The organism is Desulfovibrio psychrotolerans (assembly GCF_013340305.1).
Lineage (GTDB): Bacteria > Desulfobacterota > Desulfovibrionia > Desulfovibrionales > Desulfovibrionaceae > Halodesulfovibrio > Halodesulfovibrio psychrotolerans.
Genome location: NZ_BLVP01000008.1, coordinates 173,408 through 404,093, shown reverse-complemented (window position 1 = coordinate 404,093; position 230,686 = coordinate 173,408). Strand labels below are relative to the sequence as shown.

Here is a 230,686-nt window from a genome sequence, read left to right as displayed (position 1 = left end):
GACGGCGCGGACTTTGCCGTTTTTACCAAGCGGTTTCTCCCGGAACTGGTCAGACGCAAAATTCTGGACCCGCAGGGACGCCCCGTGCCCGATACACCGCTGCTTCTGCACGGCACCGAACTGCCTGACGGTGAATACCGCCCGGAATCGTACGGCAAGGAAATCTACCACCGTCTGTCCTTGCGCTACATGTGGTCCGCAGAAGAACGGGAAACCGTTCAGGATACCGTCACCCACGCCAGCCTGCCCTCATCCGGCGAGACTGTGACCATCGACGAATCCTCCCTTGTGGTGGTGGGAGAATTCAGCACAGATATCTATAAGCTTGTCGCCCTGCTGGACTGGAACGGCGACGGCATGCGGGACTGGCTGGTGCGCTACCGCTTCAAACCCAGCGTGGACGAACCTTCTTCCTCGCGCATGCTGATCATAGAAGCCTCCGGACCGGAAGGGATGCTGGAGGCGCAGGTGATAGAAGCGGTAGAATGCACGCCGGAAGGCTGCAACAGTTACACCGGCACCGCGTTGCCCGCCATTCTGGGTTACGACCCCACCCCCGCCGGCGAAAAGATGGAGGCTGCGCAGCACGCTCCTTCCGACTCCGCCGGAACACCTCTCCCCCAGTAATTCCACCTGTCACGCCAGTCTGGACAGTCCCGGCAGCCCCGTAGCCAGACCCGCAGACCACATGGCGCGATGCACACCGGAATGAGCCGGGGCACACAATACCCCCGCAGACAGCATACGCACCTGACATACAAAACCCACCCTAGGTTGCGGAATACAAAAAAGGACGGAAGAGCATGGCTCCCCGTCCTTTTTTGTAGCATACGCGCTGCACAAGTAACGGGAAAAACACCGCTTCCGCCCGCAGCCCCCTGTGGCCCCACGCCGCACATACGTTGCCGCGCCTTTACGGAACACCGCGCACTGCCCTGCCTTTCAGTCATTCCAGCTTTCAGGAATGCCAAAACGTATTCCTTTTTTGCATACTAAAAATTTTATCCATACCCCTATTGTGTTATTTTTTTAAAAAACGTAACACAAAACCCAGCCGGACAAAGCCAGTGATGTTCGGCTGTCCTGTCAAAAGTGTATTGAACTGGCGCAATAACCACATCAAGGAGTTGGTTATGTCTGGAAACACGGGCAAAGTCCCGGCTTACCTGTCCGGCCTGAAGCCCCCGGCAAAAGGTTCGGAAGTCACCATGGAAGGGGTGCGCTACAAAATTTCCGCCCCGAAAGGCATCGACCCTTCCGACATCTTCTTTGTCCAGGTGGACAAGGAAGCCTGTCAGGGATGCGGCGAGTGTGAGGCGCACTGCCCCACCGGAGCCATTCAGGAGATGTACGAAAGCGGCGAACGCGGCATCGTTGATCCTGCGGCCTGCATCAACTGCGGACAGTGTCTTGCCAACTGTCCCTTCGGCGCGATTCACGAAGAAGTCTCGTATGTGGGCGAGATCTTCGAAAAGCTCAAAGACCCGAACACCGTCGTCGTCTCCATGCCTGCACCCGCCGTCCGCTACGGGCTTGGCGAATGCTTCGGCATGCCCACAGGTGCATACGTGGGCGGCAAAATGCATTCCGCGCTGCGTCAGCTCGGCTTCGACCTTATCTGGGATAACGAGTGGACCGCCGACGTCACCATCATGGAAGAGGGCACGGAACTGTTACAGCGCGTAAAGACCGGCAACATGCCCCTCCCGCAGTTCACCTCCTGCTGCCCCGGCTGGGTCAAGTTTGCCGAAACCTACTACCCCGACCTGAACAACCACCTCTCCACCTGCAAGTCGCCCATAGGCATGCTCGGCCCTCTGGCCAAGACCTACGGTGCCAAGCAGACCGGCATTGAGGGCAAAAAGATGTACACTGTGTCCATCATGCCCTGCGTTGCCAAGAAATATGAAGGGCTGCGCCCGGAACTGAAGGCAAGCGGATTCCGCGATATCGACGCTACCATCAACACCCGTGAACTGGCGTGGATGATCAAGCAGGCCGGAATAGACTTTGCCTCGCTGCCCAGCGAAGAGCCGGACCCGGCACTGGGCATGTCTACCGGTGCGGCCACCATCTTCGGCACCAGCGGTGGCGTAATGGAAGCTGCCCTGCGCCTTGCGTATGAAGTGCTCTCCGGCGACAAGCTGTCCAATCCCGACATCAAGGTCGTGCGCACGCACAACGGCATTAACGCCGCAGACATTGATGTGCCCAACTTCGGCACCGTGAAGGTAGCCGTGGTAAGCGGTCTGCAAAACGCAGCCAAGCTGTGCGAAGAAGTGCGCGCAGGCAAGTCGCCCTATCATTTCATAGAAGTGATGACCTGCCCCGGCGGCTGCGTAAACGGCGGCGGGCAGCCCCTTGAGCCGGGCATGCTCCAGACATCGCTGTTCAAGAGCACCATCGCCAAAATCAACCGCCGCTTCACGCAGCGGCGCGTCGGGTAGGAGGAAGCCGTGAAAAACATCGCAACCATGACCAGACGCGGCTTCATCAAGCTGGCCGGATTCACGTGCGGATACGCCGTTCTCGGGTTCAACGTCACCCGCGAGGCGTTCGCCTCTGCGCTGGAGTTTGTGGGCATACGCCAGCAGTCCGTCTATGACGCGGACAGCAAGATATACTCCATCCGCAAATCGCAGGAAAACCCCATGATCACGAAGCTCTACGCCAAAGACGGCTTCCTGCATGAAGGCCCCTGCGGACACGAATCGCATCACCTGCTGCACACGCACTACTATGACCGCAGCGACCGCCTGAAGGCCCTGAAGGCCAAGGGCATCAAGCTCTCTCTGTAACGACGCCGTAATCCTACGGGCAGCCTGCGGGAAGGATTATCTGAACCAGAGGGCCTGCCCTTTCCTTAAGAAAGGAAGACCACCATATGCGATGCTTCACAGCCACGCCCGTATGGACCTAACGACGCCAGCGACACCGGAACGGATACAAATGGATAAGCGAATGGGTGTTGTCAGCATTATCGTAGGGAACCGGGAAAAGGACGCCGGAACCGTTAACGACATTCTCAGCAGGCACGGAGAAATTATCCTTGCCCGCATGGGGTTGCCCTGTCGTGAACGCGGCCTCAGCGTCATAGCCGTCATCATCGAGGCGACTACGGATCAGGTGGGTGCCCTGACCGGACAACTCGGAAGGCTGGCAAGCGTTAAAGTAAAAGCATCTGTCGTGTAGCCATCAAAGGGCACACGGCAAGCACATATGGAGGGGTCTCATGACACTCGGCAGCAAGGAACTGAAGAATTTTATTGATGAACAGGCCATAGCGCAAACCATAGAAGCCACGAACAACCCCGCACCGTCAAAGGTACGGGAAATACTGGCAAAATCGCGCGAGGCAAAGGGGCTGACCATTGAGGAAACGTCTGTACTGCTGCAGGCAGACGATCCGGAGTTGCGGGCAGAACTGTTCTCCACCGCACGCGAGGTAAAAAAAGCCATCTACGGCAACAGGCTTGTGCTGTTCGCGCCGCTGTATATTACCAACGAATGCGGCAACCGTTGCGCGTACTGCGGCTTTAATGTGGAGAATAAAGATCTGGAACGGCGCACACTCACCGATGAGGAAATACGCCGCGAAGTATACGCGCTGGAAGACATGGGGCACAAACGCCTGCTGCTGGTCTACGGCGAACACCCCCGGTTCGGGGCAGACTGGATGGCCGATACCATCCGCGTGGTGTACGACACAGTCTCAGAAAAAAGCGGCGAAATCCGCCGTGTGAATATTAACTGCGCACCGCAGGAAGTGGAAGGGTTCCGCAAACTGCACGAGGCAGGCATAGGCACCTACCAGTGTTTTCAGGAGACCTACCACAGGGCAACCTACGAATCCCTGCACAAGGGCGGGCGCAAAAAAGATTTCCTGTGGCGGCTGCATGCCATGCACCGCGCCATGGAGGCAGGCATAGACGATGTGGGCATGGGTGCCCTGTTCGGCCTGTACGACTACCGGTTTGAAGTTCTGGGGCTGCTCGCTCACGCGGCCGAGCTTGAAAAACACTTTGGCGTGGGCCCGCACACGCTCTCTTTCCCGCGGCTGGAACCGGCACAGAATGCGGAAATAGCCTATCATCCGCCCTGTCCCATCCCGAATGAACGGTTCAAGCAGATGGTCGCCGTACTCCGGCTGGCTGTTCCGTATACCGGACTTATTTTGAGCACCCGCGAAGAACCTACGCTGCGGCGTTCGCTACTGGACCTCGGCGTATCCCAGCTCAGTGCAGGTTCCCGCACCTACCCGGGAGCGTACTCAGATCCCGCCTACGACCGGCCCGAGGTACAGCAGTTCTGCGTTGGCGACAACCGGAGCCTTGATGAGGTTATCCGCGAAGTCGTCGGGCAGGGCTGGATTCCTTCCTGGTGCACAGCCTGCTACCGGCTTGGCAGAACGGGTGAACACTTCATGGAATTGGCCAAAAAAGGGTTCATTCAGGAATTCTGCAAGCCCAACGCACTGCTCACCTTCAAGGAGTACCTGCAGGACTACGCCACCGCGCCCACCCGCGCGGCGGGCGATGCGCTGGTCGAACGCGAGGTTGAGGACTTTCCGGAAGCACGACGTGACCTTATCGCCTCGCGCCTGCAACGCATAGCGCAGGGCGAACGGGATCTGTACATCTAGGCGCGCGACAGCACCGCGCGTCTTACACGGCAGGGCATCGCATGCGCGGGCCCAACGCGGCCAAGCCCTCCGGGCGGGACGGTTTCATCCCCCATTCCGCCCGGAGCGGCATACAAGCCCGCCTACCCCTCTCCCGTCACACCCGGCGGGAAGGAAAGGCAACCGTGGTTGGTACATCCCATAGGCACGCCCCGGGGAACACCCCACCCGCAGAACGGCGGGAACCGGAACAGCACTCCGGTTCCCCCGCTCTGTGAAGGTGCCCGCCACAAACCACTCACCCAACGGACCAATCCCATGATACGCACCGAATCCGACGCATTGGGAAGCATGCAGCTGCCCGCAGATGCGCTATACGGCATACACACTGCGCGGGCCATGGAGAATTTCCCCCTCTCAGGGTACAGGCTGCCCGCCATGTTCATCCGCGCGTACGCAGAGGTCAAACTGGCATGCGTGCGGGTGAACGCCGGACTGGGCCATCTGCCCCCCGCAGTGGCAGGTGCTCTGGAAGCCGCCTGCCATGAAATGATTTCCGGTCTGCATCACGGCCAGATCGTGGTAGACGCCTTTCAGGGCGGAGCCGGAACATCCACCAACATGAACGTGAACGAGGTTCTTGCCAACCGCGCGGCACAGTTGCTCGGCCATGCACCGGGGAGCGGGGCCGTGCACCCACTTGACCACGCCAACCTACATCAGTCCACCAACGATACCTACCCCACCGCTCTCAAGGTGGCCACGCTCCACGGCCTTAAAAAACTGGAGCAGCCGATAACCCAGTTGCAGGAAACATTACAGCGCAAGGAGCAGGACTTTGACCACGTTGTCCGCCTTGCCAGAACCCAATTGCAGGATGCCGTCCCCATTACGGCGGGCATGACGTTCGGGGCATGGGCAGAGGCCATTGCCCGCGACCGCTGGCGCATCTTCAAATGCCGTGAACGCATCCGGCAGGTCAATCTGGGCGGAACCGCCGTAGGCACAGGGCTTGGTGCCCCGCGTGACTTCATCTTCAAGGCTGCGGAAGAACTGCGGAGCATTACGGGTCTTGGCATCTCGCGGGCAGAGAATCTGGTAGACGCCACGCAAAACCTTGACCCCTTTGTGGAAGTTTCCGGCATGCTCAAGGCATGCGCCGTTAACCTGCTGAAAATCTGCACAGATGCCCGCCTGCTCGCCAGCGGCCCTGCCGCAGGAATAGGCGAGATGGTGCTTCCCGCTGTGCAGGCAGGCTCCACCATCATGCCGGGCAAGGTAAATCCGGTTATTCCGGAGGCGGTTTCGCAGGCTGCGCTACGGGTTATGTCCAATGACGCACTCATCGGGCAGGCAGCGGCAATGGGCAATCTGGAACTCAACCAGTTCCTGCCGCTGGTGGCCCACGCGCTTTTGGAATCGCTCCATCTGCTGCACAACGCGGTCATAAAGCTGCATGAACGCTGCATGCGCGATGCCCGGCCCGATACGGAACGATGCGCGGCGCATCTGGCCACCGGAGGAACCCTTGCGGCGGTGCTTGTGCCCGCTCTGGGCTATGAGCGCGTGGAACACTTCATCCAAAAGGCCATAAGCACGCACACGCCGCTTGCCGACATAGTGGCTGCCGGACTGAATGTGCCCCGTGAGGCAATAAGCGAGTTGCTGACCGCCAAAAAAATGCGCCAGATGGGCTACACCGCTGAAACGTATGCCGCAGTCAAAGGAAAAACCGATGCGGATGCATGAAGGCACACAATCCCTCATGTTGCCGCAAGCGTTTGCCGCAGCAAAAAGAATCATTCTGCACGCCGCCATCTACGGGCCGTTTGTCCGGTCCGCTCCGCACAGGCAGGCACTGGAAACCGCCGTGCGTAACGGCGCGGCACTCCACGCCATACTGGCTCCCCTGCCCTCTTCAGTCCCGCAAAATCCATGGATCAATGAATTCTGGCAAATGGTGCGGCCCGGTGTTTCCCTGCACTCCGTGGAGCAAGAATGGCAAAACAGCATCGCCCTGTTCCGCGCTCTTGCCGCAACGGCCACATCCGCTGCTGCCGGTGCAACCGTGCTTGCCTACGCAACACAGGCCATGCCGTGCCTGCCCGTTCTGCTGGCAGATGACCGCATCTTTTTCGGACACTACGCACACAGCGCCGTACCCGCACCGCAAGGCGTATGGTGCGCTATGGATGCCCCGGTCGGGAAAATGCTGGCAATCCATTCCTCCAGCACCTCCCCTGCGACTGCCGGAAACACCCAAACGACCGCTCCGGGCAATGAAGAGGCAGACTCCCGCAAACAACCGTTGCCCGAATGGTGGCGGGCACCCGCCCGGCTGGTGGAAGAATGCGTCCATGCCATGCACCACGCGACAAGGATACCCCTTTGAGATACCCTGCGAGATACCCCTGTGAGTGACAACACGGCACTGACTGAACATGATATCGTGCATGCCCTGTGCGCACCGGATGCCGCATCGCTCTACAGTGCCGCACGCGCCCTTGCCGATGATGTTTTCGGGCGGCAGGTTTTTCTGCGCGGAGTGGTGGAGTTTGCCAACCATTGCAGACGCAACTGCCTGTATTGCGGACTGCGCGCCGCCAACACGGACGTTGAACGGTTCCGGCTGGATGATGAGGAAATCCTCCATGCCGTGTCCTTTGCCGCCGCACACGGCATGGGAACTGTCGTCCTGCAATCCGGTGAAGAGGCACAAGGCGATGTGCGGCGCGTGGGTGCGCTGGTGCGGGAAATCAAGCGACGCCACAATGTGGCCGTAACCCTGTCACTGGGCGACTATGCAGAGGACCACTACCGCTACTGGCGCGACTGCGGGGCAGACCGCTACCTGCTCAAGGTGGAAACCACAGACGATGCCCTGCACGCCCGCATGCGCCCCGGCACCACGGTAACGGAGCGGCTGGCACGGGTGGAGACACTCCAGCGACTCGGCTATGAAACCGGGTCCGGCGTTATTTCCGGGCTGCCGGGCATGACGCCGCGCATTCTGGCCCGCGATATTCTGCGCCTTTCCGCCATGGGGCTGGAGATGATCGCCGTAGGCCCCTTCATTCCGCATCCCGGCACACCGCTGGGCGCGGAACGGGCGGCAGTGGATATTGAACAGGCGCTGCGCGCCACTGCACTGCTCCGCCTGCTCAATCCCGGCGCGAATATTCCCGCCACCAGTGCGCTGGACAGCGCCTGCCCGCCGCAAGACTCCGGCACCCAATACCCTGTCAGTGATACTCGCCTCAATAATCAGGACAGCGCACACAGCCCGTACGGGAAGGGCGGAAGGGAGCAGGGGCTTGCTGCGGGAGCCAACGTGGTCATGCCTTCCGTAACGCCGGAACGCGTGCGCCGCAACTACGCCATCTATCCGGGCAAAAACACTGTGCAGTGTTCCGTTACGGAGGCGGTAAGACAATTGAAGCTGCGGCTGGAACATGCGGGATATCAACCGAGCGATGCCATAGGTGCCAGTCTTTCCGGCAGGTTCAGAGCTGCCGACCCTATGCAGGGCTGCAAAGCCGCACAGACCATACGGGCTGCCGCCACGCCCTCCGGCAATCCCTCCGGCCATTTCGCAGACAACGCGCATACGCACAGCACCACCCCCGTGCCCGGCACGGAACAGTTCAGCAAGGAGCCAGCATGACAGGCAAAGCACCGCGCGGCGTACGTATGGTCATAACGCTTGTGGGCCGCCGCAACGCCGGAAAATCTTCCCTTATCAACGCCCTGACAGGGCAGGACATTGCCATAGTCTCCGACCATCCCGGAACCACCACAGACCCCGTGGCCAAGCATTACGAACTGCTGCCCATAGGGCCCGTAACCTTCTATGACACAGCAGGTCTGGATGACACGGGCGAGTTGGGAGCCATGCGCATACACGCCACCCGCAAAGTGCTCTGCCGCACAGATTTAGCCCTGCTAGTGGCCGGAGAAACAGGGCTGGGCGATGCGGAACGCGACATACTCAAAGAACTGGCCGCGCTGGATATTCCCTTTGCGGTGGTCTTCAACAAGGCCGACATGACGTCGCCCCGCGATGAAGACATCCGGTTCTGCGCGGACAGCAATATACGGTACGTTTCCGTCAGCGCACGTCCCGGCGGGCAGAACGGCCCGGCGGGCGGCGCAGACGCTGTAAAGCAGTTGCTTCTCGCCGCCGCCCCGCCCGAGTATCTGGAGGAGCCGGCCTTGGTGGCCGATATGGTGCAGGCAGGCGACAGCGTTCTCTGCGTGGTGCCCATAGACCTTGCCGCTCCCAAGGGAAGGCTCATCCTGCCGCAGGTGCAGGTGCTGCGCGAGGTGCTGGACTGCGATGCCATGGCCACCGTGGTCAAGGAACGCGAACTGGAAGAGGCACTTCTTGCCATGCGGCGCGACCCCGCGCTGGTGGTCACGGACTCGCAGGCCATTCTCAAAGTGGCGGGTGATGTGCCGGACCATATACCCCTGACCACGTTTTCCACACTGTTTGCCCGGTACAAAGGCGATATAGCAGCGCTGGCGCACGGGGCACATGCCATAGACACCCTGCGGGACCATGACCGTATACTCATGTGCGAGGCGTGTTCTCACCATGCCGTTGCCGATGACATAGGCAGGGTAAAAATTCCGCGCTGGTTACGCCAGTATACGGGGAAAGAACTGGAATTCTCCTTCTACGCAGGGCACGATTTCCCGGACAATCTGGAAGGCTACGCCCTTGCCGTGCACTGCGGGGGATGCATGACCAACCGCGCGGAGATGCTGCGCCGCATCCGGGAATGCACGCGGCGCGGCGTGCCCATAACAAATTACGGCATTGCCATCTCCAAGGTGCAGGGGGTGCTGGAACGGGTACTGAGACCACTGGGAATCCACCCTCACGAGCGGGGCTGAAGCATCGGAATCCCCGCGCGTCCGCTATCCGACCTGATCGCTATCTGGCCTGTTCGCTATCTGGCCTGATCGCTATCTGGCCCATTCGCTATCCGGCCTGTTCCTTCCGCCGCCATATGGCCCGCCCTCCACAGGTGGGCGGCATGTTCCTTTGGCCTGCTATTCTCTTTGTGCCGCAGCGGGCTTGGGCACTACCGCCATAACGGTTTCGGAAAGTCTGTTCATGTCCAGCGGCTTGACCAGAAACGCATTCATGCCCACAGAGGCGCACATCTCGCGCGTCTCAGGCAGTGCCAGTGCCGTAAGCGCAATAATGGGCACACCGGACGCGGCATCGCCCGCCGTGCCGGAACGGATGGCGGCAGAGGCTTCCAGCCCGCCCATTTCAGGCATCTGCAAGTCCATTATCACGCAGTCAAAGCCCCCTGCGCGCATGTGGTCCACCGCCTCCCGGCCATTTTCCGCATACGCCACGTCACATCCGTGCAGTTCCAGCCAGTTGCCCACCACCATACGGTTAATGGTGTCGTCCTCCACCAGCAGAATGCGCAGGCCTGCCAGCGCGGAATTGGCAACACCAGTTTCCACCCGCGCGCCGGCGGGCGTTCCCGCGGCACCAGCTTCCCCGGCCTGCCCGTTCTCGGTCCGCCCCGCCGCGACAGCGGCATGCCTGTCCGCAGGCTCAGCATACGGCACAGCGGCAGCAAACCGGGCAACACTTGCAGCAACGGCCTTCACACTCTCTCCCGCAGTAACACCCGCACGGCCGGCAGAAGCCACGGCATCCAGTCCCTGAACATACAAATCCGGGGCGGATTGCGTAGCGCCCTCGGCAGACTGCGACATCCGCTGTACCGCCTGCGCCACCAGCGTACGCACCGGAACGCCGTCCCTTTCAGCAGGAATCCAGCGGAGCGGCAACCGCAGCACCACCTCGCCGCCCCCTTCCTCATCCCCGGACAGATCATGAACATACACGCTGCCGTGCACAGGCACCGCTAGCCGCCGCGCCTGTGCCGGGCCGTAACCGTAGGGCGGAATGACACAACCTTCACGGGATGAGAGAACCTGCTCCTCATCTCCTGCCAGAACAGATTCCGCCACCTCCGCAACTCCGGCAAGGGCAAGCCGGGCATCACGCATCCACGCCACAGCATCCGCTCCGGTCAGGGATACGGCAAATTCCACGGGCCGCACACCGGGTGCCACCTCCTCCGCTCCCTCGCGGGGACAACGCACCTGCAAGCGTACACGCCCGTTGCGGGCATACCGTACCGCATGCCCCACCAGAGCAAAAAGCATCTGCCGCAACCGGCCCACATCGCCCACCATCATCTGCGGGAAGACAGGCTCTATGCTTGCGCTCAGCAGACCTTTTTTATCCGAAATTTCGCAGTACAGGGCGTTCAGCACCGTTGCAATCTCGTCCTCCAGCACAAAGGGCCGCCGGACATGGCGCGCGCCGCCGCCATCGCTCTTTATTGCGTCATCATATCCGCCTTCCTGCCTGCTGCCCCACGTGCCTGCATGACTGTCAGCCTCCGCTCCCGCCATATCCAGCAGATCATCCAGAAAACGCAGCAGGCTGGTGCCTGTCTGCCGGGCCATGCGCACATAGCCGCGCTGTGTATCATCCAGCGGCGTTTCCTCCAGCAACTGCAGCATGCCGAATATGCCCTGCAACGGCGTGCGCAGTTCAGGGCTCATGTTTTCAAAAAACGCATTCCGGGCACGCAGGGCAGATTCGCTCGCCAGACGGGCCTCGTCCAGCCGTTCCCGCGTTTCACGTATGCCGGAAATATCCCTGATAACACACAGGGCGTACTGCCGGCCTCCCGCCATGAGCATCCGCGTGTGCACCTGCACATCCACTTCGCGTCCGTCCTTGCGGTGCAGCCGGGTCTCAAACAGTCCGTCCGTGCTGCCACGGCACCCTGTCCCCATAAGCGAGCAGTGTTCCGGGCACTCCATGTCGGCCACATTCATGGTGGCCAAATCCGTTGCCGTATACCCCAGCGATTCTGCCACAGCCTGATTGAATTCTTCTATACGTCCCGTGGAGACGTTAATCAGCAGAATCAGGTCGGAGGCGCGTTCAAAAATTTCGCGGTAACGCAGCTCACTTTCTCGCAACCGCAGTTCCGCCGCCTTGCGTTCGTGTATATCCGTCACATGCACCACAGCCCCGGTCAGGGAGCCGGACTCGCGCTGCACGGTAATGGCACTGCTTGCCCACACCGCCACCCCGCTCCGGTGACGAAACCGATGTTCGGTGCGCATCGCATCCGCATGTCCGGCAAGCACACCGTGCAGGGCCATGCGCAGGCTTCCGGCATCATCGGGCCAAAGAAAATCCGCAAACCCCCTGCCCGTAATCTCCGGGGCGGGGTGCCCGATAAAACGGACAAACGCAGGGTTAACCCCCACAATGCTCATGCTTGCGTTCAGCAGCAGAATGCTTTCGGGAGAGTTATCAAACAGCACGGCCAAACGGGCGCGCATGTCCTGCAATGCCATCTCGGCGGCATTGTGGCCGGTTATATCCCGTACCAGTACGGAAATGAACGTCCGCTTACGCAGCGCGGGAACCGGGGCCATGGTAATGCGGTAGAGCCTGCCGTTTCTCTCTTCCACCGAATCAACCGGCTCGCCCGTCTGCGCCACCCGCTCAAGGGCCAGCCTGCGCCGTTCATGATCACCGCCATCAAACACATGCTCCAGAGCCTGCCCCCCCCGCGCGCCACGCAAAACGGGAAACACCTCTGTCGCTGCGGCATTCCAAGCGACAGCAATGCCCGATTCGTCCATCAGCAGCGCGGCATCCCGCTGGCCGTTCAGGTAGGTGCGCAGCACGGCCAGCGTGCGGGCCGTTTTTCCCGCAGGCCGGGCGTGCCATGCCAGCAGCGATACCGCGCAGACAAAGGCCGCGAAAGAAAGCAGAGCATACGGAATATCAGGGGATGGCTTATCCCGTGCTGCATACCACCGCGAACGCATGGCCACATATTCCCGGCTACCCGCGAACAACCGCACCTGTTCATCCAGCCGGGCGAAGAGTTCGTCATTACCGGGAGCCACTGCCATGGCATAGGGCACATCCAGCAGGCGGTCATTGAGCATGGATATGCGCTGCCGCACAAGCATCTGATCCAGAAAGTACTCAATTGGAGCCTGCGGATGGATTATGGCATCTACCTGACCGGAAAGCAGCATGAACAGCAACTGTTCCACGCTTGCCGCCTCCCGCAGTGCAAGCCCCCGCAACGCACGCGCCACAGGATAGGCCACACCGGAAGGCACAACTCCCACCCTGTGACCGAGCAGGCTTTCCAGTGATTCAAACCCGGATGAGGCCCGTACGAACAGGCGTACCGTTACGGCATGCACGGGAGCAGTAAAGCGAACCTTGGCCTTGCGTGCCTCCGTAATGCCCGCCAGCGGCACAACGTGCACGCTGTTGCCGGCAACCGCCTCCAGAAGCGATTCCCAGTCCGCATAGCGGCGGTAGGTTACGGCATACCCGGCCCGCGCTGCAATGTGCTCCATGAATTCTATGCCGAAGCCTGCTGTGGTGTACGCGTCTTCGCTTATGTAGTCCGGGGGAGATGATTCCGGAACGCCCACAACAAGGGTCTGGGCGGCATACGCAGCGTGTGCGCCGAACAGCATGGGGAACCGGACAAGGTCCGAATCCCGCCCGCTAATTCGCGGAAAAACCAGTTCAACGCCCTGCGTCCCGGCCAACGCTCCGGCCTGATTCACAGCCCGACTTCCGGTCTGACATAGGGCCTGGCTTACGGCCAGACTCCCGCCCTGAGTATCGGCCCTATTTCCGGTCCGACTTCCGACCCGACTTCCGACCCTGCTTTCGGCCCGGCTCTCAGCCCGGCTTTCCACCCAGCTTTCGATCAGATTGTCGGCCACACTTCCGGTCTGATTTCCGGTCTGACTTCCGGCCATACTTCCGGTCTGAATTCCGGTCGCAAGGCCGCAGCCAGAAGACGTGCCGGAACCGGGTACTCCGGTCACCCCGGGCTCACCGGGCGCACCGGGCATTCCGGGCAGCAGGAGCAGCAGTGCAGCCACTACGGCAATAATCAGCGTCCGCAGGCTATTCCCTGCACGCATGTTCCCTCCTTCCGGGACAAACCCCTGAGACTTCGCCTTGCAGTATAGTCCTGTTATAGGATTCCGCACAGAGAAAATGGAATTATAACAAATTCCTCAGAGGCGTGAAACACCCCCTTGACCCCCGGATAATCTGTTTTATTTCTGCTGCGGTCGACCTGTCGGCCAACAGGCGCACAGCAACGCCCAGCAGGCGTTCGAAGGCGTACAAAAGCATCCGGCGATATCCTGTTGTCGTCCTGCCGTCGTCCTGTTTCGTCCAGTTGTCGTCCGGTCGCCTCCATTTTCATCCAACTGCCCAAGGAGACCTACGCATGTCGCAAACGTTTGAATTTAAAACAGAAGTGCGCAAGCTGCTGCACATCATCACCCATTCGCTCTACACTAACCGCGAAATTTTTCTGCGCGAACTCGTATCCAACGCCTCGGATGCACTGGATAAATTGCGTTTCGCACAGGCGAAGGGTGAATCTGTAAACGCCCCCGAACTGGAACTGGGCATAGACATCCGCATCAACAAAGACGCCAAGACCATCACCATCCGGGATACCGGCATAGGTATGACCCGCGATGAAATGGTGGACAACCTCGGCACCATTGCACGGTCCGGCTCCGAGCGGTTTCTCAAGGAGCTTGCGGAGAAGAACGAAGACCCCGGCAACATCATCGGACGGTTCGGGGTAGGCTTCTATTCCGTCTTCATGGTAGCGGATTCCGTGACCGTTGCGTCCCAAAGCGCCAAGCTTGGCGAGCAACCCTGCGTGTGGAAGTCTGACGGGCTGGGTTCTTTCGAAATCCTGCCCAGCGGAGAGGATGCACCCGCAAGGGGCACTGTTGTTACCATCAATGTTAAAGAAGACGCTGTAGAGTTTCTTGAGAAATTCCGTCTGCAGAGCGTGCTGAAGAAGCATTCCAGCTTTATTCCTTTTGCCATCCATCTGGAAGGCGAGCGGGTAAACACCACCCCTGCTCTGTGGCGCGAGCCCAAAAGCTCCGTCACCAAGGAACAATACAAGGAATTTTACACCCACCTCACCTTCGACGATGCGGAACCGATGGATACCCTGCACATTTCTGTAGACGCCCCTGTGCAGTTCAACTGCCTTGCCTTTATCCCCACCTTCGGACGGGATACCTTTAACTTTGACAGGGACCGTTACGGATTGGATCTGTATGTGCGGCGCGTGCTCATACAGCATGAAAACAAGGACCTTATCCCGGAGTACATCTCCTTCCTCAAGGGCGTGGTAGATACAGAAGACCTGCCTCTGAACATTTCACGCGAGACGTTGCAGGAAAACGCGCTCATCCGCAAAATTCAGCAAACCATAACCAAGCAGGTGCTGAGCCATCTGGAAAAGCTGGCGGCAAGCGATGCAGACGCATACAACAACTTCTGGAACACCCACGGCAAGGTGTTCCGGCTCGGGTACAGCGACTACGCCAACCGCGAAAAGTTCACCAGCCTGCTGCGCTTTAATTCCTCCATCCATGACGACAGGGGCATTCTCACATCCATTGACGCCTACATGGAGCGCGCCAAGCCGGAACAGAAAGCAGTGTATTATATCACCGCCCCCAGCCGGGAAGCAGCCAAGCTCAACCCGCATCTGGAAATCTTCACCCGCAAAGGGCTGGAGGTGCTCTTTCTGTACGAACCCATTGATGAGTTCGTCATGGACAACCTGCACAAGTACAAGGAATTCGAGTTTGTCGCAGCGGAAACGGTTAAACCCGAATCGCTGGATGCCTTCCCCGATGCGGAACAGGAACGCAAAACGGAAAACTTGTCTGAAGGCGATGCCAAGTCCTTTGAAGACCTGCTCGCAGCCATGCAGGATATTCTTGGAGACCGCGTGACCGAGGTGCGGGTTTCCAAACGGCTTACGGATTCCCCCGCCGTACTCGCCAGCCCGGACGGGGCAACATCATCCATGGACCGGCTGATGCGCATTATGAGCAAGGACGAATCCATTCCGCGCAAGATTCTGGAAGTGAACAGGGACCACCCCATTCTGCGCAACCTGTTGCGGGTGTTTAAGGCGGACGGCAAAGACCCGCTCATTGAAGCCACCGTGGTTCAGCTTTTCGAATCGTCTCTGCTGCTGGAAGGCTACCTGAAGGACCCCCACGAGCTCGTAGGGCGCATCAATTCCCTGCTGGAAAAGGCAGGAAGCTGGTACACTGAGATAAAGAAGCTGTAACCAGCCAAAAGAACAGACAAACCATACCCACAGAGAGCCGGACTCCGGGCGCAACCGTGCGCCGGGATCCGGCTCTTTCCGTCATGAAACAGCAGGAGACTCCCCGTGACAGCAACAACGCAACCGGAAAGGCAGATACACCGCTGGAAATGGCAGGGGAAAACACTGCGAAGAGGGAAACAGGCTGAGGCGTGGGGGAGAAGGATAGAACCGGAGGAGGGAACAGAACCCTCCGTCGGCGGGAACGCGCGACCATTCCCGCCGACGGTGATTCCACTCAGTGAATCCGCCACACGCCTCTCTTGCCGGTGAGATAGGCGGCATGCCGCCCGTGCGCATGGCAGAAAACAATATCTTTACACGCTGTAACGCACTTTCCGGCTTTTCGTCCAGCACAGGCCTGTTTGATCTGCTTGCTTGATCGGACGAACAAAATATCCTGCGCCGGAACACATGCATATCCATGTGATATTGCATGACAAAACAACAAGCACTATTCATAACCCGCTCGGGACAGGATTGGTCAAACCGCCTGAAGGCCGTCATTGGTCCAACCGTTCAAGGTATCCGGACAGGATGGGCTTTTGCAGAGCCTGAACTGTGCGGGCGGTATTCCCGCTCCCCAAAAGGAAAACGCCCGGACATACGCCGGGCGTCTGAAAAACACTGTTCGGTACCCACGGGAAAGACCCGCCGTAACGTGGCTATGAATCGCAGGAATCTGCCGCTTCGGCCTTCATCTCTGCAATAATGGCCTTAAGGTCAGAGGCCATACGTGCAAGCTCGCTCACCGCCACGGCAGATTCCTGCATGGCATGGGCATTTTCCGCAGCGGAGTTGGAAATATGTTCCGTGGCAACGGCAATTTCATCACTGGCGGCAGACTGCTGTTCCGCAGCCGCAGCAATGTCGCGCACGTGGTCCGCCGTCTGCTCCACCAGCCGCACAATGGCTTCGAGCACCTCGCCGGAGGTGGCGGCAAGGCGCGTGTTTTCGCTTATGGCTTTGGCGGCGTTTTCAGAAGACACCATGCTCTTCTGCGTACTCTGCTGAATGCTGCCTATGGCGTCGGTCACTTCCTTGGTGGCCTGCATGGTCTTTTCTGCCAGCTTGCGTACCTCGTCCGCCACCACGGCGAATCCGCGCCCGTATTCCCCTGCACGCGCGGCTTCAATGGCGGCATTAAGGGCGAGCAGGTTGGTCTGGTCCGCAATGTCGTTGATCACACTGACTACTGCCCCTATGTTCTCTGCCTGCACGCCAAGAGCGTTCATATCATCCTTCAGTTTCACGGCGTCATCGTACACCTTGTCGATAAGCCTGCGGGACTCGTTGACCACGGCGGCTCCTTCCTGCGCCTTGGACTTGGCATTTTCTGCCAGTTCCGCCGCATTGCCAGCACTTTTGGCCACCTCTATGACGGTGGAGTTCATCTGCTCCATGGAATGTGAAACTTCCTGTGTACGCGCCTGCTGCTCGCCAATGGATACGGAAGACTGCTCCACCTGCGCGGAAAGCTCCTCAGCAGCGGAGGCAAGGCCGTTGGAAATATCTGTTGCCCGGTCTGCGGACCGGATAATGAGCTCATTGTGTGCGCACAGTTCTTCTTCCTTGCGCTTCAGTTCCGTCATATCCAGATAGAGGCAGAAACCACCGATGCAGGTTCCACTCATATCGTACAGAGGGTAAACATTGGCGAGCACGTGACGTTCTCCGCCCTTGTGCCCCTTTATGGTTACCTGCAGATTCTGGAACACTTTGCCATTTTCGATGGACTGCCCCACGGCGGTCTTACGCGTTGGATCATTATAAAAAATCTCGGCAAGGGTGCGCCCGAATTGCTTTTCCGGCGGGGTGTCTATCTCCAGCATGTCCATACATGCCTGATTGGTATAAAGGGCGCGTTCCTTTGTATCAACCAGCAGGAACGGCGTGGGCAGCCCCTCGATAATCCCCTTTTTCAGGCCCATCTCACGGCGGAATGCCGTTGCCAGACCTTCCAGCGAAGAAATAAGCCCTTCATCCCCCACGTTATGTGCGGCAGCATCCATCACGGCGGCGACCTGCCCATCCGCCAAAGCAGCGGCATAGCCTCGGACCCCCTGCAATCCTGAAGCAACGCTGCGGATGAAGAAAAAAGCCGCCCCCAAGCACAGCACGGAAACACCCGCAACAACACCGAGCCAGAGCCCCATGGTCTGCGGTTGCGCAATGGCGATGGCAACAGCCAGCAGAAGCACAGCACACGCGCCGGAAATCAGAAGGGTCGTTGCCTTTTGCACAGTTGTCATGAAAAACCTCTTTGCTCAGTTGTGTGCACCTGTCACGCTACGTCGTCTGCACTACCGCATTACACATGTATACCGCAATCATGCGTTTTGCGTCCAGTGGATGCAGGCACTATTCCAGAAGATACGCACGGGCATGAGCTATGCCTGCATAAAGCTTATATCGCCAGAATCTGCATGTTCCATAGGCATTAGCAAAGAGAAAATGCCAGAACGTACCTGATGCAGATTGCATTCCGGCAGAGGACAAGAAAACGACGGACAGTTTGCCGGAACGCAAAAAGGAAAGCCCGCCGCTGCGGGGGCAGCGGCGGGCACCAACCATGCTTCAACGTCATAACCGCGTGGAACAGACTCTAGCCCAAAGTCTTTTCCGCGATCATGCGAAATTGCTTTAACCCATTCGGATCATTCTTGAATTCACCAGAAGGGCACTTGGCGCACTTTTCACCGTACCGACGGTACATGGTGGCAGCCTTGCCGTGTGAGATGTTCTTTCCCTTGCCGGTTACCACATTTCCGGCAGAAGTGAATTCCAATCCCATGCTCTTCGCCACTTCAAAAAATCTGGCAGCAAATTCTTCCGGCTTCATCGGGAACCTCCGTAAGATCAAAGGGGTTCAAGCAATTCAGCATGATGGCCGCCCTGCCAAGGGCGGTACGTACTCGTTGCCCCGAAACCTCTCCGAAACCAGTCCGACCCACCGAGCGGGAAACGGAAAGGACCGAGGACTTCTCCAGCAAAGTCATAAAGGCATAATCATATACATACGTCAAGCATAGAGAAATAGGTTGAACATTCAATTCAGCCTTTTGTCCTGACCTGATGTTTGGCATACGCAGCGATATTTCAATGTTGGCAGTCGGTTCAAAAAAGGCAGGGCTTTTGTGACCTGTATCACACCATAATGGCGAAGTATGGGGCATACTCTTTTCATGGAAAGAAAAACAGACACAAATTCAGCATATTATGGGCATGGGACAAGAAATCGGACAAAATCCTTCCGATTTATGTTGACCAGTTAACAATAATTGCTACTATTAAGTCATACGAGCGGCAACGCTCTCTCCTTCACGACACTGCACAGGCGCGCGGAATCACCGGCGAAATCTGTTGGCAGGATGACAGACCGGCGGCACGTGCGTCCTACCTCCTTCACAAGGTATGCACCGTCTCCAGCCGGGGCGGGGGTGGCAGCCCGCCCCGGCACATGGACGAAAATGGAAGATAGTGGAAGAAATGTGGACGGGAGAGAGAATACGGATGACGATTTTTCAGCGCCCCACGGAGGACACCATGAGTGAACTGGCACGCTTCGGCAATCTTGACATTGATTGGAACCTTAGCCCCGAACATGCGGTAACCATGTACCTTGAATGGGGCAATAACGATTGGCATGCGGAGTATCCCCCGGTCCGCTCCAAGGCGGATTTTTCCACCTACTTTGTGGTGGACACATGGGGAGAACGCCCTGTGGTGCGCCTTATCCGCCGCAACTCGGAAGGGGCTGACGAACTGGCGACCATTCCCCTGCCTAACCGTCTGGCGAACAGGTTCATTGCCGAATACGGCGACCTGAGGGGCATTATGGAACCCACCCGTGAGATTAAGGACTGGCTCAAGGCTGAGTTGGGACACGATTAACGGAAGAGGCGTTGTGCCGGAAACAATGTTCCCGGATATGGCACGCATATGAGACCGCACTGGGCGTCGGAACCGGAAAGACCGGGACCGGCGCCCTTTTTCATGCACTCTGCATATTGCCATGTCCGCCGTTGTTCCGGGATGGATGTCATTCCTGTCCGACGTTATTCCGGGGCAGGTATCCTTCCTGCCCGGCGTTATTCCGGGGCAGATGTCATCCCTGTTTGGCGCGGGATTTGGGCGGCGGCAGGGCGGCTTGCGGTTATCCCAGCCGCCGCGCGAGGCGTTCTGCCAGCAGGGTGTGGCGTTTCTGCATTCTGTTGTTCTTTACCGCCATGGAAAGTGCCTTGGGTGCGCCCACCAGAATGACCAGACGCTTGCCGCGCGTGATGGCGGTGTAGATGAGGTTGCGCTGCAGCAGCACGTAGTGCTGGGTGAGCACGGGGATGACCACGGCGGGGTATTCCGACCCCTGCGACTTGTGGATGGAAATGGCGTAGGCGGGAACCAGTTCATCCAGTTCGTTGAAGGCATAGATGACATTGCGCTCGTCATCGAACCGAACGGTCAGTTCCTTTTCTTTTTCGTTTATGACGCATATGCGGCCTATATCGCCGTTGAACACGTCCTTGTCGTAGTTATTGCGAATTTGCATGACCTTGTCGTCAAGGCGGTATTCGCGTTCGCCCCGCCGGATGAGGCGGCTGCCGGGGTTGAGTGCCTTCTGCAGCAGCACGTTCAGGTTTGCCGCACCGGCAGACCCCTTGTGCATGGGGGTGAGAACCTGAATATCGTTGAAGCGGTCCAGCCCGAAACGGCGCGGGATATGGTTCCTGACCAAGTCCACGATCATGGCGGCACAGCGGTCCGGGTCTTCCTGCCGGATGAAGTAAAAATCGGAAAGCTGGTCCTTGCCCGACTCCAGGTACGGCACCTCGCCGCAGTTTATCTTATGGGCGTTGGTGATGATCTCCGATTCCTGCGCCTGCCGGAACACCTCGGTCAGTTCCACCACATCCACCACGCCGGAGGTGATGACATCGCGCAGCACGTTGCCCGGTCCCACGGAGGGCAACTGGTGCACATCGCCCACGAAAATGACCGTGGCTCCCAGCGGCACCGCCTTGAGCAAATGGAACATGAGCATGGTGTCCATCATGGACGCCTCATCCACCACCAGCAGTCCGCAGGCAAGGGGGTTATCCTCGTTGCGCTGGAACCCGTCTTCCCTCGGCGAGTATTCCAGCAGGCGGTGGATGGTGCGGGCTTCCTCGCCCGAGGTCTCGAACATGCGCTTGGCGGCTCTTCCTGTGGGCGCGCACAGCAGCACCTTGGCCTTGAGCGACCGGAAAACCTTGATGATGGCGTTGGTTATGGTGGTCTTGCCCGTGCCGGGACCGCCGGTAAGCACCATGACCTTGGCGCGGGCGGCAGTGCGCACGGCCTCTACCTGCGCCTCTGCAAGGTGCATATCCATATCCGCCACCACGCGGTCCACCACGGTGTCGGGGTCGGGGATGTTCACGGATTTGGGCGACCCCAGAATCCGGCGCAGGTAGGTGGAGATGCCTGACTCATAGGCATGGAAACGCGAGAGGTAGACGGCCTCGCTGCCGTCCGGCAGGGGTTCCAGCACCACGCGTTCTTCAAGGCGCAGGGTGCGGATGGCCTCTTCCACCAGATCGTAGGAAATATCCAGATCGGAAGCGGCCTTGGCCACCAGATGCTCGAATGGGTAGTAGACGTGCCCGTCGTCGGTTATCTTTTTCAGGGTATAGAGCACCCCGGCCTCCGCCCGCAGGGGGGATTCGCTCTCAAAGCCCAGCTTGCGGGCCACGGCGTCTGCCGTGAGAAAGCCTATGCCGTGGATATCCATGGCCAGCCGGTAGGGATTTTCCTGCACCACGGTCAGGGCATGCTTGCCGTAAAAGCGGTAGATGCGCACAGCGTAGGAGGTGGAAACCCCGTGGGGTTGCAGGAACATGATGAGGTCGCGTATGCCGCGGTGCTCGCTCCAGCCTTCGCGCACGGCCTCCGCTGTCTTTCTGCCTATGCCCTCTACCGTGAGCAGACGTTCCGGCTCGTTATCCAGCACGCGGAAGGTGTCTTCGCCGAAGGCGGCCACAATGCGTTCCGCCGTCTTTGGCCCCACGCCGTGAATGAGGCCCGACCCCAGATAGTGGCGGATGCCCTCTACCTGCGCGGGCAGCACGGTCTGATGGCGGCGCATCTGCAACTGCCTGCCGAAACGGGGATTATCTGTCCATTCGCCCCATATTTCCAGTGCTATACCCGGTTGAGGCTCCGCCATGTGCCCCACCACGGGCACGGTATCGCCCTTTTTGGTGCGCACGCTGAACACCGTGTAGCCGTTTTCCGCATTGTGGAAGACGACACGCTCCAAGGTGCCCTGCACGGCGACGAGGTTTTCGCCATCTGCCCCGTCCTCTGACGAAGCTGTGGACGAAGCGGTGGACGAGCCGGAGGCGGAAAGAGGATGTTGCTGCATGCGCCTCATGTACAGGCTGCGGCCCTACAGGTCAAATTCGTCCAGTTCCATCAGCCCGGAAAGGGGCGACAGGGACTGCCGGGACTGCAACAGCACCATATCCGCCAGTACAAGGCAGACCATGGACGCAAGGACCGGCACCACGCGCGGGATGGCGCATATGTCGTGCCTGCCGCCGATGCGCAGGGTGCGTTCCTCGCCGTGCCGGGTGGTTGTGGTCTGCGCTTTGGCAATGGAGGGAATGGGTTTTATGGCGGCACGCGCGATGACCGGCATACCGTTGGAAATGCCGCCCAGAATGCCGCCCGACCGGTTGGAGGCAAACGTGTTGCCGCGCATGGGGTCGTTCTGCTCGCTGCCGCGCATACGCGCCGCCCCGAAGCCGCTGCCTATCTCCACGCCCTTAACCGCGCCCACGCTCATGAGTGCGTAGGCAAGCTGCGCGTCCAGCTTGTCGAACACCGGCTCCCCGAGACCGGCAGGCACGCCCAGCGCCTCCACCTGCACGATGCCACCCAGTGTGTCGCCATCTGCCTTCACATCACGCACAAGGCTTTCCCAGCCTGCCACCACATCCGGGTCCGGCGAGAAGAAAGGTCTGCCGGAAGCACCTTCCGGGTCGGTGACATCTGCCGGGATTCCGCCCAGCTCCACGGTGTAGGCACGCACGGTTATGCCCTGCGAGGCCAGAAACTGACGGGCTATGGCCCCGCCCGCCACGCGGCTCACCGTCTCCCTTCCGGAGGAACGTCCGCCGCCCCGGTAGTCGCGGATGCCGAACTTGCGGTCGAAGGTATAGTCCGCGTGTCCGGGACGCCACACGTCCATTATATCCCCGTAGTCGCGGGAACGCTGGTCGGTGTTTTCCACATAAAAGCCAATGGGAGTGCCCGTGGTTCTGCCCTCGAACACACCGGAGAGAATGCGCACCCTATCCGCCTCGCTGCGGGCGGTGGTGGCTATGCCGCCCTGTCCGGGCCTTCTCATATCCAGTTCGCGCTGGATATCCTCTTCCCCCAATTCCACGCCGGAGGGACACCCGTCCACCACGCCGCCCAGACCGGGCCCGTGTGATTCGCCAAAGGTGGTCAGCCGGAATACCCTGCCAAACGTGCTGCCGCTCATACCCTACTCCTATCTGACCACGGTGACGGGACAGGCTGCAATTTGCAGAACGCGGTGCGTGGTGCTGCCCACCAGCAGTCCTTCCAGATCGGAATGCCCGCGGGACCCCATGATGATGAGGTCGCATTTCTCAAAGTCGGCCAGTTGCACGATGGCATCTTCCACCGGCCCTTCCATGATGCGGTCCGTGAACGCCACGCCCGCGCCGCGAAGGAGTATCCGGTATGGCTCCAGCAGTTCGTTGGAGCGGTTCTGAAGCCCTATCTTGGCCTGCTCATACGCATCCGGCCCCAGCATGGGCGGAACCTGCATGCGGCAGTTGAGCAGCAACAGCTCCGCCCCCACCAGCTTGGCAAAATCCACCGCGTACCGGGCCGCCTTGGTGGAATGCTCCGACCCGTCAACGGGAACCAGTATTTTCCGAATCTGCATACGAATGCTCCTTGCGCCCTGCCCGGACGCCGGGATTAACAGACCGCCTGCGAAAAAATTCCACCCGCCATGTAACTACGTATCTGACCGGAGTTCAAGAGCTTGCAGCACATCCTGCACGATTTCCTGCACGGGGCATTCGGCCTGCGCCACATGGCGGGCCACCGCGCGGTACAAAGGCTCGCGTTCCGCGAGCACTGCCGCCACCTCTTCCGCCACACCCCGGCAGGTGAGTGACGGACGCTGCTCACACTGCGGGTCGGCGCACAGACGCGCCGCCAGCACCTGCGGGGCAGCCATGAGCAGCACCACCCAGCCGGTACGGGCCATGCATTCCCTGTTCTCCTGCCGCAGCACCATGCCGCCGCCCGTGGCGATGACCAAGGCATCTTCCCCGCTTACAGCGCGCAAAGCGGCGCTTTCCATGTCGCGGAAGGCCTCCCAGCCGCCACGGGACACGATGTCGGCCACGGAGCAACCCGCCCCGCGCACCACAAGTTCATCCGTATCTGCAAAGCGCCAGCCAAGGCTTTGCGCCAGCGCCCTGCCCACCGTGCTTTTTCCGCTGGCACGGGGTCCCACGAGATATATCCGCCGCACCTGCATGCGCCCGCTCCCTTGAATCATCCTGATGAACTCCGATGCCGTTTGCCGGACCGTGGCCCGATTGCGGGCGACACTCGGCCTCAACAAGGTCTGAATGTGGCCTGCCTCTGGCCTGAATGTCGCCGAAGCTTTCTGGCCGGGGCCGCTTCTCATTCGCTCCGGAAAACTGCACGGAACACGAAGCCCGCAAAGTACGCCCATAGCGCGCCGGACGCAACCGCCACCTGCACCCTTTTGCCCCGGGAACTTTGGTGATATGGAAGGACAAACACTCTCCCAAGGAGCCTGACCATGCCCATTTCCGGCAGCACGCAGCGCCGCCGACCGATCGTTCTGCTGGCCCTGCTGTGCCTTCTCGCCGCAGCCTGTGCCAAGCGGCCCGTAACAGAGTTCGCAGAAGTGCCGGGAAAAACGGCGCGCACCGTGGCCCAACAGATTGACCTGAACAGGCAGGGGCTGGGATCGTGGACGGAACTGGCTCCTTCGCTTGAGCATTCGCTTGCCTACCTGAGCCGGAAGCCTTCTGAAGAACCGGCCCTGCAACGTGAGCACCTGACCGTTACATGGGGCGAGCTGCGGGCCGGACTGCTGCTGCTGCGCAACCTGCTGCCCCGTCTGGACGCCGAGCCTGATCTGCTTGCGGAGCATTTCCGCTTTGTGCAGGTAACGCAGAACCCCGTGTTCACCGGATATTATGAGCCTGCCATTGAGGCGGACATTGCCCCTTCCAGCGTCTATGCCTACCCCATCTACGCCCAGCCGGATGACCTGCAATCCGTGGATCTCAGCCCGTTTCATCCCCGTTTCAAGGGAGAACGCCTGTTCTACCGCCTGGAGGACGGCAAGGTGGTGCCCTACCACACACGGGAGGATATAGACACCCACAACCGGCTCTCCGGGCGGGGGCTGGAGATAGCGTGGGCCAAAGACCCCGTGGATATCTTCTTTTTGCAGGTACAGGGTTCCGGCAGGCTCATTCTGCCGGACGGCACAGAAAAACATGTGCTTTACGCGGGCAAGAACGGGCACCAGTACGTCTCGCTGGGCCGGGTGATGCGCGACATGGGCCTGCTGCAGCCTGACGGGGTAAGCATGCAGTCCATACGCGCGTATCTTGAGCGCCATCCGCAGAGAACCAAGGAACTGCTGGCCACCAACCCCAGTTATGTCTTCCTCCGCCTTTCGGACAAAGGCCCGTTCGGAGCCATGAACCAGCCCCTCACGCCCCGCGTTTCGCTGGCTACGGACCCGAAGCTTCTGCCCCTGGGCGGGCTGCTGGTCTTTTCCGTTCCCCTGCCGGAACAGGGGCCGCGCGGTGAGTTCCGGCACGGCCCCGTGCTGACGGGGCTGGGACTTGCGCAGGATACGGGCGGCGCCATCAAGGGCCACAGGCTGGACTTTTTCAGCGGATACGGTGAAGAAGCCACATGGATTGCCGGACACATGAACACCCCCGGCAACGTGTGGATTCTGCTGCCGAAAACCGAATAGCCCGCAGGACGCGAACCATGCACACGGCACCCAAGGCGACCATTCTTGCGCTGGACGACGACCCCGTCATCCGCCGCACCATGGCTGCGTATCTGGAAGATGAAGGGTATGCCGTGCGCGAAGCGGCGAGCGGCAGAACGGGACTGGAGATGTTCCGGCAGGGCGGGATTGAAATAGTTCTGCTGGACTGGCGGCTCCCGGACATGCCCGGAAGCGAGGTGCTGGGGCGCATTTTTGAAGAGGCACCCACCACGCCTGTTATCGTGGTTTCCGGCACGGATAAGGTGGAGCACGTGGTGGAGGCTCTGCAACGGGGCGCATGGGACTTTTTGATGAAACCGCTGCGCGACCTCCTCACGCTGGAGGCATCCATTCAGAAGTGCCTTGTGCGGGCCGACCTTTTGCGCAAGGAGGGGCTGCACCGGGAGCATCTGGAAGAGCAGATACGCAGGCGCACCGAAGACCTGGAACAGACCAACGCCTTGCTCCGCCGCCAGATTGCGGAACGCATAGAATTTGAAAAGGCACTGGCGGACAGTGAGGAGCGTTTCCGGCAGTTGGTGGAGAACGTTCGCGAGGCGTTTTTCATACGCGACATGAACACCGGCTCCATCCTGTACGTAAGCCCCGCGTATGCCGAGATTTGGGGGCGTTCATGCGCATCGCTCTATGCCGCTCCGGAAAGCCTGTTCACCACCGTGCACGCCGAGGACCAGCCTGAGTTGCTGCAGGCGTGGAACCTGCTGGAAAAGGGCAACCGGCCCATGGATGAGGAGTACCGCATCATCCGCCCGGACAACACCATACGCTGGATTCGCGGACGCGCCTTTCCTGTGGAAGACGAAACAGGCACCCCCTACCGCATAGTGGGCATTGCGGACGATATAACCCGCCGCAAGCTGGCGGAAGAAAGTATCAAACGCTCGCTGCACGAGAAGGAAATTCTGCTCAAGGAGGTGCACCACCGCGTGAAGAACAACCTCCAGCTGGTTTCCAGTCTGCTGAACTTGCAGGCTTCTTACATCCGAACGCCGGAGGACAAGGAGCTGTTTCTGGAATCGCAGAACCGCATCCACTCCATGACGCTGGTACACGAAGAACTTTACCGCTCGGACGACCTCTCGTGCGTGGAGTTCAGCGATTACCTGCCCAAGCTTACCCAGAAACTCATTGCCGCGCTGGCGGTGGACAAGGATATACGGCTGGTTACGGACATTCAGCCCATATTTTTTCCCGTGGACACGGCCATTCCCTGCGGGCTTATCATCAACGAGCTGTTTTCCAATGCCTTAAAACACGCCTTCCGCAACCGGGAAGAGGGCATGGTGCGTCTTTCCGTCAAGCGCGACAAAGAGCATATCCGCATTGTGATGCAGGACAACGGCATAGGTTTTCCGCTGGATTACGACCCCGCCACCGCGCGCACGCTGGGCATGCAGCTTGTGCATTCGCTGGTGGACCAGTTGGGGGCGGTGCTTGAAATAGAGGTGAATAGGGGCACCACGTTCACCATAAGCTTTCACGCACCGGACAGGTGCACGCTGACCCGCTGACCCCGTACCCGCTGCCCCCCGCTGATGTCTCCCGATGTCTCCCGATGTCTCGCAGGCACGCTGACCGGGCCATTTCCGGGAAACAGTCGCGGGAAACACCTCCCTACATGAACGACCTGGCGAGTTCCAGAAGCGCAGGTCCGCCGGAGACGGTGCGCCCCCCGCGGCAGCCGAGTTCGCAGAATGAGGGACAGGCAGACATGGCATCCGCCCCTGCGGCGTGGATGAGGAAGGGAACCGCCCCCCTTTCGTGGGTGCGCGTTGCAGCGCAGGTGATATGGTCGCAGGTGATGACGAAGACCGCATCGGGCAGTGCCTGTCGGAGAGGGGCAAGCAGATCGCGGTCTATGGCCTCCACGGCGGCGCGCTTGCCCTGCGCATCGCCCTGATGGGCGCAGTGGTCCGGGGCATCCACATGAATAAAAGCCGCATCGCCGCCCATGCCCCCTGCCGATACGGGACGCAGGAAACGCAACGCCGCTTCTGCCTTGGCGCGCAGGTCGGTACCGGGCAGCCCCGTGAACCGGGTATCTTCCGCCACGTGCATTCCCGCTGCCCTTCCCAGCCCGCGCAGCAGGGAGATGCCCGTTACCATGCAGGCAGCAAGCCCGTGCAGTGCCGCAAAGGATGGCCAGCGCGGCACAACGCCCTGCCCCCACAGCCAGACCCCGTTGGCAGGCCCGCGCATGGCGCGCAGTTCCTCCTCCATAAGCCGCAGGGCGCCCTGCACCTCGGAAGGCAAGGCCGCGCGGTGCGCTGTGACGGGCTGCCCGAGCAGCCGGTGCGGGCCTTCCGGCCCGTTTGCGCAAACGCCGGGCGGGACCGTGCCGGACGCGGCCATTGCGGATGCAGGAGCGGCGGATACGGTGGCGGCGGATGGAACCGTTATGGCCGGCATGGTGCCCATCGGGCCGGCAGCAGGCGGGTTGGCCGCAGGCGCAGCCTGCCAGCCGCGCTGCACCAGAATATGCCTGTAGGCGGTATCCGGATGAAGGGTGAAGCGGGCATCCGCCGCCGCGAGCACCGCCGCCAGCCGCTGCGCTGTGCGTTTTCCCTCTTCGGCGCCTATGCCGCCCCCCTGCGCATCGTCCATGACCGGACCCTGCGGCGTATCCCGCAGCCGCACAAGCGAGAGCCGCCAGATAAGCGCATCCGCCAGATCCATGCCGGGGGCCGAAGCGGGCAGCACATGCGCAACGCCGCTGCCCAGCGCCTCCAGCGGGGCGCGACCGCAATACAGACTGACGGGGTCGTAACCCAGAAGGGCCATGTTGCCCACATCCGAATCGGGCGGCAGTGCGGGAGGAATGACATGACAAAGGCCCGCCACACAGTGGCGGACCATGGAATCCAATACAGGGGTGCGGGCGGCGCGCATGGGCGTTATGCCCCTTTCGCACTGGGCGGGCACGTCCGCCATGCCGTCCGCGATGCAGAAGACCAGCTTGCGCACTACAGAATCCGGTAGTAGACGGGCTCTCGCACCACAAGGCCCTTGGCCTTCATCTCTTCGACAGCAGCCTTTACGGCACTGGCCGCAGCCTCGTGGGTGAGGAACACCACAGGCACCTCGGCGGCGCCTTTTTCCTTCTGGATGGCCTGCGCGATGGAGATATCCTGCTCCGCCAGCGCACCGGCAAGGTCGCGCAGCACACCCGGCACATCGCGCACGATGACGCGGAAGTAGTAACGCGACCGCGCATCATCGGGCGGCAGGATATCTGCCAGCGGGGGAACCTGCTGCACGAAGCCGGTGTTGTTGGGATACGCGCCGCGCGCCACGCTGAGGATATCGCCCAGCACGGCACTGGCCGTGGCAAGGTCGCCCGCTCCCTGCCCGTGCAGGAAGACGGGACCGCAAGCGTTGCCTTCCAGCCGCACGGCATTGTAGGCCCCGCCCACGCGGGCGATGAGGTAGGTGTGGTGCACCAGCGTGGGGAACACGCCAGCCTCTATTCTGCCTTCCACCTCCTGCACCTGGCCCACCAGCTTTACGCGGTAGCCGAATTCGCGGGCAAACTCTATGTCGTCCGGTTCCACACCGGATATTCCCACCACGGGCAGTTGCTCAAAGGGATAGTTCACGCCGAAGGCCAGCCGCGTGAGCAGGCACAGCTTGTGCGCGGCATCGAAGCCTTCTATATCCAGCGTGGGGTCGGCTTCGGCATAGCCCAGTTCCTGCGCCTGCCGCAGCGCGGTGGCGAAGTCCAGATTGTTGGTGGTCATCTCCGAAAGGATGTAGTTTGCCGTGCCGTTCAGTATGCCCACAAGGCGCGAGATGCGGTTGCCCGCAAGGTTTTCCTTGAGGGTATCCAGAATGGGAATGGCGCCGCACACGCTGGCTTCGTACTTTAGGTGGACACCGTGCTTCTCTGCCAGTTCGAACAGTTCCAGCCCCTGCTCGGCGAGCAGGGCCTTGTTTGCGGTGACCACATGCTTGCCCGCGCGGATGGCTTGCGCGATGAGCGTTTTGGGGGCTTCTATGCCGCCCATAAGCTCGACCAGCACGTCCACTTCCGGGTCGTTCAGCAGGGTGGCGGCGTCATCCGTGAGCACGGTTCCTTCCGGCACCGGGAAGTTGCGCGGCTTGTTCACATCGCGCACGAGGATGGATTTTATGACCACCTCGCGCCCGGACCGGCGGATAATCCAGTCGCGGTTCTCCTCTATGACCTTGGCAAGCCCTGTGCCCACCGTGCCGTAGCCGGCAAGGGCAAGGACAAGCCGTTTCTTTCCGTTAGGCACAGACGTCGCCTCCCGCATTCAGCAATTTCTTTATTCCGCGGCATGCCTGATTGGTGCGGTGCTCGTTCTCTATGAGCGCAAACCGCACATGATCGTCGCCGAAGTGACCGAAGCCCAGCCCCGGAGACACGGCTACCCGCGCTTCTGTGAGCAGCAGCTTGGAGAATTCCACCGAGCCCATGTGCCGGAAGGCTTCCGGTATCTGGGCCCATACGAACATGGTCGCCTTCGGGGGCGGCACCTGCCACCCTGCGCGGTCCAGCCCTTCTATAAGGGCATCGCGCCGGTTCTGGTAAATCTGCACGATGTTGCGCACGCAGTCGATGGGACCGTTCAGGGCAACGGTGGCCGCAATCTGGATGGGCTGGAAGATGCCGTAGTCCAGATACGATTTGATGCGCGTGAGCGCGTAAACCAGTTCACGGTTGCCCACGCAGAAGCCCACACGCCAGCCCGCCATGGAATAGCTTTTGGACATGGAGTAGAACTCCACGCCCACTTCCTTGGCACCGTTGGCCTGCATGAAACTGGGCGGCTTGTAGCCGTCGAAGCCGAGGTCTGCGTAGGCCATATCGTGAATGACGAAAATCTTGTGTTCCTTGGCAAAGTCCACAACCTTCTGGAAAAATTCCGGGGCCGCCAGCTCGGTTGTGGGGTTGTGCGGGTAGCTTATCATCAGCACCTTGGGCTGCGGCCACGTCTGCCGGGTCGCCGCGAGAAGGTCTTCGAAGAAATCGCGCCCCTTGCCGATGGGAATGCGGCGCACGTCCGCTCCCGCTATGATGGCCGCGTAGGTGTGGATGGGGTATGTCGGGTCCGGGGCGAACACCACATCACCCGGCGAGAGCATGGCAAGGGCGAGGTGCGAGAGGCCTTCCTTCGCGCCCATGGTGACCACGCACTCTTTGTCCGGGTCCAGATACACCTCGTAGTTGCGCTGGTACCAGTCGCACATGGCCTTGCGCAGGTTGGGGATGCCCCGGGACACGGAATACCGATGGTTGATGCCTTTGGCCGCCGCCTCGGTCATTTTGTCCACGATGTGCTGAGGGGTGGGGATGTCTGGGTTACCCATGCCCATATCCACTATGTCTATGTTCTGGCGGCGGAGCTGCATTTTCAGCTCGCCCACCACCGCGAACACATAGGGGGGCAGACGGTGCATACGCGGAAATTCTTGCATAGCCTTGGCGTCCTCCAATGACGATTTTCTGAGAGATGCGTACACTAGCGCGCAGCGTGGCGGCTGTCAAAGCTCCAGTTCACCTTCGCTGGCCGTTCCGGGAAAAATGTGCCCGAGATGTGCAACTTTTTGGCAGAAAACTGAACCTGACCGCAGCACAAACACGCTATTTTTCCGCACAGGCGCATAGTCTGTTCATGCAATCCTTTTTTGGCAGCACGTTATGGGGCACACAAGACATGACGAAAACACACAGCACGCCACAAAAAGAACGGCCCCCCGCCGCAGGGCAGGAGGCCGACAAATTGCAGAATGGGGAATGATTACAGGGAGAGCGCGCGGTCCATGCGGGCGAGGGTGCGGTCTTTGCCCAGAATCTCCATCACGTCCGGCAGATTGGGGCCGCCCATGGTACCCACAAGGGCCACGCGCAGGGGCGGGCCGACGGCCTTGAACTTGAGGCCGCTTTCTTCCACATAGCGGGCCATGACATCATGGGTGCTTTCTTTGGTGAAGGACTCCAGCTGCGCAAACAGCGCACGCAGGCTGCCCACATGCTGCCTGCCCTCTTCGGTCAGCGCCTTGGAAACGGCGGCGGCATCGTATTCCAACGCGGCATCTTCCACCAGCATGAACCGCATGGCCTGCACCATTTCCGGCAGGTCTTTGGCGCGTTCTTTCACCAGCGGCACCAGCGCCGCCACATAGGTTGCGTCCACATGGCCGAAACCGGCCTGCTCCACGAAGGGGGCCAGCAGACGGGCCAGTTCGGCATCCGGGGTTGCCTTCATGTAATGGGCGTTGAGCCATTGCAGCTTGTCGGGGTCGAAGCCGGCTGCGGAACTGGTGAGGGCGTCTGTGGAGAACTTTTCGATAAGCTCCTCAAGCCCGAAGATTTCCTGATCGCCGTGTGACCAGCCCAGACGCACCAGATAGTTGACCAGTGCCTGCGGCAGGAAGCCCATCTTCTCGTATTCCATGACCGACAGCGCGCCGTGGCGCTTGGAGAGCTTTTTGCGGTCCGGGCCGAGGATCATGGGCACATGGCCGAACTTGGGAACCGGCATGCCCATGGCCTCGTAGAGCATGATCTGCTTGGGCGTGTTGCTCACGTGGTCGTCGCCGCGCAGCACATGGGTGATGCCCAGTTCGTGGTCGTCCACCACCACGGCAAGGTTGTAGGTGGGGGAACCGTCGCTGCGGCGGATGACCATGTCGTCCAGCTCGGCGTTTTCGAAGGAAAGCGGGCCTTTTACGAGGTCCACCCATCCGGTTCTGCCATCAAGGGGAGCCTTGAACCGCACCACGCGCCCTTCGCCGGGGCCGAGATTGCGCGCACGGCACCGGCCGTTGTACTTGGGCTTGTCGCCCGCCTCGCGGGCAGTCTCGCGCATGGCTTCCACCTCTTCAGGCGTGCATTCGCAGTAGTAGGCCTTGCCCTCTTCTACCATGCGGTCGATGTAGCTATTGTAAATATCTTCACGCCGGCTCTGGTAGATGGGCTCCGCGTCCCAGTCCATCCCCAGCCAGCGCATGGATTCCAGAATGGCGTCCGTGTATTCCTGACGGGAACGCTCGCGGTCCGTATCCTCTATGCGCAGCACGAAACTTCCGCCGAAATGACGGGCAAGCAGCCAGCTGAAAATGGCCGTGCGCGCGCCGCCTATATGCAGGTGCCCGGTGGGCGAAGGCGCGAAACGCGTGACCACCCGCGCCGAAGCCTGTGAGGAATTTGTCATTGTATTTTCTCCAGAAAGGCTATTCTTCCACCGACTCCACGCCCCTGACCTCGCGCACTTCCTTGAGCACAAAGCGCTCCACGACATTACGCAGGGTCATTTTGGACATGGGGCATCCCTTACATCGCCCGGTCAGGCGTACCTGCACGATGCCCTTGTCGGTTATATCCACAAGCTCCACATCGCCGCCGTCGTTCTGTAAAAAGGGGCGCACCTTTGCCAGCGCCGCCTCCACACGCTCTTTCATATGCCTGCTCCTTGCGGGGATATGCCCCTGACCGCATGCCGCAAGCGGACTTTTATTGCGGTTGTTCGGGGCGCAGCCTTTCTAGCCCCCCTGCCATGACGTGTCAAACAGTCCTATGGCTTGCTGCCTGCAGTCCGCCTTCTCAGGCAGGCGAGACGTGTACGGCGTATTTTTCAATAAAATCAACAGGGTTATAGGTGAGCTTTGCCTTGCGCAGCCCCTCGTCATCCAGGTCCTGCTCGCGGTTAATGTAGGTGTATCCCGCGCCTTCTGCAGTGACGAACAGGTTGTTGATGGCCTGATACACGCCCCGATAGCCTGTGCGCCCCTTTTCAAAATGCACCACAAGCGTGTCTTCGGTGAGCTTTTCGCCCACGGTGTAAGCGACCATCTCGCCCTCCACGTACAGGGCACCGCCCACCAGTCCGGGGATGACGTCCCACTCCTCCAGAACGCGGACAATGGCCTCGTTTTCCGCAAGCAGGGCCTCGGACTCCTCGCATTCCCGCCACTGGCACCACTCTTCCTGCAGGGCGATGACATGCTCCACGCAGTCGGGGGTGAGGGGGTGGTACTCGTAGGCGTACTGCTTTTTGAACTGGTTTACGTGGTTCTTTTTCTTGTGGAACCTGTTTCCCGCAAGGGTGGTCAGGTCTTCTGTGCTGTACAGATAATCCCAGTGCCCGCGCGCCTCTTCCAGCACCACACGTGACCCGAGCTGGTTCTGCCAGATTTCCGCCAGTCCCTGCGGCACGCGGTGAAAGCTGCCGCCCTGACTCATATGCGGGCACTGCGCCCAGTCTACGCCGGTCCACGGCCCGAGGGGTGCCCAGCGGATGATGTTCGGACGGGTCTGACGCACCCATACGTGGGTTGTGCTCCATGCCCATTCCAGCCCGTATTCCTCTGCCCACCCCCACAGGTTGGTGAAGGTGTAGTCGGATGACGGGGCGGGGCAACGGTCGAACCGGGCAAGAAATTCGTCCATGCGGTCCATGGTCACGGGGCTATACAGTAGGTCGGACATTGGTCTTGGCTCCTTCCAGCGGCGGCAGTGCGCCCGGAGTATTGCGGGAATTGTTGCGCTTGATCATGCTGAAGCGATACCAGTCGCGCCGCAGCAGCACATACAGCATGGCGGAAGATTGAAATATCTGGGAAACAAGCATGGCCAGATACACCCCTTCCGCATCCTGCCACACCAGATGCCCCAGCACATAGGCCACGGGCAGACGCACCAGCCATGTGGCGGAACTGTATATCGCAAAGGTGTAGATGGTGGCTCCGGCTCCGGTCATGATGCCGCCCAGAGTCATGCTTGCCACCGTGAACGGAACGGAAAGGATGTTGTAAATGAGATAAGTCACTGCCTGCCGTGTGACAGCAGGCTCCGGTGCAAGGAACGCGGCCAAAGGATCTATGAACGGCCACATGATCAGACCCACCACGGTCATGGAGCCGCAGGCTATGCCGATAAGCCGCAGGGCTATGCGCAGGGCTTCATCCCGGCGTCCCGCACCAAGGCTGTTCCCCACAAGGATGCTGCCCGTCATATTGAAGGCGAAGGCAGGCAGGAACAGCAAAGATTCCACACGCATGCCCGCCGTCATGCCCGCCAGCGCGTTTACACTGTCATAGGGAAGCGAGGCGGTTATGGCAAAGAGCACCATGTAGCCGAGATGCCATAACAGCTGCATGCCGCCGGTGGGCAGAGCCACCTTGAGCAGGTACGGCAGTGCCCTGCGCATCCAGCGCAGTTGCGGAAAAGAACTGGGCCTGAGCAGCCCGTGGCGGAACAGCATGACAATGTTGAACGCTGTGGCTGCCGACACCGAGGCAAAGGTGGCCCATGCCACGCCTTTGTACCCGAAGGCGGGCAGCCCGAACCAACCCAGACCGAACCCGAAATCCGTGAACGCATTTACCACGGCGGCAATGGCGGTGGATGCAAGAGGTATGAGCACCATCTTTTGCGCCCGGAATACCGCGTTGGTCACCACCATGAGGTAGTAGGCGGGCAACAGCAGCAGGAAGACATCCAGAAAATACCCGGTGACGGGCAGAATGGTTTCCGGCACCTGCAGCAGGGAAAGGAACTGCCACTTGAACAGCCGCCCCGCCACCCAGATGATCATGCCGCACAAAAAGCCCAGCGCAAGCACCATGGAAATGAAGCGCAGGGCGCGCTTTTGCAGCCCCGCCCCAATGGACTGGCTTATGGCGGCAACACTGCCGTTTGCCATGGCCATGCCGATGACCAGAAAGAAAAACAGGCTCTGGGAAACCAGCCCCACAGCCGCCTGCACGGTGTGGTCTATCTGGCCCGCCACCCACACATCCACGAAGCCGATGGTGAAGTGGAAGAACATCATCACGACCTGCGGCCATGAGAGGTTCCAGATGTTCCTGTATGATGCCTGATCCACGACAGGCGAACCCGACTGTGCCATTCCTGCGATACCTGTGGGAGAAACGGTTGAAAATTCCAGCCTGCATACTGCACCAGCCGAAGGGTGCGGTCAACCAACCTGCCGGGAACATGGTATCCTTTCGGAAACCGGCTCAGAGCAGCACGAAAAATATTGCACCAAGTGTACACATTGTGTACAAACAATGTACTTCCAAGCTCACCGGACACGGAGGTTGCCATGAAGGTCTTCAAGGAAGAACAGGAAATCAAGCGGGTCATTTTTAACGTGGACGCCGACCTTGCGGTGCGGCTGGAAAACGCCAAGAAAAATGCCCGTCAGAACGGAAAAAAACTGAATGTGGACGAGGTGGTGAACGAGGCCCTTGCCCGCTATCTGGACGCTGCCGAAAAGCAGCTCTCCCGCATGCGCCGCAGTACACATTATGGAACAGATCCCATAGTCATGGGGCCTTCTGCCCATTATACGGACGGGGATGCGGGCGGAGATGCGGGTGAGTCCGCCTCTACCACGGCAGTACAGGTGCGCACGCCCGGTAATCTGGCCCCTGCCACTTCGGGCAGCAGGAAAGGTAGACCCATTTCAGAATAAGTCAATCGCCCGCTGGAAGTGATTGCCACAACCTATGGGTGGGATGCGCACCGCCACGGGAACAGCGCAGAATAATCATACAACGACAGGGCCGCCTTTGCTGCATGCAAAGGCGGCCCTGTGCCGTGCGCGATATCCCACACAAAGGGGGGACGAAGGGAGCACGAATGGGGCAGGAACTAGCCTGCCCGCTGCCTGATTACGCGGTGCTTCCCTGCCTTGTTCCGGCCACGTGCGCAAGGGGCACACTCCGCACGCCGCCGGATTGGGCAGCCGCATACGCAGACAGCAAATTTTGCTCAAGGGGACGGGGCATAGCCGCAGCCCGCGCAGAGCTAAAAATTATCCGGGATAAATTTTAGCCCATTCCGCTCCACGCCGCCCGGATTGGCATGTCCGGGCGGCGTGGAAGACGGAAAACGGCACCGCACCGGCTGGCATACCGGTGCTGTGCGTGCCTATCGCCTTTCTGCGCAGACAGCCCGCCCGATGAAGCCGCAGCGGTTGCCGCGTCAGGGTGTTCATCGGTCATCCGGTGCCGTTCATGGCGGCGAAGGGCACCGGCAAGGCTGCAGCGCGGGCAAGGCGCGGCACTGAGGTGGTCCGGGGTGTGCAAACCGGCAGGGATTGCGTTGTTGGTTGCTCAGGGGAACACCACACCCTCGGCCCTTTTCCGGCACCGGCTGGCGGAGCCGGACCGGAAACATGCAAAACTCTTCACCAACGGGTCGCCATGCAAAGCACACCGGGCACGCTACGGGTGTCCCCTTTATGAAGGGCACCCCGAAGTACATGCGGCCCCGGCGCGCCGCTTTTCACCACATCCAGACGCGGAACCGGACGGAACTGGACGAAACCGGATGACACCGGGCGGAACAGGGCGAAACCGGGCCGAATCAGGCGGACTCAGGCGCAGGCACGGAACCGGGCGGCGAATTCCTCTGCCTCCGGGTACATGCGCAGCAGGTCGTCAATGCTTTCGCGACGGCGGATAAGGCGCGGGCGACCATCGGACCCGATGAGCACCTCTGCGGGGCGCAGACGCTGGTTGTAGGGCGAACTCATCACATAGCCGTAGGCTCCTGCGTCCAGCATGCCGATGATGTCGCCTTCCTTGATTTCCGGCAGAGCGCGGTCCTTGGCGATGATGTCGCCGGATTCGCAGATGTTGCCCACGATGGACTGCACCATGGTTTCCGCCACGGGTTCGCCGTCTTCGCGGTAGATTTCCACATCGTGGAAGGAATCGTACATGGCGGGGCGCACCAGCGTGTTGAACCCCAGATCGGTGCCGACGAACCGCTTGGTTCCGTTATTCTTCACGCTGTAGCAGGTGCCCAGCAGCAGCCCGCATTCTGCCACGATATAGCGGCCGGGTTCGCACATGAAGCGGCCTTTGTAGCCGGTGCGGTCGGAAAATTCGGTAATGGCCGCATGGAATGCGGTGCCCAGCGCGTCAAGGTCCAGCCGGGACTCTCCGTCGTATTTGCGGTACGGGATGCCGAAGCCGCCGCCGAAGTCGATGATTTCCAGACCGTTATCCGTCCCGGTGGCCGATGAACCGGCAGGTGCCACCCACTGCTCGGCAATGGACAGCAGCACCTGCATGGCAGCCACATAGCCTTCCGGCTGCATGAACAGCGAGCCTATGTGCATGTTCACGCCGCACAGGGTGAGGCTGTGGCGGGCGAGAATGGCGCGCACCTCGTCCATGCTGGCGGGGTCTACGCCGAACTTGGTCTCCTTGCCGCCGGTGACCACCTTTTGATGGTGTCCCGCGCCGATGCCGGGATTGAAACGCACGACCACCTTGCCGCCGGGGTTTATCTCGCCGAAAAGGTCCAGCTGCGAGAGCGAATCCACACTCACGTTCACGCCGTGATCGATGGCGAACTGCATCTCCTCTGCCGAGACGTTGTTGGAAATGAACAGTATCTGGTCAGGCGTGAAGCCTGCCGCAAGGTTCATGACGATTTCGCCGGGGGACATGGCGTCTACAACCATGCCTTCTTCGCGGATGATCTTCAGCAGATGGATGTTCGTGTTCGCCTTGGCGGAATAGTTGGGCGTGAAGCCGGGGTGCGAGGAAAGGGCCTTGATTTCGCGGCAGCGGCGGCGAAGCATGTTTTCGTTGTACACGTACAGTGTGCTGCCGAATTCCTCCACCAGTTCCATGGGCGTGTTAAGCCCGAAAAAGTCCACGCTGTCCGTATAGGCGGAACGAACATTGCCCATCGTCATTCTCCTGTAAAGCCTCCCCGCAGCCTGATAAGCTCGATCTCGTTGAGCAGAGCCTCGCGCATCAGGTAGACGAGATGCTGGTTCTTTGAATACAGGCACTGGCCCGTGTCTGCCTCCACCAGCCCCACAATGACTTCGCTGGTGTCTGCGATGAGTTTCACGTTTCCCGTGCCCGCGCTGTTCTTCATAAATTTCGCGCCCGCGATGCCCGGATCATCGTTGGAAAGGATGACCACCTTGAGCCCGCGACGCACGCAGTCTTCTATTTCGTTGCGCAGCAGCGCCACATTAGCGGAATGCATGGAGATATACACCCGGTACTCGACCAGCAGCAGCATGTTCCGCATCTTGTCCAGCGTGTTCTCGTAGCCGGAAACGGTAAGATACGGCGCGGCTCCCTCTTCCTGCTCAGGAAGGTGCTGCTCCAGAAATCCTATGGTTTTCTCGCATGACCGGCGCAGGTTCAGCAGCAGTTCCTGTTTGGGAATAGCCACGTAGCGGCTGGCATCTTCGCTGGAGACAACCGCCCCGCCCTTTTCCACAAGGCTGGATAGCGCCGCGTAGGCATTGGAGCGGGATATGCCCGCCGTCTTTGCCGCCTCGTAGCCCGTCATGCCGCCGTGACGGCTGAGCGTGACGTACATGAGCGACTCCTGCTGCGTGAATCCGAACTTCTTGAGCGCCTGAATGAGTTCCATTTCTTCCTCAGTGGTACTAATTGGTACTACTACAATTCTCCTGACCCTGCGTCAAGAGGCTTACCCTGTTCCTGAAAACAATTTTCAACGCACCCTGCCGCACGAAGGGCCGGAACCTACGCGCGGGACGCACCCGAAACAAGGGAAAACGCTGGTCGGGCGGGGGCACCTGTCCGCGTATGCTGCACCTGAAAATCGTAGCCCGCAGAATAATCATCCGCACCGGAGTCACTCTTTCTTGACTCAGCCTGCGCTGTACGTCCATACTTGAGTATGCATACACCCAGCGCGTTCCTGTGGCCACTGCATGGCTGCATCCTTACACTCACCGGCATGCTCATATCTCATGCTGCGTGGGAGAACCTGAGTCTTGCGGCAACGGAATGGAACGGGCACTTCAGCGCGCCGGATATTATTCTGATGCTGTATCTTGTGCTTTATCTGCCGGCCATGCAACGCCGCAGAACGGCAAACGGCTTGCTCGCCATGCTGATGGTTCTACCGCTCTATGCCATTCTCTCCGGTGCCCATGAGTCTGTGTTTGCCCTTTCCGGCGCGGCGGGGATACCCCTTGCTCCGGGCATGCCTGCCGGACTGGAGCAGACTGCGGACGCGCTCTTTCTTCATACCCATCTGCTGGTGGCCGCATTTACGCTCACTGCGCTTGTATGCCTTCTCGCCGTGCTGGAACCTTCTGCCGCCTCTCACGCGAACATTTCGCAAACCGGACAGCCTGCTGTGCATCGCACGTTCCCTGCTGCGAAGCCATTCTCCTTGCTCTCCGGCGCCTCCCCACGTCTGACGCTGAGCACCATGCCGGAAGCGGACGGACAGGCCCCCGGAAATGCTCCTGTCCCCCCCGCCACACGCGGAGCAGGCAGAGCGGGCTGCATTGTCTTTCTCATATCCCTCTTTCTGTTCTGGAAGTTTGTGCATCTTCCACCGGAATATCCTGATGATGCCCTGCCCGAACTGATTCTTCCCTCGCTTGCCTCGCTGCTTGCCCTGCTCTTTCTGGGGCTTTCCTTCCGGCAGCCCCGCCCCTTTCTGTCCCTCGCCGCCATGGTTATGACGGTGTATGCGCTGGTACAGGCCTGCGGCCTTCTTCTCATTGGGTATTTTGAGGATTTTCTGCTGCTGAACGACATCTATCTCCCCTTCCTCAGCCCCAATGACACCGCCGATACCCAGCATCTTGTGCTGTGTGCCCTGTATCTGCTTATGGCCCGCAGGCTCAGCACCCTCTCCCGCCGCCGTGCAGCAGGCGGTTTTGCTTCCGGGCCGGAACAGGACGGGCAGAATCTTCCGTAGCAGGTCTGCCTTTGAGTTGTTTCCGGGTCCGCAACGCGCTACACTGACCCATGCGGCAGAACCCCCGGCAGCAGCGCGGGGACACTCGCATGACGCTTTGACAGACTTTTCATAATCACGAACCCTATACGGAATTATTATGGATACCATACGTACCCTCACGGAACAGACCGTTCCCTACCTTATTGCGGCGCGGCGCGACCTGCACCGCATTCCCGAACTGGCCTTTGAGGAGGTGAAAACGGCGGCTTACGTGGCGCGGGCACTGGCGGACATGGGCCTGCCTGTTGACACCGGGATTGCGGGCACTGGCGTCATGGGCCTTTTGGAGACGAACCGCCCCGGCCCCGTGGTGATGCTCCGCGCCGATATGGACGCTCTGCCCCTCACGGAATGCACGGGCCTTGAGTACTGCTCGCTGCACGAAGGGTGCATGCACGCCTGTGGACACGATGCGCACATGGCTATTCTGCTGGCCACGGCCAAGGTGCTTACCTCCATGCGGGACAGCCTGCGCGGCACGGTGAAATTTCTGTTCCAGCCTGCCGAAGAGTATCCCGGCGGCGCAAAGCCCATGATTGAACAGGGCGCGCTGGATAATCCCGCCGTGGATTACTGTATGGGCCTGCATGTGTGGCCAGCAACTCCCTCCGGCATGGTGGACGTGAAATCCGGCCCGCTTATGGCCGCCATGGACAGGTTTGACGTGACCATACACGGCAGGGGCGGGCATGCCGCCAAGCCGCACGAATGCGTGGACGCGCTGGAAATAGGGACGCAGGCCGTGGGCGCACTGCAACGCATTATCTCCCGCAAGGTGGACCCCGTGCAGCCTGCCCTGCTCACGGTGGCCATGTTCCGCGCCGGGCACGCCTTTAATGTGATTGCGGAAACCGCCAACTTCGGGGGCACCCTGCGCACCTTTGACAGGGACATACGGAGCCGCTGGGAAGAGCGTATCCGGCAGGTGGTGGGCGGCGTGTGCGATGCCATGGGGGCCACGTTTGATCTGGAATTCATCAACGGCTATCCGCCCGTGATCAACGATCCCGCCATGGCAGACATTGTGCGCAGGGCCGCCATTGCCACCGTGGGCGCGCAGAACGTGCGCGAGGCCACGCCCACCATGGGGGGAGAGGACATGGCGTATTTTCTGGAACGTGTTCCCGGGTGCTTCTTCTTTCTGGGCACCGGATTTGAAGGCGGCCAGAGCATACACAACCCCGCCTTTACGGTGGACGAAAAGGCGCTTCCCGCTGGCGTGGAGACATTCTGCCGGGCCGTGTGGGAGTTGCTGGGAAACGCATGATTTGCGCCCTTGCGGATTGACAAGAGGGGCCGCAACAGACAAGCTGTTCGCTTCTTATCCCTATTAACCAGGAGACGTGCATGACTCAGGCCAAAGACGGTGATTCCGTAAAAGTTCATTATACCGGCACGCTGAGCGACGGCACAGTGTTTGATTCTTCCCGTGACGGCGAACCCCTTGAATTTACCCTCGGTTCCGGCATGCTCATTCCCGGCTTTGAAGCCGCCGTTATCGGCATGAGTGTGGGCGACGCGACCAAGGTTTCCATTGCACCGGAAAACGCATACGGTTCCGTGAACGAAGAACTCGTTCTGGATATTCCCCGCTCGCAGGTTCCGCCGCACATCAGCCCCGAAGTGGGCATGATGCTGCAGTTGCAGACCGATGACGGCATGATGGAAGTGGTTATTACCTCCGTTACCGATGACGCCATTGTGCTGGACGCCAACCATCCCCTTGCCGGTCAGGAACTGACCTTTGAAATCGAAGTGATGGAAATAGGCTAAGCCTGCCGCGCACGCGGCAGTGTGCAGGGATGAGGTTCGGGCTTCCCGCAAGGCGCGCACCGGCAGATGCCGGGCAATGCGCCTTTTGCCTTGTCTGCCCCCTGCCTGTATTGCTCTGTTCATGCCAACGCGCACAAACGCCGCCGGGGTTCTTATGGAACAACGGCGGCGTTCTTTTTTGCCCGCCGCCATGCCGGTATGCGGCTGGACAAACAGCCGGGTTGCGCTACAATGGCGGCACAAAGAACCACCCCAGCAGCGGAGGCTCCATGAGCGAACCCAAACCGGCCAGAGTGATGAAAACCATCCGGGAGAACAGCGACACCACCACCATTGTTCTGGACGTGGCGGACGAGCGGTTCAAAAAATTCCGTCCCGGCCAGTTCGCCACCATACGCATTATGGAAGACGGCGTGTGGTCGGAGCCGCATCCGTTCACCATATCCGGGGCCCCCGGTGACACGCTGCAAATGACCATTAAAGGCAAAGGGCGTTTTTCCTCGCAGCTTGTGCCCTCGCTGGACTCCAGCGCCCGCGTGCAGTGCGCCGGGCCTTTCGGGGCCTTCTGTAAGGACATAACGCAGCGGGAAGAGGTGGTCATGATTGCAGGCGGGGTGGGTATAACGCCGTTTCTTTCTGTTTTGCGCCACTTCTGCAAGACGGGGGCGCAGAACGTGTGCACGCTGTTCTGGTGCAACAAGACCTTTGCCGATGCCTTTGCCGCTGCGGAGCTGGAGGATATGGCACGGAGCATGCGGCTGACGGTGATTCACGTTCTCAGCCGGGAAACCAACCCGGACATGTATTTCGAGGAAGACAGGCCCCACATACGGTTTGAAAAGGGGCACTTTTCACGCGAGATGCTGGCGCGGCATATACGATCCACCACGGCCTCATTCTACCTGTGCGGACCGAGCGGCATGCAGCAGACCGTGCTGGAAGAGCTGGCCGCCTACGGCATAGAACCGGATGCTGTGGAAAAGGAGGCCTTTGCCTTCCGCCAGTCAGAAGTTTCGCCCGCCTGACGGGCCAGTAACGGATATATGGCGGGCCGCTGCGGGCCGACAGGAATGCGGCTATTTTCCGTCCACGGTGCGGCGAAGGGCCGCTGCGGCAAGGCGCACGTCCGGCTGCCCGCAGAGGGCGGAAACCACGGCCACGCCGTCCGCTCCGGCCAGCAGCACATCTGCCGCATTGCCTGCGCCGATGCCGCCTATGCCCACCAGCAGGTGATGGGTGGCAAGACGGATGCGCCGCACCCCTTCCAGCCCCCACGGCGGTGCCGTATCGGCCTTGGTGGATGTGGCGAACACAGGACTTATGCCCAGATAATCCACATCCAGCCGCTTGGCCTCGTGCACGTGGGCCATGGTTTCCACGGAGAGGCCGATGATGGCATCCCTGCCGAGCAGCGCACGGGCGGTTTCATAAGGCATGTCTGTCTGGCCCAGATGCACGCCGTCTGCACCGCAGGCAAGCGCCACGTCCACCCTGTCGTTGATGAGCAGCGGCACGCCGAGGGGCGCAAGTTCTGCCCTGACGGCGCGGGCTGTTTCCACAAAGGTGCGGGTGTCCAGCGATTTTTCCCGCAGCTGCACCACGGTGACACCGCCTGCAACGGCTTCGCGCACGGTCTGCACAACACCGTGCCCGCCGCACAGGGCGCGGTCTGTGACGAGATACAGGGAATAATCTACCCGCTGCCTCATGCCTCTACCACCACATGGTCATGAATATTTTGCAGTTGCATGGCGTACAACGCATCCAGAAAATGCACCTGAAAGCTGCCCGGTCCTGCGGCCTGCTCTGCCGCCATGCCGCCCGCCACAGCCATCACGGCCATGCCGCACAACGCCCCGGTAAAGGCATCGCCCGCAGCCGCCACATGCGCCGCCACCAGCGCGGTGGCCGTGCAGCCCATTCCCGTAACCCGTGGCATGAGGGCGCTGCCGCCCCGCAGTCGGACGGTTCTGCCGCCGCCCAGAACGACATCTTCTTCGCCGCTTACCACCACGACACAACCGAAGGATTCTGAAAGCTGCATCGCCGCCTCAAGCGCATCGGAGGGTGCTTTGATTGAATCCACACCTTTGGTCGCCCCTTCTGCGCCGCAGAGGGCCAGAATTTCTGAGGCATTACCGCGGACCACGGCGGGACGCACCGTGCGCAGGAGCGTGAGGCAGGTTTCCGTGCGCAAGGCGGACGCACCGGCGCCCACAGGGTCGAGCACCACGGGCACCTTGCGTGCGGCGGCACACCGCCCCGCGAGCAGCATGCTTTCTATCCACGGCCTGCTCAGGGTGCCTATGTTCAGCACCAGCGCGCCGGAAATGGCGACCAGTTCTTCCATCTCTTCCGGGGCATGCGCCATGATGGGTGAAGCTCCCGCGCTGAGCAGGGCGTTTGCGGTGGTGTTCATGACCACGTAGTTGGTGATGTTATGCACCAGCGGCGACGCCTGCCGAACAGCGACCACATTCAGCCAGATATTGTTCGCATCCATGAGGAGTTCCTTTCCGATGAACGTGTTGTGTGCCCAGGAACCTGATGCGTTTCCGGGCCCTGCCTGTGCCTCTATGCCCCTATGCGCCTATGCGCCTAAACCATTGTTCCGGTGCACGGACCGGACGAGGCATATTCCGGCAGGGTATGAAAAACCGGGACATCCCGCAACGGGTGCCCCGGCATAATTTCGTCCTGCCCGAAACGGATGGGCGGCATTCCCTTGCGGTCAGGCCGCGCTTTGTGCCTGATGCAGGCACTCGCGCAGGCAGGCTCCGAGGCGGGCGATGCCTTCTTCTATCTTCTCCGGGCTGGCGTTGGAGAAGTTCAGGCGGAAGGTGTTGTCCGTTCCGTCCACGTAGAAGGGGCGGCCCGGCACAAAGGCCACGTTGCGCTGTATGGCCCGTTCGAACACCTGTTCGGCGGAAAGGCCCTGCGGCAGGGTGCACCAGAGGAACATGCCGCCCTGAGGGTCTGTGGCGCGCACCTCCTGCGGGAAGTGCTCGCGTATGGCAGCCACCATGAGGTCGCGGTGGGTTTTGTAGCGTTCGCGGATGGAGGCGATGTGCGCATCCACGTCATTATCCGCCAGATAGCGGTAGAGTATGCGCTGAGTGAGCGTGGCGGTGTGCAGGTCGCAGGCCTGTTTGGCCCGCACGAGGCTGTCCATGAGGCCGTCCGGGGCATACACCCAGCCGAGGCGCATACCCGGGGCAACCATCTTGGAAAAGGAACCGAGCAGGATGGAGGGGGTTGTCATGTAGCTGCGCACGGGCGGAAGGTCTTCACCCATGAAACGCAGTTCTCCGTAGGGGTTGTCTTCTATGACGATGCAGCCGTGCCGCCCTGCAATTTCCGCCACAGCCTTGCGGGTGGGGGCATCGTAGGAAATACCCGAGGGGTTTTGGAAATTGGGGACGGCGTAGAAGAACCGTGCGCCGGTCTGTTGCAGCACGGCATCGAGTTGTCCGGTATCTACGCCGGTTTCCAGAAGGTCCACCGGCTTGAAATCCACCCCGTACATGGAAAAACACTGAATGGCGCCGAGGTACCCCGGACGCTCTATGACCATAGGCTCGCCCCGGTTGCACAGGGCGCGGCCCACCATATCCAACGCCTGCTGGGAGCCTGTGGTGATGAGGATATCATCCGGCCGGGCAGCAAGCCCCTGTTTCGCGTAGCGTTCCGCAATCCAGTTGCGAAGCGGTTCATACCCTTCTGTGGTGGAATATTGCAGGGCTGCCGCGCCATCTTCTGCAAAAACATGGGCAGCCGCCTGCGCCACCTTGTCCGCAGGGAAGGAATCCGGGTGCGGAAGCCCGCCCGCGAAGGAAATGACCTCCGGCCGCGCTGTTACCTTGAGGATTTCCCGTATGTACGACCTGTGAACGCCCTGCATCCTGTCTGCTGTTCTCATGGGAACTTCCTCCTGTATGGTCTGCCCGTCTGTGGGCAAAGCGGTATCGCCATGAAGAGCGCCTGCGACACACTGAAGACCTGAGCACGCACTCGCATCCGGTGTTGAAAAAACAGCCCGCCGTATGCCTGCGGGCCTGTTCTGCTCGGTGGCAGATCCGTTCAGGCTCCCGGACATGCCGAATGACTACCAGCCGGACGGCTACCTGCCGAACGCATCGTCCAGCCCCACCACCGCCAGCGAGTGGGCATCTGCCAGTGCCAGCGCCTCTTCACGATCAAAAAACAATGTCTTTCCGGCATGGTAGGCAAGGCAGGAATAGCCCCCTTCCACCAATGTCCGCATGGTCGCCGAGCCTATGGCGGGCAGGTCTATGCGCTCGTCCTGTCCGGGTTTCACGATCTTGATGGCCACACAGCCCGCGCCGCCCAGTTCCGCCCCCCGGCGCAACGCGGCATCCGTGCCCTCCAGCCCCTCCACAGCGACAACCATGCCGCGCTTGACCACAATGCACTGCCCTATGTCCAGCCGCCCTATGGCAGCGGCAATGGGCCAGCCGTAACGCAGGTCTTCCCATTCTTCCTGCGTGGGTTGCCTGCGGGAAACCACGCCGTCCGGCCCGCGCAGACCTGGAACGAGTTCCGCCGCCTGCACGATGGCGAGGCCTTCGGACTGCAGTTCTTCCATCACTGCGCGCAGCAGCACGTCGTCCCCTTTGGAACGCAGACGGAACAGCACCTTGGCGGCGCGGAAATCGGGCCGCAGATCCAGTGCGCGGGGCTTGCTTATGGCACCCGCAAAGCACAGACGGCGCACGCCGCGCGACCGGAAAAATTCGATGAGCTTGTTCAGTGCGCCCAGATGCAACATGCTGAACTGGTCAGCCACGGATGCCAGCGCGGGGTCTGTGTGGCCGTGAAAACCGCACATGACCACGCCCATTCCGGCCTCACGCGCGCCCCGTGCCACGAGAGCCGGGAACTGGCCGCCGCCGGCCACTATGCCTATGTTTTCCTGCGCCATACGATCCTCATGAGGCCACGTTGCCACGAAAAAACGGGAGAAAGGCCGCGCCTTTCTCCCGTTGCATGCCGGGTACAGTGCGGCGAACGATTAATCGGCGGGTAGAATACCGCGCTCGCTGGCCCGCACAAATTCAACAAAGGAGAGAATCTCCGGAAAGACGCCGTACTCGTACTCCAGCTGCTCCAACGCTTCCTTGCGGGGGGTGTCGGAGTGCCAGACAAGACGAAAGGCGCTCTTGAGCGCGGCGATAAGTTCACGGGAAGCCTGAAGACGGCGCAGACCCACAAGGTTGGGGCCATGCACCCCGGCCCGGTTGCCCACGGCCAGCATGAAGGGAGGCAGGTCCTGACTTATGCCGCTCATGCCGCCCACAAAGGCATAGGCACCTATGCGCACAAACTGATGCACGGCGGAAAGCCCTGCCAGAATGGCGCGGCTGTCCACGGAGACATGCCCTGCAAGGGTGGCTCCGTTGGACATAACGATCTCGTTACCCAACTGGCAGTCGTGTGCCACATGGGTGTAGGCCATAAAGAGGTTGCCGTTGCCCACGCGCGTGAGTCCGCCGCCGCCGGCGGTGCCACGGTGCAGGGTGGCGAATTCGCGCACGGAATTGCCGTTGCCCATTTCCAGCCAGCTTTCCTCTCCGGCGAACTTAAGATCCTGCGGTTCGCCGCCCACAAGGGCGTAGGAATGGATATGGTTGTCTGTGCCCATGCGGGTGAACCGCTTCACGGAGGCAAAGGCATCTATGCGGCTGCGGTCGCCGATGACGACATCATCTTCAATGACAGCGCACGGGCCCACCACGACATCTGCACCCAACTGCGCGCCGGGAGCTATGAACGCGGAAGGATGTATCTGGGAAGCCACTTACATCTCCTCCTTGTTCATGATGGCAGCGGTCATTTCCGCCTCTGCGGCGAGCTTGCCGTCCACATACGCCTTGCCCTCCATCTTCCACAGCTTGAGCTTGTGGCGGATGAGGCTGCAATGCAGTTCCAGCCGGTCACCGGGGTATACGGGCTTGCGGAAGCGCACCTTTTCCATGCCGGTGAAGAGGAACAGCTTGTCCTCTATGGTGGTATCTGTGCTTTTTATGACCAGAATGCCGCCGGTCTGGGCCATAGCCTCAAGGATGAGCACCCCCGGCATTACAGGCATGCCGGGGAAATGCCCCTGAAAGAACGGTTCGTTCAGGGTCACATTTTTATAGGCCACAATACTCTGGTTGGGCGTGAAATCCAGCACACGGTCCACCAGCAGGAAAGGATACCTGTGGGGCAGCAGTCCCAGAATCTTCCGTATGTCGAACGAATTGGGCGAATTGGTCGAATTGGGGGTAGATTGCGTCATGAGGCTATTTCTCCGCTCCATTCTTCAGCTCAGCCAGCTCTTTTTCGAGCCGCTGCAGCCGTTTGTACATATCCGGCAGCTTGGGCATGACCGAGAGGGTACGCATGTAGGTTCCCTTGTCCACGGCGGGGGTGCCGCCCATGGTCTGCCCTGCGGGTATATCCTTGGCAACGCCCGCCTTGGGCCCCAGCGTTACGCCATCGCCTATGGAAAGATGCCCGGCAATGCCAGCCTGCCCTGCCATGGTGACGTTATTCCCCACCTTGGTGGAACCGGAAATGCCCACCTGCGAGATGATCAGGCACTGCCCGCCCATCTGCACATTGTGGCCTATCTGCACCAGATTGTCTATCTTGGTGGAGTCGCCCACCGAGGTAACACCAAGCACCGCGCGGTCAATAGTGGTGTTGGCACCTATTTCCACATCACTGCCTATCTGCACAGTGCCGATCTGCGGGATCTTTTGAATACCGAACGACGTGGGAACGAACCCGAAGCCGTCTGCACCGAGCACCACGCCCGCATGGAGAATGCATTCGTCGCCGATAACAGTTCCCGCCATGAGCACTGCGTTGGGATACAGTATGCAGCCCCTGCCTATGCTACAGTCTTCGCCCACGTAACAGCCGGGAAAGAGCACCGTTCCCTCCCCTACCACGGCACGCGGCCCGATGTAGGCAAAGGGGTAAACGGTACAGCCTTCCGCGACCCTGGCCGCAGGGTCTATGCACGCCATGGGATGCACGCCGGAGAGCGTGCCCTGCGCCTTGGCAAACAGCGAGACGCAGCGTCCGAAGTCCAGATAGGGATTGTCGCTGACTAGGGCCCTTTTCACCTCTCCGGCGAAATCGGCACTACAGATGACAGCCCCCGCCCGCGTGGAAGCCAGTTGCGGAACGTACTTGGGATTGGCCAGAAAGCTTATCTCATCCGGCCCTGCCGCCTCAAGGGTGTTCACCCCGGCGACATCCATGTCTTCGCCCCGCAGGTCCAGCCCCAGTTCCGCGGCTATGTCGGAAAGCCTGCGCGCCATGCTGCCTACTTCTTCTTGTTTTCGCGGTAGATGCGGTTCAGTTCAACCATCACTTCCTTGGTCACATCCAGAGCGGGCTCTGCATGCACCATGGAAGGATAGGAGCGGTCAAAGATGATGTCGTACTGGTTCTTCTTGGCAAAGTCCTGCGTGGCCATGAGAATCATGGTAGAGATGGATTTGCGCACGCTTTCGTTGGCTGCCTGCACCTTGCGGGCAAGGGCGCGCTGCTTGTCTTCCACATCGCGGCGCATGCGCAGCAGTTCCACCTTTTTGTCTTCACGTGCGGCTTCGGAAAGAGCAGCAGCCTGCACCTGCAGTTCCTGCATCTTCTTTTCCAGATCTTTCGCCAGATTCTCCACGGTCTTGGCTTCCGCGCCGAAGTCTCCCTTCATCTTCTCCTGTGCTGCCTTGGCCGGTTCGGATTCGGTGGCCAAAGTCATGGAGTCGATGTAACCGAATTTGCCTGCAGCAGCAGGAACCACGCTCGCCACCAGAAGAACGAGAGTAAGGAAAAGAATCTTACGCATTGGCTGTAACTCCTTTATTCACCATGTGAAAATTGCTTTGTGATACGATTACCCGCTGCGGATCAATCCGCCACCCAAACCGCTGCGGGCGTGATGCAGAGGAATAGCCCCCAACACTCTTGAACGTCAAGAAGTGTTACATGGCGGCATATTTTTCCAATTGCCGGGTGTACAAATCCACCCCTTTGACGATGCCATCAGCCATTTTTTCCAAATATTTGTCAGATTGGATGCGCCGCGCCTCTTCCCTGTTGGTGCAGTAGCCCAATTCTACAAGAACGGACGGCATCTTTGCTCCCATGAGCACATAAAACGGTGCGCTGCGTACGCCGTTGTCCTTGACCGAAAATCCGCCGGAACGGGCCTGCCCCACCATGTTCTTCTGGATAAGCGAAGCCAGATCCTTGGATTCCTGCATCTTGGAATTGAGCATCAGGTCGGTGAGAATGAACTGCAGGTCGCTGATGCGCTTTTCGCTCACCGCGTTTTCCCGCGCGGCCACGCGGACAGCACTCTCGGAACTGGCGAGGTCAAGGTAGTAGGTTTCCAGCCCCACGACGGAAGCGCTGCGGTGCGCGTTTATGTGAAAGGAGATGAACATGTCTGCCTTGCGCACGTTTGCCATGGCAGTTCGCTCCTCAAGCGGCACGAAGACATCCTTGGTTCTTGTATACAGGACCGTGAAGCCTTTCTTGGTAAGGCGGTCGCCCACCATCTTGGCCACACGCAGAACATAGTTTTTTTCCTGAATACCGTGCGCCACGGCACCGGGGTCTTTTCCTCCGTGGCCGGGATCAAGCATGATGGTCTTTACGGTCAGGCCCAGCTGCTTGACAAGATCGCCCGCCTGTTCCTTGCCACCGGGGGGAACAACGTAGGGCTCCTTCTTTGCAGGGGACTGCTCTGCCTTTTTGGCAGGGGCCGGTTTTGCCGCAGCCTGCTTCGCAGGTTCCGGTTCCGTGCGGGGTGCCGCCGGTTTTGCCGCATCCGCGACAGCCACCTTGGAGGAAGTTACGTCTATGATGATGCGGTAGGGATTATCGAGCGAAAAAACCGTGTATTTCTGTACAGCTTCGAAATCCAGCACAACACGGCTTACCCCCGGATTGGGCGTTCCGGTGCGTACCCGGCGCAGAATGCCGTCCGCTATGGTCAGTTCGCTGTCCACACGGGAACCAAGGGTAGTCCCCTTAAGGTCCACGTACAGCCGGAAGGGAAGCCCGAGCTTCTTGTCCTCCGGCAGGATCTGGTACTGGTAGGGAACTTCGCCCGTTACGTTGAGGACGATACGGGTGTATTCGTTGCTGCCCTGATACCGGATTTCGTGCAATTCCATAAGCCCGCCCGCAGCGACCGGCTGGCTTTGCCGTGCCGGTTCCTGAACGGACGGCGGGGCAACGTCGGGAACGGGCTGGATCTGTTTTGCGGGCTGCGGCTGGGCCTGCGGAGCCTGCTTAGTCTGGGCCTGCTTTGTTTGGGCCTGACCGGGTGCCGCTGCCGCCTTTGCGGGAGGAGAAGCTTTGGCTGCGGCCTTTTCACCACTGATGCGGCGATGCAGTTCGCGGGCGCGGGCAAACATATCCCCCTTGGGATATTGTTTGAGAATCGTGTTCAGGTCCGCCAGTGCGGACTCCGGATCATTGAGATTGTTGTAGTACAACTCGGCGCGGCGGTAGAGGCTGTCATCAGACCAGCTATGCTTGGGAAAACGCGAAGCAACACGGCCGTAATAGTCGGCTGCCGTCTTGAAATCCGAAGCCAGAAAAGAACGCTTGCCCAGCTCCTCGTTCACACGGGCAGCATAGAACAGCGCCTTGGGTGCGTTGGCTCCGTTAGGGTCACGCTTGAACACGGCAAGAAACCGCTCTTCCAGCTGTTTCCAGTGGGAGCGGAAATTGGCGCGCTTTTCATCGCCTGAGAGTGACCGGAAAGCCTGATATGCATTCTGGTATTCCGCAGTGGTGGATGCCCGGGCCACATGCGGCAAAAGAAGGAAGATGCACAACAGACAGAGCAGCAGTGCTGCCAGCTTACCCGATCGGAAAACAAACATTTCCATTATGAATCAATATGGACCTGAAATAACAAGAGTATGGATTTCGGATTGAGGAGGAACGCAGCTCATGCCCGAAGCTCCTTCCTTACATATCGTCCCCGGCAGCCTACTGGAACATACCTGCGGATGCAACCCGAAACAGATATCCGATGCTGAAACGGACAGGGGGCGCAGTCTGCACCGCGCCCCCTGTGTAACGTTGTACTTAGAAGGTCTGCCCCATGGCGAATTCGAACCGCGGGCTGCGCTGCTTGCCGTCCACCTTGTTCAGAGGCAAGCCGTAGGCAAAGCGCAGGTCGCCCATGGGCGACTTCCATCGCCATTCAAGACCCACGCTGCTCAGGAAGCCGTTTTGTGCATCGCGCCCGTATTCGTCGTCGATGTTCACACCGGCATCAAAGAAGGGCACAAGCTGCATGCCGAGTTCGTTGTTGAAGTACCATTGGTATTCAAGGTTGGTGTAGGCCATGCGCGTGCCGCCGATCTTGTCGCCGTTTTTGTCACGGACGGCGAAGTCAGAGCGTTTATAGCCGCGGACAGAGTTGATGCCGCCTATCCAGAAACGTTCCACCAGGGGCACATCATCGCCCGATTCGCTGCGGAACAGCCCGCCGCCCTTGACCATACCCATGAGCACGTTGTTCTTGTTCAGGGCGTAATAGGCACGTGTTTCTGCAATAACCTTGATGAAATTGTCATCGCCCTGCAGGACACCGCCGCCGTATTCGCTGAATACGCGGGTAAAGGTACCGGATGTGGGCCGCTTGGCGTCGTCAACGGTGGAGCGCACGACAGTGGCGGAGGCAACGCTTGCGAACCGGTTGCCTTCGTCATCCTTGATGGTGTCTGAAGCGTTTTCATCCACGTTGTAGATTTCGTAGCTGTCCAGCCGGTACCCGACAAAGACCTTGGTTCTGTCCGTGATGGGCCTGCCCACGACCACGGTGCCGCCTATGGTCTTGATGTCGTAGTCATCATAAGAGCTGTCTGCGATGTAGGTGTTCAGTCCCAGCGAGTAGACGGAGTCGTAGACGCGCGGGTTCAGGAAACCAAGATCATAACGTGTGGTTTCCTTGCTGAACGAGCCGGTAAGCGAACCGGCGTAGCCTTTGCCCCACAGGTTACTTTCGCGGATGGAGCCGGAAACGCCGACCCCGCCCCATGTGTTCCAGCCCACACCGGCAAGCAGTGCCCCGGTGTTCTGCTCTTTGACCTTAACCTTCAGGTCCACTTCATCGGGATTGCCGGTGGGCACCATTTCCACTTCGGCAGCGGCAAAGTAGCCCAGCGAGTTCAGGTTTCTGTTGCTGCGTTGCAGCTTATCACCGTCAAAGGCTTCGCCATCGGAAAGGGCCAATTCGCGGCGGATCACGTTATCACGGGTATGGGAGTTTCCTTCGATGTTTACGTTGCGCACGTAAACCTTGTTCTTCTTGGAAACAGTATACACCAGATCAATGGTTTCGCCGTCGGCTCTCTGGGTATCGAAGTTTACCTCAGCATAGGCGTAGCCATGCTTGGCGTAGTATTCGGTAAGTTTGTTGGTATCGTCCTTGATGACGGAGTAGTTGAGGAAGGTTTCCTTTTTCTTCCACTCGTCGATCTCCACGATGGAAAGCAGCTTGTCGTCCGGTTCGATGAGATCGCCCTTGAACGAAATGTTGCCCACCTTGTAGCGCTGCCCTTCCTTGACACGGAAGGTGACGACGATGCCGTCCTCCTGATAATCTACCTGTGGTTCACCGACCATAACGTCCATGAAGCCGCGGTTCAGGTAGTATGCACCTATGGCGGCGGAGTCGCGCTCCAGATAATCTTCACGCAGAACGCCGGTTCCCGTGTACCACGACAGTATGTTACGGGACGAAAGGGCAAGTTCGCTCTTCACATCACCCGCGTCAAGCTGCTCAACGCCCATGATGGTAACTTCTTTGATATAGAGCTTTTCGCCCTCTTCTACGGTCATGATGAGGCTGGCGGAATGACGGGCATGTTCTTCCACCTTGTGCGTCAGCTTGGCGAGGTAGAAACCTTCCTTGCGGTAGAGTTCCAGAACCTTTTCAAGATCCTGTGCGAGCAGTTTTTCGTTCATGACCGCCCCCACCTTGGTGCTCATGGCGGCCAGAATGTCGTCCTGCTTCACGCCATCGGAGCCTTCCACAACGATCTTTTCAATGCGCGGCTTTTCCACCACGGTAAAGACAAGATCCATGCCGTCGCGGGTCTGGTCCAGAGACGCCTGCACATCGCTGAAATATCCGAGCTCGTAGATACGCTTGATTTCGTTATTGACTGTCTTGCCATCCAGCGGGTCGCCTTTACGGACGCGCAGGCGCATGAGCACCACATCGGGGTCCAGTACCTTGGTGCCCTTGATGATCACGTTGGCAACGGTATTTTTGCTGAGCATATCGTTGGTTGCCGTGGCGACCAGTTCATCCACTGCGGGCAGAATATTGATAAGCCCGCTCTTGTTGATGAAAACGGGCTTGGCGGCCTGCAGGCCGTAGGCTTCTACCACGCGGGCATCGATGGAGAGTTCCTCACCCACCTGATTGAAGCTGCCGTAGATGGCATAGTTTGCCCCTGCAAGGACGGCAATGTCCCTTACAGCGGCAATGGAAAGCTCTGAAAGGCCCTGCTGCTGAAGAAGCGCAAGCGCCTGATTCTGCGGCACCACCGCGAACCCCTTGGCCACAAGACGTTCGGCGATGAGTTCCGGGAGGCTGTCCTCCAGATACGCCATGTCTTCTCCGGCGTTGACTTCAAAGGGCAGCACGAGAATCTTCGTGTCCCGGATGTCAAAGGCGGACGCGCTGCCCGCTACCAGCAGAAACAGCAGGGAAAGGACCGCCGCAAGACCCGGCCTACACAGTTTGGACATACAGTTCTCCAGCTCTCAGTTCAAGACGGCGTTGCATAAGGCCCGCCAGCTCCAAATTATGGGTAACCATCACCAGTGTCATGCCCAGTTCCTCGTTCAGCCTGAGCAGCAGTTCGGCAACGGCGCTCCCGGTGCGTTCGTCAAGGTTACCCGTAGGCTCATCGGCCAGCAGAACAGCGGGCCGCATAAGTATGGCCCGTGCAATGGCTGCGCGCTGCCTCTCGCCGCCGGACAGGGTGGTTACCTTGTGCTCCACACGGTCCTGCAACCCCACCAGCCCGAGCGCCTCACGGGCAAGCCCGAGCGCCTTGGACCGCGACACGCCGCCTATAATCGCCTGCATCGCCACATTTTCCACCGTGCTGAACTCCGGCAGCAGATGATGGAACTGAAAAACAAACCCTATTTCACGGTTACGCAGGGCTGCCTTTTCTTCCGGCGACAGCGTGTTCAGATCGCTGCCACGGAAAAGTATGGTGCCCCTTGTAGGATTATCAAGGGTTCCCAAGAGATGCAAGAGGGTACTTTTGCCGGAACCGGAAGCACCCACCACCGCGATAGTCTCGCCGTTGTCAATTGTCAGGTCCAGTCCACTGAGAACCGTCACCTTTTCCGCAGGGCCGGCATATTCGCGTCCCACGTCGGAAAGTTCGTACAGCGCATCCCGCATGGTCATTCATACCTCAGGGCTTCGACAGGCTGCAACCCGGCCGCTTGCCGCGCAGGGTAAATGGTGGCCACAAAACAGAGCAGCATGGCTGAAACACCGATGATGAGCAGATCTATCCACTCTATAAGGACAGGAAGTTTATCCAGTGAATAGACACCTTTGGGAAGTTCTATGAACTGATATTGCTTGAGCAGGTAGGCGGCGGCCAGCCCCAGCGCAAAGCCCAGACAGGTTCCCACCGCACCGATGATAGTGCCCTGCAGCATGAAGATGCGCCGGACCTGTCTGCGGGTGGCTCCCATGGACATGAGGATGGCAATATCGCGTGTTTTTTCCATGACCAGCATGACCAGCGTGGTGACAATGGAGAAGGAACCCACCAGCACGATGAGCGTGAGGATGATGCCCATGGCCGTTTTTTCCAGCTTGAGGGCGGCGAACAGGTTGGCGTTCATCTCCATCCAGTTGCGCGAATAAAAGGGATACCCGCCCAGCGCGGCGGATACGTCTTCGGCCACTTTGTCGGCACGGTACACGTCCTGCACAGTCATTTCCAGCCCGGTGACCAGTTCTTCTTCCCACCCCAGCAGTTCGCGCGCCGACTGCAGGGAGACGAATCCCAGCGAGGAATCATACTCCCACATGCCGGTTTTGAACAGCCCCACCACGCGCAGATTGCGTACGCGGGGAGTGAACCCCGTGGAGGTTCGCGTGCCGGAGGGCGAAAGCAGATTCACCCGGCTGCCTATGCCCGCTCCGAGCCGCTGCGCCAGTTCTTTGCCGATGATGATGCCGGGCATGCCGTCTTCTTTAAGACGCACAAATCCGCCGTCTTCCATGTGTTCGCGTATGGAGAGCACGCTTTCGGCGGTATCCGGGTCCACGCCGCGCAGCACCAGCCCTTTTACGCCGCCGGAACCGGAGATCATGACTTCCGAATAGATGAAGGGGGTGGCTCCCACAACGCCGGGCACCTGCAGCACGGTTTGCATGGTCTTTTCGAAATCCGCGAAAGGCCCGCTCACGGACATGGTGATGGCATGGGCGTTGACGCCGAGAATTTTATCCCGCAGGTCCTTGGTGAACCCGTTCATGACACCCAGAACCACGATGAGCGATGCCACTCCCAGTGCCACGCCCAGAATGGAAATGACGGAAATGACAGAGATAAAGGTCTGCTTGCTTCGCGCTCTCAGGTAGCGCAGCGCGATGAATGATTCAAAACTCATGTGCCGGGGCCTACATCTCCGGCTTGAGCAGGGGGAACAGAATGACTTCGCGGATGGAGGCGGAGTCTGTGAGCAGCATGACCAGCCGGTCTATGCCTATGCCCTGTCCTGCCGCCGGGGGCATGCCGTATTCCAGCGCGCGCAGGTAATCTTCATCCATGAAGTGTGCCTCGTCATCGCCTGCTTCCTTTTCCGCCACCTGATCAAGGAACCGCAACCGCTGGTCCACGGGATCGTTCAGTTCGGAAAAGGCGTTGGCAAGCTCGCGTCCGGTCATGAACAGTTCAAACCGGTCCGTCACCGAGGGGTCCTGCTCGTTGCGGCGGGAAAGAGGTGAAATATCTGTGGGATAGTGATAGATGAAATGGGGCTGCACAAGGCGCGGTTCCACATCCAGATCGAACAGCTTTGCCTGCAATTTGGCCAGCTTTTCGCCCTTGACCACCTTTTCGCCGCGCTCGCGGATATAGGTGGCCAGCTTGTTGTAGTCCAGATACAGTTCCGGCGTGTGTCCGCCGATCTTTTCCAGCGATTCCAGAAAGCCCATGCGGGTCCATGTGCCCGGCGTGAGATCAATTTCCTGTTCCTGATAGGTGATCACCGTGCTGCCGCACACCGCCTGCGCGATATGGCCGAACAACTGCTCGGTGAGGTCCATAAGGTCTTCGAACGTGGCATACGCCCAGTAGAATTCACACATGGTGAATTCCGGGTTGTGCTGGGTGGATGTCCCTTCGTTGCGGAAGTTGCGGTTTATCTCGAAAACTTTTTCATACCCGCCCACAAGAAGACGCTTGAGATACAGCTCCGGGGCGATGCGCATGTAAAGCTGGATATCCAGCGCATTATGGTGCGTCATGAACGGGCGCGCCGTTGCACCGCCGGGAATGGGCTGCATCATGGGGGTTTCTACCTCCATGAAGCCGTGGCTTTCCATGAAGCGGCGGAATTCGCGCACTATCTGCGTTCGCTTGCGGAAGATTTCGCGCGTGCGGGGCGTGACGATGAGGTCCACATACCGCTGGCGGTAGCGGGTTTCCACATCCTTGAGACCATGATACTTTTCCGGCAGCGGGCGGATAGATTTGGTGAGCAGTTTCACGTTGCTGCACGAGAGAGTCAGTTCGCCTGTCTTGGTGCGGAAAAGCGTACCGCGAACCCCGACGATATCGCCTATGTCCAGCTTCTTGAACATGGCGTATTCTTCGTCGCCCAGCACCTCGCGCGCGGTGTAGCACTGCATCTTGCCGCTGCGGTCCAGCATCTGGAAGAAGGTTACCTTGCCGAACGAGCGCACGGCGACAATGCGCCCGGCACACTGAAATTCACGGTCCAGCCCTTCCAGCTCTTCCGCCTCCAGCCCTTCAAATTCGGCCCTGATCTCGGAAAAGTCGTCCTGCTTGCGAAAACCATTGGGAAAGAGAGGATATCCCGCCTCAAGCAGTTCACAGGATTTTGCCACCCTGTTCTTGACCACTTCGTTCAGATCATCGCGGTTGGCAAAACTCTCCAGCATGGGCATAAAATAGTCGGCATGCTTGGATTTTGTAGGTAGCTTGATGATAGGCCGCTTTGATTTTTCCTGGTCGCTCAAGGCAATAACTCCGTGTAGTGGATTCGGTCAGTGCTGAATTGGGAAGGGTTATGCCAATTGTCCACTGCCGTCAAGAAACCGTGCCCGCTCACTAAGGTAAAAACATGATTTCAACAAAAAATCAAAATTACGGAAATCGGGCTTGACTGTTTGCTCCGCTTTCGCTTAGAGACTTTTCCGCGCGTCACGCACTGTGCCGCGTCTTGGCCGATATTCCCCGGTGGCTCAATCGGCAGAGCGGGTGACTGTTAATCACTAGGTTACAGGTTCAAGTCCTGTCCGGGGAGCCAGAGCGCTAAGCCCCTTTCCGCAAGGAAAGGGGCTTTTTCGTGCGCAGCCCCTCGTGATGCAAGGAATTATTCCCTCCTCACGACATTTTCCTTGACGCAGGCAAACGAAATCCGTAAATCTCTTCCCTCGTCGGACGCACCGCAAGGCGCGTACCGCCACGATCCCCGGTGGCTCAATCGGCAGAGCGGGTGACTGTTAATCACTAGGTTACAGGTTCAAGTCCTGTCCGGGGAGCCAGAGCGCTACGCCCCTTTCCGCAAGGAAAGGGGCTTTTTCGTGCACGGAAGCATGAGAACCGAGCGAAATACAAGGGCATTCTCCCCTTCCTTACGCCTGCCCCGCCTGCCACATGTGCCGCATATACCGGGTGCGGGCTTTTTTTCATGCAGGCCGTGCACAACGGACGTTCCCGTCCATATTGTGCGGAGAAACGCGCCAACGCTGGACACGACGGAACAGACGGAGTATCTCTTCCCGGAAACGGGTGCAGGCCCCTGCGACGCCTATGGCACACAGGGTATACCGCGCGCCCGAATCGGTTACGGTCATACGGACGTACAGCATACAGGCCGCCCTGCGGCGGCAAGGAGACGGAATGAAAAAACTCGCTCTCGCGGCTCTCATAACCTGCCTGTGGACCACGCCCGGAGCGGCGGACGACAAGTTCGACCACATGGACAAGGATTCCAGCGGCACGGTAACCTGGGAAGAGTTTGAAGCCCAGTATCCTTCCATGAAGAAGGCCGCGTTCGACGCCATAGACAGCGATGCCAACGGCGAGATTTCGCATGACGAATGGCACGCCTTTACCGATTCGCACGGCGCTTCCGGCAAAGGCGGAATGGGCGGCGGAACGGGCGGAGGAATGGGCAAGGGCGGCATGCCTCCCGGACACCCGGATACCTCATCCAAGGGCAAGATGCTCATAGAGCCGCCCAAGAAGTCGGAATAACCGCCCGAAACACCGCATCCGGTTCCGGCGGTGCATGAAGCAGCAAAAATCAACCCCGTCTCTACATGAGGCGGGGTTTTTCTTATGCGGCCGTGCGCTGTGTATTATCTGTGTCGTGCACCGTGTGATACCTGTGCCCTGCGCAGGGCGATACCGAGGGGCCGCAGCGACAATCATCCGGCACGACGGGTATGTGCAACGCCTGCAAAGGAAGCTTAACGCTGCGTGTGGCGCAATGCCGCCCGGACAGGTATTTCACGAAAAACGGATCAGGCGGAAACGACCTCTATACGCCTGCTTTCCGGCACATAGCGGAACACCGCGGCCTGAATGGGATGTGACACGGTGAACACCGCCTCGCCTATGGTGATGACAGTGCCGGGATGCACCACGCCGCTCACGGCAACCCGCTTATCCAGCAGCTTCGCAGACGCCCGCACCCGCGCCTCCGCCACCTGCTCCCGCAGGTCGTTGTATTTGTTCGTCAGGGTCTCCCGCAGGGCCAAGGCTGCCTCTATGGCCTTGTACTGTTCCGGGCGGGCACGCATGAGCAGTTCTTCTTCCGCTCCCTCGCCGAACTTGGCCGTCAGCTTGATCAGAGCCTCTTTTACGGTATCGCGCTCTTTTTCCAGCTCGCGCAGAGCCTTGGAGCTTACAGCCACCGTCACCTTGGTTGCCACGCCCAGTTCTGCGCCCAGTTCCAGAGCTTCCACACCGCCCATGCAGGTGATGCTGCCGCCCTGAATTCTACCCCGCCCGGTGGTGGCAATAACCCTGCCGCCGCACAGCACCGTGGAGTGCAGCATGAAGTCGCGCACCACCACATCATCACGGGCCTCTATGACCGCCTCGTTCACAAATCCCGCGTGCACGCTGCCGCCACAGCGGACATACCCCTTTTCCATCATCAGTATGCCGCCCGCCACCTCCACATTGCCCCCCGCCATGATGCGGGCGGACTCTATGGCGGCCCCCACCACCAGCGAACCGGGAGTCTTTACCGAAAAGCCGGAAAGCACCGTGCCTTTTACCCGGACAGACCCCGTGGCAACGTGAATATTGCCGGTGGAAAAATCCACATCTCCGTCCACCTGCACCACTTCCTGTACGGAAAGCGTGCCCCCGACATACTGCGCAAGCCCGTCCACCTGCGCCAGAACAGTTTTACCGTCCGCATCCAGCGCAACGCTTCTGTCCAGCGTCACCTTTGCGGGTTGCCCGTCATTGGCGGGCAGCACATTGCCCAGCACGTCCACCCCGGCAACACCACGCGTGGGAGGATGCACCACGGCCACTGCCGCGCCTGCCCGTGCGGAGGGCAAAAGCCCCCGGTTGCGGAAGTCTATGGCACCGTTGGCTTTGGTCATGCCCACAGGAGCAGCTTCGCGCTCCTCTGACAGCATTTCCACATATCCGTCTCTCCCGTGCACGGGCTGCCGCCCACGTGCCAGCACAACAGGCTCCGAAGGCTTGCCTGTGCGCTCGCACCGCTCCAGTGCCTCTTCAATGGCAGCCTGATCCACCAGAGCAACGGGAACATGCAGGGCATGCAGCACCCCCAGCACCCGCGCCTTGGTGAGCGGAGCTCCTTCCATATCGCGGAAATGAAGCCGGACCGACGCCTGCATGGCATCCTCTGAAACGGACACCAGCGGAGTGACGCTGATAGCGGTATCCGTGGCCTGCACCAATCCGAACACGGTGGAGGAAATATCACGCGATGCGGGGTCCAGAACACAATGGCCGTTTTCGCCGATCACTATATCGCGGGGCTTATGGGGCAGGTGAGGGGGAATTTCCGAGCCATCCACCCGCATGCCGGGCTTGGGCATGACGGCGGCCACCAGATTGCCTATGGCCTGACCCGGAAAGACGGGATAATTGAAGTTGCCGTATGGGACTATGTAGGCGTCTTTGCCGTTTTCCGGCTGCACACCACGGGCAATGACAATGCGGTCAACAGCCCCGCCGGTGCTGATGCAGTGCAGCAGCTTTTCCGCGCCTTTCTCGCTCAGGGGTACCTTGACCCCTGCTTCCGCCAGCAGTTTGCGGATGCGCTCCACAGTCAGGGGCCTGCCCCCGCCGCTGGGCGGGATATACCGGGCTACGCCGACCTTCATGCGGTCCTGTGTGCCGGAAAAACGCAGCATGGCATCTTCGCCGGTGCCTGTTGCAGCAGTATCGGCACCATGGCGAACGGCAGCACCGGGCATCCCGGCCTTTACGGCGTCCACTCTGCCGGAAGCGGCAGTGGTAAACGTCATACACCACCCCCTTGCTGCGGTGTGCTGGCCTGTCCGTGCGCAACGTCTTTGCGGTTTCACGTATCTGCCCGGAATCCCTCCGGTCACGGCCCGAACGCCGATGCGCACAATACGATATCCCTACGGAATGGCAAATATAATGCTCACGTAATACAGCACCGCAGGAAAGGCAAGCCTCCGAATCCGCAATCTGCCGAGTATTCGCATATTTCCGGCATCATGTGACATGCAGGCGGGGGCACGGACACCGCATGGTTCCGCAAGCTTTCCGCAACAAAGACTCCCGCACAAACCGCTTGTACAGGCAGACAGGGCTTGCGCAGGCAGACAGGGACAAGTCTACGGAGCAATACGCCGCAATATGCCGCCATACGCCGCTATACGCCTGATTGCCATTTCCGGGCGGCCTGCTATAGTCCGCGCATGCACACCCCCACCCCACCCCGCCCGGCGATTGCCGGAACGCCTTTTGTGACCCCTGCGCAGCACCGCACCCCGCTTGAGCAGCCGCCCTTTCTTCCCATGACCCGCGAAGAGATGGACCGCCTCGGCTGGGATGCACTGGATATCCTCATCGTTTCCGGCGACGGATACGTGGACCACCCGAGCTTTGCCGCCGCCCTGCTGGGCCGCTGGCTTGTGGCGCACGGCTACCGCACGGGGGTTATCAGCCAGCCGCGCTGGGATACTCCGCAGGACGTGCAGCGCATGGGCCGCCCTACCCTGTTCACCGCCGTTTCCGCAGGCGCGCTGGACTCCATGCTGGCCCATTACACGGCCTTTCGCAAAAAACGCCACGATGATGCCTATACCCCCGGCGGCAAGGCGGGAGCGCGCCCCAACAGGGCTGTAACCGTTTACACAAGCCTTGTGAGACAGGCGTTTCCGGGCATGGGTGTGGTCATAGGCGGCATTGAAGCCTCCCTGCGGCGTATAACGCATTACGACTTCTGGACGGACAAACTGCGCCGCCCCATTTTGCAGGACAGCAAGGCCGACTGCCTTGTTTACGGCATGGGCGAACGGGCTATTCTTGCCCTTGCGGGAGCCATGGCGCTGAGTCTTGACGATACCGGCACGGCGGACGCGGCAGCCCTGCGGCGGGCCTCGTTCGGTATTCCCGGCACGGCTGTCATGGGCCGCCTGTTACACCGCGGGGAAGATGCGGAAAACCCCTGCCACGCAGAAGGGATACCTGAAGACGCCACCGTCATGTGCCTGCCATCCCATGAAGCCATGGAACACACCCCGGCCCTGCTCATGGAAGCGACCCTCATGCTGGAGCGTCACGTTCAGGCAGCGCAGGCATGGGCCGTGCAGCCTTCCGGCGACCGCGCCGTGGTGCTTGCGCCGCCCGCGCCGCCCCTTGAAGAGGCGGAGATGGACAGCCTCTACGCCCTGCCCTTTGCCCGCAGGGCGCATCCGGCTTACACGCAGCCCATTCCGGCCGAAGCCATGATTCAGACCAGCATAACCACCCACAGAGGGTGCGGGGGCGGGTGTTCTTTCTGCTCGCTGGCACTGCATCAGGGCAGGCGGATTGCCTCGCGCAGCCGCGACTCCATCCTTTCCGAGGTGCGGGCCATGTCGGCCATTCCGCGCTTCAACGGCTCCATAAGTGATGTGGGCGGCCCCTCGGCCAACATGTGGCAGGCCCGGTGCGCGGCAGACCCGGCCACATGCAGGCGCACAAGCTGCATGCATCCCGGCGTGTGCCCGCAGTTCAAGGTGGACCAGTCCTTGGCCGTGGACATGCTGCGGCGCATACGCGATGAGCAGCACATACGCCATGTGCGCGTTGCCAGCGGCGTGCGGTTTGACCTTGCCATGCGCGATGACAATGCCATGCGCGCGTACACCATGGAATTTACGGGCGGCCAGCTCAAGGTTGCCCCCGAGCATATCTGCGACACGGTGCTGCACCTTATGCGCAAGCCCGGCCTGACGGTGTTTGAGGCGTTTCTGCGCGCCTTTGAGCGCTATTCGGAGGCGGCGGGAAAGGAACAGTATGTGGTGCCCTACCTCATGAGCGGTTTTCCCGGCTGCACGGACAACGACATGCGCGCACTGGGTGACTGGCTTGCCCGCAGGGGCTGGCGCCCCCGGCAGGTGCAGTGTTTTATTCCCACGCCGGGCACCGTGGCCACGGCCATGTTTTTCACGGCTGCGGCACCGGACGGCACCCCCCTGTACGTTGCCCGCACGGATGCGCAACGTCTGCGCCAGCATCACATTCTCATGCCCGACGCGGAAAAGCAGAACACAGAGGCAGGACACTCCGCACGGCAGAGTACAGCGCGGCAGGGACGCCGGGATCAGAACACTGCCCGTTCTGAGCGCTCTGCCCATTCCGACCGTTCCGACCGTTCCGACCGCTCTGGCCGTTCTGAACGTTCTGGCCGTTCTGGGCATTCTGAACACTCCGACCAGCCCGACAGGGACAACCCGCCGCAACGCCCCCGCAGCAACGGCGGGCCGCAGCATTCCGGCCCCAAAGGGAAAAAACCGGCGCAGGGCGGTGGAAATGCCAACAGCGGCACGGGGAAAGCAGGCGGACAAGGCGGCAGCCAGTCATCCCAAAGGCCAGACTGGAACAGCCGCTCCGGCAAAAAACGCTGAAGGCCGGGAACGGGCAGGATATGGCGAGAACTAGCGGGATATGGCGGCAGCGAATACATATCGGGCGGATAGGGGTGACAACGAGCCGCAACGGGCCTCAACGGGCCACAACAGAACATGCCTATGCCGATACTGCCCATAGCCCGCACAGGAGCTCATACAGGAACCCATACAAGAGCCATGTGCCCCATGTTCCCTGCTGTATTCTGAGTGCAGAGTCCTGCGCGGGGCGTGTCGGTTGCGGCTACGGGCAGACGACTTTTCACTGCTGAAAGGGAAGACAATCCGCAGGCAATGCCACTCCGGCCTGCGTCAGGCGTTCCGCCAGCCGCCCGCGCTCGTCCGCAGGCAGGGCGGCCATGAGGAGACAGGCATCGGACGCACTCCCCTCCGGACAGTCGGGGCACGGATTGCTGCCCGCCACGCCCGATGCCGCACGGGATTGTGCTGTGCCTGCCGGGGCGGCGCGGACTGCATGTGCAGCGCGGACGGCATACTCTGGCCTGCCATCCTGTTCTTGCCTGCTTTGCTCTTTTCCGTTCTGCTCTTGTTCGTTCTGCTCTTGTCCGTTCTGCTCTTGTTCGGCCTGCCTGTTTTGGGCAAGCCCGCCCCCGGCAGCCCTTCCGGTGTGCTTTTCCTGAACAGGATTTCCGGGGGTAACATCTCCGGCATCGCGCTCGCTCCGGCCATACTCCCATGAACCGCACCGGAACAACTCCCGGCACAGCGCATTTTCCACGGCGTGCAGCACATCTGCGGCAATGGACCGTGGTTGCGCCACGCGCTCCAGAATACCGGGGCGCATGGTCTCGTCCAAAAGGGAAAACACCTCTGCCGCCAAGCCGGGATCTATGCGCAACAGATGACGCAGCACCAGTGCCGCGCCGCCAAGGCACTCCATGCGCAACAGGTCTGCAATGCCGGACGGAGTGCATCGCCGCAGGCAATTGAACGGCAGCGCATACCCGCCGGATTTGAGCCGGGCACGTACCTTTGCAGCTTCTGCCGGGGTGAAGCTGCGCATGAGCAACCGGGTGACCATACCACTATCCACCACAAGCGGGGTGCTGCACATCATTCCGGGAGCACCTTCCGCCAGTATCTGCGATGCCTGCGCGGGAAACAGGCTGGGCAGTGTTGCCACAAGGGAAAGGAACCGCGCCGCCGCCTCCGGGGTGCACATGCGCAGCACGTGCGCGGCATGCGTCTCTCCCAAAAGAAGTGTGCGGACAACAGTGCGCTGCTCCACGGAAAGGGTGCGCAGCATGGAGGCGCGCCTGCCCATGCGCCGCACAAGCTCCTCACGCATGGCAGGTTCCAGCAATTGCAGCACGCGCCCGCGCCGCTCATCCGCCATACGGAACAACACCACAGCCGCCAGCAGCGGATGCGCCGTGCGTAATTCTGCGGCCAATGCTGCATCGTCCAGTGAACGGAGGCGTGCAAAGGCCTCATCATCCGTCTCTGTGTAAGACGGCATGAGCAGCCGCGCCGGTTCCGCAAGCATGGCCCCGAGCGGGCGCAGCATGGTGAGGGGGAACAACAGCAGCATGCGGCCGGACCGTTCACCATCGGAAACGGCAAAGGTGACCAGCACGCATTCGTCTTCCTCACCTGCCTCGCCGACATCACCGACATCACCCGATTCACCCGGCTCGTCCAGTTCAGCCAGTTCACCCAGTTCTACCACCGGCTCACCGGGTCCGATGAGCCGGCAGCGCACCGTCTCCACCTCAAAATATGGTGCCATGGCCCATTCCCAGTCCAACTGAAAAGCATGCAGGCAATAGGCTGCCACGGCCTGCACGGAGGTTGCCGCGTGCGCTGCTCCGTCGTGCACCGCCTGTACGGTGCCTAATGATGTGTTTGGCGATGCGTGTGACGATTCTGACTGAAGGCTGCGCGGAAGAGGCGGCGGCTCGACCACAGGCCGGATATCTTCAGGAATGGCGGAGGGAATATGCGGCGTTACCCCCGAAGGATTGTCTTGCGTGTTGCCGGAATCCGGACCGTGTCCCGGCCCTTTTTCCGGCATGGGGGCTGGTGAGGTTACAGATGGAATCGCCGACACGGGCAACGGATCGGCAAACCGCCGTTCCGGTCCTCTGTCCAGCAGACGGGTTGCAAGCAGGTGCGTCAGGGGAGCATCCGCCCCCAGCAAAGCCACCCCTTCCAGCGGAAGCATCTGCACCGTGGCGGTAAGGGAGGCACTGAAACGCGACCATGCGGCAAAGCGCACACGCCGCGCTGTGGCAGGAAGCACCTGCCAGCGGCGGGTGGAAAGGCTATGCAGTCTGCGCGCCATGGCGGAAGCCATGCGCGCCGCCATGCGGTCCAGCGCGGGAAAGGCAAAACCGTCAGGCATGACACGCCGTCCTGTGCTCTCCGCGCGGTTCACGGTCCGAGCATCCGGCGGATGCCCTGCCTCTCCTGTTCCGGATGGAGGAACAGCCCCCTGCATATCGGGCCACGGCTCAAACTCCGGTGCATCAGGAGTAGCCATCATGCTGAGCTGATGAAACAGGTCATCCATATCGGCCCCGTCCAGTACGGACTGACCGGACTGAGAAAACTGGCCGGACTGAGAAGACTGGGCGGAATGGCCGTGCGCAGAAGCATTATGCTGCGGCACTCCCTGTTTCTGCCCGTGGGGACGGGCCGGTGCGTCTTCGCCGGACGCTCCGGAACCCGGCTTTACGCCGCCCCGTGCGCCGAACAGCTGTATGACCTTGCGCCCCTGCCTTTTGCGTTTCATGCCCGCCTCGCCCGTTCAGATTTGCTGCCCGACCTTAGCGCCTTTCAGCCCCTGCGGGCAACGCTTCATTTGCCGTGCCCATTCGCCTGTCCGGCATCTTTACCCGTTACCCGTTACCCGTTGCCCGTAGCCGGACAGCCCGCTCCTTCCGCTGCCCGATTTTCGGCTTGTTGTCCGTGCACGGGATAGGCTATGCATGCCGTACCCATGGCATTTTACGCTATCGTACGCCCATAGGAGCCACCAGTGAGCAGCGCCTACAGAAAATTGTGCATCTACCATACGCTGGACGGCCTGCGCGAAGGCCTGAGCCATTTTTCCGGCCCAAGCCGCGCCGCCCTGCTGCTGTCGCTTGCTCCGCAGGACCCCATCCGCGTGCTGGACCCGCAGTTTCTGCTGGACGGGCACCAGCCCAAACTCCGGGAGCTGTTCCTTGACTGTACGGCATGGCGCGCCGCCTGCAACGCGCCGGAAGGTCTGCGCCCCTTTGAACTGCGCCCCCTGCAGGACCCGCAGCTCACCGGACTGCTGGCTTTTGGCGGCAGCAACCGTGAGGTGCCCCTGCTGATGTGGTTCACGGAGGAGCACCCGGATCTGTGCTCCAAAGGGCCCACGCTCCGCTGGCTGGAACACGCCGCCGCGCAGTTGCTGCTGGACCTTGCGGCAAGCAACGACCTGCGGGACGGGGCATCCGGATTTGTGCTGCAAGGGTATGCCACACACGCCGTGCGCGACTACATTGTTGACCGCCGCAACGAGCTGGTGGGGCTGGACACCCACCTGCGCGTCTACCCCACGCTGGACACCATACTCGGCATATCCCACACCAGAGAAGAAGGCGCATGGCCGCGTGGCAGGCTTGCCTTTGTGGAGCCTGCGTTGCTGCGCGACATACATTTTCTTGCCAGTTTTCCGCGCATGGAGCAGCCCTCTCTTGCCAACCTGCGGCACTGCCGCAAGCTGATGCTGGCCGTGGAATCGTCTGACCGTGCTCTGGTTTCTGATGGCAGGACCATTGTGGGCATTACGCGTGAACCGCTCCCGCAGGGCACCATTCTGGCGGACTTTCAGGGGCGGCACGGGTTCCTTTTTCTGGATGACGAGATTATCGCCTCTTTTGCGGACGGCGCGTTTCAGTCTACCAACCGCAAGCCCAACCTTGTTCAGCTGGAAGAGGCGTTGCTGGAATCCAGCCTTGGCTACGACAGGCAGCACGAGCTGTTCCGCATTGTCTCCGGCATTGTGGCGTGTGCGCAGGAACGCAAACACGGCTGCACCATTGTGCTGGACCTGCGCGAAGCCCCCCGCAGCCTTGCAGGGCAGACCCTGCATGCACCGCTGAACCTGACCACGGCAGAGGGCATGGACCTTGCCTGCTCCTTCGCCAAGGTGGACGGCGCGCTGCACATAGGACGCGACGCGCACCTGCACGGCTTTGCCTGCCTGCTGGACGGAAGGGCCGTTCCCGGCGAAAACCGCGCCCGCGGGGCGCGCTACAATTCCGCCGTGCGCTTTACAGCCACCAACGATGAACTTATTGTCATCGTGGTATCGGCGGACCGGCCCGTATCCATTATTCAGCGGGGCATAGAGCTTACCGCCCGGTGCGCGTGGACACCGTTGCCGGGAAGGGTGCCCACCCCGCCCACGCTGGAAGAATGGCTCAAGCTGCCATGACGCACGCGCGGTACGCCGCCAGCCCAAGCAAACGCCAACATACGCCGCCCGGCACGCGGCAGGGGAGACAGGCCATGCCCCGTTACTGGCTTATGAAATCAGAACCCGGCTGTTTTTCCATAGACGACCTGAAGAACGCCCCGGGCGGCATTTCCCCGTGGGACGGTGTGCGCAACTATCAGGCCCGCAATTTTATGCGTGACGACATGCGCGCGGGCGACAAAGTGCTCTTTTACCACAGCGTCACCAATCCCGGCGTTGCGGGTGTGGCGGAAGTGGTGCGGGAGAGTTACCCGGACCACACGGCATGGGACCCGGAGAACAATCACTTTGACCCTGCATCCACCCCGGAATCGCCCCGTTGGTTCATGGTGGATGTGCGCTTTGCGCACGCCTTTGCACGCCCGGTGACGCTGCGTGAAATACGCAACACACCGGGGCTTGAGGATATGGAACTGCTCAGGAAGGGATCGCGCCTTTCTGTTATGCCGGTTACGCAGGAACAGTTTGAAATCATCTGCGCCCTTGGCGGCTGATATCCGTACAACCACACATACGGGAGGTCCGCATGAAGGATCTGGAAGAACGCATCGCCAAGCTGGAAGAGACGGTTTATTTTCAGGACACCACCATACGCGAACTGAATCAGGCCCTTGTGGCCCAGCAGTTCCAGCTGGATGAGATGGAGAAGAGGATGCTCGCCATGCAGACCAAGCTGCGTGAGCTGCTGCCCATCCTTGACGACGGCGGCACGGACGATGGCCCGCCGCCGCACTACGGTTCAATGTAGCCGCCTGCGGCACCATGCACGCGCAGCGGCGCAGCTCCGGCGGCAACACAGACAGGATACCCCATGAATGACTACCTTACCGCGGTGATGCGGGATACGCAGGACGTGAACCCCGTGCTCAACCATCTGGGCATACGCGTGGAGCAGGCGGAAAACGGCACCGCACGGCTGCGGCTGGACGCATCTGAGCATGTGGCGCAGGGCGCGGGCATGACGGCGGGGGGCATTATCGCCACGCTTCTGGACGAGGCCATGGCCCATGCCGTGCTCTCTGCCCTGAACGGGCACACCCGCACCGCCACCATAGACATGCATGTGCAGTACCTTTCCGGGGTGCGCCCCGGCACGGTGCTGCACGCCGAGGCGCAGGTGGTGAAAAACGGGAGCAGCATTGCCTTTGTGCGGGCGCAGGCCACCACCCCGCAGGGCAAGGTGGCTGCCACCGCCACGGCATCGTTCTTTCTGAGCTGATACGAAAAAACCGGCGGGGTGTTCCCCGCCGGTTTACTATGGCCGTATCAATCACAGATTCGATGAACAGATACGATAAACGGGAGAGCCGGCCCGGCGCTGTCGCATCAGTGCCCGCCGCCGAGGTAGGCGTTCTGAATTTCGGGGTTGCGCAGCAGGGCGGCGGCATCGTCTTCCATTACCACACTGCCCACTTCCATAACGTAGCCCCTGTTGGCCAGCTTGAGCGCGGCACGGGCGTTCTGCTCCACCAGCACCACGGTTACGCCGTGCTTATTGATGGTGCGCACCGTATCAAATATGGACTTCACCAGAATGGGCGCAAGGCCCAGTGACGGTTCGTCCAGCAGCAGGATACGCGGGTTGGCCATAAGCGCGCGGCCTATGGCCAGCATCTGCTGCTCCCCGCCGGAAAGGGTGCCCGCAAGCTGGCTGCGCCGCTCCTCCAGCCGGGGAAACAGACTGTATATCCATTCCTCGTTCTGCTTGATGAGCGCCTTGTCCTCTATGGTAAAGGCACCGAGCATCATGTTCTCTTTGACCGTAAGCGTGGAAAACACCCGCCGCCCTTCCGGCGACTGAGCTATGCCGAGCTTCACAATTTCATGCGCCGGACGCGTGTGCAGCGGTTCGCCCTTGAACAGGATTTCTCCCTTCACCGCGCGCACCAGACCGCAGATGGAGTTGAGCGTGGTGGACTTGCCTGCGCCGTTGGCTCCCAGAATGGTCACAATCTCGCCCTTGTTCACGGTAATATTAATACCGTGCAGGGCTTCCACATTGCCGTAATTCACATACAGGTTCCGAATTTCGAGCATTCCGGCAATCTCCTAGAGCATACCGTCGTCCGTGCCGAGGTATGCCTCTATGACGCGGGGGTTGTTCTTTATCTCAGCAGGCACACCCTGCGCGATGACGGCTCCGTATTCCAGCACCACCAGATGCTCGCACACCTTCATCACCAGACTCATATCGTGCTCAATGAGCAGCACGGTAATGCCCCTGTCGCGCACCGCCTTGATAAGCTCTATGAGTTCCTGCGTTTCCTGATCATTCATGCCCCCGGCTGGTTCGTCCAGAATGATGAATCTGGGCTGGGTGGCAAGGGCGCGGGCGATTTCCAGCAGCCTCTGCTTGCCGTAGGACAGGTTCTTGGCGGCGTTATTCCACTGTTCCTCCAGTCCCACGAAGTGCAGCTCGCTCATGGCACGCTTTACCGCAGCCGTCTCTTCCCGCTTTTGCCACGGGGGGCGGAACATGGCGGAGAACACGCCGGAACGCATGCGGCAGTGGCAGCCTGAGAGCACGTTTTCCAGCGCGCTCATATTCTGGAACAGCCGGATGGTCTGGAACGTGCGGGCAATGCCCATCTGCACAATGCGGTTGGTGCGCATGCCCACCACGTTTTTTCCGTCAAACAGCACTTCGCCCGTATCCGGGACATAGTTGCCCGTTATCAGGTTGAACACGGTGGTCTTGCCCGCCCCGTTGGGCCCGATAAGCCCCACGATAGAGTCTTTCTCCACATTGAACGACACATCGTTCACCGCCACCAGCCCGCCGAAGGTTTTGGTAAGGTCCTTAAGCTGTACAAGGCTCATTACCGGGCACCTCCCACAGCTTCCTTCAGGTAGGCAACCACGTCATACTTGCGCGGCGGCGGGGGAATGAGCCCCTGCGTGCGGAAGATCATCATCAGCACCATGGCTGCCCCGAAGACCAGCATGCGCCACATGGCGAGGTCGCGGAACAGTTCCGGCAGCCCGATGATGAGAAAGGCGCCCACCAGCACACCGCGGATTGAGCCCATGCCGCCCAGAATAACGATGGTGAACAGCACCACCGATTCCCAGAACGAAAAGGATTCCGGCGAGATGATGGTCATTTTGGCGGCGAACAGGGTGCCGGTCATGCCCGCCCAGAACGCGCCGAGCACAAAGGCCACCAGCTTGTAGTAGGCGGTGTCTATGCCGGAACCTTCTGCCGCGACATCATCTTCCTTTATGTAGTTGAGCGCGCGCCCGAAGCGCGAGTTCTCAAGCCTGTGCATGAGGAAGATGGTGACGGTTGCAAAGCCCCAGATGAGATAGAAAAAATGCTCCGGCTTGCGCAGCCGGAACCCGAACACGGTGGGCCGGGAAATGCCGAAGATGCCGTTGGCCCCGCCTGTAAGACCGAACACATCGTTCACCAGCGCAATGCGAACTATTTCCACAATGCCTATGGTGACGATGAGCAGGTAGTCTCCCCGCAGGTGAATGATGGGCCGTGCCACCACCATGGCGAAAAACCCTGCCAGCAATCCGGCAAGGGGCATACTGTAGAGCACGGGCATACCGAACTGCGTGTTCAGAATGGCAGTGGTGTAGGCCCCCACAGCGTAAAACGCCGCATGGCCCATGTGGAACAGGCCTGCGTGGCCGAGAATCAGGTTCAGACTGAGGGCCAGCACCACGTACAGGCCGATGTTGTTCAGCACGTCTGTCCAGTAGGAACTCATGAACGACGGCAGCGCGGCAAAGAGCAGACAGATGGCCGCAAGAGCAAGTGTGCGCGTGTTCATCATACCTTGTTCGCCACCCTTTCACCGAGCAGGCCGGTGGGCCGGACTATAAGAATGAGAATGAGCACCAGAAAGGAGATGGCGTCTTTCCACGCAATGGAGATGTAGGCCGCCCCCAGTGCCTCTATGACACCCAGCAGAAGCCCGCCCAGCATGGCACCGGGAATATTGCCTATGCCGCCGAGGATGGCGGCGGTGAAGGCCTTTAGCCCGTAAAGCCAGCCCATGGTGAAGCTTATCTGACCGTAGTACAGCCCGACCATTACACCCGCCGCACCGCCCAGGGCAGGACCGATGCAGAACACAAGCGCGATGACGCGGTTCACGTCTATGCCCATGAGCTTTGCGGCGTCCTGATCAATGGCCGCCGCGCGGATTGCCGTGCCGGTCTTGGTCTTGTGGGTCAGGTAATAGAGGCCCAGCATCAGCACCACGGAGGTGGCGAACATGATGATGCGGACCACGGGCACCTCCATGCCGAACAGCGAGACTGCGGTTCGGGGCAGAATGGAGTGCGGATACACAAGCGGACGGGCTCCCCAGATGAGCATGACCGCGTTCTGGAAGAAGATGGAAGCGCCCAGTGCGCTCACCACCGCGGAAAGGCGCGGCGAGGTGCGCAGCGGGCGGTAGGCCGTGCGCTCAAGCAGAAACCCTATCAGCCCGACCAGAATCATGACCATAAGGGCCAGTGCGATAACCCCCGCGAGGGCTCCCAGATGATCGGAAAGCCCCAGCGTGGTAAGCAGCGTGAGGCCCAGAAAGGCTCCGATGGTGAACAGGTCGCCATGGGCGAAATTTATGAGTTTGAGCACACCATACACCATGGTGTAGCCTAGGGCGATAAGGGCGTATATGCCGCCCACCGCAAGACCATTGGTCAATTGCTGAAAAAACTCTTCCATAAGGCAGTCCCGTCTTAGCGGATGAAGCGAACGGAAAACGGGGATACGGACGGGTTGTACCGTCCGTATCCCGCAAAAGGGCCGAAAGGTTATTGCAGGATAAATTCACCCTTTTCGTTAACCTTGCTCAGACGGTAGAACTTCCCTGCGCGGTCACCCTTCTCGTCGAAGGAGATGGTGCCGGTAAGGCTGGGGAAGTCCTTGAGGCCGGTACGGAAGTAATCCGCAATCTTGTCGGCATCGGTGGAGCCAGTCTGCTTGATGGCTTCCACAATCACGTTGAACGCGTCACCGGCGAACACGGACCAGATGGAAGCGGGCATGGCCTTATGCTTGGCCTGATAGGTGGCGAGGAATTCCTTGGTGGCAGGATCGTCAAGATCGTTCACGCCGGGAGGGCCCACGAACATGAAGCCCTTGGCGGCTTCCGGACCGGCGATCTTCACCAGGTCGGCGTTATTGGTGGCGTCGCCGCCCAGCATGGGCACGTCCCACTTCATTTCCATCTTCTGGCGGAGCAGCAGGCCGGCTTCGTTGTAGTAGCCGGGGAAGAAGAGCAGGTCGGGGTCGGAGCCCTTCACCTTGGTCAGAATGGCGGTGTAGTCCTGCTCGCCGGGGGTCAGCGCATCATAAAAGACGATGGTGGAAGGATCGAGCAGCGCCTTGGTTTCTTCGGCAAGCCCCTTGGAGTAGGAGCTGTTGTCGTGCAGGATGGCGATGCGCTTGCTGCCGAACTCCTGAATGATTTTGGCGGCTGCGGCACCCTGTGCGTCGTCACGCGGGCAGGTGCGGAAGAAATACTTCATGCCCTTTTCGGTAAGGCGCACCATGGTGGAACCGGTGGTCACCTGAATGACGCCGGCTTCGTCATAAATGCCCTGCGCCGCTTCGGTGATGGAGGAGCCATAGGTGCCGATAACGGCAACCACGCCGCCGGTGGTCAGACGCTGCGCGGCCAGCGCGGCGGTTTTGGGGTCAAAGGCGTCGTCTTCGGCTACAATCTGCACCTTCTTGCCGTTAACGCCCCCAGCGGCGTTCAGCTTTTCAGCGAGAATGTCCACAATGTTCTTCATGTCCTGCCCTTCGGAGGCATACTTCCCGGTCAAGGGGGCCTGAACACCAATCTTGATGGTGTCGGCCACGGACACGCCTGCCATCATGACAGACAGCACCAGTGCCAGCACAAGTGCGTGAATCAGTTTTTTCATCGAAAATCTCCTACAAGTCGCTCAACATATGGAGTGAAGATGATCCCTAGCCACTTACCTCTACCCAGCTTCTGCTCCTGCCTTTTTTTGGGTTGGCTTTTCGGAGCATACTGGAGGACACCCTAGCGTGGAAACACAGAATTGTCAAAAATTGTTTAAATAAACAAATGATTCCGTCTGCATTTTACACAAAAGCGTCATAGACCCTTGTTTCTGCGCTTTTCCGCAATTTCTGCGTCACTTCATGCTGAATAGCCCACATTGCCTGCCCCCCGGAGGAAAGCGGGAATCTACATGAATATCAGCGAGAAAGGCAATACCCAACGATAACAGTCGATTGTCGACATCTGGCCGCAAAGCGTCCTTTCACCGCCCCGCCGCCCCTTGCCTGCCCCGCCCATATGCGGTAGCTGTTGCCGTACAATACGCCATACCGCCCTCCGGGAGAACACATGTTCCGCGCCAACCGCCTGTCCCCTCTCGCCTTTCTGCTGGCTCTGCCGGTCATCTTCGCCGTTCTGTGCGCCACAGTGCTCCACACGCACGCCATGGGCAGCCGCGATGCCAAGGACTACACGGCCGGATTGCAGATTCTGACGGCATGGGAGGAGGGAACCGGAGAGCGCATACCCGTCTATGTGTGGTACCCCTCCATCCGGCCGGAAAAACTGGCGGTGCTGGACCTGTATGCCATCTCTGCCGCGCGCGAGGGCAAACCTGCGGAAGGGGCATTCCCGGTGCTGCTCATGTCGCATGATGCCGCGGAATCGGGCCTTGCCCACCACACCACCGCGGAATTTCTGGCCCGCAAGGGCTTTGTGGTCATCGCCCCCACCCATCCGGGAGACAATTATCTGGATACGGCGCGCATCTTCATCGCAGAGCAGATAACCCGCCGCCCGGACCACCTGCGCAAGGCGCTTAACGCCACGCTGGAGCACCCTGAACTGGGCCCCGTGGCCGACACGCGCTTTATGGGCGTGATCGGATTCGGCACAGGCGGTGCCACCGCCCTTATGCTCGCCGGTGCGCAGCCGGTGACGGAAGGGCTGCGCACCTACTGCACGGCCAGTGCAAGCGAAGAAGTTACGGCAGATCCCTACTGCGCACCGTGGGCAAAGACCCGGCTGCAATCGATGCTTGAGGTACCGGAAGGTCGCCTTGCCCCGCCGGAAGGACAGGAATGGGTGCTGCCGGGCATCAGCGCGCTGGCAATAGCTGCCCCCGGATACGCCATGCTGTTCGACGCTGAATCCGTAGCTCCGCTTCGCGTGCCGGTGATGCTGATGGAGGCGGAACGCAACACCATAAATCCGCCTGCACGGCACGCACGGCATCTGCGCGCCCTGCTGCCCGCCGCTCCCTATTTTGTCTTTGCCGGAGCCAGTGCGTTCACCCTGCACTCCCCCTGCCCGGAAGCCATGCGCGCCGCCTACCCCGCCCTGTGCACGGACCCTGCGGGAACCAACCGCCGCTCCGTGCACGAAGCCATGAACGGTCTGCTGCACAAGTTCATGACCGAGGAAATGAGAAAAGACTCCTGATACGCCGGTATCCACAGGTTGCCGGAGCCGCACCTATGCTGCAGGGCATGTCACGGCAACCATCAGACCACTGATATACTATTGCCTCGTTTGCGCAGTCTCGCCGGAGGCTTCTGCACCGCTCAGGAACGCTCCAGAAGAGGAAGTATTCCTGCCTGACAAGGGCACTGCATTTTCTGCTGCATGCAAGGAACCGACAGCAGCAACAATATCCTTTGCCTTTCCTCATGCACGCGGTATAGTGTTTCAATTACGATAGTCTAACCCATCCTCAAGCACCTGACGGGGGAACAATGGCATTGTTATCTTCAGGAAAAACAGGAGCAGGCTCCTCTGTTCTTGGCCAGCGAACCGCCCCTGCCGCCACCACCGGCAGGCTGGGCGGGCTTATGGGCAACTACGACAAGGGCGAGAACAGGGGGATTACCTCCGGACTTTCCCTGCGCAAGACTGCCAAGATCAGCGATGAGGAGTTTGCACAGCTCAGTGCCTTCATCTACGAAAAGACCGGCATAAGCATTCCGGACAAGCGCAAATATCTGCTGGAAAACCGACTCGGTTCGCGCCTGAAGGAGCTGGGACTCAACTCCTTTAAGGAGTACTACGACTTTCTCAGGCTGGACAGAAACAAGACGCTGGAAATGGACAAGCTGTGTGAGAAGGTGACTACCAACGAAACCAGCTTTTACCGCGACATCCGCCAGTTGAACATCTTTCAGAACGATATTCTCAAAGAGTTCATCAAGGCGCAGGAGGCGGCGGGCAAAAAAGAGATTTTCATCTGGTCCGCAGGCTGCTCATCGGGCGAGGAGCCATACACCCTCGCCATCATGATAAGCGAAGTGCTGGGCATGTCCATTATCGGCTGGAACATACGCATAGCCGCCAACGACCTTTCCCCCGCCATGCTCGCCAAGGCACGCGAGGGGCTGTATACGGAATACTCCCTGCGCACCACGCCCAAAGGGATTGTGGCCAAATATTTTGACAAGGAAGGCGAGGACTACCGCATAAAGTCCCGCGTGAAGAAGCTGATTAACTTCGGCCCCATAAACCTGAGCGATGCCGCCGCCCTGAAGCGGGTGCCCAAATCGCACATTGTGTTCTGCCGCAACGTGATCATCTATTTTGACGACCCCATGAAGCAGGGGGTTATTTCCGCGTTCTACGACAATCTGGTTCCGGGCGGATACCTGTTTCTCGGCCATTCGGAGAGTATCCACAAGCTTTCCACCGCCTTCAAGCCCGTGCTCAAGCCCGGCGGCATGTGCTACAGGAAGGAAGGGTGATGACTGACCAACCCCGCACGAACACGTTTGCCCCGGCAGAGAACGCCCAACGGAGGAATGGCATGAAACCGGATTCTCCCGCCGCCCAACTGGCGCTCAGCGAAGAATATGTGCGCGATTTCTTCATGTATGCAGACCACGATAATCCCGCCATTGCGGAAATCTTCCGGCTCAGCGTGTTCCGCACCGGCGCGGCACTCCGGCAGGGCTGGCAGATGCCCACCGAAGACGCCCGGCTCATGCGCAACACAGAATACCTGCGCGACACCTTTACTCCCGGCATGGTGGACCCCAAAACACTGGTGGACAGCGAGGCGGAGCTGGTCTCCTTCCCCGATGTGTATTTCCGTATCCGTGAAGTGCTGGACTCTCCCACCAGTTCGGCAGACGACGTGGCCCGCATTGTAAGCAACGATGTGGAGCTTACCGCCAAACTGCTCAAACTGGTGAACAGCCCTTTTTACGGCCTTTTGGTAACCGTGGAGGATGTGGCCCACGCCATTGCCCTTGTGGGCGTGACGGAGGTTTCCAACCTTGCGCTGGGCATATCCGCCATTACGGTGTTCAAGGATATTCCCCCGGAGCTGATGGACGTAAAAACCTTTTGGAAGCATTCGGTAAGCTGCGGCGTCTTTTCCAAGCTCATTGCCTCGCGCATGGGCGGGCTGAAGGCCGACCGCTTTTTCACGGCCGGACTGCTGCACGATGTGGGCAGACTCATCATCATGAAAAAGCTGCCGTACGCCTCGGTTCAGACGCTGCTGTACGCCCGCGAGAATATGCTGCCCCTGGCAGAGGCGGAGCGCGATATCCTTGGCTTTGACCACGCGGAAGTGGGCGGCATGCTGCTGGCAGAATGGAAGTTCCCGGCAGGGCTGGTGGATACGGTGCGGTGGCACCATGCCCCGGCATCGGCGCAGGACCCGCTGGCCGCCTCCGTTGTGCAGCTTGCGGACAACCTCACCAACGCCATGGAGATTTCCTGCGGCGGCAAGTACGTGCTCCCCGGCTTACAGGAAGGCGCATGGGAACGACTTGGCCTTAAATCTTCTGATCTGGTTACCGTAACCGCACTTTTTGACAGTCATATTGAAGAACTTTTCGCTGCATTTCTATAAAACCGGGTAGATACCAAAAGGGCCGGGAGCATGCTCCCGGCCCTTTTTCCATCACTTTCCGTCCGCCCCCTTGACAACAGCCCGCCGACAGGAAAAAAGGTTGTCCATGAGCTTCCAGTACAACGTCAGTTTCATCAATCCCTTCCTGTCCGCTGTCATAGATGTGCTGGGCACCATGGCCATGGTGGAGGCCAAACCCGGCAAACCCTACATCAACACCCGCCGTACGGCAGTGGGCGATGTTACAGGGCTTATCGGGGTAACCGGGCATGCCGAGGGCGTTATCTCCCTCACACTGGACGAAAAGTGCATTCTGCGCATCGTCTCCAACATGCTGGGTGAAGAATTTTCCAAGATCAACGAAGAAATAGCCGATGCCGTGGGCGAACTCACCAACATGATCGCCGGGCAGGCACGCGCGCACCTTGCCAACGAAGGGATGAAGTTTCAGGCTTCCACCCCTTCTGTCATCATCGGCAGGAACCACACCCTGAGCCACATCAACAAGCAGCCCATTCTTTCCATTCCCTTCACCACGCAGGAAGGCAATCTGGTGGTGGAGATATCGCTCAACAGCGTGGACGACTAAACGCGCAACGAAAGACAGGATGATGGGCCGCTCTTTGAGACAGCGCGCCCGCTGCGCGGCCTAGATATTTTCTCCGATCACCCCTCCGGCTTCCTCTGCCAACCAGTCCGGCAGCTCCTGCCGCTCGGTTATCTGCGCCAGCTTTCCGAATGCGGCAGCCGCCTCGGCATTGCCGAGCACGCCCACCACATCGCCGCCGTGCAGGGCAAACTCCGCACCGGGGTTGGCATGCAGCGCGCCCTGACGCATTACTCCCACAACGGTTATGCCCACGTGGTTCCTGAGCATCAGCGCGCCGAGGTTTCTGCCGTGCAAAGGACTTTCTTCCGCCAGCGGAATCCACGAAAGCTCCAGCCCCCCGGCCGCACCGCCCAGTTGCATGAGGGTGCGGTATTCCGGGTGCTTTTCGAACACGGCGGCATACCGCTCGCTGCGCACGTTGTCGGAAAACCGCTGAATCTCGCCCACGGGCAAGCCCAGATGCAGCAGCGCCTGACGGGTAAGTTCCAGCCCGGCCTCAAACTCCGGCTGTATGGTCTGGTGCACACCCATCTCGGCCAGCGCGTCCATCTGTTCATGGTCTACCACGCGCGCCACTACGGGCAGGGTGGGATTGTTTCTGTGCGCCAGCGCCACCGCCGCGGCGGCATCTGTTATGGAGGGCACGGTCATAAGCAGCAGGCAGGCGTGGTGCATGCCCGCCGCATCCTGCACCGTGGGCTGCGAGGCATCGCCGTATATGGCGGGGTAGCCCGCGTCCCGGCATCGCTCGAATCGGCGGGAGTTGAATTCTATAAGCACAAAGGGTTTTTCCAGTTGCGCGAGAATGCCCGCCACGTACATACCCACCCTGCCCCCGCCGGCAATGACCACATGGCCCTTCACCTCGCTGGCGGGCATGTTCACGACGTGCAGTTGCTGAGGCGGCATGAAGCGCTTGCGCAGGGCGTACAGCGGAGCGGTGAGCGATGACAGGGGCGGAGTGGCCACCATGCCCAGAATGCCCACCGCCAGAAATATGGAATACTGGTCACGGGGCAGCATGCCGCTTTCCACCCCGACACGGGCAAGCAGGAAGGAAAGCTCGCCCGCCTGAAACATGCCCAGCCCCAGAGCCAGCGGCACCACGTTGCCGTATCCGAAAAATTTGGAAATAAAGCCGAAGATCAGCCCCTTGCCCGCAAAAACAGCCAGTGCCAGCCCTGCCACGATGCCCAGATTGTCGAGCACGAAGCCGGGGTCCACCAGCATGCCCATGGAGGCGAAGAAGAGCAGCCCGAACAGGTCGCGCAGGGGAATGATGTCGCTGAGTGCCTGATGCCCGTAGTCCGACTCACTCAGCACCATACCGGCCACAAACGCGCCGAAAGCGAATGACAGCCCGAGCAGATAGGTGCCGTACCCCACGCCAAGCCCTATGCCGCAGCAGGCCAGCATGAACATTTCCCGCGAGTTCCAGCCCGCGATAAGCCGCAGCAGCCGGGGCATGATACGCGTGCCCAGCACCACCATGCCCGCAAGAAACGCCGCCGCCTTCACGCAGGCCCAGCCAAGCTCGGCCATGCCCGCATCCGGCAGTCCCAGTTTGGGCATGATGATGAGCATGGGCACCACGGCAAGGTCCTGCACGATGAGCATGCCTATCATGACACGGCTGGAAAGCGTGCCTATCCAGCCTTGGCTTTCCAGCGTCTTCAGCACCACCATGGTGCTGGAAAGGGAGACAAATGCGCCGAACCAGAGCGCGGTGAGCGGCGGCCAGCCAAAGGCCACGCCCACCCCGTAGCCAAGCGCCATGCACAGCACAATCTGCACGGGGGTGCCCATCAGGGCTATGCTCCGCACGGGGCGCAGATCTTTGAGCGAGAACTCCAGCCCCAGCGCAAACAGCAGCAGGGCAACGCCAATTTCCGCCAGCAGTTCAATATCGTGAATGTCGGAGACGATGAAGCCGCCCATGTAAGGGCCCACCAGCACACCGGCAAAAATATAGCCGAGAATGAGCGGCTGCCGGAAAAGCTGTGACAGCAATCCCCCGAACAGGCCTGCCACCACAAGAATGACTATGTCTGCCGCAATCCCCATCCGTACCCCCCGCTGTATGCGCGGAACTCATTCCCTGCGCGGTTTATCTCACAGGCACAGGCCGTTTCCCCTTTTTTGCCATATCTTCCGGGCAGAGACAACGTGTGCCCGGCGCGGAAACGCGGCATGCATGCCCCATGCCCGCAGGCACGGCGCAACAGGCAGCGAAAAGCGGTCAACAAGGAGAGGGAAACACGGCCCGCACGGCGCGCATGGCGGAATGGAAACGCTATGCGCGGCTCACGTAGCCGTACATGACCATATAATGGCAAAAGCTCCCGCCCATGACGAACAGGTGGAATATTTCATGGAAGCCGAAGTGCCTTGGCAGCGGATTGGGTTTGCGCAGCGCATAGATGACGGCCCCGATGCTGTACAGCACACCGCCTGCGCCAAGCCATACCAGCGCACCGATCTCCAGTGCCTGCACAAGCGGATAGATGCCCACAAGAGCCATCCATCCCATGCCGAGATACAGGCCGGTGGAGAACCAGCGCGGCGCGCCCAGCCAGAAAATCTTAACCAGAATTCCCGCCGTGGCCACCGCCCATGCGCAGGCGAACAGGCTCCAGCCCCATGTGCCACCCAAAGATATCAGACAGATAGGGGTATATGTGGCCGCAATGTAGACAAAGATCATGGAGTGGTCGATGCGCCGCAGTATGCGTATGCCTTTCTCAGACAGCGGCAGCCAATGGTAGAGCGTGCTCGCGGTGTACAGCAGCACCATTCCCGTGCCGAACACGGCAAAGGTGGCTATGTGCCACGGCATGGCGGGCGAGGCTACCCGCACGATAAGCACTATGGTGCCGACCACGGCAAGCACCGCGCCGATACAATGGGTCAGCCCGTTCACGGGCTCCCGCAGTGAGCGAAACATGGCCCCTCCTACAGAGAACGTGGCACAAAATGTGGCATCAAAAAATGATTGCACGCTTCATTTCCTGCCAGCATAGCCTCAGATCGTTCCGGCCACAAGGGCAACCCGTCTGCCTGAAAACAAAAGGGGGCGTGATGCCCCCTTTCAGATGCTCCGTGAGCAGCCTTGCCTCTGCAAGGTGCGCTACCCGGCGCTCAGTGCGAGGTTATCTGCCCGCTGCATGGCTTCCGGGAGCGTTTCCAGCACATTTCCCTCACCCAGCTTGTTCAGCGTGCCCAGCTTTTCCAGCACAAAGCGTACCCGCGGCTGCAGGCCGCAGACGACCAGTTGAATGTTCTTGCGCCCGGCATGCACCACAAAAGTTTCCAGTGCGTGAATACCTGTGGCGTCCACTGTGGGAACATGATCCATGCGGATGACGATGACCTTGGGCGGCTCGCGCAGCACATGCAGCACGCTCAGAAACCGCTCGGCAATGCCGAAGAAGAACGGGCCGTCCACCTCGTAGATCATGACCTCGCCGGGGCAATATTCACTGCTCGCGCAGGCAATGCGGGAATCGTTGGACAATTCGCCGTTTCCGTTGCCCGCCACGCCCAGACGCAGATTGCTCACCTCGCTCATGCGGCGCATGAACAGCAGGGCGGCAAGCACCACGCCCACCTGCACCGCCACGGTAAGGTCCACCAGAACCGTGAGCAGGAAGGTGGTGACCAGCACGAGCACATCGGAACGCGGGGCGCGCAGAAGGCGGGCGAACTTGTGAATTTCGCTCATGTCCCACGCCACTATGCACAGCACACCGGCAAGGCTGGCCAGAGGAATAAGCGAGGCCACGGGAGCGAGGAACAGCATAAACGCCGCAAGGGTGACAGCATGGATAATCCCTGCCACAGGCGAGGCAGCCCCGGCACGGATGTTTGTGGCCGTGCGCGCAATGGCACCGGTGGCGGGAATGCCGCCGAACAGACCCGAGGCGATATTCGCCAGCCCCTGCGCTACCAGTTCGGTGGAAGGTTCGTGCCGTTCCCCTGTCATGCCGTCCGCCACCACCGCACTGAGCAAGGATTCAATACCCGCCAGCAGGGCAATGGCAAACGCGTCCGGCAGCACCTTGGCGGCAAGCCCGAAAAAGTCGTGCGGCATGGCAAAGCTGGGCAACGCGGCGGGAATGCCGCCGAACCGGGAACCTATGGTTTCCACCTCTAGCCCGGCCAGCCAGACCACCAGCATGGAACTGAAAATACCCACAATATGGGCGGGAATACGCGGACAGAAACGCCGCACAAGCACCATGGCCCCTATGGTCACGCCGCCTGTTATGACAGCACCGTGCTGCATGGTGCCTATGCCCTGCCAGCAACTGTGCAGTTTTTCCAGAAACTCCGGCGACTGTGCCCCGATTTGCAGGCCGAGAAAGTCCTTGAACTGCGAAACCAGAATATACAGGCCGATACCGGCGGTGAACCCCGTGGTCACCGGGTACGGAATGAACTGCAGCACCTTGCCCAGACGGAAAAAGCCCATGAGCATGAGGAAAAAACCCGCCATGAGCGTGGCGACCACCAGCCCCTCATACCCATGCCGGGCGATGACGCCTGCAATGATAACCACAAACGCCCCGGTGGGGCCGCCTATCTGGTAGCGTGAACCGCCGAAAAGGGAAATGATGGCACCGGCCACAATGGCCGTGAACAAACCGCTCTCCGGCGTTGCGCCGGAGGCAATGGCAAAGGCCATGGCAAGAGGCAGGGCCACCACGCCTACGGTGAGCCCCGCACAGATGTCACGGGTTAAAAATGCTCGGGAGTACCCGGCTTTCAGAACAGAAAGCAGGGCGGGCCTGATCCGCAGCGAGATCAGGCCGGAACGCTGTCCACTCATGGCAACCTCCGGAAAGAATCCTTGATACACAAGACTCTGTACGGCCTGGTTGCGGTCCGGCAGCGGGTTGAGTGTGTCGGGCCGCCCCCCGTGCCCTGCCTTGCGGCGGTGCCGGGGGGGTCGTCAGGTTATAGTCAGCACTCCCTAACGCCGAGGCAATCTCATGGCAACCGGAAATTTCCGTATTCCAAAGATTTCTTTTCCGCTTGACGCGAACGCGCGATGTGTTACTTTTGAGTCAAGATTAGGAAACGGTTTTAGGTAACCATCAGCCAACAACAACCGGATACGTTTGTAGGCTATCGGCCCTGGCCCCTATCCAAACATCCAAAAGTCAATTTTGAGCCGGGACTCCCACATGGGGGTCCCGTTCTTCATGGGTAACGCTGCGGGTATGGTGCCGCCCTTGCTCCCTTCCCGCCGCACCGACCATCCGCCCGTTCTCTGCAGCACACTCCGCAGGTGCGTCTGCCCACGTCTGGCTACCCCTGTCCACGTCTGCCCACGCCCGACAGCATCCGACAGCATCCGACAGCATCCGACAGCATCCGTCCGCATCCGACCACATCCGCCTGCCCCCGCACCGCCGCAGCAAACCTTGACGAACCAAGTAAACAGGCGTAATAACATGCGTTGCGCTTTTATAATTTCGCACGAATAATCAAGGGGTTACCGTTGAATACCGATAACCGCCCCCCATGGGCCGCCCCCGAAAGTCTGCCCGCCCATGTTTCCATTATCATGGACGGCAACGGCAGATGGGCAAAGAGCCGGGGGCAGGACCGCACGCAGGGGCACCGCGCGGGCACGGAGACCGCGAGGCGCATTGTGCGCGAGGCCCGCAGGCTGGGCATACGCCATCTCACCCTGTACACCTTTTCCAGCGAAAACTGGGAGCGGCCCAAGCATGAGGTGAGTTTTCTGTTTGAACTGCTGGTCTCCTTCCTCCGCGATGAGCTGCCCAGCCTTATGGAACAGAATATCCGCCTGCATGTGCTGGGCGATGTGAACGGGCTGCCCCTGGCGGTGCGCACGGCTCTGAACCACGCCATGAACAAAACCGCCGGCAACGGTGCCATGACCCTGAATCTGGCACTGAATTACTCCGGACGCGGCGAGATACTGCACGCCGTGCAGGCACTTGTGCGTCAGGGCGTTCTGCCGCAGGATATCACGGAAGAGGCGCTGGCATCGCGACTCTACACGGCGGGACAGCCGGACCCGGACCTCATGATACGCACCAGCGGCGAACTGCGGCTGTCCAATTTTCTGCTGTTTCAGCACGCCTACACGGAGTTCCACTTTACAGACACCTACTGGCCGGATTTCGGTGTGGAGGAGTTCCACGCCGCACTCGCGGCCTATGCCACCCGTGAACGGCGGTTCGGCAAGACCGGAGAACAGATCAAGGCATGACCAATTCCCACAAGCAACGCTGGATTACCGCTGTCATCGTCCTGCCCTTCCTCATCGTGGCCCTGCTTATGGGCGGATGGGTACTGCTGGGTGCGGCGGTCATTGTTTCCACCCTTGGCCAGTACGAATTTTACTCCATGTTCTGGCCGGGCAGGAGCAACCTCTTTTACAAGCTGGCCGGGTGCCTTCTGGGTGCGGGACTGCTATATGCCTCCTTCATCGGCAACCCGTACGCCATGATCGGCTGCATTGCCGCCGGATTCTGGGTGGGCAGCCTCGGCTTCCTGTTCGCCTTCGGCACCGGCAGGGCAGATGCACCAAGGTTCGAACAGGCGCAGGTTCTCACCGCAGGCATGCTCTACCTGCCCCTGCTCATCCAGACGGTACTGCATCTTTCCACCGCCGAGGTTGTTCTCATTCTGTTCGCAGCCTTTGCCTCGGACATCGGCGGGTTTTACGCAGGGTGCAACTTCGGCAGGCACAAGATGTGGCCCTCTGTAAGCCCCAAGAAAACCTGGGAAGGCGCGGCAGGCGGCATGATTTTTTGCGTGGCCATATGCCTTGCGGTGGGACTGTCCTTCGGCAACGCAGCATGGCCCGCGTGGGTGGTGCTGGGCGTTATCCTTAATGTTTCGTCGCAGATGGGTGACTATTTTGAATCCGCCCTTAAGCGCACGCTGGACATCAAGGACTCCGGCACACTGCTGCCCGGACACGGCGGTATTCTGGACAGGATAGATTCCATCCTGCTCGCCCTGCCCGTGTACGCCCTTGCCCGTTCCGTCCACACCTTCTTTTAGCGCGCCGGAAACACCATGAACGCCCCTTCGCTCTCACGCAACCCGGACTACTCGCTGGACCTTGACCGTCTGGACGACCTGCTCAGGCAGGTGGCGGACACCATAGGCAGGCATATTCGGCATATTGACGATGCCCCGGTTGTGGCCCAGACCACCTTTGACGCCGTGCAGGGATCTATCCCGCACGAGCTGCCCCGGCAGGGAACCGACCCCGCCACCGTGCTGGAAGAGGCGGTGGCCGCCTTTTCGCCGGTGAACACGCGCATCGGGCACCCCCGTTTTCTGGCCTGGATAACCACCAGCCCAGCCCCGGCGGGCACACTGGGCGAACTGCTCAGTGTGGGATTCAATCAGGCACCGTTGTCCTTCAAGGGCGGTCCTGCCGCCACCGTGCTGGAGCACGTGGTTCTCTCGTGGTTCGCAGACCTGTTCGGCTACGGCGAAGGATGGGGCGGCACGCTGGTTTCCGGCGGCACGGTGGCCAACCTTATGGGCATGACCGTGGCGCGGCAGGCCCATGTACCCGGAGTGGCGGAAAAGGGACTGCAAGGCATTACGCAGCCCATCACGTTGTACGTTTCCGATCAGGGGCACATGTCCATTTCCCGTTCCGCCATGCTGCTGGGCATAGGGCACGACCATGTGCGCAGCGTCCCTTCGGACGCCTCATTCCGCATGGACGTGGATGCCCTGCGCCGGATGGTGGCCGAAGACCGCCGGGCAGGTTTTCATCCCTTCTGCGTGGTGGCACAGGCCGGTTCAGTCTCTACGGGAGCCATTGACCCGCTGGGGGCCATTGCGGACTTCTGCGAGGAACAGAATATCTGGCTGCATGTGGATGCGGCTTACGGCGGTGCGGCACTGCTCTCTCCCGCTCACCGGGCCAAGCTGGCGGACATACACCGGGCCGATTCCGTGTGCGTGGACCCGCACAAATGGTTTTTTGTGCCGCTGGAGTGCGGCATAACCCTGTTCAAAAGCAGCGCGCAGCAAAAGGCCACCTTCCGCGCCAAGGCCGCCTATCTGGGGCAGGAATCGGACTGGGACCTCAAAAACACCAATTTCCAGCTCTCCCGGCAGGGCCGCGCGCTGAAGCTGTGGTTCACCTTCCGCACCTACGGCACGGATCGTCTGGCCGCCATTGTGGAACGCAACTGCGACATGGCACAGCAGTTTCTGGATCTCGCGCAGGCCTCCTCCCTGTGGGAACCCGCCGCCCCCGCCGATCTTTCCATCGCCTGCGCCCACTTTGTGCCGCCGGACCATATGGACGCGCCGTGGACGCAGGAGGAACTGGACCAGTTGCATGTGGACATTCTCGCGGAACTGGAGCGCAGCGGAGAGGGGTTTCTCACCCCGGCCCGCATAGGCGGACGCGCGGCGGTGCGGCTGTGCATTGCCAACCACCGGACCACGCCTGACGACATCCGCCTGCTGTTCGATACCATGACCGACATAGGCCTGTGCCTGACCGCATGCCGGGCAGGCACACAGGCCGGCAAGGAAGCAAAACAGGCGGACCAGACCGAATGCCCCGCCTCCGGCCCGGTGAAGCACGGTGCGGAAGGACGCGGCGTATGGTAACGGCTCCGCAGCGCAGTGCGCCACAACACGATGACAGCACGGACGAGGGGCATCCCCGCATCCGGTATATCTCTCCCCTGCCCGGTGCCGCGTGGGCAGGGGAATTTCCCCGCTCCGTGGTCGTTCTCGGCTCCACTGGCTCCATAGGAACCAGCGCATTGCAGGTGCTGGCCGAGCAGCCGGACGATTTTCGCGTCATCGGCCTTGCAGGGGCACGCAATCTGGACCTGCTGGCGCGGCAGGCGGCGCAATGGCGCCCTGCCTGCCTTGCCGTGCTGGATGCACAGGCGGCGCAGGCCCTGCGCAGCATGCTGCCCGCAGGATACAATCCGACCATTCTGCACGGACCGCAGGGATACGCGGACATGGCCACCCTGCCGGAAGCCTCTACCGTGCTCTCCGCACAGGTGGGCGCAGCCGGGCTGCGCGCCACCCACGCCGCAGCAGAGGCGGGCAAGATTATTGCCCTTGCCAACAAGGAATCGCTGGTGCTGGCGGGCGACCTGTTCAGGGAGACCTGCGCGCGCACGGGTGCATCCATCCTGCCCGTGGATTCCGAGCACAACGCCATTTTTCAGGCCTTATCCGGTCACGACGGCTCTCCCGTGCGCCGTATCATCCTCACCGCCTCGGGCGGCCCCTTCCGGGGCCGGGACGCGGCCTTTCTTGCCACGGTCACCCCCGCACAGGCACTGGCCCACCCCAACTGGAGCATGGGCGCAAAAATTTCCATAGATTCCGCAACGCTCATGAACAAGGGGCTGGAAGTCATTGAGGCGTACCATCTGTACGGTCTGCCGCTGGACCGCATAGAGGTTGTGGTGCACCCCCAGTCCATCATCCATTCTCTTGTGGAGTATGCGGACGCATCGCAACTGGCGCACATGGGGCCCCCGGACATGCGCATAGCCATTGCCTACTGCCTTGGGTGGCCCAGACTGCTGCGCACCGGAGTGCCGCCGCTGGACCTCATCACCTGCGGCCCCTTGACCTTTGAGCAGCCGGACCTATCCTCTTTCCCGTGTCTTGAGCTTGCGCGCCAATCGCTGCGCGGCGGCAAGGGGCTGCCCGTTGTTCTGAACGCCGCCAACGAGGTGGCTGTGGAGCGATTCCTTCAGGAGCAGGTTCCCTTTTCCGCCATTCCCGCCCTCATAGAGCGCGCCATGCACGCGCATGGCGGCCCCGCCCCCGCCTCTCTGGACGACATAGAGGCACTGGACGGAGAGACCCGCGCCCGCGTGCGCCAATGGGCGGACGCATACCGCCCCACACCAAGGAGCCAGACCCGACCATGAATACAGCCATCGCCATTGTGCTTGTCCTCGGCGGTCTCATATTCTTCCATGAACTGGGCCATTTTTCCGTGGCCCGCCTGCTGGGCATAGGCGTGCGCGCCTTTTCGCTGGGATTCGGTCCCGTGCTGTACAAATTCCGGCGCGGCAAGACCGAATACCGACTTTCTGCCATTCCGCTGGGAGGCTACGTCTCCCTTGCCGGAGAAAATGACGAGAACGACCTTACCGGCGGCTTTACCGAGAAAGAGAGTTTTATCAAGCGGCCCACGTGGCACCGCATGCTTGTCATTGTGGCTGGCCCGCTGGCCAACCTGCTGCTTGCCTTTTTAATTTACTGGGGCCTGTTCTGGAGCGCAGGGCAGATGCACATTGCTCCGGAAATAGGCAACGTGCGCGATGGCAGCCCGGCAGCGCAGGTGGGGATTGCGGAAGGCGATACCATTACGGATATCGCCGGAGCCCGCATCGAATACTGGAACGATGTGGCGGACACCATAGGCAAGAGCGGCGGCACGGAAATTTCCATTACCGTGCTGCGCGAAGGCCAGCCTATCACCTTCCAAGTGGTTCCTGAAAAGCTGCTCCGCAAGAACATCTTCGGTGAGGATGAGGAAAGCTACCTCATCGGCATAGCCGCATCGGGCAAAACGTTCACCCAGCCCCTCGACGGCGTTTCCGCAGCACAGGCAGGGCTGGAACATACGTGGGAGATGATTGTCATCACCGGCAAGGGATTTGCCAAGATCATCCAGCGGGTCATTCCCATGGACAACGTGGGCGGCCCCATCATGATTGCCCAGATGGTCAGCCAGCAGACTGAATATGGCGTTGCCGCCGTGCTGGCCCTTGCCGCGCTCATAAGCGTGAATCTGGGCCTGCTGAACCTGCTGCCCATTCCCGTTCTGGATGGCGGCCATCTGGTCATGCTGACCTTTGAAACCATATTCCGCCGTCCCGTACCCACACGGGTGATGGACATCGCCACCCGGGTGGGCATTTTGCTGCTCATAACCCTTATGGTCTGGGCCACCTTCAATGACGTACGCAGACTCTAGCCTCACCCTCGTTCTCAACGGCGCGGAAGCGCGGCTGCAAATCGTCTGCGGGCACGGCACGGAACTAGTGTTTGCGCAGGAGTGGTTCACGCCGCGTCACGGCATGCAGGTGCTGGTGCCCGCGCTTTTGGACGCCCTGCACCGAATGGGGCTTACCCTCGCCTCCATAGGACGCATTGCCGTGGTACGCGGCCCCGGCTCGTTTACGGGGCTGCGGCTGGTGCTTTCCACCGCGCTAGGCCTTTCGTTGCCCGCAGGCCTGCCCATGGCGGGCTTAGGCTATATGGATGCCCTTGCGGCAGATGCGGCTGCCCTGCGCCCCTGCGACAACATATGGTGCATTACCCACGCCCGGCGGGGTCTTGTGCATATGCAGGGGTTCACCTCGCGGTACAACGGCCCTGTCTGCGCCCTGCCCCGCGCATCCGGCGCTGAGTTTTCCGCCCGGACGGAGGAAAACACCCTTGTGCCCCTCTGCCCGCCCATTTCGGCCACGCTGGAAGAGGCAGCACAGCGCATTATCACGCACGGGGGCGACACCGTGCTCACAGGTTCCGGCGTGCGCAAAAACAGCGACTTCTTTGCCGAATACCTGATCGACGCGGCGGTGCTGCCCCCCCGATTCGACCACCCCGCCCCGGAAACCCTGCTGACACTGGCCCACGCCGCCGCCTACGGGCATGAGCCTGTGGAGCCTTTATACATCCGCCCCTGCGATGCAGAAGAGAATCTGGATTCCATAGCTTCCGCCAAGGGGCTGGACCCCGCAGCGGCACGCGCTGAGCTGCAAAGGCTCACCCGCAGCTAGCGGCCCTCTGAAACAACGCTCTCTGCGATGTAACGCTGACTGTTCAGACCGTTACGTGCCCTGCCTGCCCGCACGGAATACGGCCCGAGCATGGCTTGCGCCCTGCATCGTACCGTTTTTTTTTAACGGGCCGCGAAGAAGGACACTGCCGGTGATCCGCCCCGGACCTGTGCAGCGGCAGGGACGCTAAAGTAATCAGCCACACGGACGATATGCCTTTGTGAGGCAGCTGCGGCTTGCGCCGAACTATCCCTCCCGCTGCATGGCATCGGCCTTGCAAGACCGGAAACGGATACCCACGTCTGGGAAAAAACTGCCCGAGGTATGAGCTATGGCTGACTACATGTCCGGCGGGATACGCTTTTCCGGTCTTTCGTCCGGCACCGACTTCGACTCGATGATCGATCAGTTGAAGAAGGTGGAATCCATTCAGATGAACCGCATGACCCTGTGGCGAGCGGACTGGCAGCGCCGTGTGGATGCGTTCGGCACCATCAACACGGAAATCAAGGCGTTTCAGGACACTGTGCGCAGCATGGACACCATGAACAAGTTTCTGTCCAAGGCTGCCTCCAGTTCCTTTGATACCGTTGCCAGCGCCACCACCGATGTTGCCGCCACCGAGGGCGTGTACAAGGTGGAGGTGGGCCAGCTCGCCCGCAACGCCATGTGGACATACAATGACGGGTTCTCGTCCACCACGGCCAAAGTAAACACCTCCACGGAGAACCAGACCCTTCAGTACACCTACAAGGGGAAAACGCGCACGCTCACCGTTGCGCCCAACACCACCCTTGACGGTCTGGTGAACATTATCAACACGGACCCGCAGAATCCGGGGGTTAAAGCCGCACTCATCAAGAACGGCGATTCATACCATCTGCAGGTGCGCGGCATGGACCTTGGCGCCGCCAACTCGCTCACCATAGGCGCGGGCACCAACCTTTCTGCCATTCAGGGCACCCCGGCCGACAAATGGGACGTGCAGACCGCGCAGAACGCCATGTTCCGGGTGAACGACTGGCCTTCCGGCAGCTTTATCGAGTCTTCAAGCAACACAGTGACCGAGGTGATTGACGGCCTTACCCTCACCCTTAAGGATGTGGGAACCACCCAGATAACCGTTGCCTCCGACAAGGAGAAGATTAAGGAAAAGATTCAGGCTTTTGTGGACGGCGTAAACACCATACGCACCACCATACAGAATCTTACCAAGATTAACGAAAACGCCACCGCCAAAGACCCCAACGAGACGGGATCGCAGTTCGATGCGGAAATAGGCTCGGTGCTCACGGGTAACTACGGCGTGCAGTTGCTCTCTTCCCGGCTAAAAATGGCCGTGGCGGGCAGGGCGGACGGGTTTGACTATTACAATACGGCCAACGGGGGTTCCGGCGATTACTACTCCACCCTCGCCCATATAGGCATCCTTACCGTTGCCGACCAAGGTGACACCCGCAACGGCCTGCTCACCATTGATATGGACAAGCTGGACGAGGCGCTGACCAAAGACCCCAACGCCGTAGCCGAACTCTTTGCCGCAGACAACATAGGAGCGACGGACTCCCAGCATTTTTCGTACTACTCGCAGGTTAAGGGCATTACCAAGCCCGGCATCTACGATGTGAAGTACGATGTGGACGCGGGCGGCAACATCATCAATGCCCGCATAGGCGGAAAGCCCGCCAGTGTTGACCCGGAAACCAAGCAGATAACGGCGCTTACCGGCGATGCCAGAGGTCTCATCGTTCAGGTTAACAACCTTGTCCCCGGATCATACTCCGACACAGTGCGCCTGAAGCAAGGCAAAGCAGGACAGATGGACGGGGTGCTCAAGGACATGCTGAGTTCCGAGGGCACACTCAAGATCATTGAAAAGAACTATGAAAAGATCATGGACGGGATCGACAAGAAGATTGAGCGCGAAACGAACCGCATTATCCGCTGGGAACGCACCATGCGGCTCAGGTTTTCGCGCCTTGAGGCGACTCTCGCCCAGTACAACGGGCAGATGACATCGCTTGAAAACCAGATCAAGCAACTCACTGCCAAGTAGGAGCATACGATGCAGAAGGCAGCCAAGGCATATTTTCAGACACAGGTGGCGACAACTTCCCAAGGGAAGCTGCTGCTCATGCTGTATGACGGCTGCATTAAGTTTCTCAATCAGGCCAAGGTGAAGATTGAGGAACGCGATTATGCCCAGAAAGGGATACTCATTTCCAAGGCGCTGGATGTTATCAACGAACTGGACAGCAGCCTGAACGCCGACAAGGGTGGCGAGCTGGCGGAAAACCTGCACAAACTCTACTTTTACTGCTCCACGCGCCTGCTCAACGCCAACCTGAAAATGGATATCGGCTACATTGACGAGGTGATAAAGATACTTTCCGGGCTGCGCAGCGCCTACGCGCAGATAATTGATACGCCCGAAGCAACGGCAGCCGCCGCCATGACCACTCCCGTGCAGAGCGGGCAGACACATGTGCAGCACGCTGGAGCGGGAATGCCCAAACCTCCGGCCTTCGGGGCCAAGGGGCCGATGCCCAAGGCGCACGCCTTTGCCGCCTCCACTCCGCAGAGTGGTCTATACGGGCCTGCATCTGCCGGAACGCAGCAGACGTCTGCTGCCTTGGCCGGATTGGCCGGTTCCGAAGGAGCTACCGGGACAACCGGGCCAGCCAGATCAACGGGCCTGCCCGGATCGGCAAATCCGGCTGGATTGGCAACCCCGGCCAGATTTGAAAGCAATGCCGTTTCCGCCGGCACCGATGGCCCGGAAAAGGCTTTCGGAACGCCCTTGGCTCCCGCAGCCAAAGCGGGAACGGCACTGGGCACTGCGGAGTTGCAGCCCGCTCAGGCACTGCAGGGACAGCATGCCCGGCAAACGCCGCAGGCAGAGCCGCCTGACAGACAGGCGAGCGGGCAGGCGAGCGGACAGGCGAGCGGACAGGCGAGCGGGCAGCCTAATGAGCCTGGCGAGCAGACTAACGGGCAGCCCCTCAATTTTGCAGGCAAGCGGCTCAGCGGCGCGGCCATGTACCGCAAAATGGCCACCCACAACACCACCCCCTGATTCCGCATATCCATTTCGCTGAATGCAAGACCGGGCCGGAAGTTCTCCTTCCGGCCCGGTTTCTGTATGACGACAACGCAATGGCAGCATGATCAAAACGCCGTATCGCCCCCCTGCGCTTCTGCCTGTCTGGCCTCCTCCTTCAGCGGGGCGACCCACGCATGCAGCGGAACGGCCATGTCATGCGAAAGCACCTGCATCACAGCGCCCGTGGGTTCTGCGGGCAGGCGCGTCTTTGCGGAGAACAAGATATAGTCACGGGTACGCTCGCTCTGCATCACGCCCGCGTGGGCCATGGACCAGATAAGCTGGCCGCTGGCGGAATCGTAGATATCCAGTTGCAGGGCCACATGCGTGTCTCCGGCGGTACCGCCGGGCATGTAGTGGGTAATGTAGCCGCCCACGGCAAGGTCTGCTCCGCGCATGCGGGCAAGGCTTACGGCGCGCTCGGGGGTGTAGTAGTCGGAATAGTCGGCAAACTCCATGACCGGGAACAGCTCTTCCTCAAGCCACGTCTGCCAGACCATGCGCGAAAGTTCCCGGCTTATGTGCCTGCCCTGCGCCATGTTCACCTTGGGCATGAACGGGAAGAACAGGACCGTGGGCTCCACGGCAGGCTCCTCACGCGGGCGCAGATACACCTGCACCTTGCCCTTGCGCACCCACTGATCCCAGACCACCTGCGGCTGTGACGTAAGAGCGGGATTGGCCCCATCCGGCGTGGCACGGCCTGCCGTTTCCTTGACACCCTCAGGAATCATGTCGGAAACGGCTCCGGTCATGCGGGAGACAGAACACCCCGCCCCCAGCAGAAATATGAAAATAAGACCAGCTATGCCAATAGGTTGCATATATCGCTTCATGGTTCACCTTCTTGTGCGGGCATTGTGGCCGCGTTACGGCTGCACGTTGTCCCATGCGGGACACCGCTACGCATGCAAGTTAGATGCCGCACAAAGCGGACCCAGGAGACGGGCTGGAAGAAAAGGGCGGGTATTGAAGGAGTCCGGGAAGCCTGAGAAATCCGGGGACTTGGGGAAGCTGAAAACTGCGTGTGCCGGCAGGGGCTACTGGCAGGGGCTACTGGCAGAGACCTACTGCACCCTGTCAGTGGGCGTAGGGGCACTGCGCATGGATTCGAGCAGCTGCGCCCGCGACTGTTCAAGGGATTGATGCAACTCCAGCCGACGCTGCACGGACAACCGATGAAACTCCATGCGCCCGGTCAGGTCGATGAGCTGGCCCACCTCGGTCCGTATGCGCCATATACGGGCACCACGCTCCGGCAGTTCCGGGTTCACGCGCTCCACAATTACCGCAAGCTCCTGCAATTCGGACGCAAGCTTGCGGATGCTCTCCGGAGAGATTTTGGCGGAATACCGTATCCGGTCGCGTATTTCCCTGCAAATGCGTTTCATCCACCCGAACATACGGGGCCACCTCCCGTTTCCTGGCCACAGCCTTTCGGCACCGCCGCCCTTTCCGGCGTTTCCCGGCTATCTACCAGAGCAGCACTCCACCCACTATAAGCATGAACACGGGCAGCATGACCAGTATAGTTTGCGGCAGACGCAGATTATGCGCATGGCGCAACCCCTTTATAATCAACAGCAGGAACCATAGCCGGGCGATAACAGGCCCAGCAAGTGGGATGCAGGCCGCAAGCAATGCCGAACTGCTGTACGCCACCACGCGGAAGGTGGTGGCAAAAGGCTTGCCGCGGGGAACGAGGAACCGGACGCATCCGTGGCACAGGCAGGAAACCGCCACCAGCAGCCCCAGCCCGCCCAGTAACAACCGGCCCGCCCACAAGGGCAGCGCAGAGATTTCCGCGAAGTTCGCGGGCAGTTCCGCAAACCGTGTTTCCGCCAGCAGTCCGCTCAGCAGAGAGGCAGCGCCGAACAGCATGCCCGCTTCCAGCAGGGCCGCCAGAGTTGCCGTGAAAAGGAAAAAGATTACGGCAGCCGTTACGCCGCCCGCTCCCTGAAAGCCCCCGAAGAAGTAGGCGGGCGAGAAAAGTGCTTCCTTTACTGTGCGCCACCATGCGCCCCCCAGGCCCGATTTGCCCCGGTGCTCCCACGGAATGGACATTTCAAACCCGGCTGTGCGGGCAAAGGGCGGAACGGAGCTGTCGCCGTCGCCCATGGCGGCTATGGCGTCCCATATGTCTCCCTTGCCCCCGGCTGCGCCCTCTCCGTACTCGCTCAGCGAGCCGAGATGACGGTGGGGCTTGCCCACGCCACTGGGCGGACTGGCTTCCCGCTCATCCGCGTGCGGTTTGTCCGGTGCGGCATGGTGGGCAGCGGGGGGGGCTTCCGGGGAGGCGTCATAGGCATCAGCGAAAGCATCAGCGGAAGCATCGGCGGCATAAGCGGCGGCCTGTTCCACTTCGGTATAGCCGTCCCCGGTCTGCCCGTAGGCAGTGTATTCGGAAGGCTGCTCATACTGAGTGGCGGCGTCATCGTACGCTGCTGGGTCTGCTACTTCGTCGTATGCGGCGGGTTCGCGGTACATGCCGCCATAGCCGCCAAGCCTGTCATGCCCTACAGGTCTGTCATGATCATAATCGGGCACTTCGTGCCCGGCAGGCTCATCGGCTCCGTGGGCCGCTTCCGTTCCGTATTCTGCAACCCGGACAGACGAGCCGTAAAACACGCCTTCTTCACCCGCATCCGCAGAGCCTTCCGGTTCGGGGTAGGCGTCCGGCTCCGCAGCACTGCCCGCGCGCCGTGTAGCCTGCTGTGCGGCCTGCTGTGCAACCTGTTGTGCTGCCTGCTGCGCTGCCTCCCATGTTCCGTAGGCGGACGGGGCGGGAGCCGAGCGCATAACAAATCCTTCATCGTCGCCATCCTCTGCGGCAACGTGTTCTCTGAACCGGAATTTGTGTTTGCATTTCGGGCAGGTGGCAAGCTGTGCGGTAGGCGGAATCCGTGTAAGATCCACCTCGCGTTTAAACTGGCATTCCGGGCAACGTATGAGCATGCGCTTTCCTTGTCTGAATGATATCGCCCATTGTACGACCAGCAATACGGCAAATCAAGGCAACGGCGCAAAAAACAGACCGCCCTTGCAATTGGGCAGAATAACAACCGATTCACGATTCAGTCCAGAAAAAAACACGCCCTTCACAGAACAGGAGCTCTACAGTATCTGCCCCAGAAACTCCTGCGTGCGCGCATGTGCCGGAGCGGAAAACAGCGCATCCGGCCTGCCACGCTCAAGAATAACACCCTCATCCATGAATACTGCGTAATCCGCCACCTCGCGCGCAAACCCCATTTCGTGTGTCACCACCATCATGGTCATACCGTCATCCGCCAGTTGCCGCATAACGGAAAGCACCTCGCCGACCAGTTCGGGGTCCAGCGCGGAGGTGGGTTCGTCAAACAACATGACCTCCGGCTCCATGGCAAGGGCACGCGCAATGGCCACCCGCTGCTTCTGCCCGCCGGAAAGCGTGGCGGGGTAGGCATCCTTCTTCTCTTCCAGACCCACTTTTTCCAGATAATGCCGCCCCAGTTCCCGCGCCTGCTTTGCGGGCATACGGCGCACCTGTGTGGGCCCCTCTATCACATTGCCCATGACCGTCATGTGGGGGAACAGGTTAAAATGCTGAAAAACCATGCCCACCTTGGCCCGCAGCGAGTTAATAAAAGGTTCTTCGCCACGCACCACCTGCCCGGCCACGCGAATTTCTCCCTCGTCGTACGATTCCAGATAGTTAACGCATCTGAGCAGCGTGCTCTTGCCTGAACCACTGGCACCGATAACCACCACCACGTCAGAGGGCATGACTTCAAGGTCTATTCCCCGAAGAACATGGTGCTCCCCGAACCACTTGTTCAGATTCCGTATTTCTATAACCGGCGTGTTTGTCATACGCTACTCCTTCAGGCACCGGAAACGTCCAGACGCTGTTCCAGCCTGCGGAACAGCCAACTGAACAGTGCCGTATAAAACAGATAAAATATTGCAGCGATAAAGAGCATTTCCATCATCATGAAGTTTGATGAGGCAAGCTGCTGCGATTTGAGCAGCAGTTCGTTGATGGTGATGGTGCTCGCAAGCGACGAATCCTTGAGCGCAATGATGAACTGGTTGCCCATGGGCGGGATGGCACGCTTGCATGCCTGAGGCAGGATTATGCGCACCATGGCGCGCGGGTACGACATGCCGAGACTGCGCGCCGCTTCCATCTGCCCATTAGAGATGGAAACAATGGCCCCCCGGAATATTTCTGCTATATACGCCCCGTTGTGTATGCCCAGCGCCAGCACGGCGGAGGTAAGGGCGTTCAGGCCCAGAAGACCGCGCAGACCGAAGTAGATGAACAGCAATTGCAGCAGCAGAGGCGTTCCGCGTATCAGATAGATGTAAGCGCGGGCCGGAATATTGAAAACCAGCCGTTCCGAAATACGCAGAAAGGCTGTGCCGAGTCCGAGCACCAGCCCCAGCAGGATGCCCAGCACCGTAATCTTGAGGGTCATCCACGCTGCCGGAAGAAAATAGGGAACATAGTTTGGGAGAGAGGAAAAATCAAAATACATGAAGGCCTTTCCCGTTGAAGGGTGAGCCGGCAGGGGGCGGAAGACGAACCAGTGCCGTCTCCACGCCGCCTATACCGAACAGGGGATGCCGGGAAACGTATACCGGAAAGCGCACACCGGACAGGTCTGGCCTCCGTATGCGCAGGGGCTTCAACCGGCAGAATGAGCCGCAACTCAGCGGGTGGTTATGTCCACACCCAGCCACTTTCTGCTCAGACCGGCAAGGGTGCCGTCATCATGCATAGCCTTCAGCACGGTGTTCACCTCTGCAAGCAGTGTGTCGTCGGCCTTGTTTATGGCAACGGCAATATTCTCGCTGCGCAAGGGACCACCCAGCATGGTAACCTTGAACCTGCCTGCGTTCATGGCGTTCACGCCGACCACTCGGTCGGTGATCACGGCATCCACCACGCCGTTGCCCAGTTCCATCAGGGTCTGGGTATCATCCTTGTATAACCGCACCTCTCCGGCCTTCAGCCCCTTGGCGTCCTCCTCAAAGGTGGTTCCCGTCACCACGCCGATGGTTTTCCCTTCCAGCTGCGCAACATCGGTAACGGGACCGGTGGCTCCGTCATCGCCCGTACGCACCATCACCTGCGCCCCGGAATAGTAGTAGGGAATGGAAAAATTCACCACGCGCTGCCGACTCTCGGTAACGGCCATGCTGCCCAGAATGCCATCATACGTTCCGGCGCGGAGTCCTTCGATAATGCCGCTCCACTCCGTTGTCACAGGCCGCAGGGCAACGCCCATACGACGGGCCACCTCTTCGGCCACATCCACGTCAAACCCGGTAAGCCGGTTCTCGGCATCGTAAAAATTGAATGGCGGATATCCGCCGCTCATGGCAAAGCTGATCTCCCCCGCCTTTTTCACGCGGGCAAGCGAATCCTCCTTTTCATCAGAGCATCCCGCAACGACGGCAAGCAAAAGCAGGACAACGGCAAGCTCGGTAATACGTTTCAGCATGTTCATGACACCTCCTGTGATAGCGTTTTCAGAATACGGAGGGCAGCAGACGCACCACCACCCTACGGGGGGATGTCCGTCAAAAGATGCATGGCGCGGCAAGATCAGGAAGGTCTTTGTGCGAAAGGCAGTGGATTCCCGCCGGGCAGACCCGGAACAGGGACGACTCATGGTGCAGCCGGTTGCCTAAGCAACCTCCGAACGGACAAGCCCTTGAACCGTATGATGAAACCATGCCCACCGCCAGCGGGCAAGGGGAAGAACCGGTGAGGTTTCGGGGGTGCGGCATACCCGCCTTCCCCTAATGTAGGGCAGCCAGAAACATCTGTCAGAAATATTGGCCAGGAATATCTGTCAGACATATCTGTCAGACACATCGGCCAGGCTCGACGATGTCGGCTAAGGCAGGAAGCAGGAGGAAAGGAAGAAAGGGGAAAAACCGGCAATCCGCAGGACTGCTGTAAAAAAGCCTACACCACGCCTGCATCGCGCATGACCACGAGTACGAAGATGAACAGCACCAGCAACAGCACGCCCAGCGCGGGCAGGATACGCCCATAGCCGGTACCGTAGGCGGCTTTAAGCCCCACGGCAATGAGCCAGAGCCGCACAAGGCCGCCCAGCAGGGTGCCCACCACCGGCACAAGGCTCAGCAGGTCTGCCGCGCCGGAATAGCACACCACACGCAGCGTGGTATTGGCGCTTCCACGGGTCACGCCTGTAAGCACAAGCACCAGATGCAGCACGCCTCCCAGCACATACAGGTAGAGCGTCATAATGACGGGACTGAACAGGAGAATGGCCGCAAGCTCACCGGGAGATTCCACGGCACCGGAAAAGGCTTCCGGCAGGATGGGGTTGCCCACCACGGTCTGCCACAGCGTTTCGGCAAGAATGCCGATTACGGAAACCAGCAGGTAATAGGCGAAGGGGTAGACAAAGGGGACGTCTTTGCCGAGGGAGGAAAAAAAATACTGCGGAGCCAGCAGAATCTGGCGGGTGGTCTCCACAAAGGCGGGGATGAATCCGGCTTCACGCACATAGGCCCACGGTTCCATGCGGGTGCCCTGTCCGGGGGCTGTGCGTTCCTCTGCCTCGCCTGTGCCATCCTGCCGCCGATGGAAGTCTTGCGGGGTGCGCTCTGCCTGGTCGGCGTTGCGGCTCCTCGCTTCTTCCTCATCCGGGGGGCGGCGGGCGGATACATCCGGCTGCCTGCCGCTGCTTTTCGGCATTTCCTTGTCCGCAAGCGGCTCAGAAGCCTGACCCGACATTGGGTCTGAAAGTGGGTCCGAATTTTGGCCGGAAATCTGATCGGAAATCTGGCCCGAAATCTGGTCGGAAATCTGGTCGGCCTCCCACTGAGTGGGCAAGGCATCCGCATCATCGCCGCGGGGTCTGTCCGATTCAGGCTCCAGCAGAAAATCGGCCTTATCCGGTTCCCGGAACCGGAATCTGGTCCCGCACTGCGGGCAGGTCGCCATGGTCAGCGAAGGACGGAGCGAAGCTTCATCCACCTCGCGGGAATAGGCGCACTCTGGGCAACGAATCTCCATACGGCATCCTTGGACAAGGGTATACAGCGGCCTGGGTCATCCGTATGCGACGAACCTGCAAACAGTCACGGGCATCGAACGCAATACGGCTTTTCCGCACGGCGTTCCGGCGGAGAAAGACTTGTACGGAAAAAACGTCCGGGGGGCAAACATCTTCCTGCCGGACACCAGTCCGCCGCATTTCCGGCGGCATGCGCCTGCAAATGGGAAAGACCATGCCCCCATACCGGACGATACGTAATGACACGTAATGATACGCAACGATACGCAATAATGCGTAATAATGCGTAATGATACGTAATGACGCCACCGTCCGCGCAAAAAACAGCCGGGCACACGCGTCACACAGCCATGCCGCCCCATGCGTCAGGAGGCCTGCAAGCCGGCGTGCACGTTCGCGCACAGGGGCCGTTCAGCAGTCTCACAGCGGGGGACGGTCCACCCAGCCGTTTGCCAACGCCACCAACCACGCAAACGCCGCCACATGCAGCGCCACCACCGGCAGCACCCTGTGCCATGGCGAGCCATGCCCGTAATGCAGCCCTGCTGCCAGCAATCCCAGCCACCATGTTGCCGCCACATACCCGCCGCCATAGGGCAGCAGCCGGAAGACCATGCTGCCCATGCAAAAGCAGGCGCATTGCAATGTCACGCCATAGCCCCGTTCGCCGGATTCTGCCAGCCACAGCAGTGCGTGCAGCACAGCCGCATACACCATGAGCAGTATAGGCAGCATACCGGGCACCAGCACCACCGCGCGGAACAATTCCTCTGCGCTCAACCTTGGGGGGAGAAACAGCACCAGCACCGGCAAGGGCAGCATGCTGTTCACTAGGGGAATAAGGGCGTACAGAAGCACCTGTTCCGCAAGGGGCACAAGAGCCGTCACGCCTATGGCAAAATGGATGGCCCGCCAGTCCACAGCACCCGTAAACGGCCTGCCGTACAGACGGGAGGGATGCCACAATGCGAAACGCAGGGTCTGCACAACCCCCTGCGCCCAGCCACGGACCTTGTGCGGCTGTTCTCCGGCGTCCGTCATGCCTGCCGCCAGCCGTTACGCACCACGGGAATAAACCACCACAAGTGCCACGACATAGAACGCCATAATGAACAGAAAGGGCATGAGCAGTCCGGCCGCAACGCGCCACACGTTTACCCCGTGGGCGTATTTCATGCCCACAACCAGCGCGTAAATGCCGAAAATAACCGCCAGATACTGCCCGATAAACGGCACCAGGTAGAACATGTTCGCGCTCAGGGAAAAGGCGACCACGTTGGCCGTTGCCCCGAATCCTCTTGGCGCGCCCTTCACAACACTCAATCCCGCGTGCAGGATGCCCGCCGACACAAAAAAGAACAGCGGCCCGAGCACCAGAACCACGGCCGTTACCCCCAGTGCCGCGCTCCATCCGGGAAAACCGCCTCCGGCAGCAGCCAGTGCCCCTTCCGAAAGGACATCCCCCAGAAAGGTATCCATGGCCCATGCCCACATCTGGGCGAAAAGAACGCCCAGCGCGGAACTGATGACATAGAATGTCATGGCTCCGGCGCGCTTCCAGTCATTGCCGGAGCGGGAAAAAAAGACCGGCGGGGCGGAGAGTACCTCGCGCACGGTATGGACAAAGGCGGAAGCCCAGCCTATCTGGCTGCGCCACGCCCACGGAATGCGGGGAAGCTCCGGCTGCGCGGTTCCGGGATTGCCGCCCGACTCCGCACCGTAATTCCCGTGACCGGCCGGGGCATTCCCATACGCACGGCCACCCTGCTCCTCGCGCCCGGCCTGTACGCCGGGGATTTCATACGGCTTTTCCGGGGCTGCCTGCTGCCCCGCCTCCGCATCCAGAAAAAATTCCCGCACCGCTCCGCCGGACAGTGCCGGGTCAGCCGGAACACCAGCCTGCTCCGGTTGCCGGAAACGGAACCTTTCCCCGCACTCGGGGCAGGTGGCATAGACCATTTCCGCCGGAATGGCGGCATCATCCAGTTCTTTGGAATACTCGCATCTGGGGCACCGTATCTGCACAAAAACTCCTTTCGGCAATCTGTTCTTCCTGCCGCCGGGATACTTCCGCCACAATGCGGAGTGCTTCCCCGTACGGGGCGTGTACCGTTCACACAGTGCCGGGCAGCACCAGACAGACCTCCCGGTCCGGTTTACACGCGGGGTCGCCTCCGGTCCCATGCTCCGTTGCGCCTATGGGCCCGGCATCCTTTTCCAGCGCGCGCAGCACAGCACACGGCACGCCGGGATATTCCTCATTCAGCCGGTGCATGCCCGTACGGCCTGCCGCATCGTCAAACACGCTCAGCCTGCCCGCCAGCGTCTGCGGGTCTTTCCATACGTGGCTGAAGTGGTCCATGTGCCCGGTAAGCATCACGGCGACAGGGCCGGACAGCCCGCGTACGGCCTCATGCACCTTGTTTTCAAATCTTGTCTGCGTGCCCGGACGCAGCAGCCGCAACTGCATGTCGGGCCACAGCCCGAATCCGGCACGGCAGGTCTGCGCATCGCCCACGCGGGTCCAGCGCGGAAAGGCAAACCCGCCCACGCTTCCTGCTTCCATGCCGGAACGGCATTCCGGGCAGGATGCCTGCCCCGCGGCGTGCACGGCCTGCTCTGTTTCCGCAGCTTCGTTCCTCTGCGATACCGCTCTGCGGAAGTCGGCTTTCATAAGCACCGGCAGTGCGTTCCACGTACCGGCAGGCAGGCGTTCGTCACCATCCAGAAAAAGTATCCACTCCGTATTGCAAAGCGCAAGCACAGAATTGCGCTGCGCGGCAAAATCTCCTTCAAGAGGCCGGGCACTGTGCCGCACCGGCACAGCACAGGCTGCGGAAACCGCTGCGGCGGCGGGAACCTGCGGGGCGTCCCAAACCACCACCACCTCGTGCAGCCACGCGGGAACCTGTGCAAAAAAATCTTCCAGCCCCGGCTCATCGGGGTGCACGATAAGTCCCAATGTCAAACTCGCCGTATGGCTCAATGGGTGCCCCGCTGTATGGCCCGATTCATTGTCCGCAGCATGGCCCAATTGATGGTCCGCACAGCAGAATACGGCATGCGCCCCCGCAAACAGCCTCTGCCACCGGCGAAGGGACTCCCGCTCATCTTCCGGCAACTGCGGATGCAGCATCATAGTCGCCGCGCGTGGGTCCAGACCCGCCTGCGCCAGCAGCACCAGCACTGCCCATGGAGAGGCATCCGCCACCAGCCGGTGCCTGCCCGCACGCTGCCACCAGCCGAGCCGCCCCTGCTGCATGGCCTGCCGTACACGCTCCGGCTGCAACTCCACAACGGTCATGGTCACGCCGTCCGGCAACGTGTCGGCAAGGGCATCGGCCAGCAGCCCGTCACCCGCCCCCAGCAGCAGGAAATGGGGCCTGCCCGCACGCTCTGCCACGCGCAACGCCTGCCGCACGCGTCCCGCGAGCATGGCCTGTGTCTGCAATGCCTGCGGTTCTGCCGCAGGCAGGACAGCCGCTCCCAGCCTGAACGGCAGTACCGCAGCGGTATACGCATGCAGCAGATCACGTATCATAGCCCACTCCCTCGCAAAGGCTCCGCGCCGTCTTCCCTGCTGTCCGAGGCCCGTACGCCCTGTCCGGCCTGCCCGGCATGCCCGGCCTGCCCGGCATGCTTGGCCTGCCCGCCACCCGCCGCCGGAAAGAGCAGTGAACAATACACCGCCTCAAGCTGCGCTGTTACGGTGCGCACCCGGAACAGCCGCCGGGCCTTGTCTCTGCCCGCACTTCCCATACGGCGTGCCTCATCCGGATTCCGCAGCAGCCACAGCACCGCCTGCGCATACTCCTCAGCCGTGTCCGCCACCAGCCCGGTTACGCCGTGCTCCACCAGTTCCAGTTGGGCATTATCCCGCATACCCCGTGCCGGATGCGTGACAACGGGCAACCCGCAGGCCATGGCTTCCGCAATGACCAGCCCGAAGCTCTCTCCCGCGTCATTGGCGTGCGCCAGCAACGATACGGAATTGAAAAACGCCGCAAGACCCGCCTCCGTAAGCACAGGCGGCAGAAATTCCACATGGTCGGCAAGATTGTTTTCCGTCACAAACCGTCTCGCCTGCTCAATGCCGCCGATGATGCGGTAACGGCACTGCGGCAGGGCGCGCACCACGGGCGGCAGAAAATCCAGCGCCAGCGGCGACCACTTGCCGGGGTCGGGCCGGGAAATACGCCCTATGACAGGCCGGGCATAATCCCTCTCTTCCGGTGCAGGTGTATGGTCTGCAAAAAAGTCGGTATCCACAGGATTGTAGACCACATGGTAGCGCGGCGGCACCGTGGCAATGCCGTGTTCCGCCGCATACCGCCTTGCGCAGAAATGCGAAACGAAGAGTGTGGCGTCAATGTCCGCCGCTCCCGGCGAGGGGTCGTGCCTGCCGAAGACGTTGGTTTCCACCAGCACCACCCGCCTGCCCGCACGCAGGGCGTTACGCCGGTAAAGCCGCAGGGGCCGCAGCGCCTCCGGCTCTGCCCAGCCCGCCCGGTGTACATGCACCACCTGCGGGCCGAACCGCTCCAGCACCCTGCCCGCGTCCGCCCCCACAAAGGTGGGAATGCCTGCCTCGCGCAGCAGTGCACCCCGCGGGCCGTCCTCTGCGGCAAGCACGGCGGTCTGAAACCGGGTGCGGTCCAGATGCGCGGCAAAAAGCTGCATCACCTTTTCCGTTCCTCCGGTTCCAAGGCTGCCTGCCACATGCAGCACTCTGACGGTATTTGCGGTCATGCATACCCTGTAACGCCAACCGCCCAGAATGAAAAGGGCATGTGCCCGTGCGCCCGTAACGCGGGGCGGGAAAAGCCTTTGCCCTGCCCTGCGGAGTCTGGTACAGGTGAAAGCCCGTCCGGTCGGCCCGCGCATGCCCACCGGGATTTTCCCGTCCCGGCGGCGCACTTGCCAAGGGCATTATAGACGTTATATTGCCTGACGGGGCTTTTTCGCGCATCCCCGTGTTTACGGAGGGAGGCCCGCCCGCCGCCGATGCGTTGTCCGCGCGGCGGCCGGACCTGCGGCTCCCATCCAGCATGTATAAGGAGTTACGATGATCGGTATTTCCAAACTCTACTGTGGTCAGGTAGAACCGTCTGACGCACTGCGCTACGGTCGCCATTCCGGGAAGCTCCCCTCCCACCTGCTCCAGTTTTCCGCCGACAAGAAGCCTGTTGTCGTCTGGAACATGACGCAGCGCTGCAATCTCAAGTGTGTCCACTGTTACGCCCACGCGGTGGAACCGGAAGGCAAAGACGCCATCAGCACGGAAAAGGGCAAGGAAATCATCCGCGACCTCGCCCAGTACGGCGCACCGGTCATGCTCTTCTCCGGCGGCGAACCGCTGGTGCGGCAGGACCTTGTGGAGCTGGCGAAATTCGCCACCGATCAGGGCATGCGCGCTGTTATCTCCACCAACGGCACGCTCATCACCAAGCAGAAGGCCAAGGAACTGAAAGAAGTGGGCCTCTCCTACGTGGGCATCTCGCTGGACGGCATGGAAGAGGTGCACAACAAGTTCCGCGGCGTGCCCAACTCCTTCAAAAAGGCGCTGGAAGGCATTGAAAACTGTAAGGCCGAAGGCCTGAAGGTGGGCCTGCGCTTCACCATCAACAAGCGCAATGCTCCGGAAGTGCCCAAAATTTTTGATCTGGTGAAGGAACTGGAAGTTCCCCGCATCTGTTTCTACCATCTGGTCTATTCCGGGCGCGGCTCTGAACTGATCAAGGAAGACCTGGATCATCAGGAAACCCGCGTCATGCTGGACCTGATTATGGACCGCACCCGCGCCCTGCACGATGCCGGCCACCCCAAGGAAGTGCTCACCGTGGACAACCACGCAGACGGCCCCTACGTGTGGATGCGCATGCTGAAGGAAGACCCCAAGCGCGCGGCGGAAGTGTTTGAACTGCTGCAGTTCAACGAAGGCAACAGCTCCGGGCGCGGTATAGGCTGCATAAGCTGGGACGGCTCCGTGCACCCCGACCAGTTCTGGCGGGAAAAGGTGTTCGGCAACGTGCTGGAGCGCCCCTTCTCGGAAATATGGGACGACCCGAACATTGAACTGCTCGCCAAGCTCAAGGACAAGAAGCAGTACGTGAAGGGCCGTTGCGCCACCTGCCGCTTCCTGAACATCTGCGGAGGCAACTTCCGCGCCCGTGCGGAAGCCTACTTTGGCGATGAGTGGGCGCACGACCCCGCCTGCTACCTTACCGACGACGAAATCCGCCCCGAATAGGGCGGTATATCCGATGCACTGCGCCGCCGGCGGGTAGAGGAATCCGCTTCCCTGCCCGCCGGTGCCCTTTGGAACGCAAACAACAGAACAGCCCCTGCGTGTTCCGCAGCCTGCGGACTGAACTCCCGCCCGGAACACCAACACGCCAAGGAGCCGATACGTGGCAGAATTCTTCCGTGGGCGGCGTCTGCGCCGCACCGCCGCACTCCGCGAAATGGTCAGGGAAAACGAACTGCGCGCGCAGGATCTCATCATGCCGTATTTCGTGGTGGATACCGGGGACGCAACCTTCCGCAAGCCCATCTCCTCCATGCCGGGGCAGTTCCAGCTTTCGTTGCAGGAATTCGAAAAACAGGTCGGCAAGGCCGTGAAGAACGGCCTGCGCGGCATCATTCTCTTCGGCATTCCCAAAAAGAAAGACCCCGCAGGCACGGAAGGCTACGCGCAGGACGGCATAGTGCAGCGCGCGGTGCGGCTGTGCAAGCAGCGCTGGCCTGAACTGGTAGTGATTACCGACGTATGCCTGTGCGAATATACCGACCACGGCCATTGCGGACTGGTACGCAAGGAACGCGGCATAGCCACCGTGGAAAACGACGCCACGCTGGAGCTTCTGGCACGCACGGCGGTTTCCCATGCCGAGGCGGGCGCGGATATCGTGGCCCCTTCCGACATGATGGACGGGCGTGTCATGGCTATACGCGAGGCACTGGATGAAGCGGGCTTTACGGAAGTTCCCGTCATGTCCTACGCGGTGAAATACGCCTCGGCCTTTTACGGTCCGTTCCGCGAGGCGGCGGAGTCTGCTCCGCAGTTCGGCGACCGCAAGACCTACCAGATGGACCCCGCCAACAGCCGCGAGGCCCTGCGCGAAGCAACGGCAGACGTGCTGGAAGAGGCAGACTTCCTCATGGTAAAGCCTGCGGGTCCGTATCTGGACATCATCCGCATGGTGCGGGACGAATTTGATCTGCCCGTTGCCGCCTATCAGGTGAGCGGCGAGTATTCCATGATCATGGCCGCCGCCGCAAACGGCTGGGTAAACGGCGATGCCGTTGCGCTGGAATCGCTGCTGGGCATTAAGCGCGCCGGAGCGGACATTATTATTTCCTATTTTACCGAAGACCTGCTTGAGCGGGGGCTGGTGAAGTAACATGCACGATCAGAACGAATCCGGTTGCGGCTGCGGCCACGACAAAGAAGCTTCGGGCGCGGAACAGAAACGCGAGCACGTGTGCTGCGGCAAACATAAGGGGCCGGACGGCAGCGGCTGCGGCGGGCACCACGCCCGGCAGCAGGGCGGGCATGCGGCCAGCCAGTTTGCGGGACACGCGCAGGCGCAGTTCGGCGGGCATCAGGACGGACATCAGGGTGCACAGTCCGCAGGACATCCTCAGGGGCATCCCCAAGGGCGTCCCCAAGGACATCCGGGCGGCGCAGCCCATGCCGGCGGCCTTGCCGGCATGAAGGCCCGCACGCTGGAAGACGGAACCCCCGCCTGCAAGCTCATCGCCTGGGAAGTAACCCGCTCCTGCAACCTTGCCTGCAAGCACTGCCGTGCAGAGGCGCACGAGGAACCCTACCCCGGCGAACTCTCCACAGAAGAAGCCAAGGCGCTTATCGATACCTTTCCGCAGGTGGGCAACCCCATCATCATCTTCACCGGCGGCGACCCCATGATGCGCAAGGACGTGTACGAGCTTGTGGCCTATGCCACGGCAAAGGGCCTGCGCTGCGTCATGTCGCCCAACGGCACCCTCATCACGCCGGAAACGGCGCAGATGATGAAGGAATCGGGCGTTCAGCGCTGCTCCATCTCCATAGACGGCCCCGGCGAAGAATTCCATGACGACTTCAGGGGCGTTCCCGGCGCGTTTCAGGCCTCCATGCGCGGCATCCAGTACCTGAAGGACGCAGGCATAGAGTTCCAGATAAACACCACGGTCACCCGCCAGAACCTTCCCTACTTCAAGGATATCTTCAAGTTGTGCGAGTCGCTCGGCGCGGCGGCGTGGCACATCTTCCTGCTGGTTCCCACCGGGCGCGCCGCCCAGATGGGCGCAGAGGTCATAACGGCAGAAGAGTACGAAGAGGTGCTCAACTGGTTCTACGACTTCCGCAAAACCACCGATATGCACCTCAAGGCCACATGTGCCCCCCACTACTACCGCATCATGCGCCAGCGGGCGCGCGAGGAAGGCATTCCCGTCACGCCGGAAAACTTCGGCATGGACGCCTTCACAAGGGGCTGCCTCGGCGGCACGGGGTTCTGCTTCATCTCGCACGTGGGTCAGGTGCAGCCGTGCGGCTACCTTGAGCTGGACTGCGGCAACGTGCGCACCACTCCCTTCCCGGAAATCTGGCGCTCGTCCGAACCCTTCCGGCAGTTCCGCACCAAGGAAGAATATGAAGGCAAGTGCGGCGTGTGCGAATACCACAACGTGTGCGGCGGCTGCCGTGCGCGCGGCTATTCCATGAAAGGCTCGCACATGGCGGAAGAACCGCTGTGCAGCTACAATCCGCGCAAGCGCGGCTGATTGAACCCCAAGCAAACGAGGCAGCCATGACCCGCCAGACGGATGCAACGCTCGACGCGCTGGACCGCAAAATTCTCACCATCATCCAATCCGGCTTTCCGGTGGAACCCCGCCCCTACAAAGTCATAGGCGATGCGGTAGGCCTTACCGAATCAGAAGCCCTTGCCCGCGTGCGCTCCATGAAGGAACGCAAGATCGTGCGCCGCATGGGGGCCAACTTCAACTCCAAGGGGCTGGGCTGGCGCTCCACCCTGTGCGCCGCCAAGGTGCCCCCGGAAAAGATGGACGCATTCGTGGCAGAGGTGAACAGCCACCCCGGCGTAACCCACAACTACCTGCGCGACCACGACTTCAACATCTGGTTCACCTTCATCGGGCCCAACTGGGATACGGTATGCTCCACGCTGGATGCCATATCCGCCAAAACGGGCATTGAGATTCTGAACCTGCCCGCCAAGCGGCTGTATAAGATCAAGGTGGACTTCAACCTCGACGAATAATAAAACACCGCCGATTACCACTGTTACGACGGTTACTACGGCTATGACAGTTACTGCAGCCCGCCCTTCGAGCCTTTGGAGGGCGGGTTTTTATCGCCGCGTGCCGGTCTTTCTCTTGGGCTATCATTGTCATTCCCATCTGTTTCTGCAAGGATGCATGCGTACACCTCCAGCCTACAGAGGTTCCATGCCATTCCCATATCTGCCACGCCTTGCGCCCGTTGCCGCCACTGCCGGCCTTGCTGCCAATGCCTGTCTTGCCGGAATGGCGCGGGCGGACGATGCCCTGCTCTATGCACAGGGGGATGCGAAGGGCATAACCCTGTCCCTGCTGCTTCTTCTGGCAATCATCGGCCTGCTGCTGACCGTGCAGCGGCTGCGTACGCACAGAAACATCTCCGCCAAACTACGCGAAACCCTCAGGCAAAACGAAGAGGCACAACGCGAACTGCACGCCGCCAAGGAAAGTTACAAGGAACTGTACAACTTGGCGCTGGTGGCCATTTTCCGCACCTCGCTGGACGGCGACCGGTTCATCTCCGTGAACCAGACCGGGGCAGAACTTATGGGCTACTCCTCCCCGCGCGAGCTTATGGCCTTCGGCATTCCGCGCCTAGCCTACGTGCAGCCCGAAGCGCGGGAAGCCCTGACAGACGCTCTGCTCAGAACAGGCAAGGTCTCCGCCTTTCCCGTCAGCCTGCGGCGACGCGACGGTTCCACCTTCGAAGCCATCGTCTCCGCCACCCTGCATCAGGAGGCAGGGTTCATCGAATGCTCCGCGCAGGACGTAACCACCATCAAGCGGGCCGAACAGCGTATCGCGGAAAGCCGCGACTATCTTCAGGCCGTCATAGACGCCATGCCCATTCCGGTCTTCGTCAGAAATACGGAAGGCATCTTCACGCTGGTGAACGACGAATTCTGCACCCTTGCCGGTCTGCCCCGCGAGGCCATTGTGGGGCAGCAGCCCTTGGCCATTCTCCCTGCGGAGATTGCCACCCATCAGGAACAGAGCGACAGAACCCTGCTGCACGCCCGGGGCAAGGCCTCCATACGCATGGAAACCACATGGCAGAGCACTGTGCCGCCACGCACAAGCCTTATCTACAAGGAAACCCTGTTCAGCAAATCAGGCAGCATCATGGGCATTGTGGGTGCTGTCATAGACATCACCGCCCGCAAGCGTATGGAAGAAGCCCTGCGCAGGGCCGAGGAGCGCTACCGCAATATCTTCATGTCCGCCGTGGAAGGCATATTCACCTCCACGAGCGAGGGCGTTTTTCTGGACGCAAACCCCGCCATGGCGCGGCTCTACGGCTACGATACGCCGGAAGAGATGCTTGCAGCAGTGCACAACATAGCCGCCGAGCACTGGGTGCAACCGGAACTGCGCGCCGTCATGCTGGCCCAACTTGCCGAATCAGATTCCCTGCAGGGGCACGAGGTGCAGATTCGCCGCCGCGACGGGCAGACCATATGGGTTGCCCTCAGCCTGCGCGGTGTTGCGGATATATCGGGCCGCATCGCCTTTTTAGAGGGCATTGCCATGGACATCACGGAAAAGAAGCTCTCCGCGCTGGAACTTTCGCTGCGTGCGTCCACCGATCCCCTTACCGGACTCGATAACCGGGCGCAGATGGAAGCCTCCTTCGAGCGTATGATCGCGCAGGCAAAACGCTCCGGCGAAAAGCTGGGAGTGCTGTTCATCGATCTGGACGGCTTCAAGCCCATCAACGATACCTACGGACATGATGCGGGCGACACCCTGCTGCGCGAAGTGGCAAAGCGCCTGCGCGGGCGCGTGCGGGAGGCGGACATTGCCGCCCGCATGGGCGGGGATGAATTCGTGGTGGTGCTGTGGGATATAGCAGACATGGAAACGCTCTACCGCACCGGGCGCACCCTGCTGGAAGAACTGAACGCGCCCTATCTGTGGGAGGAAACGCCCCTGCGCATAGGGGCGAGCATCGGCGGCTGCCTGTACCCGGACCACGGCAGTTCCGTTTCCGAGGTACTGCGCTGCGCGGACAAAGCCATGTACACCATAAAGCAGTCCGGCAAAAACGCCCTGCGCATCACGCAGGAAGGCAACGCCACCTGCCCTGCCACCCCTGATCAATTCTGTGATGAACAGTGAAGGATATTGATGAAGCGTGACAAAGAGTGATGAAGAGCCACGTCAGGGAAAAACCACATCCTCCAGCCTGCGGAAGGCCGTGACCTGCCGCGAAATACCCATCACGTCCAGCACCTGCCGGAAGTTGTCAGAAAGCCCCGCCATGGCGATGCGGCAGCCGTCTGCCCGTGCGCTGCGTATACAGTCCGCCAGCACGGCAATGGCTGCGCCGTTTATGGATGTGTTCTCCGCAAAATCCAGAATAATGTTCACGCGGGAACGGCTGGCATGGCGGAAGGCATCCTTGAGTGCAGATTCGGAGGCGGTGGAAAGGCTGCCCCGCACGGCAATGACCGCCGCGTCCTCGCGCAGAAAAATATTCAGCGCCACCGCCTTGTCATGTTTGAGCTGCATGCGTTCTTCAGCACGGGAAAGCGCTCCCTGCAAAGCCTCGCGCCGGACGGGCTTGTTGATAAAGTCGGTCGCGTCCAGATTAAGCGCCTTTATGGCAAGGTCCATGTCACCATGCCCGGTAATGACAATAACCTCCGTTGCCTGATTCTCTTCCTTAATCTTGCGCAGCACCTCTATGCCGTCCATGCCCGGCATTTTGATATCTGTGAGCACCAGCGGCGGCTTTTCGGCGCGCATAACCTCCAGCCCCTGTTCGCCGGACTCCGCCGTAAGCACCTCATGCCCCATGGCGTTCAGAATGAGGACAAACATCTTCAGGGTAGGCAGTTCATCATCAATGACCAGAATACGCATTACACCTTTCCTCCCTGTGCCTCCCCCGTTGCGCCGGGGGTACGGGGAAAGCGCAGGGTAAAGGTGGTGCCCTCGCCTTCCTTACTCCGAATGCCTATATCACCGTTGTAATCTCGCACTATGCCGTACGAAATGGCAAGCCCCAGCCCCATGCCCTCGCCCGTGACCTTGGTGGTGAAAAACGGCTCAAACACCTTGTCCATCACGTCCTTGGGGATACCCGTTCCGTTGTCGGTAACGGAAAGGCATACTTTGTCCCGCTCCACAAAGGTACGCACCACTATGCGCCCACGTGGCGGATGTTCCTGCCCCTGCCTGCATTCCGTAATGGCATCGCGGGCATTGGTCACCAGATTGAAGAGAACCTGCTGCAATCTGTTGTCCTGCGCTGTCACCATCGGCAACGGATCGGTAAGTTCCAGTTTTATGTCCACCTGATGCAGCAAAAACTGTCTGTGTATCAGCGATGTCACGGATTGAACGGTATCGTTCAGATTCACGTCCTCGTCAAAAAGGTCCGCCTTGCGCCCGAATGACCGCAGGGTGTTGATAATGCCGGAAGCCCGGTCAACCTGCGCGCTTATCTCCGTTACCACCTGATGAAACTGCCCGGGGGGAATGGACTGCCCCCCCTCCAGCGTCATGGCCAAAAAATCGCTGCCCATGCGTATGGCGTTGAGCGGCTGGTTCAGTTCATGCGCCACCCCTGCGGACATTTCGCCCAGCGACTTCATCTTGGAAGCCTGAATAAGCTGCGCGTCCTTCTCCACCATTTCGGTCACATCGGTGGCTGCCACGATGATGGCGGGACGCCCCCGGTAGCTGATAGGGCAGGCGTTCACGTTCACAAACATGGGCACACCGCTCTTGCGGTGGTGGATAACACGGGGTGTGCGCACGCAGTCCGCCACATCGCCGTCCGCAAACTGACGGAAGCACTCGCGGGCATGCACAGGTCCCAGCCGGGCAAACTCCATGCCCACAAGCTCTGCCCGTGAAAAGCCGTAAACCTCTTCCGCGCGCGGGTTGGCGTCCAGCACACGCTGGGTGTTGCAGTCCACAACGAATATGGGGTCCGGTCCGCTGTTGAACAGGGAGCGGTAGGTGTTTTCCGATTCGCTGAGGCGGCGGCGGTACAGCCGGATGGACCATACCATGTTGCGGAACGAATCCGTCAGCTGCGCCACCTCGTCCCCGCCCTCCCGCTTGCGGTAGAAGACGCAAGTGCGGCACCTGCGCTGCGAAGCTCCCTCCTGCTGCAGCCGCCCGGAACGCATCTGGTCGTCAAAGTGCCAGCACGGCATGTCGGAGTCGGAAAAAGCGGGGCAGTCGGACATCTTCCACTCATCGTCCGGCAGGTCCAGAATGCCCGCGCTGTCAAAATTGCCCCGCGAAAGATCGTCGGAAATCTTGGTCAGCCGCACGACCGGAAGGGATATGTAGTTCGCCAGCCGGTGCGAAACGTAGAAGGTGATAATGATAATGGCGGAGATGAACCCGAGAAACATCACCCGCAGCTTGCCCACGAGGCTGTCTATATGCTCCTTGGAAAGGCCCACATGCACAGTGCCTATGCGGTAAAGCCCCTCTCTGGCGGGCACGGCAATGTCATAGGCTTCCTGCTGCCCCACCCGCACCAGCCGCACGCTCTTCTGGGCTGTTTCGCCCAACGGGTTGGCTCCCTGCAACTGCGGCGGAAACGGGCGGGTGAACGTATGGCAGAGCACCAGCCCGTCCACGTTCTCCACGTAGATATAGTCCACCAGCAGCTTGCGCTCCCGGAGCTGCTTCTCGTCAAAGATAAGCCCCAGCAGTTCGGGAATGTTCTCCTCCAGGATGAACGAAGCCCCCCGCGCCGCCACGCTCTGCGCCACGGCGGTTCCGCGCAGTTCCAGCTCCTGCGTAAGGCCGGAGACCAGAATCCAGCGGGCCAGAAGGGCTATGACACAGCTTATGATGAGTATGACGGCAAGAATGTACGTAAAGAACTTGTTCTTCAGGTTCAGTTTGGCGAGCGGCCTGAGCATTACGGCAACCCCGCTTCGCCCAGACCGGGCACGGTGCCGTTGCCGGCATGAATCTTCTCTGCATGGTATCCGTCGGGGAAAAACGCAAGGGAGCGGAAGTCGTCCACCAGTTCAAAATTGCCGTTGTGCAGCACGGTAAAATACACCGCCTCCATGCCCTGATGATCATCGGGACTGAACGAGACGCTCACATCGCCCCCCAGCGAAAAGTCGTGCATGGATTCAATGGCGTCTATAAACCCTTCGCGGGTCAGTTCCGGCCCAGCCCTGCGCAGCCCCTCCACCAGAACCAGCGCGTTTATGTACCCTTCCAGCCCCACGGCGTTGGGGTGTTCCTCCGGGAAAAACTCCTTGAGATGCTTCACATACTCCAGTGCCGCGCCCATTATGCGGGGTGCTTCCGGCGCGGAAGGGGGCGGCACAACCAGCGAGAGCAAGACCGGGCTTTGCAGGTTCGGGGGCAGCCGCCGCGCAAGCTCCTCGCCGCCCACAAAAGAAAGATTGTAAAACACGGCGCGCAGCCCTTCCGAGTCCGCCCTGCGGATGAACTCCGCGCACGGCTCATAGGTGCCCACCATAATCACCGCCTCGGGCTGTGCCTCCACGATGCGCTTCAACCCTTCGGTCACATCGTTGGTGCCGCGCATGTAGGAACCGCGCGCCACCGGGGCCAGCCCCAGTTCGCGCAACGCCAGTTCCGCCCCGGTAAGCCCGTCAAACCCGTAGGCATCGTACTGATAAAACACAGCGATGCGCCGCAGACCAAGGTCCTGCACAAGATGCCGCACGGCGGCTCCTGTTTCCTGATAGTACGATGCCCGCACGTTTATGACGTAGCGGTTGAAGGGCGTGCGCAACCCGTTGGCACCTGTGAACATGCCCAGCAGGGGAATGCGCACTTCGTCCACCAGCGGCAGAATGCGCATGGTGGTGGGGGTGCCCACATACCCGAACAGGGCAAAGATATCACCCTCAATGATAAGGCTCTGGGTATTGGCAAGGCAGCGTGGGGGGTCGTAGCCGTCATCCAGTGCCTGCAGTTCAATGCGTCTGCCGTGCACACCGCCTGTGTCGTTGACAAAGTGGATGTAACTCAATGCCCCGCGCAGGGTCTGCATTCCGAGATAACTGGCGTGCCCGGTCAGGGGAAGGGAGGAGCCGAGACGGATATGGCTTTCGGAAACGCCGCTTGTTCCGTCCTCGTCAGAGACGAACGCATCGTCCCTGCCGCAGGCTGCAAGCAGCAGGCAGAGTATGCACACAAGAACTGCCGAACGCGACATGGAACCCCCTTGGCCATCAGATTGCCGTTCCCGCCCAGACGCCTGCATATTCCTACATTGTCGCACAGATAACTGCAAGCCACGACATACCCGAACGGAAAAAGGCATTGCCTTGCGGGCACTATGTGCCTACCATATGCTAACGTTCACCACCGAGGGAATCCATGCGCAACCTCCCGTGCATCCTGCATCTTGTCCTGCTGCTCACGCTGTGCCACCTGCAACAGGGGGCTGCCTCCCCCTTTCCGGACCTGCCCCTGCCCGCTCCGGTCACCGTGCCGGGAGCAGGCCCCTCCGCGGCGTCCGGGCAAGCGCTCCCCGATGGCCCCCTCATGCTCTCGTCTCTTCCGGAATCCGTTGTCATCCTCAACGTATACAGCTGGTTCTGCGGCCCTTGTCAGGCAGAAGGGCCGGACCTGCAGCAGCTGAACGAACTGCTGCACGCACGGGGGCTCTCCGGCGCGGTGCGGCTTGCGGGCATTGCGGCGGGCGATGACGCCGCCCTCACTGCCCGCTATGCCGAACGGCATTCCCTTTCCTATGCGCTGTTCCCGGACCCGGACCTGGCCCTGCACAGCCTTGTGGGTTCCCCTCCCGTTCCCACCTTTCTGGTTGTGGTCAGAGATAAAGCAGGAGCCCTGCGCCTGCTGATGCGTTACACAGGGTCCATCGAAAACGCCGCCCCGGCCTTTCTCCAGCGCGTTCTGGAAGCCGCCGGGCTTCCGGCGCTGTGAGGGGCACATGCAGAACAGGCATGACATACGCACCGGCGGACCGCCCGCCGCCACTGCACACGGCATTTCCCTTTCCGGCGATACGGCCCGGAACGAGGAGCGGGCGCGGGAATACCTTCTCTCGCATTGCTGGCCATCGCACCAGCGGTTCTGTCCGCGCTGCCGTGCACCCCGGCACTACACCCTTTCCGCAGGCCGCTACCGCTGCGCGGAATGCCGCTACACCTTTCAGGAACTCAGCGGCCGCTGGATAAACAACGGCAACCTTCCGCCCCTCACATGGCTGCGAATCGTGGACCTGTTCGCACGGGAAAAGAACGTGCACGAGCTGGCTTCCGAACTGGATCTTTCCTACAATGCGGCTTACAAGGCGGTCACCACCATCCGGTTCGCCATCATGGCTCACGCCATGGACGCAGCCCAGATGTTCGGGCCGGAAACGGGACTGGGCATCTATCTTAAAGGCAAAAAGCTCACCGGCATCCCGCGGGAATCTTCCCGCACCGCCATCCCCGTCTTCGGCATTCTGGAGCGTAACGGCTGGGTGTTCATCGACCTTGTTTCCGGCATCTCCGCAGAAACGGTGTTCCACTTCAACCACAGCTTCCACCTTGCCATGCACCGCAACGGGTACATAGTCCACACCAACCGCTACCGCCATTACGACACGCTGGTATTCTGCGGCGACGATTCGCTCCCCTACCAATACATCCGTCGCGGCGAAGTTCCGGAGCACACTGCTGAAGGCTCCTTCTGGGCCTTTGCAGAGCAGCGCCTCAAGCGCTTCAAGGGCGTTACTCCCCAGCGCTTTCCCCTCTACCTGAAAGAGCTGGAATTTCGCTACAACCATCCCTCCGGCGACATCTTCGACACGCTGGTCCGCTACCTGTGCGACCTTGTGCCGGAATACGACACCCCTGCCTCCTGACAGACCATATTCAAAGCCCGCTGCTGCATGCCGCCCCCTGCCGGGCCCTCTTTGCGCACCACCTGCCGCAGCCCTGAACAACCGGGACAGAGCGGGATAGAGCGGGACAGAGCGGTGCGCCCTCCCGCTTCAGTCCGCCCGTGAACGCCCTGCGAATAACAATATCTCACCGCAGCCAGCCTGCTTCCCCGTTCTCATCCGCCCTGCCTCTGCCCGCTTCTCCGGCAAACTCCGCATGTTTCAATCGAAAAAACGGAAAAACGACAGCCCTTGCCACCCGGCACCCGACTTTTTCTCCGATACATTGTTATTTTTTCCCTCTGCCCCCTTTCCCTGTTCCCTGCATTCGTCTATACCGGATAGTGGTAATCCGTCTTTCTGTTCAGACGGCCTCACCTAAAGGCAGGAAAACATGCAACAGGTTTCATCACCCGCACACAGCCTTGCGCTACCCTTTTCCGGTCTGGGCATAAGCCTTGCCCCGGTACGGCGGCGCGCTGCGCAGCTTTGCTGGAGGCGTGTGCTCCCCCGCCGGAAGGCACCGGGCTATTCCGGACGGAACATTACCGCTGTTCCCCCTTTTTATGGATTCAGGTTGCTCGTGGCATTGGGTCGCGAAATCAGGGGACGCTAACCATCTCCACGTCAGGAGGCAGAATGACAGTCTCACGCAGAAACTTTCTCAAACTCTCGGCAGGCGCGGCCACTGTTGCCGCGTTCGGCGGGCTGGGAGTAAGTCTGGCACCCGCCGTCGCCCGGGCGCAGCTGCTCAAGCTGAACTGGGCCAAACGCACAACCTCCATATGCTGTTACTGTGCCGTGGGATGCGGGCTCATCGTCTGCACGTCCAAAGACGGGCAGGGGCGCGCCATCAATATAGAAGGCGACCCGGACCATCCCGTTAACGCCGGCGCACTCTGCTCCAAGGGTGCCTCCATATGGCAGCTTGCCGAAAACGAGCGCCGCCTGAATTCCCCCCTTTACCGTGCGCCTTACAGCAACGAATGGAAGCCGGTCTCATGGGACTGGGCACTCACGGAAATCGCCAAACGGGTGAAGAAAACCCGCGACGCCTCTCTCATCGCCCGCGATGCCAAGGGCGCCACCGTGAACCGTCTGGAAACCATAGGCCACATAGGTTCCGCCGCGCTGGACAACGAAGAATGCTGGACCCTTCAGGCCGTCATGCGCGCACTGGGTCTCGTGTACATTGAGCATCAGGCCCGCATCTGCCACAGCTCCACCGTGAGCGCGCTGGCAGAAAGCTACGGACGCGGCGCCATGACCAACCACTGGAACGACATAGCTAACAGCGATGTGGTGCTGGTCATGGGCGGCAACGCGGCAGAATGCCACCCCATTTCCTTCAAATGGGTCACAGAGGCCATGAAGCGCGGCGCGCCCCTCATTCATGTGGACCCCCGCTACACCCGCACCTCCGCCAAGGCGGACATCTACGCCAAGCTGCGTGCCGGAACAGACATCGCCTTCCTTGGCGGCATGATGAAGTATATTCTGGATAACGAGCTGTATTTCAAGGAATACGTAGCCAATTACACCAACGCCGCCTTTGTGGTGGATTCCGGCTACTCCTTCCGCAGCGGCCTGTTCTCAGGCTTTAACGCCCGCGCGGAAAGCTACGACCAGACCAAATGGGCGTTCAAGAAAGACGCGGACGGCGTTCCCCTGCGCGACCCCACATTCAAGAACCCGCGCTGCGTACTGAACCTGATGCGCGAACACTACAAACGTTACACGGTGGAAGCCGTCTCCGCCACCACCGGCACTCCCAAAGCCGATATCCTTAAGGTGTACGAGACGTTCTGTGCCACCGGCAAGCCCGACAAGGCAGCCACCATCCTCTACGCCATGGGCTGGACACAGCACACCGTGGGCGTGCAGAACATACGCGCCATGTCCATGATCCAGCTCCTGCTGGGCAACATAGGCGTGGCAGGCGGCGGCGTGAACGCGCTGCGCGGCGAATCCAACGTGCAGGGCTCCACGGACAACAGCCTGCTGGCGCAGGACCTGCCCGGCTACATGGCCACTCCCGCCTCCCACTGGCAGACGCTGGAAGCCTACAACGCGGCAAACACCCCGGCCAGCAATGACCCCATGTCCGCCAACTGGTGGAGCAACAAGCCCAAGTATCTGGCCAGCCTGCTCAAGGCCATGTATCCCACCGCCAGCCTTGACGATGCCTACAACTGGCTGCCCAAACTGGACGGCGATACCAAGATCACGGAATACATGTGGCTCGGCCTGTGGGACAAGATATACAACGGCAAGCTCAACGGCCTGTTCGTGTGGGGGCAGAACCCCGCATGCGGCGGTGCCAACGCGGGCAAAAACCGCGAGGCCATGACCAAGCTGGACTGGATGGTTAACGTAAACATCTTTGATAACGAATCCGGCTCGTTCTGGCGCGGGCCGGGCATGCAGCCCGGCAAGATAAAAACGGAAGTCTTCATGCTGCCCTGCTGCGTCTCGGTGGAAAAGGAAGGCTCGGTGACCAACTCCGGCCGCTGGATGCAGTGGCGCTATGCCGGGCCCAGCCCGCGCCCCGGCACCAAGCCGGACGGCGACATCATGCTCCAACTCATGGAGAAGATAAAAGACCTCTACCGGGCAGAGGGCGGCGCGCTGCCGCACCCCGTGGTCAACCTGAACACCGTGGACTGGAAGAACCAGCACGGGGAATACGATGCGAACAAGGTGGCCCGCCTGATCAACGGCTACTTCCTCAAGGATGCTGAGGTGGGCGGCAGGAGCTTCAAGAAGGGCCAGCAGGTTCCGGGCTTCGCCTTCCTTACGGCAGACGGTTCCACCTGCTCCGGCAACTGGCTCTATACCGGCTCCTACACGGACGACGGCAACATGGCCGCCCGGCGCGACAGCACACAGACACCGGAACAGGCCGCCATTCAGCTGTATCCTAACTGGGCATGGGCATGGCCCGCCAACCGGCGCATACTGTACAACCGGGCCTCGGTAAACGCCGCAGGCGTTCCGTGGGACCCCAAGCGCGCCGTCATTCAGTGGACAGGCGACAAATGGGCAGGCGACGTGCCCGATGGCGGATGGAAACCCGGCGAGAAGCATCCTTTCATCATGACCCAGCACGGCCACGCACAGCTCTTCGGCCCAGGCAGGGTGGACGGGCCCTTCCCGGAACACTACGAACCCATGGAAGGCCCCATCAAGCGGCATCCCTTCTCGGGCCAGCTGCACAACCCCGTGGCCTACCAGATCCATTCGGAAGAAAAGGCCGTGGCCGATCCGCGCTATCCCATCGTGTGCACCACCTACCGCATGACGGAACACTGGCAGACCGGCCTGATGACCCGCCATGTGGGCTGGCTGGTAGAAGCGGAACCGCAGCTCTTCTGCGAAATGAGTGAGGAGCTGGCGGCTGAAAAGAGCATAGCCAACGGAGAAAAAATCCGCGTGTACAGCCTGCGCGGCGAGGTGGAGGCGGTGGCCATGGTCACCAAGCGCATCCAGCCCTATATCGTGCAGGGCAAAACCGTGCATCTGGTGGGGCTGCCGTGGCAGTTCGGCTGGCACACCCCCGTGGACGGAGGCGATTCCGCCAACCTGCTCAGCCCCTCCGTGGGCGACCCCAATACCGGCATACCGGAAACTAAGGCCTTCATGGTTAACGTCATGAAGATAGAGGGAGCATAATCCATGGCCAAGAAATTCTTTGTCGACCTCACCCGCTGCACCGCCTGCCGGGGCTGTCAGGTAGCCTGCAAGCAATGGAAAAAGCTGCCCGCGGAAAAAACCGTCAACACCGGTTCGCACCAGAATCCCCCGGACCTGAGCCACGAGACCATCCGGCTGGTGCGCTTCACCGAGGTGGTGCACGACGGCAAACTGGACTGGCTGTTCTTCCCGGAACAGTGCCGGCACTGTGTGGTGCCCCCCTGCAAGGGCATGGGCGATCTGGACGATCCCACCGCCATATTGCAGGACCCCATGACAGGAGCCGTGCTCTACACCGACAAAACACGCGGGCTGGATTATGAAGGCGTCCGTGCCGCCTGCCCGTATGATATTCCGCGTCAGGACCCGGAAACCAAGCTCATCACCAAGTGCGACATGTGCATAGACCGCGTGCAGAACGACATGAAGCCCGCCTGCGTGCACACCTGCCCCACGGGCACCATGAACTTTGGCGAAGAGGACGAGATGATGGAACTGGCACAGGCCCGGCTCGCGGAAGTGCAGAAGAAATACCCCACCGCCGTGCTGGGCAACCCCCACGACGTGCGCGTGGTATACCTCTTCCACCACGACCCGCTCACCTTCTTTGACCGCGCCGTGGTGGACATGACCCCGCGCCTGATGAACCGCAAACAAATGTTCGCGCGCATCATGGGCAAGCAGCGGGCATAACCCCCCTCCGCAACAGAAAAACGGGCCGCAGGCGTCACTCGCCTGCGGCCCTCTGTATTGATGATAACGCGTTCTTGAGATGTCGCCTGCTCAGGCGGGCAGGAAACCGTGCCCGCTCTGCCCTCTGCATCCGTCAGGCTCAGCGAATCGCCAGCGGCTGAAGACGCACCCCGCATTCCGCCCCCGCATCAGCAAGGGAAATTCCTTGTATGCCTTCAGGCTCGGCTGTACGGGGAATGTATTTTTCGAAAAAGCAGGGTTCGTCAGCTCCCTGACGGGTCGGATGCGCTGTGCCCGAAATCGATGAGATCGGCGCGGTCCTTCCCGCTCAGCTCAAAGACCCGGTCACGCATTTTCAACAGCACCTCGTGCGCCTTAATCAGGTCCGCTTCGTCAATATCCGCGTACAGGCTCTCTTCCACTTCGCAGCAGATGACGAACATCTTGTCCAGCAGCGGGTCCGCCTTGGCACACAGTTCCACCAGGTTTACCCGCCTGTCCTGTTCAGAGGGCGTGCGGCGCACCAGACCGTCCTCTTCCAGCCTGTCCAGCATGCGGACAAGGGTGGGGCCTTCTATGCCCAGCAAGTTCGCCAGCCGTTTCTGCGAGATAGGCTCCGCCAGTTCCTGCAAGGCCCACAGCACAATCCAGCGGGCATTGCTCACCCCGTGTTCCTTGAACTTCGCATCAAACAGCGAGCGCAGTTCGCGCGAAATTTCCGAGATGGTAAGCCCCAGCTTGCTTTTGCCGTAGCGGGGGCGGAACCTCTGCCTTCTCATCTGTGCACAGTCTTTCATGGCTTGCTCCTGAACTGGATATATCGAAACCTGACGCTCCTGAAAAGCGCAGTGCCGCCCCCGCTCCCGGAGGGAAGGGGGCGGCAGACGCGGTTACGCATGGTGTTCATCATTGTGCGCGGGCGCGGGCAGTGCCGCCTCTTCCGCGATTCGGCCCTTTTCCTCGTGGCGCGCCTTGCCGCTGGTAAGCAGCGAAACGCCCCTGAAAAACGCGGGAATGAAGAAGGTGGCAATAAAGGTCGCCGCCAGCATCCCGCCGATAACACTGGTTCCTATGGAATGACGGCTGTTGGCACCCGCTCCGGAACTGATAGCCAGCGGAACCACGCCCAGAATGAACGCCAGCGATGTCATGATAATGGGCCTGAAGCGCAGCCGTGCCGCCTCTGCCGCCGCCTCCATGTAGCTTTTGCCCGCACGGTGCAACTGTACGGCAAACTCCACGATGAGGATGGCGTTCTTGGAAGCCAGCCCTATGAGCGTGATCAGCGCAATCTGAAAATACACGTCATTGGAAAGCCCGCGCATCCAGTTGGCCGATATGGCGCCGAACAGGGCAAAAGGCACCACCAGAATGACGGAGAGAGGCAGGCTCCAGCTTTCGTACTGTGCCGCGAGGATGAGAAACACCATCAGCAGCCCCAGCACAAAGACCATGAACGAGGTACCGCCTGTGGCCTGTTCCTGATAGGCAGAACCGGTCCACGCCAGCACATAGTCATCGGGCAGGTTGTCGCGCACCAGTTCCTGCATGGCCGCAAGAGCCTGACCGGAACTGTAGCCGGGAGCCGGCTCGCCCACCAGCTTGGCGGCGGGGAAGACGTTAAACCGCTCCACCACTTCCGGCCCCGTGGTCTGCCGCACCGTTACCAGCGCAAGCAGGGGAACCATTTCCCCGGTGTCCGACCGTACGAACACCTTGCTCAGGTCATCAGGCTTGCTCCGGTACTCCCCTTCCGACTGCACCTGCACGCGGAAGGTACGCCCCAGTTTGTTGAAGTCGTTCACGTACATGGTGCCGAAGGTGGCCTGCATGGTCTGGAATACTCGGCTCACCGGCACCCCCATGGCCTTGGCCTTTTCACGGTCAAGCTGCACGTCCAGCTGGGGGGAACGGGTACTGTACGTGGTGCTCACGCGCCCCAGTTCAGGCCGTCCGGCAGCCGCCGCCACAAGGGCGTCCGTCTGCCTGCCCAGTTCTTCCAGACTGCCGCCGCCCCTGCTTTGCAGATACCCTTCAAATCCGCCCGTGTTGCTCATGCCGGATATGGGCGGCATGTTAAAGGCGATGATAAACCCGTCCAGTATGCCCATGCCACGGCCGAACACCTGCTTCACGATGTCGAAGGAAGAATCTCCCTCGCCCTTGCGCTCGCTCCACGGCTTAAGGGTAACAAAGCTGGTGCCCACGTTGCTCTTGTTGGTACCGGAAATCAGGTCCAGCCCGGTCAGGCTTATGGTGTCCCTGACGGCGGGAATGGAGCCGGTAATATCGTCCAGTTGCTTCATGGTGGCCTCTGTGCGGGAAAGGGAAGCCCCGTCCGGCAGCATGGCCACGGCTATGAGGTTGCCCTTGTCTTCGTTGGGCACAAGCTGCGAAGGCACGGTCTGAAACAGCGACCACGTGCAGGCAATAATAACCCCGAACAGGGCAAGTGCCAGAGAAGAACGGCGCAGCAGCAGGCGCACTCCGGCGGTATACCGGTCGGTAAGCCTGTCGAAAAACCGGTTAAAGGCCTGCAGCGGCGCAATCGGGGTGGGGTGCCCCGGCTTGAGCAGCAGCGCGCACAGGGCGGGCGTGAGCGTAAGCGCCACAATACCGGAGATGATAACCGAAACGGCAATGGTCACCGCAAACTGCTTGTACATCTCCCCGGCAAGCCCGCCCATAAAGGCGACAGGAATGAACACCGAGCAGAGCACCAGCACAATGGCCACCACCGCGCCGGAAACCTCGTTCATGGCCTTTATGGTGGCTTCCATGGGCGGCAGGTGCTCCGTGGTCATTATGCGTTCCACGTTTTCAATAACCACAATGGCGTCATCCACCACTATGCCTATGGCCAGCACAAGGCCGAACAGTGTGAGCGTGTTAATGGAAAAGCCCAGCAGATACATGCCCGCAAAGGTGCCGATAACGGAAACAGGCACCGCAAGGCATGGAATAATCGTGGCCCGCCAGTTCTGCAAAAACAGGAAGATAATGGCAAAAACCAATATAAACGCCTCAAACAGGGTATGCGTCACCTCTTCCACGGATATGCGCACAAAGGTCGTTGTGTCGTAGGGAATGGAATAGGTTATGCCGTCCGGGAACCTGCCCTGCAATTCCTGCATCTTGGCAACAACCCGGTCGCCCACCTCCAGCGCGTTGGCACCGGGGGAAAGATAAATGCCCATGGCCACGGCGGGCAGGCCGGACCTTTTGGCCTTCAGCGAATAGCTCTGCGCACCCAGTTCCAGCCGCGCCACGTCCTTCAGGCGCAGAATGGTTCCATCCTGATTGGCGCGCAGGATGATGTTGCCGAACTGCTCCACGTCCGTCATACGGCCCTGCGTGGTCAGGGTGTAGCTCAGCTCCACCGGCTCCGGCAGGGGATTACGGCCAATGGCTCCGGCAGCGAACTGCGCGTTCTGCTCCTCAATGGCGGCGGCAATATCCGCCGGGGTCAGTTCCAGTTGCGCCAGCCGGTCGGGCCTCAGCCACACGCGCATGGAATAGTCCTGCGCGCCGAACACGGCGGCGTCACCCACGCCGGGCAGACGCTTCAGCTCGTCGATAATGTTCACCAGCGCATAGTTGCTCATGTACACGGGGTCATAGCGCCCGTCATCGGACGTGAGCATGACCACCTGCAGCAGGCTGGAAGACTTCTTGCTCACCGTCACGCCCATGGCGCGCACTTCGGCAGGCAGCGAGGCAAGCGCGGCCTGCACACGGTTGTTCACGTTAATGGTGTTCTGGTCAGCGTCCGAGCCCACCTCAAAAGTAACGGTAAGAGAAAGCGTGCCGTCGCCGGAGTTCACCGAACGCATGTACAGCATGTTTTCCACACCGTTAATCTTCTGCTCCAGCGGCGCGGCCACGGTCTGGGCAATAACTTCGGCACTGGCACCGGAATATGTGGCAGAAACGCTCACTTCCGGCGGAACGATTTCAGGAAATTCCGCCACAGGCAGAATACGCATGGAAAGCAGGCCCGCCAGCACAATGATCAGCGAGACCACGGTGGCAAAGACCGGCCGGGTTATGAAAAAGCGGGAAAACATCAGTTCACGCCCCCGTTACCGGCAGACTGTTCCTTGCCGGCGGCCACGGGCTTGCCTTCCCCGCCCGCTTCAGGTTCCGGTATCACGGATACGGCCCCACCGGGGCGCACCTTCATGATGCCGTCCACCACAATACGCTGGCCCGCCTCAAGCCCGGATTCCACCACCAGACCGCCGGTAACGCCCTGCCCCAGAGTCACGGGCCGCAGTTCGGCCACGTCGCCCTCGCCAATCACGTACACCATGGGCCCGTTCTGGCTGAACAGCACCGCGCGTTCCGGAATGACAATGGCGTCTTTCATCAGCGCGCCATCCAGCAGCACCCGAACAAACTCGCCGGGCAGCACCTGCGCCTTAACGTTGGAAATTTCCGCACGGGCGCGGATGGACCCGGTGGAAGGGTCCACATAACGATCCTCAAAGGTCAGCCTTCCCGCCTGTTCAAAGACAGAACCGTCCGCCAGTTTCAGGCGCACGGAATAGCCTTCGGCGGGCACAACCACCTTGCCTTCCTGCGCCTGACGGCGCACCTGCATGGATTCCGTGCCGGGAATGGCAAAGTTCACGTACAGCGGGTCCAGCTGGGTAATGGTTGTCAGCAGGCTGCCTGCGCTGTCCGTGGTAATCAGGCTGCCTTCGGAACGCACTTCCTGACTGGTTATGCCGGAAATGGGCGCGCGCACCTGTGTGTAGCCAAGGTCCAGCTGTTCGGACTGCATCTTGGCTTCCGCAGCTGCCACATTGGCTTTGGCGGAGTCGTAGGCGGCAAAGGCATCATCGCGTTCCTTGGCGCTTACCACACCCTTGGCAAACAGGTCGCTTATGCGGTTATGCTCCAGCCGGGTCTGTTCCAGCTTGGCACGCAGGGCCGCAAGCTCGCCGCCTGTCTGGGCGGAAGATGCCCGGTATTTTTCGGGATCGATGAGAAACAGCACATCGCCTTCGCGCACAAAGGCCCCTTCACGATAGGTCCGCTTGAGCAGCAGTCCCTGAACACGGGCCCTTACCTCCACCGACCGGGAACCTTCCGTCTGGCCCACATACTCATAGCGCAGGGGAACATCCTTCCGCTCCAGCACGGCGGCGCGCACGGGCGCGGGCGGCGGTCCCTGCAACTGCGCACCGGCTTTTTCCTCGCCGCAACCGGCAAGAGAGAACGCGGAAACAAGGGTTGCGCCCAGCAAAACACCCTTCAAAATTCTATTCATTCCAAGCATGTATGCAAACCTCTCAAAGCCTTTCGGCGAAATGTGTTTGAAACAATAATTAGCATGCTAATGATTGCTCGAGACATATGCTACAGCCGCCCGCCTCTGTCAACACCGTCTCTCAAAAAAATCGCCGCCCGCAGGCAGGCAATGACCGATTCTTCGCCCTTGCTGTGCCAAACCTTGATTAAGATCTACAGAGCACGCCGCAACAATCTAAAATGTAAGTATATTTTATTGCACATAGTGCCAACTCAAAGAGAAGCCGCCATTCTTTGTCCACACTCTCCCAATCAGGTATTCAGCAAACATATAAAAAGCCTCTTTCCGTATCGATGAATGTTCAACGCATTCGGAAAAGGCAGAGGTAGACGGTATGGGCCACGCAGATCGTCCCGCGCTTGCCGGGGCAACAGGTCTCCCCTTTTCCGGACTCGGACACGACCTTGCTCCATGCACGGAGCGGGCAAGCGTTATGGCGCTTGTTCCCGCACGGCGCAGGGTTGTACCGCATCCACACGCCCGGACACCGTTCGGACGCGCGGAGTCGTTGCCGGCGGTTTCCGGGTATGAACTTCTCGTGACGCTTGGTCGCGAGATTCGGGGAAGGTAGATCCGCAACAATTCTAAGGAGGCAGAATGTCAGTCTCTCGCAGACAATTTCTCAAGCTTTCGGCCGGAGCCGCCACAGCCACCGCCTTCGGCGGGCTGGGCCTGAGCCTTAAGCCCACCGAAGCCCGGGCGCAGCTGCTCAAGCTGAACTGGGCCAAGCAGACAACGTCCGTCTGTTGTTACTGTTCCGTCGGGTGCGGCCTTCTGGTGCACACGGCTAAAGACGGTCAGGGGCGCGCCATAAACGTGGAAGGCGATCCGGACCATCCCATCAACGAAGGCGCACTCTGCGCCAAGGGCGCTTCCATCTGGCAGCTTGCAGAAAATGACAAGCGCATTTCCACCCCCCTGTACCGCGCCCCTTACAGTGATAAGTGGACCCCCGTTTCATGGGAATGGGCATACGAGCAGATCGCCAAGCGGGTGAAAAAAACCCGTGACGAGGCATTTTTCCTGAAGAACGACAAAGGCGAAGTCATCAACCGTACGGACGCCATGGCCTCCGTAGGCTCCGCCGCAATGGATAACGAGGAATGCTGGATATATCAGGCATTTCTCAGAAGCCTCGGCCTGGTGTACATAGAGCACCAGGCGCGGATCTGACACAGCGCAACTGTAGCGGCTCTGGCAGAGTCGTTCGGACGCGGCGCGATGACCAACCACTGGATCGACCTCAAGAACAGTGATTGCATTCTGATAATGGGCAGCAACGCTGCCGAAAACCATCCCATCTCCTTCAAGTGGGTGCTCAAGGCAAAGGATGCGGGCGCAACCCTCATCCATGTAGACCCCCGCTACACCCGCACATCCACCAAGTGTGATATTTACGCCCCCATCCGTTCCGGGGCGGACATCCCCTTCCTTGGCGGCATGATCAAGTACATTCTGGATAACGAACTGTTCTTCAGGGAGTACATGATCAACTACACCAACGCTTCGTTCATCGTGGGCAAGGACTACTCCTTCCGTAACGGCCTGTTCTCCGGGTTCAACCCCGCCACGTCTTCCTACGACAAGACCAAATGGAAGTACGAAACCGATGAGAACGGCGTTCCGAAGAAAGACGCCACCCTCAAGAACCCGCGCTGCGTGTACAACCTGATGAAGGAACACTACAAGCGTTACACGCTGGACAAGGTATCCTCCATCACCGGCACCCCCAAGGAAGACCTGCTCAAGGTCTACAAGGCCTATGCCGCCACGGGCAAGCAGGACAAGGCAGGCACCATCATGTACGCCATGGGCTGGACCCAGCACTCCGTGGGCGTGCAGAACATCCGCGCCATGGCCATCATCCAGCTGCTGCTGGGCAACATCGGCGTGGCAGGCGGCGGCGTGAACGCCCTGCGCGGCGAAGCCAACGTGCAGGGTTCCACAGACCAGGCGCTGCTGGCGCACATCATTCCCGGCTATCTGGGTGTGCCCACCTCCAAGTGGCCCACCCTTGCGGACTACAACAAAAACAATACTCCCGTCAGCAAGGACCCCCTGTCCGCCAACTGGTGGGGCAACAAGCCCAAGTACGTTGCCAGCCTGCTCAAGGCCCTGTATCCCGCGGCAACGCTGGAAGACGCCTATAAATGGCTGCCCAAGCTGGACGCGCACAAGCCCGTTACCCAGTACTTCTGGATGGGCATGTTCGACAAAATGCTGAAGGGCCAGTTCAAGGGCTTCTTCGCATGGGGCCAAAACCCCGCGTGCAGCGGTGCCAACGCCAACAAGACCCGCGAGGCCATGGGCCAGCTGGACTGGATGGTAAACGTCAACATCTTTGACAACGAAACCGGCTCCTTCTGGAAGGGACCGGGCATGGACCCTGCCAAGATTAAGACGGAAGTCTTCTTCCTGCCCTGCGCAGTCGCCATAGAAAAGGAAGGCTCCATCTCCAACTCCGGCCGCCTGATGCAATGGCGCTATGTTGGGCCCAAGCCGTACGCAGAGACCAAGCCTGACGGCGACATCATCCTTGAACTGGCCGAAAAGATTCGTGAACTCTACCGCATAGAAGGCGGCGCGTTCCCGCATCCGGTCATGGCTCTCAACACGGCGGACTGGCAGGACCATCACGGCCATTTCGATCCGCACCGTGTGGCCAAGCTCATCAACGGTTACTTCCTCAAAGATGCCGAGGTAAACGGAAAGACCTTCACCAAGGGCCAGCAGGTTCCCAGCTTCGCCTTCCTCACGGACGACGGCTCCACCTGCAGCGGCAACTGGATATACAGCGGTTCCTACACGGACAACGGCAACATGGCTGCCCGCCGCGACAAAAACCAGACCGAGGCGCAGGCCAAGATAGGCCTGTACCCCAACTGGTCGTGGACATGGCCCGTAAACCGCCGCATCCTGTACAACCGCGCGTCGGTAACACCGGAAGGCAAGCCCTACGCCCCTGCAAAGTCCGTCATCGAATGGGACGGCGAAAAGTGGGTGGGCGACGTGCCGGACGGCGGCTGGAAGCCCGGCGAGAAGAACCCCTTCATCATGGTGGCCCACGGCTACGGTCAGCTCTACGGCCCCGGCCGTGAAGAAGGTCCGTTCCCGGAACACTATGAACCGCTGGAATGCCCGGTCAAGGACAACCCCTTCTCCGGTCAGCTGCATAACCCCACGGCCTTCAAGATCGCAGGCGATGAGCACGCCGTGTGCGACCCGCGCTTCCCGTTCATCGGCACCACCTACCGCGTGACCGAGCACTGGCAGACGGGCCACATGACCCGCAACACGCCTTGGCTGCTGGAAACAGAACCGCAGCTCTTCTGCGAAATAAGCGAAGAACTGGCCAAACTGCGCGGCATAGAAAACGGCGAACTGGTCAAGGTCGCCAGCCTGCGCGGCGAACTGGACTGCGTTGCCATTGTCACCAAGCGCATCAAACCGTTCAAGGTGCTGGGCAGCGAAGTTCATATGGTCGGCCTGCCCTGGCATTACGGCTGGACCACCCCCAAGAACGGCGGAGATTCCGCCAACCTCCTCACCCCCTCCGTGGGCGACCCCAACACCGGTATACCGGAGAGCAAGGCGTTCATGGTTAACGTGAGAAAGAAGCAGGGAGCGTAAGCCATGGCTAAGAAGTTCTTTGTAGACCTTACCCGTTGCACGGCTTGCCGCGGCTGCCAGATAGCCTGCAAACAATGGAAAAAGCTGCCTGCGGAGGAAACAGTCAACTGGGGTTCGCACCAGAACCCGCGCGACCTTTCCTTCACCACCCTTAAACTGGTCCGCTTCACCGAAGTGGTGATGAAGGGCAAAGTGGACTGGCTGTTCTTCCCGGAACAGTGTCGCCACTGCACCGAACCGCCCTGCATGTATCAGGCGCAGATAGACGATGAACGCGCCGTCATTCAGGATGAGCTTACCGGTGCTGTCATCTTCACCGAATACACCAAGCTGGTGGACGGCGAAGGTGTGCGCACGGCATGCCCCTACGACATCCCGCGCGTGGACCCCGAAACCAAACTCATCTCCAAATGCGACATGTGTCTGGACAGAGTGCAGAACGGCAAAAAGCCTGCCTGCGTCCTCTCCTGCCCCACGGGCACCATGAGCTTTGGCGATGAAGATGAAATGATGGCCCTTGCGGAAGAACGTCTTGCCGCGGTCAAGAAGCAGTATCCCAACGCGGTGCTGGGCAACCCCCACGATACCCGCGTGGTCTACCTCTTCCAGCAGAACCCGGTGGACTACTTCGAAAAGGCTGTGGCGGACGCAAGCCCGCAACTCATGAACCGCAAGCAGATGTTTGCGCGCATCATGGGCAGAAGCGACATGAAACGCAGTTAAAAACACCTCTCCGGCGGGCTTACTCCCGCAGGTCCGCCGGAACAGGTGTTTTTTGCAACGTATCGACAGCGGTCTCACAGCGCACGGTACGTTTCCCGCGGCGCGCGGAAAGGGCATCCGCGCGCCGCACCCCAAAATTTCATCCCTGCCCGTCTTTACTGCATCCCTCACTCACGATGCAGGAACCTCCGTCGAGAAATCCCGGAGACCCCATCCCTGCCGCCTGCGTTCACACCCGACGCAGGCGGCCCTTTTTTTGTGCCAAAACGTGCGCAACACACATCGCCAAATCAGTCAAACAAATGGAATGGATAGAAATCCACAATACCCAATGTGTCAGACATGCTACAAGGCACGTTCGGTTGCCCCACTCTCCTCCAGAAGATAATCACCTAACATGCTATATTTATTCCTGTCGCTCCCCTGCGCAGGAAACGGTGTGAGGAGTGGATGATGGACAGATTGTTACAAGGCACAACGCTACAGGCGTTTACTCTCCCCTTTTCCGGACTCGGACACGACCTTGCTCCCTGCGAAGAGCGGGCAGGCGTTATGGCGCTTGCTCCCGTGCAGCGCAGGGCCAAACCGCACTCTCCCGCCCGGACTCCGTTCGGACGGGTGGAATCGTTGCCGGCGGTTTCCGGGTATGGGCTTCTTGTGACGCTTGGTCGCGAGATTCGGGGAAGGTAGACCCGCAACAATTCTAAGGAGGCAGAATGTCAGTCTCTCGCAGGCAATTTCTCAAACTTTCAGCCGGAGCGGTCACGGTCAGCGCCTTTGGCGGGCTGGGGCTGAGTCTTAAGCCCACCGCAGCACGGGCGCAGCTGCTCAAGCTGAACTGGGCCAAGCAGACAACATCCGTCTGTTGCTACTGTGCGGTCGGGTGCGGTCTTCTGGTGCACACGGCTAAAGACGGTCAGGGGCGCGCCATAAACGTGGAAGGCGATCCGGACCATCCCATTAACGAAGGCGCACTGTGTGCCAAGGGCGCATCCATCTGGCAGCTTGCAGAAAACGATAAACGCCCCGCCACCCCCCTGTACCGCGCGCCCTACAGCAATGAATGGACTCCCGTTTCATGGGAATGGGCCTACGAGCAGATCGCCAAACGGGTGAAGAAAACCCGTGACGAGGCCTTCTTCCTGAAGAACGACAAAGGTGAAGTCATCAACCGCACGGACGCCATCGCTTCCGTAGGCTCCGCCGCAATGGATAACGAGGAATGCTGGATATACCAGACCTTCCTCAGAAGCCTCGGCCTCGTGTACGTGGAACATCAGGCACGGCTTTGCCACAGTTCCACCGTTGCCGCACTGGCAGAATCGTTCGGGCGCGGTGCCATGACCAACCACTGGATCGACCTTAAGAACAGTGACTGTATCTTGGTCATGGGCAGCAACGCTGCGGAAAACCACCCCATCTCCTTCAAGTGGGTGCTCCGCGCCAAGGATAAGGGAGCAACGGTCATCCACGTAGACCCCCGCTTTACCCGCACATCCACCAAGTGTGATATCTACGCCCCGCTCCGTTCCGGCACAGACATTGCCTTCCTTGGCGGCATGATCAAGTACATCCTTGATAACAACCTTATTTTTAAGGAATATGTTGTCAACAATACAAACGCTGCTTTCGTGGTGGGCAAGGGCTATTCCTTCCGCAACGGCCTGTTCTCCGGGTTTGATCCCAAAACGGCCACCTACGACAAATCCACCTGGGCCTACGAGATGGATGAAAACGGCGTTCCCAAGCGTGATGTCACGCTCAAGAACCCGCGTTGCGTGTACAACCTGATGAAGGAACACTACAAGCGCTACACGCTGGATAGGGTTTCCTCCACCACCGGCACTCCCAAGGAAGACCTGCTCAAGGTCTACAAGGCCTACGCCGCCACGGGCAAGCAGGATAAAGCGGGCACCATCATGTACGCCATGGGCTGGACGCAGCACACGGTGGGCGTGCAGAACATCCGTACCATGTCCATCATCCAGCTGCTGCTGGGCAACATCGGCGTTGCGGGCGGCGGCGTAAATGCCATGCGCGGCGAATCAAACGTGCAGGGATCCACGGACCAGGCGCTGCTGGCGCACATCATCCCCGGCTATCTGGCCGTGCCCAACTCCAAGTGGCCCACCCTTGCAGACTACAACAAGAATAACACCCCCGTCAGCAAGGACCCCATGTCCGCCAACTGGTGGGGCAACAAACCCAAATACCTCGCCAGTCTGCTTAAAGCCATGTATCCCTCGTCCACGCTGGATGAAGCATACAACTGGCTGCCCAAGGTAGACGCCCACAAGCCCATAACCGACTACTTCTGGCTGGGCATGTTCGACAAAATGCTGAAGGGCCAGTTCAAAGGCTTCTTCGCATGGGGACAGAACCCCGCGTGCGGCGGTGCCAACGCCAACAGAACCCGCGAGTCTATGGGGCAGCTGGACTGGATGGTAAACGTCAACATCTTCGAAAACGAGACAGGCTCCTTCTGGAAGGGGCCGGGCATGGACCCCGCCAAGATCAAGACAGAGGTCTTCTTCCTGCCCTGTGCCGTTTCCGTTGAGAAGGAAGGTTCCATCACCAACTCGGGCCGCTGGATGCAGTGGCGCTACGAAGGTCCCAAGCCGTATGCGGATACCAAGCCCGATGGCGACATCATCCTTGGACTGATGGAAAAAATCCGCGAACTCTACCGCATTGAAGGCGGCGCGTTCCCCCATCCCATTCTGGGAGTGAACACGGCGGACTGGCAGAACCACCACGGGCACTTCGACCCGCACAAAGCTGCCAAGCTCATCAACGGCTACTTCCTCAAAGATACAGAGGTAAACGGCAAGTCCTTCAAGAAGGGACAACAGGTTCCGGCCTTTGCTTTCCTCACGGACGATGGTTCCACCTGTGCGGGGAACTGGCTCTACACCGGCTCGTACACGGATAACGGCAACATGGCTGCCCGCCGCGACAAAACCCAGACAGAGATGCAGGCAAACATAGGCCTGTACCCCAACTGGTCTTGGTGCTGGCCGGTAAACCGCCGCATCCTCTACAACCGCGCTTCGTGCGATGCTACCGGCAAGCCTTACGCACCGCAGAAAACCGTGGTGCAGTGGGTAGATGGTAAATGGGAGGGTGACGTTCCCGATGGACCATGGGATCCCGGCACCAGACACCCGTTCATCATGCAGCAGCACGGGTTCGGCCATGTTTTCGGCCCCGGCAGACAGGAAGGACCGTTCCCGGAACACTACGAACCCATGGAATGCCCCATTAAGGATAACCCCTTCTCCGGGCAGCTGAACAACCCCACGGCCTTCAAGATAGCAGGCGACGAGCACGCCGTGTGCGACCCGCGCTTCCCGTTCGTGGGCACCACCTACCGTCTTACCGAACACTGGCAGACTGGTCTTATGACCCGCTTCCAAGGCTGGCTCATTGAGGCCGAACCACAGATGTTCTGCGAAATAAGTGAAGAACTGGCTAAGCTACGCGGCATCGTCGGTGGCGAGATGGTCACCGTAACCAGCCTGCGAGGCGAAGTGGACTGCGTAGCCATCGTCACCAAGCGCATCAAGCCGTTCAAGGTGCAGGGCAACACCGTGCATATGATCGGCATGCCTTGGCACTATGGCTGGGTAGAACCTAAAAACGGCGGAGATTCCGCCAACCTCCTCACCCCCTCCGTGGGCGACCCCAACACCGGCATACCGGAGAGCAAGGCGTTCATGGTCAATGTCAGAAAGAAGCAGGGAGCGTAAGCCATGGCCAAGAAGTTCTTTATAGACCTTACCCGTTGCACGGCTTGCCGCGGCTGTCAGATAGCCTGCAAACAATGGAAAAAGCTGCCCGCAGAGCAAACGGTCAACTGGGGTTCGCATCAGAACCCGCGCGACCTCTCCTTCACTACCCTTAAACTGGTCCGTTTCACCGAGGTGGTGGTGAAAGGCAAGGTGGACTGGCTGTTCTTCCCGGAACAGTGCCGCCACTGCACCGAACCGCCCTGCATGTATCAGGCGCAGATAGACGATGAACGCGCCGTCATTCAGGACGAGCTTACCGGTGCCGTCATCTTCACCGAATACACCAAGCTGGTGGACGGCGAAGGTGTGCGCACGGCATGTCCCTACGACATTCCGCGCGTGGACCCCGAAACAAAGCTCATCTCCAAATGCGACATGTGTCTGGACAGGGTGCAGAACGGCAAAAAGCCTGCCTGCGTCCTCTCCTGCCCCACGGGCACCATGAGCTTTGGCGATGAAGATGAAATGATGGCCCTTGCGGAAGAACGTCTTGCCGCGGTCAAGAAGCAGTATCCCAACGCGGTGCTGGGCAACCCCCACGATACCCGCGTGGTCTACCTCTTCCAGCAGAACCCGGTGGACTACTTCGAAAAGGCTGTGGCGGACGCAAGCCCGCAACTCATGAACCGCAAGCAGATGTTTGCGCGCATCATGGGCAGAAGCGACATGAAACGCAGTTAAAAACACCTCTCCGGCGGGCTTACTCCCGCAGGTCCGCCGGAACAGGTGTTTTTTGCAACGTATCGACAGCGGTCTCACAGTGCGCGGTACGTTTCCCGCGGCGCACGGAAAGGGCATCCGTGCGCCGCACCTAAAATTTATATCTGCCCGTCTTTACTGCATCTCTCACCCACGATGCAGGAACCTCCGTTGAGAAATCTCGGAGACCCCATCCCTGCCGCCTGCGTTCACACCCGACGCAGGCGGCTCCTTTTTGTACCAAAACCTTCCGCTCCAATCCCTGCGGGAAACACCCGCAGCCCCTTTCCTTCCGGCAGCAATCAATGATACGCTAAAGGGCGAACAACCACAGGAGAATCCCCATGCAAGCTGTCAGCATAGTCGGCTACAAGAAATCAGGCAAAACCACACTCACCGCCAAGCTCGCGGATGCGCTTGAAGCGCGCGGCAAGCGGGTTGCCATTGCCAAATTCACCCACCACGGACTGGACAAGGAAGGTACGGACACAGCCACCTTCGCGGGCCAAAACCGCACTGTCATCGGCCTCGGCCCGGAAGAGGCAGCCGTGTTCTGGGGCGAAAAGAAGTACCTCATAGACCTCCTGCCGCTGGTGCAGGCAGATATCCTGCTGGTAGAGGGCGGCAAAGACCTCACGTGGCTGCCGCGCATCCTCTGCCTTAATTCCGCATCAGAGGCGGAAGACCTGGACCGGGGCCTCGCGCTGGCAACCTACGGGGATGTGGCCGCCCCCTACCTCAAATCCTACCGAGAGGAAACGCTGGAAAAACTGGCCGCGCTGGTGGAAGAACGCGCCTTCATGCTGCCGGGGCTGGACTGCGGCGCATGCGATGCCGAAGACTGTGCCGCCATCGCCCGCCGCATCGTCAAGGGCAAAGGCTCCCCAGCCGACTGCAAAAGCGTGGACGACCACGGATTCCACATCACGGTCAACGGCTCCCCCATAGGGCTGAACCCCTTTGTGGCCCGCATCGTCCGCTCCAGCATTCAGGGCATGCTCAAAGAGCTGAAAGGCTACTCCCCCGGCGAAGTCACCATCACCTTCAAAGACTGATCCCCCTGCCGAAAACCAGAACCGGCGCGCAGCACATGGCTGCGCGCCGGTTGCGTCATCCCGGATGAATTACATCGCTCCGCCCCTGCCGGAAACTCAGGCCGCCCTGCGGGCAACCAGCTCGTCTATCTCCAGCGGCTCGCTTGCGGCATCGTTACGCACAAGCCCTATGGCATCCTTGGCGCACTGGAAACGACACACACCGCAGCCCATGCAGGCTTCCGCGTCCACCACGGCCAGACCATCTTGCAGGGAGATAGCGGAAAACTGGCATTTCTTCGCACACTTGCCGCACCCTACGCAGGCATCGGCGTCAACCACCGCCAGATAGCCGGAAGCCTCTAGCATGGGCACCCCGCTAAAGTGCGCCTTCATGGCCCCGCAGCAGCACGCGCAGCAGTTGCATATGGCGTAGTACCGGCCCAGCATGGCTTCCTTGAAAAACGCATGAGAGACGTGCCCGCGCCTGTTGCTGGCCTCCACTATGCCCACCGCCTCCTCAGGCGAAACACGGCGGGCGTTGTTGGCGTGGTGCAGTTCCAGAAAGGACACAAACGGCTCGCCCACGATAAGGCACACGTCCAGCGGCAGACAGGGGTTATCGCTGTTCACCCGGCAGGGGCAGTCGAACACGGCAATATGGTCCGGATTGCGCAGGATAATATCCTTGGCCATGCTGTAGGGCAGCACCTTTTCCAGATCGGGCAGCGCTATCTCTCGGTTCACGCGTATGAGCTTGCGGGTAGACTCGGTACGCAGCGTCTTGCCGTGGTAGGTGTCTGCAAACCCTCCGGTTCCCTTAGGCCGGGCAAAAGCTCCGGGCTTCCACAGGCCCAGCCGTTCCGCCAGCCAGCACAACGGATCGCTCAGATACCGCGCAAGGGGATGGTGTCCCTTGCCCACGCCGATATAGAAATAGGGAAACCGCAGGTAGAAATAGCCGTGCAGAAATTCGGCAAAAGAATAGTGTTCCCGTTTGCGGAACTCGCGGTAGAACTGCACCGTTGCAGGATCGGCAATACGTTCCAGCACGCGCTCAAACAGCGGCATGTGGCACCTTCCTTTCGTTGTGTGTGGTCCCTCGACGCGGACGAAAGGTAAGTGCAGGTATGGTAACAGAAATACAAAGCCCGTGGCAAGACGCGGGTTATTCGTCCCCCCCGCCTATAGCGCCAAAGTCCCCTTCCGGCCCGTTTTCCCCTCTGAACCCGTGCAAAAACTCCGGGTCGTACAGCTTGGAAAACCGCTCGGAACCGTCCTCTCCCGGCAGCACAAGAAAAACCGTCTGCCGCGTCAGCCCGTGCCCGCGCACAGCCTCGCACAGCGTACCCAGCGTTGCGCGCACAATGCGCTGGTCTGGCCAGCCCACCCGGTAGGCCGCAATAACGGGAGTGGCCTCTTCCAGCCCGCCCGCCCGCAGTTCATCCGCTACCCCCTGCGCATTTGCTGCGGAAAGATAGATGGCCATGGCGCAGCGGTGGCGGGCCATATCACGCAATTTTTCCGTATCCGGCACGGGGGTGCGCCCCTCCAGCCGGGTAATGATCAGCGACTGCGACCGCTCCGGCACCGTCAGCGATGCAGCGGCTGCGGCTGCGGCGGCAAACCCTGCGCTCACGCCCGGCACCACGGCACAGCGAACCCCTTCCGCCTCCAGAAGCCGTATCTGTTCACGTATGGCCCCGTACAGGGAAGGGTCGCCCGTGTGCACCCGCGCCACCATGCCGCCGCGCCTCACGGTTTCCATCATAACGGAATGAGTTTCTTGCAGATTCATGGGAGCGGAATCCACAACCACGGCATCCGCCCGCGCCTGCGCCACTATGGCGGGCGGCACCAGCGAACCGGCGTAAAGCACCAGATCGGCCCCGGCAATAAGCCGCTGCCCCTTCACCGTTATCAGCTCAGGGTCGCCGGGACCGGCTCCCACAAACCACACCGCCACCCGTTCCGGCTCCTGCGTCTCTCCCACGCGGTCCGCCTTCCCTCCGGGCAATGCCGCACCGTCCGTGTCCTGTCCGGCTCCGCCCCCATGCGCCACCTCCGCGCGGCACACGGGAGAATCGACAGCAGCGGCAGGAGATGCCCCCCTGTCTGCGCCGTCATCCGTCCGGGTCCGGGCCGTCCGGGCCTGAGCCTTTAGGGTCCGGGCCGTCTGGGTCTGAGCCGTCTGGGCCTGAACCGTCATGGCTGGATTGCCAGCATCCTGCTGTGCCCTGCCTGCATCCTGCTGCGTCATGCTGTTTTCCGAATCCCGCGCCGACCGCGCGAAGGGTTACCTGTTCAAAAGACCACCGTAAATGCCACGCCGATTCCTGCCAGTTCCTACCGGTTCCTGCCGGTTCCTGCCGAATTCCTGCCGGTTCCTGCGGCTACGGCTTGTCCACGGTAATGATAAACACCGGATTCATGCCTTCCAGCCGCACATCGCCTGCCAGCGGCGACGAAACGGCGGCGTGCAGCATGGTGATTTCGGCACTCCATCCCAGAGCACCCACATGGGCGCGCACCCGTTCCAGCGTTGCCAGCAGCACGCAGTGCACCACCAGCCGTCCGCCGGAGAGCAGGCGCGAACACACGGCATCCAGCAGGGCGGCATCGCTGGCCAGTCCGCCGCCTATAAACACCCGGTGCGGGTCCGGCAGGTCGGCAAGACAGCCGGGCATGGTGCCGTGCACCACCTCAAGCGCAAGCGCGCCGAACCGCCTGCGGTTCTCGCGTATCATGGACACGCGTCCGGCGTTGCGCTCCACGGCATACACCTCGCCGTTGTGCAGCAGCGCACAGGTTTCCAGCCCCACGGAACCGCATCCGGCTCCAAGGTCCCAGACCACGTTGTCCGGCTCCGGCCCAAGGGCGGCAATGCCCGCCGCGCGCACGGGCCACTTGGTGATGAGGCCCCGGTCCGAAACATACTCGCCGTCCGGCACGCCAAGGCGCAGCATCCTCTCCGCGCGCCCCGTCCGCTCCAGCAGCACCAGATTGAGCGGCGAAAAATTCCTGTCTCCGGCCTCGGTCAGGGCGTAGCGGTCAAAGCGTTCGTCCTCCGCCCCCAGATTCTCAAACACCCACATGGCAAACCAGTCCGCCCCCCGCTCCAGCAGACGCTGGGCAATGGCCGCGGGAATATTCCTCTCATCCGTGAGCACCCCCACCCAGTCGCCGTGCCGCAACGCGCCGAACAGGGGCCGCCAGTCATCGCGCCCGTGCAGCGATACCGCCTGCACTGTCTGCCACGGCACCTTGGCGCGGGCAGCCGCCGCCTGCAGCGAGGTCACATTGGAGTACACCTGCACCCCTTCCGGCCCGAATTCTTCCACCAGACGGGCACCGATGCCGAAGAACAACGGATCGCCGTCCGCCAGCACCACCACCTCGCGCCCCCGGCCCTCGCCCTTGGCAATGGCGTCCAGCACGTCCCGCAACGGGGCGGTCACCACAATCTTCTCGGCGGGATGATCGTCATACTGCGCAAGCTGACGCCTGCCGCCCACCAGCACCTGCGCGCCGTCAATAACGGCAGCGTGCTGCTCCGGAAGCAGGTCGGGGTCCATCCCCAGCCCCACCACATGAATGGACATGGCATCACCTTCCTTGCTTGGAAACACCTGTTCCCGGCACGTATCCGGACACGCACGACACGTCCCAGATACACACGCTACGCACACGGCACCGTCGTCAGAGTGCATGCCGGGCACGATAAACTTCTGCGCCGGATACCATTCCGGGCCAGACAGATGTCCGGGCGGGCACCATGCGTGCCGGGCGTCAGGCCGCATCAGGCCGCGTCAGGCCGCATCGGGCCGCGTCAGGCCGCATCAGGCCGCGTCAGGCCGCATCGGGCCGCGTCAGACCGCATCGGGCCGCGTCAGGCCACAACCTGCGTCAGCAGCCTGCCGTCAAAATCAAACACATGCACCGCCACATCCGTGCCGCCTGTCCAGTGCCGCGCGCACTTCCGCGCCCGTTCCGTCACGGGCGGCAGCACCTGCTGCAGCGCCCCTTCACGCTCCACTATCTCCAGCACCTGCCGCGCGGTGTTGGCGGCTGCCACCTCCCGCACGGCACCTGCCCGCAGCCCCGCGTCTGCGCACCATCCGGCCAGCAGCGCAAAATCCAGCGGCGCGGTCTGGGCGTGGGTATAGGCGTGGCCCTGCGCCAGCTTGACCAGCTTACCAAAAAAACATCCCCACGCAATGTGCTCAAACCCTCTGGCAGCAGCCTGCCCGAGTGAAAAAGCCACAAAATCCGCCGCCTGAATAAAGGCCCTCTCCGGCCACAGGGGATACACCCCCATGAGCAGCCGCTCACTGCGCCTGCCCGTGGAAAGCCCTATGCCGCCGCATCCGGCAGCCCGCGCAACGTCCATGCCCTGCGTTATGGTGGCCCGCCACGAACTGTGGCTGAACGGCTTCACCGTGCCCCGTGTTCCCAGAACGGATATGCCGCCCACAATGCCCAGCCTGCCGTTCAGCGTATGCCGGGCACGCTCAGCCCCGTCCGGAACCACAATGCGCACGCGCACCCGGCCCGCGTAGCCTGCGGCACGGCACTCCTCTTCCACGGCGGCGGCAATCTGCAATCTCGGCTGCGGGTTAATGGCGGCCTCGCCCACGGGCACAGGCAGCCCCGGCAGGGTCACACGGCCCACGCCCGTCCCTCCTTCCAACGTAATCAGTCCGGGCACTCCCGCCCGCGCCGGGGCGGCTTCCGAATCTGGAAAATCAGGCGAATCTCCGTATTCTCCCCCCTGCGACAGGCACACATGCGCCTCAATCATGGCTCCATGGGTGGCGTCCGGGTCATCCCCGCCGTCCTTCACAACCCCCGCCACGGCACTGCGCGCGCCTCCCGCATTCTCCAGCCTGCAAAAGGCCACGGCAACATCCAGCCTGCGCACGACTTCACCCTCATGGGCAGGAAAGGGCGGCAGGGCCACGTTCACACACGCGGCCTCCTTCCCGGTCAGCAGCAGGCGCAGGGCCGCAGCGGCAGCGGCAGAGGCAGCCGTGCCCGTGGTAAAGCCCTCGCGAAGCCCTGCCTGCATGGCGGCTTCGTGCTGCCGGCTGGTATCGGGATAAGGAGTCATGTTCCGGTTCCGCTACGGGTAACCGCCGCTTCCGCAGGGCGGGTCACTTCACCATCTTCCGCTGCACGGCCTGCTGCCCGGCAATGCCCATGCCGATTGCCGCAATGGCCATGCATGCGCCCAGCACCCCCATGGGGCCTGTGGGACGGTCGAAAATGAGAATATCCCATACAAAGGAGAGCGTGGGCTGAATAAGCATGAGCAGTCCCGCCACAGAGGCGGGCAGCTTGGGCAGGGCGGAAGAAAGCAGCACCCACCCCAGCCCCTGACAGAGCAGACCGTATGCCACAAGGTAGCCGCCGTCGCCCAGGGTGGGAATGGCAAAGGACCCGCCGCTCATCAGGTTAAAAGAACCGCAGAACACGGCTGTGGTCAATGAGATAACCGCCATGTTCATAATGAGGGGCAGCTTGCCCTCCACCCCCTGCGACCGGCGCAGCGTAAGGATGTAGCAGGCATAGAACACGGCCGTGAGCAGGCCGAACACCACGCCCGGCACCGTTCCTTCCGCAAGCCCGCTCGGGTCAATGTCCAGCAGCAGCCACATGCCGCCCAGCGCAAGGGGCAGCGCGGCCATGAGCCGCAGGGAAATGCGTTCGCGGAACACCGCCGCGCCTATGAAAGCGAGGATGAAGACCTGAAAATTGCCCAGAATGGTGGCAAGCCCCGGCCCGATATACAGGATGGAACGGTGCCACGCCTCAAGGTCCAGCGCGAAGAAGAACCCCGCGCCCAGCACCATGCCCCATATGCCGTGCCGCACGCGCATCTTCTCGCCCCGCGCAAGGGCGATGAGCAGCAATGCCATGCCGCCGAAAAACACACGGTAAAAGGCAGAGGCGCTCGGCCCCACGTCCACCAGCTTGACGAACACGGCGGCGAAACTGATCATGGTGCCGCCCGCCAGCACGCGCAGCAGCGGTCCGGTGGGCAGCCCGGAGGCAAGAGAAGGATGTGTGTGTTTCATGACGTTGGCCTGTTACAGTGCACCGGCTTTATACAGGGCCTCGCGCGCGTCCTGATGCCGCCCCCGCGCCTCAAACGCACGGGCAAGCTCCAGCCACGCCGATTTCATGTCCGGCCGCAACGCCGCTGCCTGACGGGCAAGAACTTCCGCTATTTCAGGGTCTTCGCCGCCGTCCAGATAGAGTTTGGCCATAAGCTGCAGGGCCACGGCATCCTGCGGATTGTGAATTAGCGCCTGATGCAGGCATTCGCGCGCCTCGTCCGTGCGCCCCTGCCGCATGCACAGGCGGGCCAGATACCGCTGCACAATTCCCTGATTCTCTTCCAGCTTGGCCGCACGGTTGTAATACTGACGGGCCATGCCGTACTTGCGTTCCGCCTCCGAAAGCTGCCCCAGACGGATCAGGGCAAAAAAATGGCCGGGATGCTGCTTGAGGCACTTGCGGTAATAGGTCTGCGCCTCTTTCAGTTCGCCCATGGTGTGGCAGACGTTGCCGAGATTATAGAGCGCCATCACATCCTTGCGGTTACGGGCAAGTGCCTCCTCAAACTGCTTTCTGGCCTCCTGCGGCCTGCCCAGTCCGGCATAGCACACCCCCAGCGAATTCCACGCCATGGTGTTGTCTGCATCCGCCAGCAGGGCACGCTTGTATTCCTCAATGGCATCAAAGGTATCACCGCGCGAATACAGCTTATCCGCGCTGATGTTCAGCGCCAGCGAATCCATGACCCCCACGCGGGGCTTGGGACAGAGCATGGCGTATTCCAGCGCCTTCAGGCAGTTTTCCAGACTGTCCGCCCTGCGGTAGTTGAGGAAGGGATGACACGCCACCCCCACCGCCGCCTCAATGTCCAGCCGGGAGTCCAGTGTCTCGCACAGCCGGGTGTACCGTTCGCGCATATGGTCCGGCACGGCCCCGGCGTGAAAATAGATAAGCGAATTCAGCCCGTAACGCCCGCCTACAACGTCATCACCAAGAATGGAACGGCACACCTCGGCCGATTCGGCCACAAGCTGCTCGGCATGGGGGGTCCGCTCGCCCTGTACCCGTTCCGCGCCGGTCAGCCGCACCAGTGCCAGCGCAAAGCGGTCGCACTGCTCGCGCTCACGGGCAAACCGGGCCAAAAAATCCCTGTGGCGCAGCAGCCCGGTCAATGGGTCCAGATGCGCCGTCTCGCCCTGCGGGGCAGCGGCAATGCCGTCTTCTTCAGGCATCAGCGTGATGCGGTCACCCGGCTCAATGGCCCATGTGGGGTCGCCAAGGTGCATCACCTCGGCCTGCGACTGGCTTTCGCGCACCTCCATGAGCACAATCTCCCCCTTGTACAGGGGAGACTTAGGCTCTGTGCCCTCAGCAGAGACGGGCTCCGCAAGCCCTTCACCGCCGTTCGCCTCGCCTTGGGCACCCGTGGCCATGCGGTGCGACCGGTAGTCCGTGGACCATACGGAATAACGCGCGCCCTCGCGTGCGCCCATAGAACGCCCGAGGCTGACCATAACCCGGCTCATGGGCATGGTTTCCACCACCTTACCGCCTTCCACCAGAATGCGGTTGTAGCCCATGACATGGCCCGTGGCCTCGCCCAGATTGCGTTCGCCTGCTATGCCCGCCGCAATGCGGGCCTTGCGCAGGAGCTGCCGGGCCTGTTCTTCCACCGCAAGGCCGAACAACGGCCCTTCAAAATCCTGCGGATACGTGGCGTATCCGGCGCACACCCCCACGCCCACGTGGTCATCGGTCAGCTCATGCACCATGCGCACCGCCCGCATGGCGCGCACCGCATCCTTGGCTATCCTGCGGCAGGAGGAAGACGTGCCGCAGGGAATGAACAGGGTGTATTCAAAGTCGCCGGTACGCGCGGCCAGTGCCTGCTGCGGCGCGCACTCGCCCAGCACGTCCGCCAACCTTGCGGCAAGCTCGTCGGCAAACAGATAGCCATAGTCACGCATGACCGTGCGCAACGATGTGAGCGTAAAGGAGATAACGCCCATGCATGCGCTGTAGCTTCCCTGCTCCGCATGGCCGTTAAACTCGCAACCGCCTTCGCCCGCAGGCTTAAAACAATCGCGTATGCGTTCCGTCTCGCGGCACAGGGCCTGCTCCATGTGCTGCCGCGTGAACAGCCCGGTGGCCGGGTCGGTAATGCTCAGCTTGTAAAGCTGCACCTTTTCCAGTGCCAGCTCACCCAGTCCGGGCAGCACGTCCATCATGCTCTTGCGGGCGCGCATGGAAACGCCGCGCGCCACAAAAACCCCCAGCAGCCGTCCCTGCAGGGTCAGCGGCAGCAGGAGCTTTCTGTCCTGCGAATCCCATACGGGCTGCGGATTGTGCTTCCCCTTGGGAAAATAGAGGCTGTACGATTTGTAGGTAAGAAACCGGCTCACGGCATCGGCAAGAAGATGCTCATAGGTAATGAGATCGTGCCGGGTGAGTATGGTCCGAATGCCGCAGGAGATGTGCTGTTGCGCCTTCATGCGGCAGGTATACATTCTCGCACGGCGAATGGGAAGCCCCGGAGAAGGAACCCGCAGCCACGCCACGCGGGAGCACTGCCTGTGTCCCGGCAATCATCCGCCCCGCGCGCCTTGCGTCCGCCCCCTATGTCTTGCGTCCGCCCTCTCTGCCTAGCGTCTCCCCTCTATGCCTTGCATCCTCCCCGTCTGTATTGCATCCTCCGTCTCTATGCGGTAGCACAACCTATACCGCGTTGCCGCACGGCCCGTGCCACGCACGGCGCAACGCGACGACCGCACACAGGAGCATGCATGTCCGTCCATCCCCCCGGCAATTCATTTGGCCCTTCCCCGGAATATCCTGATGCCAAGGCCGTTCTTCGCGCCATTCAGGAGCGCCGCAGCATCCGCAAGTTTACGGAAGACCCCGTTTCCGAGGAGGCTGTTACCGCCATTCTGGAGGCAGGTCGCTGGGCACCCAGCGGACTGAACAACCAGCCCTTCCGCTTTCTGGTCATACGCAAGGGGGACGCACGCGTACACACGCTGTCCACGCTCACCAAATACAGCCACATCGTCCTTGCCGCCCCGGTCCTTATCGGCCTGTTTCTGGACCGCACAGCCACCTATCACCCGTTCAAGGACCATCAGGCCGCGGGCGCCTGCCTGCAGAACATGATGCTGGCGGCCCACGCACTGGGGCTGGGCACGGTATGGCTGGGACAGATGATGAACAATGCCCCGCAGGTGCTCGCCGCCCTGAACCTCTCCGAAAGCGACTACGAATTCATCACCTTTCTTGCCACAGGGCATCCCGCCCAGCCGGGCGTTGCCGACCGCAACCCGCTTGAAGCCTACATGCTGGAGAAATGATCATGCAGATACGCAGCTTTCCTCTCGGTCCGCTGGACACCAACTGCCACGTCGCGTGGAGCGGCACCCTCGCCGTTGCCGTGGACCCCGGCGGCGACCCCGCAGAGGTGGTGGCTTTTCTGAAGGCGAACAACCTCACCCTCACCCACATCCTGAACACGCACCTGCATTTTGACCATATCTACGGCAATCAGGCACTGCACGCCGCCACGGGCGCGCCCATTCTTGCCTGCGCCAAGGATGCCTACATGCTCGACTCCGAACTCGGTTCCGGCGGCATGTGGGGCTTCCCCAAAGTTACCCCCTTCGCCTACGAAACCATTGATGAAGGCGAATACACCTTCATGGGGCTTCCCTGTTCGGTGCTGCACACCCCCGGGCACACGCCGGGCAGCCTGTCCTTTTTCTTCCCGGACGGCTTGGGCGTCCCGGCCGTCTTCGTGGGCGACCTGCTTTTCTACCGCTCCATAGGGCGCACGGATTTTCCCGGCGGCAGTATGCCGGACCTGACCAAATCCGTTACGCGCAAAATTTTCACCCTGCCGGAAGAAACCGTGGTCTTCTCCGGGCACGGCCCGGAAACCTCTGTGGGCGATGAGCGCCTGAACAACCCGTTCTTCACGGAATTCATCCGCTGACGGCAGGAGGCGCAAACATGACACCGGCAGAAGCAGTACAGGCTGACCAGACCGTCATTGACCTGCGGAACAAATGCTGAGGCGTGAGCCTGGAGATAAGTTGGTATCTCCGCTTTCACAAAGGAGCGAGCATAGCCTTTCTCGTGGCGCAGGACGCGGCCCCGCAGGTGGAACATGCGCTGCACATAGAACCGCGGTGGGACATGGCCCTCTCAATGCACGACGGGCCGGAAGGCGGATTGCGGGCGCAATGCACAAGACGCCTTCCCGCAGCTTCTCCGCCGCCCGGCAAGGACAGAGATAATGGAAACGAAAAAGACCTCACCTGAACAGAGCGGCCCTCCGCAGGTTGTGGCCGTGTCGTGCAGCCCCCGCGCGGGCGGCAACAGCGACCACGCCTGCCGCCTCTTTCTCGATGGCGCAGAGGCGGCGGGATGCAGAACCCGGCTGGTGCTCCTGCGTCATTACGATGTACACCACTGCGTTTCCTGCCAGCGGTGCGAGCACGACCCTTCCAAGGCCTGCTTTCTAGAAAAGGAAGACCAGAGCGGCGAGTTGTTCCGCATGCTGTTGCAGTCTCCCGTGCTGTTCTTTGCCTCGCCCGTCTATTTCTACCATGTGCCTTCGCACTTCAAAACCTTCATCGACCGCTGCCAGTGCTTCTGGATGCGGCACCAGTCCGGTGACCGGGCCATGCTGGACCTGCCGGAGCGCAAGGCCTATCTCGCCATGGCCGGAGCACGCCCGCGCGGCGAAAAACTGTTCGAGGGCAGCATCCTCACGCTGAAGTGCTTCCTCAGGCCGTTCAACTTCGTCCTGCAGGAGCCGTTGCTCTTCTACGGCATGGACGGCCCGCAGGAGCTGCGCGAAAACGAGGACGCCAGAAACAGCCTGCACGCCATGGGCAGGGAAGCGTGCCTCTCCCTGCTTTCCGCACCGGCGGCGGACACTGCTGCGGCAGCGCAGGGATAGTTCCGTGCCTGCGCCTCTGCGCCGCCCGTTACCCGCCCTGCTACGCTCCCTGTCGCGCCACCCGCTGCGCCACCTGCTGCGCCGCATGGCCCTCCTGTGCGGCACACGCTGCACGGTCTGCGGCAAGGCGTGCCCCGCATACGAGCCATATGACAACATGGCTGACGGTATGGAAAGCAGCATGACTGACGGCATGACTGGCAACATGACTGACAGCATGGAAGGCGGCACGGCTGGCTATTCGGAAGACACAACGCCATGCGGAAAAGGCAGCCTTCCGGCTAATGCCACCCTGCCCCCGCTCTGCCCCGACTGCGCCCATGCTCTCCGCCCCCGCTCCGGCGGGTACTGCTCCCGTTGCGGCCTTCTTTTCGCGCAGGAATCCCTGCCCGTCACCCCGTGTTCCGCCTGCCTTGCCGCCCCGCCGCCATGGCACACCCTCACCTTTTGCGGTGCGTACGAAGGCACTCTGCGGCACAGCATCCTGCGCTTCAAATTCCACGGTGCGCTGGAACTTGGGCCGGTGTTCGGCTCCCTGCTTGCCGGACGCGTGGCTGCCCGCTTTGGCAGCGCACATGGCCGTATACACGCCGAACATACCGGATATGCCGGATATGCCGGACATGCCGGACATGCCAAACATGAAGGGCACGGCAGGCACAGCACCAATAACGGCTGCTGCGCAAACGGCACGGAAGCGTCAGCCGCCGTGCAGCCAACGCCTGCCCACTGCCCGCCGCAGGTCATCATTCCCGTCCCCCTGCATCCGGCGCGCCTCGCGGAGCGCGGCTACAATCAGACGCTGGAGCTTGCGCGCCTCATGGTCAAAGCCCTGAACATTCCCCTGCAACCGAACCTGCTGCTGCGCCCCGTCGCCACCCCCCACCAGATAGGGCTTTCCCGGCAGGAGCGGCAACGCAACCTGCGCAACGCCTTTGCCGCCCCGCACCCGGAGCGGCTGGCAGGCATGCACATCCTGCTGGTAGACGACATCATGACCACAGGTTCCACCATCGCGGCAGCAACACAGGTACTGCTTCAGGCAGGAGCGGGCAGCGTCCATGTGGCCGTGGTCGCCAGAACCCCGGAAGAACGCCCCGCCTAGTCCCCCTCCGGTACGCTACCCTTTCCGCTTATGGCAGTCTCTGCCACGAAAGGACGGAGTCCTCCTATCGCTTTTGCGGGCAATGCACAATTTTGTATTTGTATGCGGATTACCCCTCCTGCACCTCCCCCTTCAAACGACAAAATTGTAGTTGACATACCTGCGCAATCACATAATTGTGAACCCCGCTCATATATACGCAGACACGACATACACCTACCATACACTCACTTTCGGAGGCATAATGTTTCAGTGGTCCAAATCCAACGATGTTCTGGGCACCGCCAACCGTGGCAACGCTATCGAATCCGGCCTGTGCACCCTGTGCCGGGCAGACTGTCAGGGAAAGTGTGAAACGTGGCTTTCCAGCATGCGCGGCCGCGAAGTGCTCTACCCCCGCGATTTCGGCGTGGTCACCGCAGGCAGCGGCAACACCACCCACGTGGGCGTGAGCTACAATTCCCTGCGCATTCAGGGCAACAGCTTCGGTGCCACCGGCAAGGTGGACAACGGCAAAGCCAGCAACGGCGATGTGCTCTTCACCGACGTAAGCCTTGAAACCTCTTTCGGTGCCAAAGAAAAGACCAAGGTCAAGGTTCCCTTCATGACCGGCGCGCTGGGTTCCACCTTCATCGCCGCCAAGTACTGGGACTCCTTTGCCGCCGGCTGTGCCCTTGTGGGCGCTCCCATAGTCATCGGCGAAAACGTGGTGGGCGTGGACCGCGAGGCGGAACTCGCCAACGGCAAGATCACCAAGGCCCCCGAACTGGAACGCCGCATAGACACCTACCTGCGCTACTACGACGGCTACGGTGCCATCATCGTGCAGCTGAACGTGGAAGACACCCGCAACGGCGTTGCCGAATACGTGGCCCAGAAGTACGGCGACAAGGTCATCATCGAACTCAAGTGGGGTCAGGGTGCCAAGAACATCGGCGGCGAAATCGAGGTGACCAGCCTTGACTACGCCCTGTTCCTCAAAAAGCGCGGCTACCTTGTGGACCCCGACCCGGAACTGGCCGAAGTGCAGGAAAGCTTTGCAAAGGGTGCCATCAAGAGCTTTGCCCGCCACAGCCGCCTCGGCTACACCAACCTTGATTCCGTGGAAAAGGTACGCGCCGAGTTCATGAACTCCGTTGCCTACCTGCGTTCGCTGGGCTTCAAGCGCATTTCGCTGAAGACCGGTTCCTACGGCATGGAAGCCCTCGCCATGGCGCTGCGCTTCGCCACCGATGCGGAACTGGACCTGCTCACCATCGACGGTTCCGGCGGCGGCACGGGCATGAGCCCGTGGAACATGATGGAAACATGGGGCGTTCCCTCCATCCTGCTGCACGCAAAGGCTTACGAATATGCCGCTCTGCTCGCCTCGCAGGGCAAAAAGGTGGTGGACCTCTCCTTCGCGGGCGGCTTCGCCAAGGGGCCGGACATCTTCAAGGCACTCGCCATCGGCGCTCCCTTCACCAAGCTGGTGTGCATGGGCAGAGCGATGATGATTCCCGGCTTCCTCGGCTCCAACATTGAAGGAGCCCTCTTCCCCGACCGCCGCGCCAAGGTCAACGGCAACTGGAGCTCGCTGCCCGCCGCCGTTTCCAAGTACGGCTCCACCCCGGAAGAAATCTTCGTGGGCTACCAGGACGTGAAGAAGAAGGTGGGCGCAGCCGAAATGGCAAACCTGCCGCTGGGTGCCGTTGCCATGTGGTGCATGGTGGACAAGCTCTCCGCCGCACTGCAGCAGTTGCTGGCAGGCGTGCGCAAGTTCTCGCTGGATCAGATTTCCCGCGACGACATCGCCTCTGCCAACCGCGAGACGGAAGCGGAAACCAAGGTTCCCTTCATCACCGATATGTATGACGAAAGCGCACGCCGCATCCTGACCATGCGGTAGGATACCATGGCGCACTGCGGTCTGCCTGCATGACCGCAGAAGAATGCACCGCCCGCGGCTCTCCACCCGGACCAGCCCGGAAGCGGTGCCATAGAAAGACGCCCGAAAAACAACAAGCCCCCGGCAGCCCGAACATACGGGCCGCCGGGGGCGTTTCAGTCATTCTGTCGGGCAAAGGCGAGCAGCCCTTACGCCTCCTCCAGTTCCCGTAAATAGCGGAACAGGGTGCGCGCGGAACGGGGGGGCTTTCCGGCGGCAATTTCCTTGCGCCCGTTGCGCACAAGCTGCCGCAGGTGCTGCATATCGGCGGCAGGGTAGGCGGCAAGCACCTCGTCCAGCGCGCCGGGTTCTTCCCCCATCAGGGCATCGCGCATGCGCTCCAGATGATGAAAGTCCGCCGTTGCCAGTGACCGCGCATCCCGGTGTTCATTCAGCCGGGCCTCAATCTCCGCCGTATCCGCTTCACGCAGCAGCTTGCCTATGAACTGCATCTGCCTCCGGCGCGCCTCGTTCCGGTTCGCTTTATGATAGTCCTCAAAAGCGCGGACAATCTCATCAGAAAGCCCGAACGAACGCACAGCGGTCATGGGCATGTGCGCAAGCTCCTCGCCTATCTTCTGGCGCGCGGTGCTGCGCCGTTTCATTTCAGAACGGCTCAGTCCCAGTTCATCGTCAGCCCCCACTCCTGTGGAAAACTCCGTCTCGCGCCTGTCTGTGTCTTTGGTCATCATTCCTCCCGTGCCCGGCATGTACTCCACAAGCCGCCGCCCGTCCAGTGCCGCAGCATCACGCCCCTTCCCGCTCTCTGCTGCGGGGAGGCGATACTTCCTTCCACAGCCCGGAAGGCAGCTCCACATTCATCTCCACATCCCGCTCAGGAACAGCCAGCACCAGCAGCAGGCTCCCGGAAGGTTCCAGCCGGAAAACAAACTCAAACAGCCTGTCGTGAATAACCTCCGGCGTCACACGGGCTTCCGCAGCCACCTGCTCCGCCGCCTGCTTGAGCAGAGAAAGCGCGTTTTCATGCAGGGTTATCGCTTCCGGGTCCACGCACACCAGCCGCTGGTCGGCCATACCCGCCTGCAAGCGCATCCTCAGATATTCCTGCCGCATGGAAACCTGCATGAACCACCTCTTTTTCTCTTGTGCAATACCATGCATTCAGTGCGCGTCAAGTCCGGCGTCCGATCCGATCTCACGCCCGATGCCAGGCCCAACCCGCGAATAGCCGCACCGGACAGAAAAATGACGTCAGGCTGGCCACATATAATCCTAATCGCGTTGACACTTTTTCAGCAGCATCATACATTCGGTATCATTCTACCGGTACCACTGCCGGAGCCTCTACGGGCGCCGATGCTGGTGCCAATGCCGTTCCCGGCGTCAAGCCGCTGTCGGCACAGCAGTATGACGGCACCTTTAGATTTCAGACATTTCGGTCTTCCTCACCAATACAGATGACCCGGGCGGCCAGAACAATCCGGTTGCCCGTCCTACAGCGATCAGCAACAAGGCAGACCCAGCCATGCGTTCACACATGCAGCCCCCGGCACACCTCCTCTGTTCCGCTCTCCCCTGTCGTCCCGCCGTGTGGTGTACATGCAGCCTTGCCATGCTGCTCTGCATTTTCCTGCTCGCCGCAACCGCCGCCCATGCGGCTCCCCGCAAAGTCACCCTGCAACTGCACTGGCAGAACCAGTTCGAATTTGCCGGATACTACGCTGCCAAAGAAAACGGCTACTATGCAGAGGAAGGGCTGGATGTCACCATTCTGGAGGGCGGCCCCGGCATCGTTCCCCTGAACCAGATACTGCAGGGCAACGCGGAATTCTGCGTGGGCGGCTCGGAAATGCTGCTCGCCCGCCTGCGTGGTCAGCCCGTAGTGGCCCTTGCCACCATCTTCCAGCACTCGGCATCCACCATGCTCGTGCGCGCGGATTCGGGCATCTTCACCCCGCAGGATCTGGCGGGACGCAAGCTGGAAATGGGCGATCTGGAGAGCGATGCAGAAATGTACGCCCTGCTCATGTACGAAGGACTCACGCTGGACAAGGTGGAAATCGTGCCATCCACCTTCACCATGGACGGCATCCTGCACAAAAAGGTGCACGCCCTGTCCAGCTATCTTTCCAACCAGCCGTATTTTCTTAAAAAAGCGGACGTTCCTTACCGACTCATCCGCCCCGTCTGGTACGGCATAGACTTTTACGGCGATGGCCTGTTCACCTCCGAAGCCGTGGTCAAAAAACACCCCGACCTTGTGGAGCGTTTCGTGCGTGCCTCGCTCAGGGGCTGGGTATACGCCCTGGGCCACCCGGACGAAATGGTCCGCACCATCATCGCCAAATATCCTCCCTCGCTCGTCCCCCGCACCCGCGAGCACCTGTGGTTTGAGTATCAGGAAATGAAGAAACTCATCATGCCCACGGTGATAGAGGTGGGGCACATGAACCCCGGCCGGTTCCGGCACATGGCAGACACCTTTGTGCAACTGGGACTCGCCAAGCCCGGCTATTCCCTGAGCGGTTTCATCCATTCGCCGGAAAACAGGGGCATCGCATGGCACAGCTGGCCGGTGCAGACCGCCGTATGGGGCGTTCCTGCCGCGCTGCTGGTCTGCGCCATGGGCCTGCTCTTTTCACGCCGTCTGCGGCAGGAACGCAGGCACCGCGACTCCATGCGCGAACGGCTCGCGGCAGCGGAAAACAGGTTCTCCATGGCGCTTTCCGCCTCGCAGGCCGGATACTGGGAATGGAACATAGAACAGGGCGAACTCTATTTCGATGCCCGCGCCTCCCTGCTGCTGGGCATCTCCTCGTCACCTGCGCAGATGACGCCGGAGGCGCTGGAAAGCACCCCCAACAAAACAGCAGCGGCCCTGTTCGCAGCGCTTAAGGAAAAACTGCACGACGGCGCGGAATCCATATCCATGGAGCTCCCGTCACACGCGCATGACAACCGCTGGATAGCCTGTGCCGGACAGGTGCAGTCAGACGATACAGGCAGTGCCCTGCGCGTGGCAGGAACCCTGACCGACATCACCCAACTGCGCGCCTACCAGCGGGAACTGCGCGAACTCTCGCTCACAGATGCCTTGAGCGGCATCCCCAACCGCCGCCATTTCTTCCACCGGGCAGACGAACTCTTCGAGCAACTGCGCGATGACGGCCCCGCCATTGCCATCGCCGTGCTGGAAATAGACCAGTTCTCCGCCATAAACGAAGACCACGGCTACCTTGCAGGCACGCAGGCGCTCCAGCAGTTTGCCGATGTGCTTCAGGCTTCCGTGCGCACGCAGGACGTGCTCGCCCGTTTCGGCGGAGAAGAGTTCGCAGTGCTCATGCCCGGCACAGACCGCACCGCCGCCAAGGGGCTGCTCGACACCGTGCGCGCCAATGTGGACGCCGCCCGGTTCGACGTAGACGGCCACCCCCTCACCGTAACGCTGTCCGCAGGCATTGCAGACTCCACGGAGCTTGCACCCTCCGAAATGCTGCCAAGCCCCCTCATCGCCAAGGCGGAAAAACGGCTGCAAGAGGCACGCAACTCCGGCGGCGACAGAATCATCTTCCGGTAACACCGCGCCATTCCCACGCCTCACCTTCCGCGCCAATGGGAGCAATGCGGCCGAAAGCCGCCCCGCCGGAATCGGTTGACTCGCCCCTTTGCCTGCCGTACATCTATACTCACGGAAGACACACATGCGTACCACGTTCATGCAAATGATCTCACGCTACGTGCGGGTAGCCCCTTTTCCCCATATGACCACCATCAGTATGGCGTTTCTTGCGTTGTTCTTCGGGCTGGAGGCACGCCTGCTCACCGGTGCGGGCAATCCGTTGCTCGGCGGCATCTTCTGGGTGCTCTCCGCCCTCTTCGCTTGGGGCGTGCTGCTCTGTCAGGCAGACGCGGTTTCCCGCTTCCGTGAATTCAAGCGGGTGCGCGCCACTCTGCGCCGCTACGGATTCAGCCCGCGCATACTGCGCCCCGTATCCTCTTCCCGCTGCCAGCGGGACGCCGCCCTGCTCGCGGCAACAGAAACCGGCTTCAGGGCACAGGCACACCGCTATTTCGCCGCGCTGGGCTACCGCTGGTATCACATCCTGCCGGACAAGATAGTGGCAAACCCCCTCCACTTCTTCCATCCGCATTTCCTGCGCAGCACGTTCCTGCCGCGCAGGCGCTCTTTCGACTAGCCGGAATCCCGATATACGCCCGCGAAACGGTTTCTCCCGCCCCACGCTCAAAACGTCACTTTTCTGCGCCCCTCTCCCGGCGCGTCGTCCAAGCTTCCCGCTCATAAAAAATTCCTCCCGGTTCGGGAGGAGATACCATGACAGTCTGCGGCAAAGTGCTTATAGTCTCCCAACGGCCAAGAGCACCGGAAAAACGACAAAAACGGTCAGCAGCGGCACCGGCTCTTCAACCACCTGCCGCAGCAAGCACCATCCGAAACCCCATACGGAGAACGCCATGCACTACAAAATCCATCCCATCGTCATGGGAACCAAAGTCTTCGACAAGGGCATGATGACCTACCAGCACGATTACGGAAAAAGCTACACCATTCCCATCTACTGCTGGTACGTGGAAGGCGGCGACAAGAAAATCCTCATTGATACAGGCGAAATGCAACCCATCAAGTCAGAGGACAGGGCAAACGCCATAGGCGGCCCCATCTATACCTTTGAGGAAGGTCTTGCCAAATACGGTCTTGCGCCTGCGGACATAGACATCATCATCCACACCCACCTGCACAACGACCACTGCGAAAACGACTACAAGTGCGAAAACGCGGTGATTTACGTGCACGAAAAGGAACTGGAACGCATCCACAACCCGCATCCGCTGGATTTCCGCTATCTGGAAGACTACATTGAAGATGTGGAGGAAAACGGCCAGATACGCGCCATCAGCGAGCCGGAGATGGAAATAGTGCCCGGCATACGCGTGGTGCACACTCCCGCGCATACCGAAGGCGGACTCAGCGTCCTCATAGACACCGCACAGGGCACCGTGGCCATAACCGGCTTCTGCGTCATTGACGAAAATCTCAATCCCCCTGCGGAAATCCGCGCCAAGGAGATGGAAGTCATTCCGCCCGGCACCTGCATCAATCCGGTGGAAAGTTACGAGGTCATGCTCCGCGTAAAATCCATGGCAGATACCGTCATCGCCCTGCACGAACCCCGTTACGCCGCCGTGGAAACCATAGGCTAGCGGAAAGCACGCTCTCCCGACAAACGCAATGACCAAGGAATGATCATGGATAATAGCGTACTGAATGTCACGTTTGACGGCGGCATGCGTATCTCCGCCACCATCCGCGGCTTCGGCGTCCACACGGACCAGAAGCCGGAACAGGGCGGCGAAAACAGCGCCCCCACCCCTTTCGAGCTGTTCTTTGCCTCGCTGGCCACCTGCGCGGGCGTATTCGCCAAGCGTTTCTGCGACCGTAAGGGCATTTCTGCAGAGGGCCTGTCCATTGCCGTGGAATGCGAGTTCGACCCGGACCCCAAAAAATACCGGGCGCAGAAGATAACCACCGTTATCACCCTGCCGCCCGGTTTTCCGCAGGAATATGAAACCGCCCTTGTGCGCACGGTAGAAGGCTGCCCTGTCAAAAAGCAGGTCATGGAGCCGCCGCAGTTTGAAACGCGGCTCGTGCGCTAGGCGCGCGGTGTCGCCGGACGCACGGCGCGGTCCCGGAACAGGACATGAATCCTGCGCGCGATGAAGAAATCGGCAGAACGGATTGACGGAGGTACTTGCCGGGAGGAATGTGCGGCGAATTGCCAGCGGATTGCCAGTGAATTGTGAGGACGGATTATGGGGACGGATTATGGGCCAGACCGTCAGCGCGGAATGATCACGGCAAGGTATGCCTGCGCGTCAGCCGGAACACCGGACAGAACCGGGCGATATTCCGTGGCAGCCACAGCCCGTCCCTCACGGTGCCGCAACCGGACAGGTACCCCCGGCAGCCCCTCGCACGCGGTGTCATGCGCCTCTGCGCAGCACAGCTCCCCGCCGTCGGGATGATACAGCCCCTGCGCCACGGGAATAGCGGCAAGCAGGCTGGCGGCGGCATCATAGCCCATCAGGCGGGCAAGCGCCTCATTGCAGTCCAGCAGCCTGCCGACGGTATCGCGCACAAACATGCCCACGGGAGCATGCATGAACAGGCGTTTAAACTCCGCCGCCTGCACACGCAGACGATGGCTCAGATTCTGATGATGCAGCAGAATGCGCAGGTTCACACGCAGCTCGTCCGCGCTCACGGGCTTTTTCATCAGCCCCAGCGCACCGCTCTCCACCACCTGCTCCAGCAGTGCCCGGTCAGACGCACCGGTGACAAAAAGGGTAGGTATGGCCAAGTCCCGCACAATGGTCCGCGCCGCCTCCACCCCGGACATCTCGTCCCGCAGAAAGATATCCATGAGCACCGCATCAGGAGCAAGCCGCCGCGCTGCCTCCACGGCATCACCGCCGCTGCCGGAAACGGCACATACGGAATGACCCTCCGCCTCCAGCATGGCTTTGAGCAGTGTGGCGCTAAGCTTGTCGTCTTCGGCTATAAGAATGCGCAGCGATGCCATGACCTGTTCCCCCCGATGGTTGCCCTCTAGGCGGCAGATTTTCCCGGCGCAGTGGGGATATCCGTCTGATCAGAAACCCCGAGCACGGCAGGCAGCATCAGGCTGAAACACGTCCCCCGCTCATTGCACGAGGAGTAGGAAACCTGCCCCTTCAGATAGTTGGTGGTCAGAAGCTTCATGCTGTAAGTCCCAAGCCCCCTGCCCATGCCCTTGGTAGAGAATGACCGCTGGAAGATGGAGCCGCGTGCCTCCAAAGACACCACGCCGGGATTGAACACATGAAATTCCACTCCGTCCCCAACCCCGCAGCACACCATGCGCACGGTTCCTTCAGGGGGCGTCGCTTCCAGCGCATTCTTGACCATATTGGAGAGCACCCGCTTGAGCAGCGTGGGGTCCGTTACCAGCCCCAATCCCTCCGGTGCCTCCACCACAATGCTGCGGTGTTCCGCAACCTCGTGCGATGCGTACAGGTCGCGCACGGTGCGCAGCAACTCGGCTGCGTCCACAAGCTGGCACTCCACGCACAGCTCCTCGGATTCCGCAGCCAGCAACACCCGCTGCGCAAGAATCTCCTCCACCAGTTCGGTGGAGAATTTGTGCAGCAGCAGGGTTTCGTCTTTCAGGTTCACCGGCACCTCATCCAGCACCATGCGCGCCAGATTGCGCAGCCCGCCCGCCGTGTTCAGAATGTCATGAAAGAAGATGCGCTCCAGCGCCCTGCGCCGTTTCTCGTGGCTTATGTCGTTGATGGCAAAGGTAATGAACCGCTGGTCATCCAGAACAATGGGGCTGCCCACCACCTTCAGGTCATATGCCTGAATAACGTCGCCCCGGCGCTGGGTAATGCGGCATTCCTCCACGGCGCGTTCGTTATCCAGCGCGCACATGATAACCTTTACCGCGCCGCAGCTCCGGCAATGGACCGATGTGCCGCACCCGCCCGCCTCGGTGCAGGAATGCTCGCAACGGAACAGCTCGCCGGGGCGCAGGCCGATTATTTCGCGCGCATCCGCCATCTCCAGCAGTTCAAGCAGGTTTCTGTTGCCATACACGATCTGCCGGGTGGAATTTAGGATGAGTACCAGATCCGTCACGGAATCCAGCAATGTGACCAGCGGATTGTCACGAAACAGCGAGGCCTGCCGCAGCAGGGTTTCCGGAGCGGTTCGCTCGGCAGGGGCAAAGTGGGTGGGCAGGCTATGGGTCATGCGGGTCTCCGTTCTGCGAATCACGCGGCACCGGCTTCGGGCAATGCTGTTCAGGACACGCCTCAGCAGTACCCCAATCGGGTCACAAATCCAAGATGCCGGTTGCGCAAAATAATGCCGCGTCCGCTATGCGCATTTGTCCGGCACAGCGGAAACTCCTGCGGCCTGAAAAAGGGCAACGCCGCCTTTCCCGACCGTAACCCGCCTGCAATCTGGCTACAGCCCGGCTGCAATATGGCTGCATTATGGCTGCAATCTGGTCTCAAGTCTGCCAGCAGCCCGCAATGGGAGCAGCGTGATTCACCGGGCCAATACCCTTGCCCGGTGCATAACTGGCACGCAGGCACAGGTTCAGGTACTGCTGGGCGCGCACCACAGCCTCCTGCATACTGCAACCGTGTGCCAGCCACGTGGCAATCGCGGCGGAAAGGGTACACCCCGTGCCGTGGTTGTTGGGCGTGTTCACCCTTGGCTGGGGCAGGGGCACAGGCTCCTGTCCGGGCAATCCCAGCCAGTCCACCAGCGTATCACCTGCGTCAAAGTGCCCGCCCTTCAACAGCACGGCGGCAGCCCCCATATCCAGAAGACGGGCTATGGCTTCCCGCACATCGGCTTCGCTGCGGATGGACATGGAAGCCAGCATCTCCGCTTCAGGTCGGTTTGGGGTAAGCAGGTCGGCAAGGGGCAGAATGCGCGAAACAAGCGCCTCCACCGCATCGGGGCGCAGCAGGGCATGGCCGCTCTGACTCACGGATACAGGGTCCACCACCAGAGGGAAGGTTCTCTTTTGCAGCGCGTCCGCCACCGCCTCCATGATGGGAGCGGAAAAAAGCATACCCGTCTTGGCGGCGGCAACGGGAAAACCATCCAGCACCGCCGCAAGCTGCAAGGCAACAAAATCGGCTTCCGGCGCATGTATCCCGGTCACCCCCAGCCCGTTCTGGGCGGTCAGCGCGGTAATAACGCTCATGCCGTACCCCCCGAGAACCGTCATGGTCTTCAGGTCTGCCTGAATGCCCGCACCGCCTCCCGAGTCCGACCCGGCAATGGTAAGCACGCAGGGCGGCGTATGAGCTGCCTGTGCGCCATGCGTACCCTCTCCGGTACAACGCTCCGTGTTGTGCATGTCTGCCTCTTTTCCGAATATGGTGCCGAAAATTCCGTTATACCACGGCATCCATGAGCAGATTATCTCTATGGATGGCTTCCGGGTACTGGTTGTCGCCAAGCACGGCTTTCAGCTCCGCACTCTTCATGCCCAGCACCCTGCGCAGGTCCGCCGCCGTGTAGTTGCACAGCCCCACACCCACCACCACCCCCGCAAGGGTTGTCACGCGCACCAGTGCGCCACGCTGAAAGTTGCCATCCACGCGCACCACACCAGCGGGCAACAGGCTCTTGTGCCCTTGGGAAAGCGCGCGCACGGCACCGTCGTCCACCACAAGCACTCCGGCGGGATCGGTATTGTAGGCCATCCAGAACTTCCGGCGCGAAACAGCCTTGGCTTCGGCGCAGACCCACGTACCCAGCATCTCGCCGGAAAATGCCCGCACAATGGCGTCCGGTTCGCGCCCGGAAAGGATGAGCGTGGGCACGCCCAGTTGCGCGGCACGGCGGGCCGCAAGAAGCTTGGAATACATGCCGCCTGTCCCCACGGAGGTCTTGCCCCCGCACATGGTGTCCAGATTCAGGGCATGCACGTCTTCAATAACGTCCAGCACGCGGGCGTTCTCGGTAGTGTCCGGGTTGTCGGCGTATACGCCGGAGGCAGAGGTAAGATTGACGTACAGGTCCGCTTCCACCACATTGATCAGCAGGGAGGCAAGGCTGTCGTTGTCGCCGAACTCCAGTTCCTGCACCGCCACGGTGTCGTTTTCGTTGACGATGGGAATGGCCCGCCATTGCAGCAGGGAGGCAAATGTATTGCGGGCGTTCAAAAACCGGTGGCGGCTTTTCAGATCGTCCTTGGTAAGCAGTATCTGGGCGGAGAGCTTGCCGTGCTCCTCAAACGCCTCGTTGTAAAAATGCATCAGGCGGCTCTGCCCCACGGCGGAAGCAGCCTGCTTATCCGGCATGCCCTTGATCTCGCAGCACGCGCGCAGCACGTTGCGCCCCGCCGCCACAGCGCCGGAAGACACCAGCACCACCTCGGTTCCCCGGTCATGCAACTGGGCCAACTGTCCGGCAAGGCTGCGCACCACGGCAAGGTCCACGCCAAGCCCTGTGGTCAGCACGGCGCTTCCCACTTTCACAACCACCCGCTTCGCGCCATTCAGAACGCGCTCACGTTCCTGCTTCCAGTCCATGTTCACACCCGTACGGCTGGCTGTTATCTGGTTTTCGGAAAAGTCCCTTTCCGCAGGCAGGGTCAAAACGGAACGGATTGAGCAATGGCAGGCCCCCGTTACTCACGGGTCCAGATAACCTCCACCTCATCCACGTCTTCTTCCTCCTCCACCCATTCACGGGCAGAGTTGATGGGGGCATTGCGGTCCAGCACTTCCTGCATGCGCCACATTTCCTCCACCACTTCCTCCATTCCCTGCCCGTGCAGAGCGGAAACAAAGCGAACCGTCTTGCCGTCCTGCTGCGCCTGCTCACGCAGGGCATCCAGAAACGCCTCATCCACAAGGTCTATCTTGTTGATCACCAGCATCTGCAGGCGTTCGCCGAGAACAGGGTCAAACCGGACAAGCTCCTCGTTGATGAGGTCAAAACCGGCCCAGGGATTTTCCAGCGAAATGTCTTCGGCACTGAGGATATGCACCAGAAACCGGGTACGCTCCACATGCTTGAGAAACCGTATGCCCAGCCCCAGCCCCTCGTGCGCACCTTCGATAAGCCCCGGAATGTCCGCAATAACAAGCCGCCGTTCAGAGTCCACCTCGTGAATCATAACCCCCAGATTGGGAGTAATAGTGGTAAACGGGTAGCTGGCTATCTTGGGCCGCGCGGCGGAAACCTTGGATATGAAGGTAGACTTGCCTGCGTTGGGCAGGCCGAGCAGCCCCGCATCCGCAAGGATTTTCAGTTCCAGCCGCAGCCGCTTGTACTCACCCTCTTCACCGGGCTGCGCAAAGCGGGGCACCCGCATGGTGGAGGACTTGAAAAACTCGTTGCCGTGCCCGCCGCGTCCGCCGCCCGCAATAAGGATCATGGTGTCAGGCTCGGACAGGTCAGCCACAAGGGTTTCGTGCCCGTCCTCACCAATTTCAAAAACCAGCGTCCCCACAGGCAGGTCAATGACCAGATCCTCGCCCTTGCGGCCGAACATCTGGCTTCCCTGTCCCGGGCGCCCGTTCTCGGCGGCGTAGTTGCGCTTGAGCCTGAAGTCATAAAGCGAAAGCAGTTTGGAGGAACCGCGCAGGAATACATTGCCTCCCGCGCCCCCGTCGCCGCCGTCCGGGCCGCCGCGGGGTATGAACTTTTCCCTCCGGAAGGATAAACAGCCGTTGCCGCCCTTTCCGGCGCGCACGGTTATGGTGGCTTCATCCACAAAGCGCATGATCTTGCCTACGTTCCTTGCAAAAATTCCCGGCGTTTCCCCTGGGGAGAAACCGCCGTGCAAAAAGCACTGCGGCGGCCTCTGGCCGCCTGAAAAAAAGGGCGAAAGACGCAACGCGACTTTCGCCCTGTCCTGTCATTACGAAAAAGACCTTATTCGGCCACGGCGGGAACAATGCTCACGCGGGTCTTGATCTTCTTCTTGCGGGTGTACTTTTCGTACTTTACCACGCCGTCAACCTTGGCGAACAGGGTGAAGTCCCGACCCATGCCCACGTTCTCGCCGGGGTGCACCTTGGTGCCCACCTGACGGACAAGAATGTTGCCGGCCAGCACAACCTGACCGCCGTAGCGCTTGATGCCGCGGCGCTGTCCCTGTGAGTCGCGTCCGTTTCTGGAACTACCACCAGCTTTTTTATGTGCCATGACTAGCCTCTCCTGACAAAAAAATTACAAGGCCCGGAAACCAGACCCGAACACGGGCCTATGCAATTAGGCCTGAATACCCTTAATCTTCAGAGCGGTAAAGCCCTGACGGTGTCCCTGCTTGCGGCGGGAATCCTGACGGCGGCGCTTCTTGAAGACAACAATCTTCTCGCCACGGCCATGTGCCAGCACTTCCGCCGTCACCTTTGCGGAGGCAACATAGGGAGCGCCCACGGCAAACTTGTCGCCGCCAACCATGAGAACCTTATCAAGAACGATTTCGCTGCCCGCTTCGGCTGCAAGCAGTTCCACAAAGATCTTGCCGCCTTCTTCAACACGGAACTGCTTTCCGCCCGTTTCGACGATCGCGTACATATATATTCCTCCATAGAAAGAGAGAGGGGAGACTTACCTTCTTTCCGCAGGAGAAGTCAACCCAAATAATTGCTGCATTCCAATATTGTGTGTCACCAAAAGTGAACCGCCTCCACTACCACGGGCCATTATGGTTGGCAAGCGTTTAGTGCCCCCGGCAGCAGTTTTTCATACCTGCCCTGCACGCGCCGCACACACAGCGAAAATGCCTCGCCTGCCCGTTCCCAAACCGGCCCTCCCCACCACACCCTGTCCAATTTCCAGTCCGCCCCGGCTTGGCTCCCTGCCCGTGGTATCCCGCAAAATAATCCTCCACCTCATCCGCAGCATCCACCTCATTCGCAGCATCCACCTCATTCGCAACATCCGCAGCATTCACAGCGCGACGTCAGCAAGAATTTACTCCTTACAGAAAATTTTGCATGACAAGCTTTGCAAACTGTGTAATAGGGGACTTGAGTGTGTCTCATCTCGTGTCCGGGGAGAAGTACCGCACCAAAGCCCTCCCCCAAGGCTTATTCTCCCCGGACCCCTAAAAATCTCCCCGCTTTGCATTTCCCAATCCTTTCTGTATATTACGGAATCCGTTCACGTGCGCCCCGTTGCGCCACACAACATGGCATTCAAGTGAGGTTTCCTGATGAAGGGCATAATCCTCGCGGGCGGCTCGGGCACCCGCCTCTATCCCATCACCCACGGCGTGTGCAAGCAGCTCCTTCCCGTCTTTGACAAGCCCATGATCTACTACCCCCTGTCGGTGCTCATGCTTTCCGGCATACGGGAAATCTGCATCATCTCCACCCCCAAAGACCTGCCCCGCTTCCGGGATATGTTCGGCAACGGCAGCCAGCTGGGCCTTTCGCTCACCTATGTGGAGCAGCCCTCCCCGGACGGACTGGCGCAGGCTTTCATTCTGGGCCGGAACTTCATCGGCAACTCCCCCGTCTGCCTTGTGCTGGGCGACAACCTGTTTTACGGGCACGGCCTTTCCACCGTGCTGGAGCACAGTGCCACCCTGCGTGAAGGCGGCATCGTCTTCGGCTACAAGGTGCGCGACCCGGAACGCTACGGTGTTGTGGAGTTCGATGCGAACATGAAGGCCCTGAGCATAGAAGAAAAGCCCGCGCACCCCAAATCCCGCTACGCCGTGACCGGCCTCTATTATTATGATAACCGCGTGGCAGACATCGCCGCCTCGCTCCGCCCGTCCGCGCGCGGCGAGCTGGAAATCACCGACCTCAACAACGTCTACCTGCAGCAAGGCAGGCTGGATGTGCAGCTCCTCGGCCGGGGCGTGGCATGGCTGGATACGGGCACCTTCGAATCGCTGCATCAGGCGGCGGCGTTTGTCCGTGCCGTTCAGGACAGGCAGGGACTCAAAATAGCCTGCGTGGAAGAGATTGCCTACCGCAAGGGCTACATCTCCGCTTCCGAACTGGCGGAACTGGCCCGCCCCATGCTCAAGAACGAATACGGCCAATACCTGATGGATGTCATTTCCGGCTGAACAGTGAACCTTGAACCGTGAACCGCCGAGCCTGCCAGGCACTACCAGACACGCCCGGACACTACCGGACACCGCCTCCTGCCGCAGACCCGCATGCCCCGCTGTTTTCCGCCACGCAGCACCGGCAGCAGACAACGCCAGCTTTTCGGCTCTGCACAGTGGCTGGCCCGGAACCACAAAAAAAAGCCGCCCCGTTCTGCAACGGAGCGGCCACATGTAACAATAATATACGGCGAGCCAAAAGGCTCGTGCACCTTATTCAACCTTACGAGCAGCCCTGCCAGCACCCGCTCCGGAAGAAGCACGGATACGGCCATATGCAGGACAGCCGAAAAGCCCGTCTCATTCTCCTGCCTGCTCCGCCCCGTGCGCACACGAAGCAACCCAGAACCGGCAGCCGAAAAGGCGCGGAAGGCGAAACGGCTTAATGGTGGTCGAGATGCTCGCCCTTCTTGATGCGATAGAAGGCAGCAGAGACAATGAACACGAAGTAGATGAAGATAAGGCTCACACCCACAAAGCCCTGCGGGGTGGAGTGCATCATGTTGTCAAAAAGTTCCGCCAGCATGGTTCTGCTCCTTTTTCTCAAACATTTCCTAGGTCAGGCACAGGAAAAGTAGTTGCCTCAAAACCACGAAAAGTCAAGAATCATTTTGTGATTTTGCGCACAAATATAAAAATTCTGTAACAATACCAGCATCCTTCACCCAACCAAACTGACCGCGCAACCAGTTTTGCGCGCAACCATACATACGGAGCCCCTATGTCCAGCCCCATCGCCCCCGGCGACACCCTAGACCTTCCCATCCACGCCCTTGCCACAGGCGGCAAAGCCATCACCCGCCACGAAGGCATGGTCATCTTCACAGACCGCGGCATCCCCGGCCAGACCGTTCGCGCCACTATCAGCCGTGTGAAAAAACGGTTTGCCGAAGCAACATTCCAGCACACCGTCACCCCCGCCCCGGACGAGATTCCCCCCTTCTGCAAGCATTTCGGGCTGTGCGGCGGCTGCCTGTGGCAGAACCTGCCCTACTCAGGCCAGCTTGAATGGAAACGCCGGTTTGTGGAAGACTCCATCCGCCGCATCGCCGGGGCGGAAGATGTGCCCGTTGCCCCGGTCATCGCCTCCCCGCAGGAACGGCACTACCGCAACAAAATGGAATTCGCCTTCCTGCAAGGCCGCGGCACCATCCACCTCGGCCTGCGCCGCTACGCATCGCATTCCATCGTCAATATTGAAGAATGCCATCTGCAATCGCAGCGCGCCACCGCCATTGTCCAGCATGTCCGCCAATGGGCCAACCGTCAGGAAGCCATGCCCGCCTACGACCCGCAAAAGGGCAAGGGCTACCTGCGCTTCCTTGTGGTGCGCGAAACCCGCCGCACCAACCAGCTTATGGTGCAGATCATCACCGCGCCGGACTGGTCTTCCGGCAACAGGCGCAATGCCGCAGTAGCCGCACTAGGCACTGAACTTGCCCAAGCATTTTCGGGCCTTACTTCCTTCATACATTCCGAGCGCGCGGACAAAGCGCAGATAGCCTACGGCGAACGCGACCTCACGGTACAGGGCGCCACAGAACTCCACGAAACCCTGCACATCGGCGATACAGACCACACCCTGTGCATCGGCGGCGCAGCTTCCTTTTTCCAGACCAACACCGGCGCGGCAGAAATCCTGTATACCAAGGCGCTGGAAATGGCTGCGCTCACCGGCACGGAAACGGTGTGGGATCTGTACTGCGGCGTGGGAGCCCTCTCTCTGGGTGCCGCCGCGCACTCCGCAGCCGTCACCGGTTTCGAGATAACGGCAGATGCCGTGGACACCGCCGGCAAAAACGCAACAGACCGCGGCGCGGGCAACGTCCGATTCATAGCTGGCGACGTGCGCCACACCATGCGCGAGGAGCAGAGCAACCCGCAGGTCATCATCACAGACCCGCCCCGCAGCGGCATGCACCCGGAAGTGGTCGCCGCCATCGCCGCCCGCGCTCCGGAGCGCATTGTCCACATCTCCTGCGACCCGGCAACACAGGCACGCGACATAGGTCTGCTGCTGCACGCCTACCGCATTGTGCAGGTGCAGCCCGTAGACCTGTTCCCGCACACTCCGCATATAGAAAATATCGTCCTGCTGCACCGTCTGACAGACAGACAGGAATCGTAAAAACAGCCAGCCCCTACCCCGATTCGCCAGAGATTTTCGCAGACTATGGACGAATCCTCTTTTCTGGGCTACAGAGATGCAAACCACCGGGGCACCGTAATCCGCGGTTGCCCCGGCCCTTCATCGGCTCACCCGTAATTCCCCAGAGGAAGGAGGTTGCCCGCCATGCATCGCACGTTCTCAGAGCAGAAAGCACTACTCCTGTGTCTCGTCGCCCTTGCCCTGTGGTTCTGCAGTGCCCCCCGGCACACCGCCGCCGCCCCGGCAACCGCCACCTATGTGGGCACAGATGCCTGCGCAGACTGTCATGAAGAGCAGTACTCCAACTTCAAAAAGTTTGCGAAAAAAGCCAAGTCCGACAAAAGCATAAAGGTCATGGCTCCCAAGCTCACCGCTGCCGAACTGCAGGGCTGCTACGGGTGTCACACCACGGGCTACGGAAAACCGGGCGGGTTTGAAAGCTTCGAGAAAACCCCGCATCTGGGTGACGCGGGCTGCGAGGTGTGCCACGGCCCCGGCTCGGAACATGTGGATTCCGGCGGCGACCCGTCCCTTATCAGCAACCCCACCATGGAAGAATGTCTGGTCTGTCACAACGAGGAACGCGTGGCAAACTTCGGCTTCCGCCCCCTGCTCTACGGCGGCGCGCACTAGCCGCCCTGCTCCCTGCATCGGGGAGTACCTGTCTTTTAATAGTTTCAGGAGAGCCGGACCAAGCTGCCGCCTACCAGTCCACCTCTATGATGATCTTGCCTGAAGGATCACGGCGAATACCCGCCACGTCCTCCAGCACCACATCATCAGACTCCGCAGCCTTGTTCTGTTCCTGAGAAATAAGCTCCTCAAGCGCCGCCTTCTGCGTGTCGCTCAACTCCAAAAACTGGCAGCCCACCCTGTCCGCACCGACAAAACGGACAACGGCCTGCACCTTTTTCAGGCGCACATCCTGCGAATCCAGCAGGTTGAACCGGAACACCTGCCCCGGCTCCAGCATGCCGGGCTCCATCTTGAAACAGATGCCACCCATGCTGATATCCACCACAATATACACCTCATCCTGCCGCCCCAGCGAAACGGAAAAATCCACCAGCGGAATACGCGGATACTGCCGCTTTTCCTTCCAGTCTGCGGCAGATGCCTCCTGCTGAACGCCGGATGTATGCCGGGCTGTCCCGCCACCTCCCCCCTGCTGTGCAGCCCCGGCAGAGGAATGCCCGGACTGTGCCCGCATGGCCTTTCGTGCCGGCTCCAGCAACGAGGCATCCAGCCCGCCGTCCGTAAGTGTACGCACGGCTTTCTTCTCTTTTCCCTGTCGCAGATAGGCAACAGCAAGCTCCTTGCGTAGTTCCCCGGTGCCTGCACTTCGCTCCAGCCCCGTCTCATACGCGCTTACGGCCCGGTCAAGCTGCCCGCTCTCCTGCAACTGCCGCCCTGCGATGAGAAAAGGGTCTTCAAGGGGCGCAGACATTCCGGCAGGTGCCTCGCCCATGCGGCGCGCCGCCTTGCCTGCTTCCGCCATGCGCCCTTCAACGGCAAGAGCAGAAACAGCCTTATGCCGGAACGTAAAGGTCTGCACAGCGTCACCAAGTCCGGAAAAACTCTCCGCAAGGCCGGAAAATGCATCCGCAGAGAGCGGCTTGCGCTTAAGCACGGCCAAAAACACCTGCGCTGCCTTGGTAAATAGCCTGCGCGCAAGCAAATCTTCGCCGGAACGCACGAGCCGCCTGGCATCCTCGTCATCGTCAATGGGATCGGGAGTGCCCGCAGTCGTTGGAGAAGCCGGGGGAGTAGCGGGACCAGATGGGCCGTGCGGGCCTGCCGGACGAACATCACTCCCCTGCGCAGAGCCCGCCGGTTTGCGCGGATCTGCATTGCTACGGGCCGCATCCGGAGCGGGCGCGGCAGCACCGGGCGATTCTTTGCTCCCCTGCGGACGGGCGGAACCGGCATCCCGTTCCGCTGTCCCTGCCGCCCGGACAAGTCTGGGCTGCACCTGCCCCTCTGCCCGCAGTGCCTCCAGCACAGCGGCACGCACAGCCTGCGGGTCAAACTGCGCCGTCAGGCACGATGTGGCACCGGCATTCAGCGCCGCGCGCGCCTCATCGGTACCACATCGGGGATACACCACAATGACCGCCAGTTTGTCATACTTGGCATCGGCCCGAATGGCTCTGATCAGGGCATGGTTGTTGGCAGCGGAAATTTCGCCCCGCAGCAGGAGCAGGTCAAAAGGGGTCTTCTTCAGTGCCACAATGCCCACTTTAAGCGATGGCGCAAAAAGCAGCCGTACCTGCCCCATTCCGGAAAGTCCGGCCCGGAAAATATCCTGATATTCCGGCCTTTCTTCAATAACAAGGATCTTCAGAATGCGCTGTCCGTCCATGCACCCACACCCCGCACTGCGTGATTCGTTTCTCCGCGCCCCCAAATCCCCTATATACCCGGATGAGGACAAGGTCTACCCTCCGGGGCTGTCCGGAAAACGCCCCGGCAGCAGGGCATCGCGTCATGTTCACGACATATTGGCCCGCTTGCCGCTCACGCAGGTAAGACGCACGCGCACCAAGGCCACGCCCCTGGCCTCGGCTTCAGATACCGTGGCAGGGTCGCCGCCATAGCGCAGGATTATGGCGCGCAAAGCCTCGCCACGCTCCTTCCCGTCAGTCAGAATCTCCGCTGTGCCGCTGGCGCAAACGCTCTCATACGCCATGCCCATGTCACATGCCCGGCCGCCCTGTCCCACCAGCCGTGCTGTGGCCACCGCAGTCACGCTTACGCGCGGGTCACGGCGCAGGCAATCCAGCTTGCGCCCCTGCCGCGCACTGTGAAAATAGATGCAGCCGTCCGCATGGGCAAAATTCAGCGGCACCGCATACGGCCCGTCCTCGCCGGAAAGCCCCAGAACAATATACGGTGCCGCATCCAGCACCCTGCAAAGCCACTGCGGGTCTGTGACCATCCTGTCTGCACGCCGCACAATGCCTCCCGGCTCTGATTGACTAAACAGTTTACGAGCCTCATGAAATTTATGAAAAAAACCACAGGCAATCCGCCTCACCCGTTGACGGGGATACCATCGCGTGATAGACCGAACCAACTTGTGAACGATTGCACGAAGTGCCCCTCACGAACAACGTTGTCGTTTCATACGGGGGTGCGGAGAATGATCATTAAAAAGAACAAGGAAATCAACACTAAAAAGTATGTCGACCTTATGGGAACCGTCGGAACGATGGGCATGCATATGGTCACACATCCCGCTGTGGGGGCGGTTGTAGGCTACTTTCTAGATGATTGGTTGGGGACTAAGCCTTGGCTGTTCATAACCTTCTTGATTCTGGGCGTCATTGCCGGTTTCAAGGCGGTGTTCGTGGACACGCAGAAGATCCTAAGGAATCAGGAAAAGCAAGATGCCGAACGGAATGGGCGAAAGGATTGAAAAGCACCTGTACGCCAAAGGCTTCAGGTTGCCGGAAATCCGGGCCATACTCAAGGCGCAGCTCCTGCTCTGCGGAACCTCTGTCCTGGTTGGAGTCTCAACGGTCTGGCTGACCCTGTGGCCGCTCAGTTTCGCGGTGGGCGTGATACTGGCCACGTTCAGCTTCTATTCGCTGGCACGGTTCATTCAGCAGGTCATCCTGCGAACCTACACCCGGCAAATGCTGTTGGGATTGCTGTTCAGGTTCTATGTACGGCTTATGCTTACCGGACTTATCCTGTTCGGACTGATTATCAAGCTCAGGGTTCCAAGTTCGGCACTCGTGGCTGGTTTTGCCACTTGTATGGCAACCATGCTCGTCGGAATTCTGTTCAGGCGGGCAGAGCGGAAAATCAAGGAGGCATGAGGATATGGCAGGTGGATTGCCGCATCCGGTGCTATGGTCCTCCCTCGCGGGAATGGACTATATCACCATCAATGGAACTCAAACCGAGTTCAAGCATGTGTTCTATACATGGATTGCCATGGCAATCCTCTTCAGTCTGGCATTTCTCGTTCGCGGCCAGCTGAAGATGGTGCCCGGAAAGATCCAAAATGTTTTTGAAGTAATCATCGGTGGGCTTGAGAACTTTGTTGTCAGTAACATCGGCGAGGACGGGCGCAAGATTTTTCACGTCCTCATCGCACTGTTCCTCTTCATTCTCACCAACAACCTTCTTGGTCTGGTGCCCGGCTGCGACGCACCCACGGCGAACGTGAACACCAACGCCGCGTTGGCTCTCTTCACGTTCCTCTATTACAACTGGATCGGTATTCAGCGCTGGGGCGCAGGCTACATCAAGCATTTCTGCGGTCCCTTCTGGTGGCTCATTCCTCTTATGCTGCCGCTGGAACTCATCTCCCACGCTGCACGTCCCCTCTCCCTTACGCTCCGTCTCTTCGGGAACATCCGGGGTGAGGAAATCGTGCTGATCCTGTTCTTCCTGCTCGCGCCGATCTTCGGCACTATTCCGATTTACTTCCTGTTCCTGCTGGCAAAGTGCCTTCAGGCTTTCATCTGGTTCATGCTCGGCATGATCTACCTGAAGGGTTCGCTGGAACACGCCCATTAATCGGGGGAAATGGTCTTAGACCAACTAACATACTAACGTTCTAGGAGTGTAGTACAATGCGTAAGTTCATGATGATCGCCCTGAACACTGTTGCCATCCTGTCCGTTGCCGCCATGGCTTTTGCTGCCGAAGGCGCTCCCTACGGCGACCTGGTGTACTTTGGTGCCGCTATCGGTATGGCAATCGCCGCTGCCGGCTGCGGTATCGGTCAGGGCATGGGCCTGAAGGCTGCCTGCGAAGGCACCGCCCGTAACCCCGAAGCTTCCAACAAGATCACCGTGGCTCTCATTCTTGGCCTGGCATTCGTTGAATCCCTTGCCATTTACGCTCTGGTTGTTAACCTTATGCTTCTGACCAAATAAGCATACGGATAGCGCCTTTTTTAAGGAGGCCGCTATGCGGCCTCCTTTTTCCGGTTTATAATGGGAAAGTTTTCACAATCAGGATACACTCAGAACATGTCACAAAAAAGCGAACACATCCCGAGAGCCACCATCCAGCGTCTTGCCGTCTATGTGCAGGTGCTGGAAAACCTGCTGCGCGAAGGTACGGAGGTCATATCCTCCGAACCGCTCGCCAAGGCATGCAACGTAAACGCCTCTCAGATACGCAAGGATCTCGCCTACTTCGGTGAATTCGGGGTTCGGGGTGTGGGCTACTATGTAAAAAGCCTCATCGAATCCATCACCCGCGCCCTTGGCGTAGACAGAGAATGGCGCACCGTGCTCATCGGTGTGGGCAACCTTGGCCGCGCCCTGCTCAACCACAAGGAATTCCGCCTGCGCGGGTTCAACATTGTGGGCGCATTCGACTGCGACCCTTTCAAGATAGGCGAAGAAATTTCCGGCCTTGAGGTGGTGTGCACCAAACGGCTTAAAGAAAAGATCGGCGAAAACGGTGCAGAAATCGGCATCATCACCACGCCCCCGGAACGCGCCCAGCGCGCCGCCAACCATCTGGTGGAAGCAGGCATCCGGGGCATACTGAACTTCGCCCCTGCCCGTATCAGTGTACCTGCGGAAGTACATGTGGAGTATGTGGATATTTTCCATCACCTGTACGCGCTGTCCTTCAACATCACTTTCGGCAGTTCAGACTAGCAGCCCCGTCTGCGCTACAGGCTCCCCCAAAGATATTTCCATCTTTGATTACGGCTCTGATTCCGGCCCCTTGCCTTTGACGGATACGGCACGAACGCGCTATACTGCGCCATCGTGCTTTTTGCTGTTTTGCAGCTTGGCAGACCATGGAAATCTTGTGCTGCGGACCGCCCGTAACGGCACAACGCCGGGCAGAGGAAATGTCCGGCCTGTTTCCTGAGCCACATGCACAGAGAGCCATCGGGAAGACCTGAGTATTTCGCAGCAACGCAGCAGATTGCTTTCCAACTGCCCGGCAGGCACGCTATCCCCATCGCGTGTCATGTCCGGCAGACCTGCAGGAGGTTCGTTCCATGCCCGCCCCCATCGTTCTGCTTTCCGATTTCGGCCACACAGACCCCTATGTCGGACAGATGAAAGGGGTCCTCGCCACGCTTGCGCCGCATGTCCCCGTCATAGACCTCTGCCACGGCGTGCGCCCGCAGGCTGTGGCTCAGGGAGCCTACTTTCTGGCCTCCAGCTTCAGCCATTTTCCGGAGGGAAGCGTCTTCGTGTGCGTGGTGGACCCCGGCGTAGGCACGGACCGGGGCATTCTGTGCATGGAGGTGGCAGAGCGCCTTGTGCTGGCTCCGGACAACGGACTGCTGGTACCACTGCTTTCCGATTACCCGGCCGCCGCCTGCTACCGCATGGATACCGACATTTTCGAGGATGCCGCCCCCACCTTTCACGGGCGCGACATTTTCTGCCCTCTCGCCGCGCGGCTGGCATGCGGCGAACCGCTGAACACACTGGGCGAACCGTATCCTGTCTCGCAGATGTACACCCCGGAATGGATGGTTCCCGTGGGGTTTGCCGACCACATTGCCTGCCATGTGCAGCACATAGACCATTTCGGCAACGTGGTGCTCAATCTCAGCGCCATTCCGTGGCTGGAACGCATCGCCCTGTGGCCGGACCTGTACATCAGGCAGACGCCCCCCCAAAGGGTACTGCGCACCACCACCTTTGGGCAGCTGCCCCGCAACACGCTGGGGTGCATAGCCGGGAGTCAGGGATTTCTGGAACTTGTGCTGCATTCAGCCTCCGCCGCCCACTTCCTGAAACTGGATATCGGCGACAGCATCTTCCTGCACGGGCATCTGGATGTCTATGAGTCCTAACATGTTGTCCGACCTGCACGTTGCCTTCGGATTTCTGACCAGACTGGGGCGGGGCTGCCTCTGCGCCCAGGAGGATATGGGCCGCTCCGTCCGCCATTTCACGCTTGTAGGGCTTGTGCTCGGCATTCTGGTCACAGTTCCCGCACTGTTTATTCCCGGCGGGGCGCGCGCCACCCTCGGCGCGCTGTTCTGGGTCGGGGCCTCTGTCTGGCTCACCCGCGCGCTGCACTGGGATGGCTGGGCCGACCTGTGGGATGCATGGGGGAGCTGCGCGGAAGGAGAACGCTTCTGGGCCATTCTGAAAGACAGCCATATAGGCGCGTTCGGCGTCATCGGTCTTGCGGCTGGCCTCGGGGGTCAGGTGCTGTTGTCCCGTGAACTGCTCGCAAGCGGCTTGTGGCCCGCCCTTGTATGGGCACCGGCATTGGGCCGTGCGGCCGCCGCCCTTGCCGCCGGTCTCGGCACCGCACCGCCCGCCTCCACGCTGGGCAGGCTCTTTCTGGCAGGTGCCACGCCAGCCGTTGTCACCGTGCAGTGTCTGCTGGCCGTTCTTGCAGGGTTTGCGCTGTGCGGCCCCCGGACCGTCCTTGTGGCCTGCGTCGTTGCCGGGGCGGGGCTGTTTGCCATGGTCAGGCTTTCCCGGCGGGCGGGCGGCATGAACGGCGACTTTCTGGGAGCCGCCGTCATATGGGGCGAACTTGCGGCCATGTTCGCAGCCGCCCTGTTCATCGCCTGACAGGAATACTGCCTCCTGAACGGCCATGCCCTGCGGACAGAAAACAAAAATCAGCCGTTCAGGATTCCCCGCAGCACATTTCGGCACGGTCCGTGCTATCACCGTGTACAGGTCTCCCCGGTGTCGGCTATCCGACAGGCAGAACGCCGACAAATAGCAGGCAGTACGGGCAGAAACATGAAAAGATAACCCGGCGGCAATCCCCTTTCTCCATAACAGCAGGGCGGCACAACGCCCCTCCGGCAATACAGGAAATACATGGCACAGTTCCGGTTCCGCCTCCAACAGGTCTTAAAATACCGCGCACAGCTGGAGGAGCAGGCCAAAATGGCGTTCGCGCAGGAACAACTGCAGTACCAAGCGCAGGCCCAGCGGGTGACGGTGCTCCGCAAAACCCTTGCCGAACACGAACCCAAACTGTATCAGACCAATAATCAGGCCGAAATCTGGCTGCTGCGCAACTTCATACAGGGCCTTTCCGCAGATATCGCGCGGGCAGAATCCGCCCTGCTGGAACAGGCCCAGCGGCTCAACAAGGCGCGGCAGCATCTTGTCAAACGCTCGCAGGAGCGCCAGCTCATCGACAAACTCAAAGAAAATCAGGCCAAACGACATGCTCAGGAAGAACTCTTCAAAGAACGGCAGCAATTCGATGAAACAGCCACCATTCGCCACAAGCCTCAAGCTGTTTAAGCTCTGCAAGCTCCTCGCGCTTGCCGTGGTCTTCAAGCTGGTGGTCATCACCACGCTGGCCGTGGATACGGGTGGCTGGTATATCCCGTTTCTGGGAGAAACTACCATTGTGAGCAGCACCACCGCCCCGGCGGAACCCACCCTTCCCGCCACTGTGCAGCAGGCCGCAGCCCCGGCTCCCGGCGCACTGCTCGCGGTTTCCGGCGCGCATGCCGCTCCGCCGGACGGACAACAACCTGCCGATCCCGCCCAACAGGCCCCCGTCCAGCAGGGCAACGGATTCCCGCAGGATGCTCTTACCCGTGAATCCCTGCAGCAGAAGCAGGAAGAACTGAACCGGCGAGAGGCCGACCTGAACAGGCTGCAGCAGGAAATCAATCAGAAGATTCAGAATCTGCAGCAGCTTGAGCAGCGTCTGCAGGTCATGCTGGAACAGGCGGAAGAGACCAAGGACAAAAAGATGCGCCACCTCGTGGACGTCTATTCCAACATGAAGGCCAAACAGGCAGCGGACGTGCTCAGCACGCTGGATGAAGGCATCGCCGTCAAGATTCTGGCAGGCATGCGCGGTCGTCAGGCCGGTGAAATCCTCACCTTCGTCAACGCGGAAAAGGCCGCACGTCTTTCGGAAGCCCTGACAAGAATGCAGCTCCCCTTCGAATAGTCCATGCCCAGACTGAAGCTTACCATCGCCTACGTGGGCACCAACTATTGCGGCTGGCAGATTCAGGCATTCTCGCGGCGTCCCCAGCCCACCGTGCAGGAAGAACTGGAACGTGTTGCGGAACGGGTGCTCGGCACGCCTGTGCGCATTTTCGGCAGCGGGCGCACGGATTCCGGCGTCCATGCAGAGGGTCAGGTGGCCCACTTCGATGTGCCGGAAGACAAGGCGGACAGGGACTGGCAGCGCACCTTCAACGCCATGCTCCCCGATGACATTGCCGTGCTGGACGTGGAGCGCGTGGCAAGCGACTTTCACGCCCGCATCAATGCCACAGGAAAAATCTATGCCTACTCCCTGTGGCTCACACGCCGGTACACCCCGCCACGCCTTTTTCCCTTCGTCTGGGCCACCGGCCCTGTGGATGTGGCAGCCATGGACGCAGCCGCACGGCATCTGGAAGGCACCCACGATTTTTCCACCTTCCGCAATGTGGGTACAGAGGTGGAAACCTGCGTGCGTACCCTGCGGAGCATCAGCCGCAGTCCGCACGGCCCGTTGCCGGGTGCCGATACACCGGACTACGCCCGTGTGGGCATTCCGCTGCAACTGACATGGTATTTCGAGGCAGACGGATTTCTCAAGCAGATGGTGCGCAACCTCATGGGCACGCTGGTGGCCTGCGGCACGGGCAAACTGTCACCGGATGCCGTGCCTTCCCTTCTTGCGGCGTGCGACAGGGCGCAGGCTCCGGCCACAGCCCCGGCGCAGGGGCTTAGCCTTGCCCGCGTGCTCTACTGAGTGATTTCCCGGGGGTTTTGCAGAATGCTTTGCGGAACGCTCTGCTGAACGCGTTGCGGCATGCGTTGCCTGAAGCACTGCCATGGGAACCCGGCCCATCCCGCAAGAGGTTTATCCCCCGCAAGGCCGCCACACACTCCCGCCGCTCCCGCGCTAGGTATAGTTGGGTTCTTCTTCCTTGATGATCTGGAAGGCTTTGTTGGACTTCACCGTCCCGCTTATGCCCATGAATTTACGCACTCCGGCCACGGTGCATTCCAGCAGATCGTCCGTGTCGGTATCCAGCAGCAGCACGTCGCCCACCTTCAGGCGCAGCAGCTGGTTGCCGGTAATCTTGGTTTCCCCGAAGCGTATCTTCATCTCCACAGGCGTTTCCATCAGGCGCTCCTTCAGGCGTGCCACCCACGCATGGTCCACTTCCAGCCGTTCGGTCTGGAAGCTGGCATGCAGCTTGGAGCGTATGGGTTCTATGGTGGCGTAAGGCAGGCAGATGATAAGCGAGCCGATGGCGGTTTCCAGTTCCACCTCAAAGGTAATGACCACCACCACGTCGCTGGGCGGCACAATGGCCGCAAACTGGGGGTTTATTTCAGAGCGCACCAGTTCAAGGTTCACCTCGTGTACCGGACGCCAGGATTCTTCCATGTTGTCCAGGGTAATCTTGATCACGCGGTCCACAATAGCCTGTTCAATGCGGGTAAATTCTCTTCCCTCGATCTTGGGTTGTGAACCGGCTCCGCCGAAAAAATTCTCCACAAGGGCGAACACCAGACGCGAATCCACCACAATGATGGCATTGCCCCTCAGCGGCTCCATCTTGAAGATATTAATGCTGGTGGGCACGGGCAGCGAGCGCATAAAGTCGCCGAACTTGGTCATGTCTATGGAAATGGGGTTCAATTCCACACGTTTGCGGATGCTGTTGGACAACGCATTGGTGCACAGGCGGGCAAACCTGTCGTTCACGATTTCCAGAACAGGCATGCGCCCCCGGATAATGCGGTCCTGATTGGCCAGGTCAAAGGGCACAATACCGGAATCGTCCTCCGGAATATCGGATTCGCTTTCGATCTCTCCGCCGGAAAGCCCCCTGAGCAGGGCATCCACCTCATCCTGGGCAAGGATCTTGTTCATACGCTACTGCACTCCCATTACTGGCTTATCCATACACTTATGCCCGCCTGCCCTGCGGGTCAAGCTTGTGCCAACGCGGAGGTATTGAAGAAATTTCCCGTCACCGTAAAACAATGCACAAACAGTGCCATCTCACATGGCCGCTGCGCAGGCTTCCGGGCGGGCCAGACTGATCAGGAAAGATTGGGATAGCGCCGCTTTATGCGCTGAATGACATCCGGGCTTACGTAGCCGAGCAGGGAAAGGATTTCGTCTATGGCGTAGGGCGACTTGGATTGCAGCTTATAGTTTTCCGCCTTCATCAGGTCTTCGGAAGAAAGCAGCTTCTCCGCCAGCAGCACATCCACCACCGTGTGGTGGGCCATGGCAGCCCTGCGTGCAGCGGGTTTGCCCGTGCCCGTAATCAGGTCGCCCCCCGCAGCACCAAGGCTGTAATCCGCTACGCCTTCCAACTGGCGGGTAATAAACATCTGCGTCTCACGCAGATCGGCCAGCCCCTGCTTGGCATCGCGCAACGCCTGCGTCAGCTTTTGCTTGCGGCCGCGCTGGAACTGAATTTTTTCCAGGTACCCGGTGGTTGTCTGGTGCCCCACCACAACCATCCCGATGATGACGAGGAAAATAATAAAGACCGCTATCACATAGCCCATAACACCCCACCCCACCCCGGCCATGAAATCCGCCACGATCCTGTCACGCAATCGGTTTCGGAACCGGTCACGCAACCTGCCGTCAACACATCGGATATACACTCTAAAGAATTACCAGACAATATCATTAGTGCGCAAGCGAATATTCACGCAACCCCGCTGCGCATTAGGAGAATCACCTGCCTGTGCCCCACCTCTGCCACCCGCGCAGAAAAGGGAACCGCCGCAGTCCTCACGAACACAACACCCGCGTTACAACCCCGCTATCCCTTTGCGGCGATTTATGGCACACTTCCTCTGCCATGCAAAACCACAGCCACATACTCGTCACCACGCCGGAAGGCCATACGGAAACCATCTTCATCCAAAACCACCCCGTACCGCTCACTCTGGCCCAATGCGTCTACACCTCCGGCTTTTTCAGCGCCCCGGCACTCTGTTCGGGACTGGGAGCATGTGGCCGCTGCCGCATGCGCATCACCCACAACGCGCCACTTCCCAACGGCCCAGACGCCCTGTATTTCACCGAAGAAGAACTCCGCGACGGCTGGCGGCTGGCCTGCGGGCACTCCCCCCTGCCCGGCATGCACGTGCTGCTGCCGGAATCCGCCGCACAACCGCGCCGCCTCCTCCCGCCGCCTGCTCTTTCCGCACAGTCCTCCCCTCTTCCGCCTCTGCGACTGGCTGTGGACCTTGGCACCACCTCGCTGCACTGGTCCCTGCTGGCGGGAACAACCCGGCTGGCCTCAGGCAGTGAACTGAACCCGCAGATGGGTGCCGGCAGCGAAATAATGTCCCGGCTGGCCTTTGCCGCCCGGCCCGAAGGCGCAGCCGTTCTGCAGCGGCTTGTTCTTAAAGCCCTGCAGGCGCTGGTGCACGAGGCAGAGACAACATTCGGCAGCCCTGTTCAGGAATGCTGCATCGCCGGCAATCCGGCCATGACAGCCCTGCTGCTGGGCAAAGACCTCTCCGGCCTTTCCGCAGCCCCCTACAGGCTGGACTATGCAGGCGGCACGGCAGAAACCCTGCACAGCCTGCCCCCCGTATACATCCCCCCGCAACCGGCCCCCTTTGTGGGCGGCGACCTCTCTGCGGGTATCATGGCCGTGGCGGAACATGCACCGCAATACCCCTACCTGCTTGCAGACCTCGGCACCAACGGCGAATTCGTGCTCGCCCTCACGCCGCAACACGCACTGGTCACCAGCGTGGCGCTCGGTCCCGCGCTGGAAGGCATCGGCCTCACTTTCGGTTCCGTTGCCCGCCCCGGCGTCATCACCCGCTTCATTCTCTCGCCACGTGGCCTTGAACCGGTCGTCATGCCCTTTGCTCCCGATTCCGCAACACCCCCGTCCCCGCCCCCCGGCATAAGCGGCACCGGCTATCTTTCGCTTGTCCGCTGCCTGCTCAGGGCGGGGCTCGCAGGCCGCGACGGCCGCTTCATCCTTCCCCCGCGCACGCCGCTGGGTGCCCGGCTTGCCGCCTCCATGAAGGATAACGGCGGCGAACAGTGCCTCGTCCTCGGCAGCGGCCTGCACATTTCCGCAGGCGATATCGAAGAAATCCTCAAGGTCAAGGCTGCCTTCACCCTTGCCTTTGCCCGTCTGCTGAAAGAAGCGGGCCTTGCCCCGCAAGACCTGCGCTGCATCTACCTTGCGGGCGCACTGGGCGAACACGTCGACCTTGCAGACCTTGAAGAACTGGGCTTTCTGCCGTCCGGCATGGGCGCAGCACACCCCGCACAATCCGGCAAAGTCGTCGGCGTGGGCAATGCCTCGCTGCGCGGTGCTGAACGATTCCTTGTTGACCCCGACCTGCGTGCCGTGGCAGAAGTCTGGTCCGCGGCTACAACCCATGTGGACCTGACCGCCGACCCCGCCTTCACCCAAACCTTCATGCGCCACATGCGCTTTGCCCACATATGAACAACTGCCTCACCCTTCCCCCCGCGCCCCTGCGCGAGGCTCTCGCAGCCTATGAAGACTCCCTGCGCAAAGTGCTGCCGCTCAAGCAGGCGCACCGCAAGGAACTGCACTACGCCGTGGCCGATCTTTCCCGCGCCCTGACCACTGAGCGTGGCGGCATGAAGATAAACTACTGGACCACGCCCCGCGCGGCCTCGGCCTACCTGCATTTTTATCTGCCGTGGAACCTGTACCGGCTCGCGTGGCTCCTGCCCAACCTCGCGCTGAACCTGAACGACGGCGACACCGTGCTCGATCTCGGCGCCGGCCCGCTCACGCTTGTGCAGGCCCTGTGGCTGGCACGGCCTGACCTGCGCGAACGCAAGCTCACTTTCATCTGTTCCGACATCGCCCCCAAACCCATGGAAACAGGCCGCGCGCTGTTCGAAACCCTTACCGGCATGGCAGCCAACAGCCCGCAAAGCCCGTGGCGTATCGTGCTGGAACGCGCACCGCTGGAAAAAACCCTGCGCAGCCACTTCGGCAAGGCCAAGCTGGTCTGCGGGGCCAACGTGCTGAACGAACTTCGGGCAGGCAAGGGCCAATCGCTGGAAGAACGCCTGAACGAACTCGCCCTTGCCATGTCAGACGCCTGCACCGAAGACGGCGCGGTTCTTTTTGCAGAACCGGGCACCCGCCTCGGCGGCAAGATGATCTCTCTGCTGCGTCTCGGCCTCATGGAATACAACCTGTTCCCGCAGTCCCCCTGCCCGCATGATGGCGACTGCCCCATGCTGGATGCCGCCTCCGGCGGCTGGTGCCACTTCAACGCCCCGGCAGACAGCGCCCCCAAATGGCTGATGACGCTGACCAACCGCGCGCGCATGGAAAGACGCAACATAAGCCTCAGCTTCCTGCACGCCGCCCGGAACAAGCCCGCCTGCTCCGCAGATGCCGTGCGCATTCTCTCAGACCCCATCCGCCTGCCGGATACCCCGGCTCCGGCCCGCTATGCCTGCTCCATGCGCGGCATGGCTCTGGTCCACAGGGCTGCACGGCTGGAAAGCGGCTCGCTCGTCACCGTCTCATGGCCCGACCCGCCGGTAACGGATGCCAAATCCGGGGCGCAGGTGGCTCACCCTCTCGCACGCTGAGCGTGCCCTCTGCCTGCAGGATTCACTATGCGCATCATAGATCTCGGGCTCATCCCCTACGCGGAGGCAGACGCCATTCAGCAGGCACGGGTGGAAGAGGTGGCCGCCGGTGCGGAACCTACCCTCTACCTGCTGGAGCACCCCCCGGTCATCACGCTGGGGCGCAACGGCGGCAGAGAAAACCTGCACGTCAGCGATGCCTTTCTTGCAGAACAGGGCATAGAGCTTGTCCACTCCTCGCGGGGGGGCAACATCACCTGCCATTTTCCCGGCCAGCTTGTGGCCTATCCCGTGATCAAAATCGCCAGCCGTCCCGGCGGCATGCGGGTCCTGTTCCATCACCTTGAAGAGGTGGTCATCCGCACGGCGGCCCAGTATGGCCTTGCCGCCTCCCGGCAGGAAGGACGCCCCGGCGTATGGGTGGAGAACAGGAAAATCTGCTCCATCGGCATTGCCATGCGCAGATGGACCAGCTATCACGGGCTGGCGCTGAACGTACTGCGCAACGTGGACCTCTTCCGCCTGATCACCCTGTGCGGACTGGCCGATGCGGAGCCCTCTTCGCTGGCGCAGGAACTGGACCGCGACGATATCACCATTCAGGATGTGAAGAATGAGCTTGCACGACAATTCCGAACCGTCTTTGCGGATTCCGCCCTGGCTCAGGGTTAAGATTCCCTGCAACACCACCTATACGGCCACCCGCAATCTGGTGGGCGACCTTAAGCTGAATACCGTGTGCCAAAGTGCCAAGTGTCCGAACATGTTCGAATGCTTCTCCTCGCGCACGGCCACCTTCCTTATTCTGGGCAATGCCTGCACGCGCAACTGCGCCTTCTGCAACATCGGCCGCGCCGCCACCGTCCCCCCGGACCCGGACGAACCTGCCCGCGTGGCTGACGCAGCACGGCAGCTGGAACTGCGCCACGCGGTCATCACCTCCGTCACGCGAGACGATCTGGAAGACGGCGGAGCAGCCCACTTCGCACGCACCATAGAAGCCGTGCGCACAGCATTACCGCAGTGCACCATCGAAGTGCTCATTCCGGACTTTCAAGGCTCCCTTCCTGCCCTGCAAGCCGTCATGCGCGCCGCGCCGGACATCATCAACCACAACGTGGAAACCTCGCCCGCGCACTACACCCGCATCCGTCCGCAGGCAGACTACGCACAGAGCCTGCACCTGCTGGAACGGGTCAAGGCGGCGGGCTTCCGCTCCAAATCCGGACTCATGGTGGGTCTGGGCGAAACGGACGAAGAGGTCCGGGGCGTGCTGGACGACCTCGCCGCCATCCGCTGCGATATCGTCACCATAGGCCAGTACATGCGCCCCTCGCGCAGCCACCCGCCCGTGCAGCGTTACGTGCACCCCGATATATTTGAAGAATACGCAGAATACGGCAGGCAAAAGGGCATTGCGCACATGTTCTCGGCTCCGCTGGTGCGCTCCTCCTACAACGCCGCCATGTTTGCCTGACAGCACAATGTGGCAAACCCGGCCACTCTCCCTGTCAGGCTCTGCAAGGGGGCACAATGCACCGTCTTACCCGATGGGTGCAGCCTTACAACATGGCGGATGCCTCCGCGAGTACAGTAAGCACATACTGACAATACTGTACCACAACACTTTACAGCAGTTCCATCTTACAAAAGAGCATGCTTGGCGTGCAAGGCTGTTGCATGGAGTAAAAATGGGGGAAAACCCTACTATGCACAACTGCCCCGGCAAGCTATAGTATGCCACGTTGACAGTCTGATACACACGTGATTTCTCCCAGACAGTCAGCAGGCACCAGCGGCGCGGATTGACGGATCCGTGCCGCTTGCTTTTCCGCTCGGTGCCGGGCCTATTCATCAGTTGCGGCATCATTCCATTTTCCGGAGCAACAGTTGCTGCAAGGCCCGCAACGCTGCCGCTGCAGTGCAGAAACAAATCGCACACCCCGCAGTCCCTTGTCCTCTTCTGCTCCGCCACCGGGCTTGACCCGCACCCCGCCTGCCCATACCATGCCCTAACGTTCCCCTCCCGTCGCCCGCGCCACCACCCCCCGGAGAGCACGGAGAAGGAAAGACCACACAAGGAGCACCGCATGAGCGCAAAGCACAGAGACACACTGCGCGCCATTTTAAACGCCGCACTGGATGCCGTGGCCCCGGACAAGGCCGTGTTGCGGCATGTGGCGTTGCAGGGCAGCGTCCTGCGCATAGATGACGTGGACTATGACCTGAATGCCTACGAAAACATCTATGTCGTCGGAGCAGGCAAGGGAGCGGCCCCCATGGCGGCAACGCTCGAAAAATTGCTCGGCAAACGGGTCAGCGGCGGCCTTGTCTGCGTGAAGTACGGACACACCGTCCCCACGGCAACAGTGGAACTGGTCGAAGCGGCACACCCCGTGCCCGATGCGAACGGCGAACGCGCCGCACGGGCCATCCTGTGCATCGCCGGGGCTGCCACAGAGCGCGACCTTGTGCTGTGCGTCATCACGGGCGGTGCCAGCGCGCTCACCCCCGCCCTTGCGGACGGCATTCCGCTGGAAGACGGCAAGACTGCCACCTCCCTGCTTCTGGAATGCGGAGCCACCATCCACGAGGTAAACGCCGTACGCAAGCACCTGTCCGTCTTCGGCAGCGGCAACCTTGCCCGCGCCGCCTATCCGGCCCGTCTGGCCGCGCTCATCATCTCCGATGTAGTGGGCGATAATCTGGATGTCATTGCCTCCGGCCCCACATCCCCGGACCTCTCCACCTTCGTCCAGTGCATGGAAATCGTGGAACGCTACAACTTACGCCACCGCATGCCGCCCTCCGTCCTTGCACGGCTGGAGGCGGGCGCGCAAGGCACCATATCGGAAACACCCAAACCCGGCGATCCTGTGTTCACCACCGTGCAGAACGTGCTGGTGGCCACAAACACGCAGGCACTGGAAGCGGCAGCGCAGGAAGCCGTCCGGCACGGCTATTTCCCCCGTATCCTCACCTCCACCATGACGGGCGAGGCACGCGAGGCTGCGCGCGACCTTGTGGATACTGCCATGAACCTGTGCATGGACGGCAAAACCGTTTCCGGCCCCGTGTGCCTGCTGGCAGGCGGAGAAACCACGGTTACCGTCACCGGCAGCGGCCTCGGAGGACGCAATCAGGAAATGGCCCTCGCCGCCGCCCTGCACCTGCGCGACTGCGACCACATCACCATGCTCTGTGCGGGAACAGACGGTACAGACGGCCCCACCGATGCGGCAGGCGGCTTCGCCTGTTCGGGAACCATGGAACGGGCACTGTGCTGCTCGCTGGACCCGCACCAGCATCTGGCGAACAACGATGCGTACTGCCTGCTGGATAAAACGGGCGACCTGCTTAAAACAGGCCCCACCCTCACCAACGTGATGGACATCGCCCTTGTGCTGGTGGAATGCCCGCGCAGTTAACTCCCGCTCCGCCAATCCCTGTTCCAAAGCAAAAGTCCCCGGCAGCCAGATGGTTGCCGGGGACTTTTCCTCACAAAGAGAGCCAAAAGGCTTCTTACTTCACAGCATCCTTCAGCATCTTGCCGGGGGTGAACTTCACAACCTTGGTTGCGGGAATGACAAGTTCTTCACCGGAGCGGGGATTGCGGCCCTTGCGTGCTGCGCGCTCAGCAACCTTAAAGCTGCCGAAACCGGTGAACACTACGGAATCGCCGCTCTTCAGCGCATCGGCGATGGTGGCAATGGTGGCGTCAAGGGCAGCTTCTGCCTGAGCCTTGGAAGAAAGATTGGCCTTGGAAAAAATCTTCTCAACAAATTCTGCTTTGGTCATTCACATTTCTCCGTGACACTGACATAGTTTGGAAAGGCCCGCAGGAAAGAGCCTCTTGTTACCACTGCAAGCGAGGCTCGACAAATGGCAAAGCTTGGGTGCTTTGTCAACCACCGCTTTGTTAAAAATTGGCTGCTGGCGTGGCTTCCCGCCCTTTTTCCCATGCAGACAGCACCGCCCGCACCGTCTCCCTGCCCGCCAAACCACCGGAATGAATCGCCATTCCCACCTGCAAAGTCGGATACGCCGCAAAACAACCTGTTCTGCCGAAAATCCATATTTTTCTGGCCCTTCCCATGCCCTCCACGCATGGACAATCGTTCCCTCTCTCCTGTATATGAAAACGGTGTCCCGCAGCTATCCCCGGAGTAATGTCGGATGAACGTGAAGATTGAACGCCTGCCCTCTTTCCGCGTGGCCACTGTCCGCGCTTACGGCCCTTACGAAAAATCAGGGCCGGAGGCATGGCAGATGCTCACCCCGTGGATCGCCCGGCACAGCATCCTCACGGGCAAGACCATGTTTCTGGGCTTTTGTCATGACGACCCCAATACCACGGAAAGCTCGCGCATCCGGTATGATGCCGGAGTCTCTCTGCCGGAAGAATTCGTCCCCGATGATTTTGTTTTTGTCCGGGAGGTACCCGGCCAGGAATACGCCGTTACCGTTCACAAGGGGCCGTACCCCACCCTGACCCATGTATGGGCGACCCTGTTCTGGGACTGGCTCCCCGCAAGCAGCCGCCGTCCGGCTGCCGCGCCGCTCATGGAGCAGTATCTCAGCGACCCCTATCTGGATAACGACGAGGATCTGGTCACCCGTCTGTATCTCCCGCTTATCACGTTGTAGACCGCAGCACGCGCTGCCATCTGGAGAAACCGCATGAAAAAGATGCCTTTCGCTTCCCGGTCCGTATGGCTTTTTCTTCTGGCCCTCATGCTGCTCACACTGACTGCGTGCGGTCCCAATAACTACGTGCGCCTGCGCTACGCCTCCACGGTGGAGCCTGCCCGCGTACAGCCCAGCGCCCCGGCGGTAACCGTTGTGGAATTTGCCGACGGACGCACCATAAAAGATGTGGGCCTTCGCCGCGATGAAACCCCCTTCATCCCGGTTTCCAGCGTCTCCGCATGGGTGAGCGAGGCCCTTGAACAGGAACTGAGCCGCAAGGGCCTGCAGACCCGGTATGTAAAGAACGCCATGGACGCCGAACCCGGCGAACATGTGGTCACGGGTACCGTCCTCAAGGTCTGGCTGCGCCAGAAAACCCTCACAGACTACACCGTTTCCATTGAAACGGCCATCTCGCTGAACGGCAACCTGCCCACGACCTACCGCGCCGAGGAAGAACGTCAGGTCATTCCCACCAGCGACACCACCGAAAAGCAGCTTACAGAGGCCCTGCGCTCACTGCTTGCCGGAGCCGTGCAGGACATTACGGCAAAGATATATAACACAGCGGAATAATGAACGAACAGGCAACAGCAGCGCACATGGCAACTGCCGGGGCTACCTGTTTCGCGGAGCTCCGCGACCCTGCTGGCATACAGACCGGCGCTGCATCCTGTCACCCGTCTCCTTCCGCCTGTTCCCGCGCCACTTCACAAACGGCCCCTGTTCCGTCCGCCCTCTTAGGGCAGAAGAACAGGGGCCGTCCTGCCAATTATCCCGCTGCCTGCCAAGCAGCCTGTCAGGTCACCTGCCGGGTTGGCTGCCAAGCGCCCTGTCAAGTTGCCTGCCGGGTCGCCCACCAGATCGCTCACCGGGTTGCCCGCCAGATCGCCCGCAAGGTCGCTCACCGGATAGCTCACCGGATAACTCACCGGATCGCCGGTTTTTTCCATCGCCTGCGTTCCCCCCTGCTGCCCGCCTTTCCGCCATGCGCCGCCCTGCTGCTCGCCTTGCTGGCATGCACCTGCGTGCAATGGTCAGCATGGGGAGCTCCTGCCTTCGCAAAAACGGCTCCTCCCCCGCCTGTCAGGTTTACGCACAGTGTGGCCGTGGCCTTCGGCGGCGAACTGGGCATGCACGCGGCGGCACGGTTTTCAGAGGCCATGGCCCGGGCAGGCGCAATGCAAAAGGCCGGACTCTGGCTTGATACCCTGCCCGGTGTGCAGATGGGCAGAACCGGCTTTGAAAAAACAGATCCGCACACCCTCCGGGACTCCGGCCCCCTTGCATGGGCATTGTTCTCCTCCACCACCACAGAGCAGGAACGCATCGGCACCCCGGCCTCACCCGGCGTGCGTACCACGGTAGCCGCTGCGGTCTCACACGCCTCATCCGCTGCCCTGCGGGAGGCACTCACGGCGCAGTTCAGGCAGCCTGTCCGCCTTATGCTGCTGCGCAGGGCCATGGACGAGGAACAGGCAATTCTGGACCGATTCGTCAGCCTTGCCGCCACCATGCCCCAATCGTCCCTGCAACCGTCTGCGCAACCCTCTGGCCAAATGGCCGGGGCACTGCGCAAGGAGTTCGAGCCGCGTTTCGCCGCCCTGCTCAATGAGCTTCAGGCCGTAAACCTGTACCGCGACATCCTGCGCAATCACGAAAACGGTCTGTGGCAGAACCCGGAAACAACGGCAACTGCCATTGAACAGGCGCTGGAACTGGCACCAAACAGCCCTCTGCTGCTGCATGCCAAAGGCACCATCCTGTACCAGAACGGCAAAACCCAGCCCGCGCTGGACACGTTTTCCCGCTGCATAGATCTTGCGCCGGATTTCGCGCAGGCCCTGCACGACAGGGGCACAACCTACGTCCGCATCCACCTTACCGACCTTGCCGTGGCTGATTACAATGCCGCCCTTGCCCTGCATCCAACCAACCCGTCTTTTCTGCAATCCAGAGGTTCCGCACACCTGCTGCGTAAGGATTTCGAGGCCATGTGCAGCGATTTCCGCGAGGCGTGCGGATTGGGACACTGCGAAAATCTGCACTGGGCAACCAGCCGCGGCCACTGCCCCGGTCCGGCAGGCAGCGCAGCCTCCGGCACGCCCTGATCCCTGCTCCCTGCCTGCCCCCTGCTCCCTGCTCCCTGCTGCAAGCTGCCCCCCAAAGCACCACACGTCGCCACACGTCGCCGCACGCTACCCCACGTTACCGCACGCCATTATACGCCGGTATACGCCGGTGTAAACAGGTGCACGCTGGCACAAACGGGTACATACGGATACAACGTGGCCCCCTCTTCCGTGGCATACCGCACGGGGGCAGAAAAAAAGTTCGGCCACGCCCGGGGGTGTAGGCGTGGCCGATGCTGCAAGGGAGGAGGATGACGAATGGTACGGCTTCGCTGCCAAGCCGTTCGGGAACCGGGTGCTGCAAACCGTTTCCCTCATTCTCAGCTGTCATCGAAAAGCGTCGACAACAAACATCCTTATCCTCACGATACCATGGAGCAGAGGGTCGGCTATTATATTCTTCGCTCTCCGCTACAAAAAAATACGTTCTACAGAGGCTGCCCACCCGGCATAACACCGTATACAGGCAGACGGATGGTAAAGCGGGTGCCTCTGCCCGGTGCAGACTCCACAAACATCTCGCCGCCATGGTGCTGCGCGATAATGAAGTAGGAAACGGAAAGCCCCAGTCCCGTTCCCGCCCCGACCGGCTTGGTCGTGAAGAACGGTTCAAAAAACCGCCTGCGCACATGCTCCTCCACACCGTGACCGTTATCCTCCACCATCACCACCGCATCTCCCCCATCCCGCGTGACCCGCAGCACAAGACGCGGAAACTCCACATGCAGCATGGCGTGCGCCGCGTTCTTCACCAGATTCAGAAAGACCTGTTCAATTTCCAGCCTGTTGCAGCGCACTGCCGGAACATCCGGGTCATACTCGCGCACAACGTCCACCTTGCGGAAATCATAACGCAGCGAAAGGTCATAATCGTTTGCGGCAAGCTCAATCACCGCATCCAGCATCTCCCCCAGATGATGCGGCGCAAAGCTGGTATCGCTCTTACGGCTGAAGTCCAGCATACTGCTCACAATATCGCCCGCCCGCGTGCCCGCCGTGCGTATGGCTCCCAGATAATCAAATATCTTCCGCTCGGCCATGTAGCTGTTCACTGCCGCAAGGTCCACATTACAACGCTCCGCCACCTCGCGGTTGGCTTCAATATCTGTAGAGAACCGGCGCACCACATTCTGAACCGACTGCAAAATAATCCCCAGCGGATTGTTAATCTCGTGCGCCACTCCCGCCGCCAGCCCGCCCACGGACATCATCTTCTCGGACTGCACCAGCATTTCCTCAAGCCGCGTCCGCTCGGTCACATCGTCAATAAGCACAACCGCCTTGCTCTCGCCGCCGGAATGCAGGGGGAACATGATCACGTCCGCATGGCGGATTTCCGGGCTGGAATGCCACTCTATCTTGCGGTGAATATCCGGCACCTGCTGCCCGGAGTTCACCATGCTTCCCACGTTCAGAAAGGCCAGTTCGGGTATAACATTCCGCAACACCTTTCCCGCCACAGACGGGCCATGCGTTGCCGCTCCGGGCGCAAACCGCTCGGCAGCTCTGTTCCACAGCGTTATCACCCCCTGTCCGTTCACGCCCACCAGCGCGCAGGGCATGGAATCCATTATGTCCGCAAGCAGCGTGCCCAAAAGCTCCCGCTCCCGCTCCGCAGCCTTTGCCTGCGAAATATCCAGCACAGCAAAGGAAAACGCCTCGCCCGCAAGCGACTGCCCGTCGACCACAGCAGAAGGTTTCAGTATCGACGCTCCGAGCAGCACGTCTATGCCCGTCCCGTCCCGCCTGCGCATCTGCGTGGCAAACATCCCCCCGCCTGTTTTATAAAGACTCCTGCCCACATTCAGAAAATCTTCGTCCGAAAAGTAGAACATCCTCGTGGATTGCCCCTCCACTTCTTCACGGGTATACCCCGTCATGCGCAAAAACGGCTCGTTCACCTGAAGCACGCGCCGGCCGCGCACAAGGCCTATCCCCACGGGCACCGCCTGCAACACGCTGGAAAGCTGCGACTCCCTTTCAGATAACCGGCGGCTTTCCTCCTCCCGCGCTCCCAGTTCGCGCTGCAGCAACAACGTAAACCCCAGCCCCACGACAAGGGCATACGCAACAAGCCCCCAGCGCAGCAGCCTCATCTGCCGTACCTGTGCGGCAATACTCCCTTGCACAAGCGATTCCGCCGCATCCGCATGAAGCATAAGCCTGTCAAAAAACTCCGTCCGCAACGGCAAAATGTCTCCTGCCGCAGTGGGCAGGCGGTCGCAGTTCTCCAGATACGCCGCGTGTGCCCCGGAATCGTCACCGGTCCCCGCTATGGCGTTGCCCCACTCGCATGTAAGGGCCAGCCTGTAGTTTTCCAGCTCTCCCTGCACGGCATCAAGCACGTCAGACAGACCACGGATGTCCGCAGGGATGAACCGCCCCTCTTCGTTGCTGCCCCCATGGCGCATGGCATCCACGTACCACGCGGAATCGTCCAGAAACTTCCGGGCTTCGTCCAGTGCCTCAGCAGGATGCTCCACCATGGCGCGGGAGAAGGCTATCTCGGCCCGGGCCGCTTCCAGCCTCACTTCCATGGCCGCATCCACAAGCGGGGCATGCACTTCCAAAACGCGCGCCGACCACCAGAACAATCCGCCCCCGGCCGCCAGCAAAATGCCCGTGCACACGGAAAGAGCCCATAACCTTGTGCGATTATTTATGAACAGACGTCGCATGGATGTGCCCTCCCTTTCCCCTTAGTCCCCCCGAATAGGCCCCTGAATGTGTCCCAAGCCACCCCCTGACCATCGCGGCATACAGCGTAACGCATCCTCCAATGCGCCCTGCACGACTCCCCCCTTCTGTTGCTGCTCCCCACATCACAGCAAATCCATCTCACCGCCCTGCCGCACGGCAAAGCAGTGCATATCGCGTCCCGCCGATGCCACAACCTGCCTGCATTGCACAACAATATCGTCAAGCGCATCGTCGGTGCGGTCCTGATTGTGATGGAACAGTCCGAACTGCCTGACCTGCGCCGCCAGCGCCAGTTCCAGAGCCGCACGCCATGTGGAATGCCCCCAACCCCGGGTATGTGCGTATTCCGCATCCGTAAATTCGGCATCATGCATCAGCAGTTCCGCCCCCCGGCAAAAATCCACGTACCCGTCAAAGCTTCTGCCGCCGGGATGCCCGCCCCTCAGCTCATTGTCGGTCAGAAAAACAAAGCTTCTCCCCTGTTCCACAAACTTGTATCCCAGTCCCTGATTGGGATGGTCCAGTGCAATGGCATGCACCTCCAGCCCGCCTATCCGCTGGGGCGATCCCTGCATACATATCTGGCGCCATGTCACGTCCGCGCATATCTGCGCCAGCGGCACGGGAAAATAGGGCGGCGACATTAGCCCGCCCAGCACATGCTGCATGGACCCACTCTCCAGCGGGCAACCGTAGACATCCAGAGAAAAGTCGCGCCGGTAGATAGGCTTGAAGAAAGGAAAACCCATAAGATGATCCCAATGGGCGTGGGTGAACAGCAGCGTGCACTGCTTTCTGCCTTCTTCAAGCAGAAGATTGCCGAGACGCCGTATGCCCGTCCCCGCATCCACAATGAGAACAGCTCCCTCCACCGTGCGTATTTCCACGCAGGTGGTCGCCCCGCCGTACCGCTTGTATTCAGGGCCTGAAACGGGAATGGAGCCGCGCGCCCCCCAGCACCGTATGAACATGAGCCTCTCCGGGTAATAGCCAGCAGCCTCCTGAACGGGGGCACATTACGTACGATAGACCGCGCCAACAAATAAGGCAACACTCCCTGCCCTTCATGCAGTCACTTGCACCATTCCGGCAGCTTGCCCTTGTATCTTGGCGGGGAATAGACGAGAATTGCTTCAGGAGGCAGCATGTTCGACACCCTGACGCTGGAAAAATATGCCGAGGTCATGCTCTGGGGACTATACCGGGGACGGCGGGAGCCTTTCCGCAAAAGCGATTTCGTGCTGGTGGCCTATGACCATGAAGGGTTGCCGCTGGCGGAGGAACTATGCGCCCAGTTGCACGACCGGGGACTCATCCCCGTTCCCCGCGCGCTGGCGACCCCCAGAATGGAGTACGACAAGCTCACCAAGGCCAACAACAAGCGGCTAACCACGCTTATTCCCGGTGAGCGCGACCTCTATAACCACCTGAACGGCTCCATCTCCATCATCGCTCCGTCATCGCTGACACACCTTGCGGGGGTGGACCCGGAGGTTGTGGGTATGGCGCAAAAGGCGCGTCAGCCGCTGCGTTCCATCATGTCCACGCGGGAAAACATGGGCAGCTTCGGCTGGACCCTGTGCATATACCCCACGCAGGCTCTGGCGGCACAGGCGGGACTCTCCGCACAGGAATACGCGCGGCAGGTGGAAAAGGCCTGTTATCTGGATGACGGCACCCCGGTGCGGAAATGGCGGCTCCTCGGCAAACGCATTGACGAATTGCGGGCGTGGCTGAACAGCTTCGGTAACTGTACCCTGCGTGTGGAATCGGAAACAGCGGACCTGCTGCTCAAGGTGGGGGAACAACGTGTGTGGGCGGGCCTTACCGGGCGCAACCTGCCCAGCTTTGAACTCTACGTCTCGCCGGATGCAAGAACGGTGGAAGGATTCTACCACGCGGACCTGCCCTCCTTCCGCTCCGGAAACATCATCCGGGACGTGCGGCTGGAATTCCGTTCCGGCAACGTGGTCAGCGTGCAGGCCGAGTACAGTCAGGAATTTGTGACCGGACAGTTGAATCTGGACCCCGGGGCCTCACGCGTGGGTGAATTCGCTTTAGTGGACAGACGGTTTTCACCCATTTCCCTGTTCATGGCCAACACGCTGTATGATGAAAACCACGGCGGAAAATGGGGTTCCATGCACATTGCCCTGGGCAACGCCTATGCGAACACCTTTGCAGGCGATGCGGCTGCTTTCTCAGAAGAAACACGGCGCGCGCTTGGGTTCAACAGCTCCATGCTGCACTGGGACCTTGTAAACACGGACCGCAAAAAGGTAACGGCCATAACGGCCCACGGCACGCGCACCACCATATACGAAGACGGCGAGTTCACGCTGTAACACGACCGCCTTGCCAGCGGCCTTAAAAACAGGCATGAATGCCGCCATGGAACAGGTACTCGTCAAGGTATACGGCAGCATCACCCCGGCAGACGACGCGTTGCTGCGCGCCGCGCAATCCGTTGCGGAAGAGGCCGTGTCGCTGTCGGGAGACATGCTTCTCGTCAGCCACGAGGGCATATACTTCATGATGGAAGACTTTCTCGCCGCCATCAAACCCTGCCTGCGGGCGGGCTGCGAAGGCCGCATCGACTACATCGACGTGGACGAATGGACGCTGACCCGCTACTGGATACGCGACGGCATCATCACCCACAGCACCGCCGGACTCAACCACGTCATGGATCATTCCGGTCACTAGCCGGCAGCCCGCTGCCCCGCATCATTCCTCCTGCCCGCCGAACCTCCCGGCTCCGTGCGCCATGCGGTTCACGTTGGCGTCTTCATATGACGGCAGCGTATACAGCCGCACCTTGTGGCTGCGGGGAAACTCCTTTTTCAGCAGCGTCTTGAGCAGGCGTTTGAGCCTTTCGGAAGAAACATCCTCCCACTGCCCGGAATCAAACCCCGCCTCAATGACCCGAAAGGCATCCTCCCCCCTCCGCACTATGGCAACCGACCTGTTACGCTTATAGGTACGGATATCCAGACAGTGCCCTGCTTCAAGCCGCTCCGCCCGTTGCAGCACCGTGGCAATGAGTGTTGTCTTGTCTATCATTACAGAACAATATGTTTGCGTCCCGGCGATGCCACTGTCACCTTGCCGTTTGCGATCTCAAAAAACACCGTGCGGCTCAGTTCACCGCCCACATCCTCAGCCACCAGCGGAATGGCGTAGTGTGCCAGAAGCTGACGCAGCACATCCACATTCCGCTTGCCTATAAGATACCGGCTATTGGGCATCATGCTCGCGCCCCCCACAAGGCGGGCCTGCAATCCTCCCGTTCCCGCCCCCCTGCGGATACGGTCCATGTGGCGCAGCAGCAGCTCCATCCCCTTGTCCGCATAGTAGGCAGGTGCAAGCGGCTGTGCGCGGGAAGACGTGTGCCCGGCCGCCGCCTCAGGCAGGGCTATATGCGCCATGCCGCCTGCCGTGCGCAGCGGGTCGTACAGAATAACCGCCACGCAGGATCCAAGCCCGAACGTCTTCAGCACGGCCTCGGGTCGGGCAGAAGCCGCCACGTCCCCAATGCCGATAATATGGTCATCATTCCTCATGAGCCCCCCATCCACGCACTCTGCCACATCCCCGAAAACGCAGCAAGACACACGCGAAAAAAGGCCGCCCCCTGAGGAGCGGCCCGTCATTTCAACCTATACCGGCGGCGGAACTACTTGGCGTAGCCCACAGCCCGGCGTTCGCGAATAACCGTAACCCGTATCTGGCCGGGGTAGGTCAGATTCTTCTCAATCTGCTCGGCAATATCCTTACACAGCAGATAGGTGTTGTCGTCGTCCACGCTCTCGGAGTTAACCATCACGCGGATTTCGCGGCCCGCCTGAATGGCGTAGGCCTTGGAAACACCTTCAAACGCGGTGGCAATGCCTTCCAGATCTTCCAAGCGCTTCACATAGTTTTCCAGCAGTTCCTTGCGCGCACCGGGGCGTGCACCGGAAAGGGAATCCGCTGCCTGCACCAGCACTGCCAGAGCAGACTTGGGCGGCTGATCTTCGTGGTGGGCGGCAATGGCGTGGATTATTTCCTTGCTTTCGCCGTACTTCTTGGCAATGTCCGCGCCGATAAGGGCATGGGGGCCTTCCACCTCATGGTCCACGGCCTTGCCTATGTCGTGCAGCAGCCCCGCACGTTTTGCGCGCTTGACATCAAGCCCCAGCTCCGCCGCCATCATGCCGCACAGCGAGGCCACTTCCAGCGAGTGCTGCAGCACGTTCTGCGAGAAGCTGGTACGGTACTTGAGCTGTCCCAGCAGCTTGATGATATCCGCATGAATACCATGCACGCCCGCATCAAATGTGGCCTGTTCGCCCACTTCACGCAGCTGCACTTCCAGCTCCTGCTGCACCTTGCGAACAACATCTTCAATGCGCGCAGGATGAATACGCCCGTCGCTGATAAGCCTCTCCAGCGCCATTTTGGCTATCTGCCTGCGCAGGGGGCTGTACGCGGAAAGGATAACGGTTTCCGGCGTGTCATCGATAATAAGGTCCACCCCGGTGGCCGCTTCCAGCGCCCGGATATTGCGCCCTTCTCTGCCGATGATGCGGCCCTTCATGTCTTCGCTGGGCAGAGTAACCGCAGTAACGGTCTGTTCGCCCACATAGTCGCCGGCATAGCGCTGTATGGCGGTGGCAAGAATTTCCTTGGCCTTGCGGCTTGCGGTTTCCTTTGCCTCCGCCTCTATCTGGCGCATCATCTTGGCGGCTTCATGCTTGGTGCGGGACTCAATCTCTTCAAAGAGCCGGTCCTTGGCCTCCTCACGGGTCAGTCCGGAAACCTCCTGAAGGCGAAGTTCCTGCTCGCGCATCTTCTCTTCCAGCAGAGCGGCCTGCTCTTCAAGCTTGCGCTCTCTGCGGGTAAAATCCTTTTCCTGAACCAGCAGTTCCTGTTCTTTCTGCGTAGCCTGCTCGCGCTTGCGTTCCAGACGCTCGGTCTGTTCCTGCAACTTGTTGTCGCGGCTCTTTATTTCGGTTTCGCGTTCTTTGAAATCCTGTTCAAGCTGGCGTTTTTGGCTGTATATCTCGTCCTGACCCTGAAGGATTATCTCCTTCTTCTGGGCCTGTGCTTCCTTGCGCGCCTCTTCTATGATGCGGTTTGCCAGTTCCTGCGCGTCGTTCAGACGCTTGGAAGAGACAACCTTGTGCAGCGCGTATCCGGTTGCAGCGCCGATTATGGCGCCCAGCAGGACGAGCCCGACATACATCAGACTCATGCTGTTACTCCCATTGGCACCCGGAAAGCCCCTTGCCGGGTGGTGCATTGTTATGACGCGACAGTGCGCCGCTACAAGGGAGGCGGTAAGGAGGAATCTGATACCGGACTGTACCGGGCCTTCCGCGCGTCATACATAAACGCGGACAGGCGGCGGAGGCTGATTAGGTTCAACCCCGGAGTGCCGTGTGACTCACAGATGCAGGACCATGCGATCCTTATGGTGGGCGCCTAGCACACTCTTTCAGGCTTCCCGGAAGCTATTCCGGGCATGCACACCGGAGTATCGGCAAGGCTCCCTATTGAGTGGTTGTGAGGCCAGCATCGGCTCATCATCACGCTCACCCCAGGGAAAATCGGGCACCCTGCGGGGTGTGCGGGTCAGGTTGTCCCGCTATCTATCTTGTCCATAATCCGCTGCACCCGTTTATTCAGTTGCTTCAGCTTATGGTCGGATTGCAAGAGATCGTCAGCCAGTCCTAGTACCAGAAAAGTCAGGAGCTTCTCCTTGCTTATCTGCCTTCCTGGAAAGTTGAGCTTTTCGAAACGTTCTTCAACCAATTTTTTGGCGTTTTCCACCCGCAAAGGGTCGGCTTCCGCCTTAAAGGAGACCTCTAGATCCAATACATTCAGGTTATACCTGCGCATTGCGCACTACGACCCGCCGGTTTGGTCTTTAAGCTTACGCAAAAGGACGTCAATCCTTTCCCGGACTGCATCCTGGGTGGACCGCTGCTGCTCAAGCTCGTCCTTGAGGGCACGATTTTCGTCAGCAAGCGACGCCAACCCCAGATCCACCTCTTCCTTGAGGCGTCTGTTCTCCTCCCGCAGCACTGCCATTGCTGCGAGAAGTGATTCAATGCGTTGTTCCAACTGGTCTATAAGCTCCATTGCAAGCACATATCCTTTTTGTCATCCAAAATCAAGACTAGCGTTTACGGGGCAGATTTTTCTGCACACCACGCGCAACAGCCAGCGTATTGTCCGGGACATCCTTGGTAATAACGGAACCGGCACCGACCAGGCTATGCGCCCCCACGGTCACAGGAGCCACCAGCGCAGTGTTTGAACCGATGAATGCCCCGTCCGCAATGACGGTTTTATGCTTATTCACCCCATCATAATTGCAGGTGATGGTGCCTGCACCTATGTTCACCCCCTGACCAACCTGTGCATCACCCAGATACGTAAAATGGTTGGCCTTGGAATTTCTGCCCAGAACGGATTTCTTCATCTCCACAAAGTTACCCACACGGGCTCCTTCTTCCATCACGGCACCGGGTCGCAGGCGGGCATAGGGTCCCACAACGCACCCCTCGCCCACAACGGCGTCTTCCAGATGGCTGAAATGGCGGATATGCGCCCCGGCGGAAACCACCGTATCGCGCAGCCATGTATGGGAATGCACTTCCGCTCCCCGGCGCACCTCGCTGCGCCCGTACAACTCGCACGGCCCATGCAGCACCGCCCCCGGCTCCAGTGCCACCATAGGCCCTATGCGCACAGTTTCCGGGGCGTGAATCATCACACCCTGTTCCAGCCATTCCAGCACAAGGTTGGTCCGCAGCAGCGATTCCGAGCGCACCAGCTCTGCCGGCGTGTTAATGCCGAGCAAATGCGGGTCCTGCCCGCAGTCCACCCCGCGCACCCGCATCCTTCTGGCAACGGCCAGTTCCACAAGATCAGTAATATAATACTCGCCACTGCGGTTGGTGTTGCGCAGCATGGTCAGCAGAGGAGCTATGGTGGGCACCTTGAGCAGATAAATGCCCGCGTTGATCTCATTCGGCTCCTGCCCGTGCAGGTTCTCGTCAAAATCCTTGGCTTCCACAATGGCGGCCACATCACCGTTGTGACGCACCACCCTGCCAAAGGACGAAGGGTCCGCAAGGGTAAGGGTCATAAAACCGATATCCGCATCGGCATCCACAACCTCTTTCATAAAGGCCATCAGGCGGGGCTGGGGCAACAACGGGGTGTCGCCGTTCACCACAAGCACGCGATGCACACCGGCGCGCTCAATATCCGCCCATGCCACCTGCACGGCATGCCCTGTGCCCAGTTGTTCCTCTTGCAGCACAAACCGCCGCTCCTCGTCCGCAAACGCTTTTTGCACCTGATCGGCCCCGTGGCCGATAACAGTCCATATCCCTTCACCAAAAATGGGATCCAGCGCGGTATAGACATACCTGAGCATAGGTTCGCCCAGCAGTTGCTGAAGCACCTTGGGGCTGTCGGAATGCATGCGCGTGCCCTTGCCTGCGGCCAGCACCAGCGCGCCAATCGTATTCATAGAGGCCATACAGTCTCCGGATATCATCAGACTTCTGCGCACGGCACGATTGCCCGACGCGCAAACGAATGAAAAATACGTGTATTCCCCTGCCGTTGTCCAGCGGTAAGAAAGGGTCATTCGTCTATGCGAGGCTCCAGCCTTACTCGCTGCACAATCCACACGCAAAAAAGCGGGCCGTCCGGTAAAGGACGGCCCGCATGGAGTCGTTCAGGGCAAGGAGAGACTAGTGGTTGCGTGCATTGATGCGTGCTATTGCACGCTGCAGCGCAGCCTGAGCACGGGCAGCGTCAATTCTGTCACGCTCCTGTGCAAGGCGCATTTCTGCGCGCTCCTTGGCCTTACGGGCGCGTTCGACATCAATGTCCTCCACGCGCTCGGCTGATTCGGCCAGAATGGACACCTTGTTGTCGGAAATCTCTGCAAATCCGCCGGAGACAAACACATCACTGGTCTTGCCGCCAACCTTGTAGTGCAGGGTTCCGATACGCAGGGCCGCCAGAAAGGGTATGTGGTTCGGCAGAATTCCGAACTCACCCTCAAAGCCGGGTGCCCCCACGTAGTCCACTGTTTCGCTCAGGACAACCTTGTCCGGCGTCACAATCTCAAGATGGAGAGACTTTTCCATAAGGTCACCTCCCTTGAGTTAGGCCTTATTCTTGTTGTACTTCTCCACAGCCATTTCGATACCACCCACCATGTAGAAATCGTTTTCTGCCATGTGGTCGTATTCGCCATTCAGGATTCCGCGGAATGCCTTGATGGTGTCTTCCAGCTTCACGTACTGACCGGGGGTGCCGGTAAATACTTCTGCAACGTGGAAGGGCTGAGACAAGAAGCGCTGGATACGACGAGCGCGCGCAACGGTGAGCTTGTCAGCATCGGACAGTTCGTCCATACCCAGAATCGCGATGATGTCCTGGAGATCTTTGTACTTCTGCAGCACCATCTGAACTTCGCGCGCCACGGCGTAGTGCTCCACACCAACCACGTTGGGGTCGAGAATACGGGACGTGGAGTCCAGCGGGTCCACCGCAGGGTAGATGCCCAGTTCTGCGATCTGACGGGACAGAACGAGCGTACCGTCAAGGTGCGAGAAGGTGGTTGCGGGTGCGGGGTCGGTCAAGTCGTCCGCGGGAACGTACACGGCCTGAACAGAGGTGATGGAACCCTTATTCGTGGAGGTGATGCGTTCCTGCAGGCCGCCAAGGTCCGTACCCAGCGTGGGCTGATAACCCACCGCAGAGGGCATGCGGCCGAGAAGTGCGGACACTTCGGAGCCTGCCTGAGTGAAACGGAAGATGTTGTCAACGAACAGAAGCACGTCCTGATTCTCTTCGTCACGGAAGTACTCCGCGCAGGCAAGAGCGGTCAGAGCAACACGTGCACGTGCTCCGGGCGGCTCGTTCATCTGGCCGTACACAAGGGCGGCTTTCTCCAGAACGCCCGCATCTTTCATTTCGTGGTACAGGTCGTTCCCTTCACGGGTACGCTCACCAACACCTGCGAACACGGAGATACCGCCGTGCTGCTTAGCGATGTTGTTGATCATTTCCATAAGGATAACGGTCTTGCCCACGCCTGCACCGCCGAAGAGGCCCATCTTGCCGCCCTTGGGGAAGGGAATCAGCAGGTCAACGACCTTGATGCCGGTCTCGAGCAGCTGCACCGAGGTGTCCTGCTCGGTAAACGCGGGAGCCGGGCGGTGAATGGGCATACGCTTCTTGGCGTTAATGGGGCCCATTTCGTCCACGGGGTTGCCCACAACGTTCATAATGCGGCCGAGCGAGGCGGCTCCGACGGGTACGGAGATGGGCTCACCAAGGTCGGTCACGTCCATGCCCCGGACCAGACCTTCGGTCGCGTCCATGGCGATGGTACGAACCACGTTGTCGCCAAGGTGCTGCGCTACTTCGCAGATCAGCTCGGGAGCATCCGTGTTGTTGGGGTTCACGATTTTTATCGCGTTGAGAATGTTCGGCAGGTTGCCATCGGCGAACTCAACGTCCACGACGGCGCCGATAACCTGAACGATTTTACCTACGTTAGCCATAACGATTTCGCTCCCTTACTTATCCTTTCAGCGCTTCCGCGCCGCCGACGATATCCATGAGGTCACTGGTAATGGCTGCCTGACGCGTCTTGTTGAAGATAAGCGTCAGACTTTGTACCATTTCGTCGCAGTTCTTGGTCGCATTGTCCATGGCTGCCATACGTGCCGCATGTTCGCTGGCAGAGGTGTCAAGCAGCCCACGATACACCTGAACCTTGATAAAGCGGGGCAGGAGTTCTGCCAGCAGACCTTCTACAGCGGGTTCGTAGATGTATTCCTTCTGCACACCGGAAGCGGGAATTTCCTCTTCCGCGGCAGCCGGAGCAATAGGCAGCAGAGGCAGGCGAACCGGAATCTGCTTTGCAACACTTACAAACTCGCCGTACACCAGAACGACTTCGTCAAACTCACCGGTAAGGTAGGAGTGAATGACTTCCATGCCCAGCTCATTGGCGAGCGAGAAGTCAAAAGTTCCCATCACGTCCCCGATTCCCTTCACCATCTCATACGGAGATTTGCGAATGGCATCGCGGCCCTTTTTCCCTACACAATAGAATTTAACAGTCTTTCCTTCAGCGGTCTTTTCCCTAGCAACTCTCAGAGCCTCATTGATGAGGTTCACATTGTAGCTGCCACAAAGACCGCGGTCCGAGGTGGCAAGAATAACACCGCAACTCTTAATTTCCTCACGGACCTCAAGCAGCGGATGTGCATTCTCGTCAGCCTTACTGGCAAGGTCACCCAGCATCTCATAGAACTTATCCGCATAGGGGCGGAATCGCTCTATTCGGCCCTGAGCACCACGCAGCTTTGCCGAAGCCACCATGTTCATGGCTTTGGTTATCTGCTTGGTCTTCTTGACCCCAGCAATCTGTAGTTGGACGTCTTTCAACGAGGCCATGTGATACCCCCGTCCTTAAGCCGAGAAGGTTTTTTTGAACTCGTCGAGAGCTGCTTTCAGACGGCCTTCGATGTCTGCATCAATCACTTCACGTGCTTTCAGGTCGGCAAGAATGTCGGCCTTGGCGTTGCGCAGGAATTCAATGTAAGCGGTTTCAAAAGCGCGAACCTTGTTCACCGGCACATCGTCCATATACCCACGGGTAGCAGCGTACATGGAAGCAACCTGCTCGTTGAAGGGCATGGGCTGATACTGGGGCTGCTTGAGCAGTTCCACCAGACGCGCACCACGGTTCAGTTTGGCCTGAGTTGCCTTGTCAAGGTCGGAACCGAACTGCGCAAAGGCAGCCAGTTCGCGGTACTGGGCAAGATCCAGACGCATGGTACCCGCAACCTGCTTCATCGCCTTGATCTGTGCTGCGCCACCCACTCGGGAAACGGACAGACCAACGTTAATGGCGGGACGCACACCTGCGTTAAACAGGTTGGGCTCCAGATACACCTGACCGTCGGTAATGGAGATAACGTTGGTCGGAATGTATGCGGAAACGTCACCGGCCTGCGTTTCGATGATAGGCAGTGCGGTCAGAGAGCCGGCACCCAGGCTGTCGTTCACCTTGGCGGAACGTTCCAGCAGGCGGGAGTGCAGGTAGAAAACGTCGCCGGGGAATGCTTCGCGACCGGGAGGACGGCGGAGCAACAGAGACATCTGGCGATAAGCGGTAGCCTGCTTGGAAAGGTCATCGTAGATGATCAGGGCATGCTGGCCGTTGTCGCGGTAGAATTCAGCCATGGTGCAGCCGGAGTAGGCGGCGATGAACTGAAGGGGGGCGGGCTCGGAAGCGGTAGCGGAGATGATGGTGGTGTACTCCATCGCGCCGTACTTCTTCAGCGTGTCGGCAACCAGAGCAACGGTGGACTTCTTCTGGCCGATGGCCACGTAGAAGCACTTGATGCCGGTTTCCTTCTGGGCAAGAATGGCGTCTATGCAGACGGCGGTCTTGCCGACCTGACGGTCGCCGATGATCAGTTCACGCTGGCCGCGACCGATGGGCGTCATGGCGTCAATAGCCTTGATGCCGGTGGGCATGGGCTGGTGAACGGACTTACGGGCGATGATGCCGGGAGCCTTGAGTTCCACGGGACGGATGTCCTTGGATTCAACGGGTCCCATACCGTCCAGCGGCTGCCCCAGAGGGTCAAGCACGCGGCCGATAACCGCATCGCCGACCGGAACGGAGAAGATCTGGCCGGTACGCTTGACCGGGTCGCCTTCCTTGATGCCGGTGTCGGAGCCGAGAAGCGCAACGCCCACGTTGTCTTCTTCGAGGTTAAGAACCATGCCCTTCAGGCCACCGGGGAACTCAAGAAGTTCCATGGCCATGGCATTACGCACACCGTAGACACGAGCAATACCGTCACCAACGGAAAGAACGGTGCCGGTTTCGCTCATCTCAACGCGCTGTTCGTAATTCTCGATTTGGCTCTCAATGATTTTGGAGATTTCTTCTGCTTTGATCTGCATGGCCCTACTCACCCCTCTTGATGTTTTCTTTCAAGATTCCCAGCTGAGCGCGGAGGCTCGCGTCAAGCACCTGGTCGCCGATCTTCAGCAGAACGCCGCCAAGGATGCCCTTGTTGACGCTGAAGTCCAGGATGAGCTTCTGGTTGGCTTGTTTTTCCAGCTGGGATTTAACCTCGTCGCGCTTTGCCTTGGGGAGTTCGATTGCAGTGATAAGCTCACCACGGACCACTCCCTGCTCGGCGTCGAGCAGAATGTTGTAGAACGCCTGAATATCGGGAATAAGCGCAAGTCTGTCTTTTTCCGCAAGCAGGAAACAGAAATTGCGGATAGTCTGGCTGGCCTTTATACCGTCCAGCACCTTGGAAATGACCGCGCGCTTTTCTTCCAGAGAGAAGATGGGGTTGCGGAATACCTTTCCAAGCTCAGGCGTAACCTCAATGGCGTTAGCCAGGTTGGCAAGCTCCTGTCCGAAGGAATCCAGTTCCTTCGCTCCGGCCTTTTTGCCGATGGAGAAGAGTGCCCTGGCGTATCTGCGTGCTACAATGTTGCCGATCAATTGAGCACCACCTTCGTTAAGTATTTGTCGATGAGCTTTTCATGGTCGTCTTTCGACAACTTTTCCGCCAGCATCTGCTCAGCGGCGCTGACGACAAGTTCGGCCATTTCGGCACGCATCTGCTCAACGGCCTGTTTTACTTCCGTTTCCGCAGTCTTTGCCGCCTGCGTAGTGATCTGGGCCGCAGTCGTTTCAGCCTTCGCGATGATGGCGTCCTTGATGCGCTCTCCCTGAGCACGATACTCGGCAAGAATGGACTGACGCTCCGCCTCTATATTGGCGATGCGCTGCTCCACGTCTGCCAGATCCTTGCGGGCCTTAGTCTTGCGGGTTTCAAGGTCCACAAGCTCTTGCTCAATGCCCGTGCGGCGTCCCGAAAAGAAGCCCACGATTTTTTTGCCTGCAGCATACCAGATGATGCCGATGACAGAGGCAAAGGTTGCAACACGCGCGGCAAAGTTGCCCCATGGCAACTCGTGGCCGGGTTCAGCGGCAAAGGCGGCGGCTGCGGTAAGCAGCGTGATGGCCATTGCGCCGGTTAGAATTCGAAGCCCTTTCAAAGCGAACCCTCCTTCAACGCTTGCGCGTGGTTATCCGAGCACTTTGGCTGTGGCTTTACCGGCAAGGGCGCCCACTTGGCCCTTGAGAGTCTCCATAGCCTTGGTGACGTCGGCGGCTACCTTTTCCCGAGAAGCGGAAATGACAGCCTGCGCCTCCTGGTTGGCCTTGGCGAGGATATCCGCCTCCTGGGCAAGTGCCGCTTCCTTTACCTTTTCACGCTCAGCGGTGGCGTTCTTGCGTGCTTCGGTAAGGGCAGCCTCATAGTTCTTGAGTTTCGCTTCCGCAGAACCAACAAACTGTTCAGCATCGCCCAGCAGACCCGACATCGTATCCTGCCGTTGTTTGATGATCTCCCGAACCGGACGGATCAGAAAAGCATTCAAGCCAACCAGCACGATGAGGAAGTTCACCAATTGGATAAGTAATGTAATATCCAGATTGATCATGCCTGCTCCCTTAGTGAGGTTGTGAATTTAAGCTCAAAGTGGTTCCCGAATTAGCTGATTACCAGTGTTGTGTCAAAACCTTTTTTAAAAATGCATGGTTGCTGTTCAATCAAACAGCCTGAGATAGCAATGTGATTTCGCGCAGAAACAAAAAAACCGCCCCTTGGGGACGGCTTACTGTGAACACGGAGTTTCGGGCCTGCACCTACATTTCCTGTTCGGCTTCGGGAGCACCCTTTGCCAAATCTTTAGAAGCCTGCATGCATATCTGCCCTTCCATCTTCGCGCCCTCTTCCACCATGAGCAGCGGGGCGAACAGACTGCCGACAAAGTTTGCTGTTTTATGCAGCACGGCCTTCTTGGCAGCCACCACCTCACCGTGCACATTGCCGGAAAGAATAAGCTGCCCCACACGCACCTGCCCTTCCACACGAGCGTCCTTGCCGATGATAAGCGTGCCTTCGGAATGCACCTCGCCGGTGAATACGCCGTCTATGCGCACCGATCCCTGAAAATTCAGCTTGCCCTGATAGACGGTACCGGAACCGAGAAAGGCATTTATCTCATCTCTGGCCATTGATCGCTCCTTCTTTGTGACAGAGAGTACAAGCAATACTGCTACCGCACCGTTGCGGATTAATTGGTCTTAAATACAAAACGCCTCATGGAGACATTGACTACAAGCCCAATGAGGCAAAAATTCACCAGCATGGCACTGCCCCCGTAACTGATAAAAGGCAGGGGAATGCCCACAACCGGCATAAGCCCCATGACCATGCCCATATTTATCAGAAACTGCCAGAAGAAATAGAAGAACACCCCGGCAGAAAGAAAGGAGCCGAAGCGATCTTTCGCGTCCCGTGCCGTGTTGAATATGGAGAGCAGAAAAAGGCAGATAAGGGCCAATAAAATGATACAGCCCACAAACCCCCATTCCTCCCCGAACACGGCAATGGCAAAGTCGGTGTGCTTTTCCGGCAGAAAGCGCAACTGAGACTGCGTCCCCTCAAGAAAACCCTTGCCCCACATCTGACCGGACCCTATCGCTATCTGGGACTGAATAATATGATAGCCCGATCCCAGAGGATCTTCTCCCGGATTGAGAAAGGTCAGCACCCGCTGTTTCTGATAGTCCTTCATGAACATCCATCCCAGCGGCAGGCAGGCGGGCAATGCCACAATACAGGTGCGGAACACCCCCTTGCTCAGTCCCCGGAAAAGGATAATGCCGCCCACGTTCAGCAGCATATTCAGCGTGGTGCCAAGGTCCGGCTGCTTGAGAATAAACGCAGCCGGAATGGCGCAGATGATCAGCACCTGAAAAAACTCTTTCCACTCAAGCGGCTTGGGGCTGCGTGCCAGCAGCTTGGCTGCGATGAGTATGGTGGCTATCTTGGCAATTTCGCTGGGCTGCAGGTTCATGAATCCCAGCGATATCCACCGCTTGGCCCCATAAATGGTCTTTCCTGCAATGGGCACCATGGCCAGCAGGATAATGGCCAGCAAAAAGATGGGCCACGCCAGACTGCGCAGGTGCCGGTAGTCCACCAGCATCACCCCGATCATGCACAGCAGCCCTATGCCGCCCCACACAAGCTGCTTCTGATAGTACGTTCCAAGGGCAATGCCCTCTTCGGACATGGAGGAACTGGCGGAATACAGGTTCATCACCCCCACCAGAAATATGGTTACGGCAGACAGGATGAGCGCCCAGTTCATGTGTGTGAGCAACCGTCTGTCAAACGCCATCGTCATCCCCATCCTTGCCGTCGAAGAGATAGTCAAAAATATTCTTCACCACCGGCCCGGCAACGGAACTTCCCCCGCCACCGTGCTCAACCATGCAGACCACCACATACCGCTGTCCGTCCTTGGCACCCCATGCGGCCATCCATGCGTGGTCACGCTCCCAGTACTCCATGTCCTCGTTCTTCACACGTTCGTCATTGTTCTTGAACTTGAGCTTCACCACCTGTGCGGTGCCGGTCTTGCCCCCTATGTCCGCTCCCTTGGTAAGCAGCCGTTTGGCCGTGCCGCGCGGGTCTTCCACCGTATCCTGCATGGCCTTGAGCAAAAAGGCCCGTTGGGGTTCGGTTAGCGGCGTTGTCCTTCGCACCACCGGCTCCGCGTCGGCCAGCAGGCTGGGCTGCATAAGCTTGCCGCCGTTCATGAGCGAGGAGATAAAGCAGGCAATCTGCACCGGTGTGGTCAGGGTAAATCCCTGCCCTATGGCGGTAATGACCGTTTCGCCGCGCTGCCACGATTCACCGAAGCGTTTGCGCTTCCAGTCGCGTGAAGGCACAAGTCCCGAACGCTCGTGCGGCAACCCCAGTCCGGTCTGCTCGCCAAAACCGTTGGCCCGGGCAAAGGCTTCCACCTTGTCTATGCCCACACGGTTTATCATTTCATAATAATAGACGTCGCACGATTCAATGAGCGAACGGGCCATGTCCATCCTGCCGTGCCCGTGCTTTTTCCAGCAGCGGAACAGGGTTTTGCCCAGATAAAATTCTCCGTTGCAATGCACGGATTCACGCGGGTCCACCCCTTCCTTGAGCAGCAACCCGGCCATGAGAATCTTCCAGACGGAACCGGGCGGATACACCGACTGAATAACCCGGTTCTGCAACGGAAAATACGGATCATCACGCAACTCGGCCCACTGCTTGCCCGAAAGACCAGAGGCAAAGGCATTGTTATCGTAACTCGGGCTGGTAACCAAAGCCAGCAGCTTGCCGGAATCCGGGTCCATGACCACAATACCACCGGCCTGTCCCTCAAGCTGCTTATAGGCAATCTGCTGCAACCCGAGATCCAGCGAAAGCTTGACGGATTCTCCCGCCTTGGGTTCCAGTACCTCTTTGCGGCTCAGCCTGCGGCCCATTACATCCACTTCAAGCTGCCGCAGTCCCTTTTCGCCCCGCAAACGAGTATCCAGAACGAGTTCCAGCCCCTGCTTGCCCACGGAATCGCCCAGATCCAGATCAGAGTCTCCCTCCAGTTCCTTTTCGTTGGCTTCCGCCACGTATCCCAGAATATGGGCGAAAAGCGGTCCCTGCAGATAGTGCCGCCGGGGGCGCACCACAATCTCCAGTCCCGGCCACAGAATGAGATTGGACTCTATCTGCGCCAGCAGGTCAAAGGGAATATCCGGGGCAAGCACCAGAGGCTCGAACGGTTTGACCTTGGGCTTGTCCTTGAAATATTTTGCCCACAGTGTTTCCACCGGAATGTTCGTCCAATGGCTTATCTGCGCAATGGTGGAGGCAATGTCCTTGCAGTCTTCCCGCACCAGCCCAAGAGCGTAGGCAGGACGGTTCTCCGCGAGCAGTTCGCCGTCAGCAGCCCTGAGCAGCCCGCGCGGAGCATACACCCGCTCCTGCCGCAGCCTGTTCTCACGCGCCAGCCGGGCAAAGTCTTCTCCCTTGTGAATCTGCAGAAACCAGAAACGCAAAGAAAAGCACAGGAACAGCAGTGCCACCACGCCCTGCAAAAGAAGCAGCCCCATTTTGGGCGGCTGATACCCTTCCGGGTCAAGATGCATTGACATGGCGCAGCTCCCTTTCCCGGAGCATATGAACGAAGAACCAGACCGGCGGAATAACCACGGCGTGCAGCACGCCGGAGCTAAGAAGCCGTGAAGGCGGAATAAGCACATCCTGCAGATGGTGCATCATAAACCCAATGCCCATGTGCCACGCCCCCATGGCAGCGGAAAGCAGAAACACAAACACAATATTCTCCGCCTCAAAGAGGAACCTGCCCCCGCGGAACAGCACAAAGGCCATAACATACCACAGCACGGCGGGGCCGAAGGCCAGCAGCCCGGTGCCTTCATGAATGAACGTGAACAGCACCATCAGCCATACGGTCTGTGTACGGTTATTCTCCTGCATGGAGCACAGCACGCCGGGAAGAAGCAAATCCACTCCGGGAAGCAGGTGCATGGCCCACACGCCGCACACGGTGTAGGCCGTCCACCACAAAAAAGACCGCAGAGCTGAAGGCTGACCGTTCTGCATAATTCCTTTCCGCTATCGCGCCATGTTCCGCACCGGAGCCATCTTACCGGGGAGTTCCCACGGCCGTGGCATTGCCACCCTGCTCCGGCTGCCCGTTGCCGACGCCTCTGCCGGGGTCGACCAGCGCCTCATCTGCCATGGCGGCAAGCTCCGCATGGCCCGGAATCTGCGTGACCAGCAACACCTCTTCAAGATTGTCCAGATTCGCCAGAGGCTCCGCCATAACCCGTTGGAAGAGAGAAAGGTCGGAATATTCAATGGAGACGATACGCGCTACCGGCAAGCCCTTGGGAAAAGTTCCCGCCTGCCCGGATGTAACCAGCATCTCACCCACGGAGAGCGGGGCGTTCTGTGATACGTAGCGCAGCTCAAGCAGATTTCTCGGTCCCGCTCCTACGATAATACCCGGAGTTCTGTTGTTCTGGCTGACCACGGCTATACGGCTGTTGGGGTCTGTCACCAACAGCACGGTGGAAGTATACGGCCCGGAACGAAACACCCGGCCCACCACACCTTCATGGGTCACCACAGGCGAGCGCACGCTGGCTCCCTGCAGATACCCCTTGCCGAGCACAATGGATTCCAGTTCCGCCTGCAAGCCCAGCCTGTGGGCGATCACCCGGGCACCGAGCTTCTCCCAGCCGGAAGGCGGCGAAAGCGACATGAGAGCACGCAGGCGCACAAGCTCGGCCTCGTCCTCACGTGCTTCCGTCAGGGCTGCAAGTGCTTCGCGCACCTGCGCTTCCAGTTCGTCATTGCGCCTGCGCACATCCACGAGATCAATATAATGTTCCCAGAAGCCCACCGCCTGCCTCTTGACCCACTTGCCCGGTTTTATAACGGCCCCGACAAATTCGAGGCCGATATGCGTGGCAAGCGTATCAAGATAGCCGGTACGCAGGTTCCATGTGAAAAGGCTCAGGTACAGAAACAGCACCACAACCAATAGGATAAGCAGCCGCTTGACAAGAGAGGCGTTAATCGACCGCTACCTCCTTGAGGATATCCAGATTGTCCAGCGCCTTACCCGTTCCTATGACCACAGTGGACAGCGGGTCGTCCACCACGGTGATGGGCAGCGAGGTCTCCTCGCGCAGAAGCTGGTCCAGCCCCTTCAGCAGGCCGCCGCCGCCCGTGAGTACAATGCCCCGGTCCACAATATCCGCCGCCAGTTCCGGCGGGGTCTGTTCCAGCGCAATGCGCACCGCCTGCACTATGGCGTCCACCTGTTCGGAAATGGCCTTGCGCACTTCTTCCGAGGTAATGGTAATATTCTGCGGAATGCCGGTGACCAGATCACGCCCCTTGACTTCCAGTGTTTCTTCCGGGTCCATGGGGTAGGCAGAGGCTATCTTTATCTTAATGTCCTCGGCGGTGGATTCGCCGATGAGCATGTTGTACTTGCGTTTCACGTGGGTCATGATGGCTTCGTCCATCTTGTCGCCGCCCACACGCACAGACTTGGAATAGACCACGCCCGACAGGGAGATAACCGCCACCTCGGTTGTGCCGCCGCCAATGTCCACCACCATGTTGGAGGTGGGTTCCTGAATGGGCAGGTTGGCACCTATGGCCGCAGCCATGGGCTCCTCGATGAGGTACACCTCGCGCGCGCCCGCGCTCTGTGCAGATTCCTTTACGGCGCGCTTTTCCACCTGCGTTATGCCCGTGGGCACACAGATAATGATACGCGGATGCACGATGCGGTTATTGTGCACCTTGCGGATAAAGTGACGCAACATGGCTTCGGTTATCTCAAAATCCGCGATAACCCCGTCCTTCATGGGACGAATGGCCTGAATGTTGCCCGGTGTGCGGCCCAGCATGCGCTTGGCATCGTGCCCGACCGCCAGCACCACCGTGTTGCCTCTGGCATCCTTCTTCACCGCCACCACGGAAGGCTCGCGCAGAACAATGCCCTGCCCCTTCACGTATACGCAGGTGTTGGCCGTGCCAAGGTCTATCGCCAGGTCGTTGGAAAACATTCCAAGGAAGAAATCCAGTATCTTTGCCATATTCTCTCGCTTGCTTCGTTCTAAGGGAGCAGGTAATCAGGTCGGAGGGGCATCATATGACGCACTCACCCCCAACAGGTCAGGCCCGGTTATGAACAGGCATCATCAACTTTCGACATATTTTCGACACCGCTTCCGGCGCCGGGTACAAAAGATACCGCTCGACGCCGGATTCACCTGTCCCAACAGGGACGGCACCCTTTCTACCAGAGGCTGCATCTTCTGCAACCCCCAAGGTTCGGGGTCCGGTATGGGCCTTCTGGGCGCAAGCCTGGAAGACCAATGGGCTTTCTGGCGCAACCGGTATGGTCGCTCCAACGAAGCCGGAATCTTCATAGCGTACTTGCAATCATTTTCCAACACATATGGACCGGTGGAAAAACTCCGTCGCACGCTTGAAGCACTCGAAGCCTTACCTGATTTGGCCGGTTTGTCCATCGGAACAAGGCCCGACTGCCTTGATTCCGAAAAATTGGACTGCATAGCCCGTTTTGCCGCAGGCAACCTTCCCTGCCCCCAGCACGTCCATGCCGCCACCTCTGGGACTCACGACCAGTCCGTGCCGGAACGGCACACCGGACAATACAGAAACACTGTGCCGCCCGACGGGCAACACCGCATCCTTCCCGGCCGCGAGGTGTGGCTCGAACTTGGTCTGCAATCCGCCCACGACAAAACACTGGTCCGCATAAACCGAGGGCACGACTTCGCAGCATCGGAATCCGCCGTACGCATGGCGGCAGAACGCGGCCTGCGCGTGTGCGCCCACCTTATCGCCGGACTGCCCGGCGAGACAGAAGAGGATTTTCTGCTCACCGTGGACCGCGTAAACTCCCTGCCCGTGCACGGCGTAAAATTCCACAACCTGTATGTTGCCAAAGACACCGAACTTGCGCGACACTGGGAACAGGGCGGATACACGCCCCTGACGGAGGAGGAATACCTGCGCATCCTCGTCCGCGCCCTGCCCCGCCTGCGCCCGGAAATCGTGGTGCAGCGGCTCACCGGAGACGCCGCCGGAGACGAACTGCTGGCCCCGCACTGGCACAGCGGCAAAACCGCGTTCATCGCCTCTGTCGCGCGCGGGTTGGAGCGTCTGAACACATGGCAGGGTAAAGAGCTGGAAACATCGCCCGGCCCTTTGCCGCCTCTGTGGTTTTCGCTGCGGCGCAATCTTCCCGCGCACCTGCACCGGCAATGGGAAGAAGAATTCCGGGCCATGGCCCCCATACTGCATTTCAACATCACGGAGCCTCTGCCATGAACACAGACACCTTTGTCACCGAGCACCTCTGTGCCGGGCGGCTGCGTCTTACCCTGAACTGGGCAAACGGGCAACTGGCGGAAACCGGAATAGCATGGGCAGACGACAATGCGCCGCCTCCCTCCGCATCCGAAAAAACCGGCCCCCGCACAAGCCACGGCCATGCCGTGCAAGACGCACTGCGGCAGTATGCAGCGGGCCGCCACGCAGACTGGCCCGACCTGCCTCTCGCGCTGGAAGACTGCACCCCCTTCACCCGCCGGGTGCTGGAACTGTTGCGCACCGTCCCTGCGGGAAGCACCGTCACCTACGGGCAGCTTGCCGCCATGGCAGGCCGGCCGGGTGCCGCCCGCGGCGTGGGACAGATCATGCGGCGCAACCGCTGGCCCCTGCTGGTCCCCTGCCATCGCGTGGTGGGCGGCAACGGCAAGATGACTGGCTTTTCAGGAACAGGGGGCATTCCCCTCAAGGAATATCTGCTGCGGCTGGAAGGCGCGCTGCCCGCCAAAGACTGAGCCTGCGGTACGGACCACCGTTAGCGCCGTCCTATTCGGGCCTGCTCGGACCTGTTGGGATATTCTCGGGTCTGCTCGGGTCTGTTCGGGTCTTGGCCGGGTCTTGGCCCGTCCTGCACATCCCGAACACTGCCCGAACACCGCTCAAACTTGTCTTACAGACACTGAAAAGGCCCTCTCCTGGAAAAAGGAAGAGGGCCTGCGGCATCTTGTCTGCTCCACATAGGATTCAAAGAACACATTCCCCGCACAGGCGGGTGCCATGCAGCCGGCCCTGAGCATCGGGAGTATTTTTCTCAGGCAGCTTGTCGTCAGATGTGCTTCTTGTCAGGCGTACGTCTTTTCAGGCGCACGTCTTTTCAGGCGCGCTTCTTCAAGTATGCTTTTCTATGGTGGCAAAAGCGCTGTGGTTGTGAATGGATTCGTAGCTCTCCACTTCCACCCGGAACCAGCTTACCTGCGCGTGTGCCTCCAGCCTGCTGGCCACGGCGCGCACCACGTCTTCCACAAAGGTGGGGGCGGCAAAGGCGGCTTCCGTCACGTACTTCTCGTCCTCACGCTTAAGGAGCGAATAGACAGGAGAAGAGGCCGAGGCCTCCGCCATCTCGATAAATTCCTCAATCCACGCAAACCCGCGCATGCGCACCTGCATGCGCACAACGGCACGCTGACTGTGCGCGCCCTCGTCAGAAATGGCCTTGGAGCACGGGCACACCGTCATCACGGGCACGTCCACCTCCAGCAGAAAGGCGGGGCGGTCGCCCGTCATTTCGCCCGTGAGCTGGCACTTGTAGTTCATCAGCCCGCCCCGGCCCGTGGCCGGAGCCTTCTTATTCAAAAAATAGGGAAACCGGAACAGCGCATAGGCTTTGCAGGCATGCAGCCGCTGCTTGATATCCAGCAGCAGGTTGCGCATGCTGTCGTAATCCAGCTCCTCGCTCCAGCCTTCCAGCGCCTCCACAAAGCGGCTCATGTGCGTGCCCTTGAATTCCGCAGGCAGGTCTGCGCCTATGTCCACCCGCGCCACCGTATGCTGCGCGCCTTTGGCCCTGTCGCGAATGACAATGGGCAGGCGCAGGTCGCGTATGCCCACGCGGTCAATGGCCATGGCCACCTGTGCGGGGCTCATCTGCACGTCTTCCATTATATTAGACAATATCCTGTCCTGTTGTCGCAAGGGTAAGTTTTCCATGCTTCACCCCCTTGGTGGAGGTAAGCTTCTGCGAGAGGGTGCGCACCTCTTCCCCGCTGCCTTTAAGCAGCAGCACCTCAAGGCAGTTGTCGTGGTCCAGATGCACATGCAGGCTGGTAATGATCACATGGTGGTGGTCGTGCTGAATCTCCACCAGTTTCTGCGAAAGGTCGCTCTTGTGGTGGTCGTACACCAGCGTGAGCGTGCCTGCCAGTTCCCGGCCTTCGTCCTTCCATTCCTGCTCCACCAACGCGTTGCGGATGAGGTCGCGGATGGCTTCTGAACGGGTCTGGTAGCAGCGTTCGTCACACAGGGCGTCAAATTTTTCCAGCAGGTCGGAATCCAGCGATACGCCGAAACGGATGGTCTGACCCATAGCATCTCCTGCCTTAAGGCGTCCGGTTTACGGGCAGCCGCGCCATCAGCGGCGCAACTCCCACAGATTGACGGTAACGGGAACCGGCTGCTCATACAGCGCCTCGGTCTGCTCCGAGACAAGGCGCGCCGACTGCCAGCCCCTGCTCTCCAGTTGCGTACGGAAATGGGCATATACCGCCCTGTCCGGCTCCGCCACCCAAGCCACACCTCCCGGAGCCAACGCGTGTTCCAGAAAGGTGAGCACAGGCTCCACGAAACGTCGTTCGTACATGATGTCACCGCCCCACACCACCTCGCAGGCTCCTGCACGCACGGCCGGGCACCGCCAGTCCATGACAGCCCACAGCGGTTCGGGCACGTTGTTGTGTGCGGCATTGCGGCTGGCAAAACGCAGCGCCAGCGGCTCGTAGTCCATGGCCACCACGCGTGCGCCCAGCCATGATCCCACAAGGGCGGTCAGGCCCAGCCCGCAACCCATGTCCAGGCAGCGTTTTCCGGCAATACTTGCCCGGTTGGCGAACAGCCAGCGCGCAAGCACAATGCTCGAAGGCCACAACTCCGTCCAGTACGGCAGGCGCTCATCCTCGCCGAACTCGTCATCGCCCATGGTTTCCCACAGGGCTTCAAGGCTGGCTGCGCGTTCAAGATGCCACCGCCTGCCGCAAAGGTCCAGTTCGATGCAGGGGGTATATTCCGTCAATACGGCCACAGCGGTCCTCATGCGCAGGAAGGTATGAACACTCCGGGATGTATCCGCAACGCATGCGGCGTGTCTGCATAGCGCAGCTTGCGGCGCGAGTCCATACAGTAAAATTCCGTACCTACAGCACCCACTCCTGCAACGCGGCAATGCCCGTGACCACCTGTGCCGCCGCAAGGGCACACAAGAGAATATTGTTTATCATGTGCACCAGCGGCAGCAGTGTGCGCTTTCTCCGGTAGGCGTCCATAATGTGCCCGGTACCGTAGGCAATAACCATCATGGGCAGCATGACAAGCGCAAGCGTGTAGTGCAACTCCGTGTTTCCCACCTCTTCCCAGCGCCACAGGGCAACCAACGCGCCGCCCACAGCCCCTGCCAGCAGCATGAGCAGGGCATACCTTCCGTAGCGCACGTGGCTGCCCCACCGGAAAGTGCGCCTGCGCCCCGGAAAACGGGATAACGTGCGGTCCAGTCCCAGCCGGAGCGCGTACAGCAGAAACAGGATAACGAACGGCATGATGGCCGGATGCAGATACAGCATGCCACCTCCTCGCGGCTGATCGGAACAGACTACGTGCAAACGCCCCGCAACAGGGGAGCGGATCCCGCCCCCGCATTCCCGCTTGCAAGCCCGGCATACTCCTGCTACCGAACTGCCAGCGGATGCTGCCTCCATAGTAACAGTATCCGCAACTTTGACAACCACCACCCGCAGTTGCTCGCGCGATGCGGCATGTTCAGGACCGCCAGAATGACCCCTTCTCCTCTCTCCGGCCTGCACAAACAAGTCTGGACTGCCATGCTTGCCGCACTCATCGTGGTGGGTGCCATGGTGCAGTTGCCCATCGGCCCTGTCCCCGTCACGCTGCAAACCTTCTTCATCGTGCTGGCGGGTCTCGCCCTCGGCCCCATGCACGGCGCGGCAGCCATGCTGCTTTACATCCTCGCCGGAGCCATCGGCCTGCCGGTCTTTGCGGGCGGCAAGGCGGGTTTTGCACACCTGCTCGGCCCCACGGGCGGCTACCTTATCGGCTACATCGGCACGGCGTTTCTGGCGGGTATGGGTTCATCGCAGCCGCCCCGCACCGCCTCGTTCATGAAAAGCCTGCTCTGGTCGCTGGCGGGCCTGTGCGCGGTCTACCTTGCCGGGGTGCTGCGCCTCAAGTTCGTACTGGATATTTCCTACACCAAGGCGTTTTCCATCGGCATGGTCCCGTTCGTCATCGCCGACATGCTTAAGGTTGCCGGAGCGGTGGTGGCCTATCGTTTCCTGCACAGCCGGAGGCTTCTGCCGTCGTGATACACGCGCGCTCGCTCACCTTCGCCTATCCCGGCGCGGGCCGTCCTTCGCTGAAGAACGTCACCTTCGACGTGCCGGAAGGAACGGTGCTGTGCCTGTGCGGCGTGAACGGCAGCGGCAAATCCACGCTTCTTTCCCTGCTTGCAGGACTGTACGCTCCCGCATCGGGCACACTGACAGTGGCAGGCATTGCCTCGCCGGGCAAAGAAGATAAGCTGCGCGGCCTTTCCGCTCTGGTTCTGCAAGACGCAGACCTTCAGATCATCGGCTCCACCGTGGCGGAAGACATGCTGCTGGCCTTTCCCCCCGGCCTTACGGACGCGGAGGAAACAGCGCGCGACATGGCGGCGCGGTTCGACCTTGCGGAACACTGGCACTCGCCCGTGCACACCCTTTCCTACGGGCAGAAGCGCAAACTCTGCCTCGCCGTAGCACTGCTTGCCTCACCGGCACTGCTGCTTCTGGATGAACCGTTCTCCGGGCTGGACTACCCGGCCATACGCGAAATGCGGGCAATTCTGGCCAATAACCGCAAGCACAGGCTTACGCAGATCATTTCCGTGCACGACCTTGAGCCGGTCATTGACCTTGCGGACAGCATGGTAGTGCTACATCAGGGCGAACAGGTTCTTGCCGGCACCCCGCAAGAGGTGCTGGATGCCATTCCCGCCTTCGGCGTGCGCCAGCCCTGCTCGTGGCAGCGGGGGCTGGGCATCGTTCCGTGGGAATAGTTTCCCCCCGCAACGGCGTACCGCTCCGGGGGGAATGCATTCGTAAACAGATTGTCAGAACGCAGGCAAGCTACCGATAAGCCGCCTCAAAAATCTCCGTCACCACCCGCTCGTTCATCTGCGTGGGCGTAAGGTTAAACAGCCCGCCCATGGTCTCCAGCGCGTTCTTCGCCAGCTTGGGCATATCCGACTGCTTTACCCCGTAGGCGGAAAAGGTCAGGTCATCCAGCCCGATATCCGCTATAAGCTTCTCCAGCGCGGCAACAAAGGCAAGCGGCTGCTCTTTGGCGGGCATGGCGTCCACATCCGCCCCCATAAAATAGGCAAGGTCCACCATGCGGTCCGGCACATACCGCGTGAGATGGCGGAAATACGGCACGGAGAGCATAACCAGTCCCGCCCCGTGCGGAATATCCGGATAATACGCAGAAAGCGCATGCTCCATGGAATGATGCGAAATGCAGGACGAAAGCGACTCGCACAGCCCCGCCGCAGTGGAAGCCCACGCCAGCATGGTGCGCGCCTCAACGCCTGACCCGTCCTTGACCACCTGCGGCAGAAAGGACGTGATAAGGCTCACCGCCTGCTGCGCCAGCAGGTCGCTGGAAGGCTGCCGCGCACGGGAGACATACGCCTCCACCGCATGGAAAAAGGCATCCATGCCGGTCATGGCGGTCACTCGCGGCGGCACGCTCAGCATGAGACGCGGGTCCACAATGGAAAGCGCAGGGTAGGTGGAATCGTTGCCCCAGCCTATCTTCTCCCTTGTCTGCTCACGGGTTATCACCGTCCACGGGTCCGCCTCGGTACCTGTTCCCGCCGTGGTGGGAATGGCTACGATGGGCAGCGCAGGGTTGGGCGGCACCTGCCTGCCGCCAGTGCCGCCGGGCATGTAGTCCCAGTAGTTGCCGGGATTATTGGCCATAAGGGCAATGGACTTGGCGGAGTCTATGGAGCTTCCGCCCCCCAGACCGAGCACAAAATCGCACCCCTCCGCGCGGGCAAGGGCGGCTCCTTCGGTCACATGCTCCAGCACCGGATTGGGCTGCACGCGGTCAAACACCACAGATTCCGCACCGTTCTGTGCCAGCAACGTCTGCACAAGCTGCATGTACCCGTGCCGGACCATAGAGCCTCCCGCACTGATGACGATAAGCGCCTTTCTGCCCGGCAGATGCGGCGTGGTGCCAAGCTCGTTCAGCTTGCCGGGTCCGAAAATAATGCGCGTGGGCATGTGAAACTGGAAATTGATCATCGAATGGCCTCCTTGTCTGTGCGCAACGGTACCCCGGCGCGAACGCAACCGGAATGATAGCCCCGTGTAGCCGCGTGATAATCATGTCCGGCCCTGCGGCACGGACAGTCGCAAACCGGCTATGCGGTAAGAAACGCCCTGTAGGCCTTGACCGTGGCGTACAGGTCGGCCTTGCTGGACAGCTCAAAGGGGCTGTGCATGGCAAGAATGGCCGGACCAAAGTCGATGATATCCATGCCGTATGCCGCAAGGTACATGGCAACGGTTCCTCCGCCGCCAAGGTCCACCCGGCCCAGTTCCGCCATCTGCCACGGCACGCCTGCGGCGTTCAGCACGCCGCGCAGCCACCCCACGTATTCGGGGTGCGCATCGTTGGCCTCATACTTGCCGCGGTGTCCCGTGAACTTGCAGAAGCAGGGGCCATAGCCGATGGTGGCGGCGTTCAGCTTCTCATGCAGGTCCTGATAGTCCGGGTCCAGCGCGCCGTGCACATCGGCAGAAACGGCCTTGGTGTTCAGCATCACATCGCTGAACCGGGCTGCGGGCGACCACGCCTGAATGAGGTCTTCCACGCAGTATTCAAAGAAGCGCGACTTTGCCCCCGTGGAACCTTCGGAGCCTATCTCCTCCTTGTCCCACAGCAGCAGGGTCCGGGTGTATTCCGGCTCGGCATCCGCCGCATCCGCCGCGTCCAGCATGGCCTCGAGCGCGGCAAAGCAGCATATGCGGTCATCCTGCCCGTACCCGCCTATGAGCGCCCCGTCCAACCCCACCGTGCGGGCGGGACCTGCGGGAACAACCTGCAATTCCGCAGAATACAGGTCTTCCTCGCATACCCCGTACTTGGCGTGCAAAAGTTCCAGCACGCGGCGCTTAATCTTGTCCTTGGCAGCGGTTTCCCCGGCTGCCTTGCCTCCTTCCGTTGCCTTGCCTTCCACGGCAGCTTCCGCCTGCGGCGCATCCGCGGGGCGATGCCCGAGGATAATGTTCATCTTCTCGGCCTCAAAGGCTTCGGCAAGCACCTGCTTGGCCTGATTCTGCGCCAGATGGGGCAGCAGGTCCGCAATGGCGAACACGGGATCACCGGGGTCTTCGCCTATGTTCACCTTCACGACCGAACCGTCCTGCCGCACAATCACACCGTGCAGGGCCAGCGGGCGCGAGAACCACTGATGCTTGCGTATCCCGCCGTAATAATGCGTCTTTGCCTGCCCCACTCCGCAGGATTCGTACAGCGGGCGTTGTTTCAGGTCTATGCGCGGCGTGTCGGCATGCGCGCCGAGAAGCCGCATCCCCTGCGACAGGGCGCGCCTGCCCTTGCGGGCTATGAAGATGGTCTTGCCCCGGAATACGCGGTACACGGCGTCATGACCAAAGTTGGTGGTATACCCCGCCGCGCGCAGCCGTTCCACCACGTAGTCTATGGTTTCCCGCTCGGTCTTGCAGGTGGAAATAAAGTCAATATACCGCGCTGCCAGTGCGTCCATGGCGGCAAGGTCCGCCTCGCCGCCGTAAACCTCCCAGCAGCTTTTGGGAGAAAACTCCAGAGAATCGCTCATGCTATGGCTCCGTATGGTGCCGCATATCCGGTGCTGACTAGGCATACGCCCTTATCATGGTCAGCACGGTCACTGCGGCATCCTTTGCTTGCTTATATTGTCGGGCGTGTGCAGGTGCAGCCTGCCTGCGCCATTCACATCGGCTCTGCCTGCTTTGCCCCATCTTGGCCCACCTTGGCCCACCGTGGCTCCCACCGTGGCCCATTCCGTATTCTCCAGCGGAAACACCATGAAGGCAGCCGGTTCAGAAATCCGCCGGGGCACCCTCAACTAAGATGATGCCCCTTCACACGCCTGCCGCAATGCGTCACAGACCAACGGAAATTCCGCATCCGCCAGTGTGCGCGGGTCCAGGCAGAAAGCATCGTCATCCAGCCGTCCCACAAGGGGCGGGTCCGTATCCAGCAGCCGCTGCTTCAGCTCCGTGGCAGAAAAGCCGGTGGGAACCAGCCGCACCAGCGTGGTAGGCAGATCCCGTTCAGGAAACGAGCCTCCGCCCACGCGTGAAGCGTCCGCCAGCAGCGAAACGCCGAACAGGTCGCCCAGCTCTCGCCTGATGCGGGCTGCCAGCCTGCGGGCGCGCCGCTTCAGTTCATCGGCAGGCGCGGTAATCATGGCAAGAGTGGGGATGCGTCTGCGGGCGGTTTCGGGGTCTGCATACAGGCGCAAGGTTGCCTCAAGGGCGGCAAGGGTCATCTTGTCTATGCGCAGGGCACGGTTCATGGGGTTGCGCTTGATGCGGTCTATCCATTCCTTTCTGCCCACAATAATTCCCGCCTGCGGTCCCCCCAGCACCTTGTCGCCGGAAAAGGTCACCACATCCGGTCCGGCAGCCACCACCCGCTGCACCGTAGGCTCGTCGCCCAGCCCCATGCCGGAAAAATCATGAAAACTCCCGCTGCCAAGGTCTTCCAGCACGGGAAGCTCATACTTTCTGCCCAACGCCACCATCTCTTCCAGCGTCACTTCCTTATGGAACCCCACCACGCGGAAGTTAGAGGTATGCACCCGCAGCAACGCGGCAGTCTGTTCCGTAATGGCGTTTTCGTAATCCCGCAGGTGGGTCCGGTTGGTGGCTCCCACCTCACGCAGAATGGCGCCGCTTTTTTCCATAACCTCCGGAATGCGGAAGCTCCCGCCTATCTCCACCAGCTGCCCGCGTGAAACAACAACCTCACGCCCCTTGCACAGGGTATCCAAAACCAGCATAACGGCTGCGGCATTGTTATTCACCACCAGCCCCGCCTCTGCTCCTGTCACCTGACAGAGAATACGTTCCACATGGCTGTAGCGGCTGCCGCGCTCGCCCGTGCCAAGATCAAACTCCAGATTGGAATAATGGGCGCAGGCCTCGCGCACCGCCTCCACTGCCACATCCGCCAGCAGGGAACGGCCCAGATTGGTATGCACCACCACGCCCGTACCGTTAAGCACGCGCCGGAAATGCGGCCTGCACTTGGCGCGCACGTAGGCCGCCATACGGGGCAGCAGAACCTCTAGTGCCAATTGCTCCGGCACGCTGTGCACGCCCGCGCGAATCTCCTCACGGCAGACATCCAGAAAACCGTTCACATGGTCGCGCAGCATGGCGCGGGGAACGTCGTCCATCCCTTTGAGGACAGAGGATCCGCCGTAGCTCCGCAGGGCGTCCAGCGCCCTGTCCACAGAAGGCAGCGCGCGAAAAAGTTGTGACACAGAGAAGCTCCTTTTCATCTGTAAAGAGCGGCCCGCCGGTTCTTCCTGCTGCACGGCAGGGCGGCCAACTCCGCTGCTGCCAGCCTCTGCCGCCCCACCCGAAACGGGGGCGGCAAAAGACCGGAGAATACCCTCACTCCGGCAGCCGAAACACGGCCCGCGCATGCGCCGCGCACGGTGCGCCCGAACAGTCGGCCAGAACCGTCGGTCAGACCCGCAGGCCAGGCCCGCAGGCACCGGACACCTGCGCCCCGGCATCAATGGTTCCCGCTCACCAATACAGGGGAAACGCCCTATTCCCGCTCAAGACATGCGGGCCGCAGTGTAAAGAACTCACCCAGCAAATACAAGGAACCGCAGAGCAGCACCTCCCGCTCCCCGGCCAACTTGCGTGCCTGCCGCAGCGCCTCGCCCAGCGAAGCACTCACCCGGGCGCGCTCTCCCAAAACCTTGGCGAGTTCCTCGGGATTCATGGCCCGTTCATTCTCGGCAATGGGCGGCAGAAAGACAGGACCATCGGTCATGGAAAGCAGCAACGGAACAATGCCGTCCAGCACCTTGTCGCCCATGCAGCCGAAAATGATAGCGGCGGGCTTGTCACCCCGCAGACGCAACGCCTCTTTCAAGGCGGCAATAGCGTGCTCGTTATGCGCACCGTCCAGAATCAGGGCAGGATGGTCCGCCTGTGCGGGAACCTCCTGCATGCGTCCGGCTATCCACGCATCCGCAAAGGCCAGTTCCTTCACATCGTCCCAATCCATTATCGGCGGCGGATTCCAGCCGTGCGACTCAGCCAGCAGCTTGAACGCACCCAGCGCAAGGCAGGCGTTATCCCTCTGATGCGCGCCGGTCAGCCCAAACCGGGCATCCTGCGGCATGGTCACCATCTCTTCCGCCATATGCAGCCGCGCTCCCTTCTGCGCCGCCACGTCACGCAGCACGGCAAGGGCCGCCTCATCCTGCACATGGGTGACTACGGGCACATTGTGCCGGATGGCTCCCGCCTTGTCGCGGGCAATATCCTCAAGCCGTTCGCCCAGCACCTGCTCATGGTCCATGGCAATGGGCGCATACACCGTCACATCGCTGGCAATGGCTGTGGTGGCGTCGTACATGCCGCCCAGTCCCGCCTCGAACACGGCAAGATGCACTTCATAATCATGAAAGGCGAGCACAGCCAGCACGGTGATGAACTCAAAATAGGTGAGCGTGCCGCCCCCTGCGTTCATGATATCGTTGGCAAGGTCGCACCATTCGTCCTCGTCCAGCATGTGCCCGTTCACCCGCACCCGCTCACGGGGCGTCACAAAATGGGGCGATGTGAACAACCCCGTATCCAGCCCCGCCGCCTGTCCCAACGCAGCCAGAAACGTGCTGGTGCTCCCCTTGCCGTTTGTGCCCAGCACCTGCGCCACGGCATAGGGCGGTCTGCGCAGCTCCACCTCGTCCAGCACGGCGGTTATGCGGTCCAGACTCATATCCATATGAAAGAGGCCCAGCTTGGCAAGATAGGCCTCAACCTCATCGTATGCTTGAAAATGCACGGTGTTTGTTTCGCTCATCTTTCTGGCGTAAGGTCATGGCGGGCACCGCGTCAAGCGGAGATTGGTACGGCCTGCACCACTCCCCCACCTTTTTCCGGACAAGCATACACCTTACCCTTGACCCTGCCCGCAGACCTCGTATACAGAACAGACCTCCCGCAAGGGAACCGGCTATGCCACCATGCATAACCCGGCCAATGCGCGCCTGTAGCTCAGTCGGATAGAGCATCTGCCTTCTAAGCAGACGGCCGTGGGTTCGAATCCTCCCAGGCGCGCCAAAACATCAAGGACTTGAAGGTTTGCCTTCAAGTCCTTTTTCTTTTCCCCACACCCTGCCCCACACGCAAAATGAAAACCCAAAAGCGTGCAATGAACATAGCTGCATAGCCTCCACTTCTCAGGCCTCCAAAAAATGGGAAGATCACCCTGCACACCGTGCAAATCCACAAGCTCCCCGCCTCCCCATCGTGCACAAAACGTGCAGAACATCTCCGCACGGCTCCATATCGTGCAACCACATCGGCATCATCGGGCAAATAAGCGCCAGAATATGGTCTTCCTTCAGAAAACCATCACGCATCATGCAAGAAAAGTTCGCGCATCGTGCAACTGCTCTTTACTTCCTGCAGTACAATCGTGCAGCGCGGCAGGCTGCCCGTGCCACGGCACCGCCCTTACGGCAGGCGGAGGTTGCACGAAACCCTCTTGTGAAAAGTGTAACAAAAATTTTATCTATTTATTACAATCAAATACTACATAGAGCCATATCGTGCACCCTTGAACTGGCACGACCATTGATAGAGGGCAGACATGGAACGTGTCGGAGGCAGAGGGGAAACCTCCCCCAGCAGAACCGAAGACGGCCCTCCCCCGTCGACGGAAGCATGAAAGGAGCACCAGCCATGTATGAAAAAGTTAAAAATCTGATGGTTCCCATAGCCAAGTTTCCTCTCATATCAGAGACAGCCACCCTGGCAGGCGCTGTTATCGCTCTGGAACGGGCACAGGAGGATTATGTTTCGGGCAAGCGGGAACAGCGCATTCTGCTTGTAACAGACAGCGAAAACAAGGTTGTGGGCAAGCTGTCACCCATTGATGTGGTGCGCGGACTGGAACCTAACTACGACAAGCTGCTCAACGAACAGACAAGCACCTTTGTGGGTAACTTCGACTACGTTATCCAGTCCATGCGCAACCAGTCCGTACTATGGGCAAAGCCGCTGGATGATCTGTGCACCACAGCCAAGGATGTGCTGGTACGCGACTTCATTCAGTCTCCCAACAGTTCGCAGATTATTGATCTGGAAGAATCCCTGAACAACGCCTTCCATATGTTCGTCATGTTCAGGCACGATTCTTTGTTTGTCATGGACGGGAACAAGCTTATGGGCATGTTGCGCTTCTCCGATGTCTACCGGGAGATAGGGCGCAGAATTAAGGAAACCTGCCGCCTTTAACCCGGCGCACACTCACCGCAAGACTGCTGAACGAGCACCATAAAGGAGAATTATCATGAGCGCACAAGACGTACGGGACCATTCCCCCAATGAACTTGTTGTCCACGAGGAAGAGCCGCAGGGTCCTACCCAGTCCACCCGTTCCATGATTATAAAGCTGCTTATCGCTGCAGGACTCGGCGCGCTGATTCTGCTCCTGCCCCGTCCGGACAACCTGCCGATAGAGGCTCACAGGCTGGCAGCCATACTTATCCCTTTAGTATTCCTGTGGGTTTCTGAAGCCATTCCCATCGGCGTAACCGCCCTGCTCGCCACGGCCCTGATGATCATGCTCAAGGTGACAAAGAGTTCCGCCGCCTGGGCGCCATACGCTAACCAAGCGGTCATGTTCGTCATGATGATTATCATGTTCGGCGTGGTGCTGAACGAAGTGGGGCTGGCCAAGCGTCTGCTCTTTTGGATTCTGCGATTCGCGGGAACCAACGTGAAGAAGCTGAGCTTTTTCATTGCCGTGAGCAGCACCATTCTTTCCTCCATATTCCACGATGCCACCATCACCATCATCATGCTCTTTGCCATTCTGCCCATCTTCCACGCCATGGGCATTACCCCCAAGAAGAGCAATAACCTGAGCAAGTTCTTTATCATCCTCATCCCGCTGGCAGCATCTGCCGGGGGCTTCGGCACGCTGCTCGGCGGCGGTCGCTGCGCCCTTGCTGTGGATATTACCCAGAAGTTCATTCTCGAAACTACCGGTGTTGCCGTAAAGATAGGCTTCCTGAAGTACGCAATCATTGAATTCCCGGTATGTATCCTCACCGCTCTTGCCACATGGGTCATCTGCTACGCGGTATTCCGCCCCAAGGAAGTGGAACTGCCCGCCTCCGTAAAGATCGAATCCATGCCCAAGATGAGTTCTGCGGAACTGGGTGTTTCGCTGGTCTTCTCCGCCGCCTTCATCCTCTGGTTCCTCGGTGACCTTACCGGCTGGCACGTGAGCGTGGTCGCGGCCATTGCCCTCGCCTTCTTCTGCGCTCCCGGCTGGGTTTCCTTCAAGACCATCTGCGACAAGTTCCCGTGGGAATCGTGGATAGTCTTCGGCTCCGGCGTCTCTCTGGGCGAAGCCATGCTCAAGTCCGGTCTTGGCAAGTTTCTGGCTGAATCGCTCATTCCCCTGCTGGAAGGTCATAACGCCTTTATCACCTACTACGGCATGGGCCTTTTCGGCTCCGTGCTCTCCAGCATGATGAGCAACTCCGCGGCCGTGGCACTGAGTTTGCCCATTACCCTGCCCATGGCGGAAATGATGAACATGAGTGTGGAAACCGTGGGTCTGCTTTCTCCCATGACCACGTCCTTCATCATGCTGGTCATAGGCTGCCCGCCCACCATCATTGCTTACAGCACGGGCTACTTCAATCAGATAGAGTTCTCCAAGGTCGCTATTCCGTGGTGCTTGGTGCTGCTGGCAATATGCGTTCTGAGCGCGCTGACCTACTGGCCCCTCATCGGTTTCAACTAGACCGGGCAGCATAACGCGCAACAACCCGGAACTGGAAAATGGTTTCACCACCCCAAACGGCACATGGCCGGATGGGCATAACAGAGGTGTATAATGAACGAAGACAAGACAAGAGTTCTGCTGGTGGATGATGAGGAAGACTTCCGCAACACGCTTTCCAAGCGCCTGAAGGAACGTGGATACGAGGTGCATACAGCCGGAAGCGGCAGCGCGGCACTGGCCATCCTGGACACTGTTCCTCTGGATGTGGTGGTGCTGGATATCAGAATGCCCGGCATGAGCGGCATAGAGACGCTGGGCGAAATCCGCGCCAAGCATCTGGGCGTGGAAGTGCTGCTGCTCACAGGCCATGCAGACGTGCCTTCCGCGGTGGAAGGAATGCGGCTCGGCGCCTTTGACTACATGATGAAGCCGTATGAATTCGAAGGACTGCTGGGCAAGATCAACGAAGCCACCACCGTGAAGCGTGACCGCGAAGAGCGCATCCGCAAGGCGGAAGAGCGGGCACAACTGGATAAGGTGCAGAAGACCAGTTGGTTCTGATTCTTCACAGCAAACCCGGTTCCTCTGCCGTCGTAACGGTACAAAGGCAGAGGAGAACCCCACCGGCCTGCGCCCTGTTCCCCTACGCAGGGCGTCAGGCCGGAATAACACACAAAACCGCCCGCGCGACATCTCGCGCGGGCGGTTCTTTGTGCTGGCAGAACAGCGTGTCTGCCCGCAACAGAATAGCTTCTACGCTACGCAATAGGCTTGGCAGTCACAAGGCGGTATACCGTTCCCGGCCCGCTTCCGCGCCGCTCCACGAGCCCGCGTCGCACCATATCCTGCAGGTCGTACAACGCTGTGCGGGGGGCAACGCTGCCGCCGATGTGCTCCTCGTACTCCCTGCGGGTAATCTCTCCGCGCTCCTGAAGCACGTTCCACGCCACACGCTGGCGGCTGTTCAGCCCTTCCATGTTTCCAACCGCAACCGCCTCTGCGTGCGCTGCCTCCGCAGGGCTTTCCGGCAACGCCGCACGTGGCTCCGGCCCTCCGGCATTCTCACCGGACGCAAGTTCCTTGGTGTTTCCGGCCGGACCGCCCTGCGGACGCACCGCCCAGGAGGCCTGACCATCGCCGGACACATTGCCCGGAACCCACGGCACCTCGTCGGGAGAAAGCGGCTCTTCCATACCTGTCGTGCCCATACACACGGCTTCTTCCAATGATACGGGCCGCTCCGCTCCCGCAGGCGGGCCTTCGGCCACCTGTCCGCCAGCATGACCGACCTCATTGCCCAAAACGAGGCACGAAGCCTGAATCACATCATTATTACTCATTACGGCAGCGCGGATAATGGCGTTTTTCAACTCCCGGATATTCCCCGGCCATTGATACACCTTGAGTTTTTCCACTGCCCCGCGGCTGAGAGCAAGGTGGGGCTTGCCCAGTTCTTCCGCCGCCTCGCCCAGATAATGGAAGGCGATGGGCACGATATTTTCCGGATGCCGCCGCAGTGGCGGCGTGGTTACGGTGATGACGTTCAGCCGGAAAAAGAGGTCTTCACGGAAACGCCCCTCTGCAAGCAGCTTGCGCAGGTCCACGTTGGTGGCGGCAATAACCCGCACATTCACGGGCACCTCCCTGTCGCTGCCCAGGGGCTTGATGAGCCGCATGGCCAGCGCGCGCAACAATGCCTGCTGCACACGGGCAGATGCCAACTGAATCTCGTCCAGAAACAGGGTGCCGTTTTCCGCTTCGCGGAAGGCTCCCTGCCGATCTGCACGCGCCTCTGTAAAGGCCCCCTTAACATGGCCGAAAAGCGTATCTATGAGCAGATTCTCATCCAGCTCGCCGCAGTTTATGGAGATAAAAGGATACTCCGCACGCCTGCTGTTCAAGTGAATTGCTTCTGCGGTCAATTGCTTACCGGTTCCTGTTTCCCCCACTATGAGCACATCCGCATCTACCTGAGCGGCTTTCAGTATCTCCTGCCGCAATGCGTCCAGCACGGCTCCGCCCCCGATGATGCTGGGCATTCTTTCACACGCGGTTGAATGCAGCTCCTGCGAAAGCTCCTCTGACGAAATGCGCTGCATGAGACCTACATCGCGTATGGTGCGGTCTTTACGGCGAATCTCTGCAAACTGATTCCGTATGGTTTCCAGCATGCGGTTGATGGAACTTTTCAGCAGCAACGCCTCGTACCCGCTCGGGTCCATGGCAATGGGTGCCAGCGAGCCGGATTGGTTGATCTCTCCCACGGCCTCCGCGAGCTGTACCACGGAACGCGTGAGCACCCGGCAGATGAGATAAATCAGCGCCCCCGCCACAACGCAGGCCACAAGCACCACGGCTATCATCACATCCACATGTTTGTATCCGGCGGCAACGGTAAGCCTGCTCACATCGCTGAAGGCAACGCCGGCGTACACAAAGGCCGGTGCGTCTTTGGCGGGGCGGAACATGATGGGCGCATAGGCTATGGAGGTTTCTTTGAGGTTATCGTCAATGGACGCTCCCCTCGGGTCTTTCATTATCCCCTTTTTCCCCTGCCGCACGTCACCCACGATATGCCAGAAGCGATCTTTGGCCTCGGGGCGGAAGGCACAGGCGAGTTCCGGCGTGCCGAGCGTACCGCTCTTTGCCGATCGCGCAAGATAGGTGGATAGAGGCGCTTCCGGCGTTTCCGGCGACTCGGATTGAAAGAGAATCCACCCCGCCGTATTGAACATGTAGCTGTAACGCACCTCGTGCGTCCGGGCAAAAGCCCATATGGGGGACTGTTCCGACTCGTACAGGGAAAGGATGTTCCGCACATCGCGGGCATCGAGAATGAGGAAATGAATAGTCCGCCCCGCCGGGGTTTCTGTGGCTGTAGCAAAGGTTATGGCAGGCAGTTCGGCAAGCTTGCGGATGGGAATGCCCCTGGGCTGGGGAATGAATACCGTCTCTACGGGAGATATCCACACATGCCCGGTCGGCACGGCGGAAAGGTGCAGCATGAGTTCATGCGGTGCCGGGCGCATATCCTTAAGGGAGAATTGCTCCGCTACCTGCAGGGGACTCTGGTTCACCAGTGAAACCATGTATCCCTCGCCGTCCGGGCCAATTCTCCCGGCGGCAAGGTAGGCGACACCCCCCGCAGCCGCATTGCGGGTAAAATACTCCTTGAGCCCGGTGGAAGAACCGGAGGCTTGCGCAATGACCGAAATATCTTTCCTGCCTTCCTCAAGCAACGCGCGCACCGCTTCCGCCGTGGCAAGGTTATGCACCATGGCGTTGCGCCGCAGGGCTATCGTCACGTAATCAAAGGTAATGAAGTAGGTTATGATGCCCGCAATCACCAGAATAAGGGCAATGGAAGGGATGAGCACAAGCATGAGCTTGGTCCTGAGTGACGCATACCGGAAATCGCCCAAAACGGGTGCCATTTCCTGACGTCCCAACCGACGGCTGAGGATATTCATGCCTTTCTCCCGCAGAATCACGCAACAGAACTCTATCGCGCAGAATACATGTCGCAATTCGCGCACAATGTATTCCGCTACCCATTATGAACCGCTACGTCAAGAGGAACAAAATCGGGA

The 230,686-nt window shown here is 60.3% G+C and carries 198 protein-coding genes, 3 tRNA genes and 1 other RNA gene (1 of these 202 only partly in view); 93 read left to right on the top strand and 109 right to left on the bottom strand.

Going from position 1 to position 230,686, the window contains the following annotated elements; genetic code table 11:
- The 9 genes from HUV26_RS09525 to hydF all read left to right on the top strand — a co-directional run.
- Window positions 1-627 carry the 3' portion of a hypothetical protein gene (locus HUV26_RS09525; protein ID WP_174409872.1) on the top strand. It extends 159 nt beyond the left edge of the window, so the window shows 627 of its 786 coding nt (coding positions 160-786); its start codon lies beyond the left edge, outside the window; its stop codon occupies window positions 625-627.
- A gap of 506 nt (window positions 628-1,133) precedes the next feature.
- A complete protein-coding gene (locus HUV26_RS09520) occupies window positions 1,134-2,447 on the top strand; it encodes a [FeFe] hydrogenase, group A (protein ID WP_174409871.1) in 1,314 nt (437 codons plus the stop codon).
- A gap of 9 nt (window positions 2,448-2,456) precedes the next feature.
- Complete coding sequence (locus HUV26_RS09515; RefSeq protein WP_243451338.1) at window positions 2,457-2,798, top strand: iron hydrogenase small subunit; 342 nt, start codon at window positions 2,457-2,459, stop codon at window positions 2,796-2,798.
- Between the two features lie 151 nt (window positions 2,799-2,949).
- Window positions 2,950-3,192, top strand: coding sequence for a TM1266 family iron-only hydrogenase system putative regulator (locus HUV26_RS09510; protein ID WP_174409870.1), 243 nt, complete (start codon window positions 2,950-2,952; stop codon window positions 3,190-3,192).
- A 40-nt stretch (window positions 3,193-3,232) separates the two neighbouring features.
- A complete protein-coding gene (gene hydG, locus HUV26_RS09505; RefSeq protein ID WP_174409869.1) occupies window positions 3,233-4,642 on the top strand; it encodes a [FeFe] hydrogenase H-cluster radical SAM maturase HydG in 1,410 nt (469 codons plus the stop codon).
- A gap of 297 nt (window positions 4,643-4,939) precedes the next feature.
- On the top strand, window positions 4,940-6,370 hold the full coding sequence (locus HUV26_RS09500; RefSeq protein ID WP_243451337.1) for an aspartate ammonia-lyase: 1,431 nt from the start codon (window positions 4,940-4,942) through the stop codon (window positions 6,368-6,370).
- Window positions 6,357-7,013, top strand: coding sequence for a hypothetical protein (locus HUV26_RS09495; RefSeq protein ID WP_174409868.1), 657 nt, complete (start codon window positions 6,357-6,359; stop codon window positions 7,011-7,013). Before HUV26_RS09500 ends, HUV26_RS09495 begins: the two co-directional genes overlap by 14 nt.
- A 21-nt stretch (window positions 7,014-7,034) precedes the next feature.
- Complete coding sequence (locus HUV26_RS09490) at window positions 7,035-8,285, top strand: radical SAM protein (protein WP_243451336.1); 1,251 nt, start codon at window positions 7,035-7,037, stop codon at window positions 8,283-8,285.
- Complete coding sequence (gene hydF / locus HUV26_RS09485) at window positions 8,282-9,520, top strand: [FeFe] hydrogenase H-cluster maturation GTPase HydF (RefSeq protein ID WP_174409867.1); 1,239 nt, start codon at window positions 8,282-8,284, stop codon at window positions 9,518-9,520. The genes HUV26_RS09490 and hydF overlap by 4 nt, the downstream gene beginning before the upstream one ends.
- 159 nt (window positions 9,521-9,679) lie before the next feature.
- On the opposite strand, the gene HUV26_RS09480 is transcribed toward hydF, so the two are convergent.
- Window positions 9,680-13,282, bottom strand: a complete 3,603-nt coding sequence (locus HUV26_RS09480; protein WP_174409866.1) for a PAS domain S-box protein — start codon at window positions 13,280-13,282, stop codon at window positions 9,680-9,682.
- 680 nt (window positions 13,283-13,962) lie between these two features.
- Here HUV26_RS09480 and htpG point away from each other — a divergent pair.
- Window positions 13,963-15,852 (top strand): molecular chaperone HtpG, encoded by a 1,890-nt coding sequence (gene htpG / locus HUV26_RS09475; protein ID WP_174409865.1) that lies wholly within the window; start codon window positions 13,963-13,965, stop codon window positions 15,850-15,852.
- A gap of 704 nt (window positions 15,853-16,556) precedes the next feature.
- Here the strand turns inward: htpG and HUV26_RS09470 are convergent.
- The gene (locus HUV26_RS09470; RefSeq protein ID WP_243451335.1) at window positions 16,557-18,143 is read right to left on the bottom strand and encodes a methyl-accepting chemotaxis protein; all 1,587 of its coding nucleotides are present in this window, start codon (window positions 18,141-18,143) and stop codon (window positions 16,557-16,559) included.
- A gap of 353 nt (window positions 18,144-18,496) precedes the next feature.
- Window positions 18,497-18,733 (bottom strand): hypothetical protein, encoded by a 237-nt coding sequence (locus HUV26_RS09465; RefSeq protein ID WP_174409864.1) that lies wholly within the window; start codon window positions 18,731-18,733, stop codon window positions 18,497-18,499.
- Between the two features lie 704 nt (window positions 18,734-19,437).
- Between HUV26_RS09465 and HUV26_RS09460 the strand changes: the two genes are divergently transcribed.
- A complete protein-coding gene (locus HUV26_RS09460; RefSeq protein WP_174409863.1) occupies window positions 19,438-19,785 on the top strand; it encodes a DVU0772 family protein in 348 nt (115 codons plus the stop codon).
- 262 nt (window positions 19,786-20,047) lie between these two features.
- Here HUV26_RS09460 and recD2 read toward each other — a convergent pair whose 3' ends face one another.
- The 4 genes from recD2 to aroL all read right to left on the bottom strand — a co-directional run bounded on the left by recD2 (window position 20,048) and on the right by aroL (window position 24,478).
- Complete coding sequence (gene recD2 / locus HUV26_RS09455) at window positions 20,048-22,294, bottom strand: SF1B family DNA helicase RecD2 (RefSeq protein WP_174409862.1); 2,247 nt, start codon at window positions 22,292-22,294, stop codon at window positions 20,048-20,050.
- 24 nt (window positions 22,295-22,318) lie between these two features.
- Window positions 22,319-23,419, bottom strand: a complete 1,101-nt coding sequence (gene aroC, locus HUV26_RS09450) for a chorismate synthase (protein WP_174409861.1) — start codon at window positions 23,417-23,419, stop codon at window positions 22,319-22,321.
- Window positions 23,420-23,428: 9 nt separating this feature from the next.
- The gene (locus HUV26_RS09445) at window positions 23,429-23,851 is read right to left on the bottom strand and encodes a universal stress protein (protein ID WP_174409860.1); all 423 of its coding nucleotides are present in this window, start codon (window positions 23,849-23,851) and stop codon (window positions 23,429-23,431) included.
- Window positions 23,852-23,926: 75 nt separating this feature from the next.
- Complete coding sequence (aroL, locus tag HUV26_RS09440; protein WP_243451334.1) at window positions 23,927-24,478, bottom strand: shikimate kinase AroL; 552 nt, start codon at window positions 24,476-24,478, stop codon at window positions 23,927-23,929.
- A 270-nt stretch (window positions 24,479-24,748) separates the two neighbouring features.
- On the opposite strand from aroL, the gene mltA reads away from it, so the two are divergent.
- Window positions 24,749-25,948, top strand: a complete 1,200-nt coding sequence (gene mltA / locus HUV26_RS09435; RefSeq protein WP_174409859.1) for a murein transglycosylase A — start codon at window positions 24,749-24,751, stop codon at window positions 25,946-25,948.
- A gap of 17 nt (window positions 25,949-25,965) precedes the next feature.
- Window positions 25,966-27,501, top strand: a complete 1,536-nt coding sequence (locus HUV26_RS09430) for a sensor histidine kinase (protein ID WP_174409858.1) — start codon at window positions 25,966-25,968, stop codon at window positions 27,499-27,501.
- A 103-nt stretch (window positions 27,502-27,604) separates the two neighbouring features.
- Here HUV26_RS09430 and HUV26_RS09425 read toward each other — a convergent pair whose 3' ends face one another.
- From HUV26_RS09425 to HUV26_RS09395, 7 genes are all read right to left on the bottom strand, one after another.
- On the bottom strand, window positions 27,605-28,954 hold the full coding sequence (locus tag HUV26_RS09425) for an alkaline phosphatase family protein (protein ID WP_174409857.1): 1,350 nt from the start codon (window positions 28,952-28,954) through the stop codon (window positions 27,605-27,607).
- A complete protein-coding gene (locus HUV26_RS09420) occupies window positions 28,954-30,246 on the bottom strand; it encodes a homoserine dehydrogenase (protein WP_243451333.1) in 1,293 nt (430 codons plus the stop codon). The genes HUV26_RS09425 and HUV26_RS09420 overlap by 1 nt, the downstream gene beginning before the upstream one ends.
- Window positions 30,239-31,429 (bottom strand): aminotransferase class I/II-fold pyridoxal phosphate-dependent enzyme, encoded by a 1,191-nt coding sequence (locus HUV26_RS09415; RefSeq protein ID WP_174409855.1) that lies wholly within the window; start codon window positions 31,427-31,429, stop codon window positions 30,239-30,241. The genes HUV26_RS09420 and HUV26_RS09415 overlap by 8 nt, the downstream gene beginning before the upstream one ends.
- 323 nt (window positions 31,430-31,752) lie before the next feature.
- The gene (gene gltX / locus HUV26_RS09410) at window positions 31,753-33,168 is read right to left on the bottom strand and encodes a glutamate--tRNA ligase (protein ID WP_174409854.1); all 1,416 of its coding nucleotides are present in this window, start codon (window positions 33,166-33,168) and stop codon (window positions 31,753-31,755) included.
- 19 nt (window positions 33,169-33,187) lie between these two features.
- Window positions 33,188-33,415: a NifU family protein gene (locus tag HUV26_RS09405; protein ID WP_174409853.1), complete on the bottom strand. Its 228-nt coding sequence runs from the start codon at window positions 33,413-33,415 to the stop codon at window positions 33,188-33,190.
- 142 nt (window positions 33,416-33,557) lie between these two features.
- A complete protein-coding gene (locus HUV26_RS09400; protein ID WP_174409852.1) occupies window positions 33,558-34,442 on the bottom strand; it encodes a DUF2156 domain-containing protein in 885 nt (294 codons plus the stop codon).
- Window positions 34,423-35,865 (bottom strand): MATE family efflux transporter, encoded by a 1,443-nt coding sequence (locus HUV26_RS09395; RefSeq protein ID WP_174409851.1) that lies wholly within the window; start codon window positions 35,863-35,865, stop codon window positions 34,423-34,425. Before HUV26_RS09395 ends, HUV26_RS09400 begins: the two co-directional genes overlap by 20 nt.
- Before the next feature lie 198 nt (window positions 35,866-36,063).
- Between HUV26_RS09395 and HUV26_RS09390 the strand changes: the two genes are divergently transcribed.
- Complete coding sequence (locus tag HUV26_RS09390) at window positions 36,064-36,435, top strand: hypothetical protein (RefSeq protein ID WP_174409850.1); 372 nt, start codon at window positions 36,064-36,066, stop codon at window positions 36,433-36,435.
- 906 nt (window positions 36,436-37,341) lie between these two features.
- On the opposite strand, the gene lysA is transcribed toward HUV26_RS09390, so the two are convergent.
- On the bottom strand, window positions 37,342-38,670 hold the full coding sequence (gene lysA, locus HUV26_RS09385) for a diaminopimelate decarboxylase (protein WP_174409849.1): 1,329 nt from the start codon (window positions 38,668-38,670) through the stop codon (window positions 37,342-37,344).
- 2 nt (window positions 38,671-38,672) lie between these two features.
- Window positions 38,673-39,374 (bottom strand): TrmB family transcriptional regulator, encoded by a 702-nt coding sequence (locus HUV26_RS09380; RefSeq protein ID WP_174409848.1) that lies wholly within the window; start codon window positions 39,372-39,374, stop codon window positions 38,673-38,675.
- 333 nt (window positions 39,375-39,707) lie between these two features.
- Between HUV26_RS09380 and HUV26_RS09375 the strand changes: the two genes are divergently transcribed.
- The 4 genes from HUV26_RS09375 (at window position 39,708) to HUV26_RS09360 (ending at window position 43,525) form a co-directional block, all read left to right on the top strand.
- Complete coding sequence (locus HUV26_RS09375; RefSeq protein ID WP_174409847.1) at window positions 39,708-40,685, top strand: hypothetical protein; 978 nt, start codon at window positions 39,708-39,710, stop codon at window positions 40,683-40,685.
- 139 nt (window positions 40,686-40,824) lie between these two features.
- Window positions 40,825-41,994 (top strand): M20 metallopeptidase family protein, encoded by a 1,170-nt coding sequence (locus HUV26_RS09370; RefSeq protein ID WP_174409846.1) that lies wholly within the window; start codon window positions 40,825-40,827, stop codon window positions 41,992-41,994.
- A gap of 80 nt (window positions 41,995-42,074) precedes the next feature.
- Window positions 42,075-42,500, top strand: a complete 426-nt coding sequence (locus tag HUV26_RS09365; RefSeq protein ID WP_174409845.1) for an FKBP-type peptidyl-prolyl cis-trans isomerase — start codon at window positions 42,075-42,077, stop codon at window positions 42,498-42,500.
- 269 nt (window positions 42,501-42,769) lie between these two features.
- The gene (locus HUV26_RS09360) at window positions 42,770-43,525 is read left to right on the top strand and encodes a ferredoxin reductase domain-containing protein (protein ID WP_174409844.1); all 756 of its coding nucleotides are present in this window, start codon (window positions 42,770-42,772) and stop codon (window positions 43,523-43,525) included.
- A 51-nt stretch (window positions 43,526-43,576) separates the two neighbouring features.
- Here the strand turns inward: HUV26_RS09360 and thiE are convergent, their stop codons facing one another.
- The 13 genes from thiE to lysS form a co-directional block, all read right to left on the bottom strand.
- Window positions 43,577-44,209 (bottom strand): thiamine phosphate synthase, encoded by a 633-nt coding sequence (gene thiE / locus HUV26_RS09355; protein WP_174409843.1) that lies wholly within the window; start codon window positions 44,207-44,209, stop codon window positions 43,577-43,579.
- Window positions 44,206-45,003, bottom strand: a complete 798-nt coding sequence (gene thiM, locus HUV26_RS09350) for a hydroxyethylthiazole kinase (protein ID WP_174409842.1) — start codon at window positions 45,001-45,003, stop codon at window positions 44,206-44,208. The genes thiE and thiM overlap by 4 nt, the downstream gene beginning before the upstream one ends.
- A gap of 228 nt (window positions 45,004-45,231) precedes the next feature.
- Window positions 45,232-46,419: an aminotransferase-like domain-containing protein gene (locus HUV26_RS09345; protein ID WP_174409841.1), complete on the bottom strand. Its 1,188-nt coding sequence runs from the start codon at window positions 46,417-46,419 to the stop codon at window positions 45,232-45,234.
- Window positions 46,420-46,620: 201 nt separating this feature from the next.
- Complete coding sequence (locus HUV26_RS09340; protein WP_174409840.1) at window positions 46,621-47,442, bottom strand: LpxI family protein; 822 nt, start codon at window positions 47,440-47,442, stop codon at window positions 46,621-46,623.
- Window positions 47,443-47,532: 90 nt separating this feature from the next.
- Window positions 47,533-48,318 (bottom strand): acyl-ACP--UDP-N-acetylglucosamine O-acyltransferase, encoded by a 786-nt coding sequence (gene lpxA, locus HUV26_RS09335; RefSeq protein WP_174409839.1) that lies wholly within the window; start codon window positions 48,316-48,318, stop codon window positions 47,533-47,535.
- Window positions 48,319-48,801, bottom strand: a complete 483-nt coding sequence (gene fabZ, locus HUV26_RS09330) for a 3-hydroxyacyl-ACP dehydratase FabZ (RefSeq protein ID WP_174409838.1) — start codon at window positions 48,799-48,801, stop codon at window positions 48,319-48,321.
- A gap of 4 nt (window positions 48,802-48,805) precedes the next feature.
- Window positions 48,806-49,834 (bottom strand): UDP-3-O-(3-hydroxymyristoyl)glucosamine N-acyltransferase, encoded by a 1,029-nt coding sequence (lpxD, locus tag HUV26_RS09325; RefSeq protein WP_174409837.1) that lies wholly within the window; start codon window positions 49,832-49,834, stop codon window positions 48,806-48,808.
- A 5-nt stretch (window positions 49,835-49,839) separates the two neighbouring features.
- On the bottom strand, window positions 49,840-50,364 hold the full coding sequence (locus HUV26_RS09320) for an OmpH/Skp family outer membrane protein (RefSeq protein ID WP_174409836.1): 525 nt from the start codon (window positions 50,362-50,364) through the stop codon (window positions 49,840-49,842).
- A 136-nt stretch (window positions 50,365-50,500) separates the two neighbouring features.
- Window positions 50,501-52,423, bottom strand: coding sequence for an N-acetylmuramoyl-L-alanine amidase (locus HUV26_RS09315; RefSeq protein WP_243451332.1), 1,923 nt, complete (start codon window positions 52,421-52,423; stop codon window positions 50,501-50,503).
- A 202-nt stretch (window positions 52,424-52,625) separates the two neighbouring features.
- The gene (gene bamA / locus HUV26_RS09310) at window positions 52,626-55,304 is read right to left on the bottom strand and encodes an outer membrane protein assembly factor BamA (RefSeq protein ID WP_174409835.1); all 2,679 of its coding nucleotides are present in this window, start codon (window positions 55,302-55,304) and stop codon (window positions 52,626-52,628) included.
- Window positions 55,288-55,974, bottom strand: coding sequence for an ABC transporter ATP-binding protein (locus HUV26_RS09305; protein WP_174410266.1), 687 nt, complete (start codon window positions 55,972-55,974; stop codon window positions 55,288-55,290). The genes bamA and HUV26_RS09305 overlap by 17 nt, the downstream gene beginning before the upstream one ends.
- 2 nt (window positions 55,975-55,976) lie before the next feature.
- Entirely contained in the window at window positions 55,977-57,203 is a 1,227-nt protein-coding gene (locus HUV26_RS09300; RefSeq protein WP_174409834.1) for a lipoprotein-releasing ABC transporter permease subunit, read from the bottom strand.
- 10 nt (window positions 57,204-57,213) lie between these two features.
- The gene (gene lysS, locus HUV26_RS09295; protein ID WP_174410265.1) at window positions 57,214-58,719 is read right to left on the bottom strand and encodes a lysine--tRNA ligase; all 1,506 of its coding nucleotides are present in this window, start codon (window positions 58,717-58,719) and stop codon (window positions 57,214-57,216) included.
- Between the two features lie 292 nt (window positions 58,720-59,011).
- On the opposite strand from lysS, the gene HUV26_RS09290 reads away from it, so the two are divergent.
- The 3 genes from HUV26_RS09290 (at window position 59,012) to HUV26_RS09280 (ending at window position 60,040) form a co-directional block, all read left to right on the top strand.
- Window positions 59,012-59,087, top strand: a tRNA-Asn gene (locus HUV26_RS09290).
- 162 nt (window positions 59,088-59,249) lie between these two features.
- Window positions 59,250-59,325 (top strand) — tRNA-Asn (locus tag HUV26_RS09285).
- Window positions 59,326-59,683: 358 nt separating this feature from the next.
- Window positions 59,684-60,040, top strand: coding sequence for an EF-hand domain-containing protein (locus HUV26_RS09280; protein ID WP_174409833.1), 357 nt, complete (start codon window positions 59,684-59,686; stop codon window positions 60,038-60,040).
- Between the two features lie 269 nt (window positions 60,041-60,309).
- On the opposite strand, the gene HUV26_RS09275 is transcribed toward HUV26_RS09280, so the two are convergent.
- Window positions 60,310-62,304, bottom strand: coding sequence for a FapA family protein (locus HUV26_RS09275; RefSeq protein ID WP_174409832.1), 1,995 nt, complete (start codon window positions 62,302-62,304; stop codon window positions 60,310-60,312).
- Window positions 62,305-62,826: 522 nt separating this feature from the next.
- Here HUV26_RS09275 and HUV26_RS09270 point away from each other — a divergent pair.
- Window positions 62,827-64,923 carry a YgiQ family radical SAM protein gene (locus HUV26_RS09270; RefSeq protein ID WP_243451364.1) on the top strand — a complete coding sequence of 699 codons (2,097 nt, stop codon included), beginning with the start codon at window positions 62,827-62,829 and terminating at the stop codon, window positions 64,921-64,923.
- Window positions 64,924-65,185: 262 nt separating this feature from the next.
- Here HUV26_RS09270 and HUV26_RS09265 read toward each other — a convergent pair whose 3' ends face one another.
- On the bottom strand, window positions 65,186-67,678 hold the full coding sequence (locus HUV26_RS09265; protein WP_174409830.1) for a hypothetical protein: 2,493 nt from the start codon (window positions 67,676-67,678) through the stop codon (window positions 65,186-65,188).
- Between the two features lie 246 nt (window positions 67,679-67,924).
- Between HUV26_RS09265 and HUV26_RS09260 the strand changes: the two genes are divergently transcribed.
- The 4 genes from HUV26_RS09260 (at window position 67,925) to HUV26_RS09245 (ending at window position 70,616) form a co-directional block, all read left to right on the top strand.
- Complete coding sequence (locus tag HUV26_RS09260; protein ID WP_174409829.1) at window positions 67,925-69,355, top strand: DNA integrity scanning protein DisA nucleotide-binding domain protein; 1,431 nt, start codon at window positions 67,925-67,927, stop codon at window positions 69,353-69,355.
- Window positions 69,356-69,429: 74 nt separating this feature from the next.
- On the top strand, window positions 69,430-69,891 hold the full coding sequence (locus HUV26_RS09255; protein ID WP_174409828.1) for an EVE domain-containing protein: 462 nt from the start codon (window positions 69,430-69,432) through the stop codon (window positions 69,889-69,891).
- A gap of 32 nt (window positions 69,892-69,923) precedes the next feature.
- Complete coding sequence (locus tag HUV26_RS09250; RefSeq protein ID WP_174409827.1) at window positions 69,924-70,145, top strand: SlyX family protein; 222 nt, start codon at window positions 69,924-69,926, stop codon at window positions 70,143-70,145.
- Between the two features lie 63 nt (window positions 70,146-70,208).
- Window positions 70,209-70,616 carry a PaaI family thioesterase gene (locus tag HUV26_RS09245; RefSeq protein ID WP_174409826.1) on the top strand — a complete coding sequence of 136 codons (408 nt, stop codon included), beginning with the start codon at window positions 70,209-70,211 and terminating at the stop codon, window positions 70,614-70,616.
- Between the two features lie 107 nt (window positions 70,617-70,723).
- Here HUV26_RS09245 and HUV26_RS09240 read toward each other — a convergent pair whose 3' ends face one another.
- From HUV26_RS09240 to HUV26_RS09220, 5 genes are all read right to left on the bottom strand, one after another.
- The gene (locus HUV26_RS09240) at window positions 70,724-71,434 is read right to left on the bottom strand and encodes an ABC transporter ATP-binding protein (protein WP_174409825.1); all 711 of its coding nucleotides are present in this window, start codon (window positions 71,432-71,434) and stop codon (window positions 70,724-70,726) included.
- 12 nt (window positions 71,435-71,446) lie between these two features.
- Window positions 71,447-72,217, bottom strand: a complete 771-nt coding sequence (locus HUV26_RS09235) for an ABC transporter ATP-binding protein (RefSeq protein ID WP_174409824.1) — start codon at window positions 72,215-72,217, stop codon at window positions 71,447-71,449.
- The gene (locus HUV26_RS09230; protein ID WP_174410264.1) at window positions 72,217-73,179 is read right to left on the bottom strand and encodes a branched-chain amino acid ABC transporter permease; all 963 of its coding nucleotides are present in this window, start codon (window positions 73,177-73,179) and stop codon (window positions 72,217-72,219) included. The genes HUV26_RS09235 and HUV26_RS09230 overlap by 1 nt, the downstream gene beginning before the upstream one ends.
- Complete coding sequence (locus tag HUV26_RS09225) at window positions 73,179-74,084, bottom strand: branched-chain amino acid ABC transporter permease (RefSeq protein ID WP_174409823.1); 906 nt, start codon at window positions 74,082-74,084, stop codon at window positions 73,179-73,181. The genes HUV26_RS09230 and HUV26_RS09225 overlap by 1 nt, the downstream gene beginning before the upstream one ends.
- 89 nt (window positions 74,085-74,173) lie before the next feature.
- Entirely contained in the window at window positions 74,174-75,292 is a 1,119-nt protein-coding gene (locus HUV26_RS09220; protein ID WP_174409822.1) for a branched-chain amino acid ABC transporter substrate-binding protein, read from the bottom strand.
- A 452-nt stretch (window positions 75,293-75,744) separates the two neighbouring features.
- Here HUV26_RS09220 and HUV26_RS09215 point away from each other — a divergent pair, with 452 nt between their 5' ends.
- The 4 genes from HUV26_RS09215 to HUV26_RS09200 all read left to right on the top strand — a co-directional run bounded on the left by HUV26_RS09215 (window position 75,745) and on the right by HUV26_RS09200 (window position 79,832).
- Entirely contained in the window at window positions 75,745-76,836 is a 1,092-nt protein-coding gene (locus HUV26_RS09215; protein WP_174409821.1) for an alpha/beta hydrolase family protein, read from the top strand.
- A 389-nt stretch (window positions 76,837-77,225) separates the two neighbouring features.
- Window positions 77,226-78,125: a CheR family methyltransferase gene (locus HUV26_RS09210; protein WP_243451363.1), complete on the top strand. Its 900-nt coding sequence runs from the start codon at window positions 77,226-77,228 to the stop codon at window positions 78,123-78,125.
- Between the two features lie 62 nt (window positions 78,126-78,187).
- The gene (locus HUV26_RS09205; protein ID WP_174409819.1) at window positions 78,188-79,243 is read left to right on the top strand and encodes an HDOD domain-containing protein; all 1,056 of its coding nucleotides are present in this window, start codon (window positions 78,188-78,190) and stop codon (window positions 79,241-79,243) included.
- Window positions 79,244-79,349: 106 nt separating this feature from the next.
- A complete protein-coding gene (locus tag HUV26_RS09200; RefSeq protein ID WP_174409818.1) occupies window positions 79,350-79,832 on the top strand; it encodes a chemotaxis protein CheX in 483 nt (160 codons plus the stop codon).
- Between the two features lie 60 nt (window positions 79,833-79,892).
- On the opposite strand, the gene HUV26_RS09195 is transcribed toward HUV26_RS09200, so the two are convergent.
- The 3 genes from HUV26_RS09195 to HUV26_RS09185 all read right to left on the bottom strand — a co-directional run bounded on the left by HUV26_RS09195 (window position 79,893) and on the right by HUV26_RS09185 (window position 84,681).
- Window positions 79,893-81,917 (bottom strand): monovalent cation:proton antiporter family protein, encoded by a 2,025-nt coding sequence (locus tag HUV26_RS09195; protein ID WP_174409817.1) that lies wholly within the window; start codon window positions 81,915-81,917, stop codon window positions 79,893-79,895.
- 229 nt (window positions 81,918-82,146) lie between these two features.
- Window positions 82,147-82,797 carry a PAQR family membrane homeostasis protein TrhA gene (gene trhA / locus HUV26_RS09190; protein ID WP_174409816.1) on the bottom strand — a complete coding sequence of 217 codons (651 nt, stop codon included), beginning with the start codon at window positions 82,795-82,797 and terminating at the stop codon, window positions 82,147-82,149.
- 183 nt (window positions 82,798-82,980) lie between these two features.
- Complete coding sequence (locus tag HUV26_RS09185) at window positions 82,981-84,681, bottom strand: SulP family inorganic anion transporter (protein WP_174409815.1); 1,701 nt, start codon at window positions 84,679-84,681, stop codon at window positions 82,981-82,983.
- A gap of 675 nt (window positions 84,682-85,356) precedes the next feature.
- On the opposite strand from HUV26_RS09185, the gene uppS reads away from it, so the two are divergent.
- The 8 genes from uppS to fliS all read left to right on the top strand — a co-directional run bounded on the left by uppS (window position 85,357) and on the right by fliS (window position 94,715).
- Window positions 85,357-86,097 carry an undecaprenyl pyrophosphate synthase gene (gene uppS, locus HUV26_RS09180; RefSeq protein ID WP_274602456.1) on the top strand — a complete coding sequence of 247 codons (741 nt, stop codon included), beginning with the start codon at window positions 85,357-85,359 and terminating at the stop codon, window positions 86,095-86,097.
- Complete coding sequence (locus HUV26_RS09175) at window positions 86,094-86,897, top strand: phosphatidate cytidylyltransferase (RefSeq protein ID WP_174409814.1); 804 nt, start codon at window positions 86,094-86,096, stop codon at window positions 86,895-86,897. The genes uppS and HUV26_RS09175 overlap by 4 nt, the downstream gene beginning before the upstream one ends.
- A 15-nt stretch (window positions 86,898-86,912) precedes the next feature.
- Window positions 86,913-88,481: a pyridoxal phosphate-dependent decarboxylase family protein gene (locus HUV26_RS09170; RefSeq protein WP_174409813.1), complete on the top strand. Its 1,569-nt coding sequence runs from the start codon at window positions 86,913-86,915 to the stop codon at window positions 88,479-88,481.
- Window positions 88,475-89,776, top strand: a complete 1,302-nt coding sequence (gene dxr / locus HUV26_RS09165) for a 1-deoxy-D-xylulose-5-phosphate reductoisomerase (RefSeq protein WP_174409812.1) — start codon at window positions 88,475-88,477, stop codon at window positions 89,774-89,776. Before HUV26_RS09170 ends, dxr begins: the two co-directional genes overlap by 7 nt.
- A complete protein-coding gene (gene rseP, locus HUV26_RS09160) occupies window positions 89,773-90,831 on the top strand; it encodes an RIP metalloprotease RseP (protein ID WP_174409811.1) in 1,059 nt (352 codons plus the stop codon). Before dxr ends, rseP begins: the two co-directional genes overlap by 4 nt.
- A complete protein-coding gene (tsaB, locus tag HUV26_RS09155) occupies window positions 90,812-91,639 on the top strand; it encodes a tRNA (adenosine(37)-N6)-threonylcarbamoyltransferase complex dimerization subunit type 1 TsaB (protein ID WP_174409810.1) in 828 nt (275 codons plus the stop codon). Before rseP ends, tsaB begins: the two co-directional genes overlap by 20 nt.
- Before the next feature lie 331 nt (window positions 91,640-91,970).
- The gene (fliD, locus tag HUV26_RS09150) at window positions 91,971-93,695 is read left to right on the top strand and encodes a flagellar filament capping protein FliD (RefSeq protein ID WP_174409809.1); all 1,725 of its coding nucleotides are present in this window, start codon (window positions 91,971-91,973) and stop codon (window positions 93,693-93,695) included.
- Window positions 93,696-93,704: 9 nt separating this feature from the next.
- Window positions 93,705-94,715: a flagellar export chaperone FliS gene (gene fliS / locus HUV26_RS16970; protein WP_174409808.1), complete on the top strand. Its 1,011-nt coding sequence runs from the start codon at window positions 93,705-93,707 to the stop codon at window positions 94,713-94,715.
- A gap of 92 nt (window positions 94,716-94,807) precedes the next feature.
- On the opposite strand, the gene HUV26_RS09140 is transcribed toward fliS, so the two are convergent.
- The 11 genes from HUV26_RS09140 to HUV26_RS09090 form a co-directional block, all read right to left on the bottom strand.
- Window positions 94,808-95,578, bottom strand: a complete 771-nt coding sequence (locus HUV26_RS09140; RefSeq protein ID WP_174409807.1) for a hypothetical protein — start codon at window positions 95,576-95,578, stop codon at window positions 94,808-94,810.
- Between the two features lie 231 nt (window positions 95,579-95,809).
- Window positions 95,810-96,133 carry a hypothetical protein gene (locus tag HUV26_RS09135; RefSeq protein ID WP_243451331.1) on the bottom strand — a complete coding sequence of 108 codons (324 nt, stop codon included), beginning with the start codon at window positions 96,131-96,133 and terminating at the stop codon, window positions 95,810-95,812.
- Between the two features lie 82 nt (window positions 96,134-96,215).
- Window positions 96,216-97,697 (bottom strand): zinc-ribbon domain-containing protein, encoded by a 1,482-nt coding sequence (locus HUV26_RS09130; RefSeq protein WP_174409805.1) that lies wholly within the window; start codon window positions 97,695-97,697, stop codon window positions 96,216-96,218.
- A 159-nt stretch (window positions 97,698-97,856) separates the two neighbouring features.
- A complete protein-coding gene (locus HUV26_RS09125; RefSeq protein WP_174409804.1) occupies window positions 97,857-98,594 on the bottom strand; it encodes an amino acid ABC transporter ATP-binding protein in 738 nt (245 codons plus the stop codon).
- 11 nt (window positions 98,595-98,605) lie between these two features.
- On the bottom strand, window positions 98,606-99,262 hold the full coding sequence (locus tag HUV26_RS09120) for an amino acid ABC transporter permease (RefSeq protein ID WP_174409803.1): 657 nt from the start codon (window positions 99,260-99,262) through the stop codon (window positions 98,606-98,608).
- A gap of 174 nt (window positions 99,263-99,436) precedes the next feature.
- Window positions 99,437-100,237, bottom strand: coding sequence for an ABC transporter substrate-binding protein (locus HUV26_RS09115; RefSeq protein ID WP_174409802.1), 801 nt, complete (start codon window positions 100,235-100,237; stop codon window positions 99,437-99,439).
- A gap of 464 nt (window positions 100,238-100,701) precedes the next feature.
- Window positions 100,702-101,784 carry a zinc-ribbon domain-containing protein gene (locus tag HUV26_RS09110; RefSeq protein ID WP_174409801.1) on the bottom strand — a complete coding sequence of 361 codons (1,083 nt, stop codon included), beginning with the start codon at window positions 101,782-101,784 and terminating at the stop codon, window positions 100,702-100,704.
- 421 nt (window positions 101,785-102,205) lie between these two features.
- A complete protein-coding gene (locus tag HUV26_RS09105; protein WP_174409800.1) occupies window positions 102,206-102,826 on the bottom strand; it encodes a hypothetical protein in 621 nt (206 codons plus the stop codon).
- Window positions 102,827-102,841: 15 nt separating this feature from the next.
- Complete coding sequence (locus HUV26_RS09100) at window positions 102,842-103,828, bottom strand: YIP1 family protein (protein WP_174409799.1); 987 nt, start codon at window positions 103,826-103,828, stop codon at window positions 102,842-102,844.
- Window positions 103,829-103,898: 70 nt separating this feature from the next.
- Window positions 103,899-105,326, bottom strand: a complete 1,428-nt coding sequence (locus HUV26_RS09095) for a glycosyltransferase family protein (RefSeq protein WP_174409798.1) — start codon at window positions 105,324-105,326, stop codon at window positions 103,899-103,901.
- Window positions 105,323-106,534 (bottom strand): glycosyltransferase family 4 protein, encoded by a 1,212-nt coding sequence (locus HUV26_RS09090; RefSeq protein ID WP_174409797.1) that lies wholly within the window; start codon window positions 106,532-106,534, stop codon window positions 105,323-105,325. The genes HUV26_RS09095 and HUV26_RS09090 overlap by 4 nt, the downstream gene beginning before the upstream one ends.
- 316 nt (window positions 106,535-106,850) lie before the next feature.
- Between HUV26_RS09090 and ahbC the strand changes: the two genes are divergently transcribed.
- The 5 genes from ahbC (at window position 106,851) to HUV26_RS09065 (ending at window position 113,209) form a co-directional block, all read left to right on the top strand.
- On the top strand, window positions 106,851-108,035 hold the full coding sequence (gene ahbC / locus HUV26_RS09085) for a 12,18-didecarboxysiroheme deacetylase (RefSeq protein WP_174409796.1): 1,185 nt from the start codon (window positions 106,851-106,853) through the stop codon (window positions 108,033-108,035).
- A 160-nt stretch (window positions 108,036-108,195) separates the two neighbouring features.
- Window positions 108,196-109,188: a porphobilinogen synthase gene (hemB, locus tag HUV26_RS09080; protein WP_174409795.1), complete on the top strand. Its 993-nt coding sequence runs from the start codon at window positions 108,196-108,198 to the stop codon at window positions 109,186-109,188.
- 310 nt (window positions 109,189-109,498) lie between these two features.
- Entirely contained in the window at window positions 109,499-110,572 is a 1,074-nt protein-coding gene (ahbD, locus tag HUV26_RS09075) for a heme b synthase (protein ID WP_243451362.1), read from the top strand.
- Between the two features lie 26 nt (window positions 110,573-110,598).
- Window positions 110,599-111,072 carry a siroheme decarboxylase subunit alpha gene (gene ahbA, locus HUV26_RS09070; protein ID WP_174409794.1) on the top strand — a complete coding sequence of 158 codons (474 nt, stop codon included), beginning with the start codon at window positions 110,599-110,601 and terminating at the stop codon, window positions 111,070-111,072.
- A gap of 187 nt (window positions 111,073-111,259) precedes the next feature.
- On the top strand, window positions 111,260-113,209 hold the full coding sequence (locus HUV26_RS09065) for a sensor domain-containing protein (protein WP_174409793.1): 1,950 nt from the start codon (window positions 111,260-111,262) through the stop codon (window positions 113,207-113,209).
- A 42-nt stretch (window positions 113,210-113,251) separates the two neighbouring features.
- Here HUV26_RS09065 and HUV26_RS09060 read toward each other — a convergent pair whose 3' ends face one another.
- From HUV26_RS09060 to HUV26_RS09050, 3 genes are read right to left on the bottom strand one after another with little or no spacing between them, the layout of a single operon-like run.
- Window positions 113,252-113,956: a response regulator gene (locus tag HUV26_RS09060; protein ID WP_174409792.1), complete on the bottom strand. Its 705-nt coding sequence runs from the start codon at window positions 113,954-113,956 to the stop codon at window positions 113,252-113,254.
- On the bottom strand, window positions 113,956-115,983 hold the full coding sequence (locus tag HUV26_RS09055) for an ATP-binding protein (RefSeq protein WP_174409791.1): 2,028 nt from the start codon (window positions 115,981-115,983) through the stop codon (window positions 113,956-113,958). Before HUV26_RS09055 ends, HUV26_RS09060 begins: the two co-directional genes overlap by 1 nt.
- On the bottom strand, window positions 115,983-117,266 hold the full coding sequence (locus tag HUV26_RS09050) for an ABC transporter substrate-binding protein (RefSeq protein WP_174409790.1): 1,284 nt from the start codon (window positions 117,264-117,266) through the stop codon (window positions 115,983-115,985). The genes HUV26_RS09055 and HUV26_RS09050 overlap by 1 nt, the downstream gene beginning before the upstream one ends.
- 164 nt (window positions 117,267-117,430) lie before the next feature.
- Between HUV26_RS09050 and HUV26_RS09045 the strand changes: the two genes are divergently transcribed.
- From HUV26_RS09045 to HUV26_RS09030, 4 genes are all read left to right on the top strand, one after another.
- Window positions 117,431-118,000, top strand: coding sequence for a TlpA disulfide reductase family protein (locus HUV26_RS09045; RefSeq protein ID WP_174409789.1), 570 nt, complete (start codon window positions 117,431-117,433; stop codon window positions 117,998-118,000).
- A gap of 7 nt (window positions 118,001-118,007) precedes the next feature.
- Entirely contained in the window at window positions 118,008-118,928 is a 921-nt protein-coding gene (locus tag HUV26_RS09040) for a transposase (protein ID WP_243451330.1), read from the top strand.
- Window positions 118,929-119,585: 657 nt separating this feature from the next.
- Window positions 119,586-122,618 carry a formate dehydrogenase-N subunit alpha gene (fdnG, locus tag HUV26_RS09035; protein ID WP_174409788.1) on the top strand — a complete coding sequence of 1,011 codons (3,033 nt, stop codon included), beginning with the start codon at window positions 119,586-119,588 and terminating at the stop codon, window positions 122,616-122,618.
- A 3-nt stretch (window positions 122,619-122,621) separates the two neighbouring features.
- Entirely contained in the window at window positions 122,622-123,332 is a 711-nt protein-coding gene (locus HUV26_RS09030; RefSeq protein ID WP_174409787.1) for a 4Fe-4S dicluster domain-containing protein, read from the top strand.
- A 263-nt stretch (window positions 123,333-123,595) separates the two neighbouring features.
- Here HUV26_RS09030 and HUV26_RS09025 read toward each other — a convergent pair whose 3' ends face one another.
- The 3 genes from HUV26_RS09025 to HUV26_RS09015 form a co-directional block, all read right to left on the bottom strand.
- A complete protein-coding gene (locus HUV26_RS09025) occupies window positions 123,596-124,129 on the bottom strand; it encodes a MarR family winged helix-turn-helix transcriptional regulator (protein WP_174409786.1) in 534 nt (177 codons plus the stop codon).
- Window positions 124,130-124,222: 93 nt separating this feature from the next.
- Window positions 124,223-127,399, bottom strand: coding sequence for an efflux RND transporter permease subunit (locus HUV26_RS09020; RefSeq protein ID WP_174409785.1), 3,177 nt, complete (start codon window positions 127,397-127,399; stop codon window positions 124,223-124,225).
- On the bottom strand, window positions 127,399-128,607 hold the full coding sequence (locus tag HUV26_RS09015) for an efflux RND transporter periplasmic adaptor subunit (protein ID WP_174409784.1): 1,209 nt from the start codon (window positions 128,605-128,607) through the stop codon (window positions 127,399-127,401). The genes HUV26_RS09020 and HUV26_RS09015 overlap by 1 nt, the downstream gene beginning before the upstream one ends.
- 639 nt (window positions 128,608-129,246) lie before the next feature.
- Between HUV26_RS09015 and fdnG (HUV26_RS09010) the strand changes: the two genes are divergently transcribed.
- From fdnG (HUV26_RS09010) to HUV26_RS08985, 6 genes are all read left to right on the top strand, one after another.
- Window positions 129,247-132,279 carry a formate dehydrogenase-N subunit alpha gene (gene fdnG / locus HUV26_RS09010; RefSeq protein WP_174409783.1) on the top strand — a complete coding sequence of 1,011 codons (3,033 nt, stop codon included), beginning with the start codon at window positions 129,247-129,249 and terminating at the stop codon, window positions 132,277-132,279.
- Window positions 132,280-132,282: 3 nt separating this feature from the next.
- Window positions 132,283-133,002 (top strand): 4Fe-4S dicluster domain-containing protein, encoded by a 720-nt coding sequence (locus HUV26_RS09005; RefSeq protein ID WP_174409782.1) that lies wholly within the window; start codon window positions 132,283-132,285, stop codon window positions 133,000-133,002.
- A gap of 453 nt (window positions 133,003-133,455) precedes the next feature.
- Window positions 133,456-133,692, top strand: coding sequence for a hypothetical protein (locus HUV26_RS09000; protein ID WP_243451329.1), 237 nt, complete (start codon window positions 133,456-133,458; stop codon window positions 133,690-133,692).
- A 26-nt stretch (window positions 133,693-133,718) separates the two neighbouring features.
- Window positions 133,719-136,751 (top strand): formate dehydrogenase-N subunit alpha, encoded by a 3,033-nt coding sequence (gene fdnG / locus HUV26_RS08995; RefSeq protein ID WP_174409780.1) that lies wholly within the window; start codon window positions 133,719-133,721, stop codon window positions 136,749-136,751.
- 3 nt (window positions 136,752-136,754) lie between these two features.
- Window positions 136,755-137,474, top strand: coding sequence for a 4Fe-4S dicluster domain-containing protein (locus HUV26_RS08990; protein ID WP_174409779.1), 720 nt, complete (start codon window positions 136,755-136,757; stop codon window positions 137,472-137,474).
- Between the two features lie 356 nt (window positions 137,475-137,830).
- Window positions 137,831-138,547, top strand: coding sequence for a molybdopterin-guanine dinucleotide biosynthesis protein MobB (locus HUV26_RS08985; RefSeq protein ID WP_274602460.1), 717 nt, complete (start codon window positions 137,831-137,833; stop codon window positions 138,545-138,547).
- A 96-nt stretch (window positions 138,548-138,643) separates the two neighbouring features.
- Here HUV26_RS08985 and HUV26_RS08980 read toward each other — a convergent pair whose 3' ends face one another.
- From HUV26_RS08980 to HUV26_RS08955, 6 genes are all read right to left on the bottom strand, one after another.
- Window positions 138,644-139,597, bottom strand: coding sequence for an ATP-binding protein (locus HUV26_RS08980; protein ID WP_174409777.1), 954 nt, complete (start codon window positions 139,595-139,597; stop codon window positions 138,644-138,646).
- A gap of 97 nt (window positions 139,598-139,694) precedes the next feature.
- A complete protein-coding gene (gene cobM / locus HUV26_RS08975; RefSeq protein ID WP_373869057.1) occupies window positions 139,695-140,786 on the bottom strand; it encodes a precorrin-4 C(11)-methyltransferase in 1,092 nt (363 codons plus the stop codon).
- Window positions 140,787-140,919: 133 nt separating this feature from the next.
- Window positions 140,920-142,128 (bottom strand): precorrin-6y C5,15-methyltransferase (decarboxylating) subunit CbiE, encoded by a 1,209-nt coding sequence (gene cbiE, locus HUV26_RS08970; protein ID WP_174409776.1) that lies wholly within the window; start codon window positions 142,126-142,128, stop codon window positions 140,920-140,922.
- A gap of 287 nt (window positions 142,129-142,415) precedes the next feature.
- Window positions 142,416-143,636, bottom strand: a complete 1,221-nt coding sequence (gene cbiD, locus HUV26_RS08965; RefSeq protein WP_243451328.1) for a cobalt-precorrin-5B (C(1))-methyltransferase CbiD — start codon at window positions 143,634-143,636, stop codon at window positions 142,416-142,418.
- A 43-nt stretch (window positions 143,637-143,679) separates the two neighbouring features.
- Window positions 143,680-144,603, bottom strand: a complete 924-nt coding sequence (locus tag HUV26_RS08960) for a DMT family transporter (protein WP_174409775.1) — start codon at window positions 144,601-144,603, stop codon at window positions 143,680-143,682.
- Between the two features lie 12 nt (window positions 144,604-144,615).
- The gene (locus tag HUV26_RS08955) at window positions 144,616-147,078 is read right to left on the bottom strand and encodes a tetratricopeptide repeat-containing diguanylate cyclase (protein ID WP_174409774.1); all 2,463 of its coding nucleotides are present in this window, start codon (window positions 147,076-147,078) and stop codon (window positions 144,616-144,618) included.
- A 291-nt stretch (window positions 147,079-147,369) separates the two neighbouring features.
- On the opposite strand from HUV26_RS08955, the gene HUV26_RS08950 reads away from it, so the two are divergent.
- The 5 genes from HUV26_RS08950 to HUV26_RS08930 all read left to right on the top strand — a co-directional run bounded on the left by HUV26_RS08950 (window position 147,370) and on the right by HUV26_RS08930 (window position 152,533).
- Window positions 147,370-147,930, top strand: coding sequence for a nitroreductase family protein (locus tag HUV26_RS08950; protein ID WP_174409773.1), 561 nt, complete (start codon window positions 147,370-147,372; stop codon window positions 147,928-147,930).
- A 2-nt stretch (window positions 147,931-147,932) separates the two neighbouring features.
- A complete protein-coding gene (locus HUV26_RS08945; RefSeq protein WP_174409772.1) occupies window positions 147,933-148,568 on the top strand; it encodes an MBL fold metallo-hydrolase in 636 nt (211 codons plus the stop codon).
- 303 nt (window positions 148,569-148,871) lie between these two features.
- Entirely contained in the window at window positions 148,872-149,540 is a 669-nt protein-coding gene (locus HUV26_RS08940; RefSeq protein ID WP_174409771.1) for a flavodoxin family protein, read from the top strand.
- 4 nt (window positions 149,541-149,544) lie between these two features.
- A complete protein-coding gene (locus HUV26_RS08935; protein WP_243451327.1) occupies window positions 149,545-150,645 on the top strand; it encodes a ComF family protein in 1,101 nt (366 codons plus the stop codon).
- Window positions 150,646-150,889: 244 nt separating this feature from the next.
- The gene (locus HUV26_RS08930; protein WP_174409770.1) at window positions 150,890-152,533 is read left to right on the top strand and encodes a glutamate synthase-related protein; all 1,644 of its coding nucleotides are present in this window, start codon (window positions 150,890-150,892) and stop codon (window positions 152,531-152,533) included.
- 188 nt (window positions 152,534-152,721) lie between these two features.
- On the opposite strand, the gene yjgA is transcribed toward HUV26_RS08930, so the two are convergent.
- Window positions 152,722-153,261 (bottom strand): ribosome biogenesis factor YjgA, encoded by a 540-nt coding sequence (gene yjgA, locus HUV26_RS08925; protein WP_174409769.1) that lies wholly within the window; start codon window positions 153,259-153,261, stop codon window positions 152,722-152,724.
- A gap of 58 nt (window positions 153,262-153,319) precedes the next feature.
- Window positions 153,320-153,658, bottom strand: a complete 339-nt coding sequence (locus HUV26_RS08920) for a hypothetical protein (protein ID WP_174409768.1) — start codon at window positions 153,656-153,658, stop codon at window positions 153,320-153,322.
- Between the two features lie 487 nt (window positions 153,659-154,145).
- Here HUV26_RS08920 and HUV26_RS08915 point away from each other — a divergent pair, with 487 nt between their 5' ends.
- From HUV26_RS08915 to HUV26_RS08900, 4 genes are all read left to right on the top strand, one after another.
- Window positions 154,146-156,110 (top strand): ABC transporter substrate-binding protein, encoded by a 1,965-nt coding sequence (locus HUV26_RS08915; protein WP_174409767.1) that lies wholly within the window; start codon window positions 154,146-154,148, stop codon window positions 156,108-156,110.
- A 124-nt stretch (window positions 156,111-156,234) separates the two neighbouring features.
- Window positions 156,235-156,729 carry a hypothetical protein gene (locus HUV26_RS08910; protein WP_174409766.1) on the top strand — a complete coding sequence of 165 codons (495 nt, stop codon included), beginning with the start codon at window positions 156,235-156,237 and terminating at the stop codon, window positions 156,727-156,729.
- A gap of 277 nt (window positions 156,730-157,006) precedes the next feature.
- Window positions 157,007-157,753: an N-acyl homoserine lactonase family protein gene (locus HUV26_RS08905; RefSeq protein WP_174409765.1), complete on the top strand. Its 747-nt coding sequence runs from the start codon at window positions 157,007-157,009 to the stop codon at window positions 157,751-157,753.
- A 45-nt stretch (window positions 157,754-157,798) separates the two neighbouring features.
- The gene (locus tag HUV26_RS08900) at window positions 157,799-158,206 is read left to right on the top strand and encodes an OsmC family protein (protein ID WP_174409764.1); all 408 of its coding nucleotides are present in this window, start codon (window positions 157,799-157,801) and stop codon (window positions 158,204-158,206) included.
- 182 nt (window positions 158,207-158,388) lie between these two features.
- Here the strand turns inward: HUV26_RS08900 and HUV26_RS08895 are convergent, their stop codons facing one another.
- The 7 genes from HUV26_RS08895 to rplU form a co-directional block, all read right to left on the bottom strand.
- Window positions 158,389-159,132: a response regulator gene (locus tag HUV26_RS08895; RefSeq protein ID WP_174409763.1), complete on the bottom strand. Its 744-nt coding sequence runs from the start codon at window positions 159,130-159,132 to the stop codon at window positions 158,389-158,391.
- 26 nt (window positions 159,133-159,158) lie between these two features.
- Complete coding sequence (locus tag HUV26_RS08890; RefSeq protein WP_174409762.1) at window positions 159,159-160,343, bottom strand: ATP-binding protein; 1,185 nt, start codon at window positions 160,341-160,343, stop codon at window positions 159,159-159,161.
- Window positions 160,344-160,605: 262 nt separating this feature from the next.
- Window positions 160,606-161,469, bottom strand: a complete 864-nt coding sequence (gene thiD, locus HUV26_RS08885) for a bifunctional hydroxymethylpyrimidine kinase/phosphomethylpyrimidine kinase (protein WP_174409761.1) — start codon at window positions 161,467-161,469, stop codon at window positions 160,606-160,608.
- A 37-nt stretch (window positions 161,470-161,506) separates the two neighbouring features.
- Window positions 161,507-162,649, bottom strand: a complete 1,143-nt coding sequence (gene proB, locus HUV26_RS08880) for a glutamate 5-kinase (protein ID WP_174409760.1) — start codon at window positions 162,647-162,649, stop codon at window positions 161,507-161,509.
- Window positions 162,650-162,747: 98 nt separating this feature from the next.
- Window positions 162,748-163,848, bottom strand: a complete 1,101-nt coding sequence (gene obgE, locus HUV26_RS08875) for a GTPase ObgE (protein WP_174409759.1) — start codon at window positions 163,846-163,848, stop codon at window positions 162,748-162,750.
- 152 nt (window positions 163,849-164,000) lie between these two features.
- Window positions 164,001-164,273, bottom strand: a complete 273-nt coding sequence (gene rpmA / locus HUV26_RS08870; protein ID WP_174409758.1) for a 50S ribosomal protein L27 — start codon at window positions 164,271-164,273, stop codon at window positions 164,001-164,003.
- Window positions 164,274-164,339: 66 nt separating this feature from the next.
- Window positions 164,340-164,648, bottom strand: coding sequence for a 50S ribosomal protein L21 (gene rplU / locus HUV26_RS08865; RefSeq protein ID WP_174409757.1), 309 nt, complete (start codon window positions 164,646-164,648; stop codon window positions 164,340-164,342).
- A gap of 640 nt (window positions 164,649-165,288) precedes the next feature.
- On the opposite strand from rplU, the gene rfbA reads away from it, so the two are divergent.
- Window positions 165,289-166,155 (top strand): glucose-1-phosphate thymidylyltransferase RfbA, encoded by an 867-nt coding sequence (gene rfbA / locus HUV26_RS08860; RefSeq protein WP_174409756.1) that lies wholly within the window; start codon window positions 165,289-165,291, stop codon window positions 166,153-166,155.
- A gap of 424 nt (window positions 166,156-166,579) precedes the next feature.
- Here rfbA and HUV26_RS08855 read toward each other — a convergent pair whose 3' ends face one another.
- A complete protein-coding gene (locus HUV26_RS08855) occupies window positions 166,580-166,723 on the bottom strand; it encodes a hypothetical protein (RefSeq protein ID WP_174409755.1) in 144 nt (47 codons plus the stop codon).
- Window positions 166,724-166,918: 195 nt separating this feature from the next.
- Between HUV26_RS08855 and rlmD the strand changes: the two genes are divergently transcribed.
- Together rlmD and HUV26_RS08845 are read left to right on the top strand one after the other, a co-directional pair.
- The gene (gene rlmD, locus HUV26_RS08850) at window positions 166,919-168,325 is read left to right on the top strand and encodes a 23S rRNA (uracil(1939)-C(5))-methyltransferase RlmD (protein WP_174409754.1); all 1,407 of its coding nucleotides are present in this window, start codon (window positions 166,919-166,921) and stop codon (window positions 168,323-168,325) included.
- A gap of 165 nt (window positions 168,326-168,490) precedes the next feature.
- A complete protein-coding gene (locus HUV26_RS08845) occupies window positions 168,491-168,979 on the top strand; it encodes a cytochrome c family protein (protein WP_174409753.1) in 489 nt (162 codons plus the stop codon).
- Between the two features lie 70 nt (window positions 168,980-169,049).
- On the opposite strand, the gene HUV26_RS08840 is transcribed toward HUV26_RS08845, so the two are convergent.
- Window positions 169,050-170,708: a PilZ domain-containing protein gene (locus tag HUV26_RS08840; protein WP_174409752.1), complete on the bottom strand. Its 1,659-nt coding sequence runs from the start codon at window positions 170,706-170,708 to the stop codon at window positions 169,050-169,052.
- A 129-nt stretch (window positions 170,709-170,837) separates the two neighbouring features.
- Window positions 170,838-171,302 (bottom strand): pyridoxamine 5'-phosphate oxidase family protein, encoded by a 465-nt coding sequence (locus HUV26_RS08835; protein ID WP_174409751.1) that lies wholly within the window; start codon window positions 171,300-171,302, stop codon window positions 170,838-170,840.
- A 186-nt stretch (window positions 171,303-171,488) separates the two neighbouring features.
- Here HUV26_RS08835 and HUV26_RS08830 point away from each other — a divergent pair, with 186 nt between their 5' ends.
- From HUV26_RS08830 to truA, 10 genes are all read left to right on the top strand, one after another.
- Complete coding sequence (locus HUV26_RS08830) at window positions 171,489-171,764, top strand: AtpZ/AtpI family protein (protein WP_174409750.1); 276 nt, start codon at window positions 171,489-171,491, stop codon at window positions 171,762-171,764.
- Complete coding sequence (locus tag HUV26_RS08825) at window positions 171,736-172,170, top strand: ATP synthase subunit I (RefSeq protein ID WP_174409749.1); 435 nt, start codon at window positions 171,736-171,738, stop codon at window positions 172,168-172,170. Before HUV26_RS08830 ends, HUV26_RS08825 begins: the two co-directional genes overlap by 29 nt.
- A gap of 4 nt (window positions 172,171-172,174) precedes the next feature.
- Window positions 172,175-172,876 (top strand): F0F1 ATP synthase subunit A, encoded by a 702-nt coding sequence (atpB, locus tag HUV26_RS08820; RefSeq protein WP_174409748.1) that lies wholly within the window; start codon window positions 172,175-172,177, stop codon window positions 172,874-172,876.
- A gap of 56 nt (window positions 172,877-172,932) precedes the next feature.
- Window positions 172,933-173,238 (top strand): ATP synthase F0 subunit C, encoded by a 306-nt coding sequence (locus HUV26_RS08815; protein WP_174409747.1) that lies wholly within the window; start codon window positions 172,933-172,935, stop codon window positions 173,236-173,238.
- Between the two features lie 60 nt (window positions 173,239-173,298).
- Complete coding sequence (locus tag HUV26_RS08810; protein WP_174409746.1) at window positions 173,299-173,976, top strand: redox-sensing transcriptional repressor Rex; 678 nt, start codon at window positions 173,299-173,301, stop codon at window positions 173,974-173,976.
- 353 nt (window positions 173,977-174,329) lie between these two features.
- The gene (locus HUV26_RS08805) at window positions 174,330-175,139 is read left to right on the top strand and encodes an SAM hydrolase/SAM-dependent halogenase family protein (protein ID WP_174409745.1); all 810 of its coding nucleotides are present in this window, start codon (window positions 174,330-174,332) and stop codon (window positions 175,137-175,139) included.
- Window position 175,140: 1 nt separating this feature from the next.
- Window positions 175,141-175,875: an adenosylcobinamide-GDP ribazoletransferase gene (locus HUV26_RS08800; protein ID WP_174409744.1), complete on the top strand. Its 735-nt coding sequence runs from the start codon at window positions 175,141-175,143 to the stop codon at window positions 175,873-175,875.
- Window positions 175,876-176,202: 327 nt separating this feature from the next.
- Window positions 176,203-176,568: a flagellar FliJ family protein gene (locus HUV26_RS08795; RefSeq protein WP_243451325.1), complete on the top strand. Its 366-nt coding sequence runs from the start codon at window positions 176,203-176,205 to the stop codon at window positions 176,566-176,568.
- Window positions 176,528-177,232, top strand: coding sequence for a MotE family protein (locus HUV26_RS08790; RefSeq protein WP_174409742.1), 705 nt, complete (start codon window positions 176,528-176,530; stop codon window positions 177,230-177,232). Before HUV26_RS08795 ends, HUV26_RS08790 begins: the two co-directional genes overlap by 41 nt.
- Before the next feature lie 3 nt (window positions 177,233-177,235).
- The gene (gene truA, locus HUV26_RS08785; RefSeq protein WP_174409741.1) at window positions 177,236-178,030 is read left to right on the top strand and encodes a tRNA pseudouridine(38-40) synthase TruA; all 795 of its coding nucleotides are present in this window, start codon (window positions 177,236-177,238) and stop codon (window positions 178,028-178,030) included.
- 153 nt (window positions 178,031-178,183) lie between these two features.
- On the opposite strand, the gene fliM is transcribed toward truA, so the two are convergent.
- Both fliM and HUV26_RS08775 read right to left on the bottom strand, forming a co-directional pair.
- Window positions 178,184-179,164 (bottom strand): flagellar motor switch protein FliM, encoded by a 981-nt coding sequence (gene fliM, locus HUV26_RS08780; protein WP_174409740.1) that lies wholly within the window; start codon window positions 179,162-179,164, stop codon window positions 178,184-178,186.
- Window positions 179,165-179,337: 173 nt separating this feature from the next.
- The gene (locus HUV26_RS08775) at window positions 179,338-179,865 is read right to left on the bottom strand and encodes a hypothetical protein (protein WP_174409739.1); all 528 of its coding nucleotides are present in this window, start codon (window positions 179,863-179,865) and stop codon (window positions 179,338-179,340) included.
- Between the two features lie 251 nt (window positions 179,866-180,116).
- On the opposite strand from HUV26_RS08775, the gene HUV26_RS08770 reads away from it, so the two are divergent.
- From HUV26_RS08770 to HUV26_RS08750, 5 genes are all read left to right on the top strand, one after another.
- Complete coding sequence (locus HUV26_RS08770; protein ID WP_174409738.1) at window positions 180,117-181,739, top strand: ASKHA domain-containing protein; 1,623 nt, start codon at window positions 180,117-180,119, stop codon at window positions 181,737-181,739.
- A complete protein-coding gene (locus tag HUV26_RS08765; protein WP_174409737.1) occupies window positions 181,736-182,872 on the top strand; it encodes a small ribosomal subunit Rsm22 family protein in 1,137 nt (378 codons plus the stop codon). The genes HUV26_RS08770 and HUV26_RS08765 overlap by 4 nt, the downstream gene beginning before the upstream one ends.
- 27 nt (window positions 182,873-182,899) lie before the next feature.
- Window positions 182,900-183,544 carry a lipoyl(octanoyl) transferase LipB gene (lipB, locus tag HUV26_RS08760; protein WP_174409736.1) on the top strand — a complete coding sequence of 215 codons (645 nt, stop codon included), beginning with the start codon at window positions 182,900-182,902 and terminating at the stop codon, window positions 183,542-183,544.
- On the top strand, window positions 183,486-184,349 hold the full coding sequence (gene lipA, locus HUV26_RS08755; RefSeq protein ID WP_174409735.1) for a lipoyl synthase: 864 nt from the start codon (window positions 183,486-183,488) through the stop codon (window positions 184,347-184,349). The genes lipB and lipA overlap by 59 nt, the downstream gene beginning before the upstream one ends.
- Window positions 184,350-184,962: 613 nt before the next feature.
- Window positions 184,963-186,300 (top strand): glycerate kinase type-2 family protein, encoded by a 1,338-nt coding sequence (locus HUV26_RS08750; protein ID WP_174409734.1) that lies wholly within the window; start codon window positions 184,963-184,965, stop codon window positions 186,298-186,300.
- Between the two features lie 94 nt (window positions 186,301-186,394).
- On the opposite strand, the gene HUV26_RS08745 is transcribed toward HUV26_RS08750, so the two are convergent.
- Window positions 186,395-186,670, bottom strand: a complete 276-nt coding sequence (locus HUV26_RS08745; protein WP_174409733.1) for an HU family DNA-binding protein — start codon at window positions 186,668-186,670, stop codon at window positions 186,395-186,397.
- Between the two features lie 378 nt (window positions 186,671-187,048).
- Here HUV26_RS08745 and HUV26_RS08740 point away from each other — a divergent pair, with 378 nt between their 5' ends.
- Together HUV26_RS08740 and HUV26_RS08735 are read left to right on the top strand one after the other, a co-directional pair.
- Entirely contained in the window at window positions 187,049-187,519 is a 471-nt protein-coding gene (locus HUV26_RS08740) for an AraC family transcriptional regulator (protein ID WP_174409732.1), read from the top strand.
- A gap of 33 nt (window positions 187,520-187,552) precedes the next feature.
- Window positions 187,553-188,137 carry a hypothetical protein gene (locus HUV26_RS08735; protein ID WP_174409731.1) on the top strand — a complete coding sequence of 195 codons (585 nt, stop codon included), beginning with the start codon at window positions 187,553-187,555 and terminating at the stop codon, window positions 188,135-188,137.
- A 164-nt stretch (window positions 188,138-188,301) separates the two neighbouring features.
- On the opposite strand, the gene HUV26_RS08730 is transcribed toward HUV26_RS08735, so the two are convergent.
- Complete coding sequence (locus HUV26_RS08730; protein ID WP_174409730.1) at window positions 188,302-188,514, bottom strand: hypothetical protein; 213 nt, start codon at window positions 188,512-188,514, stop codon at window positions 188,302-188,304.
- A 150-nt stretch (window positions 188,515-188,664) separates the two neighbouring features.
- Here HUV26_RS08730 and HUV26_RS08725 point away from each other — a divergent pair, with 150 nt between their 5' ends.
- A complete protein-coding gene (locus tag HUV26_RS08725) occupies window positions 188,665-189,672 on the top strand; it encodes a tetratricopeptide repeat protein (protein ID WP_174409729.1) in 1,008 nt (335 codons plus the stop codon).
- A 449-nt stretch (window positions 189,673-190,121) separates the two neighbouring features.
- Here HUV26_RS08725 and HUV26_RS08720 read toward each other — a convergent pair whose 3' ends face one another.
- Complete coding sequence (locus HUV26_RS08720; protein WP_174409728.1) at window positions 190,122-192,371, bottom strand: PAS domain-containing sensor histidine kinase; 2,250 nt, start codon at window positions 192,369-192,371, stop codon at window positions 190,122-190,124.
- A 144-nt stretch (window positions 192,372-192,515) separates the two neighbouring features.
- On the bottom strand, window positions 192,516-193,364 hold the full coding sequence (locus HUV26_RS08715) for an MBL fold metallo-hydrolase (RefSeq protein ID WP_174409727.1): 849 nt from the start codon (window positions 193,362-193,364) through the stop codon (window positions 192,516-192,518).
- Between the two features lie 174 nt (window positions 193,365-193,538).
- Here HUV26_RS08715 and HUV26_RS08710 point away from each other — a divergent pair, with 174 nt between their 5' ends.
- Window positions 193,539-194,738 carry an aminopeptidase gene (locus tag HUV26_RS08710; protein ID WP_174409726.1) on the top strand — a complete coding sequence of 400 codons (1,200 nt, stop codon included), beginning with the start codon at window positions 193,539-193,541 and terminating at the stop codon, window positions 194,736-194,738.
- A gap of 46 nt (window positions 194,739-194,784) precedes the next feature.
- Window positions 194,785-195,099 carry a hypothetical protein gene (locus HUV26_RS08705; protein WP_174409725.1) on the top strand — a complete coding sequence of 105 codons (315 nt, stop codon included), beginning with the start codon at window positions 194,785-194,787 and terminating at the stop codon, window positions 195,097-195,099.
- A gap of 21 nt (window positions 195,100-195,120) precedes the next feature.
- Here the strand turns inward: HUV26_RS08705 and HUV26_RS08700 are convergent, their stop codons facing one another.
- The 20 genes from HUV26_RS08700 to HUV26_RS08605 all read right to left on the bottom strand — a co-directional run bounded on the left by HUV26_RS08700 (window position 195,121) and on the right by HUV26_RS08605 (window position 211,999).
- Window positions 195,121-195,456 (bottom strand): hypothetical protein, encoded by a 336-nt coding sequence (locus HUV26_RS08700; protein WP_174409724.1) that lies wholly within the window; start codon window positions 195,454-195,456, stop codon window positions 195,121-195,123.
- A complete protein-coding gene (locus tag HUV26_RS08695) occupies window positions 195,456-195,956 on the bottom strand; it encodes a chemotaxis protein CheD (protein WP_174409723.1) in 501 nt (166 codons plus the stop codon). Before HUV26_RS08695 ends, HUV26_RS08700 begins: the two co-directional genes overlap by 1 nt.
- A gap of 113 nt (window positions 195,957-196,069) precedes the next feature.
- Complete coding sequence (gene rny / locus HUV26_RS08690) at window positions 196,070-197,629, bottom strand: ribonuclease Y (RefSeq protein WP_174409722.1); 1,560 nt, start codon at window positions 197,627-197,629, stop codon at window positions 196,070-196,072.
- 168 nt (window positions 197,630-197,797) lie between these two features.
- A non-coding RNA gene (gene ssrS / locus HUV26_RS08685) (6S RNA) lies at window positions 197,798-197,984 on the bottom strand.
- A gap of 25 nt (window positions 197,985-198,009) precedes the next feature.
- Window positions 198,010-198,276, bottom strand: a complete 267-nt coding sequence (gene zapA, locus HUV26_RS08680; protein WP_174409721.1) for a cell division protein ZapA — start codon at window positions 198,274-198,276, stop codon at window positions 198,010-198,012.
- 6 nt (window positions 198,277-198,282) lie between these two features.
- On the bottom strand, window positions 198,283-198,519 hold the full coding sequence (locus HUV26_RS08675) for a cell division protein ZapB (protein WP_174409720.1): 237 nt from the start codon (window positions 198,517-198,519) through the stop codon (window positions 198,283-198,285).
- 37 nt (window positions 198,520-198,556) lie between these two features.
- Window positions 198,557-199,930, bottom strand: a complete 1,374-nt coding sequence (gene glmU, locus HUV26_RS08670; RefSeq protein WP_174409719.1) for a bifunctional UDP-N-acetylglucosamine diphosphorylase/glucosamine-1-phosphate N-acetyltransferase GlmU — start codon at window positions 199,928-199,930, stop codon at window positions 198,557-198,559.
- A gap of 217 nt (window positions 199,931-200,147) precedes the next feature.
- Window positions 200,148-200,549, bottom strand: a complete 402-nt coding sequence (locus HUV26_RS08665; RefSeq protein ID WP_174409718.1) for a F0F1 ATP synthase subunit epsilon — start codon at window positions 200,547-200,549, stop codon at window positions 200,148-200,150.
- 18 nt (window positions 200,550-200,567) lie between these two features.
- A complete protein-coding gene (gene atpD, locus HUV26_RS08660; RefSeq protein ID WP_174409717.1) occupies window positions 200,568-201,974 on the bottom strand; it encodes a F0F1 ATP synthase subunit beta in 1,407 nt (468 codons plus the stop codon).
- 19 nt (window positions 201,975-201,993) lie between these two features.
- Window positions 201,994-202,875, bottom strand: coding sequence for a F0F1 ATP synthase subunit gamma (locus HUV26_RS08655; RefSeq protein ID WP_174409716.1), 882 nt, complete (start codon window positions 202,873-202,875; stop codon window positions 201,994-201,996).
- A gap of 15 nt (window positions 202,876-202,890) precedes the next feature.
- Window positions 202,891-204,399, bottom strand: a complete 1,509-nt coding sequence (gene atpA / locus HUV26_RS08650; RefSeq protein WP_174409715.1) for a F0F1 ATP synthase subunit alpha — start codon at window positions 204,397-204,399, stop codon at window positions 202,891-202,893.
- A 4-nt stretch (window positions 204,400-204,403) separates the two neighbouring features.
- Entirely contained in the window at window positions 204,404-204,955 is a 552-nt protein-coding gene (atpH, locus tag HUV26_RS08645; RefSeq protein ID WP_174409714.1) for an ATP synthase F1 subunit delta, read from the bottom strand.
- Window positions 204,952-205,515, bottom strand: a complete 564-nt coding sequence (locus tag HUV26_RS08640) for a F0F1 ATP synthase subunit B (RefSeq protein ID WP_174409713.1) — start codon at window positions 205,513-205,515, stop codon at window positions 204,952-204,954. The genes atpH and HUV26_RS08640 overlap by 4 nt, the downstream gene beginning before the upstream one ends.
- Window positions 205,516-205,545: 30 nt before the next feature.
- Window positions 205,546-205,962 carry a F0F1 ATP synthase subunit B gene (locus tag HUV26_RS08635; RefSeq protein ID WP_174409712.1) on the bottom strand — a complete coding sequence of 139 codons (417 nt, stop codon included), beginning with the start codon at window positions 205,960-205,962 and terminating at the stop codon, window positions 205,546-205,548.
- A 205-nt stretch (window positions 205,963-206,167) separates the two neighbouring features.
- A complete protein-coding gene (locus HUV26_RS08630) occupies window positions 206,168-206,539 on the bottom strand; it encodes a bactofilin family protein (RefSeq protein ID WP_174409711.1) in 372 nt (123 codons plus the stop codon).
- A 59-nt stretch (window positions 206,540-206,598) separates the two neighbouring features.
- Window positions 206,599-207,711, bottom strand: a complete 1,113-nt coding sequence (gene rodA, locus HUV26_RS08625) for a rod shape-determining protein RodA (protein WP_373869056.1) — start codon at window positions 207,709-207,711, stop codon at window positions 206,599-206,601.
- Window positions 207,701-209,512 (bottom strand): penicillin-binding protein 2, encoded by a 1,812-nt coding sequence (gene mrdA, locus HUV26_RS08620; RefSeq protein WP_174409709.1) that lies wholly within the window; start codon window positions 209,510-209,512, stop codon window positions 207,701-207,703. Before mrdA ends, rodA begins: the two co-directional genes overlap by 11 nt.
- Window positions 209,496-209,984 carry a hypothetical protein gene (locus HUV26_RS08615; RefSeq protein ID WP_174409708.1) on the bottom strand — a complete coding sequence of 163 codons (489 nt, stop codon included), beginning with the start codon at window positions 209,982-209,984 and terminating at the stop codon, window positions 209,496-209,498. The genes mrdA and HUV26_RS08615 overlap by 17 nt, the downstream gene beginning before the upstream one ends.
- 43 nt (window positions 209,985-210,027) lie before the next feature.
- On the bottom strand, window positions 210,028-210,924 hold the full coding sequence (mreC, locus tag HUV26_RS08610; protein ID WP_243451360.1) for a rod shape-determining protein MreC: 897 nt from the start codon (window positions 210,922-210,924) through the stop codon (window positions 210,028-210,030).
- A 37-nt stretch (window positions 210,925-210,961) separates the two neighbouring features.
- Window positions 210,962-211,999, bottom strand: a complete 1,038-nt coding sequence (locus HUV26_RS08605; protein ID WP_274602455.1) for a rod shape-determining protein — start codon at window positions 211,997-211,999, stop codon at window positions 210,962-210,964.
- A gap of 91 nt (window positions 212,000-212,090) precedes the next feature.
- Here HUV26_RS08605 and HUV26_RS08600 point away from each other — a divergent pair, with 91 nt between their 5' ends.
- Complete coding sequence (locus tag HUV26_RS08600; RefSeq protein WP_174409707.1) at window positions 212,091-213,263, top strand: TIGR01212 family radical SAM protein; 1,173 nt, start codon at window positions 212,091-212,093, stop codon at window positions 213,261-213,263.
- Window positions 213,260-213,778, top strand: coding sequence for a methylated-DNA--[protein]-cysteine S-methyltransferase (locus HUV26_RS08595; RefSeq protein WP_174409706.1), 519 nt, complete (start codon window positions 213,260-213,262; stop codon window positions 213,776-213,778). Before HUV26_RS08600 ends, HUV26_RS08595 begins: the two co-directional genes overlap by 4 nt.
- A 373-nt stretch (window positions 213,779-214,151) precedes the next feature.
- Here the strand turns inward: HUV26_RS08595 and folE2 are convergent, their stop codons facing one another.
- The 4 genes from folE2 to HUV26_RS08575 form a co-directional block, all read right to left on the bottom strand.
- Window positions 214,152-214,922: a GTP cyclohydrolase FolE2 gene (gene folE2, locus HUV26_RS08590; RefSeq protein ID WP_174410255.1), complete on the bottom strand. Its 771-nt coding sequence runs from the start codon at window positions 214,920-214,922 to the stop codon at window positions 214,152-214,154.
- A gap of 4 nt (window positions 214,923-214,926) precedes the next feature.
- Window positions 214,927-215,346: a nickel-responsive transcriptional regulator NikR gene (gene nikR, locus HUV26_RS08585; RefSeq protein WP_174409705.1), complete on the bottom strand. Its 420-nt coding sequence runs from the start codon at window positions 215,344-215,346 to the stop codon at window positions 214,927-214,929.
- Window positions 215,347-215,391: 45 nt separating this feature from the next.
- Complete coding sequence (locus tag HUV26_RS08580) at window positions 215,392-216,069, bottom strand: class I SAM-dependent methyltransferase (RefSeq protein WP_174409704.1); 678 nt, start codon at window positions 216,067-216,069, stop codon at window positions 215,392-215,394.
- A 100-nt stretch (window positions 216,070-216,169) separates the two neighbouring features.
- Window positions 216,170-216,592, bottom strand: a complete 423-nt coding sequence (locus tag HUV26_RS08575) for a DUF4079 family protein (protein ID WP_174409703.1) — start codon at window positions 216,590-216,592, stop codon at window positions 216,170-216,172.
- A 210-nt stretch (window positions 216,593-216,802) separates the two neighbouring features.
- Between HUV26_RS08575 and HUV26_RS08570 the strand changes: the two genes are divergently transcribed.
- Complete coding sequence (locus HUV26_RS08570; protein ID WP_174409702.1) at window positions 216,803-217,351, top strand: biotin transporter BioY; 549 nt, start codon at window positions 216,803-216,805, stop codon at window positions 217,349-217,351.
- Window positions 217,348-218,082: an energy-coupling factor ABC transporter ATP-binding protein gene (locus HUV26_RS08565; RefSeq protein WP_174409701.1), complete on the top strand. Its 735-nt coding sequence runs from the start codon at window positions 217,348-217,350 to the stop codon at window positions 218,080-218,082. The genes HUV26_RS08570 and HUV26_RS08565 overlap by 4 nt, the downstream gene beginning before the upstream one ends.
- Window positions 218,083-218,152: 70 nt before the next feature.
- Here the strand turns inward: HUV26_RS08565 and HUV26_RS08560 are convergent, their stop codons facing one another.
- The 4 genes from HUV26_RS08560 to HUV26_RS08545 all read right to left on the bottom strand — a co-directional run bounded on the left by HUV26_RS08560 (window position 218,153) and on the right by HUV26_RS08545 (window position 224,135).
- Window positions 218,153-219,337, bottom strand: coding sequence for an iron-containing alcohol dehydrogenase (locus tag HUV26_RS08560; RefSeq protein WP_174409700.1), 1,185 nt, complete (start codon window positions 219,335-219,337; stop codon window positions 218,153-218,155).
- Between the two features lie 119 nt (window positions 219,338-219,456).
- Window positions 219,457-220,896 carry an aminopeptidase gene (locus tag HUV26_RS08555; RefSeq protein ID WP_174409699.1) on the bottom strand — a complete coding sequence of 480 codons (1,440 nt, stop codon included), beginning with the start codon at window positions 220,894-220,896 and terminating at the stop codon, window positions 219,457-219,459.
- Window positions 220,897-221,166: 270 nt separating this feature from the next.
- Entirely contained in the window at window positions 221,167-222,591 is a 1,425-nt protein-coding gene (gene selA, locus HUV26_RS08550; RefSeq protein WP_174409698.1) for an L-seryl-tRNA(Sec) selenium transferase, read from the bottom strand.
- Between the two features lie 293 nt (window positions 222,592-222,884).
- Complete coding sequence (locus tag HUV26_RS08545; protein ID WP_174409697.1) at window positions 222,885-224,135, bottom strand: bifunctional folylpolyglutamate synthase/dihydrofolate synthase; 1,251 nt, start codon at window positions 224,133-224,135, stop codon at window positions 222,885-222,887.
- A gap of 201 nt (window positions 224,136-224,336) precedes the next feature.
- Here HUV26_RS08545 and HUV26_RS08540 point away from each other — a divergent pair.
- The 4 genes from HUV26_RS08540 to HUV26_RS08525 all read left to right on the top strand — a co-directional run bounded on the left by HUV26_RS08540 (window position 224,337) and on the right by HUV26_RS08525 (window position 227,657).
- Window positions 224,337-224,413: transfer RNA gene (locus HUV26_RS08540), tRNA-Arg, on the top strand.
- Window positions 224,414-225,037: 624 nt separating this feature from the next.
- The gene (locus HUV26_RS08535; protein ID WP_174409696.1) at window positions 225,038-225,592 is read left to right on the top strand and encodes a CBS domain-containing protein; all 555 of its coding nucleotides are present in this window, start codon (window positions 225,038-225,040) and stop codon (window positions 225,590-225,592) included.
- Between the two features lie 55 nt (window positions 225,593-225,647).
- Entirely contained in the window at window positions 225,648-227,114 is a 1,467-nt protein-coding gene (locus tag HUV26_RS08530) for an SLC13 family permease (RefSeq protein WP_174409695.1), read from the top strand.
- 93 nt (window positions 227,115-227,207) lie between these two features.
- Entirely contained in the window at window positions 227,208-227,657 is a 450-nt protein-coding gene (locus HUV26_RS08525) for a response regulator (protein WP_174409694.1), read from the top strand.
- A 197-nt stretch (window positions 227,658-227,854) separates the two neighbouring features.
- Here HUV26_RS08525 and HUV26_RS08520 read toward each other — a convergent pair whose 3' ends face one another.
- Window positions 227,855-230,566 (bottom strand): sigma 54-interacting transcriptional regulator, encoded by a 2,712-nt coding sequence (locus tag HUV26_RS08520; protein WP_174409693.1) that lies wholly within the window; start codon window positions 230,564-230,566, stop codon window positions 227,855-227,857.
- Window positions 230,567-230,686 lie beyond the last annotated feature (120 nt).

Excerpts from the sequence above, each read along its gene's own strand:
- HUV26_RS09520 (WP_174409871.1), top strand. The coding sequence starts at position 1,134 with ATGTCTGGAAACACGGGCAAAGTCCCGGCTTACCTGTCCGGCCTGAAG.
- HUV26_RS09510 (WP_174409870.1), top strand. The coding sequence starts at position 2,950 with ATGGATAAGCGAATGGGTGTTGTCAGCATTATCGTAGGGAACCGGGAA.
- hydG (WP_174409869.1), top strand. The coding sequence starts at position 3,233 with ATGACACTCGGCAGCAAGGAACTGAAGAATTTTATTGATGAACAGGCC.
- HUV26_RS09500 (WP_243451337.1), top strand. The coding sequence starts at position 4,940 with ATGATACGCACCGAATCCGACGCATTGGGAAGCATGCAGCTGCCCGCA.
- HUV26_RS09495 (WP_174409868.1), top strand. The coding sequence starts at position 6,357 with ATGCGGATGCATGAAGGCACACAATCCCTCATGTTGCCGCAAGCGTTT.
- hydF (WP_174409867.1), top strand. The coding sequence starts at position 8,282 with ATGACAGGCAAAGCACCGCGCGGCGTACGTATGGTCATAACGCTTGTG.
- htpG (WP_174409865.1), top strand. The coding sequence starts at position 13,963 with ATGTCGCAAACGTTTGAATTTAAAACAGAAGTGCGCAAGCTGCTGCAC.
- HUV26_RS09470 (WP_243451335.1), bottom strand. The coding sequence starts at position 18,143 with ATGACAACTGTGCAAAAGGCAACGACCCTTCTGATTTCCGGCGCGTGT.
- HUV26_RS09465 (WP_174409864.1), bottom strand. The coding sequence starts at position 18,733 with ATGAAGCCGGAAGAATTTGCTGCCAGATTTTTTGAAGTGGCGAAGAGC.
- HUV26_RS09460 (WP_174409863.1), top strand. The coding sequence starts at position 19,438 with ATGAGTGAACTGGCACGCTTCGGCAATCTTGACATTGATTGGAACCTT.
- recD2 (WP_174409862.1), bottom strand. The coding sequence starts at position 22,294 with ATGCAGCAACATCCTCTTTCCGCCTCCGGCTCGTCCACCGCTTCGTCC.
- aroC (WP_174409861.1), bottom strand. The coding sequence starts at position 23,419 with ATGAGCGGCAGCACGTTTGGCAGGGTATTCCGGCTGACCACCTTTGGC.
- HUV26_RS09445 (WP_174409860.1), bottom strand. The coding sequence starts at position 23,851 with ATGCAGATTCGGAAAATACTGGTTCCCGTTGACGGGTCGGAGCATTCC.
- aroL (WP_243451334.1), bottom strand. The coding sequence starts at position 24,478 with ATGATTCAAGGGAGCGGGCGCATGCAGGTGCGGCGGATATATCTCGTG.
- mltA (WP_174409859.1), top strand. The coding sequence starts at position 24,749 with ATGCCCATTTCCGGCAGCACGCAGCGCCGCCGACCGATCGTTCTGCTG.
- HUV26_RS09430 (WP_174409858.1), top strand. The coding sequence starts at position 25,966 with ATGCACACGGCACCCAAGGCGACCATTCTTGCGCTGGACGACGACCCC.
- HUV26_RS09415 (WP_174409855.1), bottom strand. The coding sequence starts at position 31,429 with ATGCAAGAATTTCCGCGTATGCACCGTCTGCCCCCCTATGTGTTCGCG.
- gltX (WP_174409854.1), bottom strand. The coding sequence starts at position 33,168 with ATGACAAATTCCTCACAGGCTTCGGCGCGGGTGGTCACGCGTTTCGCG.
- HUV26_RS09405 (WP_174409853.1), bottom strand. The coding sequence starts at position 33,415 with ATGAAAGAGCGTGTGGAGGCGGCGCTGGCAAAGGTGCGCCCCTTTTTA.
- HUV26_RS09400 (WP_174409852.1), bottom strand. The coding sequence starts at position 34,442 with ATGTCCGACCTACTGTATAGCCCCGTGACCATGGACCGCATGGACGAA.
- HUV26_RS09395 (WP_174409851.1), bottom strand. The coding sequence starts at position 35,865 with ATGGCACAGTCGGGTTCGCCTGTCGTGGATCAGGCATCATACAGGAAC.
- HUV26_RS09390 (WP_174409850.1), top strand. The coding sequence starts at position 36,064 with ATGAAGGTCTTCAAGGAAGAACAGGAAATCAAGCGGGTCATTTTTAAC.
- lysA (WP_174409849.1), bottom strand. The coding sequence starts at position 38,670 with ATGGGCAATGTTCGTTCCGCCTATACGGACAGCGTGGACTTTTTCGGG.
- HUV26_RS09380 (WP_174409848.1), bottom strand. The coding sequence starts at position 39,374 with ATGGAACTCATTCAGGCGCTCAAGAAGTTCGGATTCACGCAGCAGGAG.
- HUV26_RS09375 (WP_174409847.1), top strand. The coding sequence starts at position 39,708 with ATGCTCATATCTCATGCTGCGTGGGAGAACCTGAGTCTTGCGGCAACG.
- HUV26_RS09370 (WP_174409846.1), top strand. The coding sequence starts at position 40,825 with ATGGATACCATACGTACCCTCACGGAACAGACCGTTCCCTACCTTATT.
- HUV26_RS09365 (WP_174409845.1), top strand. The coding sequence starts at position 42,075 with ATGACTCAGGCCAAAGACGGTGATTCCGTAAAAGTTCATTATACCGGC.
- HUV26_RS09360 (WP_174409844.1), top strand. The coding sequence starts at position 42,770 with ATGAGCGAACCCAAACCGGCCAGAGTGATGAAAACCATCCGGGAGAAC.
- thiE (WP_174409843.1), bottom strand. The coding sequence starts at position 44,209 with ATGAGGCAGCGGGTAGATTATTCCCTGTATCTCGTCACAGACCGCGCC.
- thiM (WP_174409842.1), bottom strand. The coding sequence starts at position 45,003 with ATGGATGCGAACAATATCTGGCTGAATGTGGTCGCTGTTCGGCAGGCG.
- HUV26_RS09345 (WP_174409841.1), bottom strand. The coding sequence starts at position 46,419 with ATGAGAACAGCAGACAGGATGCAGGGCGTTCACAGGTCGTACATACGG.
- HUV26_RS09340 (WP_174409840.1), bottom strand. The coding sequence starts at position 47,442 with ATGGCGCAGGAAAACATAGGCATAGTGGCCGGCGGCGGCCAGTTCCCG.
- fabZ (WP_174409838.1), bottom strand. The coding sequence starts at position 48,801 with ATGACGCAATCTACCCCCAATTCGACCAATTCGCCCAATTCGTTCGAC.
- lpxD (WP_174409837.1), bottom strand. The coding sequence starts at position 49,834 with ATGGCGCGCAGGCTTTCCGACATAGCCGCGGAACTGGGGCTGGACCTG.
- HUV26_RS09320 (WP_174409836.1), bottom strand. The coding sequence starts at position 50,364 with ATGCGTAAGATTCTTTTCCTTACTCTCGTTCTTCTGGTGGCGAGCGTG.
- HUV26_RS09315 (WP_243451332.1), bottom strand. The coding sequence starts at position 52,423 with ATGGAAATGTTTGTTTTCCGATCGGGTAAGCTGGCAGCACTGCTGCTC.
- bamA (WP_174409835.1), bottom strand. The coding sequence starts at position 55,304 with ATGTCCAAACTGTGTAGGCCGGGTCTTGCGGCGGTCCTTTCCCTGCTG.
- HUV26_RS09305 (WP_174410266.1), bottom strand. The coding sequence starts at position 55,974 with ATGCGGGATGCGCTGTACGAACTTTCCGACGTGGGACGCGAATATGCC.
- HUV26_RS09300 (WP_174409834.1), bottom strand. The coding sequence starts at position 57,203 with ATGAGTTTTGAATCATTCATCGCGCTGCGCTACCTGAGAGCGCGAAGC.
- lysS (WP_174410265.1), bottom strand. The coding sequence starts at position 58,719 with ATGCTGGAGAGTTTTGCCAACCGCGATGATCTGAACGAAGTGGTCAAG.
- HUV26_RS09280 (WP_174409833.1), top strand. The coding sequence starts at position 59,684 with ATGAAAAAACTCGCTCTCGCGGCTCTCATAACCTGCCTGTGGACCACG.
- HUV26_RS09275 (WP_174409832.1), bottom strand. The coding sequence starts at position 62,304 with ATGACGTTTACCACTGCCGCTTCCGGCAGAGTGGACGCCGTAAAGGCC.
- HUV26_RS09270 (WP_243451364.1), top strand. The coding sequence starts at position 62,827 with ATGACCCGCGAAGAGATGGACCGCCTCGGCTGGGATGCACTGGATATC.
- HUV26_RS09265 (WP_174409830.1), bottom strand. The coding sequence starts at position 67,678 with ATGAAACGCAAAAGGCAGGGGCGCAAGGTCATACAGCTGTTCGGCGCA.
- HUV26_RS09255 (WP_174409828.1), top strand. The coding sequence starts at position 69,430 with ATGCCCCGTTACTGGCTTATGAAATCAGAACCCGGCTGTTTTTCCATA.
- HUV26_RS09250 (WP_174409827.1), top strand. The coding sequence starts at position 69,924 with ATGAAGGATCTGGAAGAACGCATCGCCAAGCTGGAAGAGACGGTTTAT.
- HUV26_RS09245 (WP_174409826.1), top strand. The coding sequence starts at position 70,209 with ATGAATGACTACCTTACCGCGGTGATGCGGGATACGCAGGACGTGAAC.
- HUV26_RS09240 (WP_174409825.1), bottom strand. The coding sequence starts at position 71,434 with ATGCTCGAAATTCGGAACCTGTATGTGAATTACGGCAATGTGGAAGCC.
- HUV26_RS09235 (WP_174409824.1), bottom strand. The coding sequence starts at position 72,217 with ATGAGCCTTGTACAGCTTAAGGACCTTACCAAAACCTTCGGCGGGCTG.
- HUV26_RS09230 (WP_174410264.1), bottom strand. The coding sequence starts at position 73,179 with ATGAACACGCGCACACTTGCTCTTGCGGCCATCTGTCTGCTCTTTGCC.
- HUV26_RS09225 (WP_174409823.1), bottom strand. The coding sequence starts at position 74,084 with ATGGAAGAGTTTTTTCAGCAATTGACCAATGGTCTTGCGGTGGGCGGC.
- HUV26_RS09220 (WP_174409822.1), bottom strand. The coding sequence starts at position 75,292 with ATGAAAAAACTGATTCACGCACTTGTGCTGGCACTGGTGCTGTCTGTC.
- HUV26_RS09215 (WP_174409821.1), top strand. The coding sequence starts at position 75,745 with ATGTTCCGCGCCAACCGCCTGTCCCCTCTCGCCTTTCTGCTGGCTCTG.
- HUV26_RS09210 (WP_243451363.1), top strand. The coding sequence starts at position 77,226 with ATGGGCAACTACGACAAGGGCGAGAACAGGGGGATTACCTCCGGACTT.
- HUV26_RS09205 (WP_174409819.1), top strand. The coding sequence starts at position 78,188 with ATGAAACCGGATTCTCCCGCCGCCCAACTGGCGCTCAGCGAAGAATAT.
- HUV26_RS09200 (WP_174409818.1), top strand. The coding sequence starts at position 79,350 with ATGAGCTTCCAGTACAACGTCAGTTTCATCAATCCCTTCCTGTCCGCT.
- HUV26_RS09195 (WP_174409817.1), bottom strand. The coding sequence starts at position 81,917 with ATGGGGATTGCGGCAGACATAGTCATTCTTGTGGTGGCAGGCCTGTTC.
- trhA (WP_174409816.1), bottom strand. The coding sequence starts at position 82,797 with ATGTTTCGCTCACTGCGGGAGCCCGTGAACGGGCTGACCCATTGTATC.
- HUV26_RS09185 (WP_174409815.1), bottom strand. The coding sequence starts at position 84,681 with ATGAGTGGACAGCGTTCCGGCCTGATCTCGCTGCGGATCAGGCCCGCC.
- HUV26_RS09175 (WP_174409814.1), top strand. The coding sequence starts at position 86,094 with ATGACCAATTCCCACAAGCAACGCTGGATTACCGCTGTCATCGTCCTG.
- HUV26_RS09170 (WP_174409813.1), top strand. The coding sequence starts at position 86,913 with ATGAACGCCCCTTCGCTCTCACGCAACCCGGACTACTCGCTGGACCTT.
- dxr (WP_174409812.1), top strand. The coding sequence starts at position 88,475 with ATGGTAACGGCTCCGCAGCGCAGTGCGCCACAACACGATGACAGCACG.
- rseP (WP_174409811.1), top strand. The coding sequence starts at position 89,773 with ATGAATACAGCCATCGCCATTGTGCTTGTCCTCGGCGGTCTCATATTC.
- tsaB (WP_174409810.1), top strand. The coding sequence starts at position 90,812 with ATGACGTACGCAGACTCTAGCCTCACCCTCGTTCTCAACGGCGCGGAA.
- fliD (WP_174409809.1), top strand. The coding sequence starts at position 91,971 with ATGGCTGACTACATGTCCGGCGGGATACGCTTTTCCGGTCTTTCGTCC.
- fliS (WP_174409808.1), top strand. The coding sequence starts at position 93,705 with ATGCAGAAGGCAGCCAAGGCATATTTTCAGACACAGGTGGCGACAACT.
- HUV26_RS09140 (WP_174409807.1), bottom strand. The coding sequence starts at position 95,578 with ATGAAGCGATATATGCAACCTATTGGCATAGCTGGTCTTATTTTCATA.
- HUV26_RS09135 (WP_243451331.1), bottom strand. The coding sequence starts at position 96,133 with ATGAAACGCATTTGCAGGGAAATACGCGACCGGATACGGTATTCCGCC.
- HUV26_RS09130 (WP_174409805.1), bottom strand. The coding sequence starts at position 97,697 with ATGCTCATACGTTGCCCGGAATGCCAGTTTAAACGCGAGGTGGATCTT.
- HUV26_RS09125 (WP_174409804.1), bottom strand. The coding sequence starts at position 98,594 with ATGACAAACACGCCGGTTATAGAAATACGGAATCTGAACAAGTGGTTC.
- HUV26_RS09120 (WP_174409803.1), bottom strand. The coding sequence starts at position 99,262 with ATGTATTTTGATTTTTCCTCTCTCCCAAACTATGTTCCCTATTTTCTT.
- HUV26_RS09115 (WP_174409802.1), bottom strand. The coding sequence starts at position 100,237 with ATGAACATGCTGAAACGTATTACCGAGCTTGCCGTTGTCCTGCTTTTG.
- HUV26_RS09110 (WP_174409801.1), bottom strand. The coding sequence starts at position 101,784 with ATGGAGATTCGTTGCCCAGAGTGCGCCTATTCCCGCGAGGTGGATGAA.
- HUV26_RS09105 (WP_174409800.1), bottom strand. The coding sequence starts at position 102,826 with ATGACGGACGCCGGAGAACAGCCGCACAAGGTCCGTGGCTGGGCGCAG.
- HUV26_RS09095 (WP_174409798.1), bottom strand. The coding sequence starts at position 105,326 with ATGATACGTGATCTGCTGCATGCGTATACCGCTGCGGTACTGCCGTTC.
- HUV26_RS09090 (WP_174409797.1), bottom strand. The coding sequence starts at position 106,534 with ATGACCGCAAATACCGTCAGAGTGCTGCATGTGGCAGGCAGCCTTGGA.
- ahbC (WP_174409796.1), top strand. The coding sequence starts at position 106,851 with ATGATCGGTATTTCCAAACTCTACTGTGGTCAGGTAGAACCGTCTGAC.
- ahbD (WP_243451362.1), top strand. The coding sequence starts at position 109,499 with ATGAAGGCCCGCACGCTGGAAGACGGAACCCCCGCCTGCAAGCTCATC.
- ahbA (WP_174409794.1), top strand. The coding sequence starts at position 110,599 with ATGACCCGCCAGACGGATGCAACGCTCGACGCGCTGGACCGCAAAATT.
- HUV26_RS09065 (WP_174409793.1), top strand. The coding sequence starts at position 111,260 with ATGCCATTCCCATATCTGCCACGCCTTGCGCCCGTTGCCGCCACTGCC.
- HUV26_RS09060 (WP_174409792.1), bottom strand. The coding sequence starts at position 113,956 with ATGCGTATTCTGGTCATTGATGATGAACTGCCTACCCTGAAGATGTTT.
- HUV26_RS09055 (WP_174409791.1), bottom strand. The coding sequence starts at position 115,983 with ATGCTCAGGCCGCTCGCCAAACTGAACCTGAAGAACAAGTTCTTTACG.
- HUV26_RS09050 (WP_174409790.1), bottom strand. The coding sequence starts at position 117,266 with ATGTCGCGTTCGGCAGTTCTTGTGTGCATACTCTGCCTGCTGCTTGCA.
- HUV26_RS09045 (WP_174409789.1), top strand. The coding sequence starts at position 117,431 with ATGCGCAACCTCCCGTGCATCCTGCATCTTGTCCTGCTGCTCACGCTG.
- HUV26_RS09040 (WP_243451330.1), top strand. The coding sequence starts at position 118,008 with ATGCAGAACAGGCATGACATACGCACCGGCGGACCGCCCGCCGCCACT.
- fdnG (WP_174409788.1), top strand. The coding sequence starts at position 119,586 with ATGACAGTCTCACGCAGAAACTTTCTCAAACTCTCGGCAGGCGCGGCC.
- HUV26_RS09030 (WP_174409787.1), top strand. The coding sequence starts at position 122,622 with ATGGCCAAGAAATTCTTTGTCGACCTCACCCGCTGCACCGCCTGCCGG.
- HUV26_RS09025 (WP_174409786.1), bottom strand. The coding sequence starts at position 124,129 with ATGAAAGACTGTGCACAGATGAGAAGGCAGAGGTTCCGCCCCCGCTAC.
- HUV26_RS09020 (WP_174409785.1), bottom strand. The coding sequence starts at position 127,399 with ATGTTTTCCCGCTTTTTCATAACCCGGCCGGTCTTTGCCACCGTGGTC.
- HUV26_RS09015 (WP_174409784.1), bottom strand. The coding sequence starts at position 128,607 with ATGAATAGAATTTTGAAGGGTGTTTTGCTGGGCGCAACCCTTGTTTCC.
- HUV26_RS09005 (WP_174409782.1), top strand. The coding sequence starts at position 132,283 with ATGGCTAAGAAGTTCTTTGTAGACCTTACCCGTTGCACGGCTTGCCGC.
- HUV26_RS09000 (WP_243451329.1), top strand. The coding sequence starts at position 133,456 with ATGGACAGATTGTTACAAGGCACAACGCTACAGGCGTTTACTCTCCCC.
- fdnG (WP_174409780.1), top strand. The coding sequence starts at position 133,719 with ATGTCAGTCTCTCGCAGGCAATTTCTCAAACTTTCAGCCGGAGCGGTC.
- HUV26_RS08990 (WP_174409779.1), top strand. The coding sequence starts at position 136,755 with ATGGCCAAGAAGTTCTTTATAGACCTTACCCGTTGCACGGCTTGCCGC.
- HUV26_RS08980 (WP_174409777.1), bottom strand. The coding sequence starts at position 139,597 with ATGCCGCTGTTTGAGCGCGTGCTGGAACGTATTGCCGATCCTGCAACG.
- cobM (WP_373869057.1), bottom strand. The coding sequence starts at position 140,786 with ATGACGCAGCAGGATGCAGGCAGGGCACAGCAGGATGCTGGCAATCCA.
- cbiE (WP_174409776.1), bottom strand. The coding sequence starts at position 142,128 with ATGTCCATTCATGTGGTGGGGCTGGGGATGGACCCCGACCTGCTTCCG.
- cbiD (WP_243451328.1), bottom strand. The coding sequence starts at position 143,636 with ATGACTCCTTATCCCGATACCAGCCGGCAGCACGAAGCCGCCATGCAG.
- HUV26_RS08960 (WP_174409775.1), bottom strand. The coding sequence starts at position 144,603 with ATGAAACACACACATCCTTCTCTTGCCTCCGGGCTGCCCACCGGACCG.
- HUV26_RS08955 (WP_174409774.1), bottom strand. The coding sequence starts at position 147,078 with ATGAAGGCGCAACAGCACATCTCCTGCGGCATTCGGACCATACTCACC.
- HUV26_RS08950 (WP_174409773.1), top strand. The coding sequence starts at position 147,370 with ATGTCCGTCCATCCCCCCGGCAATTCATTTGGCCCTTCCCCGGAATAT.
- HUV26_RS08945 (WP_174409772.1), top strand. The coding sequence starts at position 147,933 with ATGCAGATACGCAGCTTTCCTCTCGGTCCGCTGGACACCAACTGCCAC.
- HUV26_RS08940 (WP_174409771.1), top strand. The coding sequence starts at position 148,872 with ATGGAAACGAAAAAGACCTCACCTGAACAGAGCGGCCCTCCGCAGGTT.
- HUV26_RS08930 (WP_174409770.1), top strand. The coding sequence starts at position 150,890 with ATGTTTCAGTGGTCCAAATCCAACGATGTTCTGGGCACCGCCAACCGT.
- yjgA (WP_174409769.1), bottom strand. The coding sequence starts at position 153,261 with ATGACCAAAGACACAGACAGGCGCGAGACGGAGTTTTCCACAGGAGTG.
- HUV26_RS08920 (WP_174409768.1), bottom strand. The coding sequence starts at position 153,658 with ATGCAGGTTTCCATGCGGCAGGAATATCTGAGGATGCGCTTGCAGGCG.
- HUV26_RS08915 (WP_174409767.1), top strand. The coding sequence starts at position 154,146 with ATGCTGCTCTGCATTTTCCTGCTCGCCGCAACCGCCGCCCATGCGGCT.
- HUV26_RS08910 (WP_174409766.1), top strand. The coding sequence starts at position 156,235 with ATGCGTACCACGTTCATGCAAATGATCTCACGCTACGTGCGGGTAGCC.
- HUV26_RS08905 (WP_174409765.1), top strand. The coding sequence starts at position 157,007 with ATGCACTACAAAATCCATCCCATCGTCATGGGAACCAAAGTCTTCGAC.
- HUV26_RS08900 (WP_174409764.1), top strand. The coding sequence starts at position 157,799 with ATGGATAATAGCGTACTGAATGTCACGTTTGACGGCGGCATGCGTATC.
- HUV26_RS08895 (WP_174409763.1), bottom strand. The coding sequence starts at position 159,132 with ATGGCATCGCTGCGCATTCTTATAGCCGAAGACGACAAGCTTAGCGCC.
- HUV26_RS08890 (WP_174409762.1), bottom strand. The coding sequence starts at position 160,343 with ATGACCCATAGCCTGCCCACCCACTTTGCCCCTGCCGAGCGAACCGCT.
- thiD (WP_174409761.1), bottom strand. The coding sequence starts at position 161,469 with ATGCACAACACGGAGCGTTGTACCGGAGAGGGTACGCATGGCGCACAG.
- proB (WP_174409760.1), bottom strand. The coding sequence starts at position 162,649 with ATGGACTGGAAGCAGGAACGTGAGCGCGTTCTGAATGGCGCGAAGCGG.
- obgE (WP_174409759.1), bottom strand. The coding sequence starts at position 163,848 with ATGCGCTTTGTGGATGAAGCCACCATAACCGTGCGCGCCGGAAAGGGC.
- rpmA (WP_174409758.1), bottom strand. The coding sequence starts at position 164,273 with ATGGCACATAAAAAAGCTGGTGGTAGTTCCAGAAACGGACGCGACTCA.
- rplU (WP_174409757.1), bottom strand. The coding sequence starts at position 164,648 with ATGTACGCGATCGTCGAAACGGGCGGAAAGCAGTTCCGTGTTGAAGAA.
- rfbA (WP_174409756.1), top strand. The coding sequence starts at position 165,289 with ATGAAGGGCATAATCCTCGCGGGCGGCTCGGGCACCCGCCTCTATCCC.
- HUV26_RS08855 (WP_174409755.1), bottom strand. The coding sequence starts at position 166,723 with ATGCTGGCGGAACTTTTTGACAACATGATGCACTCCACCCCGCAGGGC.
- rlmD (WP_174409754.1), top strand. The coding sequence starts at position 166,919 with ATGTCCAGCCCCATCGCCCCCGGCGACACCCTAGACCTTCCCATCCAC.
- HUV26_RS08845 (WP_174409753.1), top strand. The coding sequence starts at position 168,491 with ATGCATCGCACGTTCTCAGAGCAGAAAGCACTACTCCTGTGTCTCGTC.
- HUV26_RS08840 (WP_174409752.1), bottom strand. The coding sequence starts at position 170,708 with ATGGACGGACAGCGCATTCTGAAGATCCTTGTTATTGAAGAAAGGCCG.
- HUV26_RS08830 (WP_174409750.1), top strand. The coding sequence starts at position 171,489 with ATGATCATTAAAAAGAACAAGGAAATCAACACTAAAAAGTATGTCGAC.
- HUV26_RS08825 (WP_174409749.1), top strand. The coding sequence starts at position 171,736 with ATGCCGAACGGAATGGGCGAAAGGATTGAAAAGCACCTGTACGCCAAA.
- atpB (WP_174409748.1), top strand. The coding sequence starts at position 172,175 with ATGGCAGGTGGATTGCCGCATCCGGTGCTATGGTCCTCCCTCGCGGGA.
- HUV26_RS08815 (WP_174409747.1), top strand. The coding sequence starts at position 172,933 with ATGCGTAAGTTCATGATGATCGCCCTGAACACTGTTGCCATCCTGTCC.
- HUV26_RS08810 (WP_174409746.1), top strand. The coding sequence starts at position 173,299 with ATGGGAAAGTTTTCACAATCAGGATACACTCAGAACATGTCACAAAAA.
- HUV26_RS08805 (WP_174409745.1), top strand. The coding sequence starts at position 174,330 with ATGCCCGCCCCCATCGTTCTGCTTTCCGATTTCGGCCACACAGACCCC.
- HUV26_RS08800 (WP_174409744.1), top strand. The coding sequence starts at position 175,141 with ATGTTGTCCGACCTGCACGTTGCCTTCGGATTTCTGACCAGACTGGGG.
- HUV26_RS08795 (WP_243451325.1), top strand. The coding sequence starts at position 176,203 with ATGGCGTTCGCGCAGGAACAACTGCAGTACCAAGCGCAGGCCCAGCGG.
- HUV26_RS08790 (WP_174409742.1), top strand. The coding sequence starts at position 176,528 with ATGAAACAGCCACCATTCGCCACAAGCCTCAAGCTGTTTAAGCTCTGC.
- truA (WP_174409741.1), top strand. The coding sequence starts at position 177,236 with ATGCCCAGACTGAAGCTTACCATCGCCTACGTGGGCACCAACTATTGC.
- fliM (WP_174409740.1), bottom strand. The coding sequence starts at position 179,164 with ATGAACAAGATCCTTGCCCAGGATGAGGTGGATGCCCTGCTCAGGGGG.
- HUV26_RS08770 (WP_174409738.1), top strand. The coding sequence starts at position 180,117 with ATGCAAAACCACAGCCACATACTCGTCACCACGCCGGAAGGCCATACG.
- HUV26_RS08765 (WP_174409737.1), top strand. The coding sequence starts at position 181,736 with ATGAACAACTGCCTCACCCTTCCCCCCGCGCCCCTGCGCGAGGCTCTC.
- lipB (WP_174409736.1), top strand. The coding sequence starts at position 182,900 with ATGCGCATCATAGATCTCGGGCTCATCCCCTACGCGGAGGCAGACGCC.
- lipA (WP_174409735.1), top strand. The coding sequence starts at position 183,486 with ATGAGCTTGCACGACAATTCCGAACCGTCTTTGCGGATTCCGCCCTGG.
- HUV26_RS08750 (WP_174409734.1), top strand. The coding sequence starts at position 184,963 with ATGAGCGCAAAGCACAGAGACACACTGCGCGCCATTTTAAACGCCGCA.
- HUV26_RS08745 (WP_174409733.1), bottom strand. The coding sequence starts at position 186,670 with ATGACCAAAGCAGAATTTGTTGAGAAGATTTTTTCCAAGGCCAATCTT.
- HUV26_RS08740 (WP_174409732.1), top strand. The coding sequence starts at position 187,049 with ATGAACGTGAAGATTGAACGCCTGCCCTCTTTCCGCGTGGCCACTGTC.
- HUV26_RS08735 (WP_174409731.1), top strand. The coding sequence starts at position 187,553 with ATGAAAAAGATGCCTTTCGCTTCCCGGTCCGTATGGCTTTTTCTTCTG.
- HUV26_RS08730 (WP_174409730.1), bottom strand. The coding sequence starts at position 188,514 with ATGGAAAAAACCGGCGATCCGGTGAGTTATCCGGTGAGCTATCCGGTG.
- HUV26_RS08720 (WP_174409728.1), bottom strand. The coding sequence starts at position 192,371 with ATGCGACGTCTGTTCATAAATAATCGCACAAGGTTATGGGCTCTTTCC.
- HUV26_RS08715 (WP_174409727.1), bottom strand. The coding sequence starts at position 193,364 with ATGTTCATACGGTGCTGGGGGGCGCGCGGCTCCATTCCCGTTTCAGGC.
- HUV26_RS08710 (WP_174409726.1), top strand. The coding sequence starts at position 193,539 with ATGTTCGACACCCTGACGCTGGAAAAATATGCCGAGGTCATGCTCTGG.
- HUV26_RS08705 (WP_174409725.1), top strand. The coding sequence starts at position 194,785 with ATGGAACAGGTACTCGTCAAGGTATACGGCAGCATCACCCCGGCAGAC.
- HUV26_RS08700 (WP_174409724.1), bottom strand. The coding sequence starts at position 195,456 with ATGATAGACAAGACAACACTCATTGCCACGGTGCTGCAACGGGCGGAG.
- HUV26_RS08695 (WP_174409723.1), bottom strand. The coding sequence starts at position 195,956 with ATGAGGAATGATGACCATATTATCGGCATTGGGGACGTGGCGGCTTCT.
- rny (WP_174409722.1), bottom strand. The coding sequence starts at position 197,629 with ATGAGTCTGATGTATGTCGGGCTCGTCCTGCTGGGCGCCATAATCGGC.
- zapA (WP_174409721.1), bottom strand. The coding sequence starts at position 198,276 with ATGCGCAGGTATAACCTGAATGTATTGGATCTAGAGGTCTCCTTTAAG.
- HUV26_RS08675 (WP_174409720.1), bottom strand. The coding sequence starts at position 198,519 with ATGGAGCTTATAGACCAGTTGGAACAACGCATTGAATCACTTCTCGCA.
- glmU (WP_174409719.1), bottom strand. The coding sequence starts at position 199,930 with ATGGCCTCTATGAATACGATTGGCGCGCTGGTGCTGGCCGCAGGCAAG.
- HUV26_RS08665 (WP_174409718.1), bottom strand. The coding sequence starts at position 200,549 with ATGGAAAAGTCTCTCCATCTTGAGATTGTGACGCCGGACAAGGTTGTC.
- atpD (WP_174409717.1), bottom strand. The coding sequence starts at position 201,974 with ATGGCTAACGTAGGTAAAATCGTTCAGGTTATCGGCGCCGTCGTGGAC.
- HUV26_RS08655 (WP_174409716.1), bottom strand. The coding sequence starts at position 202,875 with ATGGCCTCGTTGAAAGACGTCCAACTACAGATTGCTGGGGTCAAGAAG.
- atpA (WP_174409715.1), bottom strand. The coding sequence starts at position 204,399 with ATGCAGATCAAAGCAGAAGAAATCTCCAAAATCATTGAGAGCCAAATC.
- HUV26_RS08635 (WP_174409712.1), bottom strand. The coding sequence starts at position 205,962 with ATGATCAATCTGGATATTACATTACTTATCCAATTGGTGAACTTCCTC.
- HUV26_RS08630 (WP_174409711.1), bottom strand. The coding sequence starts at position 206,539 with ATGGCCAGAGATGAGATAAATGCCTTTCTCGGTTCCGGTACCGTCTAT.
- rodA (WP_373869056.1), bottom strand. The coding sequence starts at position 207,711 with ATGGCGTTTGACAGACGGTTGCTCACACACATGAACTGGGCGCTCATC.
- mrdA (WP_174409709.1), bottom strand. The coding sequence starts at position 209,512 with ATGTCAATGCATCTTGACCCGGAAGGGTATCAGCCGCCCAAAATGGGG.
- HUV26_RS08615 (WP_174409708.1), bottom strand. The coding sequence starts at position 209,984 with ATGCAGAACGGTCAGCCTTCAGCTCTGCGGTCTTTTTTGTGGTGGACG.
- HUV26_RS08605 (WP_274602455.1), bottom strand. The coding sequence starts at position 211,999 with ATGGCAAAGATACTGGATTTCTTCCTTGGAATGTTTTCCAACGACCTG.
- HUV26_RS08600 (WP_174409707.1), top strand. The coding sequence starts at position 212,091 with ATGAACAGGCATCATCAACTTTCGACATATTTTCGACACCGCTTCCGG.
- HUV26_RS08595 (WP_174409706.1), top strand. The coding sequence starts at position 213,260 with ATGAACACAGACACCTTTGTCACCGAGCACCTCTGTGCCGGGCGGCTG.
- folE2 (WP_174410255.1), bottom strand. The coding sequence starts at position 214,922 with ATGGAAGACGTGCAGATGAGCCCCGCACAGGTGGCCATGGCCATTGAC.
- nikR (WP_174409705.1), bottom strand. The coding sequence starts at position 215,346 with ATGGGTCAGACCATCCGTTTCGGCGTATCGCTGGATTCCGACCTGCTG.
- HUV26_RS08580 (WP_174409704.1), bottom strand. The coding sequence starts at position 216,069 with ATGAGGACCGCTGTGGCCGTATTGACGGAATATACCCCCTGCATCGAA.
- HUV26_RS08575 (WP_174409703.1), bottom strand. The coding sequence starts at position 216,592 with ATGCTGTATCTGCATCCGGCCATCATGCCGTTCGTTATCCTGTTTCTG.
- HUV26_RS08570 (WP_174409702.1), top strand. The coding sequence starts at position 216,803 with ATGACCCCTTCTCCTCTCTCCGGCCTGCACAAACAAGTCTGGACTGCC.
- HUV26_RS08560 (WP_174409700.1), bottom strand. The coding sequence starts at position 219,337 with ATGATCAATTTCCAGTTTCACATGCCCACGCGCATTATTTTCGGACCC.
- HUV26_RS08555 (WP_174409699.1), bottom strand. The coding sequence starts at position 220,896 with ATGAGCGATTCTCTGGAGTTTTCTCCCAAAAGCTGCTGGGAGGTTTAC.
- HUV26_RS08535 (WP_174409696.1), top strand. The coding sequence starts at position 225,038 with ATGTATGAAAAAGTTAAAAATCTGATGGTTCCCATAGCCAAGTTTCCT.
- HUV26_RS08530 (WP_174409695.1), top strand. The coding sequence starts at position 225,648 with ATGAGCGCACAAGACGTACGGGACCATTCCCCCAATGAACTTGTTGTC.
- HUV26_RS08525 (WP_174409694.1), top strand. The coding sequence starts at position 227,208 with ATGAACGAAGACAAGACAAGAGTTCTGCTGGTGGATGATGAGGAAGAC.
- HUV26_RS08520 (WP_174409693.1), bottom strand. The coding sequence starts at position 230,566 with ATGAATATCCTCAGCCGTCGGTTGGGACGTCAGGAAATGGCACCCGTT.